This window comes from Vibrio sp. JZG10 (genome assembly GCF_054064075.1).
Genome location: NZ_JBSUGE010000003.1, coordinates 170,773 through 401,458 on the forward strand (window position 1 = coordinate 170,773; position 230,686 = coordinate 401,458).

Annotated in this window: 209 protein-coding genes and 1 pseudogene (2 of these 210 running past the window's edge); 98 read left to right on the top strand and 112 right to left on the bottom strand. The window is 44.4% G+C overall.

Translation table 11 applies throughout. The features are described from left to right. The 4 genes from ompV to ACWYVB_RS05620 form a co-directional block, all read right to left on the bottom strand. Nucleotides 1-46: the 5' end (the start) of an outer membrane protein OmpV gene (gene ompV / locus ACWYVB_RS05605; RefSeq protein WP_457528308.1), read on the bottom strand. The gene continues 731 nt to the left of window position 1, outside the view; 46 of the gene's 777 nt are visible here — the first part of the coding sequence; it begins with the start codon at nucleotides 44-46; its stop codon lies beyond the left edge, outside the window. Nucleotides 47-264: 218 nt separating this feature from the next. Further along, nucleotides 265-801 carry a copper resistance protein NlpE gene (locus ACWYVB_RS05610; protein ID WP_046873821.1) on the bottom strand — a complete coding sequence of 179 codons (537 nt, stop codon included), beginning with the start codon at nucleotides 799-801 and terminating at the stop codon, nucleotides 265-267. 256 nt (nucleotides 802-1,057) lie between these two features. Next, on the bottom strand, nucleotides 1,058-2,287 hold the full coding sequence (locus ACWYVB_RS05615; RefSeq protein WP_457528310.1) for a quaternary amine ABC transporter ATP-binding protein: 1,230 nt from the start codon (nucleotides 2,285-2,287) through the stop codon (nucleotides 1,058-1,060). Beyond that, a complete protein-coding gene (locus tag ACWYVB_RS05620) occupies nucleotides 2,280-3,179 on the bottom strand; it encodes an ABC transporter permease (RefSeq protein WP_046873819.1) in 900 nt (299 codons plus the stop codon). Before ACWYVB_RS05620 ends, ACWYVB_RS05615 begins: the two co-directional genes overlap by 8 nt. A 502-nt stretch (nucleotides 3,180-3,681) precedes the next feature. Here ACWYVB_RS05620 and ACWYVB_RS05625 point away from each other — a divergent pair. The 3 genes from ACWYVB_RS05625 to nqrM are packed head-to-tail and all read left to right on the top strand — an operon-like array spanning nucleotide 3,682 to nucleotide 4,695. Beyond that, nucleotides 3,682-3,972 (top strand): DUF134 domain-containing protein, encoded by a 291-nt coding sequence (locus ACWYVB_RS05625; protein ID WP_048625148.1) that lies wholly within the window; start codon nucleotides 3,682-3,684, stop codon nucleotides 3,970-3,972. Next, nucleotides 3,969-4,484, top strand: coding sequence for a NifB/NifX family molybdenum-iron cluster-binding protein (locus tag ACWYVB_RS05630; protein ID WP_457528312.1), 516 nt, complete (start codon nucleotides 3,969-3,971; stop codon nucleotides 4,482-4,484). The genes ACWYVB_RS05625 and ACWYVB_RS05630 overlap by 4 nt, the downstream gene beginning before the upstream one ends. 1 nt (nucleotide 4,485) lies before the next feature. Beyond that, nucleotides 4,486-4,695: a (Na+)-NQR maturation NqrM gene (gene nqrM / locus ACWYVB_RS05635; RefSeq protein WP_005392671.1), complete on the top strand. Its 210-nt coding sequence runs from the start codon at nucleotides 4,486-4,488 to the stop codon at nucleotides 4,693-4,695. Here the strand turns inward: nqrM and ACWYVB_RS05640 are convergent. Then, entirely contained in the window at nucleotides 4,673-5,467 is a 795-nt protein-coding gene (locus ACWYVB_RS05640; RefSeq protein WP_457528315.1) for a phosphotransferase, read from the bottom strand. The two genes, nqrM and ACWYVB_RS05640, sit on opposite strands and share 23 nt — an antisense overlap. A gap of 210 nt (nucleotides 5,468-5,677) precedes the next feature. Here ACWYVB_RS05640 and ACWYVB_RS05645 point away from each other — a divergent pair, with 210 nt between their 5' ends. Continuing rightward, nucleotides 5,678-5,872, top strand: coding sequence for a hypothetical protein (locus tag ACWYVB_RS05645; RefSeq protein WP_005392673.1), 195 nt, complete (start codon nucleotides 5,678-5,680; stop codon nucleotides 5,870-5,872). 75 nt (nucleotides 5,873-5,947) lie between these two features. Here the strand turns inward: ACWYVB_RS05645 and fusA are convergent, their stop codons facing one another. From fusA to ACWYVB_RS05670, 5 genes are all read right to left on the bottom strand, one after another. Then, entirely contained in the window at nucleotides 5,948-7,972 is a 2,025-nt protein-coding gene (gene fusA / locus ACWYVB_RS05650; RefSeq protein WP_258615090.1) for an elongation factor G, read from the bottom strand. 293 nt (nucleotides 7,973-8,265) lie between these two features. After that, complete coding sequence (gene dgcA, locus ACWYVB_RS05655; protein WP_074189822.1) at nucleotides 8,266-9,258, bottom strand: N-acetyl-D-Glu racemase DgcA; 993 nt, start codon at nucleotides 9,256-9,258, stop codon at nucleotides 8,266-8,268. A 50-nt stretch (nucleotides 9,259-9,308) separates the two neighbouring features. After that, complete coding sequence (gene dgcN / locus ACWYVB_RS05660) at nucleotides 9,309-10,313, bottom strand: N-acetyltransferase DgcN (protein ID WP_074189823.1); 1,005 nt, start codon at nucleotides 10,311-10,313, stop codon at nucleotides 9,309-9,311. Nucleotides 10,314-10,414: 101 nt separating this feature from the next. Further along, nucleotides 10,415-11,296 (bottom strand): LysR family transcriptional regulator, encoded by an 882-nt coding sequence (locus tag ACWYVB_RS05665; protein WP_074189824.1) that lies wholly within the window; start codon nucleotides 11,294-11,296, stop codon nucleotides 10,415-10,417. A 172-nt stretch (nucleotides 11,297-11,468) separates the two neighbouring features. Continuing rightward, nucleotides 11,469-12,677: an MFS transporter gene (locus tag ACWYVB_RS05670; protein ID WP_074190012.1), complete on the bottom strand. Its 1,209-nt coding sequence runs from the start codon at nucleotides 12,675-12,677 to the stop codon at nucleotides 11,469-11,471. A gap of 201 nt (nucleotides 12,678-12,878) precedes the next feature. On the opposite strand from ACWYVB_RS05670, the gene soxR reads away from it, so the two are divergent. Then, nucleotides 12,879-13,310, top strand: a complete 432-nt coding sequence (gene soxR, locus ACWYVB_RS05675) for a redox-sensitive transcriptional activator SoxR (protein ID WP_258615096.1) — start codon at nucleotides 12,879-12,881, stop codon at nucleotides 13,308-13,310. A gap of 9 nt (nucleotides 13,311-13,319) precedes the next feature. On the opposite strand, the gene ACWYVB_RS05680 is transcribed toward soxR, so the two are convergent. Further along, a complete protein-coding gene (locus ACWYVB_RS05680; RefSeq protein ID WP_005373896.1) occupies nucleotides 13,320-13,715 on the bottom strand; it encodes a DUF2391 family protein in 396 nt (131 codons plus the stop codon). Nucleotides 13,716-13,728: 13 nt separating this feature from the next. Further along, nucleotides 13,729-14,574 carry a tetratricopeptide repeat protein gene (locus tag ACWYVB_RS05685; protein ID WP_005392681.1) on the bottom strand — a complete coding sequence of 282 codons (846 nt, stop codon included), beginning with the start codon at nucleotides 14,572-14,574 and terminating at the stop codon, nucleotides 13,729-13,731. A 200-nt stretch (nucleotides 14,575-14,774) separates the two neighbouring features. Here ACWYVB_RS05685 and ACWYVB_RS05690 point away from each other — a divergent pair, with 200 nt between their 5' ends. Beyond that, nucleotides 14,775-15,245, top strand: coding sequence for an ASCH domain-containing protein (locus ACWYVB_RS05690; RefSeq protein ID WP_074189825.1), 471 nt, complete (start codon nucleotides 14,775-14,777; stop codon nucleotides 15,243-15,245). A 50-nt stretch (nucleotides 15,246-15,295) separates the two neighbouring features. Here the strand turns inward: ACWYVB_RS05690 and ACWYVB_RS05695 are convergent, their stop codons facing one another. Both ACWYVB_RS05695 and ACWYVB_RS05700 read right to left on the bottom strand, forming a co-directional pair. After that, complete coding sequence (locus tag ACWYVB_RS05695; protein ID WP_074189826.1) at nucleotides 15,296-15,883, bottom strand: class I SAM-dependent methyltransferase; 588 nt, start codon at nucleotides 15,881-15,883, stop codon at nucleotides 15,296-15,298. An 89-nt stretch (nucleotides 15,884-15,972) separates the two neighbouring features. After that, the gene (locus ACWYVB_RS05700) at nucleotides 15,973-17,490 is read right to left on the bottom strand and encodes a phospholipase D family protein (protein ID WP_457528320.1); all 1,518 of its coding nucleotides are present in this window, start codon (nucleotides 17,488-17,490) and stop codon (nucleotides 15,973-15,975) included. Between the two features lie 518 nt (nucleotides 17,491-18,008). Between ACWYVB_RS05700 and ACWYVB_RS05705 the strand changes: the two genes are divergently transcribed. The 4 genes from ACWYVB_RS05705 to ACWYVB_RS05720 all read left to right on the top strand — a co-directional run bounded on the left by ACWYVB_RS05705 (nucleotide 18,009) and on the right by ACWYVB_RS05720 (nucleotide 24,164). Next, nucleotides 18,009-19,166 carry an efflux RND transporter periplasmic adaptor subunit gene (locus tag ACWYVB_RS05705; protein WP_074189827.1) on the top strand — a complete coding sequence of 386 codons (1,158 nt, stop codon included), beginning with the start codon at nucleotides 18,009-18,011 and terminating at the stop codon, nucleotides 19,164-19,166. Nucleotides 19,167-19,179: 13 nt separating this feature from the next. Continuing rightward, nucleotides 19,180-22,332: an efflux RND transporter permease subunit gene (locus ACWYVB_RS05710; protein WP_258615103.1), complete on the top strand. Its 3,153-nt coding sequence runs from the start codon at nucleotides 19,180-19,182 to the stop codon at nucleotides 22,330-22,332. A 341-nt stretch (nucleotides 22,333-22,673) separates the two neighbouring features. After that, nucleotides 22,674-22,940 carry a hypothetical protein gene (locus ACWYVB_RS05715; protein WP_046873807.1) on the top strand — a complete coding sequence of 89 codons (267 nt, stop codon included), beginning with the start codon at nucleotides 22,674-22,676 and terminating at the stop codon, nucleotides 22,938-22,940. 390 nt (nucleotides 22,941-23,330) lie between these two features. Next, nucleotides 23,331-24,164, top strand: coding sequence for a DNAase (locus ACWYVB_RS05720; RefSeq protein WP_074189829.1), 834 nt, complete (start codon nucleotides 23,331-23,333; stop codon nucleotides 24,162-24,164). Nucleotides 24,165-24,697: 533 nt separating this feature from the next. On the opposite strand, the gene ACWYVB_RS05725 is transcribed toward ACWYVB_RS05720, so the two are convergent. From ACWYVB_RS05725 to ACWYVB_RS05750, 6 genes are read right to left on the bottom strand one after another with little or no spacing between them, the layout of a single operon-like run. Further along, a complete protein-coding gene (locus tag ACWYVB_RS05725) occupies nucleotides 24,698-25,357 on the bottom strand; it encodes an HAD family hydrolase (protein ID WP_074189831.1) in 660 nt (219 codons plus the stop codon). 2 nt (nucleotides 25,358-25,359) lie between these two features. Next, nucleotides 25,360-26,379: an ABC transporter ATP-binding protein gene (locus tag ACWYVB_RS05730; RefSeq protein WP_258615106.1), complete on the bottom strand. Its 1,020-nt coding sequence runs from the start codon at nucleotides 26,377-26,379 to the stop codon at nucleotides 25,360-25,362. Then, a complete protein-coding gene (locus ACWYVB_RS05735; protein ID WP_074189833.1) occupies nucleotides 26,376-27,164 on the bottom strand; it encodes an ABC transporter permease in 789 nt (262 codons plus the stop codon). The genes ACWYVB_RS05730 and ACWYVB_RS05735 overlap by 4 nt, the downstream gene beginning before the upstream one ends. 2 nt (nucleotides 27,165-27,166) lie before the next feature. After that, nucleotides 27,167-28,057 carry an ABC transporter permease gene (locus ACWYVB_RS05740; RefSeq protein WP_085343277.1) on the bottom strand — a complete coding sequence of 297 codons (891 nt, stop codon included), beginning with the start codon at nucleotides 28,055-28,057 and terminating at the stop codon, nucleotides 27,167-27,169. Continuing rightward, complete coding sequence (locus ACWYVB_RS05745; protein WP_046873802.1) at nucleotides 28,054-28,878, bottom strand: alkaline phosphatase family protein; 825 nt, start codon at nucleotides 28,876-28,878, stop codon at nucleotides 28,054-28,056. Before ACWYVB_RS05745 ends, ACWYVB_RS05740 begins: the two co-directional genes overlap by 4 nt. Nucleotides 28,879-28,890: 12 nt before the next feature. Beyond that, nucleotides 28,891-29,958, bottom strand: coding sequence for an ABC transporter substrate-binding protein (locus ACWYVB_RS05750; protein WP_005392695.1), 1,068 nt, complete (start codon nucleotides 29,956-29,958; stop codon nucleotides 28,891-28,893). Nucleotides 29,959-30,168: 210 nt separating this feature from the next. Here ACWYVB_RS05750 and ACWYVB_RS05755 point away from each other — a divergent pair, with 210 nt between their 5' ends. Then, a complete protein-coding gene (locus ACWYVB_RS05755; RefSeq protein WP_258615114.1) occupies nucleotides 30,169-30,897 on the top strand; it encodes a UTRA domain-containing protein in 729 nt (242 codons plus the stop codon). Between the two features lie 62 nt (nucleotides 30,898-30,959). On the opposite strand, the gene ACWYVB_RS05760 is transcribed toward ACWYVB_RS05755, so the two are convergent. Further along, nucleotides 30,960-32,546, bottom strand: a complete 1,587-nt coding sequence (locus ACWYVB_RS05760) for a BCCT family transporter (RefSeq protein ID WP_005392697.1) — start codon at nucleotides 32,544-32,546, stop codon at nucleotides 30,960-30,962. Nucleotides 32,547-32,850: 304 nt separating this feature from the next. Here ACWYVB_RS05760 and ACWYVB_RS05765 point away from each other — a divergent pair, with 304 nt between their 5' ends. After that, nucleotides 32,851-35,259, top strand: a complete 2,409-nt coding sequence (locus ACWYVB_RS05765) for a beta-mannosidase (RefSeq protein WP_074190013.1) — start codon at nucleotides 32,851-32,853, stop codon at nucleotides 35,257-35,259. A gap of 242 nt (nucleotides 35,260-35,501) precedes the next feature. Then, a complete protein-coding gene (locus tag ACWYVB_RS05770) occupies nucleotides 35,502-36,428 on the top strand; it encodes a LysR substrate-binding domain-containing protein (RefSeq protein ID WP_005392445.1) in 927 nt (308 codons plus the stop codon). Nucleotides 36,429-36,522: 94 nt separating this feature from the next. Here the strand turns inward: ACWYVB_RS05770 and ACWYVB_RS05775 are convergent, their stop codons facing one another. Then, entirely contained in the window at nucleotides 36,523-38,259 is a 1,737-nt protein-coding gene (locus tag ACWYVB_RS05775; protein WP_074189837.1) for a BCCT family transporter, read from the bottom strand. A gap of 319 nt (nucleotides 38,260-38,578) precedes the next feature. On the opposite strand from ACWYVB_RS05775, the gene ACWYVB_RS05780 reads away from it, so the two are divergent. The 6 genes from ACWYVB_RS05780 (at nucleotide 38,579) to ACWYVB_RS05805 (ending at nucleotide 46,904) form a co-directional block, all read left to right on the top strand. Beyond that, nucleotides 38,579-39,766, top strand: a complete 1,188-nt coding sequence (locus tag ACWYVB_RS05780) for an aromatic ring-hydroxylating oxygenase subunit alpha (RefSeq protein ID WP_053307899.1) — start codon at nucleotides 38,579-38,581, stop codon at nucleotides 39,764-39,766. Nucleotide 39,767: 1 nt separating this feature from the next. Next, entirely contained in the window at nucleotides 39,768-41,204 is a 1,437-nt protein-coding gene (locus ACWYVB_RS05785) for an aldehyde dehydrogenase family protein (RefSeq protein ID WP_257887338.1), read from the top strand. Nucleotides 41,205-41,346: 142 nt separating this feature from the next. Next, nucleotides 41,347-42,780, top strand: a complete 1,434-nt coding sequence (locus tag ACWYVB_RS05790; protein WP_445082077.1) for an FAD-dependent oxidoreductase — start codon at nucleotides 41,347-41,349, stop codon at nucleotides 42,778-42,780. A gap of 12 nt (nucleotides 42,781-42,792) precedes the next feature. Continuing rightward, complete coding sequence (locus ACWYVB_RS05795; protein WP_074189840.1) at nucleotides 42,793-44,109, top strand: NAD(P)/FAD-dependent oxidoreductase; 1,317 nt, start codon at nucleotides 42,793-42,795, stop codon at nucleotides 44,107-44,109. Further along, complete coding sequence (locus ACWYVB_RS05800; protein ID WP_074189841.1) at nucleotides 44,106-44,456, top strand: ethanolamine utilization protein EutQ; 351 nt, start codon at nucleotides 44,106-44,108, stop codon at nucleotides 44,454-44,456. The genes ACWYVB_RS05795 and ACWYVB_RS05800 overlap by 4 nt, the downstream gene beginning before the upstream one ends. A gap of 402 nt (nucleotides 44,457-44,858) precedes the next feature. Next, nucleotides 44,859-46,904, top strand: a complete 2,046-nt coding sequence (locus ACWYVB_RS05805; protein WP_368849107.1) for an EAL domain-containing protein — start codon at nucleotides 44,859-44,861, stop codon at nucleotides 46,902-46,904. Between the two features lie 67 nt (nucleotides 46,905-46,971). On the opposite strand, the gene azu is transcribed toward ACWYVB_RS05805, so the two are convergent. The 3 genes from azu to norR form a co-directional block, all read right to left on the bottom strand. Next, nucleotides 46,972-47,424, bottom strand: coding sequence for an azurin (azu, locus tag ACWYVB_RS05810; protein WP_005392455.1), 453 nt, complete (start codon nucleotides 47,422-47,424; stop codon nucleotides 46,972-46,974). A 362-nt stretch (nucleotides 47,425-47,786) separates the two neighbouring features. Beyond that, on the bottom strand, nucleotides 47,787-48,437 hold the full coding sequence (locus tag ACWYVB_RS05815) for an HAD family hydrolase (protein ID WP_074189843.1): 651 nt from the start codon (nucleotides 48,435-48,437) through the stop codon (nucleotides 47,787-47,789). Between the two features lie 88 nt (nucleotides 48,438-48,525). After that, on the bottom strand, nucleotides 48,526-50,058 hold the full coding sequence (gene norR / locus ACWYVB_RS05820) for a nitric oxide reductase transcriptional regulator NorR (RefSeq protein ID WP_074189844.1): 1,533 nt from the start codon (nucleotides 50,056-50,058) through the stop codon (nucleotides 48,526-48,528). Between the two features lie 190 nt (nucleotides 50,059-50,248). Here norR and norV point away from each other — a divergent pair, with 190 nt between their 5' ends. Genes norV through ACWYVB_RS05835 form a run of 3 tightly spaced genes read left to right on the top strand, consistent with a single transcriptional unit; the run spans nucleotide 50,249 to nucleotide 53,292 of the window. Then, entirely contained in the window at nucleotides 50,249-51,751 is a 1,503-nt protein-coding gene (norV, locus tag ACWYVB_RS05825) for an anaerobic nitric oxide reductase flavorubredoxin (protein ID WP_258615125.1), read from the top strand. A 9-nt stretch (nucleotides 51,752-51,760) separates the two neighbouring features. Further along, entirely contained in the window at nucleotides 51,761-52,909 is a 1,149-nt protein-coding gene (norW, locus tag ACWYVB_RS05830) for an NADH:flavorubredoxin reductase NorW (protein WP_074189846.1), read from the top strand. 44 nt (nucleotides 52,910-52,953) lie between these two features. Next, nucleotides 52,954-53,292, top strand: a complete 339-nt coding sequence (locus ACWYVB_RS05835; protein ID WP_456231647.1) for a DUF1971 domain-containing protein — start codon at nucleotides 52,954-52,956, stop codon at nucleotides 53,290-53,292. A 129-nt stretch (nucleotides 53,293-53,421) separates the two neighbouring features. On the opposite strand, the gene manA is transcribed toward ACWYVB_RS05835, so the two are convergent. Both manA and ACWYVB_RS05845 read right to left on the bottom strand, forming a co-directional pair. Continuing rightward, nucleotides 53,422-54,654 (bottom strand): mannose-6-phosphate isomerase, class I, encoded by a 1,233-nt coding sequence (gene manA, locus ACWYVB_RS05840; protein ID WP_104970219.1) that lies wholly within the window; start codon nucleotides 54,652-54,654, stop codon nucleotides 53,422-53,424. 76 nt (nucleotides 54,655-54,730) lie between these two features. Further along, nucleotides 54,731-56,638 carry a PTS fructose transporter subunit IIABC gene (locus ACWYVB_RS05845; RefSeq protein ID WP_258615128.1) on the bottom strand — a complete coding sequence of 636 codons (1,908 nt, stop codon included), beginning with the start codon at nucleotides 56,636-56,638 and terminating at the stop codon, nucleotides 54,731-54,733. 385 nt (nucleotides 56,639-57,023) lie between these two features. On the opposite strand from ACWYVB_RS05845, the gene ACWYVB_RS05850 reads away from it, so the two are divergent. After that, nucleotides 57,024-57,866, top strand: coding sequence for a helix-turn-helix transcriptional regulator (locus tag ACWYVB_RS05850; RefSeq protein ID WP_006742228.1), 843 nt, complete (start codon nucleotides 57,024-57,026; stop codon nucleotides 57,864-57,866). A gap of 34 nt (nucleotides 57,867-57,900) precedes the next feature. Here ACWYVB_RS05850 and ACWYVB_RS05855 read toward each other — a convergent pair whose 3' ends face one another. Both ACWYVB_RS05855 and ACWYVB_RS05860 read right to left on the bottom strand, forming a co-directional pair. After that, complete coding sequence (locus ACWYVB_RS05855) at nucleotides 57,901-58,677, bottom strand: PTS sugar transporter subunit IIA (RefSeq protein ID WP_074189849.1); 777 nt, start codon at nucleotides 58,675-58,677, stop codon at nucleotides 57,901-57,903. A gap of 8 nt (nucleotides 58,678-58,685) precedes the next feature. Then, on the bottom strand, nucleotides 58,686-58,988 hold the full coding sequence (locus ACWYVB_RS05860) for a PTS fructose transporter subunit IIB (protein WP_074189850.1): 303 nt from the start codon (nucleotides 58,986-58,988) through the stop codon (nucleotides 58,686-58,688). A gap of 267 nt (nucleotides 58,989-59,255) precedes the next feature. On the opposite strand from ACWYVB_RS05860, the gene ACWYVB_RS05865 reads away from it, so the two are divergent. After that, the gene (locus ACWYVB_RS05865) at nucleotides 59,256-61,127 is read left to right on the top strand and encodes a fructose-specific PTS transporter subunit EIIC (RefSeq protein WP_139059223.1); all 1,872 of its coding nucleotides are present in this window, start codon (nucleotides 59,256-59,258) and stop codon (nucleotides 61,125-61,127) included. A 180-nt stretch (nucleotides 61,128-61,307) separates the two neighbouring features. Beyond that, on the top strand, nucleotides 61,308-62,186 hold the full coding sequence (locus ACWYVB_RS05870) for an NAD(P)-dependent oxidoreductase (RefSeq protein ID WP_074189852.1): 879 nt from the start codon (nucleotides 61,308-61,310) through the stop codon (nucleotides 62,184-62,186). Between the two features lie 164 nt (nucleotides 62,187-62,350). Here ACWYVB_RS05870 and ACWYVB_RS05875 read toward each other — a convergent pair whose 3' ends face one another. From ACWYVB_RS05875 to malK, 17 genes are all read right to left on the bottom strand, one after another. Then, nucleotides 62,351-63,790 (bottom strand): catalase, encoded by a 1,440-nt coding sequence (locus ACWYVB_RS05875; RefSeq protein ID WP_074189853.1) that lies wholly within the window; start codon nucleotides 63,788-63,790, stop codon nucleotides 62,351-62,353. A gap of 289 nt (nucleotides 63,791-64,079) precedes the next feature. Beyond that, the gene (locus ACWYVB_RS05880; RefSeq protein ID WP_074189854.1) at nucleotides 64,080-64,697 is read right to left on the bottom strand and encodes a glutathione S-transferase family protein; all 618 of its coding nucleotides are present in this window, start codon (nucleotides 64,695-64,697) and stop codon (nucleotides 64,080-64,082) included. A gap of 15 nt (nucleotides 64,698-64,712) precedes the next feature. Continuing rightward, on the bottom strand, nucleotides 64,713-65,747 hold the full coding sequence (locus ACWYVB_RS05885; protein ID WP_065645713.1) for an NADP-dependent oxidoreductase: 1,035 nt from the start codon (nucleotides 65,745-65,747) through the stop codon (nucleotides 64,713-64,715). A gap of 149 nt (nucleotides 65,748-65,896) precedes the next feature. Beyond that, nucleotides 65,897-66,496, bottom strand: a complete 600-nt coding sequence (locus ACWYVB_RS05890) for a TetR/AcrR family transcriptional regulator (protein WP_457528337.1) — start codon at nucleotides 66,494-66,496, stop codon at nucleotides 65,897-65,899. A gap of 50 nt (nucleotides 66,497-66,546) precedes the next feature. Beyond that, the gene (yqfB, locus tag ACWYVB_RS05895) at nucleotides 66,547-66,867 is read right to left on the bottom strand and encodes a N(4)-acetylcytidine aminohydrolase (RefSeq protein WP_005392475.1); all 321 of its coding nucleotides are present in this window, start codon (nucleotides 66,865-66,867) and stop codon (nucleotides 66,547-66,549) included. A gap of 64 nt (nucleotides 66,868-66,931) precedes the next feature. After that, the gene (locus ACWYVB_RS05900; RefSeq protein ID WP_074189855.1) at nucleotides 66,932-67,330 is read right to left on the bottom strand and encodes a VanZ family protein; all 399 of its coding nucleotides are present in this window, start codon (nucleotides 67,328-67,330) and stop codon (nucleotides 66,932-66,934) included. Between the two features lie 2 nt (nucleotides 67,331-67,332). Further along, nucleotides 67,333-68,640, bottom strand: a complete 1,308-nt coding sequence (locus ACWYVB_RS05905) for an oligosaccharide flippase family protein (RefSeq protein WP_005392477.1) — start codon at nucleotides 68,638-68,640, stop codon at nucleotides 67,333-67,335. Between the two features lie 8 nt (nucleotides 68,641-68,648). Then, nucleotides 68,649-69,680 carry a glycosyltransferase family 4 protein gene (locus ACWYVB_RS05910; RefSeq protein ID WP_074189856.1) on the bottom strand — a complete coding sequence of 344 codons (1,032 nt, stop codon included), beginning with the start codon at nucleotides 69,678-69,680 and terminating at the stop codon, nucleotides 68,649-68,651. Then, complete coding sequence (locus tag ACWYVB_RS05915; protein WP_047008449.1) at nucleotides 69,677-70,510, bottom strand: putative capsular polysaccharide synthesis family protein; 834 nt, start codon at nucleotides 70,508-70,510, stop codon at nucleotides 69,677-69,679. Before ACWYVB_RS05915 ends, ACWYVB_RS05910 begins: the two co-directional genes overlap by 4 nt. Nucleotides 70,511-70,525: 15 nt before the next feature. Beyond that, nucleotides 70,526-71,779 (bottom strand): O-antigen ligase family protein, encoded by a 1,254-nt coding sequence (locus ACWYVB_RS05920; RefSeq protein WP_457528340.1) that lies wholly within the window; start codon nucleotides 71,777-71,779, stop codon nucleotides 70,526-70,528. Then, nucleotides 71,745-72,797, bottom strand: a complete 1,053-nt coding sequence (locus tag ACWYVB_RS05925) for a glycosyltransferase (RefSeq protein ID WP_006742216.1) — start codon at nucleotides 72,795-72,797, stop codon at nucleotides 71,745-71,747. The genes ACWYVB_RS05920 and ACWYVB_RS05925 overlap by 35 nt, the downstream gene beginning before the upstream one ends. Nucleotides 72,798-72,799: 2 nt before the next feature. Continuing rightward, nucleotides 72,800-73,609, bottom strand: a complete 810-nt coding sequence (locus tag ACWYVB_RS05930; RefSeq protein WP_074189858.1) for a putative capsular polysaccharide synthesis family protein — start codon at nucleotides 73,607-73,609, stop codon at nucleotides 72,800-72,802. Next, on the bottom strand, nucleotides 73,587-75,767 hold the full coding sequence (locus ACWYVB_RS05935) for a GumC family protein (RefSeq protein WP_181869474.1): 2,181 nt from the start codon (nucleotides 75,765-75,767) through the stop codon (nucleotides 73,587-73,589). The genes ACWYVB_RS05930 and ACWYVB_RS05935 overlap by 23 nt, the downstream gene beginning before the upstream one ends. A gap of 15 nt (nucleotides 75,768-75,782) precedes the next feature. Beyond that, entirely contained in the window at nucleotides 75,783-76,295 is a 513-nt protein-coding gene (locus ACWYVB_RS05940) for a polysaccharide biosynthesis/export family protein (RefSeq protein WP_225311846.1), read from the bottom strand. Nucleotides 76,296-76,328: 33 nt separating this feature from the next. Next, nucleotides 76,329-77,534: an outer membrane beta-barrel protein gene (locus ACWYVB_RS05945; protein ID WP_258615133.1), complete on the bottom strand. Its 1,206-nt coding sequence runs from the start codon at nucleotides 77,532-77,534 to the stop codon at nucleotides 76,329-76,331. Between the two features lie 10 nt (nucleotides 77,535-77,544). Further along, the gene (locus ACWYVB_RS05950; RefSeq protein ID WP_005392488.1) at nucleotides 77,545-78,945 is read right to left on the bottom strand and encodes an undecaprenyl-phosphate glucose phosphotransferase; all 1,401 of its coding nucleotides are present in this window, start codon (nucleotides 78,943-78,945) and stop codon (nucleotides 77,545-77,547) included. 423 nt (nucleotides 78,946-79,368) lie between these two features. Then, the gene (malK, locus tag ACWYVB_RS05955; protein ID WP_005375271.1) at nucleotides 79,369-80,487 is read right to left on the bottom strand and encodes a maltose/maltodextrin ABC transporter ATP-binding protein MalK; all 1,119 of its coding nucleotides are present in this window, start codon (nucleotides 80,485-80,487) and stop codon (nucleotides 79,369-79,371) included. Nucleotides 80,488-81,159: 672 nt separating this feature from the next. Between malK and malE the strand changes: the two genes are divergently transcribed. The 3 genes from malE to malG all read left to right on the top strand — a co-directional run bounded on the left by malE (nucleotide 81,160) and on the right by malG (nucleotide 84,895). Continuing rightward, nucleotides 81,160-82,338 carry a maltose/maltodextrin ABC transporter substrate-binding protein MalE gene (malE, locus tag ACWYVB_RS05960; protein WP_005375272.1) on the top strand — a complete coding sequence of 393 codons (1,179 nt, stop codon included), beginning with the start codon at nucleotides 81,160-81,162 and terminating at the stop codon, nucleotides 82,336-82,338. A 79-nt stretch (nucleotides 82,339-82,417) separates the two neighbouring features. Continuing rightward, nucleotides 82,418-83,992 (top strand): maltose ABC transporter permease MalF, encoded by a 1,575-nt coding sequence (malF, locus tag ACWYVB_RS05965; protein WP_031780258.1) that lies wholly within the window; start codon nucleotides 82,418-82,420, stop codon nucleotides 83,990-83,992. A gap of 12 nt (nucleotides 83,993-84,004) precedes the next feature. Further along, on the top strand, nucleotides 84,005-84,895 hold the full coding sequence (malG, locus tag ACWYVB_RS05970) for a maltose ABC transporter permease MalG (RefSeq protein ID WP_005375275.1): 891 nt from the start codon (nucleotides 84,005-84,007) through the stop codon (nucleotides 84,893-84,895). A 363-nt stretch (nucleotides 84,896-85,258) separates the two neighbouring features. Here the strand turns inward: malG and ACWYVB_RS05975 are convergent, their stop codons facing one another. Next, nucleotides 85,259-85,504: a hypothetical protein gene (locus tag ACWYVB_RS05975; RefSeq protein WP_005375277.1), complete on the bottom strand. Its 246-nt coding sequence runs from the start codon at nucleotides 85,502-85,504 to the stop codon at nucleotides 85,259-85,261. 171 nt (nucleotides 85,505-85,675) lie between these two features. Beyond that, nucleotides 85,676-86,161 carry an acyl-CoA thioesterase gene (locus ACWYVB_RS05980; RefSeq protein ID WP_005392490.1) on the bottom strand — a complete coding sequence of 162 codons (486 nt, stop codon included), beginning with the start codon at nucleotides 86,159-86,161 and terminating at the stop codon, nucleotides 85,676-85,678. A 141-nt stretch (nucleotides 86,162-86,302) separates the two neighbouring features. Here ACWYVB_RS05980 and ACWYVB_RS05985 point away from each other — a divergent pair, with 141 nt between their 5' ends. From ACWYVB_RS05985 to ACWYVB_RS05995, 3 genes are read left to right on the top strand one after another with little or no spacing between them, the layout of a single operon-like run. After that, on the top strand, nucleotides 86,303-86,926 hold the full coding sequence (locus ACWYVB_RS05985) for a TnsA endonuclease N-terminal domain-containing protein (protein ID WP_213916670.1): 624 nt from the start codon (nucleotides 86,303-86,305) through the stop codon (nucleotides 86,924-86,926). Continuing rightward, nucleotides 86,923-88,797: a Mu transposase C-terminal domain-containing protein gene (locus tag ACWYVB_RS05990; RefSeq protein WP_457528346.1), complete on the top strand. Its 1,875-nt coding sequence runs from the start codon at nucleotides 86,923-86,925 to the stop codon at nucleotides 88,795-88,797. Before ACWYVB_RS05985 ends, ACWYVB_RS05990 begins: the two co-directional genes overlap by 4 nt. Then, nucleotides 88,794-89,747, top strand: a complete 954-nt coding sequence (locus tag ACWYVB_RS05995; RefSeq protein ID WP_457528348.1) for a TniB family NTP-binding protein — start codon at nucleotides 88,794-88,796, stop codon at nucleotides 89,745-89,747. The genes ACWYVB_RS05990 and ACWYVB_RS05995 overlap by 4 nt, the downstream gene beginning before the upstream one ends. Before the next feature lie 55 nt (nucleotides 89,748-89,802). Here ACWYVB_RS05995 and ACWYVB_RS06000 read toward each other — a convergent pair whose 3' ends face one another. Together ACWYVB_RS06000 and ACWYVB_RS06005 are read right to left on the bottom strand one after the other, a co-directional pair. Then, nucleotides 89,803-91,176 (bottom strand): DEAD/DEAH box helicase, encoded by a 1,374-nt coding sequence (locus tag ACWYVB_RS06000; RefSeq protein ID WP_457528350.1) that lies wholly within the window; start codon nucleotides 91,174-91,176, stop codon nucleotides 89,803-89,805. Further along, nucleotides 91,176-91,571, bottom strand: a complete 396-nt coding sequence (locus ACWYVB_RS06005) for a hypothetical protein (RefSeq protein ID WP_025537117.1) — start codon at nucleotides 91,569-91,571, stop codon at nucleotides 91,176-91,178. The genes ACWYVB_RS06000 and ACWYVB_RS06005 overlap by 1 nt, the downstream gene beginning before the upstream one ends. Nucleotides 91,572-91,819: 248 nt before the next feature. Between ACWYVB_RS06005 and ACWYVB_RS06010 the strand changes: the two genes are divergently transcribed. After that, on the top strand, nucleotides 91,820-92,026 hold the full coding sequence (locus tag ACWYVB_RS06010) for a helix-turn-helix domain-containing protein (RefSeq protein WP_005499654.1): 207 nt from the start codon (nucleotides 91,820-91,822) through the stop codon (nucleotides 92,024-92,026). Between the two features lie 482 nt (nucleotides 92,027-92,508). Here ACWYVB_RS06010 and cas6f read toward each other — a convergent pair whose 3' ends face one another. From cas6f to ACWYVB_RS06035, 5 genes are all read right to left on the bottom strand, one after another. After that, entirely contained in the window at nucleotides 92,509-93,105 is a 597-nt protein-coding gene (gene cas6f, locus ACWYVB_RS06015; protein ID WP_069543811.1) for a type I-F CRISPR-associated endoribonuclease Cas6/Csy4, read from the bottom strand. A gap of 3 nt (nucleotides 93,106-93,108) precedes the next feature. After that, nucleotides 93,109-94,086: a type I-F CRISPR-associated protein Csy3 gene (gene csy3, locus ACWYVB_RS06020; protein ID WP_457528485.1), complete on the bottom strand. Its 978-nt coding sequence runs from the start codon at nucleotides 94,084-94,086 to the stop codon at nucleotides 93,109-93,111. Nucleotides 94,087-94,134: 48 nt separating this feature from the next. Further along, nucleotides 94,135-95,561 (bottom strand): IS66 family transposase gene (tnpC, locus tag ACWYVB_RS06025; RefSeq protein ID WP_457528354.1). Its coding sequence is split into 2 segments (ribosomal slippage): nucleotides 94,135-95,366 and nucleotides 95,366-95,561, totalling 1,428 coding nucleotides; the frame shifts between segments, so codons are not numbered across the junction. 168 nt (nucleotides 95,562-95,729) lie between these two features. Beyond that, nucleotides 95,730-97,655, bottom strand: coding sequence for a type I-F CRISPR-associated protein Csy2 (locus ACWYVB_RS06030; protein ID WP_457528356.1), 1,926 nt, complete (start codon nucleotides 97,653-97,655; stop codon nucleotides 95,730-95,732). Next, nucleotides 97,656-98,843, bottom strand: coding sequence for a TniQ family protein (locus ACWYVB_RS06035; protein ID WP_457528358.1), 1,188 nt, complete (start codon nucleotides 98,841-98,843; stop codon nucleotides 97,656-97,658). A 285-nt stretch (nucleotides 98,844-99,128) separates the two neighbouring features. Here ACWYVB_RS06035 and ACWYVB_RS06040 point away from each other — a divergent pair, with 285 nt between their 5' ends. The 5 genes from ACWYVB_RS06040 to ACWYVB_RS06060 all read left to right on the top strand — a co-directional run bounded on the left by ACWYVB_RS06040 (nucleotide 99,129) and on the right by ACWYVB_RS06060 (nucleotide 101,747). Beyond that, nucleotides 99,129-99,461 (top strand): membrane protein, encoded by a 333-nt coding sequence (locus ACWYVB_RS06040; protein ID WP_047102595.1) that lies wholly within the window; start codon nucleotides 99,129-99,131, stop codon nucleotides 99,459-99,461. Further along, entirely contained in the window at nucleotides 99,416-99,793 is a 378-nt protein-coding gene (locus tag ACWYVB_RS06045) for a hypothetical protein (RefSeq protein WP_086586910.1), read from the top strand. Before ACWYVB_RS06040 ends, ACWYVB_RS06045 begins: the two co-directional genes overlap by 46 nt. 51 nt (nucleotides 99,794-99,844) lie before the next feature. Next, nucleotides 99,845-100,108, top strand: a complete 264-nt coding sequence (locus ACWYVB_RS06050; RefSeq protein ID WP_457528361.1) for a potassium transporter Kef — start codon at nucleotides 99,845-99,847, stop codon at nucleotides 100,106-100,108. Continuing rightward, nucleotides 100,105-100,587, top strand: a complete 483-nt coding sequence (locus ACWYVB_RS06055) for a potassium channel family protein (protein WP_457528363.1) — start codon at nucleotides 100,105-100,107, stop codon at nucleotides 100,585-100,587. Before ACWYVB_RS06050 ends, ACWYVB_RS06055 begins: the two co-directional genes overlap by 4 nt. 143 nt (nucleotides 100,588-100,730) lie before the next feature. Beyond that, entirely contained in the window at nucleotides 100,731-101,747 is a 1,017-nt protein-coding gene (locus ACWYVB_RS06060; protein WP_457528365.1) for an IS110 family RNA-guided transposase, read from the top strand. Between the two features lie 654 nt (nucleotides 101,748-102,401). On the opposite strand, the gene ACWYVB_RS06065 is transcribed toward ACWYVB_RS06060, so the two are convergent. Then, nucleotides 102,402-103,307, bottom strand: a complete 906-nt coding sequence (locus tag ACWYVB_RS06065; protein WP_074189861.1) for a DMT family transporter — start codon at nucleotides 103,305-103,307, stop codon at nucleotides 102,402-102,404. A gap of 98 nt (nucleotides 103,308-103,405) precedes the next feature. Between ACWYVB_RS06065 and ACWYVB_RS06070 the strand changes: the two genes are divergently transcribed. Further along, nucleotides 103,406-104,194 (top strand): AraC family transcriptional regulator, encoded by a 789-nt coding sequence (locus ACWYVB_RS06070; protein ID WP_257889293.1) that lies wholly within the window; start codon nucleotides 103,406-103,408, stop codon nucleotides 104,192-104,194. Here ACWYVB_RS06070 and ACWYVB_RS06075 read toward each other — a convergent pair. Continuing rightward, nucleotides 104,189-105,106 carry a M14 family metallopeptidase gene (locus tag ACWYVB_RS06075; RefSeq protein ID WP_104972838.1) on the bottom strand — a complete coding sequence of 306 codons (918 nt, stop codon included), beginning with the start codon at nucleotides 105,104-105,106 and terminating at the stop codon, nucleotides 104,189-104,191. The two genes, ACWYVB_RS06070 and ACWYVB_RS06075, sit on opposite strands and share 6 nt — an antisense overlap. Nucleotides 105,107-105,278: 172 nt before the next feature. On the opposite strand from ACWYVB_RS06075, the gene ACWYVB_RS06080 reads away from it, so the two are divergent. Next, the gene (locus ACWYVB_RS06080; protein WP_258615135.1) at nucleotides 105,279-106,184 is read left to right on the top strand and encodes a DUF808 domain-containing protein; all 906 of its coding nucleotides are present in this window, start codon (nucleotides 105,279-105,281) and stop codon (nucleotides 106,182-106,184) included. A 98-nt stretch (nucleotides 106,185-106,282) separates the two neighbouring features. On the opposite strand, the gene pyrC is transcribed toward ACWYVB_RS06080, so the two are convergent. Both pyrC and ACWYVB_RS06090 read right to left on the bottom strand, forming a co-directional pair. Then, complete coding sequence (gene pyrC, locus ACWYVB_RS06085; protein WP_237311266.1) at nucleotides 106,283-107,311, bottom strand: dihydroorotase; 1,029 nt, start codon at nucleotides 107,309-107,311, stop codon at nucleotides 106,283-106,285. A gap of 155 nt (nucleotides 107,312-107,466) precedes the next feature. Further along, nucleotides 107,467-107,631 carry a YqaE/Pmp3 family membrane protein gene (locus ACWYVB_RS06090; RefSeq protein WP_005375297.1) on the bottom strand — a complete coding sequence of 55 codons (165 nt, stop codon included), beginning with the start codon at nucleotides 107,629-107,631 and terminating at the stop codon, nucleotides 107,467-107,469. Nucleotides 107,632-107,898: 267 nt separating this feature from the next. On the opposite strand from ACWYVB_RS06090, the gene ACWYVB_RS06095 reads away from it, so the two are divergent. Next, nucleotides 107,899-109,716 carry a hybrid-cluster NAD(P)-dependent oxidoreductase gene (locus tag ACWYVB_RS06095; RefSeq protein WP_150917770.1) on the top strand — a complete coding sequence of 606 codons (1,818 nt, stop codon included), beginning with the start codon at nucleotides 107,899-107,901 and terminating at the stop codon, nucleotides 109,714-109,716. Between the two features lie 82 nt (nucleotides 109,717-109,798). Here the strand turns inward: ACWYVB_RS06095 and nadE are convergent, their stop codons facing one another. Then, nucleotides 109,799-110,629 (bottom strand): ammonia-dependent NAD(+) synthetase, encoded by an 831-nt coding sequence (gene nadE, locus ACWYVB_RS06100; protein ID WP_006742205.1) that lies wholly within the window; start codon nucleotides 110,627-110,629, stop codon nucleotides 109,799-109,801. Between the two features lie 177 nt (nucleotides 110,630-110,806). Here nadE and ACWYVB_RS06105 point away from each other — a divergent pair, with 177 nt between their 5' ends. Both ACWYVB_RS06105 and ACWYVB_RS06110 read left to right on the top strand, forming a co-directional pair. Further along, a complete protein-coding gene (locus ACWYVB_RS06105; protein ID WP_074189864.1) occupies nucleotides 110,807-111,340 on the top strand; it encodes a nicotinate-nicotinamide nucleotide adenylyltransferase in 534 nt (177 codons plus the stop codon). Between the two features lie 14 nt (nucleotides 111,341-111,354). Beyond that, the gene (locus ACWYVB_RS06110; RefSeq protein WP_006742203.1) at nucleotides 111,355-111,837 is read left to right on the top strand and encodes a hypothetical protein; all 483 of its coding nucleotides are present in this window, start codon (nucleotides 111,355-111,357) and stop codon (nucleotides 111,835-111,837) included. A 127-nt stretch (nucleotides 111,838-111,964) separates the two neighbouring features. On the opposite strand, the gene ACWYVB_RS06115 is transcribed toward ACWYVB_RS06110, so the two are convergent. Further along, entirely contained in the window at nucleotides 111,965-112,573 is a 609-nt protein-coding gene (locus ACWYVB_RS06115; protein WP_047008435.1) for a cupin domain-containing protein, read from the bottom strand. A gap of 191 nt (nucleotides 112,574-112,764) precedes the next feature. On the opposite strand from ACWYVB_RS06115, the gene ACWYVB_RS06120 reads away from it, so the two are divergent. Beyond that, complete coding sequence (locus ACWYVB_RS06120; RefSeq protein WP_006742201.1) at nucleotides 112,765-113,874, top strand: 1-acyl-sn-glycerol-3-phosphate acyltransferase; 1,110 nt, start codon at nucleotides 112,765-112,767, stop codon at nucleotides 113,872-113,874. A gap of 72 nt (nucleotides 113,875-113,946) precedes the next feature. Here the strand turns inward: ACWYVB_RS06120 and ACWYVB_RS06125 are convergent, their stop codons facing one another. Then, nucleotides 113,947-114,546 (bottom strand): hypothetical protein, encoded by a 600-nt coding sequence (locus tag ACWYVB_RS06125; RefSeq protein WP_258615138.1) that lies wholly within the window; start codon nucleotides 114,544-114,546, stop codon nucleotides 113,947-113,949. A gap of 317 nt (nucleotides 114,547-114,863) precedes the next feature. Here ACWYVB_RS06125 and ACWYVB_RS06130 point away from each other — a divergent pair, with 317 nt between their 5' ends. Further along, nucleotides 114,864-115,139: a YnjH family protein gene (locus tag ACWYVB_RS06130; RefSeq protein WP_258615140.1), complete on the top strand. Its 276-nt coding sequence runs from the start codon at nucleotides 114,864-114,866 to the stop codon at nucleotides 115,137-115,139. Nucleotides 115,140-115,214: 75 nt separating this feature from the next. On the opposite strand, the gene ACWYVB_RS06135 is transcribed toward ACWYVB_RS06130, so the two are convergent. Continuing rightward, nucleotides 115,215-115,514, bottom strand: a complete 300-nt coding sequence (locus tag ACWYVB_RS06135; RefSeq protein WP_005375307.1) for a YfcZ/YiiS family protein — start codon at nucleotides 115,512-115,514, stop codon at nucleotides 115,215-115,217. A gap of 607 nt (nucleotides 115,515-116,121) precedes the next feature. Between ACWYVB_RS06135 and ACWYVB_RS06140 the strand changes: the two genes are divergently transcribed. Next, nucleotides 116,122-116,583: a TetR/AcrR family transcriptional regulator gene (locus ACWYVB_RS06140; RefSeq protein WP_005392508.1), complete on the top strand. Its 462-nt coding sequence runs from the start codon at nucleotides 116,122-116,124 to the stop codon at nucleotides 116,581-116,583. Nucleotides 116,584-116,774: 191 nt separating this feature from the next. Here the strand turns inward: ACWYVB_RS06140 and ACWYVB_RS06145 are convergent, their stop codons facing one another. Genes ACWYVB_RS06145 through ACWYVB_RS06170 form a run of 6 tightly spaced genes read right to left on the bottom strand, consistent with a single transcriptional unit; the run spans nucleotide 116,775 to nucleotide 121,359 of the window. Next, the gene (locus ACWYVB_RS06145) at nucleotides 116,775-117,557 is read right to left on the bottom strand and encodes a heme ABC transporter ATP-binding protein (protein WP_258615142.1); all 783 of its coding nucleotides are present in this window, start codon (nucleotides 117,555-117,557) and stop codon (nucleotides 116,775-116,777) included. Then, nucleotides 117,557-118,594 carry a FecCD family ABC transporter permease gene (locus tag ACWYVB_RS06150; protein WP_145472137.1) on the bottom strand — a complete coding sequence of 346 codons (1,038 nt, stop codon included), beginning with the start codon at nucleotides 118,592-118,594 and terminating at the stop codon, nucleotides 117,557-117,559. The genes ACWYVB_RS06145 and ACWYVB_RS06150 overlap by 1 nt, the downstream gene beginning before the upstream one ends. Before the next feature lie 9 nt (nucleotides 118,595-118,603). Then, complete coding sequence (locus ACWYVB_RS06155) at nucleotides 118,604-119,473, bottom strand: heme/hemin ABC transporter substrate-binding protein (protein ID WP_258615145.1); 870 nt, start codon at nucleotides 119,471-119,473, stop codon at nucleotides 118,604-118,606. Between the two features lie 28 nt (nucleotides 119,474-119,501). Continuing rightward, the gene (locus ACWYVB_RS06160) at nucleotides 119,502-119,915 is read right to left on the bottom strand and encodes an ExbD/TolR family protein (protein ID WP_046873761.1); all 414 of its coding nucleotides are present in this window, start codon (nucleotides 119,913-119,915) and stop codon (nucleotides 119,502-119,504) included. After that, a complete protein-coding gene (locus ACWYVB_RS06165; RefSeq protein ID WP_258615146.1) occupies nucleotides 119,912-120,610 on the bottom strand; it encodes a MotA/TolQ/ExbB proton channel family protein in 699 nt (232 codons plus the stop codon). Before ACWYVB_RS06165 ends, ACWYVB_RS06160 begins: the two co-directional genes overlap by 4 nt. Further along, nucleotides 120,610-121,359, bottom strand: coding sequence for an energy transducer TonB (locus ACWYVB_RS06170; protein ID WP_046873760.1), 750 nt, complete (start codon nucleotides 121,357-121,359; stop codon nucleotides 120,610-120,612). The genes ACWYVB_RS06165 and ACWYVB_RS06170 overlap by 1 nt, the downstream gene beginning before the upstream one ends. 160 nt (nucleotides 121,360-121,519) lie before the next feature. Between ACWYVB_RS06170 and hutW the strand changes: the two genes are divergently transcribed. The 4 genes from hutW to ACWYVB_RS06190 all read left to right on the top strand — a co-directional run bounded on the left by hutW (nucleotide 121,520) and on the right by ACWYVB_RS06190 (nucleotide 124,643). After that, nucleotides 121,520-122,890 (top strand): heme anaerobic degradation radical SAM methyltransferase ChuW/HutW, encoded by a 1,371-nt coding sequence (gene hutW, locus ACWYVB_RS06175; protein ID WP_258615147.1) that lies wholly within the window; start codon nucleotides 121,520-121,522, stop codon nucleotides 122,888-122,890. 29 nt (nucleotides 122,891-122,919) lie between these two features. Then, nucleotides 122,920-123,423: a heme utilization cystosolic carrier protein HutX gene (gene hutX / locus ACWYVB_RS06180; RefSeq protein WP_047008487.1), complete on the top strand. Its 504-nt coding sequence runs from the start codon at nucleotides 122,920-122,922 to the stop codon at nucleotides 123,421-123,423. 56 nt (nucleotides 123,424-123,479) lie between these two features. Then, the gene (hutZ, locus tag ACWYVB_RS06185) at nucleotides 123,480-124,010 is read left to right on the top strand and encodes a heme utilization protein HutZ (RefSeq protein WP_006742192.1); all 531 of its coding nucleotides are present in this window, start codon (nucleotides 123,480-123,482) and stop codon (nucleotides 124,008-124,010) included. Nucleotides 124,011-124,106: 96 nt separating this feature from the next. Further along, nucleotides 124,107-124,643 carry an ATP:cob(I)alamin adenosyltransferase gene (locus ACWYVB_RS06190; protein WP_074189872.1) on the top strand — a complete coding sequence of 179 codons (537 nt, stop codon included), beginning with the start codon at nucleotides 124,107-124,109 and terminating at the stop codon, nucleotides 124,641-124,643. A 100-nt stretch (nucleotides 124,644-124,743) separates the two neighbouring features. Here ACWYVB_RS06190 and ACWYVB_RS06195 read toward each other — a convergent pair whose 3' ends face one another. Further along, a complete protein-coding gene (locus ACWYVB_RS06195) occupies nucleotides 124,744-125,658 on the bottom strand; it encodes a chemotaxis protein (protein ID WP_005392519.1) in 915 nt (304 codons plus the stop codon). Between the two features lie 214 nt (nucleotides 125,659-125,872). Here ACWYVB_RS06195 and ppiC point away from each other — a divergent pair, with 214 nt between their 5' ends. Then, nucleotides 125,873-126,214 (top strand): peptidylprolyl isomerase PpiC, encoded by a 342-nt coding sequence (gene ppiC, locus ACWYVB_RS06200; protein ID WP_256894035.1) that lies wholly within the window; start codon nucleotides 125,873-125,875, stop codon nucleotides 126,212-126,214. A 40-nt stretch (nucleotides 126,215-126,254) separates the two neighbouring features. After that, on the top strand, nucleotides 126,255-127,898 hold the full coding sequence (locus ACWYVB_RS06205; protein ID WP_258615149.1) for a recombinase family protein: 1,644 nt from the start codon (nucleotides 126,255-126,257) through the stop codon (nucleotides 127,896-127,898). 85 nt (nucleotides 127,899-127,983) lie between these two features. Here ACWYVB_RS06205 and ACWYVB_RS06210 read toward each other — a convergent pair whose 3' ends face one another. Beyond that, nucleotides 127,984-128,928, bottom strand: a complete 945-nt coding sequence (locus ACWYVB_RS06210; protein WP_258615151.1) for a hypothetical protein — start codon at nucleotides 128,926-128,928, stop codon at nucleotides 127,984-127,986. 177 nt (nucleotides 128,929-129,105) lie between these two features. Further along, complete coding sequence (locus ACWYVB_RS06215; RefSeq protein WP_025533367.1) at nucleotides 129,106-129,666, bottom strand: recombinase family protein; 561 nt, start codon at nucleotides 129,664-129,666, stop codon at nucleotides 129,106-129,108. A gap of 238 nt (nucleotides 129,667-129,904) precedes the next feature. On the opposite strand from ACWYVB_RS06215, the gene ACWYVB_RS06220 reads away from it, so the two are divergent. Beyond that, entirely contained in the window at nucleotides 129,905-131,536 is a 1,632-nt protein-coding gene (locus ACWYVB_RS06220; RefSeq protein ID WP_258615155.1) for a hypothetical protein, read from the top strand. 203 nt (nucleotides 131,537-131,739) lie between these two features. Here ACWYVB_RS06220 and ACWYVB_RS06225 read toward each other — a convergent pair whose 3' ends face one another. The 3 genes from ACWYVB_RS06225 to rcnR form a co-directional block, all read right to left on the bottom strand. Next, nucleotides 131,740-132,168, bottom strand: coding sequence for a hypothetical protein (locus tag ACWYVB_RS06225; protein WP_457528376.1), 429 nt, complete (start codon nucleotides 132,166-132,168; stop codon nucleotides 131,740-131,742). Next, on the bottom strand, nucleotides 132,165-133,091 hold the full coding sequence (locus ACWYVB_RS06230) for a zinc dependent phospholipase C family protein (RefSeq protein WP_074189875.1): 927 nt from the start codon (nucleotides 133,089-133,091) through the stop codon (nucleotides 132,165-132,167). The genes ACWYVB_RS06225 and ACWYVB_RS06230 overlap by 4 nt, the downstream gene beginning before the upstream one ends. A gap of 197 nt (nucleotides 133,092-133,288) precedes the next feature. Next, entirely contained in the window at nucleotides 133,289-133,561 is a 273-nt protein-coding gene (gene rcnR, locus ACWYVB_RS06235; protein ID WP_046873754.1) for a Ni(II)/Co(II)-binding transcriptional repressor RcnR, read from the bottom strand. A 137-nt stretch (nucleotides 133,562-133,698) separates the two neighbouring features. Between rcnR and ACWYVB_RS06240 the strand changes: the two genes are divergently transcribed. From ACWYVB_RS06240 to ACWYVB_RS06250, 3 genes are all read left to right on the top strand, one after another. Beyond that, the gene (locus tag ACWYVB_RS06240) at nucleotides 133,699-134,775 is read left to right on the top strand and encodes a nickel/cobalt efflux protein RcnA (protein WP_457528378.1); all 1,077 of its coding nucleotides are present in this window, start codon (nucleotides 133,699-133,701) and stop codon (nucleotides 134,773-134,775) included. A 51-nt stretch (nucleotides 134,776-134,826) separates the two neighbouring features. Then, nucleotides 134,827-135,177, top strand: coding sequence for a DUF3147 family protein (locus ACWYVB_RS06245; RefSeq protein ID WP_005392525.1), 351 nt, complete (start codon nucleotides 134,827-134,829; stop codon nucleotides 135,175-135,177). Between the two features lie 345 nt (nucleotides 135,178-135,522). Beyond that, nucleotides 135,523-137,082 carry a methyl-accepting chemotaxis protein gene (locus ACWYVB_RS06250; protein ID WP_074189876.1) on the top strand — a complete coding sequence of 520 codons (1,560 nt, stop codon included), beginning with the start codon at nucleotides 135,523-135,525 and terminating at the stop codon, nucleotides 137,080-137,082. A 131-nt stretch (nucleotides 137,083-137,213) separates the two neighbouring features. Here the strand turns inward: ACWYVB_RS06250 and ACWYVB_RS06255 are convergent, their stop codons facing one another. Continuing rightward, nucleotides 137,214-138,113, bottom strand: a complete 900-nt coding sequence (locus ACWYVB_RS06255) for a LysR family transcriptional regulator (protein WP_258615161.1) — start codon at nucleotides 138,111-138,113, stop codon at nucleotides 137,214-137,216. A gap of 142 nt (nucleotides 138,114-138,255) precedes the next feature. Here ACWYVB_RS06255 and accD point away from each other — a divergent pair, with 142 nt between their 5' ends. Then, on the top strand, nucleotides 138,256-139,119 hold the full coding sequence (gene accD, locus ACWYVB_RS06260; protein WP_047008421.1) for an acetyl-CoA carboxylase, carboxyltransferase subunit beta: 864 nt from the start codon (nucleotides 138,256-138,258) through the stop codon (nucleotides 139,117-139,119). A gap of 31 nt (nucleotides 139,120-139,150) precedes the next feature. Here the strand turns inward: accD and ACWYVB_RS06265 are convergent, their stop codons facing one another. Continuing rightward, complete coding sequence (locus ACWYVB_RS06265; protein ID WP_395217920.1) at nucleotides 139,151-140,128, bottom strand: hypothetical protein; 978 nt, start codon at nucleotides 140,126-140,128, stop codon at nucleotides 139,151-139,153. 447 nt (nucleotides 140,129-140,575) lie between these two features. Here ACWYVB_RS06265 and ACWYVB_RS06270 point away from each other — a divergent pair, with 447 nt between their 5' ends. Together ACWYVB_RS06270 and ACWYVB_RS06275 are read left to right on the top strand one after the other, a co-directional pair. Then, a complete protein-coding gene (locus ACWYVB_RS06270; protein WP_258615717.1) occupies nucleotides 140,576-142,993 on the top strand; it encodes a M9 family metallopeptidase in 2,418 nt (805 codons plus the stop codon). A gap of 285 nt (nucleotides 142,994-143,278) precedes the next feature. Then, a complete protein-coding gene (locus ACWYVB_RS06275) occupies nucleotides 143,279-143,509 on the top strand; it encodes a PAS factor family protein (protein WP_005375384.1) in 231 nt (76 codons plus the stop codon). Nucleotides 143,510-143,586: 77 nt separating this feature from the next. Here the strand turns inward: ACWYVB_RS06275 and ACWYVB_RS06280 are convergent, their stop codons facing one another. Together ACWYVB_RS06280 and ACWYVB_RS06285 are read right to left on the bottom strand one after the other, a co-directional pair. Continuing rightward, nucleotides 143,587-143,964 (bottom strand): carboxymuconolactone decarboxylase family protein, encoded by a 378-nt coding sequence (locus tag ACWYVB_RS06280; protein WP_053809605.1) that lies wholly within the window; start codon nucleotides 143,962-143,964, stop codon nucleotides 143,587-143,589. Nucleotides 143,965-144,022: 58 nt separating this feature from the next. Further along, entirely contained in the window at nucleotides 144,023-144,379 is a 357-nt protein-coding gene (locus ACWYVB_RS06285; RefSeq protein WP_258615719.1) for a MerR family transcriptional regulator, read from the bottom strand. A gap of 519 nt (nucleotides 144,380-144,898) precedes the next feature. Here ACWYVB_RS06285 and ACWYVB_RS06290 point away from each other — a divergent pair. Next, on the top strand, nucleotides 144,899-146,248 hold the full coding sequence (locus ACWYVB_RS06290; protein ID WP_005392534.1) for an alpha-amylase family protein: 1,350 nt from the start codon (nucleotides 144,899-144,901) through the stop codon (nucleotides 146,246-146,248). 108 nt (nucleotides 146,249-146,356) lie between these two features. Here the strand turns inward: ACWYVB_RS06290 and ACWYVB_RS06295 are convergent, their stop codons facing one another. Beyond that, complete coding sequence (locus ACWYVB_RS06295; RefSeq protein WP_047008415.1) at nucleotides 146,357-146,650, bottom strand: ArsR/SmtB family transcription factor; 294 nt, start codon at nucleotides 146,648-146,650, stop codon at nucleotides 146,357-146,359. A 245-nt stretch (nucleotides 146,651-146,895) separates the two neighbouring features. Here ACWYVB_RS06295 and ACWYVB_RS06300 point away from each other — a divergent pair, with 245 nt between their 5' ends. Beyond that, a complete protein-coding gene (locus ACWYVB_RS06300; protein ID WP_005392536.1) occupies nucleotides 146,896-147,189 on the top strand; it encodes a hypothetical protein in 294 nt (97 codons plus the stop codon). Between the two features lie 99 nt (nucleotides 147,190-147,288). Here the strand turns inward: ACWYVB_RS06300 and ACWYVB_RS06305 are convergent, their stop codons facing one another. From ACWYVB_RS06305 to ACWYVB_RS06315, 3 genes are all read right to left on the bottom strand, one after another. Continuing rightward, a complete protein-coding gene (locus tag ACWYVB_RS06305; protein ID WP_258615721.1) occupies nucleotides 147,289-149,247 on the bottom strand; it encodes a monovalent cation:proton antiporter-2 (CPA2) family protein in 1,959 nt (652 codons plus the stop codon). Beyond that, entirely contained in the window at nucleotides 149,244-149,861 is a 618-nt protein-coding gene (locus ACWYVB_RS06310) for an NAD(P)H-dependent oxidoreductase (RefSeq protein ID WP_005392538.1), read from the bottom strand. Before ACWYVB_RS06310 ends, ACWYVB_RS06305 begins: the two co-directional genes overlap by 4 nt. Nucleotides 149,862-150,028: 167 nt before the next feature. After that, entirely contained in the window at nucleotides 150,029-150,454 is a 426-nt protein-coding gene (locus ACWYVB_RS06315; RefSeq protein WP_005392539.1) for a universal stress protein, read from the bottom strand. Nucleotides 150,455-150,845: 391 nt separating this feature from the next. Between ACWYVB_RS06315 and ACWYVB_RS06320 the strand changes: the two genes are divergently transcribed. From ACWYVB_RS06320 to ACWYVB_RS06350, 7 genes are all read left to right on the top strand, one after another. Continuing rightward, on the top strand, nucleotides 150,846-152,417 hold the full coding sequence (locus ACWYVB_RS06320; protein WP_258615724.1) for an ATP-binding cassette domain-containing protein: 1,572 nt from the start codon (nucleotides 150,846-150,848) through the stop codon (nucleotides 152,415-152,417). A 206-nt stretch (nucleotides 152,418-152,623) separates the two neighbouring features. Beyond that, complete coding sequence (locus ACWYVB_RS06325; protein ID WP_258615726.1) at nucleotides 152,624-154,783, top strand: prolyl oligopeptidase family serine peptidase; 2,160 nt, start codon at nucleotides 152,624-152,626, stop codon at nucleotides 154,781-154,783. 530 nt (nucleotides 154,784-155,313) lie between these two features. Beyond that, complete coding sequence (locus ACWYVB_RS06330) at nucleotides 155,314-156,108, top strand: hypothetical protein (protein ID WP_074189885.1); 795 nt, start codon at nucleotides 155,314-155,316, stop codon at nucleotides 156,106-156,108. A gap of 90 nt (nucleotides 156,109-156,198) precedes the next feature. After that, nucleotides 156,199-157,341, top strand: a complete 1,143-nt coding sequence (gene vmeP / locus ACWYVB_RS06335) for an efflux RND transporter periplasmic adaptor subunit VmeP (protein ID WP_301614282.1) — start codon at nucleotides 156,199-156,201, stop codon at nucleotides 157,339-157,341. A 10-nt stretch (nucleotides 157,342-157,351) separates the two neighbouring features. Continuing rightward, entirely contained in the window at nucleotides 157,352-160,498 is a 3,147-nt protein-coding gene (gene vmeQ, locus ACWYVB_RS06340; protein ID WP_457528385.1) for an efflux RND transporter permease subunit VmeQ, read from the top strand. A gap of 109 nt (nucleotides 160,499-160,607) precedes the next feature. Beyond that, on the top strand, nucleotides 160,608-161,705 hold the full coding sequence (locus ACWYVB_RS06345; protein ID WP_457528387.1) for an OmpP1/FadL family transporter: 1,098 nt from the start codon (nucleotides 160,608-160,610) through the stop codon (nucleotides 161,703-161,705). 185 nt (nucleotides 161,706-161,890) lie between these two features. Further along, complete coding sequence (locus ACWYVB_RS06350) at nucleotides 161,891-162,688, top strand: hypothetical protein (RefSeq protein ID WP_367001014.1); 798 nt, start codon at nucleotides 161,891-161,893, stop codon at nucleotides 162,686-162,688. 48 nt (nucleotides 162,689-162,736) lie between these two features. On the opposite strand, the gene speG is transcribed toward ACWYVB_RS06350, so the two are convergent. Continuing rightward, nucleotides 162,737-163,276, bottom strand: coding sequence for a spermidine N1-acetyltransferase (gene speG / locus ACWYVB_RS06355; protein WP_041853120.1), 540 nt, complete (start codon nucleotides 163,274-163,276; stop codon nucleotides 162,737-162,739). Between the two features lie 245 nt (nucleotides 163,277-163,521). Here speG and ACWYVB_RS06360 point away from each other — a divergent pair, with 245 nt between their 5' ends. Then, nucleotides 163,522-163,674, top strand: coding sequence for a hypothetical protein (locus ACWYVB_RS06360; RefSeq protein WP_005375418.1), 153 nt, complete (start codon nucleotides 163,522-163,524; stop codon nucleotides 163,672-163,674). Between the two features lie 155 nt (nucleotides 163,675-163,829). On the opposite strand, the gene ACWYVB_RS06365 is transcribed toward ACWYVB_RS06360, so the two are convergent. Further along, the gene (locus ACWYVB_RS06365) at nucleotides 163,830-164,852 is read right to left on the bottom strand and encodes a diguanylate cyclase (protein WP_457528389.1); all 1,023 of its coding nucleotides are present in this window, start codon (nucleotides 164,850-164,852) and stop codon (nucleotides 163,830-163,832) included. Nucleotides 164,853-165,144: 292 nt separating this feature from the next. Further along, complete coding sequence (blaCARB, locus tag ACWYVB_RS06370) at nucleotides 165,145-165,996, bottom strand: CARB family carbenicillin-hydrolyzing class A beta-lactamase (RefSeq protein ID WP_104970179.1); 852 nt, start codon at nucleotides 165,994-165,996, stop codon at nucleotides 165,145-165,147. A gap of 239 nt (nucleotides 165,997-166,235) precedes the next feature. Between blaCARB and ACWYVB_RS06375 the strand changes: the two genes are divergently transcribed. Beyond that, complete coding sequence (locus tag ACWYVB_RS06375) at nucleotides 166,236-167,585, top strand: ferredoxin reductase family protein (RefSeq protein WP_258614160.1); 1,350 nt, start codon at nucleotides 166,236-166,238, stop codon at nucleotides 167,583-167,585. Nucleotides 167,586-167,682: 97 nt separating this feature from the next. On the opposite strand, the gene copI is transcribed toward ACWYVB_RS06375, so the two are convergent. From copI to ACWYVB_RS06400, 5 genes are all read right to left on the bottom strand, one after another. Then, nucleotides 167,683-168,264, bottom strand: a complete 582-nt coding sequence (gene copI / locus ACWYVB_RS06380; protein WP_258614157.1) for a copper-resistant cuproprotein CopI — start codon at nucleotides 168,262-168,264, stop codon at nucleotides 167,683-167,685. A gap of 63 nt (nucleotides 168,265-168,327) precedes the next feature. After that, complete coding sequence (locus ACWYVB_RS06385; RefSeq protein ID WP_258614155.1) at nucleotides 168,328-171,468, bottom strand: efflux RND transporter permease subunit; 3,141 nt, start codon at nucleotides 171,466-171,468, stop codon at nucleotides 168,328-168,330. 2 nt (nucleotides 171,469-171,470) lie between these two features. Further along, complete coding sequence (locus ACWYVB_RS06390) at nucleotides 171,471-173,186, bottom strand: efflux RND transporter periplasmic adaptor subunit (protein ID WP_258614153.1); 1,716 nt, start codon at nucleotides 173,184-173,186, stop codon at nucleotides 171,471-171,473. A gap of 102 nt (nucleotides 173,187-173,288) precedes the next feature. Continuing rightward, nucleotides 173,289-174,710: a TolC family protein gene (locus tag ACWYVB_RS06395; RefSeq protein ID WP_065645755.1), complete on the bottom strand. Its 1,422-nt coding sequence runs from the start codon at nucleotides 174,708-174,710 to the stop codon at nucleotides 173,289-173,291. Between the two features lie 218 nt (nucleotides 174,711-174,928). Beyond that, the gene (locus ACWYVB_RS06400) at nucleotides 174,929-175,348 is read right to left on the bottom strand and encodes a hypothetical protein (protein WP_005391253.1); all 420 of its coding nucleotides are present in this window, start codon (nucleotides 175,346-175,348) and stop codon (nucleotides 174,929-174,931) included. 243 nt (nucleotides 175,349-175,591) lie between these two features. On the opposite strand from ACWYVB_RS06400, the gene fdhF reads away from it, so the two are divergent. The 3 genes from fdhF to ACWYVB_RS06415 all read left to right on the top strand — a co-directional run bounded on the left by fdhF (nucleotide 175,592) and on the right by ACWYVB_RS06415 (nucleotide 181,428). Beyond that, entirely contained in the window at nucleotides 175,592-179,860 is a 4,269-nt protein-coding gene (fdhF, locus tag ACWYVB_RS06405) for a formate dehydrogenase subunit alpha (protein ID WP_074189892.1), read from the top strand. Nucleotides 179,861-179,932: 72 nt separating this feature from the next. After that, a complete protein-coding gene (locus ACWYVB_RS06410; protein ID WP_074189893.1) occupies nucleotides 179,933-180,880 on the top strand; it encodes an endonuclease/exonuclease/phosphatase family protein in 948 nt (315 codons plus the stop codon). A 176-nt stretch (nucleotides 180,881-181,056) separates the two neighbouring features. Next, nucleotides 181,057-181,428, top strand: coding sequence for a hypothetical protein (locus ACWYVB_RS06415; protein ID WP_005391248.1), 372 nt, complete (start codon nucleotides 181,057-181,059; stop codon nucleotides 181,426-181,428). A gap of 109 nt (nucleotides 181,429-181,537) precedes the next feature. Here ACWYVB_RS06415 and ACWYVB_RS06420 read toward each other — a convergent pair whose 3' ends face one another. The 4 genes from ACWYVB_RS06420 to ACWYVB_RS06435 all read right to left on the bottom strand — a co-directional run bounded on the left by ACWYVB_RS06420 (nucleotide 181,538) and on the right by ACWYVB_RS06435 (nucleotide 186,438). After that, nucleotides 181,538-182,635: an ABC transporter permease gene (locus tag ACWYVB_RS06420; protein WP_021487033.1), complete on the bottom strand. Its 1,098-nt coding sequence runs from the start codon at nucleotides 182,633-182,635 to the stop codon at nucleotides 181,538-181,540. Then, entirely contained in the window at nucleotides 182,635-183,561 is a 927-nt protein-coding gene (locus tag ACWYVB_RS06425; RefSeq protein ID WP_005487744.1) for an ABC transporter ATP-binding protein, read from the bottom strand. The genes ACWYVB_RS06420 and ACWYVB_RS06425 overlap by 1 nt, the downstream gene beginning before the upstream one ends. 4 nt (nucleotides 183,562-183,565) lie before the next feature. Further along, nucleotides 183,566-184,513: an HlyD family secretion protein gene (locus ACWYVB_RS06430; RefSeq protein WP_025442935.1), complete on the bottom strand. Its 948-nt coding sequence runs from the start codon at nucleotides 184,511-184,513 to the stop codon at nucleotides 183,566-183,568. Between the two features lie 293 nt (nucleotides 184,514-184,806). Further along, complete coding sequence (locus tag ACWYVB_RS06435) at nucleotides 184,807-186,438, bottom strand: methyl-accepting chemotaxis protein (RefSeq protein WP_021821443.1); 1,632 nt, start codon at nucleotides 186,436-186,438, stop codon at nucleotides 184,807-184,809. 544 nt (nucleotides 186,439-186,982) lie between these two features. Here ACWYVB_RS06435 and ACWYVB_RS06440 point away from each other — a divergent pair. Continuing rightward, complete coding sequence (locus tag ACWYVB_RS06440) at nucleotides 186,983-188,011, top strand: lactonase family protein (protein WP_457528397.1); 1,029 nt, start codon at nucleotides 186,983-186,985, stop codon at nucleotides 188,009-188,011. A 93-nt stretch (nucleotides 188,012-188,104) separates the two neighbouring features. Here ACWYVB_RS06440 and ACWYVB_RS06445 read toward each other — a convergent pair whose 3' ends face one another. Further along, nucleotides 188,105-188,896, bottom strand: a complete 792-nt coding sequence (locus ACWYVB_RS06445; RefSeq protein WP_457528399.1) for a PhzF family phenazine biosynthesis protein — start codon at nucleotides 188,894-188,896, stop codon at nucleotides 188,105-188,107. Nucleotides 188,897-189,084: 188 nt separating this feature from the next. Between ACWYVB_RS06445 and ACWYVB_RS06450 the strand changes: the two genes are divergently transcribed. Beyond that, nucleotides 189,085-189,618 carry a YbhB/YbcL family Raf kinase inhibitor-like protein gene (locus tag ACWYVB_RS06450; protein WP_457528401.1) on the top strand — a complete coding sequence of 178 codons (534 nt, stop codon included), beginning with the start codon at nucleotides 189,085-189,087 and terminating at the stop codon, nucleotides 189,616-189,618. Nucleotides 189,619-189,639: 21 nt separating this feature from the next. Next, nucleotides 189,640-190,419 carry a helix-turn-helix transcriptional regulator gene (locus tag ACWYVB_RS06455; protein WP_005391234.1) on the top strand — a complete coding sequence of 260 codons (780 nt, stop codon included), beginning with the start codon at nucleotides 189,640-189,642 and terminating at the stop codon, nucleotides 190,417-190,419. A gap of 43 nt (nucleotides 190,420-190,462) precedes the next feature. On the opposite strand, the gene arsB is transcribed toward ACWYVB_RS06455, so the two are convergent. Together arsB and ACWYVB_RS06465 are read right to left on the bottom strand one after the other, a co-directional pair. Next, on the bottom strand, nucleotides 190,463-191,518 hold the full coding sequence (arsB, locus tag ACWYVB_RS06460) for an ACR3 family arsenite efflux transporter (RefSeq protein WP_457528403.1): 1,056 nt from the start codon (nucleotides 191,516-191,518) through the stop codon (nucleotides 190,463-190,465). Nucleotides 191,519-191,602: 84 nt separating this feature from the next. Continuing rightward, nucleotides 191,603-191,944 (bottom strand): ArsR/SmtB family transcription factor, encoded by a 342-nt coding sequence (locus ACWYVB_RS06465; RefSeq protein ID WP_006742094.1) that lies wholly within the window; start codon nucleotides 191,942-191,944, stop codon nucleotides 191,603-191,605. A 394-nt stretch (nucleotides 191,945-192,338) separates the two neighbouring features. Between ACWYVB_RS06465 and ACWYVB_RS06470 the strand changes: the two genes are divergently transcribed. The 7 genes from ACWYVB_RS06470 (at nucleotide 192,339) to ACWYVB_RS06500 (ending at nucleotide 199,821) form a co-directional block, all read left to right on the top strand. Further along, a complete protein-coding gene (locus tag ACWYVB_RS06470; protein ID WP_457528405.1) occupies nucleotides 192,339-194,096 on the top strand; it encodes an SgrR family transcriptional regulator in 1,758 nt (585 codons plus the stop codon). Between the two features lie 431 nt (nucleotides 194,097-194,527). Continuing rightward, the gene (locus tag ACWYVB_RS06475; protein WP_005391226.1) at nucleotides 194,528-194,971 is read left to right on the top strand and encodes a PTS sugar transporter subunit IIA; all 444 of its coding nucleotides are present in this window, start codon (nucleotides 194,528-194,530) and stop codon (nucleotides 194,969-194,971) included. A gap of 12 nt (nucleotides 194,972-194,983) precedes the next feature. Then, nucleotides 194,984-196,408 carry a PTS mannitol transporter subunit IICB gene (locus ACWYVB_RS06480; protein WP_150917862.1) on the top strand — a complete coding sequence of 475 codons (1,425 nt, stop codon included), beginning with the start codon at nucleotides 194,984-194,986 and terminating at the stop codon, nucleotides 196,406-196,408. A gap of 47 nt (nucleotides 196,409-196,455) precedes the next feature. Further along, nucleotides 196,456-197,727 carry a zinc-binding dehydrogenase gene (locus ACWYVB_RS06485; protein WP_457528408.1) on the top strand — a complete coding sequence of 424 codons (1,272 nt, stop codon included), beginning with the start codon at nucleotides 196,456-196,458 and terminating at the stop codon, nucleotides 197,725-197,727. Nucleotides 197,728-197,786: 59 nt separating this feature from the next. After that, nucleotides 197,787-198,305 (top strand): MltR family transcriptional regulator, encoded by a 519-nt coding sequence (locus ACWYVB_RS06490; RefSeq protein ID WP_085344342.1) that lies wholly within the window; start codon nucleotides 197,787-197,789, stop codon nucleotides 198,303-198,305. A 9-nt stretch (nucleotides 198,306-198,314) separates the two neighbouring features. Continuing rightward, nucleotides 198,315-199,049: a nucleoside/nucleotide kinase family protein gene (locus ACWYVB_RS06495; protein WP_457528409.1), complete on the top strand. Its 735-nt coding sequence runs from the start codon at nucleotides 198,315-198,317 to the stop codon at nucleotides 199,047-199,049. Between the two features lie 25 nt (nucleotides 199,050-199,074). Continuing rightward, nucleotides 199,075-199,821 (top strand): PHP domain-containing protein, encoded by a 747-nt coding sequence (locus ACWYVB_RS06500; RefSeq protein ID WP_457528411.1) that lies wholly within the window; start codon nucleotides 199,075-199,077, stop codon nucleotides 199,819-199,821. Nucleotides 199,822-200,036: 215 nt separating this feature from the next. On the opposite strand, the gene ACWYVB_RS06505 is transcribed toward ACWYVB_RS06500, so the two are convergent. Continuing rightward, nucleotides 200,037-200,372: a helix-turn-helix domain-containing protein gene (locus ACWYVB_RS06505; protein WP_457528413.1), complete on the bottom strand. Its 336-nt coding sequence runs from the start codon at nucleotides 200,370-200,372 to the stop codon at nucleotides 200,037-200,039. Between the two features lie 141 nt (nucleotides 200,373-200,513). Between ACWYVB_RS06505 and ACWYVB_RS06510 the strand changes: the two genes are divergently transcribed. The 3 genes and pseudogenes from ACWYVB_RS06510 to ACWYVB_RS06520 all read left to right on the top strand — a co-directional run bounded on the left by ACWYVB_RS06510 (nucleotide 200,514) and on the right by ACWYVB_RS06520 (nucleotide 203,262). Further along, nucleotides 200,514-200,825, top strand: coding sequence for a hypothetical protein (locus tag ACWYVB_RS06510; RefSeq protein ID WP_006742087.1), 312 nt, complete (start codon nucleotides 200,514-200,516; stop codon nucleotides 200,823-200,825). A 712-nt stretch (nucleotides 200,826-201,537) separates the two neighbouring features. Further along, a complete protein-coding gene (locus ACWYVB_RS06515; RefSeq protein WP_065645766.1) occupies nucleotides 201,538-202,695 on the top strand; it encodes an amino acid permease in 1,158 nt (385 codons plus the stop codon). Between the two features lie 235 nt (nucleotides 202,696-202,930). Then, nucleotides 202,931-203,262: pseudogene (locus ACWYVB_RS06520) on the top strand (hypothetical protein). A gap of 153 nt (nucleotides 203,263-203,415) precedes the next feature. On the opposite strand, the gene ACWYVB_RS06525 reads toward ACWYVB_RS06520, so the two are convergent. From ACWYVB_RS06525 to ACWYVB_RS06540, 4 genes are all read right to left on the bottom strand, one after another. Beyond that, on the bottom strand, nucleotides 203,416-205,287 hold the full coding sequence (locus tag ACWYVB_RS06525; RefSeq protein WP_048625268.1) for a methyl-accepting chemotaxis protein: 1,872 nt from the start codon (nucleotides 205,285-205,287) through the stop codon (nucleotides 203,416-203,418). Between the two features lie 447 nt (nucleotides 205,288-205,734). Further along, a complete protein-coding gene (locus ACWYVB_RS06530; RefSeq protein ID WP_041853121.1) occupies nucleotides 205,735-207,099 on the bottom strand; it encodes a YjiH family protein in 1,365 nt (454 codons plus the stop codon). Between the two features lie 455 nt (nucleotides 207,100-207,554). Beyond that, nucleotides 207,555-208,226, bottom strand: a complete 672-nt coding sequence (locus ACWYVB_RS06535; protein ID WP_005391213.1) for a YoaK family protein — start codon at nucleotides 208,224-208,226, stop codon at nucleotides 207,555-207,557. A 152-nt stretch (nucleotides 208,227-208,378) separates the two neighbouring features. Continuing rightward, entirely contained in the window at nucleotides 208,379-208,780 is a 402-nt protein-coding gene (locus ACWYVB_RS06540) for a GFA family protein (RefSeq protein WP_080955925.1), read from the bottom strand. Between the two features lie 202 nt (nucleotides 208,781-208,982). Here ACWYVB_RS06540 and ACWYVB_RS06545 point away from each other — a divergent pair, with 202 nt between their 5' ends. Together ACWYVB_RS06545 and ACWYVB_RS06550 are read left to right on the top strand one after the other, a co-directional pair. After that, complete coding sequence (locus ACWYVB_RS06545) at nucleotides 208,983-209,612, top strand: hypothetical protein (RefSeq protein WP_457528416.1); 630 nt, start codon at nucleotides 208,983-208,985, stop codon at nucleotides 209,610-209,612. 124 nt (nucleotides 209,613-209,736) lie between these two features. After that, nucleotides 209,737-211,020 (top strand): peptidoglycan DD-metalloendopeptidase family protein, encoded by a 1,284-nt coding sequence (locus tag ACWYVB_RS06550; protein ID WP_145472100.1) that lies wholly within the window; start codon nucleotides 209,737-209,739, stop codon nucleotides 211,018-211,020. A gap of 107 nt (nucleotides 211,021-211,127) precedes the next feature. Here ACWYVB_RS06550 and ACWYVB_RS06555 read toward each other — a convergent pair whose 3' ends face one another. Then, a complete protein-coding gene (locus ACWYVB_RS06555; protein WP_006742077.1) occupies nucleotides 211,128-212,948 on the bottom strand; it encodes a putative bifunctional diguanylate cyclase/phosphodiesterase in 1,821 nt (606 codons plus the stop codon). A gap of 183 nt (nucleotides 212,949-213,131) precedes the next feature. Then, nucleotides 213,132-214,019: a LysR family transcriptional regulator gene (locus ACWYVB_RS06560; RefSeq protein WP_005391202.1), complete on the bottom strand. Its 888-nt coding sequence runs from the start codon at nucleotides 214,017-214,019 to the stop codon at nucleotides 213,132-213,134. A 105-nt stretch (nucleotides 214,020-214,124) separates the two neighbouring features. Between ACWYVB_RS06560 and ACWYVB_RS06565 the strand changes: the two genes are divergently transcribed. The 3 genes from ACWYVB_RS06565 (at nucleotide 214,125) to ACWYVB_RS06575 (ending at nucleotide 216,113) form a co-directional block, all read left to right on the top strand. Next, nucleotides 214,125-215,318, top strand: coding sequence for a multidrug effflux MFS transporter (locus ACWYVB_RS06565; protein ID WP_317396496.1), 1,194 nt, complete (start codon nucleotides 214,125-214,127; stop codon nucleotides 215,316-215,318). 179 nt (nucleotides 215,319-215,497) lie between these two features. Further along, nucleotides 215,498-215,845: a hypothetical protein gene (locus ACWYVB_RS06570; RefSeq protein ID WP_005391198.1), complete on the top strand. Its 348-nt coding sequence runs from the start codon at nucleotides 215,498-215,500 to the stop codon at nucleotides 215,843-215,845. A 133-nt stretch (nucleotides 215,846-215,978) separates the two neighbouring features. Next, complete coding sequence (locus tag ACWYVB_RS06575) at nucleotides 215,979-216,113, top strand: hypothetical protein (protein ID WP_267135658.1); 135 nt, start codon at nucleotides 215,979-215,981, stop codon at nucleotides 216,111-216,113. A gap of 126 nt (nucleotides 216,114-216,239) precedes the next feature. On the opposite strand, the gene ACWYVB_RS06580 is transcribed toward ACWYVB_RS06575, so the two are convergent. The 3 genes from ACWYVB_RS06580 to ACWYVB_RS06590 form a co-directional block, all read right to left on the bottom strand. Next, on the bottom strand, nucleotides 216,240-216,854 hold the full coding sequence (locus ACWYVB_RS06580) for a glutaredoxin domain-containing protein (protein WP_053809571.1): 615 nt from the start codon (nucleotides 216,852-216,854) through the stop codon (nucleotides 216,240-216,242). Between the two features lie 44 nt (nucleotides 216,855-216,898). Beyond that, nucleotides 216,899-217,756 carry a DMT family transporter gene (locus tag ACWYVB_RS06585; protein ID WP_457528419.1) on the bottom strand — a complete coding sequence of 286 codons (858 nt, stop codon included), beginning with the start codon at nucleotides 217,754-217,756 and terminating at the stop codon, nucleotides 216,899-216,901. Between the two features lie 464 nt (nucleotides 217,757-218,220). Further along, on the bottom strand, nucleotides 218,221-219,192 hold the full coding sequence (locus ACWYVB_RS06590) for a porin (RefSeq protein WP_005391190.1): 972 nt from the start codon (nucleotides 219,190-219,192) through the stop codon (nucleotides 218,221-218,223). A gap of 611 nt (nucleotides 219,193-219,803) precedes the next feature. On the opposite strand from ACWYVB_RS06590, the gene ACWYVB_RS06595 reads away from it, so the two are divergent. Then, nucleotides 219,804-220,862 (top strand): porin, encoded by a 1,059-nt coding sequence (locus tag ACWYVB_RS06595; protein ID WP_225461226.1) that lies wholly within the window; start codon nucleotides 219,804-219,806, stop codon nucleotides 220,860-220,862. Nucleotides 220,863-221,083: 221 nt separating this feature from the next. Further along, nucleotides 221,084-221,698, top strand: a complete 615-nt coding sequence (locus tag ACWYVB_RS06600; RefSeq protein WP_065645772.1) for a fumarylacetoacetate hydrolase family protein — start codon at nucleotides 221,084-221,086, stop codon at nucleotides 221,696-221,698. Here ACWYVB_RS06600 and ACWYVB_RS06605 read toward each other — a convergent pair. From ACWYVB_RS06605 to ACWYVB_RS06615, 3 genes are all read right to left on the bottom strand, one after another. Continuing rightward, nucleotides 221,695-222,006, bottom strand: coding sequence for an AzlD domain-containing protein (locus ACWYVB_RS06605; protein WP_047008376.1), 312 nt, complete (start codon nucleotides 222,004-222,006; stop codon nucleotides 221,695-221,697). The genes ACWYVB_RS06600 and ACWYVB_RS06605 overlap by 4 nt on opposite strands. Continuing rightward, nucleotides 222,006-222,716, bottom strand: coding sequence for an AzlC family ABC transporter permease (locus tag ACWYVB_RS06610; RefSeq protein ID WP_457528422.1), 711 nt, complete (start codon nucleotides 222,714-222,716; stop codon nucleotides 222,006-222,008). Before ACWYVB_RS06610 ends, ACWYVB_RS06605 begins: the two co-directional genes overlap by 1 nt. Before the next feature lie 78 nt (nucleotides 222,717-222,794). Next, on the bottom strand, nucleotides 222,795-223,622 hold the full coding sequence (locus ACWYVB_RS06615) for an AraC family transcriptional regulator (RefSeq protein ID WP_104972787.1): 828 nt from the start codon (nucleotides 223,620-223,622) through the stop codon (nucleotides 222,795-222,797). Nucleotides 223,623-223,852: 230 nt separating this feature from the next. Between ACWYVB_RS06615 and ACWYVB_RS06620 the strand changes: the two genes are divergently transcribed. After that, on the top strand, nucleotides 223,853-224,485 hold the full coding sequence (locus ACWYVB_RS06620; protein ID WP_457528424.1) for a LysE family translocator: 633 nt from the start codon (nucleotides 223,853-223,855) through the stop codon (nucleotides 224,483-224,485). A gap of 79 nt (nucleotides 224,486-224,564) precedes the next feature. Further along, nucleotides 224,565-224,987, top strand: a complete 423-nt coding sequence (locus tag ACWYVB_RS06625; RefSeq protein ID WP_262646033.1) for a GNAT family N-acetyltransferase — start codon at nucleotides 224,565-224,567, stop codon at nucleotides 224,985-224,987. Nucleotides 224,988-225,086: 99 nt separating this feature from the next. On the opposite strand, the gene ACWYVB_RS06630 is transcribed toward ACWYVB_RS06625, so the two are convergent. Then, the gene (locus tag ACWYVB_RS06630) at nucleotides 225,087-226,781 is read right to left on the bottom strand and encodes a phospho-sugar mutase (protein ID WP_281189861.1); all 1,695 of its coding nucleotides are present in this window, start codon (nucleotides 226,779-226,781) and stop codon (nucleotides 225,087-225,089) included. Between the two features lie 330 nt (nucleotides 226,782-227,111). Here ACWYVB_RS06630 and coxB point away from each other — a divergent pair, with 330 nt between their 5' ends. The 4 genes in view from coxB to ACWYVB_RS06650 are tightly spaced (at most 51 nt apart) and all read left to right on the top strand, a layout consistent with a single transcriptional unit that may run on beyond the window. Next, nucleotides 227,112-228,275 carry a cytochrome c oxidase subunit II gene (gene coxB / locus ACWYVB_RS06635; RefSeq protein ID WP_006742066.1) on the top strand — a complete coding sequence of 388 codons (1,164 nt, stop codon included), beginning with the start codon at nucleotides 227,112-227,114 and terminating at the stop codon, nucleotides 228,273-228,275. Continuing rightward, on the top strand, nucleotides 228,272-229,903 hold the full coding sequence (gene ctaD, locus ACWYVB_RS06640) for a cytochrome c oxidase subunit I (RefSeq protein WP_457528427.1): 1,632 nt from the start codon (nucleotides 228,272-228,274) through the stop codon (nucleotides 229,901-229,903). Before coxB ends, ctaD begins: the two co-directional genes overlap by 4 nt. A gap of 20 nt (nucleotides 229,904-229,923) precedes the next feature. Beyond that, nucleotides 229,924-230,463 carry a cytochrome c oxidase assembly protein gene (locus ACWYVB_RS06645; protein WP_256953109.1) on the top strand — a complete coding sequence of 180 codons (540 nt, stop codon included), beginning with the start codon at nucleotides 229,924-229,926 and terminating at the stop codon, nucleotides 230,461-230,463. Between the two features lie 51 nt (nucleotides 230,464-230,514). Continuing rightward, nucleotides 230,515-230,686, top strand: partial view of a cytochrome c oxidase subunit 3 gene (locus ACWYVB_RS06650; protein WP_161444679.1) — the start only. The gene runs 713 nt beyond the window's last position; only the first 172 of its 885 coding nucleotides appear in the window; the start codon lies at nucleotides 230,515-230,517; its stop codon lies beyond the right edge, outside the window.

Sequence of the window (230,686 nt, forward strand, 5' to 3'; positions counted from 1 at the left end):
AAGCAGCAGCAGTCAGAGTTAGTAGTGCAATTAATGTCTTTTTCATCATTTTTCCGAGTTGTTCTGATTTGTTTTGAACACTGTACAAAATGAAGTTGTAAGCCTCTATCAGCAAAGCGTATGGAAATGTAATGAACCATCAGGATAAGAAGCGGAATGTAAGATCAGAGAAGGAAGATAAGAAAGACAATCGCCGTCGATGGAAAGAAAAATCCGAGCTGGGGTAGCTCGGATTTAGATTATTTATCAGGTATCGATACTAACTTATTGTTGTTTCGTTAAATTGTATAACGGTGCTAGGTCACCTGTTACTTTTTCGCCATTCATGTCTAGCTTCATAAGTACATTTTCACCAACAAAGTATTGGTTTGGCGCATCTTCGTTTGTCAACGTTACGATGCTGCCGTTTGCATCCCAAGTGAATTGGCCTTCAGACTTTGACTGACCGTCTTCTTTGTCTTGGTAGCTTTCTTCAAGTACGTAAGTGCCATCTTGATTTAGTGTGATGGTCATGTCGATACCTGAACAATCCGCACATGGAAGCGTACCTTTGTATGTGCCGTTCCAGTCCAGGGCATTTTGTGCGTTATGCTCAGAGTCTACAAATGTTTCTTCAGTGATGACTTGTTCTTCTGCTACTGGCAGCGTGTCAATTGTCTCTGTAGTAACTTCTGCGCTAGTAGTGACTTCAGTTTCCGTCGCTTGAGGTACTTCAACTGCGCTTGTTTCGGCAGGTTTCTCATCTTGACAGCCTGCAAGAATGATTACCGCGCCTGTTAGTGCCAACATTGTTTTTTTCATTTTATCCCTCTTTAAATCAAGATTTTGTATGAGAGTAATAGTAGACATTTATCAGGTATTTGCGTCATCAAAAAGCAATAGAATGATCTATCTATGTCAATAAAACCGAATATGAGCATGAAATTGTCAGGAAAATCAGAACAATGTAAATGTTGACTGGGATATCAAGCTTGAGTCTACAAATAAATATCTAGAGGGGTGGTGGCAGAGATAGTGAAAACAGCCCACATTGCTGTGAGCTGTTTTATTAAATCAGTTAAGAGGCCTTATCGATGTTTGAACGTGAGGTGCTTCGTTTTGTGCTGTCTTCATCAGCGAATAAACCAGCAATAGTACGACGCTCTAATTCACCTTTCAAATGACCATGCTCATCGACAACGGGCAGTGAGTATTCGCACGACATGGTTTCAGTCAATATTTGCTCAATGGCGGAATGGGGAGAGATGATAGGCACTTCTTCATAGATATCATCATCCCAGCTTGGGGTTTGAGCTAACTTCGTCGCGTCTAGTAACCCTTGTTGCGTTATCACGCCTTGATAGCCTGCATCGGTCACATGATAAGCATAATTACGTTTAACACGTTTCATCTCACTGAGCGCTTCTTCAATGGTTTTAGCGGCAATGCGATATGAAGGTGGCTGCATCACAGTCTCAACCGTCAATGCTCGCGCTCTATTGACGTCTTTTACAAAGGCTTCAACGTACTCATCGGCAGGATGCAGCAATATTTCGTCTGGTGAACCTTGTTGGACAAGCTCACCGTCTTTAAGGATCGCAATGCGATCGCCAAGGCGCAATGCTTCATCTAAGTCGTGAGTAATAAAAACAATCGTTTTGTGTAACTGCTGTTGCAGTTCTATTAACTGATCCTGCATTTCGCTCCGAATCAGTGGGTCCAGCGCTGAAAATGCCTCGTCCATTAACAGTATTTCGGCGTTGGTTGCCAATGCTCGCGCGAGGCCTACACGTTGCTGCTGACCACCTGATAGCTGAGCGGGATACTGGTTCTCATAACCCGTTAATCCAACGGTATCCAACCATTCGTTTGCTTTTTCTAAGCGCGCTTCTTTACTTATTCCTTGAATTTCCAAACCGTAAGCGATGTTGTCGATAACAGTGCGATGAGGCAATAAGCCAAAACGTTGAAACACCATCGACATCTTATGACGACGAAACTGCTCTAACTCCTTGTTAGAAAGCTGCATGACATCTACCCCTTCCACCAAAATCTGTCCCATGGTTGGATCGATTAGGCGATTGAAGTGGCGAATCATGGTGGACTTTCCTGAACCGGATAAACCCATGATGACGAAAATCTCGCCCTTTTTAATTTGGAGGTTGATGTCTTTTAGCCCGACCGTGTGGCCCGTTTCCGCTAACACGTGTTCTTTACTATATCCCAACTTGACGCGCTCTATCACGCTGTTGGGTTTAGGTCCGAAGATTTTATACAGACCGCTGATTTCGATAAGTGGACTAGTCATGCTTTAAATCTCCTAGATGGGCTTGAGTGCGTTTCGCATACGCTTGTGAAGCGCGGTCGAAAAGAATCGCTAGAGCGACAATGGCTAGACCATTTAAAAGACCAAGAGTGAAATATTGATTGGTAATCGACTTAAGAACGGGCTGGCCCAAACCTTTTACCCCAATCATCGATGCGATGACGACCATCGACAGTGCCATCATGATCGTTTGGTTGATTCCTGCCATGATGGTTGGCATTGCGAGCGGAAGTTGGACCCCAAAAAGCCGCTGTTTACTGCTGGCACCAAATGCGGTTGCGGCTTCCAACACTTCTTTATCCACCAAACGAATACCCAAATTAGTTAAACGAATAACCGGTGGAATCGCGTAGATCACTACTGCGATGAGGCCAGGAATTTTCCCGATCCCGAGTAACATCACAACTGGGATGAGGTACACAAATGCCGGCATGGTCTGCATGACGTCGAGTAATGGTGTCACAACTGACTGAATACGATTAGAGCGCGCCATGGCGATGCCGATAGGGATCCCGAGTGTGATTGCCAGCATGGTACACACCGTGATAATACTGAGCGTGCGCATTGTGTCTTCCCACATGCCGAAGTAGCCAATCAGGATAAGTGAGCCAAAACATGCGATAGCCAGTTTCCAGGAGCGACTAGCGGCATAAACGAGGGCGGTGCAGACGCCTAAAACAACGACCCAAGGTGTTGAAATAAGCAGTTTTTCAAACCAGACAAGAAATGAAAGGAGCGGATCAAAGAGAGACTCGATAAGTTCACCATATTCACGAGAGAAATCTCGGTAGGCGCCATCGAGTGTTTTGCGAATCGCTCTAAGATCAGAGCGATCCATTTCTGGGAATTCGCTGAGCCAATTCGAGTCAGACATATTTACTTCCTTTTCTGATATATCTAGGTGGCCTCAAGAGACGTGATTCAGCAAGAATGGCTGGGATCGTAGACCAAGTAATGATTGGTGGTTCGATAGGTCCTCCATCTATTGTTTTACCCTTTAGGCTCATTTCAATGCAGTCGACCTGCACTTTATAGTTACTTAGGGAGACACTCTTTTAATAAAATAATCATTAGTGTTCAAATGAATGATTTGATCGGATTATAGTTTTTCTTCTCCAATAAAATGAATACATTAGCGCGTATTTGTATGAAAAGTCTGCGCAAACTAACGTTTTTATTATCTAGATAATTAGAATTGATCTTTTTGCTCGTTTGTCACCAAAGTTTGTCAATTCTTAGATGTCTAATTAATCCTGATGTCTTACGTATTTATCGTGTCGATTTTTGCAAACTTAGTTTATTGGCATATGCTAAAAATGTTATTGGCATATGCCAGTTTAAGGCGTAATTTGACCCTGTGTTTTCGAGGGATAATGATGGCAAGACCAAAGATAGAAAGACGAATATGCGGACGTGCTGCACACCATTGTTTCAAACCTAATGGCGTGCCATTTCATCAGTTGGAGCAAGTCGCCATATTACCAGAAGAGCTAGAAGCACTGCGTTTGGCCGATTTAGAGGGGCTTAGCCAGCAGCAAGCTGCTGATCAGATGGGCGTCTCTAGACAAACTTTTGGTAACACAGTAAAAAGTGCAAGATTGAAAGTCGCAAAAAGTTTAGTTGAAGGTCATGCATTAGTTTTTCCGGATGAGGAGTCAAACTTATGATTTATGCTATTCCTAATGATGGTGAGCGGGTGGCAAACCACTTTGTTAAAGCACCATATATTGCTATTTATTCTGATACTAACGGCATGCTAAAAAACTTAGCGAACATTGCTTCGATGCCACAAGCAGGTTGCAATGCGAAGTCTCAGTTAATTCAGTCTCTGCAAGAGTACAATGTGGATGCTGTACTTGTACGAAATATCGGTGAACGCGCACTAGCCAAATTACTTCGTAGTGGCACGCAAGTATTCAGGCTTTCTACCCGTAGCTCATTGGAAGATGTACTTGCGGTTCCAAGAGAGCCTCTCATTGAGCCGTCTCAAGGTCGTCCCTCAAACAATCATAAGAAAAATGCTCACAAGCCAAAAGGCGGTTGCGGTTCCTGTGGTTGTGGTGGCAAAAAATCCAAACCCTCCTTGCTGGCAAGACCGAAAGCACCAACAGGGCTACTTAAAGTGACATCTCGCCCTGCTATACTTAGGCTAAAGACGATGGCTAATAAGGCTGGTTAATATGGTTTGGTTATTTACCTTTCTTGGTTTTCTCGCAATCATTTTGTTGATGTCGCTTGGCGTCATTTTCCACAACAAGCGTATTCAAGGGAGTTGTGGCGGATTGAATAATGTCGGTGTTGATAAGGTGTGCAATTGTGAAACCTCTTGTGCAGAGCCTGAAAGACGTTTGTATCAAATATCCGAACCTAATTCGTCATCTGAGCGCTAAGATCTTTTGCCCATTTCGGTAAGGTTTGTTTAAACCAGTCAATGTATTTACTGGTCTGAGTGTTCTGTCTCGAGACCAGTATATTCACCACTTCTACCACCATCCACGTTTTAGCTATTGCAATCGTTCTTGCTAAATTACTCGCATCGCTTTGCTTTGCCGTCTTGGTATAGGTATGCGCCACACCAAGATAATCTTCGAATGTGCCCATGCCTTTGACTAGTGGCGCTAAGTCTATCGCGATATGCCCTGTCGAAAAACGTTCCCAGTCGAACAGCACCAAATCGCCATTATCTCGTTGCCCCCAGTTCCCGGCATTGGTGTCTCCAGAGATCAAATTTTTGGCGTTGAAAAGCGGGCCGGATTGCTCTTGTAGCTGATAAAAGAACCGCTCTGTTTTTGCGTCTAGTTTGAGCGTGCTTAAAGCTTGGGAAGTGGCTGGTTGTGTCCACTGATGAGGATGATAAACACCATTTGATGTCGGAGATAGTCTATGTATTTTAGCTAGTTGTTCTATCACGCGCGGCTCTTCAAGCAGGAATTCTTGATTGACAGAGTGCGGGATATACTCGATTCGTAACGTATTTTGTTGGTGATCGTAATCAATGAGCTCAGGTACAAGAATGCCAAGTTCATTGAATGGTTTAGCCTGGTGTTGATAAAAAGCGACCTCAACCTGTTCTACCTGCTGCTTTTCAATGAATGAAATGCCGTGTTTTTCTACCAGATAAACTTTGGCACTGCCCATCTGGTTAAGCTCTTGCTTTGACATAAGACATCCTGTCTTTTGATGGTGGAACCTTCACTTACCTTAAACGCGAAAGGTGTGTGATCCAAGAATACTTAAAGAGAACATTGAAACAAAATAATGCAATGGTTTGAGTATAAAATTGTCGCTAGTGTCTAAATTTTACACAGTGGCTTTTACGCATCGTTAACCACGTTCTACGCTTAATATTCGATTTAAACAAGGAGAACCAATATGGCTGTAATAAAGCAGGATATTCCAAATCGTGTAACGGTTTATCATGACAATGTCGATCAAGAACAAGAGCTGAAAAATGCGATGCTGCCAGAGAAACCGCGCTACTTTAACGGTGCTCCGACTTACAAAGCGAACAGCATCGAAGAGTTTGAAAATAAAATCAGTCAGATCGGTTTGTCTCTCGATAAATAATTTTTCTTTTACCTAAAAGCGCCCTCAAAATGAGGGCGCTTTTTTATTTATATGATTGATTTGAATCGTAAGGAATTAACCTTGTTGTGTACTGCCTTGGCAGACTTGTTTCTGCACTGCTGGTGGCGCGGGCTCGTAATGGCTTAAGGTCATACTAAAGCTGCCTTCACCACCAGTGATGGAGCGTAATCGACGAGCGTAATCTTGCAGCTCATTTACTGGTGACTTGGCTCTGAGTAAGGTGAAGCTGCTGTCGATTGGCTCGGTGCCTTCGATCAAGCCTCGGTTTCCAGATAAATCACCAGAAACATCGCCAACGTTCGCGGTTGGGATGTGCAGTTCCATCTGGACAATGGGTTCTAGCACAATAGGATCGGCGTTGTTAATCGCATCTAAAAAGGCTTTCTTACCTGCGATGACAAACGCAATTTCTTTCGAATCGACGGAGTGGTATTTACCGTCATAAACGGTGACTTCCACATCCTTGATTGGGTTGCCAGAAATCGCGCCTTCCTCTAACGCTTGCAAAATACCTTTTTCTACAGCAGGAATGAGCGCGGTTGGAATGGCGCCACCCACCACTTTGTTGATGAACTTAAATCCAGCGCCACGTTCGAGTGGACGAACCTTCAATTGCACTTCACCAAACTGGCCTGCACCGCCACTTTGTTTTTTGTGTCGATAATGCCCTTCGGCAGGTTTGGTGATGGTTTCAAAGTATTCGACGCTTGGTTGGCAGGTTTCGACGTCCAGCTTGTACACGTTCGCCATCTTTTCTAATGCGACTTTGAGGTGAAACTCCCCTTGGCCGCTGATGATGGTTTCGTTGGTGCGAGCGCGATGTTCGATGCGCAGCGAAGGATCTTCGCTGGCGATTTTATTCAGTACATCGCCTAATTTTTGCTCATCTCCACGCTTAAGAGGCTTCAAGCACAAAGAATACATGGAGTCAGGAAGGTCCAATGTCTTGAGTTGAACACCATCTTCTTCGTGAGAGTCATGAACGATTGAATCGAATTCGAGATCATCCACTTTGGCTAAAACGCAGAAGTCGCCGGCAAGCGCGCGAGGGATCTCGGTTCTATCTTTGCCCTGCAGTTGATATAAGTGCCCAACTTTAAATGCCTTGTTGCTTTCGCCAATATAAAGCTGGCTGCCCGCATTGATTTCACCCTGATACACACGTAAGTAGGCAAGTTTTCCCATATATGGGTCGACGCTGACTTTGTACACGTGTGCGACGGTGTGCTCTAAGGTTTCGCAATTTACTTTGATTTTTTTGCCGTTCTTTTCCAATAGAGGAGGGTTACCTTCGTTTGGCATGGGCATGATCTCCGCCAAGGTACGAAGCAGAAGCTCGACGCCCGCGCCGGTTTGTGCTGAGACAAAACAGACCGGAATAACATGTCCAGTTCTCAGTGCTTCTTCAAACGGATCATGCAGTTGCTCTGCGGTGAGTTCGGAACCTTGTTCCAGATACAGTTCCATCAGTTCTTCATCGACTTCGATAACTTGGTCAATCAAGGTCTCATGAGCTTCATCTACCGTTGCAAGTAAGGTTTCTCGTCCCAATTCTGGTTCGAAATAGCAGTCAACTACAGATTCCCCGTCAGCCGAAGGTAAGTTGATCGGCAAGCAGTGGTCACCAAAATGCTCAACGATATTCTCTATCAATCTCTCTAACTGATGACCGTGGTTATCGAGCTTATTGATGATGATCATCTGACATTTTTGCTGCTCTTTAGCAAAGGTGAATAAGCGATCGGAAGTTTGGTTTAGTGGGGTTTGAGGGTCGATGACAAGGGCGGATGTTTCAACGGCGGGAAAAACGCTGATCGTACGGCCAAGTAACTCGTTTTGTCCCGGAGTGTCGATGATATTGAGCCGATGTTTATTCCAGCGCAGTGCGACTGGCGTTGCTTCAATGCTGTGTTGATATTGGATGGATTGAGGGTCAAAGTCGGTAACGGTATCGCCTTTTTCTACGCTGCCTAAATGGTGAGTGGCATCGCAGGTGAAGAGCAGTTTTTCTATCAGCGTGGTTTTACCGGTCCCGGCTTGGCCGACGAAAGCGATATTGCGTATTTTGTTTATAGGCATAGAGCCTCCTTGCAAGATGGCGTGAAAAACCTACGAATTGCTAGGAAGTGGGTTGTTAGAGAAACCCACGCACTGCATTGGAGTAGGGCGGGATTACCGCCTATTCGTCTTCCATGTCATTTTCCGGATGACTCGATGCATAAGACCACCTTCTTGGACTACTGTAATCTTAGCATGCCGTAATAACCGTATAATTTATGTGACTTATTTCATGATGGGGCTGATTGTTTTTTAATCGAGATCATAAACTCAGAGGTTCTGACTTTTCGATCAAAACCTCTGGATTGTTTAGGCTATTTGGAAAGAACGATTTCGCCGTCGCGATAAACTAAGCTCGGCGTTACATCTTGTCCGAGCAACACCGGGCCATCAAGATCGACAACGCTCGCCTGAGCAGCAATGGGTAACGCAGCACGCATCGCCAGCGACGTCCCCAACATACAACCGGACATGAGGCTAAAACCGAGTTTTTTTGCATCGTCGGCCAGCAATAATGCTTCACTGAGCCCGCCCGTTTTATCTAGCTTAATGTTCACCATTTCATATTTGCCAAGCAGTTGATGCAATTGCTCTCTGGTGTGACAACTTTCATCGGCGCAAAGTGGAATGGGGTGCGGAATGCTAGCGAGTACGTCGTCGCAGTCTTGTGGCAACGGTTGCTCGATCATGGTGATATTAAACGGTTCGAGTTGAGCAAATACCGTAGCGAGGTCGAGGTTTTGCCATGCTTCATTCGCATCTAAGACAATTTGTGCGTGCGGCGCGGCGTCACGTACTGCTGCAACGCGCTCAATCACGTGTTCACCATCCAGTTTTACCTTAAGCAGTTTTGCGCCTTGGCTAAGGTAAGCTTGCGCCTGTTTTGCCATCGCTTGCGGCGTGTCGATAGAAACCGTCATCGCCGTCACAATCGCCTCGGGTAACGTAAAGAGGTCGTGAACCTGTTGCTTGTGGCTCAAAAGCGCGTGAAGATGCCAAAGGGCGCAATCCAATGCATTTCTTGCCGCCCCTGCGGGCAATAACGATTGAAGCTGGCTTTTGAGAGCCATCGCATCAGCTTCGCCTTTGGCGTACAAACTTTTCAGTTCATGCGCGGCGTGAGAAATCGCCTTAATTACCGAGTCAACCGATTCACCATAACGAGGGTATGGCGTGCATTCTCCTTGGGCGATCATGCCTCGATGTTCAATTGTCACGCGGACTACGTGGCACTCTGTCCGACTGCCGCGAGAGATGCGAAATGGTGTCGCCATAGCAATCGTGACGGGTTCTACATGAATTTTCATCTCACTAGTTTTCCCTAAACCGCAGTTATTTTCTAAACCGTAAATGTTTCTTAAATCGTAAGGAGCCTATCTGCAACCGCATCTACGCCAAAACGCACAGGGTCGGTGACGGGCACCCGATATTTGTCGCTCCAATCCTGGCATAGCTGGGCTGCATCTTCTTCGCTGATCGCCGAAGTGTTTAAGCAAATACCCACTAATTGAGCTTTTGCATTTGTGAGGCGAGCAGCGGCCAGATTCGCTTCTATCGTTTGTTCAATGGTTGGCAAGCTCGCATGTGGTAAGTTGCGGATGTGCGGGCGACCAATCTCATGGCACAGTACCAGAGCGTCCGCTTGTGCGCCGTGAAGTAAGCCCAAACTTACGCCAGCAAACGAAGGGTTAAATAACGAACCTTGCCCTTCGATGATGTCCCAATCGTGGTCGGTGAAGTCGGGGCTGATCGCTTCTACTGCGCCGGAGATAAAATCGGCAACTACGGCATCAATTGAAATGCCACTGCCTGCGATGAGAATTCCGGTTTGACCCGTTGCTTTGAACTCTGCGCGACAGTTTTTACGCTTTAATGCATGCTCAATGGCAAGGGCAGAGTACATTTTGCCAACGGAGCAATCTGTCCCTACAGTAAGTACTCGCTTGCCTGCGCGAGCTTTGCCATTGCCGACCTTGAGCGGGGCATCATAATGGCGAACATCATACAGTTTGGTTAATCCGCGTTGTTCTAGATCGGCAAGAGGAGCAAATTCCGCCAAACGTTGGTGCATGCCCGATGCAATTTCAAATCCCATTTCTGCCGCTTCAAGTAAGGTAGCTTGCCAAGCTTCAGGAATGACGCCTCCTGGATTTGCAGTGCCAAGCACCAGCGTTTTTGCTCCTTGCTGCTGCGCTTGTTGTAGTGTCATGTCGGTTAAACCAAGCGATACGGTTTCTGGCGTCAGGCGGATTTGGCCAAGACAAATCTCAGGTCGCCATTGATATATGCCACGCGCGGTTTTTGCTGCGAGTGGATCGGTTACATCGCCAAGAAAGAGTAGGTAAGGTTGAGCAATTTGCATGATGGTTCCCTTCGTCATCGTTATTGCTCATTAATGTAGCCAGACTGATTTAGGAAACCGAATGCTTATTTGTTAGGCAGGTATAACTTCAGGTTATACCTTTAAACCATCTGTTGTTTTAGGGCGGTGATAAATTGCTTTGTCGCAATGGATTGAGGTGTGTGCTCTGCGAATAAAATAGAGACAGAGAAGGACATATTTGGCTCCAAAGCATGCACGGAAACGGCATTATCTTGGCGATATTGTTTTGCAGTCCAAGGGTCTACAATCGCGAATCCTGCTTCGTTTTTCACCAGTTCAGCCGCCGCGGAGTAGCTGCGGACGGTAATGGCATGTTGATAATGCTCGTCACGCGCCGATAAGGTTTGATGCAGCAATAGACCCAAAGGGTCCCGGCTATCTAAACCGATAATGGGTAAATCGTCACTGATGAGTTCTTCTAAAATGACGGTTTTTTCTGTGGGTATCGCTGCGCTTTTAGGAGCGATCAGTGCCAAGTTTTCTTTCAATAACATGTGCCCCATGATCGCGGGTGGCGTTTCTTCACCGAACGCAATGGCGACATCCAGTTCATGTTTCAGTAAGCCTGAGCACAGCTCATCGCGATTGGCCGTTAAGAGCTCAAAGGAGATGCCGTGTTCTTTCGACAACAACGCGACAGTCGGCGCTAACAAGTGTGCGGCCAAAACAGGCGGAGCACCAACTCGTAAATGTTGAGTTCCCTGTTTGACTTTGTTGGTCAGAGAGCGAAATTGTCCGAGTTGTTGATAGACCTTTTCTGCCTCTGGCAATAAGGCTTTGGCTTCTTGAGTGGGAACGAGACGCCCCTTTACACGCTCAAATAAAGCGAAGCTCAGTTGTTGTTCTGTATGGGCGAGAACTCGAGTGACATTGGGCTGGGAAACGTGCAGTAAGCGAGCAGCACCTGACACCGTTCCTGCTTGCATAATGGCGTAAAAGACTTCCAATTGTCTTAAGTTCACTGCGAATTCCTTCTGCTCATGTTGGTCGCCTCAGAATACCCAACCTTGCTGATGAGCGATAGAGGAAAAAAGTACTGGTGTAGAAAATTAGGAAGACGATGTTGGTTATCTTCTTATCTCACCTTTTCAATTTCTCAACTTCTCAATTTCTCAACTTCTCAATTTCTATGCTTCACTTTGCCGCTGCATGAAGGGGCTGGTCGTTAAACGGCTCGACGTCTCGGCTGAGTAATCCCATCAATACCACTGCTAACACCATGACAACAGCTGCGATTGCAAAACCGTATTGTGTTAGTTCGTAATGACTCAACATCGCGATTAATACATAACTGAGAGATTGAATGGTGGTGGAAAACATGCTGATGCCGCCATCAACACGACCACGTTGATGAACCGCTACGGTGTGATGCATCCAGTTGACTCTCGCAATGCGATTTAGCGCGTTAAACACACCAAACAGAGCCGTAAACAACAAGATTATGAGAGGACTCATTGCAAAACTCATCCCGATAAACGCAAGAGATACCATGACCATCGAAGCAAACATAATGTGGCTATGGGAGGCTCGGCTTAGCACTTTGGTGACAATAAAGCCGGTTAGCAACGAGCCGAGGCCAAAACTGATGTTGAACCCTGCAAACCAATCGCCAGAGATGCCTTGTTCAGAAAACCAAATCGGCACCAATTTGCTCAAATACGTCAATGCAGGATAAGAGAGACAAGAGAGCAGAATAAAGCCATAAAAGCGGGGTTCGAGACGGAATATTTGTTTGCTCTCTTTGAGTTGTGCGATGAAAGCAACAGATTTTGATGCCCTTAATTGTTGGGTATACGGCGTCAGAATATAAAACATCGCCGCCAAAGCGGATGCGCTGGCTGCAAACAAAGCAAACTCTTTCATTCCCCACATTTCAAGCAAAACAATACCCAACGCACCAGCTCCTAGGGTCGTGGATTGCATTACGATTTCTTGCTGCCCCGAAATTTTTGCGTATTCGTGATGCTGATAATTTTCTTGAGTGAAGGCGTTGTTGGTCGTCCATGCAAAGTTACTCGAAACCCAATACACCAATTGCGCAAAAGCCAGCAGCCAGTGGGACTCAAACCCTAACCAATAAGCAATGAACACCACCAAAGCCATTCCCGATTGAATCCATTGATTGAGTACGAGGAGTGCTTTGCGTGAGTGTCGGTCAACTAAAGTGGAAAAGAAAGGCGTTGCCAGAAAAGAAATCGCGGTGCAGCTCAGAGAAACTAAAGCGACGAATGTGCCCATTTTGGGCTCGGAAAGCATGACCCATGGCAGTGCCATCATGAACAAGCCAGATGAGATACTGTCAAAGAAGCGGCCAGCTAAGTACGGCTGAGTTTTATTTTTCATTATGTTTGCCTCAAGTTCCCTTTGGATTTCAAAACGTTGACTTATAACGGTGCTGTGTTTGTCGACCAACTTGTTCATTCCGAACGCATTATTTCGAGACCATCTGGGTTTAGCGTTAATTAAGATGGTGCAACTTTAAAACCTCAAGTAAACTTGAGGTAAAGCATTTTTTTAACAAAATTGATACACAGGGAGTCAAGGATGGAAATCAGCGTAGGAGAAGTGGCAAAACGTTCTGGAGCGAAAGTATCTGCCCTACATTTTTACGAGCAAAAAGGACTGATTTCGAGCTGGAGAAATCAAGGTAATCAGCGCCGCTACCACCGCAGCGTTTTGCGCCGTGTTGCGGTGATTAAAGCGGCGCAGCAAGTGGGGTTGTCGTTAGAAGAGATCAAACATGCGCTAGATGAGCTGCCGAAACATCAAGCGCCAAACAAACAGCAATGGGAAGTCATGGCGAGCCATTGGCATGAACAGTTGGAGCAAAAAATTCAAAAGCTCAAAGCCCTGCAAAACGATTTGGGCGGATGCATTGGCTGCGGGTGTTTGTCGTTAGAAACCTGCGCACTGCGAAACCCAGAAGATGTGTTAGGCAAAGACCACTCGGGTTCTAACTTAACGTTAGAAGAGTAGGTGTTATTCCTATTCTTTGTCGAAACTGTCCACCACAATCGCACCCATTGACGCCGGCATTGTGATGACGATGACCCGTTTTATCGCAACCAAAGGCTCATTCATGAGTGGCAGCTTATCAAGACAGAAAAGAACTAACGCCACCACAACGGCCGCAATGAGGTACGCGATAACCACACGAAAAATAAAAATGGATACGCGATTTTTTATGTGGCTTTGGAACACGCTTTGATAGGCGAAAAAACTGAGGAAAATGACAGAAAGGCTTAACAGCATGAGCAGGTTTGCCATTGGCAAGCTTTCACCCAGTCGCCACGCCTCTTCAGAAAAAGAGATGGGGACGGCGAGGGCAAAAGCGCCAACCAACACTTGGCTGGCGTCTTCTAAGTTAAAGTGACTACTCATGCTGCTCATTCCATTATTCGTTTGCTAGGTGTAAGAGCTTTTCAAAGCGCTCGTTACCATGCAGCAATTCGAGGTCTCGCTCTTCGGCAAGCAAGTCACGAATAGATGGGCTGTATTCAATAGCGCGTTCCAAGTCTTCAATGGCTTGCTCTTCAATGCCAAGACGAGAGTATGCACAAGCGCGTTGATACAGTGCAGGGCCATTGGTGTAATCGACTTCAAGTACGCGGTTACAGATGCTTAGTGCCCAGTGGTATTCGTTGATTTCCATCGCGGCGTCTGCTTTGTAAGTCAACGCTTCTAAATCACCTGGGCGAATCAGCAAGATCTCATCATAGATTTCAATACGTTGCTCTGGTGTTTGTGAGCTTTGCGCACGCAACCATAAGTTATGGATCTCGTTGATTTTCTCAATTTCTTTATTGTTTTCACTGATAATGCGAGTTTTGCGTTTTAAATCTCGCTCAAGGGCGACAAATTTCTTCTCGTATTCTTGGGCGATCTTTTCTAATCGTTTATCCGCCATCTCTTTGGTGTTGTGTTTAAACTCACGCAGAGATTGCCAGCCTACAAAGGCGATCAGCGATGCGACACCTGCGATGATGTAGAAGAAGTAGGTTACGGTCACGTTGGCATAGTTCAACGATTTATCCGCAACCGTCAGCTCGCGGTCGGTGATCTCTGTGATCATTCGTTTTTCTAGGCTCTGATAGTCCTGACGCAGTGCTTTTAGCTCATCTAAAATATAGCGTTCCATTAATGGTCTATCTAACAGATCCGATTCTGAATACTTTTCGTCCGATGCCATCGTCGGCAAGGCAAGTATCAGCGAGAAAAAAATACCAATAAATAAGCGCATAAAACGTCCTTTCACGAGAAGAGTACAGATAGACCATGCAACAATAGCAAATAGCACAAACGTTTAGCAAAGTTATTACAAAAGAAATAATTGTCGTCTACGTAAAAGTCATATTCTTGTTGTTTTTCAGTTTGTTCCTGGTGGTTATTTGCCGTGATATCTTTTATCCTCCTTGCGAATTTATGATTAATGGAGTGAGCATGGACGCGCGAGCTAAGGATTACTTAGAGCAGTATCTAAAATTATTATCACCAGAACAAAGAGCAGCCGTACCATCAGTTAGTGCTGACTATTATTGTGCCGATGAATACAACGCGAATTTATGCGCAGACTTGGTTCGTATTGGACAGAAAACTGCATCGTGCAGTTTGGAGCTTTGGTATCGAGAGCATGGCGAAACCATGCCACAAGTCGGCCATTTACAAGTCGTCACGAATTGGAACGGTGACCCCGTTTGTGTGATACGAATTACTGATGTCAGCACATGCAAATATGAGGATGTAACCGCAGAGTTTGCCTACGCAGAAGGCGAAGGTGATAGAACCTTAAACTGGTGGCGTGACGCGCATACTGCATTTTTTAAAGCTGAATGCGATGAGTTGAACATAGATTGGCATGAGAAACGTATGCTAGTTTTGGAGCGTTTTGAAGTGGTTTATCCAGTCAATTAATCGCTGATAGCAGCACTGATTTGAAGTGCTGCTTTCTTGAGAGACCGCTTTTAGCGCTTGCGAGCGGTTACACTAAACATGTGCCAGTGTTTTGGGCTTCCGACTACCGTGGTTCCGTCTTCATCTCTTTCATTCAATGAAATGAGTTCGTAATCCGCGAATAAACTTTCCACTTCCTTTTTCGTTAATGCGGTAATGTTCGGATGCATTTCTGATGCAACCCAGGAGTCTTTTACTCCTAAGAAATCACCGCAAAAGATACCGCCAGGTTGTAAGGCACTGTCTATTTTGGTCCAAACTTGCTCAAAGCCTTCGTCCGGGCAAAAGAACAAACTGGCATTCGCGATAACCAGGCTGCATTGAGGGTAGTCAAACTCAGTAAAACAGCACTGTGAAATTGAGAAACGCTTCTGGCCTTCAAAGCGTGTTAAACAAGTTTTTACTGCATCTTCATGGCTATCAAATGCGTGAACGTTAAACCCCTGTTCGAGGAGGAAATGACTGTCTCGACCTATTCCGCAGCCAATATCAAGAGCGACTTTGCTCTCGAGTTTCAATAGGTTTACGGCATTTTCTACGTTTGGGCGGTGAGGTTGGTTTAAAATTTTCTGATAGTACTCGTTCCATTGTGCAGACATTGAACTTCCTTGTATTTATTGTGTTTCCCCAAATCTAGTGTCCATTCTTGTCTTGCTTTATCGGGGAGGTTTTGAAACATTGGCAATTGTTATAGCTGATCTTCAATTGGCAATATGCCGGAGAACCAAGCGCCCATTTTTCGCCATACTCCGGCCTCTGGTTCAGAATCATATTCTTTGCCTGTTTTTATGTCGGTCCAGACAATGTCTCCGTCGCGCAGAGTTAAGGCATAGGCGTTATTCGACAATTGATTCGGCAGTTGTTCTAGAAACATTTGCACATATTCTGGCTGTTCGATAACAACGGCCATTTCGGTATTCAAAGCGGCTGAACGTGGATCCCAGTTCATCGAGCCAACAAACAGAGTTTTGTCATCAATCGTCATTGCTTTTGCGTGTAAACTTGCTCTGCTGCTCCCCGTGAGGCTCCACTTGCTTTTGAGTTTCGCGCTTGCTTTTACTTCCCATAGCTTGACCCCAGCTTCGAGTAGGTCTGTTCGATATTTTGCGTACCAACCATGCACGGCAAACACGTCGTTAGAGGCGAGACTATTGGTCACAATCGTGATATCAACGCCTCGCTTGGCCGCGTTACTCAATGCTTGTGTGCCGACTTCGGTTGGGACGAAATAGGGGGAGATAAGAACAAATGAATGTTCAACACTTTTAACCAGCTCCGTTAAATTATCAATAAGTTGGCTCTCTCGGGTCGCAACTTTATCGGGTAAGTCAAACCATATTTTTGCTTCTCCCCAGTAGAGCTTGAGATTGCCTTGTTTGAGAGCTTGGTACATATCCAGTTTAGTGAAGTCATAACGGCCGGTTGAGAACTTTTCCTCTAGCTGGAGTTTGTCGACCTGCTTTTGAATCGCCAGGTCGGTAATTTGCTGTGAGTCCGGTGTTATCCATTCCATTGGTATCGCATAGGCGCTATTCCAGTAGAGGTCGAACTGATCTGCAGTTTGTTGTACCGCCTCACCATAGAGCAGTAGATCAAAATCACCAAATTCGACCTGTGATTCAAAAGAAAAGTACTCATTGCCGATATTCCTACCCCCGACAATGGCAGAAACACTGTCTGCAATCAGAGATTTATTGTGCATACGGCGATTAAGACGTTCAAAGTCACTGGCAAGTGCGAACCAGCGGGAGTCGCGATACTGATGCGGATTGAATAAGCGGATTTCGATATTAGGATGTGCATTGAGGGCAGCCATCACGTCATCGTTTCGCTTTTGCATATCGTCAAGCAACAGCCTTACTCGGACTCCACGCTTTGCAGCTTCATACAAGCGCCACGTTATTAGCTGACTCGTTTCGTCACCACGGTAAATATAGTATTGAAGATCAAGGCTTTTTTGTGCGGACTCGATTAGAGAGGTGCGAGCAAGAAGGGCATCGTGTCCTTGATTTAAAGGAGAAAAGCCAGTGATTGACTTTGGGTCTTTCCCGTAAGCTTCAAAGTACTGTGCAAGCACAGAGTCACCTTGATACCCAAGTTGGAAGCTAGTGGATTTTTCACTGGGATCGTTCAATGACACGGATGAACACGCCGATAAAATTGTGAATAAAGAAGGGAAGAGCAGCTTAGCGAGTGTATGTAACAAAGTACATTTCCTTGTCTTACAGAGTGTTACTTATCAGAAATTATAGACCTAAGTTGCCGCAGCGTGCATCCAACAAGGTTGGATAACGGGCTATTAATCAATGAATTGTCATGTTCTCGGGATTAAGTTCACCTTTTTGAACGCAGATAATCATTTATTTTAATTATGATTGTGTCTGAATTGGTCATAATCACTAATATCTGGTGATTATGACCAATAGCACACTGGTTAAAATCGTTGAGTAATAATAACTCTTTGAATTTTAATAAATAAATGCCTGGCACGTCCCTTGCTATTTAAAAGAAGAGTTAAGTCAGGGCAACTTGCGAAGTTAGTTAATTTTTTGTTAATTTTATTAACTTTGAATTGGCAATAACTCTGTAGTTAGCAACCGAAAAAGCAAGGTACGCGCTGCTTTGACGTCTATTCAAATGTAATTCCCTCACCATCATGCTTACAGGGAGTCAAAGATTTAATAAAAGCATGGTGATGAAAACAACAATAAAAAAGGATTTTCGATGTTAGCAAAACCCGTATTACGTTGGCTTTTACCTTTCGTTGTCGTTGGTGGATCTTATGCAGGATATGCCGCAATCGCTGCGACAGCTCCGGAAAAAGAGTCAACCAAAGATGCCATTACAGAGCCTACCGTTCAGGCCTCTTCTCTTTTTCCTACCGATCATAAAGTGGTGATAACCAGCCATGGTGAGTTAGTCCCTTTTGAAAAAACACATCTTTCCGCGCAAGTCAGTGGTGAAGTGATAAGTTGGCACCCTAATTTTGTAACGGGTGGGATCGTGAAACGAGGAGAAGTACTGTTCACGATTGAAAGTGACAACTACGAAGCGTCGGTTTTGCAAGCCGAGGCCAATTTAGCTAGCGCACGTGCGAGCTTGATTGAGGAGCAAGCCAAAGCGGAAGTGGCAAAACGCCAGGCTAAGAGACTGAGCGATAAGCAAGTGACAGACCTGTATTTACGTAAGCCTCACGTTTTGAGCGCGCAAGCGCAAGTGAAGTCGGCTCAAGCGGCACTCAAACGAGCAAAAAGAGATTTAGAAAATTGCAAAGTCGTTGCACCTTACGATGCGCTGGTTGTTGAGCGTGATATTGGTGTTGGTCAATTTGTCACATCTGGCTCTCGAGTTGCCACGCTAAACAACATTGAAGTGGCGGAGGTGCACGTACCAATCGCCGGTTTTGATAGTGCATTTTTACCCGAATCCATTGATGAGCTCACTGCGACAGTGACGCAGCAAGGTGTATTTTCTACCACTAGAGAAGGTCGAGTGGTTCGTGATTTAGGCATGATTGATAGCGCTACCCGAATGATTAACATGGTCATTCAAATCGCTGACCCATATGGTATTGATAATCAGCAGCCTCCAATTAAATTTGGCTCCTACGTTGAAGTGAGCTTCACAGGTAAGGAGCTAAAGCATATCTATCGCCTGCCACAGGAATTAGTCAAAAATCGCACGGTATGGGTAGTGAATGGTGAGAATCAACTTCAACCTCGGACGGTAACGGTCTTGAGAGCAGAAGGTGAGTTTTTACTCGTGGGGGAAGGCTTAGAGCAAAGTGATAAGTTGGTACTTACCTTGCCGGAGTACCCTCAAAAAGGCATGGCGGTACAAATCGCAAAAAAGAGTGACGACTCCGAAACCGTCGTACAGTAAGTAGGAGTTTGTCATGGAAGATAATAAACAAAAGGGCTTAATTGCCTATTTTGCGAATAACCCCGTCGCTGCCAACCTTTTGATGGTGTTCATCATCATCATGGGTGTGGTGAGTTTTCTCTTTATTCAAAGGCAGATGTTTCCGAATATTGAGGTTAACTACATTGATGTTCGTGCGACTTATCCTGGCGCTTCACCTCAAGAAATTGAAGAAAGCATTCTCGTTAAGGTTGAGGAATCGATTAAAGATGTCACCGGGATTAAAAAAACGGTCTCAACGGCCTCTAGAGGTAGCGCGTATGTCTCTATCGAGGTAGACGTTAATGCTGATATCAAGCGTGTCTTGGATGATGTAAATCAACGCATTGATACTTTATCCAACTTACCTGCCGGTATGGAACCGATCAATGTCTACCAAGTTGAGTGGCGCCAAGATGTAATCGAAATGGGGTTAGTTGGGGACCGACCGCTTGAAGAGCTCAAACCCATTGCTAAGCAAGTCGAGGATGAATTACTTCAACTCAAAAATGTCATGTTGGTGTATTTGAGTGCACCAGAGGAAGAGATAGCGATTGAAGTTGATCCACTCGTTCTTCGTAAATACGACTTGACGTTGAGCGATATCAGCAGCGCGATCAGTCGTTATTCTGCCAACTTTTCTGCGGGCGAAGTCAAAACAAACTCAGGGATGATCGCAGTAAGGATTGAAAATCAGTACTACCGTGGTGATGAGTTTAGGAATATTCCTGTAAAGCTTGGCGCAAATGGTGCGAAGGTTTTACTGCAAGATATCGCCACGATCAAAGATGGCTTTACGGAAGAAGAGCGCTACTTTGAGTACTCAGGGCAAAATGCGATCTACATGTCTGTTGAAGCGACTCGCGATCAGAACATTATCCCTGTTGCCGAGTCTGTTCGTAATTATATCGAAGCAAAAAATAAGACATTACCGCAGGACGTTAAGCTCAAAGTCTTAGTGGATACGACCTATTATTTAAATGGTCGTCTCGACATGATGTTGAAAAACTTGCTGCAAGGCGCAGCTCTAGTAGCGATTATGCTGACCATTTTTTTGCGCTTTCGCTTGGCAATGTGGGTAATGATTGGGCTGCCAGTGTGTTTTCTTGGCGCGGTGATGATGATGCCTGCATTAGGGATCACGGTAAACATCGTATCTCTTTTTGCCTTCATTATGGTGCTCGGTATTGTGGTCGATGACGCCATCGTGATGGGAGAGAGCGCCTACAGCGAAATTGAAGAAAAAGGCGGTGGCGTCGAAAATGTGGTTCGCGGTGTAAAACGTGTTGCCACGCCAGCTACTTTTGGCGTTTTAACCACAATTGCCGTGTTTGCCCCTTTCTTGTTGTCTAGCGGTATTGATAGTGCTTTCTTCTATGGTATCGCGGGTGTTGTGATTCTTTGTTTGATCTTTAGTTTGATTGAATCGAAGTTAATCCTTCCTGCTCACCTTGCACATACTCACTTTAAGCCAGTTAAACCTGGTGGCTGGCGTGACCGATTTAACCAACGTTTTTTTGGCTTTGTAAACGGTACGTATCGTAACTTTGTAACGACATGTACGCATTGGCGCTGGACCGTGTTTGCTGTGTTTTGCGGTTTACTGCTGATCAGTGCGGCTTTGGTCAACGCGAATTATGTTCGGGTGATCCCTAACCCTAAAGTGCCTACTGATTATCCTGCGATCACTATTGAAATGAACGATACCGTTTCAAGTGAGCAAACAATCAGCGCTCTTAAGACCATCGAACGTGTGATGCAAAAAATTGAATCAGAGACCATCGCAGAACATGGTCAAGGTATGATTCGTGATGTGCTTTCGTACAACCGAAGCCGTACCGAAGGCCGTGTTTTAGTGCCATTGGTTGATGAGGAATTACGCCCGTTCAATACATTTGAACTTGCTCGACGTTGGCGTGAAGCTATGCCAGTTATTCCTGGAATGAAGAGCATCAAAATCCGCGAGCAGAGCGCGGGTGGCGGTGACAGAGATGAGTTTGGTTACTTGCTGTTTGGTTCTAATATTAATGAATTGAACGAGGCTGGGCGTTACTTGATAGAGCGTTTACAGCAGGAAGAAGGGTTATACGATATTTCATCTTCTATTGATTCAGGAAGCAAAGAAGTACTCCTCTCTCTTGCGCCTGTAGCGTACGATCTCGGACTGGATCTCACCATGATCGCAGAGCAAGTGGGTGGCAGCTTCTACGGTGGTGAAGCACAGCGTCTTATTCGTGATGGTGAAGAAATCAAAGTTATGGTGCGTTACCCGCAACTGACACGTGAAGCATTTTCATCATTACGTTACGCTGTGATTACCACGCCAGCAGGTAAGAAGGTCATGCTGGGTGATGTGGTGAAGATCAACGAGCAGCCGGGCGTGAGTAGCATTCGACGTGAAGGCGGGTATCAAACCGTTTATGTCTATGGTTCGATAGACGAAGAATTGGTTGAACCTCAAGAAATCGTGAAGATCATCGACGACAATATCTTACCGGACATGAAGCAAGTCTTCCCGAGTGTGAAAACGGAATTGGGTGGTGATATTGAAGAGCAGGCAGCGCAGCGTAATGAACAGATTCTGTTCTTTATTGCAGGCATGATCATCGTCTACATCTTGTTAGCCGTACCGTTAAAAAGTTATACCCAACCTTTGATTGTAATGTCAGTCATTCCATTTAGTCTGACGGGGGCGATTTGGGGCCACTTCTGGCTAGGTTTGGATATCAGTATGATGTCGACATTTGGTTTGATCGCCGCTGCTGGCGTGGTTATCAACGACTCTCTGGTTATGACAGATTACGTAAACCAAGTGAGAGAAAAGGGTATGAACATCAAACAAGCGGTGGTTGAAGCGGGCTGTGCACGCTTTCGAGCGATCACGCTCACCTCAATAACGACGTTTGCGGGTGTATTGCCGATTATGTTTGAAACGAGCTTGCAGGCGCGTTTTGTCATACCAATGGCTGTCGCTTTGGGCTTTGCGGTGTTGTATGCAACGGTTCTGACTTTAGTGCTGGTGCCTTGTTTGTATTTAATGCTTGAAGATATTAAAAATATTTTCAGATCTATTAAGGGGTTTATTCATCGCTTTATCAATCGTTTCAGAAAGTCGCCAGTGACGTCGAGCGTTGAAGTAAATATATAGAGTTAACAAGCTTGATGTTAACGATTAGGAGCAGCCTTCGGGCTGCTTTTTTATTTCTGTATTTTGATTCAAAGCAGTTCTAGAGTGGGTTGTTATGTAATTTATTCGATGAAAGAACAGCGAGAAAATCTCCTGATAAATTATTCTTATTATGAATGCTTTTGAGTTTTTAATTTCCCTGGTTAATTTAACACTTGGTTAGCGAAATTTACCAGATGGAGATAATGATGAATATATGGTTTTGTTTAAGTTATTGAAAAATAACAAAATAAAAGTTGGCATCGTATGTGCAATATATAAATTGTAACTAAAACGAACTGCTAATCCTCAAGGAGCTTATTATGAAAAGCGTATTTCTATCTACTCTAAGTCTTATTGTTGTAATGTCATCACCAATCGCTGCTGCTAACACTTTAGACAAAGAGGAGTGGAGCTCAGATTTACGTCAGGACTTTTCTGAAATGAAGCATGAAGCTGTAGCAGATATTCAGCAAATGAATATGGATGCCATCCACGCACGCGATGAGCGTATCGTGAAAAACATTAAAGATGAGCAAGAACAGTTAGTAAAGGTAACGTGCCACAAAGAGAAAGCAAGCAAGTCATAACCGCCGATAAAGAGACTAACAGACGAAAATGAATCCAATACGAGTTCAGTGCTAGTCAGCAGTAAGCACTGACCTTGTTGCTCTACTTGCCAGCCTTTTAAGGCTGGCTTTTTTGTTTCTCATTTCACAGGTGGAGCTCAGATCCTCAAGTTTATTATCAATCGTTGGCGTGTTTGATGAGCTATCGCTGGAGCTGATGTAACTTTTAAAAGTGTAGATTTCAGTAAACTGGAGGCGATGTTAGATATTTTAAATTTAGAAAAGAGCCGTTCTCCTTTTTGACCTTCATCATACCTTAGTATGTGCCTTACCTTTACTTGAATTAGAACTCATATTGCAGGCTCTCGTTTAAAGGTATTGATGCATATTTAAAGAACAAGAGTTAGAAATATGGGCCTTATTAAAATTTGTAAAGATGGCTTTCGAGGAAAACCAGATTTTTCAAACTTGCTACATAATGTATTCCAGATAGATGACTTAGTATTGTCATTTGAGTGTCCGAACAATATATATGAAGGGCATGTATACCAAGATCTTGTGGAGTTAAAACAATTCGATGTTGACTCAAAAGAAGAACGGCATGAAAAGTTAATAAAATTGGCTTCTATTTATTTCTCATTTCAAAAAAAAATATTAAACCCTCTATTACCTATAAATAAACAAGGTGGTTTATATATTAGGTTAAGGATCAAGTCTGCCAATGAGAATATTAGATCTGTCAATCAATTATCTTCATTCATAGAAAAAGAGTATGTGGAGTTTTATCATGCTCTAGAGTCTCCTGAAGGATCTAAGAAAGGAGATCATACAGAGATGATGAATGATGCTAACGATTACGCAAATCATCGCTGGGGATTAGAGCCGATAAACGAAGAAAAAAAGAGAGCGAAAGAAGAGTTTCTCGTAGGAGAGTTTCTTCGCAGCTACCCCCCAATTAAATGCCAGGCTATTGATGTTGGAGAGAAAACGTACTCAAAATACGTAGAAGGTAACTTGGAGTATAAGAGGGACTATCGAAGAGTTTACAATTTGCATATCAAAAATGAGTTTTACTTTAGTATCGAGTTTTTATACGAAATCGAGCCTATGTTTGCTCAAAAAAAGTTTTTAGATTGGGTGAGAAGTGCTGATGAAACCTTTGAGAAAAAGGTGTTAGAGTTACTAGAGTTGTCTCCGCTTGTTGATTCGTATACTACCTCCAAGGTAGAGAGATTGACCAAATAGAATTGATCCTGTGCGCTCTGACTTTCAACTTAAAGAAAAAAGCCCGCAAAGAATTTCCTCTGCGGGCGTAATAAAGGGCACCAAATTGGGTGTCTATTCATTTTGGAGGTGGTCGAACGTCCATATAAAACTGACAATAGGCTTGGTGAGAGGCTTACCACCAGCGCGACCAACGGAGCTAAAGTTAACATTGTTGCAATGATTGTTAAAATGTTAATTCTTCAATCAATGTTTTCATTATCGTTAGTCTGGATTGTGAATATGTTGTTCTATTGTTCCTGGAATGCTTGACTGTCGAATTTGAATACATCATGAGATATAGATGGCCCTTTCTTTATCCATTTTGGTTATATAAATCTTGTCATATCACACCGCTAAATCTTCATTATTTTTAATAATTCGACATGGCTTATGCCATTTTGTTACTGGTGTGTTTGTTTTTCGATGGTCTCAAATTTGAGTTCACGTATAACCAGGCAATTAAAGGAAAAGAGCAGCAGTTAGCTGCCCTTTATTGCTATAAAGACTGAAGGCTAATTCCAATGTAATAGCGTCCAATTTGATCGATTCGCGTGTTCTTTTAGTTGTGGGCATGGATTTACCAGGTAGGTGTAATCTGCGTATTCACATAAAGGCAAATCGTTGATTGAATCGGTATAGAAATGGATTTCAGAATAAGGCTCAGGCTGATTTTCTAGCCACTGTTTTAAGCGCGTGACTTTACCTTCACGATAACTAGGGACACCGTCGATTTCAGCAGTATAACGGTTGTCTTTCTCGATTAAATCGATGCCGAGTGCGGTTGGAATATTAAGACGGCGACCAACGGCTTCCACCAAAAAAGTGACGCTGGCAGAGATGATAACCATATCTATACCATCACGAGACAGTTGCTCAATCAGGGTTTTGGCTTGAGGAAACTGTTTAGCCAGAATATGGCTTTCAACACATTCTTCAACCAAGGCGTTTACTTCTTCAATCGGCATGTTTTCTAGTGGCTTCATGGAGAACGCTAGGTAATCTTCCATGTCCATTTTGCCTTCAGAGTACAAGGCCATTAGACGCTGATCTTCCTTAATAAATAAAGGATCAGTCGCGATGCCTCTCTCAACCATAAACTCGTTCCAAATCATTGCGCAGTCAGCGTTTATTAGGGTTTCATCCATATCAAAAACATACAAAGGTTTGGACATGTTTAGGCTCTCACTGGTTGAATTTCGTTTAGGTTAAAGAGTAGCTCTAGTTGGCTGCCATTCGCTAGTAAGCGTTCTGAAGAGCGGTTAAGCAAGTCCACAGTGAGCTCACACTCTTCAACGTTCACTTGATAGCGAATAACATTACCAAGAAGTTGGTGGTTGGTGATCGTACCTACTTGTGGCGCTGAGATGTGGCTTTCATATTGACGACCTTGCTCTTTTACATATATAGACTCTGGGCGAATCGCTACTTTCCATTCGGTATCAATGTTGAATAGTTGCTTGGCTTTATTGGCCTCTACAAGGTTGTAGTGTCCCATGAAACCGGCCACAAACTCGTTAGCAGGATGAGTATAAATTTCTTCAGGTGTTCCTGCTTGAACAATTTCCCCTTTACTCATTAGGAAGATACGATCAGACATAATCATCGCCTCTTCTTGGTCATGAGTTACGAAGATAGTGGTGAGATTCATTTCTTTCTGAATATCTCGGATTTGCTGACGAAGATGTTTGCGGATTTTGGCATCAAGAGCAGAAAGTGGCTCATCAAGCAATAATATGCGAGGTTTCACCACCAACGCTCGAGCGAGTGCGACACGCTGGCGCTGACCGCCAGAAAGTTGATGTGGATAGTGTTTTTCTTTACCTGCCAGATCCACCAGTTTGATGACTTTAGCTACTTCACGTCGAATATCATCATTCGCAAGCTTTTTCATTTTTAAGCCAAATGCAATGTTGCCTTCAACGGTCATATTGGGAAACAGCGCATACGATTGAAAGACCATCCCAATACCACGCTCTTGCGGGACTTGATGCGTGATATCTTCTCCGTTTACCCAAATCTCGCCGCCATCGACAGGGTTAAGCCCTGCAAGGCTGCGAAGTAGCGTCGATTTACCACAACCGCTAGGGCCCAAAAGCGTAATGAATTCACCTTGCTCGATGTTAAAGTGAATGTCCTCAAATACGGTGTTATCACCAAAACGTTTAGTCAGATTTTTCGCAGTGACGTAGCTCATTGTTTGACTCCTCGGCTGAAACGACTTGCCAACCAAGTCAGGAAAAAAATAAATAGGAAGTAGGTCATCACTAAGGCAGACGTGAAGTGGCCGCTTGTCTGACGCATGTTATACAAGTAGATTTGCAAGGTTTCATAACGTGTGCCGACCAAAATATTGGCGAACACAAACTCTCCCAATAGAAATGAAAATGAAAGGAAAAGCGATGCCATCAGCCCTTTTTTGAGGTTAGGTAAAATGACCATCAAAAACGCTTTGGTTGTGCTTGCCCCTAGCAAGTGTGCCGCGTCCATTAAATCATTAAGGTTAATTGCTTCGAAGCTATTGGAAATCGCACGATACATGAACGGTAACGCGATGGTGAAATAAGTGCCTATTAAAATCCAAGGGGTACCGATAAGAGATATTTCACTGTCAGCATAAAGTTGAAGCAAGCCGACGGATGACACCACTGGTGGTACAGCGAATGGTAGCAAAATTAGTACGTTCATGAGCTTATCGAGCTTCGGGAAGTAGTAAAACACCACGAATATCGCTGGCAGAACCAGAAGCACACTGAGGGTTAGCGAAGCAATACAAATAAACAACGAACGCCCAAACGCTTGCAAAAAACGTGGGTCGGTCAGCAATTTAACGTACCAATCAAAAGTGAAACCATCCGGAAGCACCGTGGCGCCCCAGCGTGATGAAAGCGAATAGACAAAGGTCGCTAAAATCGGGATGAGCATGATCCCAACAATGGAATAAACCACCGTTTTATGGAATCGAGTATTAACGTTGTGCATGACTACTTCCTACCTGCATAGCTTTTCGAAATGAGCCATTGGTTAATCACTGTGATAAAGGCAAGTAACGCCATTAGAATCACTGAAATCGCAGCGGCAAGATTAGGTTCAAGGAACAGATCTCCCGATACCAGACTCGCGATTCGAATTGTGATGACGTTATAGTTACCGGAGGTCAACGCATAAACACTCGCATATGCGCCAATCGCGTTGGCGATTAAGATAATAAAGGTACCGAACAAGGCTGGTGAGAGCACTGGCAGAGCGATTTTCGCCCAATACTGCGATGTTTTGGCACCTAGTAGCGCTGCGGCCGCTTGCCAATCATCACTCAACGCGTCGAACGCAGGGTAGAGCAACAACACCGCCAGCGGGATTTGGAAGTAGATATAAATGGCCAGTAGGCCCCATTTACCATAAAGGTCGAAATCACCGAGCAAGCCATACTGCTTGAGCAAAAGGGTAATTGCCCCATTGGTGCCTAAAATAATAATAAAAGCGAATGACAGAGGTACGCCTGCAAAGTTGCTGCTCATGTTCGTAAACGCAATCACACCGTCGCGGACTTTAGAATCGACTCTGCGTAGAGAAGAGACCAACAAAGTCGCAATGGCTAAGCCAAAAATGCTCGACCACACCGCTAACCACAAGCTATTGCCAAACGCCTGCATCATAAAGGCAGAGTCGAGCACTTCAATGTAGTTATCTAAGGCAAACTCGCCATCGTAGATAAAGCTGTTTAACAGTACCCAAATCATCGGTGCGAGTTGAAATAGGTAGAAAAACAGCGCGAAAGGCACTAACCAAATGGCTGGCTTAAAGCGCTTTAACCAAGTACTTGCCAAATTTGAGCGAGATTCGCTAGAGCTTGGGGAGAGGACAGAACTGCTCATAGTGCTAACAATTCCTGAGTGTATGGCTTCGTGTGGTCAAGGTTTAGCAATTGACAAACGGTGCCACAAATATCAGTTTGCTTAATATGACAATCCTGATGGGTAAACTTATCGCCAATGACAAACAGAGGAACTTCTCGCTCTTCAGGTAAAATCCCACCGTGAGAAAGATCGTTGTTCATGCCATGATCGCTGGTCACAATGATTTGATACCCATCAGCAAGCCATTGTTCGATGTAGTTGGAAAGAATAATGTCTGCACCTCGCGCACAATTGCGGTATTGGCGAGAGTCTAGGCCAAACTTATGTCCTGTATCGTCGATATTCATCGGGTGGATCAGTAAGAAATCAGGTTGATAGTTTCGACGTAAATACTCTGCGTCCAGGAACAAGGCTTCATCAGGATAATGATCCCAATGGTAAAAGCAGCCGTGCTGGATATTCAGGGTTTCATCATGCGTGAAACGATCGCGAACAGGTTCAAATGGCGCGCGATTATAAAGCTCACTGACCCAGTGGTAGGCAGCCGCAGCGGTCACTTTGCCTTGGGCTTTTGCCAAACTGAAAATGGAATCGTGTTTGGATAGACGAACGATATTGTTGTTTACGATGCCGCTTTCTACAGGGCGAACGCCCGTTAAAATGCACTCATAAAGTGGGCGAGACATTGAGGGCAACTCACACTGCACAGGATAAAGCGTTGCGCGAGTTTCTTGTTGGGAACGACTTTGTTCTAGAAGACCATTGAGGTAGCCCATGCAATCACGGGCTACCTGATAGTTCAGTCCATCTAGAACAACAAGGATGACCTTATTGCTCATAACGACTTACTCTTATTGCTGGTGGATTAAGACACTTTCTTGCCATTGACGTGGCAGCTTACGTGCGGACTTTTCCCAAGCTGAGAAGTCAGTCACTGGGTGAACATTGCTGTATTGGTCGTTAGCAATTAGCTTGTCTTGCACTGCTTGAGGCAGTGTGATGTTGGTGCGGATTGGACGCGCATAACCTTCTGCTAAGTTGATTTGCCCTTGATCGCTGAAGATGTACTCACGAGCAAGCTTTGCTGCATTAGGGTTCTTCGCGTATTTATTGATTATGGTTGTATAACCAGAAATCACAGAGCCATCTTGAGGAATGCTCACTGTAAAGCGGTCGCGGTCAATTTTGTCGCGGTAGTTCAACGCATTGAAGTCCCACATGATCGCCACTTCCACTTCGCCTTTTTCTAGGTTGGCGATGTTCGGATCGGTAAATGAAAGACGACCTTGCTTCGCGAGTTCAGAAAAGAACTTGAGCGCAGGCTTGAGGTTGGATTCGTCCCCACCGTTGGCGAACGCTGCGGCGAGAACTGCGTTGTTTGCCTGTGCTGCTACGCCGACGTCACCTACGGTCACTTTGTAGTCGCCTTTTAATAGGTCATCCCACGTTTTTGGCGCGTCTTTTACGAGGTTATTGTTGGAGATAAAAGAAATAGTGCCAGTGTAAGCAAGTGCCCAATGACCATCTTCGTCTTTTGCCCAATCTGGAATGTCATTCCAAGTTGTTGGTTTATATGGCTGAGTGACGCCTTTTTTAACCGCTACACGTGCGAAGGCAAAGCCTACGTCACCAATGTCTGCGGTCGCGTTTTTCTTCTCAGCTTCGAATTTTGCGATTTCTTGAGCCGAGCTCATATCTGTGTCTTGGTGCTTAAGGTTGTAGTTTGACTTTAAATCAGCCCAAGTGTCTTTCCAGTTCGCCCAACTGTCAGGCATACCTACACTGTAAACCGCCCCTTCTTTTTGTGCTGCGGTAACCAATGACTCAATATCGGCTTCTTTCGCTACTGTTGGTGCTGCGAGCGTTACCGCGATGATTGCCGCTGGTGCAGTAATTGAACGACTTAGCAAAGTTTTCATTGTCTCCATCCTTCTGGACTAGGTCAGTAAGTTCGCTTTGTATGCTATGGATGGAATGTGACGATTTAGAGCAAGTAATTTGACAGTTTTTATTAATTTCTATGGCACTTATATTTCATACGCTCGGTATGTGTTCTGTTGATTAATGTCATATTTTTGTTACGCACACGCCTTATGTTGTTCATCAAATTATCGTTGGACTAGATCAGAATGAGAGCGACAGGCACCAGCCAATTTGGTACCCAATTAGGAAAAATTAGAAGCAGCTTAAAGCAGCAGATTCTTTCCGGCATCATGTCGGAAGGGCAAAAGCTGCCATCAGAAAGGGAGCTCAGTGAGCTATTTTCTACGACTCGAATCACTATCAAAGATGCATTGGTGTCTTTAGAAACTGAAGGCCTGATCTACCGAGAAGAGCGTCGTGGCTGGTACGTATCTCCAGAGCGGATCTGTTACAACCCGTTGTCTCGTTCTCACTTCCATCAGATGATTCGAGAGCAGCATCGTATTGCAGAAACCAAGTTACTCAACGTGCGAAGTGAAATGGCCGCAGGTGAGTATGCAAAATCGTTAGAGGTTGAGCGAATGACCCCAATTTATGTGATTGAACGGTTGCGTTTTATTGATGGGCGAGCGGTATTGTTTGTTGAAAATGTACTCAAATCGGCACTATTTGAAGGTATATTGTCTGAGAACCTCACCATGTCCCTGACGGGCATTTATCGTGAGAAGTATGGCTACGAGACAAAGCGCTCTCGTTTTGATGTGATTCCAACGTCAGCACCTGCTCATGTCGCTAAAGCGTTGAACTTGGCTGAAGGACAGCCGGTTCTGAAAATTCGTCGAGTAAACTACAAACAAGATGGCAAATTAATGGACTGCGAATTCGAGTATTGGCGTCCAGATGCAGTGATGATTCGCATTGATAGCGTAGGATAAAGTGCAGAATTAAAAAGAGCCCAATGAAGGGCTCTTTTTCGCATATTGGTTAGAGAGGCGGTTTAAACGAGGCCTTGCTCTTTTGCCATTTTACTTGCTATGCCAGGCGCTTTCCAAATGCTTGGCAGCAAAATGAAAGACACAGGTACGGCGGTAATTACAATGAAAGACTGCAATGCAGAAATACCACCAGAGCCCATTGAGATAAGCGCAATAGCGACAATACCCATCATCAAGCCCCAGAATGAGCGAATCACTGCGTTTGGTTCCGTAGAGCCCGTCATTACCACACTGATTGTGTAAGTCATCGAGTCACCTGTCGTCACGATAAATGTTGTCGTTAAGATCAGGAACAGAACCGAAATGATCATTGGGTAAGGTAATTCACCGGTAATCGCTAGCAGTGCTGCAGGCAAGTTAAAGCCTTCAAACGCAGATGAAATCAAGCCAGGGTTATCAAGCTCAAACGCAAGGCCACTGCCGCCAACAATACTAAACCAGAAGCAAGTAATCAGCGGTGCTGCGATGCTAATAGACATGATCAGCTGGCGAATTGTACGACCACGAGAGATACGAGCAATAAAGATCGCCATCATTGGGCCATAACCGATAAACCAACCCCAGAAGAATACTGTCCACCAGCTTAGCCAGCCCGTATCACCACGGTAAAGCGCCATTGGGAAGAAGTTATCTACCATGCGACCAACGCCTTGTACGTAGCCATCAACAATAAAACTTGTCGGTCCAAAGAACAGGATGTAACCAATTAACAGCACAGACAAAATAATGTTGTAACGACTGACGATTTGAATACCTTTGCTCAAACCGCTTAGTGCGGAAAGGGTATACATCAGGATCGCTGCCATGATAACCATGCTTTGCGTTACGAACGTATCTGGCAGGCCAAACAATGAGTTTAGCGCGTAGCTAATTTGTAAACCTAAGAAGCCGATAGGGCCGATTGTTCCTGCTGCTACGGCAATAATGCTACATGCGTCAGCAACATCACCAATCCAGCCTTTAATGGCTTTATCGCCAAACACAGGGTAAAGCAGAGTACGCGGCTTAAGAGGCAGGCCTTTATCGTAATGCAAGTGCATTAAGACAATGGAAGATAAACCACCAAGGATCGCCCAAGCTAAGAAGCCCCAGTGCATAAAAGACTGAGATAGAGCATTGATTGCGGCAGTTTTCGGTGAAGCTTCACCGTATAAAGGCGGAGCAGTCACAAAGTGCGCGATAGGCTCAGCAGCGGCCCAGAACACACCACCACCTGCAAGTAAGGTACAGAGTACAATTGACAACCATTTAAAGTTATCAATATCAGGTTTCGCTAGACCACCTAGACGCACATAACCAGTGCGACCAAACGCAAGAGCCAAACCAATTAGGAAATTCAGAAGAAGCAGTACTTGCCAGTAAGCTCCGAAATATTTAGTAGCAAAGCCGAAGCCGGTGTTAACCATTGCGGTTAGAGAGTCGGTATTCGTTAGAGCAAGTAAAACGAATAGAGTGAGGAAGCTACCACTTAACCAAAAGACAGGATTGGTGAGTTCGAGGCGCTTGAGCAGAGATGGGGGATGAATAGCAGAATAGTCAGCATCCTGAATAGGCGCTGTGTGGGAGGCGGCATTCGTCATATTTGACATAATTACTTCGCTTTTTAGGGCTATGAAGCCGTGCATTTCCCCTCACATCGTTTCGACGAAAAGTGTGAGGATGTTCAAAAAGCCGATGATGTTAACATGTCGAAGTTGCAAATATAACCTTAGATTTCGATTAATTTTTAACAGGTTAGCCAAGTTACTGATTTTTGGGTAGAGATCAAAGGAAAGTGTTTTTACGTGAAGTGCACCGCATTTCGTATGTAAATAACATTTCCCTTGTTTTTGCATGGATTACTCAGGATTACATTGAGCAAACATGTTTCTTCTCCAAACTGAGGTTTACTCAATGGCTCACTTCGAACTTAATGGACCGTGGTTACTTACCTCGCCACAGCGTCCCGATATTGAAATTCCAATGTCTATTCCGGGCGATAATATTTCGGCGCTTTTACAAGCAGAGCGCATTCCGGATCCTTATTTTGCCGATAATGAAAACAAAGTTCGTTGGATTGAAGAGTGTGAGTGGCATATCTCGCGTGAGTTTGAAGTTGATGCGTTTACGTTGTCTGCCAAGCAAGTTTGGATGACGCTAACTCGTGTCGATACCTTGGCAACCTTCTATATTAATGGTGAGTTAGCACTAACTTGCAGCAACATGTTTACTCAACAACGAGTTGATATCAAACCTTATTTAAAACAGGGCATAAATACTGTTCTTGTTCAATTCGCAAGAGTCGATATAGAAGGTGTGGAACGTGCTAAAAAATTGCCTTTCCCAATCCCTTCCGCAATGGGAAATAATCAAATTCCGCACATGAATTTGATCCGAAAAACGCAATGTCATTCCGGATGGGACTGGGGCATTTGCTTGATGGTATCGGGTATTTACGACCCCATTCAAATCGACATTGTGAATGAGCTTTGGCTCAAAGGCTTCTCGACAGAGCAGCAATGGCAAGCCGATGAGAGTGTGTTTCTTGATGTAGTAGTTGAAGTGGAAACGGACAGTCAACGCCATGAACTGATTGTTGAATTTAATGGTGAGCGTCAATGTATTCAAACAAAAGGAAGTGGCCACTATCACTGCCAGTTCCACATTTCGGAGCCTCAACGCTGGTGGCCATCAGGTTATGGCGAAGCTTATCTTTACCCCATTACCATTTCTTGCAGAGAGCAAAAGTTAACGCGCAACGTTGGTTTGCGTCAGTTAACCCTAAATAACCAAGCTGATGAACATGGCTCTGCGATGGAGTTTATCGTTAATGGCGTACCAATTAATGCCAAAGGTGCCAACTGGATCCCTGTTGACGCAATGCCGGGGCGAGAATGCGAAACACGTTATCGCAACCTTTTGCAAAGTGCGGTTGATGCTAACATGAATATGATACGTGTGTGGGGTGGAGGTCAGTACGAGAGCGAGAGCTTTTACAATCTGTGTGATGAGCTCGGCTTGTTAGTGTGGCAAGACATGATGTTCGCATGTTCACTGTACCCATCTGATAATGACTTCTTAAAAGAGGTCGAAGATGAGCTTCGATACCAAATTCCGAGACTTAAGGAGCACCCATCAATAGCACTTTGGTGTGGTGATAATGAAGTGATTGGAGCTATTGGTTGGTACGAAGAATCTAAGCACAATAAAGTCAAATACACGGTTAACTACGATCGCCTCAACCGCATGATTGAGCAGGTGATTACCGAACAAGATAGCGTTCGTCGTTTCTGGCCAAGTTCCCCGTGTAATGGTGAACTGGATTTCGGTGACGCGTGGCATGATGATAGTAAAGGCGATATGCACTTTTGGGACGTTTGGCACTCAGGAAAATCATTCAATGCCTACCTTGACGTGAATCCTCGTTTTTGCTCTGAGTTTGGTTTTCAATCTTGGCCGTCTTTTGCAGAAGTTAAGCAGTTTGTCCCGGAGCAAGATTGGAATATCACGTCCCTAACCTTTGAACAACATCAGAAGAATCCTCGTGGTAACAGTATCATCACAGAGATGTTCACGCGTTATTTCCGTTTTCCCTCTGGATTCGAGAACATGCTGTATTTAAGCCAAGTTCAGCAGGCAATCGCGATCAAAACTGCGTGCGATCATTGGCGTGCCATTTCTCCAGTTTGTCGCGGCATGCTGTACTGGCAACTCAACGACAACTGGCCTGTCAGTTCTTGGTCTAGCTTGGAATACAGTGGTCGTTGGAAGCAGTTGCACTACCATGCAAAACGCTTTTTTGCGCCGCAGTATTTGGTATTTTCCGAGCATACAGGCAAGTTGAGCCTGCATTTGCTCAATGATGCCAAAGAGCCCGCAAGCGTCAACGCACTGCTCAAGTGGGTAGATTGGCAAGGGGAAGAAAAGCAATGTTGGAGCTTAGAACAAACGGTCATAGCAGACAGCAATACGATTTTGTGGCAATTGGATGAATTGATCGAGAAGGATGAACTTACGTCAGGCTTCCTCTATGTTGAAGCGCAAATCGGTGAAGACAGAATAAGCAACACATGGTTTTGCACTCACGAGCTGAAAACTTTGCCTATGGCAAAAGCCAATATTGATGTCTCTATTGAAGGAAGCCAAATTACATTGATTGCGGATAAGCCTGCGTTTTTTGTTCATTTGGAGAGTGATGCTGATGGAAGGTTCAGTGACTCCAGTTTTACTCTGTTGGTCAACGTTCCAATGACGGTTGAGTATTTAGGTGATCATGTTTCAGGTATGCAGCAGTCGTTGAGGGTATACCACCTTAATGATTAAAGCGGGCATAGAACATCTACATGCTGACAACTAAAAAGGGAGCGTTTGCTCCTCTTTTTGTGCTCGTTGTAGCCACGAAACTGTATACGGTTGCCTCTCTCACAACAATTTATGATTCATCTCTATTTTTTATCATTTATAAATTGTCGTTTTTGAGGTGTTGTCCAGAATGGCATTATCCACGTGCAACATAAGATTGCCGGGAATAAAAATAATTACAATACTGCCTTACTGGAAGATACATGAAAATCAAACCCCTCCCACCTTTAAATAGCCTCGTTGCGTTTGAAGCGTCGGCGCGGCATTTGAGTTTTACGTTAGCCGCTGACGAGCTAAACGTGACCCAAGGTGCTATCAGTCGCCAAATTAGACAATTAGAAGAATACTTAGGCAAGGCTATGTTCACGCGAGCCAATCGAAGTATTAATTTAACGCCTACAGGTCTTCAATATTATCAAGCTGTCAGCCAATCTTTGCTCGATATTGCTCAAATCACGGGTGAAGTGAAGAAATGGCAGGGCGAACAAAAGATCACGGTTGCGACGACAAACGCAATGGCCGCTTTGTGGTTGTTGCCTAAGGTCGCTCAATTTCAAAATGAACATGATGACATCGATATAAGGATTTTGGCCTCAGATAATGTGTTGGACTTACGCCGATTAGATTGCGATATCGCCTTGTTTTATTGTCGCACTCCACCTGCGGAAATGGATGTGACAACGCTATTTTCAGAAGAAGTATTCCCTGTGTGTAGCCCGCTTTATTTAGAGAAAATAGGCCAGCCTAGTGAGCCAGAAGAAATCTTCAATAAAACGTTACTCTATCTGGAAGAGTCTCAAAGAGATTGGGTGAATTGGGAGCAGTGGTTTGCGAGTGTTGGATTGCCAAATATTTCGCCTCGTAATCGCATGAACATTAATAACTATCCAATGCTGTTACAAGCGGCTATTAATGGTCAGGGCATCGCGTTAGCCTGGGGCTCATTAGTGGACGACTATTTACAAAGCGGCGCTTTGGTTAGGCCAGTCGAGCATGTTCTTTCAACACCTTCCAATTTTTCTATGCTTGAACCTAAAAATAGAGGTTTAATCCCAGCAAGCGTCAAACGTTTTAGAGAATGGCTTTTGCATCAGTTGCCAGATGAGGTGGGTGATCGAGGCTTAGCCTAAATCAATAAGCAGAGAAAATAACAGAGTTTGGTCATGTTAAAAAGCGGGAATATCAGTTCCCGCTTTGTTTGAATTGATTGGATGAAATGACGCACTAAGTGAGTGCTGGTCCTTGATTGAGTGTGGAATCATCTTTCAGCGAGGATGTTGAAGCGATAGGCTCGGAAGCCACAGTTTTGCTTTCAACAAGCGGTTCAACAGGACCATCAAGTTTCTCTTGCTCTGGGTGAACATGCTCTGGAAGCATTGCCCATGGCTTAGGTTCGCGTCGAATACTATGGAACAGCGTTAAGCTCATTACCGCGATAAAAATAGCGATAGGGAAACCGGCAATAATGGAGGCCGTTTGCATTGCTTTTAACCCTCCGGCGTATAGAAGCACTCCCGCAATGGCAGCGATCATGATCCCCCATAGTACCCGTATAGACGTAGGAGGCTCACTGTGCCCGGCGGCATCGAGGGTACATAGAACTAGGGTACCCGAGTCAGCTGAGGTAATGAAATAAGTACCGAGCAATAGACACGCAAGTACGCTAAGTAGTTTACCAAACATACCTGTATCTAGGTTGTCGAATAGCGTAAACAAAGCGCGTGTCGTATCAGCTTTAGTCGCTTCAAGAATCGGGCCGCCAGAAAAATCTGCAGGTGGTGTTTGTTTGGCTTCTTGTGCCGCAGTAACTTGCTCTTGATGAGCAACACGAGCGTCTTGCTCTACCTTCAACGCTGCGCCACCAAATACTGAAATCCATAAAAACGTGATCAGCGTGGGTACGATGAGAGCACCGCCGATAAGCTCACGTATTGTGCGCCCTTTAGAGATACGAGCTACAAACATGCCAACGAAAGGTGCCCAAGTCATCCACCAAGGCCAGTAATAAGCCGTCCACCAGTTTTGCCAGCCAGAGTCATTCTGTGCATCGCTCCATAAGCTCATACCGACAATGTTTTGTGCATAAAGCCCCGTGCTTTCAAGTAGCGTATTTAAGATATAGCGAGTTGGGCCAATATAAAGTACGACCAGCACGAGTGCGAGTGAAAGCAGCATGTTCCATTCTGATAAACGGCGAATACCTTTCCCTACACCAGATAGCACCGACGCAACCGCACAAGTACAAAGGGAAACGATAATAAAGAGTTGAATCCCCAAACTAATGTCTAGACCAAAGGCTTGATTCAAACCAGAGTTTATTTGGATAACTCCCATCCCCAAGGTTTGAGAGATACCGAAAGCAGTCACCGCGACTGTTAGGATATCAACCGTGTGCCCGATAGGCCCATAAATACGATCGCCAATCAAAGGGTACAAGATAGAGCGTAGGGTAAAAGGCAGATCTTTACGGTAGGAAAAGTAGGCTAATGCGAGTGCAACAATGATAAAGACAGACCAAGGATGTAGACCCCAGTGAAAGAATGTCAGTTTCATTGATGTTGTTGCGGCTTCATTGGTCAGGCCTTGAGTAAATGGGTTGTCAGCGTAATGCCACATCGGTTCGGCGACCGACCAGAAAATTAAGCCTATCCCCATGCCTCCGGAAAAAAGCATGGATACCCAAGACAAATAACTAAACTCTGGTTTTTCGTCATCTTTACTCAAACGAATATGTCCATATCGACTAACCATAAGATAAAGAAGAAAACCGACAACGAGTGAAACAAGTCCGATGTAAAACCACTTCATATTCTGCAGCAAAATGCCGGAAATCGTTTCGAAGTATTGGCCCGCTTGGTTGGCGAGAATGGCGCAGAAAAGTACAAAACCGATAACGACGATCTTTGATGCGATAGTCACAGTCGGATTGAGTCCTTTCAATATCCCAGATGTTGCTCTCATAGGCATCCCTCACAGTGCTTTTGTTTTAGCGTTATTGTTTGTTGCGTTATTGTTAATTTTTGAAAGAGAGTAGAGAGAGGGCTTTTGTGTTTCAACTGATTAATACTCATCGGTTAATGAGTATTAATCATGACAAGAAGAACCTTGTTAATTAAAAGGTTATTTTGTTGTTTGAGATCAATGCATGAATGACAAAAACTCATCCAAACCCGGCGAAAAAGTCGTTTGTTTGTTGCTGGGTTGTTAATCAAAATCATCTCCACTAACACAACACGATGTTGTACGCACTGGATGCAACTCGACTCTCGGAGATAAGAATATGAGCAATGTCAACCAAACCATTATTCCTGTTGAACTTGTTGATAATGTACTGAACCCAATCAGTGAAGCAACAGGAATGCCGAATCAGGCCTACACCAGCGAAGAGTATTTTACCTTTGAGCGTGATCAGGTGTTTGGTAACACTTGGGTATGCATTGGTTTTGCATCAGACCTGCTTAAAAATGGCTATGTGATGCCACTTGATTTCATGAATCTTCCACTACTCATGATGAGAAATCGTCAAGGTGAAGTCCAAGTCTTCCACAACGTATGTAGTCATCGTGGTATGAAGCTGGTGCATGAGGCAGGCGAAGTTCAAGGCATGATTCGCTGTCCTTACCATTCATGGACGTACGATCTTGACGGCAATCTAAAAGGCACACCACACATCGGTGGTATCGCAAAACACAAAGATGATCGATTTAAGTGTGAAAAACATGGCCTTAAGCCACTTCGTTCAGCCGTTTGGATGGACATGGTATTCGTCAACTTATCGGGCAATGCAGAAAGCTTTGAAGAGCATATCGCGCCGCTAGAGCAACGTTGGCAGCAATTCTTAGGTGAAGAAGGATTAGGGCTTCTTCGCCGCGTGAACATGGGTGGCAACTTAGAGATAGAAGTGAAAAGTAACTGGAAGCTTGCCGTAGAAAACTACTGTGAAGCTTACCACTTACCTTGGGTGCATCCGAGTTTGAACAGTTATTCTCGCCTAGAGGATCACTACAACATCATGTTTGCAGAGCGTTTTGCTGGCCAAGGTAGTCTCGCATACAACCTCTCTGATACTGCAGGAACACACTTACCTAAATTTCCAAGCTGGCCAGAAGATAAACTGCGTCATGCAGAATATGTTGCACTCTTTCCAAACGTGTTGCTTGGTATTCAAGCCGATCATGCCTTTGCGATGATGATTGAACCAATCACTGCGAATAAGAGTGTTGAGCACCTACGTGTTTTCTATGTGGGTGATGAAGCAACGAAAGATGAGTTCGCTGCGTGCCGTACTGCTACCGTTGAGTCATGGCGAGTCGTATTCGGCGAAGATATTGGAGCGGTCGAGGGCATGCAGGAAGGTCGTTACTCACCTGGCTTTGGTGGTGGTGTGTTCTCACCAGAAATGGATGTTCCGACGCATTTCTTCCAAACCTGGTTGGCAAAGCAAGTGAAAGCGGCCCTGGAGCAGTAATATGATGCATTACCTTAATTATATTGATGGTGAGTGGTGCGATTCAGAGCAAGCGCTGACCGTCATGAACCCTGGTACAGCCGAAGCGTATGCGACGGTTGCAGAAGCCACTATCACCGATGCAGATCGCGCAATGGCAGCGGCACGTCGAGTAGTCAATCAAGGCCTTCTTTCGGACGTTCGTCCAGCCGTCAGAACCGAGTGGATGTTAAAAGCCGCCGCAGCTATTCGTGAAATGGTTGATGAAGGTGGGTTAGTTGCCTGTCGTGAAAATGGGAAATCTTTGCAAGATGCCAAAGATGAGTTTTTAGAGTCGGCACGTTACTTCGAATACTACGCTGGCATGGCCGACAAGCTGGAAGGCACGTCAATTCCGTTGGGTAAAGACTATGTCGACTTCACTCAATATGTGCCGTTTGGCGTGTCAGTGCAGATTGTGCCGTGGAATTTCCCTGTCTCTATTTGTGCACGTTCATTGGCACCTGCATTAGCCGCAGGTAACGCAGTGGTGATCAAATCGCCAGAGATTTCTCCACTTGCCATGACGTTGTTGATTAAAGCGATTGAAAAAGCGGGCTTCCCAAAAGGCACGATTAACTTGCTATGTGGCAAAGGCTCAGTCGTTGGCAGTCATTTGGTGCAGCACCAAGAGGTCGATCAAATTGTCTTTACGGGTTCCGTTCCAACTGGCCAACGCATCCTGCAAGATTCAGCGCAACGCGCTACTCCATCGGTGATGGAGCTGGGTGGTAAATCGGCTGCTATCGCGCTGAAAGACGCGAGCCTCGAAACACTTTTGAAAAGCGTTCAGGTCGGTATTTTCTTTAACGCTGGTCAAGTGTGTTCGGCAATGTCTCGTTTGCTGATTCAAAAAGAGCGTTATGAAGAAGTAAAAGCGGCGGTTGTGGAAATGGCAAAAAGCCTAACCATTGGTCAAGGCGAAAGCCAGCCGGACATCACACCGTTGGTATCGGCTGATCAACAAGCACGCGTGCTTGAAATGATAGAACAAGCAAAAGCCGACGGCGCGAATATCCTAACGGGTGGCTACGCACCTGATTTATCGGGTTACTTTGTGGCACCAACGGTGATTGAAGCCTCACCAGATATGCGTATTGCTCAAGAAGAAGTGTTTGGCCCTGTACTGGTAATTACACCGTTTGAAACTGAACACGAAGCGATCGATATCGCGAATGGCACTGATTTTGGCCTGGTTGCTGGTGTCTTTGGTGAAAGCCTAAACCAAACATTGCGTGTGGCACAGCAACTGCGTGGTGGACAAGTGTTCATCAATGAATGGTTTGCTGGTGGCATCGAAACACCATTCGGTGGCGTGGGCTTGTCCGGGTTTGGGCGAGAAAAAGGGCAAGAAGCGATATATAGCTACGTCCAGACACGCAATATTGCCATTCGTTTGCAGCAAGACAGCAACGTATAGCTACCGTGTAACTGTATTTTCATCACCTCGTACCGGCTTGGATTTCAGACCACAAGCTAGGGCGAGGTTGATGGAATCACAACAAACCTGACAGCGGTTTGTAAACACGGAAATTCTGAACAAGGTAGTTGGAGTATAAGTGATGAGAAAGTGGCTCTGTATTATTTGCGGCTTAATCTATGATGAAGCACAAGGTTGGCCATCCGATGGCATTGCACCAGGAACAGCATGGGAAGATGTACCGGATGACTGGTTATGTCCTGACTGTTTAGTGGGTAAGGCCGATTTTGAAATGATCGAAATTACCGATGATGCGCCAGTAGAAGAGGTCGCGGCAGTGTCTTCGGTGTCGGTAGGATCGTCTGTTCAGCCAAATGCGGCTCAGCCACTTCCATCTGAAGTCACTCAGCCTATATTTTCAGCTGACCCTATCGTTATCATCGGTAGTGGCCACAGTGGTTACCAGTTGGCAGCGGCACTTAGAGCGCAATCTGAAACGGTTCCGATCACTGTCTTTACCGCTGATGATGGCGCACTGTACAGCAAGCCTGCCTTGTCTAATGCACTGGTCATGAATAAAGACGGCGACGCGCTACAAAGTGAAAGCGCGTTGGAGTGGGAAAGCCGTCTCAATGTCCGCGTTTACCCGCATACCCGCGTTGAAAAGATCGATCGTGCCAATTCAACGCTACACACCTCTATCGGCAAATACGCCTACAGCCGCTTGGTACTGGCAACAGGTGCATCACCGATTGAAATCCCAATTGAGGGAGATCGCTCTTGTGTTATGAGTGTGAACGACTTAGTTGATTACCGCTGTTTCAGAGCGGAGTTGCAAGGCAAAAAACGCATCGCGATCCTCGGCGATGGCTTAATTGGCTGTGAGTTCGCGAATGACCTGATCGAAAGCGGTTATGAAGTGACAGTTATCGGGTTAGGTCAATGGCCAATGGAGCGTTTGATCCCGCAACAGTTGGGTGAATCATTACAAAGTGCACTTGCAGATCGAGGCGTGCAATGGGCTCTACAAGACAGTATCGCCAGAATCGAGCCAAGGTCCGAATCAAGCGCGGTTTTGCATCTAAACAGTGGCAAGCAGATTGAAGCAGACCTAGTGCTAAGCGCGGTTGGGCTCAAGCCAAATGTATCGCTGGCTGAGCAAGCAGGGCTCGAAGTGGGCCGCGGCATTAAAGTGAATCAATTCGGCCAGACGAGTGATGAGAGTATTTACTCGCTAGGCGACTGTGTTGAAACCGAGCAAGGTTGGCAGCCGTATATTGCGCCGATTAATCAAATGATTCCTTCCGTAGCGAAAAGCTTGCTAGGCGATGTCGCGTCAATCTCGTTAACGCCAACTCCTGTGATTGTAAAAACGCCGATTCTTCCACTCACTATTTTCCCGGTTGCCCCGAATGAACTGGGACAATGGTATATCGAGAGTCAGGCAGATGAATTGACCGCTGCGTTTTATTCTCCTGAGGGAACGATGCTTGGCTTTGCGTTGCTAGGAAGAAAAGTACAGTCATTACGTGGCCCTTGGCTAGATCAATTGTCATTAAAACTGTCAGCAGCGTAACGGAGAAAGAAGATGATTCATTTACCCAATGATGATGCAACATGTGGTTGGTACCATGCGTTGCCAAGTATTGCAGAAAAACCAGCGTTAAAAGGTAAACAAACTGCTGACTATGCCGTGCTAGGTGCCGGTTTCGCTGGACTAGCTATGGCAAGACGTTTAGCTGAGCTTCAGCCTAACGCACGAATTATACTGATTGACGCACAACGTATCGGCCAAGGGGCGTCAGGGAGAAATTCGGGCTTTGTGATCGATTTGCCTCATAAGTTTTCACTTGAGCATCCCGATCCTGAGCACAAACAAAAGTTGTTATCGCTCAACCGTTCTGCGATTGCTCAGCTAGACACTTTAGTGTCGAAGCACAGTATTTCTTGTCAGTGGTCAGCAAAGGGCAAATATCAAGGAGCCGTAGGGGCGCGCGGTGAAGCGTATCTCGATCACTTTGAGCACCTAATGAAAGACCTTGGCGAACCATACTTCCATGTTAATGGCAGTGAGCTGGCGAAAGTCTTAGGGACAAATTACTACAGCCGCGCAATTTACACGCCAGGTGGTTATTTAATGCAACCTGCTGCTCTGGTGCGTGGGCTAGGGGAAAGCCTTCCAGAGAATGTCGAGGTGTTAGAAAACTCGCCAATCCGCAAACTCAGTAAAGAAAACGGTTACTGGGTATTACATGGAGATAGTGGTTCTGTTGAAACCACTGAACTGTTACTTGGCACCAGCATTTTTACTCGTGAGTTTGGTTACCTTAAAAACAGATTACTGCCAGTGATGACGTTTGCAAGCTGGACGCGTCCATTGACCGACGCAGAAATGCAACGATACGGAGGTGAGCTGAATTGGGGTTTAACTCCAGCAGATCATGCGGGAACGACGTTACGTATGACCGCCGATCGACGTATTTTGATCCGCAATACTTACAAACACGTGCCGAAATATGGATCAAGCATGAACGATAAAGTCAGAGAGCAAATTCGAGACGATCATCGTCAAGTCTTTTTGGCGCGTTACCCCGAGCTGGCCGACGTACCATTTACTCACACATGGGGTGGGGTATATGCCATCTCTCGTAACTTTACTAACTTTTTTGGTCAATTAGATGAAGGTGTTTATGCCAGCGCTTGTGACAATGGTGTTGGTGCTGCGTGGGGAACCATTTCTGGAACGCTGTTAGCTGACTATGTCGTTGGTGCGACATCTAAATCATTGGATGACATACAGCAAGTGACAGGAATGCCTTGTTTGAATCCGCCAGAGCCTTTTTTAGGCATGGGAGTAAAAACGCGTATCCAATTAGCAAAATGGCAAAGCCGGAGTGAATTATGAAGCAAGTCAAACTCGTTGATAGTAAAAACCTAGATTTTAATGTTCGTGGTGATACGCCGGGAATGGCGTACGTAGCCCGAGCGTTAAGCCCGGAAATTTCACCAAACATTGGCGTAGGCTTTGCTAAATGGGAAGGCGCTCAAGTGGCTTGGACGGTGCTTTATGATGAGGTTATTTTTGTGATTGAAGGCTGTTTCGAGCTGACCGCAAATGGTGAGACACATTTTGTGCACCCAGGTCAAATGCTGTGGATCCCGGAAGGAACCGAGCTGGTTTATGGTGGGCATGCCCTGTTCGGCTATGTGGTTCATCCAGGAAACTGGAAAGAGCTACACGGGATTAAATGATTTGTTTTACAGACGAGACAACGACTTGAAGTTCTACTCGTGCTAAATCAAAAATCGTTCACAGTGTATGTGAGCCAAATCAACTCGCTCGTTAAGGGCGTGTCACCGAAGCCTCCTTCTTGAAGTCATTTGGGTATATACATCAGTTTTAACGATAGCCATATCGAGATGCTTGGTATGGCTTTTATCGTTAAGGATAATAATCTCATTGGATCAAGGGGTATATAATCGTTAAATTGCACTTGCGACATCTTTGCGCTGTGACTGGCAATTCAAACTATTGTTTTAGCCAATAGAAACACTAAAAATTATCCACCAAATAATACGTTACTGAGTCTGGCCGTTGCATTTACGGCTGCCTATTTCGCAGCCGATGATTATTACTTAATATAAGAACTCACCATGCACACTCGTCGTGAACGCGTATTTGATCCCTTTCATCGTCTAACGGTATTTACAGATAAATGGCGACTTGGATCTAAATCTTATCTTACTGATCTCGCATCTATTGCCTTATTGCTGTTACCGCTGACGCTATCTAACGCACTTGCCATCTTTCTTGGTCACGCTTCTAGAATCCTAGGGGTGTCAGAGGTTTCTCAGTTATTGTTCCATCTTTCTGATATTTTAATCAACTTATATCCCATAGCGTTTTGCATTGTGGCTGGTTACTATTTATCGCATAAAGTGAACGTGTCGAGCGCGATTATCATCATTTATTCGTTGGTCATGTTCTATTTAATTTCAATAGAGAATGACAGCCTTTCTAGTAATTACATGTTGCCGAATAACCCGTTATTAGCACTCTTTAGTGCAACGGTGTCATACGTTTATTGTAAAAGTTTCCGAATTGAGCTGCTTGATCCTCAAGCAATGGACTTCTCTTCTCGTCTTTTTAAAGATGTCTTACATTTTTTCGTATTCGTTTTATTTGCGGTTAGCTTATCTCATCTCACCGCAGCGGTGATGGATGCTTTTACTACAACAGTGGCTGGACTTAACTTTGATCCGCTGACGTTCACAGGAGGATTATTTTATCAATCCATCTTGAGCTTATTAGGAGCAGCGGGCATTAATGGTCACAACATGTTGTTTGCCATCAAGCAGCAAATATACGCTGCGACCGAAGCCAACATGGCTGCTTGGCAAACAGGCGAAGCGTCGCTTAACGTTATTAGCCAAGGTTTTTACGACGCATTTTTATCCATGGGCGGGTCAGGGAATAGCATTAGTTTACTCCTGTGTCTGTTATTGTTCGCTAAAGAGCGCAATCATATTTTACTGGCGTTAGCGGCAGCACCATTGGTGATGTTCAACATCAATGAAGTGCTGCTATTTGGCTTGCCTATCATCTTTAACCCTATTCTGGTCGTCCCATTTGTATTAGTGCCGCTGGTCAGTTTTATCATCACCTACTGTGCGATTGCCTCCGGCTTAATTGCGCCTGTTGAAAATATTGTGAACTGGATGACACCGCCTCTGTTGAGTGGTTATGTTGCAATGGGACATCATGCACAGGGGGCGATACTTCAACTGGTGGTGATTGCGATTGGTGTACTAATTTATCGACCTTTTTATCTAGCCTATGCAGGCAAATATGTGGGGCAGCTTGGGGTAAGTAATACTTACAATGGTTTAGAACAATCCCTATTTAAATCACTACTCAGTAGTGTGAAAGATGCGAACACATCGAGTATCAGCAAGTCATCCGCGCAGAAGCGTTTAACTTCCATTCTTCGTGAAGGCGAGTTGGTGATGTTTTATCAAAAGCAGCATTCAACAAAGGATGCGGAACAGTATTCTTACGAAGCGCTTATTCGATATAAAGATGAAGATGGAAACTTACTTTCACCAACGTTTATTGAAGATTTTCACCGGTTAGATGCCATGCCACTGCTCGATAAATTAGTACTCGAAAAGGTGTTGTCGGATATGAAGGAAATGGGATTATCTGAGCAGCGAAGAGTGGCCATTAATGTTTCTGTTGCTACCATTCAACAAGTGGATTTTGTTCAGCATTTACAAGGCAGGTTGGTCTATTTTGGAATCCCGGCTGAATGGCTTGAAATTGAAATTACTGAAGAAGCCGTATTAGACAATGAAGTTTCTTTAACTAACACCATGAAAGCTCTACAGAGTATGGGAGTTCGTATCACAATGGATGATTTTGGTACGGGCTACGCATCGTTTCCTCATTTGTTCAAGTATCCATTTAACAAGATTAAGCTAGACAGATCGCTGCTATTGGACGCTAACGATCATCGTGGACGTCAACTGTATCGATTGGTTGCTAAGTTAGGACATATTGCAAATTGCGAGGTCGTAGCGGAAGGGGTGGAAACGCAGTCTGACTATGACTTTGTGCGGTCAAGTGGGGTTGATAAAGTTCAAGGATTTTACTTAGCAAGGCCTGTACCTTTGGATGAGATTATCCATCGACGTGCTTAACTAACGTGCAATAAAAAGGGAAGCGATGGCTTCCCTATAGTGAGTCTTGTTTTGACTTAGTTAGCTCTTATTTGAACTCAAATTTACCCTGCATGATCGCCCAGTGACCAGGGAACGAGCAGAAGAATGAGTAGTCGCCGCCAGCTTTCATTTTTTCAGTGCTGAAAGTAATGCTGGTGCTTTCACCGCCGCCAATCACTTTTGTGTGAGCGTATACACGGTCGTCATTTGGCTTCACGTAATTGTTTTCTGCACCTGCTGCCATGCCGTCCGTACCTACTGCTTGTAGATTAGCGGTATCTGCGATAACGACGTTGTGACCCATTGATTGTGCAGGCATTTTACCTGTGTGGTTTAGCGTCAGTTTTACTTCTTTACAAGTGGCTGGAACGCTCAGTGTTTTAGTAGAAAACTGCATCATATCGTTAGCATCTAGGGACACTTCACACTCGGCACTGGCTTGGGCACCAAAGCTCATTCCTACTAATGCGAAGGTTGCTGCTAATAAACGTAAAGACATATAACACTCTCCATTTTATATTTTGGGCTGACTTGGATTAATCTCATCCAATAGTTCTCATTATCAGCCAATTTTCACTCGAAAAACGTGCTTCAAGCGGTATATTGACGTTTTGTTGCAAAGTTGTACTGGTTAGTTCCACTATTTGATCACTCATAGGCCCTATTTCATGCGATGGCGTGAGGTAAATCAAAAAAGAAAGGAACACGCCCCGTACAGAGATAAGGTCTATCTTATTAAGCCTTTGGAGCAGTATCTTGGCATTTATTAGAAGTAGATTAGAGAAGGTGAGAGGAGAGGCTCAAGCATAAAAAAGCTCAGCCAAATTGCTGAGCTTTAACAGTTAGAGCGGCAGTTTACGTTTAGCGATTTTGCTTCAACGCATCTAACGCTTCATGTAATGACGGCACGATGGAATGACCAAATTGTTTTACCTCTTCGCAAGGTTCAACTAAATCCGGAATCTGATAAGTAACCATATTCGCTGCCACGGCTGCGCGAACACCGTTATTGGAATCTTCAAAGGCCAAACATTGGCTTGGTTCTACATCCAGACGATTCGCTGCCAGCAAATAGATTTCTGGATCGGGTTTACCGTGGTTTACCTCGCAGCCTGTGGTGAGGTTGTCGAAGTACTTACTCAAACCCGCTAATTCCAGTTTGATTTTCGCCACCTCTTTTGCCGTAGAAGTCGCTACTGCGATTGGTAAGCCTTGTGCTTTCAGCCATTCTAGCAGCTCAACAACACCATTTTTCACTGGGATGGCTTGGTGTTTGACGACAGCATTGTAACGAGTACGCCATTCATGATGCAGGCGGTCTAGGTTCTCACCGTAGGCTTTGCGGAAAATTGCTTCAATATCTGCCGCATTGCGACCAATGATCGACAGGTAAACATCTTCATAAAACGGAAGGTTTTGGACTTCACATGCTTCTTGGAAAATACGCATACAGACGCGCTCAGTATCAAGGAGCAAACCATCCATATCAAAAATAGCAGCTTGGTAGTTCATTACATTACAGACTTTTCGATTGTGATGGTGCATTTTGACATAAGCGAGATAGATTTTCTTGCGGAATTCAAACCGTCCGTATCCTTTTTTACTTTATACCTAACCGTTTGGCTAAGCGGTGTAAATTACCATTATCGAGTTCTAACTGACGTGCTGTTGCAGCCCAGTTTCCTTGATTCTGCTCTAGTGCTTTTATAATCATGGCTTTTTGGAAGGTGTCAGTGGCTTGCTTTAAACCAGCGTCTGACAGTTCAAATGAAGAGCTAGGTATACCTGACTCTTCAGTGGTGGGCTGATTGTTCGACGCTTTGATATCGAAATCTTGTTCCACCAATTCGATATCCAGCGATTGAGTTCTAGCTTTGGCAAGCACGCCCGCTCGTTTGATGACGTGTTCCAGTTCACGCACGTTGCCCGGCCAAGAGTAATCTTTAAGTGCTTGAACTAGAGTGGGAGAGAGTCGAATACTGTTCAGCCCCAACTTGCTGCGTAGTTGCTCTGCAAAGAAACCAGCCAGTAGCACGACATCGTCTTCACGTTCACGAAGTGGGGGAACATGAAGAGGGAATACACTCAAACGGTGGTACAAATCTGCTCTGAAACGGCCAGCTTTTACTTCTTCATGCAGAACACGGTTCGTTGCCGCCACAATGCGTGTATTGACTCGAATATGTCGGTCATCCCCCACACGTTGGATGTCGCCATATTGCAATGCGCGAAGTAGCTTGGCTTGCAGTTCTAACGACAGTTCGCCGACTTCATCCAAAAACAGTGTGCCGCCGTCGGCTTGCTCGAACTTACCCTTGCGATTACTGATAGCACCAGTAAAAGCGCCTTTGATATGACCAAAAAGCTCACTCTCTGCGACAGACTCCGGTAACGCGGCACAGTTTAAGTACACCAAGGTATTATTGGCTCGGTGAGAGCGATGATGAATTGCGTTTGCGACGAGCTCTTTACCAACACCTGTTTCACCCATTATCAACACAGATAGCTCGGTATCTGCCACTGCATCGATTTGCTCTTGAAGTGCTTTCATTCCAGCAGATTTGCCAATGATTTCGTTGCTTAGCGTGCGTTTCTCAGTGTAAGACTCACGTGGCAAGCTTGCTTGTGTTTCTAACTGCTCCAGTAGTAGCGCAGTGTGCAAGCCACCCGCGGCTAACGCACTTACAAAGCGTAGTTCTTGATTGAGTAAACCATCAAACTGATTCGGGTCGAAGGCATCAATAGTGATCGCGCCAATCAATTGATCGTCGATCAACAAAGGGAGACCAATACATGAATGGACGTGCAGCTTGTCGTCGTGGTTCGGAATTAACCCGTCATAGGGGTCGGGTAAGTCGCTATTTGATGGAAACCGTACGATATCGCCAGCGCGTGCAATGGCTTCCAATCTCGGGTGTTGGTTTATAGAAAAACGGCGTCCCAATACTTCCTTTGCTAAGCCATTGATAGCCAGCGGCTTAAAGTGCTGATCTTCATACAAAAGAAGAGCAGAAGCATCACATTTTAATATCTCGCGAATCGTGGTTAATAAGGTATCAAATCGAGCTTGCCGAGTGAGCGCTGAATTTAGGTCTTGCGTGATGTGTAGCCATTGCGCGATTAAAGAAGTCATAGCCAATACCAATTGTGTCAATATGACTATTGTAGTGTCTTAATGACAATTTTCAACTGTGTCTAAATGACAGTTTTTAAAGTTTTATTTTAATTAAATTATTGAAATATATGGCAATTAAAAGTTGGCATGCCCAGTGCAGTACAAGAAGAAATTATTTTTGTTTATCCCGTCATTCAAGGTAGTAATTATGACAATTCACGTAAAAAACAACATCCACTGGGTAGGTCAACGCGATTGGGAAGTTCAAGATTTCCATGGTACAGAATACAAAATGACAAAAGGCACCAGTTACAACAGTTATCTAATTCGTGAAGAGAAAACCATACTGATCGATACGGTCGATCATCGATTCAGCCAGCAATTTATCCAGAACCTAGAAATGGAAATCGAGCTTAAGACGATCGATTTTATCGTCGTGAACCATGCAGAGGAAGATCACTCGGGCGCATTGTCTGCATTGATGGAGAAGATTCCGAACACGCCAATTTACTGTACGGAAGCGGCGATTGATTCGATTGTTGGCCATCACCATCATCCCGAATGGAACTTTAAAACGGTAAAAACGGGTGACAGCATCAATATTGGTAACGGTAAGCAATTGGTGTTTGTGGAAGCGCCAATGCTGCATTGGCCAGACAGCATGATGACATACCTAACTGGCGATGCAGTGTTATTCAGTAACGACGCATTTGGTCAGCACTACTGCGATGAACGCTTATTCAATGATGAAGTGGATCAAAATGAGCTGATGGAACAGTGTTTGCGTTACTACTCAAACATTCTAACGCCGTTCAGCAGCTTGGTAACAGCCAAAATCAAAGAAGTACTGAGCTTCAACTTGCCTGTCGACATGATTGCAACTTCACACGGTATTGTGTGGCGCGATAACCCAGTCCAAATCATCGAACAGTATCTAGAGTGGGCGGATAACTACCAAGAAGATCGTATTACCATCTTCTACGATTCTATGTCGAACAATACCCGAATGATGGCGGACGCGATTGCACAGGGCATTCACGATGTCGACCCGGGTGTCGCGGTTAAAGTCTTCAATGTGTCTAAGCATGATAAGAATGAAATTCTCGCCAATGTATTCCGCTCTAAAGGCATCTTGGTTGGCTCGTCTACCATGAATAACGTCATGATGCCGAAGATTGCTGGCATGCTGGAGGAGATCACAGGTCTTCGTTTTAAAGCCAAGAAAGCCGCTGCCTTTGGTAGTTATGGCTGGAATGGTGGTGCGGTAGACCGTATCCACGCACGGTTGACCGACGCGGGTTTTGAAACGGCAGTCAGCCTGAAAACTAAATGGCGACCAGATGGTAAAGCGATGCGTGAGTGTCGTGAACATGGCAAGAGCATCGCGAAATTGTGGGCGAAACATTCACTAACAAGCCCTGTTGCGTCTTCGATGATGGCTGCGTCTGCACCGCAAGTTCAATCACAGCCCGTTGTACAAGTAGAAACGCAAGCCGTGGTCGAAAGGGAGCTTATTAATCCAAGCTCAGAAGTACATCCATCAGATTGCCAGTGCATGATTTGCACCGTTTGTAACTGGGTGTATGACCCTGCTCAGGGTGAGCCTAATCAAGGAATTGAAGCGGGTACCACGTGGTCAGACGTTCCGGACTACTTCCTCTGCCCTGAATGTCACTTGGGTAAAGATGTATTTGTTGAGTTCAAGGGGTAAGGAGCTGTGATGCAAGCACCAATTGTAATCATAGGCAGTGGCTTTGCTGCCTATCAACTGGTTAAAACTGTGCGTCGAATGGATGCACAGGTGTCAATTCAAGTATTCACCGCTGATGACGGTGCGGAGTATAACAAGCCCGATTTGAGCCATGTGTTCAGTAGAAAACAGACCGCGAGGGATCTGGTAGTAAAAACGGGAGAAGCTTTTGCCCAAGAGCACCATATCGAGTTATTAACCCACACTAAAATTGAGAGTGTGGATACGCAAGCCCAACAAGTGGTAGCAGATGGACAAGTTTATGCGTACTCCAAACTGGTTTTTGCAACGGGCGCGAAAGCTTTTGTTCCTCCAATGCGAGGTGATGCTTCTGGCGATGTCCTAACGCTCAATTCGTTACAAGAGTATCAGCTCGCAGAAGAGCGAATCAGTCAAGCAAAGCGCGTAATGGTTATCGGTGGTGGTTTGATTGGCGTTGAGATTGCAATGGATATTGCGAGCAGCGGCAAAGCCGTTACGGTGGTTGAATCAAACCAACGCTTGCTTGCCAATCTTATTCCTGAGTTTGTGGCGTTGCCTCTGGAAAGCCAACTTAAGCAGCAAGGCATTCAACTGGCGTTGGGAAATGGGGTTGTTGAGGTGAATCGTACCGCCGATTCGTTGGTGGCGACTTTGAACAGCGGTGAAGTGATCGATACTGATGTAGTGATTTCTGCCGCTGGCTTACGTTCAAACACTCAATTAGCGAATGCTTGTGGATTAGAGGTTGGGAAAGGCATTGCTGTTGATGCTAAGCTGCAGACTTCTGCGAACAATGTATTCGCTCTGGGCGATTGCGCCGAGATACAAGGGCGTATGCTTCCATACCTTCAGCCAATCGTGTTGAGCGCTAATGTTTTAGGTAAGCAGTTGCTTGGGCAGGAAGCGCAATTGAAGTTGCCACCAATGATGGTAAAAGTCAAAACGCCGAGTTACCCAATTCAGCTTGCCGGGGACTTCAGTGCTGTCGCGAATTGGAATGTGCAGATTTCTCAATCTGGCATCGTAGCAAAAGCTGAAAATGAACAAAGCATATTGACAGGGTTTGTTGTGACGGGTGAGCAAGTGGCTCAGGCTTTTCTGTTACTGCGTGAACTGTCTCAAGTCGCGCAATCGTAACTCGCTTCAAGCAGCACAATTTTATATTCAAAGAGGGTATAACCATGTCACATCTTCGTATACCGAAAGACTGGACGGTTCAACGTTCGACGCCATTTTTTACCAAAGGCAGTGTGCCTCCAGCTCTTCTAACTCATCACAACACAGCCGAAGGCGTGTTTGGGCAGTTATGCGTAATGGAGGGGCAAGTCACCTATTATGGTTTTGCAGATGAATTCGCGACAGAGCCTGAAATGGTCGTCGTGATCAACGCAGGTCAGTTCGCGACAAGCCCGCCACAGTATTGGCATCGTATTGAAATGAGCGATGATGCACAGTTCAATATTAACTTTTGGTTGAATAAAGATAAAAGTGGACAAGCGATGTTCCATGCTAAGCAGTAAACCTTTCTAGACAATTTGATTATTGCGTGAATTTATCGGGAAAAGCGCATATTAAGTAAAAGAGCAGAGACGTTTCTCTGCTCTTTTTTGCTTATTGGCAGTAACGACATGCAAACTTAATCAGCGATATTAACTGTAAGCCCGCGCCACACGACCTTCGCAATTCAAACTGTATTGTTTGGCGTAAGCTGGGATGAAAACAGATTGGCCTTTATCTACTACACACGTTTCACCATTTGCGTGTGTAATCACGAGCGGGGAATCTAGCGGCAACAGGATTTCTGCGGTTCTTACATCAAGCGTTCGTTGGTTGGCTTGTTTTACAATCGCGAATTTGAAATCGTCGACGGGAATTGGGTATTCCAACATGTCGTCGTTTTCGATTGGCGCAAGCAGTAGGGTGTCGAATGGCTTTTCTTCGAAGCGTGTGCATGCAACGAGTTCTTTTATATCCATATACTTCGGCGTTAAACCGGCACGTAGCACGTTGTCTGAGTTCGCCATGATCTCAAGCCCCGTACCTTTCAAGTACGCGTGTGGCGTTTCTGCATTCAAGAACATCGCTTCGCCTGGTTTCAGCGTGATGACGTTGAGTAGCAAGGGCGCAAACAAACCAATGTCGCCCGGGTATTGCGCTTCTAACTCCAAGACCAGGTTGAACAGAGGTAAGTCGGTGATGCGAGCTTGTGCCAATAGCACCGTCAACGCCATCTCTTTCTGTTCGCCTTCCAGTGACAATAGACCGGAGAAGAAGCTCGCCAAGCCTTTGGAAGTTTGATTGTCGATAAGGTCATCCACCAAGCTTTGCAGCTCAGGAATCGCCAGCTCAGAGAAGAAGCTGATGATTTCACTTGTTGGGCGGAAGCCATTCATCGCTTGGTATTCGGTTAGCGCGTAAACCAATTCTGGTTTGTGGTTTGGATCTTTGTAGTTACGGTTTGCAGCGGTTAGGGGAATGCCTTGTTTTTCTTCCAGTGCAAAGCCTAGCTCTGCTTGTTGTTTGTTTGGGTGAACCTGAATCGACAGCGCTTTCTCAGCGGCAAGTACTTTAAACAGGTATGGAAGTTCACCAAAACGGTTTGCGACTTCTTCACTCAGAAAGGCGTTCATGTCTTGAGCAATCAGTGAAGAGAGTTTGGTCTCTTCACCGTTTACCATCACCACTGAGCAACCGTTTGGATGCGCGCCCATCCATACTTCGGCTTGTGGTTCGCCCGTTGGGTTTTCAATGCCAAACAGTTGGTTAACAGAAGTAGTGCTGCCCCAAGCGTAGTTTTGAATCACGTTGTTCATCAGGAAAAACATCGGATGCTTAGCTTGAGTTTGAATCGTTTGTGTATCGGACATCGTTAAATCAGACATAGAGTGTCACCATGAGAGAAAATCATGGCTTGGGCGACATTGCCCAAGCCATAGGAGCCATTTGGGGTAGGGGGGATTAAGCGGCTGCTTGCATCATTTTTGCTTTGCGAACTTTCTTCAGAGTTACACACGTTACTGCGGTAACGACTGCGCCAGCTGCCATACAAATCAGAGCAAGTACTGGGTGGTTCATCGCACCAAGTAGAGCGACAACTGGACCGCCGTGAGCAACACTGTTGGTAATGCCGAATGAGAACGCCATTACTGCTGCTACCATTGAGCCAAGTACGTTTGCAGGAATCACTGACATTGGATCTTGCGCTGCGAACGGAATCGCACCTTCAGAGATACCAACCAGACCCATTGCACCAGCTGCTTTGCCCGCTTCTGTTTCTGATTCTTCGAACAGGTCGAACTTGCGACCAAGCGCTGTTGCTAGTGCCATGCCTAGAGGTGCCACAGGGATTGCACACGCCATCGCACCCATAAATTGAGTTTGACCGCTCGCAATCATGCCCACAGAGAATAGGAACGCGACCTTGTTGAATGGACCACCCATATCGAAGCCAGCCATACCACCAAGTACGATACCCAGTAGCACGACGTTACCTGTACTCATGCTCGTTAGTAGCGCAGTCAGGCCGTCCATTAGGCTTGCGATTGGCGCGCCGATAACGAAGATGAAAAGACCAGCGATGAATAGCGAACCTGTGATTGGCGCAATCATGATTGGCACCAAAGGTTGAATGAATTTGTGGTAGTTAATCGACGTAATCCACTTCACGAAGTAACCCACAAGCAGACCTGCGATGATGGCACCGATAAAGCCTGTACCTGCTTCTGCGCCGTAGAAAGAACCGTTGTTTGCAATCCAACCACCGATCAAGCCAGGAGCTAGAGCTGGGCGGTCAGCAATCGCGTAAGCAATGTAACCGGCAAGGATTGGGATCATCAGGGTAAAGGCAACCACACCGACATTGAGGATTTGGTTCCACATGCTGCCTTCAGGAATCGCCATACCCGCTTCACTTGGCTGACCGCCTACAGCAAGAGCAAGGGCAATCAACAGACCACCGGTTACGACGAATGGGATCATGTGTGATACGCCATTCATCAAGTAGCGATATAAGTCAGAACGGGCTTGAGAAGCTTTGTTTGCAACTGACGCTTGCGTATTGCCATTGGACTTAGCTTGGTACGTCGGTGCGTTTAACGCTTCACTAATCAGTCCTTGAGCATCGCGGATTGGGGCTTTTACGTTAGTTTTAACCACGCGTTTGCCCGCGAAGCGGTTCATGTCGACTTGTTTGTCACAGGCGACGATGATGGCATCTGCACGCTCGATTTCTTCTGCGGTTGGGCTGTTTTTCACACCGATTGAACCGTTCGTTTCAACCTTGATTTCGTAACCCATCGCCGCTGCACCTTTCTCTAGCGCTTCCGCCGCTAGGTACGTGTGGGCAACGCCAGCAGGACAACCAGTAACACCAATGATGAAACCTTGGTTTGCTGGAGCATCTGTCACTGGTTGCGGTTCTTCTTTAGCAAGAAGGAGTGCCAGTGCGTCGTGGCTGTTTGTTGCGCCTAAGAACGCATCGATGAAACCATCTTCAATCAATTTTGAAGACAGTTCTGCAAGTACTTCGATATGGTGGTTATCGCCACCGTCTGGAGAGGCGATCATGAAGAACAGCTTTGAAGGTAAACCGTCTTCCGCGCCGTACTCGATACCTGATTTGCTTACGCCGATCACAACCGCTGGTTCAATCACAGCGGCGCTTTTCGCGTGTGGAATTGCCACGCCATCTTCAAATCCAGTATTTCCTAATTCTTCACGTGCTTTTATATCTGCAAGAAATTGTGTTTGGTCAGAAATACGACCTTGGGCATGAAGAACGGCAACCAGTTCTTTAAATACGTCTTCTTTTGAAGACGCTTTAAGATCAAGCTTAATTAAGTCTTTATTTATTAGTTTGGTGATCATTGTAGAACCCCTATAAATATAATTTTTATTTCAGGGATATTTTTAAATTAGTGAGAAAAAGACTGTAGTGAAGAAAAAATGCATTTACTGGAGGATTGTAACCGACTAACTATAGTGTGATTTAGATCGTTCACTGGACAAATCTAGCTGCATATCTGTGACATGATGGATAAGAAGCCAAACGATAAGTGAAATGTGGCTTTGCTCCCATTTGAAAAGGGATTGAGTGTTATTGATAAAGTTTTTGTTGCTGGAAAATTGATGCGTTAACTGGATTTTTGTAACATAAAAATGGAAGTGTGATTTTGCTCAATAGCACAAAAGTCCAGTCCGGTGTATATCTATAGTAAATAGCATCATTGATGCATATATAGAGTGTGAAACAATGATTTTTCATGATTTAATTTCAGCGGTATTAAATGAAAGAGAGCCATTTCATAATATTTGGTTTGCAGGAGATTTTCATACGCCTCCTGAATTTAGCTATCAAGTTAATTTCCCTCGCCTAGAGTTGGTTCTGGATGGGGAATATATTAATGAAATGGAAAGTCATGATCGAAAAGTAACGCACATCGTTGCTAAAAAAGGCGACGCGATATTTATTCCACCCAACTGTTGGAATAAACCAGACTGGGATACCGATTGCTCAGTGTTAAGTATTTTGTTTGGGCGTCGACAACTTGGGTTAAGTTTGGTGAGCAAACGCAAAGGTGAGGCAAACTTTTACGATATTCAAAAGCATAGCATCCAAACACGCTCAGGATTTGCGATAGATAACATCTTAGAAGCGTTGAGCTCACTGGCTCGTGAGAATACTAAAAAACCAATGGATGAGCTTTTACTGCAAGCATTACTGCAATACGCGAAGACGATGTTGGATGCTCCAGTCGAGCAGCAGTCACATAGCCGTGTACAAGATCTCTATCAAGGGATTTGTATCTACATTCAAGAGAACTTCCATCGCCCAATCACACGTGACAGCATTGCGTCGAGATTCAGTATTTCCTCGAACCATTTGTCGCGCTTGTTCCGTCAGCAGGGGCACATGACCTTGGCAGACTACATTACTTGGGTACGCGTGGATCGTGCGAAGTTTATGCTCAAGAAATACAACTTCAAACTCAATGACGTGTCAGTGCGCTGTGGATTTAAAGACGTGAACTATTTCTGCCGAGTATTTAAGAATCGTACAGGCAGAACGCCGACGGAATATCGTGGTTCGATTTAAGCCTTCAGTCAGAGTGCGTAAATCATAGAGAAGTTTAGGCGAGCAGCCTCGACATGGCGTACATCAGCAGCGCTTGTAAGTCGACGCTGCTTTTTGTTAGTAGTAGGCGTTCCGCCATTTGATCGGTAAGCAGATTTCGTGTGAGATTAGTGGCCGCAATGATCTGTTCTCGGGTCGGCTTTTCTGGCATCACCAGTGCTATAGCCAGATGAACATCACCCATCTTCGAAGCCCAATCCATCGACTTTTCATTCGCAATAACGGCAATAGAAATATGGTCAACACCTGAAAACATCACATGTGGGAGAGCGATCCCCGGAGTCACGCAAGTTGATGAACGTTCTTCGCGTTTAATAAAAGCAAGAATCAGTTCGTCGGGATGAATGGGGTGGATCAGCTGAGCTAATCCTTTAAGGCATTCAAACTTGGTGAGCGCGGTATGCGCTTTGGCGTAGTGCCATTTGATTTCACAAGGTGGGCAAATTTGCGGTAAACGCTCGGCCAGTTGGCTAGAAAACTCATAGTTGATATGAGATCCCACCACCGTAAAGTGTTCAGCAATCATGTCTTTGATGACGAAGCAGGCCAACTCTGCGTCAATGCCAATCGCTGTGATTTGACACAAATCACCTTGTTGTAGACCTGCTTGCAAAATCGCCACGGACTTGGTGAGTTCCGCAACACGATTTTGCGTTACATTAATGATATGTAAGGTACTTTTGAACTTCTTTGCCACTCGATTGAGTGGCTGAGCAACGTGCGCACTGGCATTTGCATTATCGACGAAAAAGGTGATTTGGTATTCGTTCATCTGCAAATTTAGTCGCGGCAGTGGACGAGGAATACTTTGTCGACGTTCAGCAAAACCACTTCAATGGGGATTTGAATTTTGCGCGTCCCTTCGAATCGGCCAGGTTGTTCTATCTCAATATCCGACACGATCAAAACCCGATCCGCTTGAGCGATATCGTGAGGAGTGAGCTGATTTTCTATCCCCATCGCACCTTGCGTTTCTACTTTAATTTGCACGTTATGTTTTGGCGCAGCTTTCATTAGTGCATCTGCTGCCATATAAGTATGAGCGATGCCTGTAGGGCATGCTGTCACCGCTACGATTTTCATGTTCTATCCATTTTATTTTTTGTGGATATTAGCACAGCCACCGCAGATTGAATTGATTTGAGCTGGATTAACGCAAGAGCTCTATCACAGTTTGAATCTCATGTTACATTAATCCAGTTAATGCACTTTTAGTCCTATATATCAAAGGGTAGGCACTGGTTAATCTATGCCCAAGTCAAATGAGTAGGAACGCATACGAGCCAGGGGATCCTATATCTCAAACTCACTTGGGTATATATTCGAGCGTGAATATTGGAAGGTAAAACAATGGACATCACAAACCTAATTGAGCTGGAAACGATATGTTTAGATCTAAAAGCTCAAACCAAAGATGAAGCGCTCAAAGAGCTGGTCGAGATGCTAGAGGCTGCCGGCAAGCTCAATAGTCAAAGCCAGTTCTTGGCAGATATCTGGAAACGAGAAGAGATCGGTAACACAGGATTTGATGATGGTATTGCGATCCCTCATGCCAAAAGTGATGCTGTAGCGCAACCAGCTGTCGCGGTCGGGATCAGCCGTAATGGGATTGATTATGGCGCCGAAGATGGCGAGCTGTCCGATGTGTTTTTCATGCTGGCGTCCCCAGATGGTGATGATCATCATCACATTGAAGTATTGGCACAAATTTCCACCAAAATTATCGAAGACGGCTTTGTTGAAAAGCTCAAGTTGGCTCAATCGCGAGAAGAAGCGCTTGAGATGCTGACTGATATTCAAACCCAATCCAATGAATTTCTCCCAACTTCTTTAGAATTTACATCAGAACCCCTAAGCCCTTGGGCGCAAAAACTTGGTCGCATTAAAGAGCACCTGCTGTTTGGCACATCTCACATGATCCCGTTTATCGTTGCGGGCGGTGTGTTGTTGTCGTTGTCGGTGATGATCTCTGGTCACGGTGGTGTACCACAAGAGGGCATTCTGGCCGATATTGCCCAAATGGGGATTGCTGGTCTGACATTGTTTACTGCCGTTCTTGGCGGATACATTGCTTATTCCATTGCCGACAAGCCGGGCCTTGCGCCGGGTATGATTGGATCTTGGATTGCGGTAAGTCATTACAATACGGGTTTTTTAGGTGCGATTGTGGTCGGCTTTTTTGCTGGCTTTGTCGTTTGGCTATTAAAGAAAATTCAGCTACCAGACAGCATGAGTTCGCTTGGCTCGATTTTTATTTATCCGCTAGTCGGTACGTTTGTTACTTGCGGCGCGGTGATGTGGGTGATAGGTGCTCCGATAGCCAGCGCAATGACCACCATGAACGAGGTGCTGACAGGCATGGCGGGGTCAGGCAAAGTGATGCTCGGAACTGTGCTTGGGGCAATGACCGCGTTTGATATGGGCGGCCCAATTAACAAAGTGGCGACGTTGTTTGCTCAAACCCAAGTGAACACGCAACCATGGTTGATGGGCGGGGTCGGTATTGCGATTTGTACGCCGCCATTGGGTATGGCACTAGCCACGTTTTTGGCGCCGAGTAAATTCAAGCGAGATGAACGCGAAGCGGGGAAAGCCGCAGGTATTATGGGGATGATCGGTATTAGCGAAGGTGCGATTCCTTTTGCCGCTGGCGACCCTGCACGAGTATTACCCGCTATTGTGGCGGGGGGCATCGTCGGTAACGTGATTGGCTTTATGTTCCACGTAATGAACCATGCACCGTGGGGCGGTTGGATTGTTCTCCCTGTTGTGGATGGAAAAATTGGTTACATCATCGGCACGATTGCGGGCTCTGTTACCACGGCGTTGATCGTGATTGCACTAAAGAAAACCGTCACCGAAGATGAAAGCTACACTGGTCATTCTCAAGTATATGGTTCCGTTCAAGGCGAAGGTGAGGCGGATGTTTTGGCGGTCACATCTTGTCCATCAGGTGTGGCACATACGTTCTTAGCGGCGAAGTCATTGGAAAAAGCGGCTTGTGCACTCGGCATTAAGATTAAAGTCGAGACCCAAGGCGCGAATGGCGTCATCAACCGAATTACCGAGAAAGACATCGAGAAAGCCAAGTTTGTGATTTTTGCTCACGATGTGGCGATTAAAGAACCGGAACGCTTTCGAAAAATCCAAGTTTTGGATGTCAGTACCAAGGATGCCATGTTGAACGCCACGGCTTTGTTGCAAGCTCGTAGAGTGTCTTAACATTTAACTTCTGAGAAATGTCTCCTCGATGACCCTGATGAATGCTTTTGGTATTTACTCCAACATCGCGGTTCGCTTTTATTTGTGCCGCGAGTGAAGGATAAATTACGAGTAATGTTTTCAATTCTTTAGTAGCATGTTACAAAACATTTCAGTCAGGTGAACTAAGGGAAGCGTGCAATGGAAAAACAACGAGTAGCATTTATTGGTTTGGGTGTTATGGGTTACCCAATGGCGGGCTATTTGAGCAAAGCGGGATATGAAACCAAAGTATACAACCGCACTAAAGCCAAAGCTGATAAATGGGCTGCAGAATACAACGGCATTGCGTGTGAGACACCGCGAGAAGCGGCAGAGGGTTGCGATATCGTATTTACTTGTGTCGGTAATGACGATGACGTGCGCAGCGTTGTATACGGTGAAGAAGGCATTCTAGTCGGTCTAAAAGCAGGCGCGGTACTGGTTGATCACACCACGACTTCCGCTGATTTAGCCGTTGAGTTGGCCGACGCTTGTACCAAATATGGTAACCACTTTATTGATGCTCCGGTATCTGGTGGTCAAGCCGGCGCAGAAAATGGCGTACTAACCATCATGTGTGGTGGCGGGCAGGACATTTTTGATCGTGTTGCTCCAGTGATGGACGTATATGCGAAGCAAATGACGCTTCTGGGTGAAAATGGCCAAGGTCAACGTTGTAAAATGGTAAACCAAATCTGTATTGGTGGTGTGCTTCAAGGCTTGAGCGAAGCGTTGTTACTCGCGCAGAAATCCGGTTTGGATATTGAACAAGTAGTTGAAACACTCAAGCACGGTGCCGCAGGGTCATGGCAAATGGAAAACCGCGCCAAGACGATGGCGCAAGATAAGTTTGATTTTGGCTTCGCGATTGATTGGATGCGCAAAGACTTAGGCTTCTGTCTGCAAGAAGCAGAGCGAGTGGGTCTGGAGCTCCCACTGACTAAGAAAGTGGATGAGCAATACGCAGACCTTCAACGCGATGGTTTAGGTCGCATGGATACATCTGTTCTGATTAAAGCCGTCGCTAAGAATCAGTAGTAGATAAACAGTTCTTTGGTATCAAAGAGCTTGAAGAAATTTAAGTTGATCATAATAGTTCCCCTTGAACATTAGTGTGACTAACGAACTTGAATGAGGAGGTGCTTTGGGGCACCTCCTTTTTTATGTCTTCTTATCACAGCATTTGCTGGTGCAGTGTCCGTTTACTTGTTTAAGCCTAGCGCAATCTCAAGGCCTTTGCCGTAAGCTTCGTCCGCTTGGTAGGCGTGGTTAACGTGACGTTCTTTGATGAAGTCTGGCACACCATCCATTGCACGAGCGGTGTTGTCGAATAGAGTTTGACGCTGTTCTTCGCTCATCAGACGGAATAGGTCTCCCGCTTGGCTGAAGTAGTCTTCGTCTACACGGTGATCGTAATGATCAGCATTGCCGTTGATGCGTAGAGGTGGCTCAGAGTAATCTGGTTGCTCTGCCCATTCTTGTTTGTAGTTTGGCTCGTAACCTAGTGTTGAACCAAAGTTGCCATCAACGCGCATTGCGCCATCGCGGTGGTAGCTGTGTACCGGACAACGAGGCGCGTTAACTGGAATTTGGTGATGGTTTACACCTAGGCGGTAACGCTGCGCATCTCCGTATGCAAACAGACGGCCTTGCAGCATTTTGTCTGGTGAGAAGCCAATTCCAGGAACGATAGCTGCCGGGTTAAACGCGGATTGCTCAACTTCCGCATAGAAATTTTCTGGGTTACGGTTCAGTTCAAACTCGCCTACTGGGATCAATGGATAATCTTTTTGTGACCATACTTTTGTTAGGTCGAACGGGTTGAAGTTCACTTCATCCGCTTCTAACTCAGGCATGATCTGGACGTACATCTTCCATTTAGGGAAGTCTTGACGCTCAATCGCTTCGTAAAGGTCACGGTGATGGCTTTCGCGGTCTTTACCTACGATCGCTTCTGCTTCTTGGTCAGTCAGGTTTTTGATGCCTTGCTGAGTTTTAAAGTGGAATTTCACCCAGTAACGCTCGTTTTCTGCGTTGATAAAGCTGAATGTGTGGCTACCGAAGCCGTGCATATTACGGTAAGACGCTGGAATACCACGATCACTCATAACGATCGTAACTTGGTGGAATGCTTCTGGTAGTGATGTCCAAAAATCCCAGTTGTTTGTCGAGCTGCGCATGTTGGTGCGTGGATCGCGTTTTACTGCGTGGTTTAGATCTGGAAATTTTAGTGGATCACGGAGGAAGAACACTGGCGTGTTGTTACCAACCAAGTCCCAGTTGCCTTCTTCGGTGTAAAACTTTAGCGCAAAACCACGGATGTCGCGCTCTGCATCTGCGGCACCGCGCTCCCCCGCAACGGTGGTAAAGCGAGCAAATAGTTCGGTCTTTTTACCAATCTCCGAGAAGATCTTCGCGCGAGTGTATTTTGTGATGTCATGAGTCACAGTAAAGGTGCCGTAAGCGCCTGAGCCTTTGGCGTGCATACGACGCTCAGGAATCACTTCGCGGTCAAAGTGTGCCAGTTTTTCAAGGAACCAAACGTCTTGCAGTAGTTGGGGACCACGAGGACCTGCAGTCATCACATTTTGATTATGGGCGACAGGACAGCCTGCGGCGGTGGTTAATTTCTTATTTGTCATTTTTCTTCCCCTCCAGGGATCAATACCTTAGCAACTGAAGAGAAGATTATTACGGAAAAGCTGGAAGCAAAAACTGATACTGCTTATCAATTCAATAGGTGGTAACGATGATGAAAAGTAACTTAGAATCAAATTCTTAGCTGATTTTTATGATTGGTTTATTAACGTATTGGCGAAAAGGGTAAAAAGAGGACGCTGGCATTTGCATGAATTGCGCTTTGTTGACAAGGCTAACGTCGGAAATCGCCCCTTTGATATCGCTTTATTGAACATCAAAGGGGCGGAATGATTAGGAGTACTTCACTTCAATTTGCTCAGCTTTTTCAAACGCTGGATGCGTTGCGAGTTGTTTTCCATAACGCTCAATATTCGGGAAGTGACCAGCCAAACCGAACTTATGCACGAGCTCGACAATAAATGACATCATGATGTCTGCGCCAGTTAAACGTTCTTCTACTAGGTAAGTTTTGCCTTCTAGCGATTGCTCGAAATAACCCAGAACGTTCATCGCTTCTTTGTCAGCATAGCCTGATAGAAATTGAGTTTCGTTTGGCTCTTTGCTGATAAAGATTTTTAACAACATTGGTAAGATTGCTGAACTTTCAGCAAAGTGCATCCATTGTAGGTACTCAGTGTGCGCCTTCGTCCCACGCTCAGGAGCCAACGCACCATCACTGTACTTCTCAATCAAATATTCGGTCATCGCGCCTGATTCAATGATGAACTCGCCATCATCTTCAAGCAGGGGCGATTTACCGAGCGGATGAACGTTCTTTAGCTCAGGCGGTGCCATGAAGGTCACTTTGTCACGAACATAAGGCACGATTTCGTAATCCACATTTAGCTCTTCAAGTAACCAAATGATGCGCTTTGAGCGAGACTGATTGAGATGGTGAAGTTTAATCATTTATTTATCCCTTCCTTATAATGGGTCGTTAATCTGTACTACAAGCTTGCCGAAGTTCTTACCTTCCAACAGACCGATAAATGCTTCTGGTGCATTCTCCAGTCCTTGTACTAGATGTTCACGGTATTGGATCTTTCCTTCTGCCAACCATTGATTAATATCTTGCGCAAATTCACCGTAACGATGTCCGTAGTCATCAAAAATGATGAAGCCTTGCACCTTGATTCGTTTAGTCAGCAGCTTACCCATTAACAATGGAAGATGGTCGGTACCTTCAGGCAGTTCTGTTGCGTTGTATTGAGAAATCAAACCACAAAGTGGGATACGTGCGCTGGTATTCAGAAGTGGCATTACAGCTTCGAATACTTTGCCACCTACGTTTTCGAAGTAAACATCGATACCTTGGTCACAGGCGTTTTTCAACTGCTCTGCAAAGTCGTCAGCTTTGTGATCGATACATTCATCGAAGCCAAGGACTTCTTTGGCGTAACGGCACTTTTCTTCTCCGCCTGCAATACCAACAACTCGGCAACCTTTGATTTTGCCAATTTGACCAACAGTCGCGCCCACAGGGCCCGTCGCGGCTGCTACCACAATGGTTTCACCTGGTTTTGGCTGACCGATATCGAGCAAGCCCATATACGCGGTAAAACCTGGCATGCCAGCAACACCTAGAGCGTATGATGGGTTTTGTGGTTCTTTGCCTAGTTTAATCACCATCTCACCAGTTGAGAGCGCGTAGTCTTGCCAGCCAACAGTGTATGCAAGAACCCATTCACCCGCTTCATAATCTGGGTGGTTCGATGCTTCTACCTGACAAACTGTGCCAGCGATCATTACGTCATCAACCGCAACAGGGTCGGCGTATGACTCGGCATCGCTCATGCGACCGCGCATGTATGGGTCGAGAGATAAGTAAACGGTTCTCAGTAGCATCTCACCATCTTGAGGAGTCGGTTTCGCCACTTCTTCTAGACGAAAGTTTTCTTTTGTTGGTGCACCGTGGGGACGTGACGCGAGTACGATTCTGCGATTTGTTGCGTTAGTCATATTTATCTCACTTATTGATTAGACCGGTCGTCTAGTTTTAATTTCAAAATATCCCGCTCATAGAGCGGGAAGGTGTATTGTGCTATCACAGGAGTTATTACCAACTGTGAAACACATGTAGGGTGTTCATCTTACTTTTACGCTACCTACTATGGGCAAGTTCGCGTGTTTTGCAGTAGATGTTGAGTATAGGTCAGACTTTGCGTTAATGCTGCCTGATCTTGATACAGTTTGTTCAGCAAGCTTGCGCCGTTCCAAAGGTAGTATATCTGCCTTGCCAATAAAGCACTGTCACCATTTGGGATAGAGCCATCTTGAATGCCTACGTCAATGCAATCCGCCATTGCTTGAATGGTTTTGTCTGCACCTTGGCGTAACGCTAGACGCATGGACTCTGAGAGATCGGAGACTTCCGCACTTAACTTGACCAACAAACATTTGTTCGCATTACATACGTCGTCTTCTACTTTGACTATTTCTTCAAAGTAGCTCATTAGGCGTTGGTAGCCATTCAGATCGGTATTGGTAAAGCGTGCGTTTAAACGCTCAAAATACTTAGTAAAGTAGTCTTGAATCATCGCTTCACCAAATTGTTCTTTGGATTTGAAGTAATGATAAAACGAGCCTTTCGGCACCGCGGCCTTTTTTAAAAGCTCTGAAAGGCCAACACTCGTAAACCCTCGGTTTACGATTAACTCGTATCCGACGTCGAGAATATGTTGGCGTGTGTCGTTCGTCTTTGCGTTCATGAAGCGTACTATAGAATGAATTAGACCAGTCGTCTAGTGTTTGTTGTGGGTTATTTGATTAGCTCGTACTCAATCACAAATAGCGTGTCGGTATTTGGGTAGATTTCTCGAATTAACTGCTTGAGTTTTGGTAGTTCGATGGCTTCTTGTTCAGCATGAAACTCATTGATATCTTCAAAGTTGAGTGGTTCTACAGAGCGTATTTTGATGTTGCAGACTTTACGATCCGTCTCTAGGGTAAAAACTTCGACCTCTGTATTTGGAACGTAGTGACTTTCTGATTCATCTCGAATCGTAATCGTTTTTTTGCCTGATGTGATCAACGGGGTTAAGAATTCAAAAAAGGTAATCTTGGTTGGGTGGGATGACATGATGTACTCGTTAGTCTGATTGTTTGGCGTAATTATATACCCAAATAACCTTGAGGTGCTTATTTCAAGAGAACGAGCGAGTGCGTAGGACGCGAATCAACTTGGCACTAAAGTAACCCGAGATAATGCCTATCCAGTTGGTACTGAGATCATCAAAACTAAATGAGCGACTTGGAATAAAAAGTTGGCTTATTTCTTCCATTGAAACGATAGCCAACAGCAGTAGCAAAAGGCGGATGCCAAAGACGTCGGCTTTACTTGAGCTTACCAAAGAGGGGAAGGTGAAGACCGATAAAAAGCCGATCAATAAACTGAAGGTAAAGTGAAGCGTACTCGATCCACCTAAGTAGGTTTCCATTTGCAGGTAAGTGGCATGGTGTAAGTCAGAGCTTTTCCATAAAGAGAGTGAAGCCGTAAGCACCAGAACGAAAACAAAACTCATCCGTGTCAATATTGAAACCATAATTAACCTATTGGAAAGAAGCCTAAGTAACGTTTTACAAAGTACAACGCTGCTAGATTCTGAATTGCCATGCCAATTGCCATCGCCCATGCTGCACCAATAACACCGAACGTTTGGCAAAGCGCAATGAGCAAGCAGATAGAGATTGTGCCGGAGGAAATTGTAATGTATTTCATGGTTCTTTCGTGACCGCTCATGAGTAATAAAAACCCTACAGAGCCAGTCGCAACATTGACTAACTGCCCTAAAGACAGGACGACTAACAGTGGCGCAGCAGCAAGAAACTCTTCACCAAAAAACCGCATCACAAACTCTGGGAATAGAGTGCAAATAATCACGGGCACAATGGCCAAACCAACGTTGGCTCGGCAAGCTAAACGGCTCAGGCTTTGCAGTTTGATCATTTGGCGTTCTTTGTAGAGAGAGGCAAACATAGGGGCGACCACAAAGTTAATGGTAATCAGCACAAAGCCAATCAGTAGTGATGTACGTTGAGCTGCAGCTAATAAACCGAGTTCCGCTGTTGAGATAAAAAAGCCCGCAATGACAAGGCTTCCCCATTGAAGAACGTTCGTGAAGATACTGCCAATCCAGACTTGCTTGGCAGAAGCGACCATTTTTTTGTTTGGTACGAAAGCCGATGTCTGATACTGACCTGAACCTAGCCAATTAACACTGGATATTACCGCGACGCTCATACTCGCCAGAAGCAGTGCGGTCATCAGATTGTTGATATTTTGCTGACCGATATAGTCCAAGCCAAAGACAAAAAAGACCATCAACATACTCACGCCAAGCTGTAAAGCAAACAGTGATGACACGACCTTTCTACATGCTTGAAGCACACGACTGTTGGTCTGTGCAAGCACCAAAAACGGTATGCAGAACAAGCCTAAAGTAATCGCATGCATTGGCGATTGGGTCTGGTTTAGCTGTTCAGGAAACAGATTAAATCCTACCAACAAAACGGCAATGGCCAGCAAGCAAAACGCCATACTTCGATAAAGTGCAGTTTTATAGTTGTGGCTTTGTTGAAGTGTCTCTTTGTTGTTAAAGGCGATCGCATTGTAGCGAACTAATGAGACATCAAAACCTAGCTGAGAAACGATCGCGAGTAGTGAGACTAGGTTGAATAAAAAGAAAAATTGACCGGAAGTCGAAGCGTCACTGGCCTTCGATACAATCAGTGTTAGTAAAAAAGCAAATAGCGCACTCAACACACGCGTGATTGCGGTTTTCAATCCAGTAGATAGCAAGCTTTTTTTACCGCTGGGCATCAACAGTAATTTTTGTTGAATAGTGTGAAACATAGAGGTATTTAACCGTAAATATTATTGAGTGCGAGGCGCTGTTTTTCTTCACTGAAGGCGTCGTTTAACGCTGTTGTATATTGGCAAAAATCAATTTCATTATAATGATTGACACAGTGCGCGATCTGCTTGGCCATTTCTTCAGGTGTTAGCGCTAAAAATGGGTAGTTGAGATCTTGGGTCGCGCCGATAGTTCGAATCACCATAGGAAGATGTAATTTGGCTGCTTCTAGAATAGTTAACGGCATCCCTTCCCATGCTGCAGTATGTAAGTAAAGGTCTGAACCCTTGAGCTTTTTAACCACCTCATCACGAGGTAACATGCCAGTCACATCCACATTTTCTGTACGCAATTTTTGTTCGAGTGTGTTGTCACCGCCACCTATCCAAGTGATATCTAATGGGCGGTTAAGCGCATATCGATTAAGGTGTTGCAATGTGTCGATGAGAAATTGCGGATCCTTTTGGGGGGCGACACGACCAAGCACAACGAGTCGCAGCGCTTCTTGTCTGTTTCGCAATAAACGCTCTTCACTTTGATAGGACACGTAGTTGTTGAGCAGTTCAGCACGTTTCGCGCCAATGCTAATCGCCAAGTCACATTCTCGTTGGCTACAGCCTGCCACCACATCAATTTTGCTTAGTTTTACTTTCTCTAGCACTCTATAGAGCTGGCGTGCGAATTCGGAGATATCTTCACGTTCGAAAGCATAACAGTGCGGCGTATAAACCAAGCGCGCCTTGCCAAGTTTTAGAAATCGCCCGAGAAATCCCGCTTTACTCGAGTGCAAATGCACAACGTCAGGCGCAAGTGATGCAATCATGTGGTTTGCATCGCGAACAAATTGAAGTAAGCCGCCTTCCACCCATTTGGTCTGTGTGAAAATATGATGGTTGTTCTCATTGGTTAAGTCGTTTTCTCGAGCTCTGGCTAGCAAGAAATGTTGATAGGGTTCGTCTCGAGAGGAGTGAGCATAACTATAGAGGGCGGTTTGAACGCCACCTCCGAAGGCTTCTGTAATATGGAGTACTTTTCTCATGATGATTTTGTTCCTGGTGTCTGCATCCATTTATGCTTGAAAGCATCACGTTCTTGTTCTGAATAAACGTGGCGATATAAGGGAAGATCGTACATATAGAAAAGCTTTGAAAAGTCGTAGTGATGCTTAAAGTGCTGGTGGATATTGGAGTACCACTTGTTTTTCGCTTCATTGCTGTTTTTCAGCACGAAGTCTTGCAGCCCGAGAAATTCACCAATTTCTTTATCGAGAGAACTGAGCTTTTCGCATTTGATTAGCATGACGTTGGCTTGCTCGTTCTTGAATGTGAAGAAAGGTTGAGTGTTGTCCAGTTCTTGACGCATCACATCGATATTGAAGTTACGTTTTAACTCGTTGTCGAACCAGTTCGCAAAATAGTTGAGATTGATATAGTTATCGAAACAATGTTCGAGGTGCTGATACGTGACTGCCATATCTCGGTGAATTGCATCATTCTTTTTGCCTTCGATAAATTGCAAATGGAGGTCTTGAAAGAAACGAGAAAAGACAGTTGCGATTGGATCACGGACCAGTGTGACGATTTTGATCTGTTCGCGTTTTTGTAAGATACGTTTTCGTTGCTTGAGCACTAAGCGGTAGAGCGCACGGTTTTTGAAATCGAAAAATTTACTCACGTCTTTTTTATTGTGATACATGTGAAATTCTTCGTGATCATCAAAGGTGTGGATGTGATAGCTTGGGATATTTCTTTCTCCCAGCGTGTGCTCAATTGACGATGAGCCAACTTTGCCCATTTGGTAAACTAAAACAAAATTGTCAGCTTGGAGTTCTCGGTTCTTTTCAAATTGTCGAGAGATTGAATACTTCATCTATCCTATCCTTGATTATTCAAATTCGTGGTGATGGTTTACCGGAAAAGTATGAGCAATGGTGTTGACCGTTGACTCGCGGCTCATGCTTATCATGACGGGAAATAAGAGTATTAAAATGATGGTGGTATTTACCGCAACGAAGAACACCATGATGAGGGCGTATATCGCGAGTAAGAGGCTTTTTCTGTTGTCATTGAGACTACGGAAGCAAAAGCGAATAAACAGAAAATAACCACCAAACAATAGGGCGATACCGAGCAACCCGTATTCAATTGCGGTATCTAACACAAAGTTGTGGGTGTAGATCGCCAGCTCATCATAGTTAAAGTAACTGATCATAAAGTTGGGCAGCATCTTCGCGCCGACACCTAAAATAGGGTGTTGAAGTAAAATATCTAACCCATTGGCAAGTAAGAGTTTTCTATGAAGGTTCGACACCCAGCGAGCTTCACTTTGGTTGGCAAATAAGACGTCTTCTTGGGTTATTTCCAATGTGTCTGCTAACGTTTCAAACCCAACATAGAGTGTAGTTGCGACGGCAGTGAACACCATAAAGCTTAAGGCCAATAAAATGGTCCACGTATACGTTTCATTAAGCGATTTTCTCATCAGGTTTTTTACGAGCAGCTGGTCAAAGAAGAAAAGCAGACAAAAACCAAGTAGTGCTTTTCTTTCTTGCGACAACACCAGTAATACCAAAGCAACGAGCATCAAAAGGTGGAAAGCGCGAATTTTATCCCGATAAAGGTACAGTAGTGAGCAAAGTACACCGAACCCGTATTTACTTACCCCGAGTAACTTAAACCCGCTTTGATAGCCTTGAGCAAAGTGCCATAAGGCAACGAGCGTACAGATGAAAAACAGCAGATAAGTGAAATAAACCATTACCCATTCATCATCAAACACGCCATAGGCGTACATTAGGCTAAGCAAGCAGAGAATCGCCAGCCATTGCACGGTTTCTATAACTAGCGGCATTAGGGGGACGCGATTTAGCAGGCCATTTAAGAACACATACCCAGTGAACAATACGAGGAACCCCATGCAGGGATGCATGAGTTTTTCAGCTTTTCCTTCCAATACCACTAACGCTGTAAAACCAATGGACAAAAGACTTACGATGTCTGATGGTGCTAGTGCTATTCCTCCAGCACGAAACTTCATAGGAATAAAGAACAATGCTAATAGGCATGCTGCAAACCATGAGGCTCGATGGCTCGATGGCGCGGAGCTATTTGTTGGTGCAAAGCTGCTGGTAGATTCCATAGTAACCTTCACGAAATTTATCGATGGTGTAGAGAGAGGCCCTATTGACTGAGTATTGACTTGCAGCGTCATACCGCTCAACACTTTCACACAGCTGGAGCACTTTCTGGCTCAGCTCATTTGAGTTACCAACCTGAAATAAATATTCGGCACGTCCGGTGACGTCATCCAAACCGGGTACGTCCGATGATAATACGGGTAAGCCTGCTGCCATGGCCTCAACCGCCGCCAAGCCAAAGCCTTCGACATGCGATGATTGCACGTAAATGTCCATGTCGTTCAAAAACGCTGGAACATCAGAAACTACCCCATGAAAGTGAACACGTTGCGTGACGTTGAGCTTTGTTGCCAATGCTTGCAGTGGCGATTTTTTTTCGCCATCTCCAGCAAGATGGAGCTCGTATCGTCTTGGTAAATGGACAAGTGCTTGGATAAGCGTTTCATGATCTTTATGTTGGTGAAGTCGGCCCACCATGCCAATCTTGATGACTGGTTTGTCGATCAGGTGGCTGGCGCACTTCGGCATCATAGGAAACCTTTTTAAATCAACGCCATTGTGCACCACGTGATATTTATGTTGGTAGCGAGGCATGAACTTCACCAGTTCATCTTGTACTTTTTCACTAATACTGACCGTCAAGTCGTGGCCCCAATACAAGACATATTCCATGAACTTAAACAACGGATAGTCACGTCGACGGTTGTAAGAGCAGTGCTCAGTCTGGATTCGTTTTTTACCTACCGCCAATAGCGCTAGATAAATGGAAGGGTAGAGGTGCCCGTGAACGACATGCGGCCAACGCAGCAAACAGTATTTCTCACTCAATGACAAAGTGCGCCAGTTAAAACACTCTATCCCTTGGGCGGATAGCGTTGGTAAGTAATCATTTTCATCACACAAGACCAAAATTTTGATTTCGTATTCAGGCTTATGTTCTAAAACAAGGTCGACTAAGAACTTCTGAGCACCGCCGTTCTGAGAAAGATCATTAATAATATGTAGAATCTTGGTTTTCATGATTAATTGGTCAGATATTGCTGTTTAAGGTCGGTGATTTCTGCATTTGAGAAAAAGTGCTTCGTCAATTTAGAATTCAGCATTTCTTCAACGTACTCGGGTGTAGGTTGAAATTGCGTTTTGAATTCTTTCATTAGTGGCGAGTACCATTTGTTGTCTGACTGATTTTCATAAACAACATCCACGGGGTAACCTAAAAAGCCTTCAACTGCGGAGTTAGCCTGCTTTAGCTTGTCACTTCGAATGACCAACAGTGAAAAGTTATTGTTATGGTATGTCTGATAGCCTACTTCGTGATTAAAAGGTTCGTTAAACACATCAATCCCTGTTAGTTGTTTGATCTCGTTGTCAAACCACTGCAGCGCATATTGATGATTCATGTGCTTATCAAATGCCTCTTGGAGTAATTGCGGTCGTTCGGTACGTATTGCGCTGTCATCTTTTAGATATTTGTCCGCCATCCAAAACGGAAGTGCTTGAAAGAACATTGAAACATTTCGTCCGATCGGTTCACGCACCAGCGAGATAATTCGAACTTTTTTCTTGCGCTTTAACATACGGCTCATCGCTATGCGCTTGAGTCGTCGCTTTAACGCATTGATCTGAGGTTTATGCAATTGCGCTCTGACAGGGGATATCTGTTTTTTCGCATCGACAGTCATGAGATCGTGCAAGTGAACCGAGTTAGGAATGGAATGCTCTAATGCACTCGAACCTACTTTGCCCATTTGATAGATCAATACCGGTTGTTCTTGGCTTTTCAACGTTTGGTACCAAGATGCGTTTGAGTTAGTAGGCGTATTTCTGGACATAAAGCGTTTCTCCTTCCTTAGTCTTGGCTTGTGTGATTAAGACGCCAAGAGATGGAACTGAGTGTTGTATTTGTTTAGATAACGCAAGGTTAACCAGTGATGATTTTGTCGATTCTGAGCGAATGACGGTAATCAGACCATTGGCATACTGACCAAGAATAAGTGCATCACTCACTGACAGTAGGGGCGGTGTATCGATAATGATCCGGTCATACTTATTTTGAAAATGTTCGAGCAACTTTTTAAAGCGATCAGAAGCTAGCAGTTCCTGTGGGTTTGGCGGAATTAGGCCTGCTGGTAATACATCTAAGTTGGCTTCTTTTATATGTGTAACACAATCTTTGATTGGCGTATCCATAGTCAGGATATGCGTTAAGCCTGGGCTTGATTCAGCAATACCAAACCGTTTTGCGATGGAAGGTCGGCGTAAATCGCAGTCGATGATCAATACCTTTTCCATTTTTGAAAACGACACCGCCATATTGATACTGGTCGATGTTTTTCCTTCTTCTGGAATAGCAGAGGTAAAGGGCAATATCTTTTGCTTCGTGTTGGTTAATCTGAGCAGAAGCGAGGTTCTGACGGAGCGGCAAGCTTCACTAAATAGCTTTTCTTCATCATCTAAATATGCGGTATAACTGACGCCGTTTTTACGCAAATTGCGTTTTTTGACCATAGGAATCACACCTAAACACGTAACACCAAGTTTTTCCTGCACATCGGCTGTGCTTCGGATAACTTCTCGCATCGTTTCTAAGATGATGACCAGAGCGCAAGCAATGGCAAAGCCAAAAAAGGTGGCAATCAGTACCAGTTTGATTCGTTGTGGTGCCACCGGGAATAGAGGAATGATGGCTTTGTCAGTAAAACGTGCAGTGACATTCTTGTAGTCGCTGGTGGCGTTGGTCTCTTTCTCACGATTTAAGAACGCTTCATAGAGTGCCTTATTGGATTCAACCTCGCGTTTTAACTGCTCGTAACGCGCTTTTTGTGACCCTAACGATTGGAAATCGGCCTTTTTGTTATCGAGTTCTGCTCTAAGCATGTCCTCTTGCGCTTTTGCAGCAAGAAGGTCTTGTTGTTTGCTAAAGGAAATGTCACGAATGAGTTGCTGGGTTCTTGCTTGAATTTCTGCAAGCTGCGCTTTCGCCTGAATCATTCGGTCATGCTTGGGGCCGTAGCGCTGTGCCAGCTCAGAGAGATTTTTGGCTGCCTGGGCTTCCGATAATTTTAGGTCGCGGATCTGCGCTTGATTAGCGAATTCATCAATTGACAGCAAGCTGTCTAAACTTTGTGAAGATTTACGTCTTAACAGTTGGATTAACGTCTGTGCTTCAATACGCTTATTAACAGCGACATTCAGCTTGCGAGTGAGTTCTTCTAGCTCATTTGCGTAAATTTCATCAATACCGTTTATATCGATCAACCCTTCTTTTAACAAGAATTCTTGCAGTGCTTGCTCAGAGTTACGTAATCGCTCCTCCAATTTTTGTGAGTTATTTGTCAACCAAGTGGCCGCATTTTGTGTAACGACCAATTTGGCTTCAAAATTTGCGTCAATGTAGGCTTGGCCGACAGCGTTGGCGATTGTCGTCGCAAGCTTAGGATCGGTAGAACGAAAGCGAATTCTGACTAATTGGGTGTTACGTACCGGCTCAATATCGAGTTTACTTCTGAAAGCTTGAAGCGCTTGATAATAGGACTCTGAAAACTGGGCGGTTTCTTTTGGGCTTGGTGCCACATTCAGTAGGTCTTGAACAAAAGGGATCGACTTTATTTGGTCGATCTTTTGATTTAATCCACCTGAGCGTGTGAACTCCGGTAGTTGAGTTAGGTTCAGCTCTCTAATGACCTTATCTGCAATATGATTCGATTTTAAAATGGCGATTTGCGTTTGAAAGTACTCTTTTTTTGTCGTGTCGACGCCATATACTTCCTCGATTGAAAGGGCGCTTTTTTGCTCTTCTTGGATGAGTAGCGTTGCTGTAGCTTGGTATATCGATGCTTTGGAGTAGATATACCAAGTACAAGTTAATGAAAACAGAAGCGTGAAAGCTGCGATGCTTAGCCAATTCTTTTTAATCGCTTTAAAGTGATGACCAAAACGAATCAGTTCTACTTTGTTCATCTGGAGATTATTTGGATGAGTCCCGTTCATTTGATTCCCTGTCACTTAAAAGAAGCTCTGGTCGATAAATACAATGTCACCAGGCTCAACGTTGCGGTGCATACTGACACCCTCTATCGTTTGACCCGTTTTATGTTTGGTGAGGTTAATGCCTTTGCGTGAGGCTCGGTCGGTCAAGCCACCAGCTAAAGCGATGGCCTTTTCGATAGTTAATCCTGGTCGATATTCAAATCCACCTGGTTTCCTGACTTCGCCATTGACGTAAAACAGACGAAAGTTATTGATGGTGACCATCACTTTTGGGTTGATGAGATAATCGCCTTTTAAGCCCGTTTCTATTTCGTACTTGAGTTGTTTCGGTGTTTTTTTGATTGCTTTGATTCGGCCAAGGTAGGGGTAATCAAAATAGCCATCTGACGTTATTAGAATATTTTTAATCGTAAGGTCTTCTTCACCATAGACCTGCACGGAAATGGTATCGCCCGTGTCGAGTAAGTAATCTTCTTTGCTTGAGTCAGCGTTGACCAAGGTGCTAAATAGCAATAACGCGACGCTCATGAATGTGATGAATGACTTCATTAATAATCCTTGTTACAGAGAAAACTGTGCGCTTAAAGTCCAAATGTTTTGTTCAAAGCTATAACCTGGTCGGTTAGAGGTTTTATCTTGGTATTGCCAATCGGCTTGCAGCTGTATCCAACGTTTGGTCTGATAATCGATACCAAAAGATAGAGTGTAGCGATCGTCGTTTCTGGTGATCCCCGTGTAATCATCTTGTTGATAAATAGCACCTAAGCGAGTTGCAAGGTAACTATTCCAATCGTGCTTGAGGTTCAGTCGATAACGAGTTTGTAGGTTGTAATCGCCATCTTGATCTGGGTTAACTGCCGCTTGAGTGGTTTTCACGCTGACTAGAGTTTGTTCTTGAGGTAGCCATTCAAAGCCGATATCCCAACTAAAGCCTTTAAATGTCTCTCGGTGAGCGCTGTCAAAATCTTTGATTTGATAACCGAGTCGAGCGATGCCTTTGGTTTTTCCTGTGACTTCCCATTCGGCACCGGTGTAATAGAAACTGGTGTTGTTATCTTTGGATGGTTGCGAAGAATTTCGGTGCTGATAGTCGGTTACTATTTGTTTTGTCCCAACCAACCAATAGGTTCTTGGCGTCGCCCTTAAATAGAATTCCAAGTGCGCATTGGGGGCTCGAAAATCGTTGTATTTTGTTTTAGCGTTTGTGTGCCCAGGCAAGCCGTCACGGTAGTTTTGATAGGTTTTATCACTGTAGCCTAAACCGAATTCGAGTCTGCCTTTTGCACCGTTAGAGCCAAAGACATAATTGGTTTTGATATCGTTACGGTTGAACTCAATTGGTGAGTCTATTGCGCTACCATTACCTTCGGTAATGTCTTCCCCTCTAATTTCATGCTGGGCGCGAAAACGATAATCAACCACTAAACGATGACGATGATTGAACTCAAAAAAGTTGGAAAACTGAAAGGTATGATCGTCGAAGTCGTTGCGGTCATCGGATGAAAAACCTGCTTTCAACTTGTATAAAATATCTGCGCGATAGCGATTCCTTTCTATACGTGCTAATAAGCTTGGCTCTATACCCCAAATATTGACCGATTCTACATTGCCGGATTCCTCCGCTTTGTTGATGTTGTCATCGCCCTCGTAGAAAGTTCTTACGAGGGGAATAAACTCAATGCCAGACTCGGTTTGGTAAGCCATCGGTTCTGCGAGTAAGCCAGTTGAAAACAGACTCAATGCTATTGCCATTGTCAGTTTCTTCATAATCTCAACCTTAGTAAGCGTTAGCACCAGTGAACCCTTTGAAAACGGTCATGAAGATGATTTTGATGTCCATCCAAACCGACCAGTGGTGGATGTAATCCAAATCAAATTCGACTCTCTTTTCCATTTTTTCTAAGGTGTCGGTTTCGCCGCGATAGCCATTAATTTGCGCCCAGCCAGTAATGCCTGGTTTTACTTTGTGACGTAGCATGTAGCGGTCAACAATCTGGCGATACTCTTCATTGTGCGCCACGGCGTGAGGGCGTGGACCAACAATAGACATGGTCCCTTGCAGTACATTGATAAATTGAGGTAGTTCGTCCAAAGAGGTACGACGCAGAAAACCACCAAAAGGCGTAATGCGTGGGTCGTTCTTTGTCGCCTGTTTCACGTGAGGGCCTTGATCCATAGTGGTCATTGAACGGAATTTCCAGACTTCAATCTTGCGTCCATCGAGGCCGTAACGATGCTGTTTAAAAATGACCGGACCTTTAGAGGTCAGCTTAATGCCAATCGCAATGGTGAGCAGGACTGGAGAGATCAAGGCTAAAATAATGCTCGAAAACAAGATGTCTTCAAACCGTTTTACCCAGGAAGAAATTCCAGCAAATGGCGTATCAAATACGCTGAGCGTTTGAACTTGGCCGATTTGCGCCCAACGAGAATGCAAAAGGTTATAGGTAAAGAAGTCGGGAATCAGATACGTATTTGCGGTGGTGTCTGAGAATTGGTTAAGAAGCGATGCAATACGTTCTTTTGCGTGCATTGGCATTGCGATATAGACGTAATCCACTTCCCCTTTTTTGGCTCGCTCAAGAGCGTGGTCAACTGCCCCTTTAATAGGGTAAGCAGAATTTGGCAATCTGTCGGAAGAACGCTCATCGTAAAAGCCATCAAAAAGTACACCGTGTTCAGTGTGGTTTTGAATTTCGTTAGCAAGGGTAATGCCGTGAGGAGTTTGGCCGATGATTATTGCAGTACGAGTGTTGAATCCTTTTTTTCTTAAATAGGCTAATCCGGTACGGAATGTCACTCGCCATGCCAAAAGTAGAGCGGGCGTAATCGCAAACCACAATGCCAGAATAGTGTTATCAAATAAGTCATAGACTTCCGAAAAATACAGAACAATAAAGATAAGCGCGGAAGTTACTGCCCAGGCCACACAGACAATAATCATCTGCTCTTTAAACGAACTGGTTCGCCAAGAGCGGTACAGGTTGCCGCTTTCTGCCATAAATAGAAAGGAGATGCCTCCAACAAAAGCCAGTATGACGTAATCTTTCCCCATCGCAGTATTCATGTCTTTGAACACTAAAAGCAGCATAAAAGAGACGATGACAGCAAGATCTGAGATGCGATATAAAAAAGCGAACTCCATCTCGTGAGAGCGGATAAGTCCTTTTTGTTTCATGACTCAGTTTCCCTTCTTACACGCTACCGCCCTTGGGTGTCTCCCCCAATTGCCGTGTCGTGAGCGTTATTAGTAGTTGGTGAACAGAGCATTCTGTTGAATGCTTCTGAGTTTTTTGTCACGTGTAATTTCGTTGATAAGTGTAAAAATTTGCGTTGTTGAGGTAAGTGGAAATAAGAATGAAATTTAGACCTTTGGCTAAGTTTGGCGGGTTAGGAAAAAGCTGGTACTTACTCATGAGGGATGAGGAAAAGTATTAAAAATGAAGTATCAGTACAAAGACAATGGTTTATGTAAAGGTAGAAGAAACGGGTGATCTTATTCGTTAACGATTAATGATTTAGTATCGAATTACTTATATTTATTAGGATAAAAAAATCCCTCTCAAGTGAGAGGGATTTATTGTGAATCAGGACGAAAGAATTATTCGACTTCTACGCCGTTTTCTTTGTATAGGCGGCGGCATGCACGACCATCACTGTGGAACAGGTGACAACGGTGTGCTGGAATACCAATCTCGATTTTATCGCCGGTATCGACTGCGAGCGTGTCAGGCTGACGGAAAATAACGTCCGCGTCCGCACCTTCTAGGTTTAGGTATACTTGAGTTTCGTTACCTAGCTTCTCAACAATCATCACTTCACCGTGAATGCTTGCATCAGCTTCAGAAGCGGATAATAGGTGCTCAGGGCGAATGCCTAAAGACATGCGGTCGCCACGGTTAACCGTCGTGCCATCCACTGGAATCCAGAAAGATACGCCATTAGATAGTTGAACTTTGACGCGCTCTGCTTCTACTTCATCAATGAATACGCTCATGAAGTTCATTTTCGGAGAACCGATAAAGCCTGCTACAAAGCGGTTTTGTGGGTAATGGTAAAGCTCAAGCGGCTTACCAACTTGCGATACATAACCGCCGTCTAGTACAACGATTTTATCTGCCATTGTCATTGCTTCTACCTGATCGTGCGTTACGTAGATCATGGTACAACCAAGTTGACGTTGTAGCTTAGTGATTTGCGCACGCATGTTTACACGCAGTGCGGCATCCAAGTTTGATAGTGGTTCATCCAGAAGGAATACATTAGGTTGCGATACCAGTGTTCGACCGATAGCCACACGTTGACGCTGACCACCTGAAAGCGCTTTTGGTTGGCGTTCAAGTAAGTGACCCAGTTGTAGAATTTCTGCAGCCTGTTCAACACGTTTGTCGATTTCTGCTTTGTCTGCTTTTGCTAGTTTTAAGCCAAATGACATGTTGTCATATAAGTTAAGGTGTGGGTAAAGAGCGTAAGACTGGAATACCATACCAACACCACGTTTGGATGGTTCGACGTCATTCATGCGCTGGTCACCAATATACAAATCACCTGAAGTAATGTCTTCAAGACCGGCAATACAACGTAAAAGGGTAGATTTACCACAACCTGATGGACCTACGAAAACAACAAATTCACCTTCGTTGATTGTTAGGTCTACGTTCTTAGAAATCAGTACGTCGCCATACGCTTTACAAACATTTTTTAACGTGACACTCGCCATGTAGCTCGTCCTCGATCAATTTTTTATTATTCACCGCTCATCATTATATGAATTATCTAGCGAGCAGTAACAGTAGGAATCGGTAAGTTATTGCGGTTGGTAAGAAAAGTAGGGTAGCACTTCAATAAAATGTCCTGAATAGAAGTGCTACCCATCATAGCCAAGTACGAGTTTCTCTCCCCCACATTATTCGTGTTGTCTCCCCCGTGAAATAATTACCACAAACAACACCAATAATGACATTCCACTCGTCTGGCAATGCAAAACCAGCAAATCTTTTTCCTAATACGTAGGCACTGCTGGGAAAGGGTTCTTACCATCCACTCTTGGATGACTGAAGTTTGTAAGATTGTACGAGGTGCGACATCCTCCTAATAGAAATAATTGTAGGGGGAGTAGGTAGGGAGGAGTAAAAAAGGAGGAGGAATAAAGCAGTTGGTCGGAAATCACATTATTGCACCACCTAAAGTTGAAACCGATCACAGGAAGTATCCGTTTTGTGATTTGAGTCTCTTACCCTTGGCGATTTAGATCACGAAAATACGTCATAATTGTAAGGGCGTAGGGATTAGGAGGATGAGACATATTGGATTATTTCAGATGATATATGTCGAAATACGGCTGAACCTCAATGGACTAGCCCTACATCAAAAATATAAAAAGGATACGAACATGAAAAAGTTAAGCGCTGTAGCACTAGGTACTCTTGTTGCTTTGGGTTCTTTTGGTGCTAATGCTGCCATCGAAGAAGGACAACTTACTATCTGGATCAACGGCGACAAAGGTTACAACGGCCTTGCTGAAGTTGGTAAAAAATTCGAAGAAGACACTGGCATTAAAGTGACAGTGGCTCACCCAGATGGCCTTCAAGACAAATTCCCTCAAACTGCAGCGACTGGTGACGGTCCTGACATCGTATTCTGGGCTCACGACCGTTTCGGTGGTTACGCAGAAGCTGGCCTGCTAGCAGAAATTAAACCTTCTAAGAACATTCAAGAAGGTATTGTTGATTTCGCTTGGGATGCAGTACGTTACGACGGCAAATTGATCGGCTACCCAGTTGCGGTTGAGTCTCTATCTCTAATCTACAACAAAGACCTAGTTCCAAACCCACCGAAGTCTTGGGAAGAAGTTGCAGCGCTAGATGCAAAACTTAAAAAAGACGGCAAGTCTGCAATCATGTGGAACCTAAAAGAACCGTACTTCACTTGGCCACTAATGGCTGCTGATGGCGGCTACGCGTTCAAATACACTTCTGAAGGTTACGATGTTAAAGACGCTGGTATCGCGAAAGAAGGCGTTAAAGACGCAATGAGCTTCGTAAAAGGCTTGGTAGACAAAGGCGTAATTTCTGCAGATATGGACTACTCAGTATCTGAGTCTGCATTCAACCAAGGCAAGACAGCGATGACGATCAACGGTCCATGGTCTTGGGGCAACATCGAGAAGTCTGGCGTTAACTACGGCGTGACTACGCTACCTAAGTTCCAAGGTCAATCTTCTAAGCCATTCGTTGGTGTTCTAACGGCTGGTATCAGCACTGCGTCTCCAAACAAAGACCTAGCGGTTGAGTTCATTGAGAACTACCTACTAACAAACGACGGCCTACGTATGGTTAACAACGATAAGCCTCTAGGTGCGGTAGCGCTTAACTCGTTCCAACGTGAACTAGATTCAGATACTCGTATCGCTGCGACAATGGACAACGCGATGAACGGCGAAATTATGCCAAACATTCCTCAAATGAACGCATTCTGGGGCGCGGCTAAGAACGCAATCATCAACGTAGTTGATGGTCGTCAAACTGTCGATGCAGCATTGGCAGACGCAGAAAAACAAATGACTAAATAATTAAGTAAGACCTTTTTAAGGAGGGGGCAACTCCTCCTTACTTTTCTATATTTATTCTATATTCGCTAGCAGGTTCCCTATGCAGTCAGTTCAAGGTACAAATGCTATGACAGCACCAGAAGCCAGCCTTCCGAGCAGCAAAAAAGTGTTCATGAAATGGTCACTTTTAGGCACAGTCGGCATTATCAATGGCTACGCAACAATCCTTATGTATTCACGCGGTGAGATTGCGTTTGCACTACTTACGATCATTCTTACCGCTTTAGCGTTGTTCATCTTTGGTAGTAAAAAGACGTACGCACACCGTTACATCTACCCTGGTATCGCAGGGATGATCCTTTTCATTCTTTTCCCTCTGGCGTACACCATAGGTTTGGCGTTTACCAACTACAGCGCGAAAAACCAACTCTCTTTTGATCGTGCGCAGAGCGTACTTTTGGACAGAACTTATCAAAGTGGTGATAGCTACCCGTTCACTTTATATAAAACGGATCAAGGACATCAGCTTGTGGTTGAAAAAGATGGTGAGCTACTTGCTACGCCCACTTTTCAACTAGATAGCCTTTCAGCATCGGATCTTGACCTATCGCCAATTGAAGAAGCTACGGGCGAGAAAGAATCAATCAAGACGATTGTTAAGAGCCGTAATACGTTGAGCAGTGTTGATTTGCATCTGCCGAGCGGTGAAGACATCCGCATGAGCGGGTTACGTAAGTTTGCGGCAGTTGTGCCTTTGTACACGCTGCAAGAAGACGGCGAAACGCTTTACAACAATCGTACTGAAGAGACGTTACGTCCAAATATGGAAGTAGGTTACTACCAACCTGTCGATGAAAACGGTCAGTTTGTTGGTAGCACAGTGTCTCCTGGCTTTGTGGTGAACATTGGCACACACAACTTTGAGCGTGTGTGGAAAGATGATGGTATCAAAGAGCCGTTTATCAGTATCTTTATCTGGACGATTGTGTTCTCAGCACTCACCGTACTATTTACGCTTGTAATTGGTCTTGTTCTAGCAAGTGTTGTTCAGTGGGAAGCATTAAAAGGCCGTTCGGTTTACCGACTCTTACTGATTCTGCCTTATGCGGTACCGGCGTTTATTTCTATCTTGATCTTTAAAGGTTTGTTTAACCAAAGCTTTGGTGAGATCAACATGCTTCTGGAAGGTTTGTTCGGTATTAGCCCTGCTTGGTTCTCAGACCCGTTCATGGCGAAAACCATGATCCTGATCGTGAACACGTGGCTTGGTTTCCCTTACATGATGATTCTATGTATGGGTCTACTAAAAGCGATTCCTGATGATTTATATGAAGCGTCAGCAATTGATGGTGCGAACTTTATTACTAACTTTACTCGTATCACGCTACCAATGATGTTGAAGCCGTTAACACCGCTGTTGATTGCGAGCTTTGCCTTCAACTTCAACAACTTCGTGCTTATCCAGTTGTTGACAGGCGGTGGTCCAAACATGATTGGTACGTCAGAACCTGCGGGTTACACAGACCTATTGGTAAGTTACACCTACCGAATCGCATTCGAAGGTGCGGGCGGTCAAGACTTCGGTCTAGCAAGTGCAGTAGCAACACTTATCTTCCTATTGGTTGGCGCATTGGCACTTATCAACCTACGCGTAACTAAAGTAGCTCAGGACTAAGGAGAGATTACAATGGCAATGGTACAAGGTAAGTCATTAAAGTATCGTGTTTGGGCTACTCATATTGCGATGTGGGCATTCTTGGCACTGATTATTTTCCCTTTACTGATGATCATCGCGATTTCATTCCGTGAAGGTAACTTTGCAACGGGTAGTCTGATCCCAGACAACCCAACGCTTGATCACTGGAAATTGGCATTAGGTTTCTCGGTGACTAACCCAGACGGTACAGTTACACCGCCACCATTCCCAGTCATGACATGGCTGTGGAACTCAGTAAAAGTGGGTGGTATTTCTGCAATCCTAATCGTGGCGCTATCAACCACATCAGCTTATGCGTTTGCTCGTATGAAGTTCAAAGGTAAGAACACTATCCTAAAAGCGATGATGATCTTCCAAATGTTCCCTGCGGTATTGGCATTGGTTGCTCTATACGCGTTGTTCGACAAATTGGGTCAGTACATTCCTTTCCTTGGTTTGAACACGCACGGCGGCCTGATCTTCGCTTACTTAGGGGGTATCGCCCTGCACGTTTGGACGATTAAAGGCTACTTCGAAAGTATTGACTCGTCTCTAGAAGAAGCGGCGGCACTGGATGGTGCGACACCATGGCAAGCATTCCGTTTGGTATTGCTTCCATTGTCTGTGCCAATCCTAGCGGTAGTATTCATCTTGTCGTTCATCATGGTAATTGGTGAAGTTCCTGTAGCATCACTACTACTTTCTGATGTAGACTCGTACACACTTGCAGTGGGTATGCAGCAATACCTATATCCACAAAACTACTTGTGGGGTGACTTTGCTGCAGCTGCTGTACTTTCAGCAGTGCCAATCACTGCCGTATTCTTACTTGCTCAACGCTGGTTGGTTGGTGGTCTAACCGCTGGTGGTGTGAAAGGATAATCTCTTGTGGTCTGAGATTGATAAGAATAACTAGAAAAGGGCGACCACATGGTCGCCCTTATACGTAGCACGGATATTACAATTTTGGTTTGGCCGCCGATCAGTAATATCTTGGCTTTTATTGGCGTTACGCATAGCTGGCTGTTAGCTTAGTTCCTTACGATTCAATCACTAACAGTTTCTTGTAACCATAACCTGAGTCTAGACTCAGGTTTTTTTATACTTGTTAAATACAGTTGTTCAATAAGCAGGTAAAGATTAGCGGCTTTGCAATGGATTACACAGGGCTAGGGGAATGCCCTGCGTAGCACTTCACATAAATAACCTGAGCTCAGGTATCAGTAAAATTAAGGTAGGTAAGGATTAAAACTCTCGACTGGATGGGGCGCATCCAACGTATTGAAGCAGCGTGTATAAGCTTTCTTGCTGTAGTGCGACGCGACGAAATAAATTTGCAAAGGTGACATCACCGCCAAAGCAGGTTTGAATGTAATGGTTAATTTCTGTTTCGTTATACCCCTCGACGTACATGGTTCTTACCCACTGGTACTCGACCGCTTTTAAATTGGTCAACGTCTCTTCACTTAAGGTCGTTTCTTTTAGTCTCAAGATCCAAACTCTATCCAACTCCAAAATAGTGGATGGATTTAAGCAAAGCTAGGTGAAGGATTTATGACAGAGGAGGCCGAGTGTGAAGCAAATGGCAAAACCATGATGTTGCTCCACACTCTGGATATAAGTAACGTTGAGGTAGTCAATAGCGTTCTTAACGGATGTAGGTTACTTGAGATACTTTACGTGCGCTTCCATCTCTTCCCCGATTTCTTTGCGCATGTTCATAAGGCGGATAGCGGATTGTTCCAAGGCTTTATCTTCATCAGACTCTGGAACCCATTTCGGTACGTCGGTTGGTTTCCCGTTCTCATCTACAGCAACCATAATAACGATACAGTGAGTGGTGAGTCTGTTTTTCATTTGCTTTGGGTCACTGGCTTGCACGTCAATCGCGATGTGCATTGAGCTTCGTCCGGTATAAATGACTTTCGCGCTAACTTCGACTAAGTTGCCGACATGAATCGGCGCAACAAAACGAATACCACCTGCGTATGCAGTAATGCAATACTTGCCACTCCACGCTGCAGAGCAGGCGTAGGCTGCTAAGTCGATCCATTTCATTACGGCGCCGCCGTGCACTTTTCCGCCGAAATTGACGTCACTGGGTTCTGCTAAAAAGCGAAGGGTAATGTCTCTTTGACCACTGCTCATCTGTCTTTCCTTGATGGGTTTGTAAATACAACCATACATTGCAACAATACAACTATATGTTGAATTAAAACACCTATACCTTGCATTGTATAAAAAGTGTACCATACTTTTGAAAGTTTACTACAAGTGTGGATACTTTGTATGAAAAAACGAATCATTAAAAACTCCAAAGTTAAGAACATTTCTCGTTTTGTTAGCTTGAAGACAGATTCGGTTCAAACAACTGAATCTGATCTTGAGTTTGATGCATGTTTTCATTTTGAATTCGCCCCACACGTAAAATCATTTGAAACACAGCCTCTGGGTTTTGAATATCGATTGAATGGGCGGTTACGCCGTTATACTCCTGATATGCTCTGTTATTTCAATGATGGCTATGCGACATATTATGAAGTGAAGCCTAAGTGGGTAGCTGAACGGGATGAATTTAAGAAAAAATTTGATGCACAGAAACAACAAGCTATTGCTAACGGATATGACTTACTTGTTCTGACTGAAGATGACATTCAAACTTATCCTTTGCTGGACAATCTGAAGATCATTCATCGCTACGCTTGTTCTGATAGTCTTGATGATGTGCAGGTTAGGATCTTAAAGTTATTTCAAAACTACGGTGAAATGCGAATCTTGCAAGTAATAAACGCCAGTCAGGGGCAGTCTGCATCTATATTGCCTGCGCTCTATGATTTGATCGCCAAAAAAATTCTAGAGTTTGATTGGCACTGTCCAATCAGTCATGATTCTCTTGTCTGGAGAGTTTCATGAGTGATGACTCTGAAAATCTTTATGCTTTTGGTAGTTTTTTCCCAGAGAAACACTCGAATACTTCGGTGCCTAAGACATCAAAGGGCACGCGATTCGGGATTGAACTGCAAGAAAGTTATCAAGATCTTTTTTCATTCGATGAAAAACGCAGAGATGAGGCTGTTCATCGATACAACATATTAGATTATCTTATTGAACTGCACGGCCCTAGTTTAACCTTAAGGAAAATATCAGGTTCGATGAAGGGTCTTGAAGATAAATTTCACTCAAATGTACCCTCTGCACCATCAATATATCGTTATTGGACTACGTTTAAGAAATCTGGGTTTGTACTTTCTTCGCTGATTCCTGGAGTAACGAGAGGTAATACAAAGCAACGAAAAACCTTGGAACTGGAAGAGTATATAGAGAGAGCTATAAAATCATATTTTTCGGAAGAGTCGCCAACAATTCAACAAGCCTTTACGTTATTAGAAACGGAAATAGATAGACATAATGAGTGTAATGACACCCAATTATCTTTTGAATATGAATCCTTTAGAAAAAGAATTGTTAAAAAAACAGATTATGAAAGGCTGCTAATTAAAAAAGGTAAAAAAGCCGCCGATACATACTACAAGAAAGTCGGACAACGACCGGAAACGACTCGAGTTTTGCAGCGTGTTGAAGCGGATCATACTCGCCTAGATTTGTTTGTGATTGATGATGCTCGTAAGCTTCCTCTTGGGCGCCCGTGGCTTACATTACTTTTTGATACTCATACTAAAAGTGTCGTTGGTTTCTATCTTGGGTTCGAGCCACCAGGTTATTTATCGGTTTCTTTAGCCCTAGAAAATGCAATTTTACCTAAGTATTACGTTAAAGAGTTATATCCAGAAGTAAAAGGGGAGTGGCCATGCTATGGGTTACCAGAACACCTTATTGTTGATAACGGTGCTGAGTTTAATAGTAAAGACTTTGTAACCGCTTGTAAAAACTTACGAATTAAGGTTAAAAAGAACCCCGTTAAAAAACCTTGGCTGAAAGGATCTGTTGAACGGTATTTTCGAACTATCAACAACAAACTGCTTTCTGGAATTCCAGGTAAGAGCTTCAGTAATATCTTCGCTCGCGGCGATTATAATCCACAAAAAAATGCGATTATTACCCGTTCAGATTTGATGAAAGTTATCCATGTTTGGCTTATCGATATATACCAATCTAGCCCTAATGGTTTGGAAAACAATATTCCTAATCTTTCTTGGGCTGATGCTATGCGTAGTGCTTTTCCACCTCGCTCCTTTAATGGTTCAATAGATGAACTAAGGTTTAATCTTGGGAAACATGTTGAGATTTCTCTAGATAGAAACGGTATTCGCCTTAAAAAAACACTGCGTTATACAAGTTCATATCTTGCTCAGTATTTCGGAAAGCATACATATGATGGTAAGAGCATTAAGGTAAAAATAAAATATAATCCTATTTGTATGGGCAACATATACGTTCTGGATGAAGATAAACACGAATTTTTTGCTGTAGAATCAGTGGATCCTGACTACGCTTATTCAGTATCAGAGTGGCTTCACAAAGTGTGTTGCGATTATGCACGAAACCATATAAGGAATAACTATAGACATAATGATGTTATTAAAGCTTGGAGAGTGATATACGATATCATCGATGAAGCACTGCACCTATCTGGCAACGGTAAGCAGGCTAATGTTGGGATTAGACAAGCCTCTAAACTTGAAAGAGTGCGTGAGCATGCTGAGCGGACCAAATCTCATCAAAAACCAGAGTTGCAGATGTCGAGTAATGACGATATTGATTGGGACGTTGAAGTGAATACTGATGGCTGGAAAATTGATTCGGTTCGAGGAACAAATAAGTGAATCATTTTGCGAGAGCTCCCCACCAACAGGTGAAGAGTATTTTTATTAGTAATTCTCAGATAGATGAAATTCTCTCGGACATAGAGGAATGTCGAGAGGAGAGTGATGGTATATCGGAACCAGAATGTCTAATTGTTGTTGGTGATAGTGGGTCAGGCAAAACCACTATTATAGATAAATATTTAGCAGATAACCCTATGACGGAAGCTAATGATGGTTCTATCATTCCCATTTTGTTCACTTCGTTACCCGCAAATGCCAATCCAGTTACCGCCTCGGAAAGGCTGTTATCTTCGATGGGAGATCCGTTAGCATTTAGTCATGGAAAAGATCCCGCCGAGTTGATGAAAATAGTCAATGATTTGCTTCGCGAGTGCAGAGTTGAACTCATTATCATAGATGAGTTCCAGCATATGATTGACCGCAAAAGCAAGGATGTACTTCATAGCACAGCTGACTGGTTAAAGATGATAATCATTGATTCAAAAATACCCGTTGTACTTTTTGGAATGCCTTATTCAACCGAGATTTTGCGGGTCAACAATCAATTACGAGGGCGTTTTGAATCTCAACACCATTTAAAGCCATTCAGGGTCAAAGACACAAGTGAGCTAATCAGATACAAAACATTTATGACGATGTTAGATGCAGCGTTACCCTTTTTAGAGGAATCTGGATTGGCATCTGAAGACATAATGAAAAGGGTGTATATTTTTTCCAAGGGAAACATGCGGTTAATTCGGCGTTTGATCAATAAAGCAGCTAAATTTGCTTTGCTAGAAAATGCTCCGTGTATTTCTTTAAAGCATTTTGCACGTGCGGCACCCAAAGTGAGTCGGGATGCTTGTAAATCATTTAACCCATTTGATACAGATACCAAAAAACTAAAAATTATTGAACCACCAGAAGATGTTGGTTGGGAAAATTATCTTGCTGCAAAAGGAGATTGAGCACAGTTAAATATCTTAAATCTGAAGGGCCGTTTGCAGCAAAGATTGTACCCTACTAAATCCCAACAAACGCCTCAATCACCCGTTCTCTAAAGCGCCCCAGAGTGAGCGACCCATAAGGAACAGAATTTTCGTTACCAACTTGCACACTTGTATCACTGTTATTCCATTTGAAATCCCCTAGTTTCGAAAAGGTTCGAACAGTATGTGATGAGCTTGTTTCAAGTGAATATGTGTCTTCTTCCTCTTTGTCCTCAGGCTGTTTTATATAAAGACAAGAATCAGGAATATCTTGCTCGATTTCTTCAGCAAATTTCACAAGATTTTCTTCAGCAAGCGTGTACAGCCAAGCTTCTTGGTTGTTGTTATCTGTGATCCTGAGAATGCGCCCTAATACCTGACGGAAATACAACTCCGTGCGAACATTACTCAAATGGCAACAGACTTGAAGCCTTGGAATGTCAGTTCCCTCACTGATCATTCCAATGCTGATAATCCAAGGGGAGTGATCATTTTTGAATTGTTCAATTATCTTTTGAGCATCTGGGTCATGATAAGAAACCATCAAGCTGGGTTGCTTTAGCTGTTCATTCAGGATTGTTTGAATTTGTCTCGCATGTGCAACGGACGAAGCGACGATAAGTCCGCCCGCATCTTGGTTGGATGCTCTAATGGAAAGTAGCTTACTGGCAGATAGTTTGAGAATATGAACTAAAGCATCTGTATCCTGTAAGATACTAGAATAACTTATTTTTTGTTCTTTAAATAATGCTTGAATCGATGAATAAGATTTACTTTCTTCTGGGCTGACATATTGCAACTGCTCGTTATCAACTAACACGAGTTTCGGCTTTCGACATACTCTGTCGGTGATAGCCTGCTTTAAAGTGTACTGATAATCGCAGATGATTTTTCCTTCCGGATTGCTATAAGAGCTCAGTGATATTGGTAAGCTATCAGAGCGCCAAGGAGTTCCCGTCAGTGCCAAAGTATACTTGGATGCTTTCTGCACTTTTAAAATAATCTGCTCGCCCCAAGCATTCGCGTCAGAAAGAGTTTCACCTGAACAATGATGGATTTCATCGAATATAGCTAGGACTCGGTGCTTTGAGATAGTTTCCCAAAATTGATCATCGAGATATTGGATAGCTTGGTAGGTTAGTGATGTTCCTAATGAACCTAGAGAGCCATTGAACGAGCACTGCAATACACGAGAAAAAGTGCGTGTAAACCCATTAGCAACATTAACTGACGGAGAGAAGCAAATAATCAAATCAATCATCTTTGAATCTAAGAGTTGCTTACTTAAATACGCAGCCATTATAGTTTTTCCTGCGCCGGGAGTTGCTTGAGTAAGAAAGTGCTTATAGCCAGATTTGTATTTTCCTAAGGCTTCTTTAATGCAGTTTCGTTGCCAATCTCTAAGCATCAAACAGCCTCCGACGTGAGTAGGTCTATTGTTTTTGAGATGGCGGTTATTTGCCCAGTTAAAGTGGCCGAAAGTTGTGTCGATTCTTGATGCAGCTTTTTTACTTTCTCTTGAGTCTGAGGGTATTGCGCCATAATCGAACGATACTCGTCCATTTCAGCAATTAGCATTGCAAGCTCTCCATTGAGCTTGCCTCTCATTTTGTTCAATTCAGCGATATACGGGACTGAACTTACCAAATCAACAGCTTTGCCCTGATTAATTTCTGATTCTACGCTTGAGGCATTAACTTGTTGAAACAAAGTGGTTTTATGAAACAGCTTATTGCGATTATTTCCTGATGTTGTCAGTAGCCCTTGCTTTACCATTGTATTGAGTTGTTTAGAAACAAACATTCGTACATAACCTACACTTTTGTCTTGCATCGTGCTGGTTAACAACAGATCCCGTATATCAGATATTCTAAACGTGGGTTTGTTATTTATGATTATTGAATCAATGATATATGGTTGAATGGTGAGGTCTTGTGACACTTAGCAACTCTCGACAGTGGATTTGAACATAGAAAAATAAATGCGGATTATAGTCCGTTGAAAAGTTCTCTTCAAGAATAGATAGTCATTCTTTTTAATGTACTTTTGAAATGAGAGACTTAGCAAAAAAGTTTGGCTACAACGTTCGTTCTATGCGAAAAGACAAAGGAATATCACAGGATAAGTTGGCTTTGGCTGCAGATATAGATCGTAGCTACGTAGGCAGGATAGAACGAGGTGAAGTGAATATCACACTAGAAAAAGCCTACCAGATAGCAAGTGTCCTTCAGTGCGATATTCGAGTGCTTCTACCATAAATAGATTGGAAGCGTTCATTTACTCTAGTTGACTGAGCCTCCTACCTGTTCGGCAGTATTCGCTTTTTGACTGAGCCTGGAGATGTAAATTTGTTATCAGCTACTTTTCAGTAGTAATGAGGATTATAGTCCCCATCTAATGCCAAAGCAAACAGCTAAGAGTTTAGCTGTTTGGAGATGGTAATAGTATTGATTTTTTAAACTGATCCTCTCTACCTATGCGGCAGTTCACTTGGCAACAACGTATTCTCAGTTGACCGACTATTATCAGCTACCTATTCGGCAGTTCACGTTGGAGAGGCTGATATCATGAGATCTATTTTATTATCAGCTACCTATTCGGCAGTTCACTATTACCAATGTAATAATAGTCCATAAATATCAGTTATTTAATGGTTTTTCTACTAATTTACCCTTTTAAACTTAATGCTACATTATAGGCTGTAAAATCAATAGGTTATGAAGATGGTGTAGATGTAAGGTTAAATCAAAGGAACAACCTGCAATGAATTATCGGTATTGCCTAGCCCATAGCTGCTAAATGTTCCAGTACCTACAGTTCCTGACCTTTCCTTCATTTGTATGTTCAGTCGGAACTTATTGCCACTGCTGCTATCTTCTTCCAGTGAGTGGTAGCTTTGGAATGCATGACTAGTGGTTTTGGAATAAGCTATAGGGTCAAATATTTCGCCGCGTTCTAAAGCTCTTCGCTCAAGTCGTTTTAACTCCCTCGATCGGCCCGCAGATGTTCCTTTATCTATAGAGTGTGCACGTTTAAATAGAACATAAGAACAATCGTCTGGGACAGTTTGTGTTGTGGAAATGCTAAAGTAACCAAGTTTTGTCATTTGTACGAAATACCTTCGTGATATCAGAAAATCCAATTCCATTTTATTGGTACTAACAAAGGTGATTTTACGTCCCACCGTTTCTTGGCCCCAGAGTGGGAACGAGACGCCAATGGATCTCGTTTCGTACTTGTAATTAAAACGATGCAATTCCTTGATACATTTAGCTGCGATTGCTTCATTGTTTCGATATTCAGGTAAAAATGTGATGGTTCTATAGTACCAATCCATGGTTTAGGTTCCTTTCCGTTGAAGTAACCCGCCTTTTATCAAGTTTGCAACGATAAAATGCAGGTCATTAATCATTTCATCTGGTAATACATCTGTAGCCTGTAGTTGTTCGAGGTACTGGTCAGCTTTTTCCAAAAGAGTGAATAAATCTTTCCCGGTGTTTGGGTGACGATAGCAGTAAACGTCTTCTTTATGTGCACCATAGTGGCTGATACGTATTGGTTCGTCCACATCCGGATACCAGTCGTCAATAGTGGCTAACGCCGCTCCAGTTTTATAACAGCCGAGTATAGGACAACTCTCTCCATCTACATCAGTGGATTGATAGATACGATTTTTTTCACCTTTGACAGAGTCTTTGAATGCCTGACTGGGATAAATTGGAGCGCTTTTGCCTAAACGAAGTGTAGCGCTGACTTCGAAAATACAGAGCCCATTCGGGCGGGAAAAAGCGTCAGTGATTAACTTGATTAGGTTATCCCAGTCTTTGTGGTCTCTGAAGTGGTCAGTGCCACCATAATTTTTTCGGATGTCATGGAATAGGGCAATGGCTTCTTCGTCTTCCCATGGCCATGGTTTTATACTGATTGAGGTAGAGTATGTACGTTCGTTATTTCTCCAAAGCCATCTACCATTACAAATATTCTCGAGGAACCTATTGGCGAGTTCCTCCCAACCCACTTTTTCCTCGTATAGCTTAATCAATTGAACTAGGGTTCGTTTTACTTCTGGATCAGAACACTTAAATGGTTTATGAAGACTCGAAGCAAATGAAACGGAAAATTCGCATTCAATACTCTCGGCTCCGTAAGGTACACAGCAAAAGTCGATTTCGTGGGGGTTGCCTTGGGCTAGGGAATGTGCCGTTGCGTCCACGTCAATTTGGCCATCATCTTTGTATGCAGACTTGGAGCCTTCTTTCATACCTAACGCTACACGGCTAGTGTATGGGAGTGGTGTTTTTCTTCCATCTGGCGTAATCGTTCACCAAGGTAACTTGACTTGATATTAACGGAGGGCGAGAGCCGCCTATAGATCAAAGACGTTGGGGTACGCTCTCTTCGCCACAACAGCCGTGATGATTTCACTCAACACTGACATTGCTGATAAGCCACGTTTTTTACAGGTTTCTATGAGGGTATGTATCCTACTGCGGAATTTATCGCCTGCATCCGAGGTCGTTCCGAAGCTGATTTTCCTTTGGATTACAAAGCCCCTAATACATCGCTCAGCTTCATTATTGGTTAAGGGGATTGACGTTTTCTTGAGGAAAACCCACAAGCTCTCTCTATGTTTGAGCAATAACTTGCACCGCCCCCGATACCGCTTGACCATGACATCAGTCCCTTTGCTCAACCAATGATCGAACGATTTCTGCAACCTACGCATTCTTCGTAAGTACAGCACATAATCTAACTCATCTTGTTCATAACGATGCCGAGTATGGAAAATGGCGTTCGTCAGCAAACAAAGATGTTTACCAATATAAGCGGTGTGGCCACCGCCACTATAATCCGCCATTTGCTGAAGATTGCGCTTCACATGTGCCCAACATAACTGATGACGGTCTGCGGCTATCCAGTTATAGCTTGGGCACTGGTCGCTGACCACAATGCCGGTATACTCTTCATCGATGACCTTTTTCGCTGAGGAGGTCGAGCGCGAATACAGAATTTGTTCATAGACAAGGTCATCACTTGCCACTAACCAACACCAGCGAAGGCTTTGTTCATCATTTCGGTGATGCGAGGTTTCGTCAGTATGAATCAAAGGCGCTTTCTTTAACGCTTGTTTTATCGCTTGATGCAATGGAGTCAGCATTGAAGCGACTTTTGTTTGCGCTTCGCTAATCGCACCAACAGAAAACGTTGTGCCGAGTTGCTCTTTGAGCAGTGATTGGATCTTTCGAACGCTAAGGTGATATTGTCCTGCAAGCACACCAATGTAGCTTAATAAATTGGGACCGATAATCCCTTGTGATGCATTGTCAGGCTTTTGAGCTTTCACTGTTTCCTTGCAGTGGCGACATTGACCTGAAAATAAACGGTATTCAGTGATATCGACAGTGGGCTTGGGAATATCAAAGACTTGGTGTCGGTAGTAAGGACCATCATTAACATCAATGTCAGACTGAGCGCAACAAGGACAAGCATCCGGGAAGCAATCAATAATGGTATCCGTATCTTTTAATGGGGAGAGCTTTCGTTGATGCCCGGTGTGGCCTTGTTTAGCTCCTCTCGAATTGCGACCACCAGAGCTTTGATCTTTTTTCGCTCATGCTTGTCCTTAGGGTTGTCAGACGAAGGTGGTTTCGATGAATTTTTGGAGTTAGTTGCTTGTTTATCGGTAAGGTGGCGCAACTGTTCCCACAACTCTTCAATCAGTGCGTTTGCTTCATTAAGGTCAGAGGCTACGGGCGGTTCCTCTTGATATTTAGGGGCTTTCTTTCTGCTCATAACAAACAGGATGAAGCACTGGAATGATCACTCAATAGCCAAAAGTGGATCAAGTGCTGAGTGTCACACTTTTTCTGTCAATATGGGCTCGGTGAACACTTACCATCTGGCCAGTTAACAAGGAAAATGACATCAGAAGGTTCAAGAGATTTCATATAAGACAAGCTATTAGGAAGTTTCATCGGATATGCTCCTGGGAAGTAAAATCGGACCTTGCTTCGAATAGTGATATTGCCAAAAGTATTGGTCGGGATTTGTATTTTTACTTATTGCTAAAAATTTTATGATACCAAGTATGGTTTCGACGAAAGCGTGTTTGTGCCCGCGTAGTGAGCCACGTTTTTCACATGGGGTTTCTAATAGGTGATAACCAATGCAGTTGACGGTTTGCATTCGGTTTTCTTTCAATACATCAATGACATCTTGAATACCATTTAATATTGCTTCGTGATTCAGACCGAGCCATCTGCCGGTATCAACTGGTATTGTTTTGATCGCGTCAGCTAAGCTTAAATTTCTTCCCAAGCGTTCAATGGCTGAAATTGCAACCGTTACCTTTCCTCTGGCTAGTCTTCTGGGTAATAAGCACATGAAATCACGAGGTACTAGCGGAGAGTAATTTCTGCATTGAAGTATCAGACTTACGTTAAGGTCACATTGCCAATCATCTCGCGTTGCTGGAGCCTTAATTTCATCTTTGGTATTGAGAGCCCACTCTCTTGTTAACCCTCGGTTTTCTACGTGCATACTATGAATGCATACGGCAAAACTTTCTATGCTAAAGCTGGGGATAACTGTTTTTAGATTTCTCTCAAAAGCGTGCACGAATCCATAAAATGCCACCATAGAAGGTAACCCAATACTTACAGGAGTGTTCATGGTAGATGCGCTAGAGATTTTAAGGCTCGGCAACAGTAAGTAATTTTCTTCGGTTCCCTTACGTTTTGGGATCTCTTGAGGCGGTGATTGAATGATTGAACCGATAGAGTTATAGATTAACTGAGTTAATTCGGGGTCATAAGCATAGCGACTTGCGTATTTGGTTTTGGCTACATCGGCATTAAAACGGTGCGTTAGCTTTCTTATATCTAAGTTTTCTTGCTTGGAGGTTACGATATTTAACCATCGGGAAACCATGTGTTTGATCTCTTCAATGACTAATTTTTTTCTTGTCGCAAGGTTAGCTGGTGACATTACCCATTGAGATGATTCGATGTATTCTCGCATCGCCGTCTCCGATGGCTTCGTTAGCCATTGCTGGGTACCTGTTAGATGATGGTGTCTGTACTTTGCTATCGGAGGTAAAGAATGAATCATTCTAAAATTACCTCCGCAACTCATTGCAAGAGTTCCCATGTTCGTCGCTCGGCTAAATCGAGTAATAGCAGAAAATCGATAGTTTTCTTTCAAGACTTCATAACAATTATTTTGTATTGATTGAGAAACGACGGGTGATAAAGAAACATAGGATTCTTCGTCGTTCGGAAGAGAAATTTGTGTAAGGTAATTTCTAATTAGCGAAGTATTAATTTCCAACGGAGGAACAAGTGCTAGCTCTTTTGATATGTACTTGGCTGTTTTAACGTAACATCCGAGCTTTCTTAGGACATTCCAAAGAGGATGTTCAATATCAGCAAGTAAGTGCCCTAAGCAATGAATATGGCCATCCCATATAAATTCGCTTGTTAAAAAACAGGATTTATTCACTTGGCTAGAGTCATTGGCGTAAGCCCAGCTATGTCGGGGTAATTTACTAGAAGAAAGCATAAAAGGTGGTAGGGGCCCGACTGGTGCGGCACGAATAACGCCTTTTGCTCTAATGTCAGGAAACTTTGGGTTATGACTTTGACGATATTTAACGGTCTTTAAACAGCTTAGCCACCATTTTTCATCTCTGAGCTTTTCTTTACATTTACTTCGGTCAAGCAGTTCTTTTTGTTCTTTGACCTTATCAGTCAGGTTTACTAGTATGGTTAATGCTTCGACAGGGGACTCCGATATATCCACAGGAGGAGAAAGCGGTCGAAATGCTCTGCGTAATTCTCGGTTGAGATCGTCCGTTTCGCTTTTTAGTATTTCTGCCAGTGTCACCATTTACCACCTCGACACATAGAAAGAACGATTGAACTCATCAGATTGAAATTCTGAAAGCCAAAGACAATAAACATCACCCAAGTAAAAAGCGTATTCAGTAACGATGAGTATCTCTCGTTTTCCAAGTTGACGATTTGGGGTGAGTAGGCCTTGCTCAATCATTGATGTCACTTGCTCTCGAGAACAGTTCAGCAATACACATATCTCGAGCATATTCATTCGAAGGTTCGCCAGTTTCCCGTTGTCGTCCCATAAGTGTGTTTCTATATACTGAAACATCTCTTTTAGGATGATGTTCGAACGAAAGTTTCGGTCTGGAAGCTGAATTGAGCTAAACAAAATTTTACCTAGAATATCTTTCAACCTTAACTCCGCTTTACTCAGAAACGTGTATTCGACATTGAAATCGATTTCTTTTTCAATCAACGCGTGGAAGGAGCTTGGCCAGTTTTCCCAAAAGTCTAAGAATTCATCATCGTTTCTAGTTTTACATGAGCCTGATATTTGAGACCACCAATGCATGAACCCCCATCTATAACTAAGAGGGACATCTGGCAATGGTTTTACATCATCTCCTGCTAACCAAGATGCTATCCTGGTCGCTTTAGGCTCGTGGCTTTCTTGAGATGCGGATATATTTTCCCCACATTCAGTACATACACCTGATAATCCCGCATACCGGTAATCATAAATTGCCCCGCAACTACAGCGTTCTATTAACTTAACGTCATGTTCATGACAATATTCATACCCTGAAAAATGCCAGCGGTAACTCGCATATCCGTGTTCACCTAGACAACAGGGACAACATGGAATCGCCCCCTTACGTAGAAGAGAGCGTGGAATGACTTCTGCACCACGGATTAACGCGGTTGTTGACGGAGAAAACTGCATTTGGTTTCTGTTTAACGCGATACCGAGTAAATCTACAGGTTCGTTAAATGTTAACTGACTGAGGTGATGTAATGCGTGTGTTCGCGAGATTGAATGTTTCTTGGATGAGTGAGGGTTGATGCGACAGATATCGGTGGGAAATGTCTGGAACTTTCTTGGATCTATATCTAAAAGATAACGCTTAACGGCTACTAAAAACCGATTAACATCACTATAACCATTTTTGTTTGCAACACGAATAAAAAAGCTTTCAAGGCTTTCGTCTGGATAAGGTTTTGGACGTTGTAAAAGCATCACTTGAACCAATAAAGTTATTCAATTTTACTATAGTTCAAAAATAGGATTATGAGATATTTTTATCATATTTTATTAGGTTAGTTGAATAACCACCAACTTGATAGGCACCTCTTGTTTAAAGAGTTTAGTGGGACGGAGAGGTGTACCGTCTGCTGAGTAGTGACGTTGAGTTTGAGCCTGGGCCTTTATTCTATTTAGACGTTATCGGAGCCGTTTCTCTGCAAAACAGCCTCTAGTGATGCGAATATTTGCGATAATCTAATCATATTTTGATTTGAATAGGTGTTGTATTCGAATCAAGCAGTCAAAGGTGCACTAAACAATGAGCGCTTCTTACCACGCTTTGGACATATGGCTGAGTGCTTTGCGCTGCTTTTATTGATTGTTGCAGGTGAAGGCTTCTTTAAGCCTGTTATCACCCTTGCGGAAAAAGGTATTGATGATGTGGTTGGCGACGTACTTGTTAACTACGCGTTTGGCGGCCTATCAATTTTCGTTTTGTGCTGGATATATTTTGACTTTGTAGGCAATAGTAAGCCACTCGGCAACGCGCCTAACACATTCATCAAGTGGACGATCTCTCATCTGCTGTTGATGCTGTCGCTGTCACGATAGGCGTCGCATTGTCAGCAGAGGTCAAAATAGGTTTTATGGAACAATACCCGTTCAAATATGCATTGATAGGCTGTTTGGGCTTAGCAACTTACCTGTATTGTTTACTTAAGATTCAACATGTTATCGAGATTCATACCGCCCACCGATTTGCCACTGCGAACGTTAGCTATTTCGGTATCACGCTTTGCTTCTTGACTCTGATTATCGTGCCATTTGTTCCTTCAATTGTAGTTAACGTTGTATGGGGAGCGGCGTTGTTCTCTCAGATCCTGCTCCTTGTGAGAACTGCATTTAAGGTTCTGAATCGAGAGGCGAAGCAAGCACTCGATTAAGCGTTTTCGTCTTCAAGGTAGTTCTGCTAAATGTTTCAATGGATTGCTACTATGTATCGACCCAAAGTGCCGGAACACATTACCAACTTTCAACTGGCAGTATTGGTTTTATCTGTATTTGTTGTTTCCCTAGCAATTGTGCTTGTCTTTAACTTGCCATCTGACGTCCTGCAGATTCTGATCTATGTAGATACATTTATTTGCGCGATCTTCATTATTGACTTTGTTCAGCAATATAGAGCTGCGCCGTCCAAGCTTGAGTATGTGAAATGGGGCTGGCTTGACCTTATTTCTTGCATCCCATTGATGGAGTGAATCAACTTGCGCGTTTAATTAGAGTTTTTCGTTTGGTGCGTGCGATCAAGTCTATCTCAATGATTTCTCATGCAATCAATGAAAACAAGGCTTCGACGTCACTGCACTTTATGGTGGTGACCTCTATAATGATGATGCTGTTTGGTTCGATTTACATCCTTTATCTCGAGAAGGATATGCCGGGTACCAATATTCATAACACCGGTGATGCGTTTTGGTGGACATTCGTCACTATTACAACGGTTGGTTACGGTGACTTTTTCCCGGTGACATTGGAAGGGCGTATTGTTGCCATTATCTTAATCACCACCGGTGTTGGTATGTTTGGTAGCTTTACTGCTGTTCTGGCCTCGTGGATTATGGACACCTCTAACGAGCGCAAGATGGAGGTTCAGATCTTAGAAGAGATGCATGATCTCAGGGCGGAGGTTCAGGAGTTGAAATCAATCTTAAAACAGCAAGCTGAAAGAAATGGGTAGTCTGCTATCTTGCGATTAGACTTGCCATACTTGTAATTATTCATGAGTTTTTAATATTCAATTTTTCGTAACTCATTAATAAGATGGTACGCCCCACACCTGCACTACACTCAGCTATGTCGCTGAATATGGGAGGTGCCATCATGTCGGCAATCAAAGTTATTGGAATCGATTTAGGTAAATCTACTTTTCATCTAGTTGGCCACGACTATAGTGGTCGTGAACAATATCGGCACAAATTATCTAGAAGTAAATTACTACAGTTTATCTCTGTGCATGAACCAACATTGATAGCAATGGAGGCTTGCTGTGGTGCTCACTGGCTTGCAAGAAAATGCCAAGAATATGGGCATCAAGTTAAGCTGATTCCCCCTCAATATGTTAAGCCATATGTGAAGAGTCATAAGAATGATTTTATTGATGCAGATGCTATAGCCGAAGCTGCGACCAGACCAAGAATGCGCTTTGTTTCACCGAAAACTGAACAAGTACAATTAGGAATAGTTATTCGCAGGATTAGAACAGGCTATATTCGAGAGCGAACGGCAACGATGAACCGTATTGGTTCTATCCTTACTGAGTTTGGCTTCAGCTTTCCACGCGGGCATGCGAATATGAAGCGTCTTTTTCAATGGTTGGCAGATACAGGGCAGCCAGTTCCTTCTTTACTAGTCTTTGAGTTACGAGATCAGCTTAGTCATTACAATGATCTTAATGACAAAATTAAAGAGCAAGATAAGAAGCTGGAAACTCTTAATCGTGACAATGAGTTATTTACTATATTACAAACCGTACCAGGCATTGGACCTATGACAGCTTCTTGTTGCCTGTCTTCCGTCTCCGACCCTAAAGACTTTTCCAATGGCCGTAACTTTGCAGCTTGGCTAGGGTTAGTACCATTTCAATATTCAACAGGTGGAAAGCCAAGAATGCTAGGGATATCCAAGCGAGGTAACAAAGAACTTCGTGAGCTTTTTATCCATGCAGCTAGGGCTGTTTTATGGCGAGATGAAACTGCTCAGAGATACTTTGGCTCGTGGCTTACAGACTTAAAACTTCGAAAGCCTTTTAATGTTGCTTTAGTAGCTTTAGCCAATAAGTTAGCGAGGATAGCTTGGTCTGTTATGGCTACGAAGAAACCATTTGAAATAAGAGTATAAATCAAGTTTGCATATGAAAATGAAAGATGACAAAACGGTTAGACCACCAGATTGAAGACCTTGTGGACAGAACAGCGACATAGAACGCTTTCTCATTTTTGAGGACAATCTGGCGCGGATCTCATCGTAGAGCTGGAGCTATGTAGCATGTAGGTGTCCCCAATTAGACTCTGAATACATTAGCGCAAAACCAACTCCGTTATTTGAATTTTTCACTTGCAAAACGGGGCGTACCATACATTCTGTCCAAAGACATACTGGTGCTGATCTCAGCTTCTATACGATCACCAAGCAATTCTGTCGTACCTTAATTACCAAGCGACTTTGTCGACTTACACATGACTAGGTGAAGTGATGGAACTATTTTTGTAAGAAAGTTTCTTACTGCGCTTTGATACCTCAAATATTATCGTCACAAAAATATCAACTTATGGTTGTATTAAGCAATATCAACATATGGTTGTATTTATCTAATGCGTTGATATTAAAGTAATTATAAATGTCAATTTATGGTTGTATCAACAGGGTTATTGTTTTCCCAATTTAGCAGTAAGATGAATTTTCGGGAATAGCGAATGAAACAAAATATTAACTTTTATTCGAACGCTGAAAACAAAAAGCCACAGCGTAGTTCTGTGGCTTGGGAAACTGGGATTAATTGGCGGTGGAGGCAATCTCAGAATTGGGCAATGGCTTTCTGTGTCGTATTTTTATTTGCGACAGGATAACGCCAGAGATGACTAACAGCCCACCAATAATGTGGTAAGCGTAAATTTTCTCACCAATCAACGTTGAAGCAAGTACGACAGAAACCACGGGCATTAAGTTCATGAACATGGCACTTGAATCAGCGCCAATTGAATCGATCGCTTTCACCCACATTAACGGCGCAAAAATGGAAGCCGCAATGCCAGCATAGGCGATTAATGGTAGCGCGTCTTGGCTTGGTAACAGTTGCTCACTAGAGAGCCAAAGTGGTGTAAGCATCACAACCGAGAAGAAGCCTTGCATGTAAACCAGAGTCAAACTACTGAAAGGCATTTTCCAGCGTTTTAGCAGCACGCAATAAGCCGCGTATACCATGGCTGCAATCAGCATAAGGCTATCACCTTGGGTCATGTCTTGATGTAAAAAGTAGGTGATATCACCATGACCAAGCATAAACGCCAAGCCGCCGAGCGAAATCACACCACCGACGATACTTAACATTGATACAGACTTGCCTAACAGAGGAACACTTAAAAACACACTGATCAAAGGAACCAAAGAGGTAATCAGTGCCATGTTGGAAGCCGTTGTCGTTAAACCAGCGTAGTAGCCAAGTGATTGGTTGAGCACCATGCCAAGTAACGCAAGAAATGCCAGCTTAGTTAAGTAAGGTCGAATAATGTGTCGTTGTTTGATGATCGCAGGCAGACAAAATGGAGTTAGAAGTACCATTGCGACAAACCAACGATAGAAACTCATCGCACTTGGTTCAATGGCGCTTGCTGCCATCTTATTCACAATTGAGTTACCACCCCAAATCATAACGGTGAAAAACGGAAGTAAATAAATCATGAGAACCCTATAGCACAATTATTGATGGCGCTAGTCTGGCAGGTCTTTATAATAAAAAGTATCTCTTAAAAGACATCGTAAGCGATAGGAAGACAATTTTGAAAAAGAGCGCCAGAAATCTTCATCCCTCATTATCAATCGACCGCGCACCATCGGATGTATTTATGAATTTTGAAGCCTTTCTCTCTAATACAGAAACACGAATTCATAGCCATCCTTGGGGGCAAGTGCAGCTGATCAGCGGTGGGATCCTAGAGATGGATGCAGAAGATACAAGATTTCTAGCGCCTCCGCATCTTGCAATTTGGGTTCCTGCTGGAATCCGTCATACTAGTTACAACCGTAAACCTATCGAATATTGTTCTTTGAACATTGCCCCTGAATTGACGGCGCACTTTCCTACCAAAACGAGTCTGATCAAAGTGACTCCAATCGTGTCGTCCATTATTGAGGACTTTCGCCAACGAGATATTAACGTGGCGCAAAGTGATGAAGACAAGCGCTTGGTCCAGGTGTTATTGGACCAGCTCGCAAAGCAAGAAGTGGAACACCACTTTTTACCAACGACCGATAACAAGTATCTTGAACCGATCTTAAAAGCAGTAGAAGAATCGCCGACGGATGAGATCAGTTTGGCGGAGTGGGCGGAAAAAGTGCATACCACAGAACGCACGTTGGCGAGACACTGTCAGAGTGAGTTGGGCATGAGCTTTACTGAGTGGCGCTTACGTGTACGCTATTTGCATTCTATGGAGTTGCTGCGTAAAGGGCAGACCGTAAAGGAAGTCGCGTTGACGTTAGGTTATAACCAAGCTAGCCCTTTTATCGCGATGTTCAAGAAATACTCCGGCATGACACCGGAGCAATATAAGAGCCGCTTATTATAACTGAGCCAGAACGTAATTCAGACCACCGACCACGGCTGCAACTTGCGCATCGTTGCACTCTTCGTCGGTCACCGTTGGGCTGTCTGGGTACACTTCCGTTGTCGTGCCGTAAACGCAATTTGTTACGCCGCCACACAGACCCAGCTTCACCATTGGATAGTTGATAACGCCAAACTGTACGACTGGTGAACCAATGATTTCGCCATTTTCATCTGCAGGTGCAATGTGAGTCACTTTCGCAACCGATTCAATCACCGCTTTTTGAAACTCGGGTTGAGGGTTTTCACTATCTCCAACTGTGTAAAAACCGTCTGGGATCATGCCCTCGATGTACTCAATGCCATCACGAGCGGCAAGCGCAGGACGGAACTCTGTTTCATCGGAGTCTGTCGTCTCGTGCAAATCAATGTGCATTAATACATCGCCTAATGTAGCAACGAGCTTCATGAGGTTGGCAGATTCTTCGGCAGGGCTATCCTTATAGAAAGAGCGGTTTGGATCAATCGCGTTTGGGTTCCAGCGGTTGATCACCTCGTAACCCCAAGGGCTCACGCAAGGTGCAACGACAATATTGAAATGCTCTGCGTAGCGCTCTGCTTCTGTTTCTACAAACTTTAAAGCGCCATGTACACCACTCGTCTCGTAACCGTGCACGCCACCTGTAACCAAAACAACAGGCTTCGTTGAATCCCAGTTGCGAGTTTTGATACAAAATAGAGGGAAACGTGCCTCGTTGTATGAGAGCGCACCGTATTGTTCAACATCAAAACGCTCGCGTAGGGCATCGATTTTACTGACGACTTCATCTTGGTAGCTACGTTTTACTTCTTGCGTTGCTAACCAAGCTTTACGTTCTTCTTCGCTCCAAGGTTGGCCAGGGGTACCGATTGGGTAAATGTATCCACTTTTCATCTATACTTTTTCTTTTGACTGCTGAAAGGTATCACAAGACTAGACCTGTCTTATCTTAACGGCAATATAAAACACCATTTGGGATAGTATTCTTTGCAAAATCATCACTTTGATGAGTGATTTATTGGTGTTACATTTTGTTACTTACTCAATTTCATATAAGAGACAAAAAATGGCTGGAGCAAGTTTACTCACACTGTTGGATGATATTGCCACGGTACTCGACGATGTCGCCTTAATGTCGAAAATGGCGGCAAAGAAAACCGCAGGTGTGTTGAGTGATGACCTAGCGTTAAACGCTCAACAAGTGTCTGGTGTTGCATCTGAACGAGAAATTCCAGTGGTTTGGGCGGTTTCGAAAGGCTCGTTCAAAAACAAATTGATTTTAGTTCCTTCAGCATTGCTAATTAGCGCGATTATTCCATGGCTTATCATGCCACTATTGCTAATTGGCGGCTTGTTTCTCTGCTTTGAAGGGGCAGAAAAGGTGCTTGAGAAAGTGTTCCCTCACTCGCATCCGCACGAAGAAAAAGAAGAGTTAGTTAATACTGGCGAGTCGATAGAAGAGTATGAAAAACGCAAAGTTGCTGGTGCGATTCGAACGGACTTTATTCTTTCAGCGGAAATCATTGTGATTGCGTTGGGTACCGTGACTGGGGCGAGCCTTGTGACGCAAATCTTAGTGGTGAGCTTAATTGCAGTCATCATGACCATTGGTGTTTATGGCTTAGTAGCAGGCATCGTGAAATTGGATGACTTGGGCTTCTACCTTGAAATTCGCTCAAAAGGTAAGGGCTGGATGGCAAAAGTCGGCAGTGCTTTAGTTGCTTTTGCACCAAAGCTGATGAAGTTGTTAACGATTGTGGGTACTGCCGCGATGTTTTTAGTCGGTGGGGGGATTGTAGTGCACAACGTGCCTGCCATTCATCACTTTGTAGAGCCGATTATTATGAACTTTAGTGGTCATTCGGTTGCTACAGCGATTCTGCCTATTTTGCTTAACGGTATTATCGGTTTTGTGGCGGGTTTGATTGTGGTTGCTGTGTGGACAGCTGTAGAAAAAATTCGCGGCCACTAATAATCACAGCTCAAAACAAGAAAAGAACAACAAGGGTCATGACTTCTTTTCACAGAAAGGCATGACCCTCTTTTATGGGTGGAACGTCAGTAAAGTACTTACTTCACTTTCCACTCAATTTGTTCATTTGCTCGAATAGGCACAACGATATCATTGCCAAATGGCATCGTTTCCGGCACATCCCAAGCGGATTTTTCTAACGTTACCGTATCTGTGTTGCGCGCAATGCCGTAAAAATCAGGACCATTGAAGCTTGCAAACGCTTCCAAGTTTTCCAGCTTACCTTCATTCTCGAATACTTCTGCATAAAGCTCTAGTGCTGCGTGTGCGGTGTAAGAACCAGCACAACCGCAAGCTGACTCTTTTGCCCCTTTCGCATGTGGCGCAGAGTCGGTACCTAGGAAGAACTTCTTGCTACCACTGGTTGCAGCTTCGATCAGCGCTTGCTGGTGGGTTCCGCGCTTAAGAATTGGCAAACAGTAGAAATGAGGTTTAATACCACCCACAAGCATATGGTTACGGTTGAAAAGAAGATGGTGAGCAGTGATGGTAGCAGCTACGTTATCTGAGGCGTTATTAACGAAGTTTGCTGCGTCGGCGGTAGTGATGTGTTCTAGAACGATTTTAAGATTAGGGAAGTCATTGACGATAGGAGCGAGGACAGTATCAAGGAATTCTTTCTCTCGGTCGAAGATATCAACATCGTGATGTGTTACTTCGCCATGAACCAAAAGTAACATTCCGACTTCTTCCATCGCTTCGAGAACGTGGTAAATGTTCTTCGCATTGGTCACACCGGAATCTGAGTTTGTGGTAGCGCCAGCAGGATAAAGCTTGGCAGCAACAATGTTTCCGGTGGCTTTAGCCTTACGTATTTCATCTGGTGTGGTGTTGTCTGTGAGGTAAAGCGCCATCAAAGGTTCAAACTGTTCGCCATGTTGCTCTTTTAGAATTCGGTCACGGTAGGCTAGGGCGAGCTCAGTTGTAGTAACTGGTGGGACGGTATTTGGCATGATCAGCGCACGGCCATTGTAGCGGCTGATGTCGCGAACGGTGTCTTTAAGAACTTCCCCATCGCGTAAGTGAACGTGCCAGTCGTCAGGACGAGTGATTGTCAGTGTTGTCATTAATTGCTCCCACCATTGAAAAGTTGTCTGATTGGAGCCCAAGCGCCGTATTTGCTTTTGAGCAAACGCTTGCGCTTAGGCGACAGGATGATAGAGGAATTGCCCTGACATTTCATCCCATTTTTCACTTTTCTACAGAGTGAGAGTGTAAGTGATTACTTCATTGTTAACCAAAGCGCGTGGATCGTACCCGGCAGAAAGAAGAAACACGTCAATATTAGGTTAATCAAAAAGTCTTTATTTAGACCTTTCTCCATAAACACCGCGACAGGCGGAAGAAAGATACATAACAAAATCAGAACCAGTTTTCTTGTATCCATAATTAAGCTCCAAATCAATAAATGGGGGCAGTGATAACTTGGGTGAATTATGTGTGTCGTATCACACTTTATCAAACGGTATTTGGTCAGAACGGTGTTAAAAAACGCGAATATTGAGTGTAGTAAATACTTGTCACTAAAACCAAATTTATAAGAATATGGTTTCGAGAAAGTTGCGATGGATGAAGAGGCAGTAGACTCTGCAACTTAATGTGATTTGAGTATACAATACCGCAACAAATAAAAAACACCCGTAGGAAGAAGGCCATGTCGCAACCCGTTTTATCCCAAATTAATGTTTTTCCGGTTAAGTCAGTTGGCGGATTATCGCTGTCGTCCGTATGGGTTGAGAAGCAAGGATTGAGCTTCGATCGTCGCTTTATGATTGCGAAAGCTGATGGCTCGATGATCACTGCGCGAAAGTATCCGCAAATGGTAACCATTAAGTCTGCCTTATTATCCGATGGGGTTGTGTTTAGCAGTTTGGGGATGGAGCCGCTTAAAATCCGTTATCAAGACTTTAAAATGCAGGAAACGCCAGCAACAGTTTGGAAAGACACCTTTACTGCATATACCACCACAGATGATGCAGATGATTGGTTTAGTCGTGTATTGGGTCAACGTGTTGAGTTGTTGTTTAGTGGTGAGCAATCGAATCGTGTTCGCGAAAAGCTAGGACAAAACGTTAGCTTTGCCGATGGTTATCCGGTGTTAGTGATTAGCCAGGCTTCCCTTGATGAACTGAACCGAAGAAGCTCTGAGCAACACTCTATGGATCAGTTCCGTACTAACTTAGTGGTCTCTGATACCAAGCCGTTTGAAGAAGATTCATGGAAGCGCATACGAATCGGTGAGGTAGAGTTTGAGTCTCTCAAACCTTGCGAGCGCTGTATCCTGACTACGGTGAATACCCAAAGAGGCACATTCCGTGAGAGCAAAGAGCCGCTCAAAACCTTGCAACAGTTCCGTGCAAACGATGTCGGTGGTGTGTTCTTTGGCCAGAATCTTGTCGCGCGAAATGAAGGCATTATTCGTCAAGGCGATAAAGTTGAAGTATTGGAGTACAAAGAGCCGGAGTTTTACGCAGATAACTCGCCAGTGCGCATGACGTTAACATGTGTTGAGCGTGAAGAAATCGCCCAAGACTTCGTGACCTTATGGTTAGAACCAAACAAAGGTTCTTTACCTAATTACTTGCCAGGACAACACCTGCCAATAGAAGTGAATATTGATGGTAAGAAAGTAGGTCGACGCTATACGCTATCATCCAGTCCGTCTCGTCCGGGTCGCTATGCTATTTCTGTTAAGCGTATTGCAGGTGGAAGAGTCTCTAATTCGCTCTTAGACAATTTACAAGTCGGTGATGTTTTAGAGGCAGAACAACCTGATGGCCAGTTCCACCTAAAAACTCATGAAGCGCAGCCTCTATTGTTACTCTCTGCAGGCAGTGGAGTAACACCAATGCTATCGATGGTACGTTACTTAGCGGATCACAATCAGTTGGAGAACGTGGTTTTCTACCATCAATGTCGTACCGAAAATGATATTCCTTGTCGCTCTGAGTTGGAGCAGTTAAAGCGTAAGCACCCGGGGTTAGAAGTGAAAATCTGCTTGACGCAGCCTGCCGTTGATTGGTTTGGGTTAAAAGGGCGTTTAAGCTTGTCACACATTAAGCAAATCAAAGATATTGAACAGCGCCAAGTGTTTGTGTGTGGTCCTGATGGTTTTATGGAGAAAGCGAAAAATCTCCTACTAAGAAAAGGGCTGCCAGAAGAAAACTACCATCAAGAAGCGTTTGGCGTATCTTCAGTCACTTCAAGACCAGAGAAGAGCATAGCGATCGATTTTAATGGGACGAAAGTTGTAGGGAATAATCAGAAAACGTTGTTAGATCAGCTTGAAGACGCAGGGAAGGTTGTTAGCAATAGCTGCCGTGCTGGCTTATGCGGAGCGTGTAAGGTTCAGCTTACGTCGGGTCAAGTACATCATCCGGACGTGCCTGCGTTGACAGATGAGGAACGTGCGATGGGAACCGTATTGGCGTGTTGTGCTGTTCCAGAGACGGACGTGACGGTAACAAACTAAGCGAGAAGGCTCCCCGGTTCTCAATAAAAACGCTGCTAACTTTAGCAGCGTTTTGAGTTTAAAAGTGAACGGAAAATATCGCTTAGTCGTAAATCGTCGGGATTGGCTGACGTTTGTGCTGCGTTGCTTTGTAAATCGCTACCAGACGATCACTCACTTGCTGTGGAACGGGTTTGCCTTCTAAGAAGTCATCGATCTGTTCATAAGTTAAGTTCAGAGCATCTTCATCTGCTTTTTGCGGCTCTAGTTCTTCTAGATCTGCCGTTGGTACTTTCTTAACAAGTAGTTCTGGTGCGCCTAATGTTGCAGCCAACTCGCGGACTTGACGTTTGCTTAAACCAAATAGAGGGGCAAGGTCGCACGCGCCGTCACCAAACTTAGTGTAAAAACCGGTGATGTTCTCTGCTGAGTGGTCTGTTCCCAATACTAAGCCGCCAACGTAACCAGCGATTTCATATTGTGCAATCATACGAGCTCGCGCTTTTACGTTACCTTTTACGAAATCAATTTTGTCGGCTTCAGTCGGAAGCAGGCCCGTCCCTTGCAACGCGGTATCAGTCGCCGCATGCAAACCGTCAACACCATCTTTAATGTTCACAGACACAGAGTGTGTTGGCTTGATGAAAGAGAGTGCCAGTTGCGCTTCATCTTCATCTTTTTGCTCACCGTAAGGCAGACGTACTGCGATAAACTGATATTTGTCAGTACCAGATTCCGCATTCAATTGTTCTACTGCAAGCTGGGCAAGGCGACCTAACGTGGTTGAGTCAACACCGCCACTAATGCCAAGCACCAGTGACTTACAACCTGCTTCTTGTAGCTTACGCTTAATAAAAGCAATACGGCGTTCAATTTCAAAATGCGGATCAATTGAAGGGAGTACACGCATTTCATCACGGATGGATTGTTCCATTTAGGGTTCCTTTTCCTGCAAATATTTCAGACACTAAAGCCCGCTTGCTCAAATGGTGATAAACCATGCAATTGAGACTGATAAACACGACTTTAGGGTCAAAAGCTGTAAAGATTAGTAGTATCATACCGAAATCATCAGATTAGAAAACTCTCTTCAACCAGGTAATTACCGGATATGAAAAAAATCGCCATTTTTGGTAGTGCATTTAACCCACCTAGTTTAGGGCACAAAAGTGTTATTGAGTCATTGAGCCACTTTGACCTTGTGCTACTTGAACCTAGTATTGCACACGCTTGGGGCAAGAATATGCTCGATTACCCAACTCGGTGCAAAATGGTTGATGCATTCATCAAAGATATGGGACTTTCTAATGTTCGGCGTTCTGATGCAGAGCAAGCTTTGTACCAACCCGGACAAAGTGTGACAACCTATGCGTTGTTAGAAAAAATTCAAGAAATCTACCCAACAGCCGATATAACTTTTGTCATAGGTCCTGATAATTTCTTCAAATTTGCTAAATTTAGTAGAGCAGAAGAGATTATGGAACGTTGGACTGTTATGGCGTGCCCTGAAAAAGTAAAAGTCAGAAGCACGGATATACGTAACGCATTGGTTACGGGTGAAGACATAAACGCCTACACAACCCCGTCCGTCTGTGAATTGTTGCTTAACAAAGGCTTATACAAAGAAACATTATCTGGGAACTGAGAGGTCAGATTTTCATGGTCAGATTAGCCGTATTTAGTGCATGTGCGCTGCTTGTGGTCACACAAGCTCATTCTGCGTGTAACTATTTTTCTGATCGTTCTGTTGTGTTTGAAGATAACACCCTTCCTATCTGTGAAGAAATTTTAGATTCCATTGGCGTATTAAGTACGGATGCGTTGATTTGGTATGCTGCGGAAGCGAAATTCGAAGGGCCAACAGAAAACTATTGGGAAGAGTGGGCGATTAAGCCGGAAGACACACCACTCCTAACCCAAAATCTAGAAAAGAATTATTTTGGGCTTGGTTTTTGGATGCCGGAAGAGCTCCGAGACGAAGAGAGCAAAATGGACACAGAAGAGTGGCTCCGTAGTCATGGCCTGATGTTCAGCGTGGGTTTTGGTGATAAATCCGACGGACAGCCAAGAATGCGATTTGATTATCGTTGGCACGAATATTACGACGCTGACTGGATGATGCAGATTGAAGTTCCCTTCTAGTCACCTTGAGCGTACATAAAAAGGGCGTACATCATCCATGTACGCCCTTTTTATTTTTATTTGAGTCTCTATTCTCTGCGCGCATCACTCTGCGTAATACTGAAAAGATGGCTCGTTAGAATGCGAGTTATAGCGCTTCTCCAAAGACCAAAAAGCAAAGTTGCTCATATTCTTCTGTGTTACCCGCAAAAAGCGTATCGACAATCTGCTCTTCTTTCTTGCCCGACAGCTTCATTTTTCTTGCTTCACGGAGTGTGAGTACCAAGCACAGCTCTTTAGATATGTCCATGTCACAACCAGGCGTCCACTGATTGATGGTTTTTGTTAACGTTGAGTGCGCTAGTTTAGGAGAGAGAGTCAATACTTCATGTCTTACTACCGTTAGCAGATCGGTTTGCAGATCTGAGCGCTCGGCTGTTGTTGCTAGTTTCTCGACGAGGGCTTTTAGCAGTGGTGAAGGTTTCACAAACCCTGCTTGTTGTGAGAAGTCATCATTTAAACGCACAGAAAAATCACAACGATATACACGAGAATTAGGTAAAAAGGTGAGGGAGCTCAAACATCCTTGAGGAATCCAAAAATATTGGCCTGGTTCAATGGCATACTCCTGCTTACCCAATTTAATGACGGCTAACCCTTCGACGACAGACAGCAGACTGTGCTTCAGTGCTTTTTTGCGCGCAGCTACTTCAAGAAAGGGGTATTTAGCGTCGTGAAATTCAATTGCGTAGTTCATTATGAGTACCAGTGTTTTTTGGCGCTAAGGGTAACGTTAAACCTATACGATTCCAACCAGCTGAGAGAATTTTTTAGCATGAGAAATTGTAGTCTAACTGGTATGACCATGTTAAAAGTATGGGTTGAAATGCTGCTTGTCAGCAAAACTATGCGTAAAATGTGCCAGCTTTTTTTGATATGTAATGAACAATGACTGCCAATACCGATCCTTATATTGAAATTCGTCCTTACAATGACGAAGAAATTCCAGCAGCGCTGGATCGTCTAATCCAAGATGATGAATTTATCACTGCTATTCTCGATCATCGCTTTGCTAATAAAGCAGCGTGGTTTAAAACGCTAATGAGCCCTATCCTGCGCATCTACCTGAAAGCTAAATGGAGCAAGCTTGATTCTGTAGAAGCGATTCAGATTGAAGTGAAGAAGTATCTGAAAGATACATTGAATAAGACAACGGATGGCGTCACTTTTTCTGGTTTGGATAAGCTGGATAAAAACACGTCGTACTTATTCGTTTCTAACCATCGTGATATTGCGATGGACCCTGCGCTAGTAAACTATGGCTTGTACCAAAGTGGGCACCGTACGGTTCGTATTGCGATTGGTGACAACCTGCTGAAGAAGCCATGTGCGACTGAATTGATGCGACTCAATAAAAGCTTCATCGTTAAGCGCTCTGCTAAGGCGCCTAGAGAAATGATGAAAGCATTAGGACAACTGTCGAGCTACATTAAACACTCGCTTGATACCGGTAATTCAATTTGGATTGCCCAAAAGGAAGGTCGTGCCAAAGATGGAAACGACTTTACTGATCCTGCGATTTTAAAAATGTTCCATGTTGAAGGCCGCAAGCAGAAGATCAGCTTTGGTGAATACACGCGTTCTTTGAAAATCGTTCCTGTCTCGATTGCCTATGAAAATGATCCATGTGACATTGCCAAAGCAAAAGAGCTGTACGAAAAAGCAGAAAATGGCCGTTATGAAAAAGGTGAATTTGAAGATATCGAAAGCATCATTCAGGGCATCATTGGTTATAAAGGTCGTGTGCATGTCGCGTTTGGTGATGTGATTGATCAAGAGTTTGAAACGCCAGAATCTCTTGCCGGTGAAATCGACCGCCAAATTCACAATAACTACAAGTTGTACCCAATCAACTTGTTAGCTGCTGGACGCGAAGATTCGAGCATCATCACAGAGGCGGTGAAACGTCATCTTGCGGATAAATTGGAGCAGTTACCTGAAGGGGCAAGACCTTATTTGGTGGCGAGCTATGCCAACCCAGTGAACAACCAAGAGTAATATTCATCACTGAATTGATGGATTATGAACGCCTTAAAGCCTCGGTTTTCCGGGGCTTTTTTTGTCTACTTTTTAAGGAGCAACGGCCCCGCCAAGGGTTAAATTGCTAGGCCACTTGGTAATCTTGTTGCCACCTAAAAAGATATTCCCTTTCACCGTCATCGTGTCTGGAAATACATGTAGCGCTGATCCTCCTATATAAAGGTTACCATCAACCACCAATCCTTCAGGAAGAGCAGAGATAGGAGTGCGAATAACACTTAAATCGCCTTTGACTCGAAGTTTAGCTGGGAGCGTTTTTAATGGTGTATCCGTCAAGTTCAGATAACCGCCGAGTTTGATGCCCCTAGGCCAGCTTTCGATCTTACTACCCAGTAGATTCGCATAACCTTTTATCTTTGTACCTGAGCGAATGGTTTTGAGTGCGCTGTTGGTTGCTTCCAAACTGCCTCCCACATCAAGCCCCTTAGGCAGCTTTTTGATCGGGGTTTGCGAGATATTTAAGTTGCCTTTGACCACTAACCCAGAAGGTAATTGGGTGTAAGGTTTGTTTCGTAGATCAAGATTACCGTAATTATCGGTGTGACCAAACTTAGAGTAGTAATCTAGCTCATATGCGAAAGATGGGAAGCAGAGCAGCATCAAGGTAAGGAAAAGGGAAACAAAACGCATAGCCAGAGACTTAGTTAAACATAGAGATCTTAAGTGCTCATCTTATACTTAAATAGACTCATTATGCATACTTTGTTAACAGTTTTTGATTTTTAGCCCAAGAACTTCAAATTAGGGCTTTATCTGAAAGCATACACGCTCTCACGATGCCGAGTTGCTTCAGTGTGCAAGTTAGGGAATGATTAAGTGATTGATTATATAGTTTATTTAAAAGTAAATGTGAGAAAAATATCAGTAGAGATATGAAGAATATGAGGTTCTGCCAAGAACTGAACAAGCGTCCTTGTTAGTATCATGAGCGTCTGAGGGAGATTTTCATGAAGTTAAAAAGAGTGTCTATTTTTGCCGCTGGTGTTGTAGCAGTACTACTACTATCTGGGGCCGCTTTTGCTAAATCATACAGTACGCCAGAAAGCAAAGCGCTGGTGGTCGCTGACGGCAAGGTAGGTCAGCGTATCTGTTACTACGATGATAAAGCCTACACCACCGGAGCCGTGATTAATGTTGAGGGTGTATTACTGATGTGTACAGCTGAGAACGATTTTGAAACGAATGGTTCGTTAAAGTGGGTGGTATTCAAAAAAGATAAATAAACGCCAAAAAAACGGTCTGTTTAATATTAGGATAACGGAAAAATAAAAAAGCGAGCACAGAGCTCGCTTTTTCCATTAACGCGCGAGTGAGCGAGTTTTTAATTCAAAGATAAGTTTTTCAGCACTTACTTCAAATTTGAATCGAGCCGTCGCTTGATTTGACTCTTCTGTTATTTCAGAAACATTGTATTCAACATCAGCACATACTGATTTAGCGAGCTCAATGTATTTTTGTAGTTCAGACTCTAGCTCTGTTTTTGTCTGTGCGAAAACCGTTACGTCGGCAACTTCGTCACCTTCTTTGATGATGAAGCCAATCTCGCCTGCGCAGCCGCAAGCTTCACATACTTGGTTTTTTTCTAATTCGACACTCATAACGAATCCTCTTGTAAATACTAAGGGTATTCTATCAGGTATTTGATCTGTATCTACAAAAATGACGAGTTTTGAATAAAAAAAGAACAGAATAGGCGCTTGTTAAGTAAGGGTTAAAGATTGGATTACTAAATCATCAAGAACGTTAATGTGATATATATCAACATTTAAAATCAATTAACGAACATAGTGACGAGATTTCGCTCAGCCCAGTTGAACTAATGGACAATTTATAAGACTATTTCTTGATTGATTATTTTTAATAATTATCATTCTTGGTCTTTGAATAGTTTCGATGAATAATTGGCGCAAGGTTTTGATGAGACTAACTTTTCGCCTTATTTTGAGTAGCATGTATTGACAAAAACATAACTGCAAATTGCACATTACGCAGTGTAAAGACGTTATGATTTGGAACTTAACTTTATATTAAGTAGTCGCAGTACATATATCCAAATGGCCTTAATGCGCAGGTGTTAGCGGTTCAATTTTTAGGTTTCGCTTAACGAAGTGCCTTGGGCAACTTGGGTATAATGCTAAGAATGATTTCATTCTGGCCTCATTTAATAGTGAGTTAGATGGATTTACAAAGAGAAGAGCTTAAAATATGCCAAAGCGTAGTAAAGAAGATACCGAAATCACTATCCAAAAGATCATGGATGCCGTTGTTGATCAGCTACTAAGACTAGGTTACGACAAAATGTCGTACACGACTCTAAGTCAGCAGACAGGTATATCTCGTACCGGTATTAGCCATCACTTCCCTAAGAAAACGGACTTCACCGCCGCACTGGATGGCCGTATCTTTAAAATGTTTATTGAACACCTAGAGTTTGATAAAGGGCTAAGTGCATTTTCACAAAGTTGGATTAAAGCACTGGAAGATGCTGAGTTCCTCGCGATTTTACGACTGCTATTCCATCACATTGTCACGGCCGAAAATGCGCAAGAATTTGCTGCTAACGGTATTGACCGTTTATACAAAATGGTTGAAAGCCAGTTTGGCGCAGGTGGTGACAAAGAGCTCGAGTGGTTGATTGGTCGTTCATTGATCCAAATGAGTAAGTAATAGCAATTGAGAGCGCTAGATGAACACTTGTTTGCTGCTTTGGTTGTAAAGCCAAGGCAAAACACAGTAATTTTCTCGCCGCTCTTTTGAGCCCAAGATTCGATTAAATATCAAAGCAAAGGCCCGCAATATGATTATTGCGGGCCTTTGTCGTTTGGAAAGCAGAAGAGATGGCTCAGAAGAGATACACGTTAAGCGGCGGCGTGAACTTGAGGAAAGTCTAAAGTTGGATGTTTTCTCACGATGGAGCGGTAGCCATAAACGTGCTCAATGCGTTCTGGCGTCAGTGCATTCCATGGTGTGTCATCACAAACCAGTTTTCCGTTATGTAAAAGTACAAGTCGGTCTGCGTACTGGGAGGCTAAATTCAAGTCATGCAACACGACAACGACCGCGGCGTTCTGTGTTTTCGCGGCCTCACGAGCAATCTTTAACGTGTTGTGTTGGTGGGCGAGATCTAACGCAGAGGTTGGCTCATCAAGCATCAAGATTCGTTCCTCGCCAGATTGGTGTAGCTGTGTCATCACGCGTGCTAGATGTAATCGTTGCTTTTCGCCACCAGATAAAGATGGGTAGAGGCTTTCTGCCAAATGCATTACATCGGTTTGTTTCATGTAATGTAAAGCTAACTTAGTGGTTTCTTTATTGGACAGCGATAGCGGAATCGCGCCTAATTCGACCACTTCTCTGGCTAAAAATGGGAAGGTCAACGTACTGTGCTGAGGGAGCATCGCAATGTGTTTTGCGCTTTTTTCTGGCTCCCAATCATGCTTTTGTTTACCGAAGTAGGCGATGTCATGATTTGAAGAGATTTCACCACACAGAAGCTTGAGCAAAGTACTTTTGCCCGCACCGTTGGGGCCGAGTAGGGCGGTCACTTCACCAGCTCGGATATCAATATTGATGTCATCGAGAACAACGCGCTTGCCAAATTTCATCGAAATGTTTTTACCCGATAAAACGATCTGGTTCATTACAAAATCTTCCCTTTCTGCTGGAACAATAAGTAGATGAAGAAGGGCGCACCGATCAAGGCGGTCACGATACCGACGGGTAATTCTGCTGGTGCCACGGCAATACGAGCAAACATATCAGCAGCGGTAAGAAGCAGCGCTCCCATGAGTGCAGAGATTGGCAGTAGCGTTCGATGGTCGGGGCCTGCTAGCATGCGTCCTAAGTGAGGAATAACGAGCCCGATAAAACCAATTGCGCCACTAATACTCACCGTAATACCAACCCCCAATGCAGAGAGCAAAATAAGCTGTCTTTTGAGTTTTTGGACCGGAACTCCCAAGTGTCTTGCTTCGGACTCACCTAGCAGCAGAGCATTTAGCGCCATCGATTTTTTCTGGAACCAGAATAACAGGATGACCAGCGTGACAGCGGATAGGCCTATCCCCGACCAATTTGCGCCAGCTAATGAGCCCATCGACCAAAGTGTCAGATCTCGTAGCATCTGATCATCAGCAATAAAGTTCATATAGCCGATCGCCGCTCCTGAAAGCGCGCTAATGGCGACACCAGCTAACAACATAATCGTAACTGAGGTACCAAACTTACTTGTGCCGAGTTTATAAACGAGAATGGTCGTCAACGCACCACCTAGGAAAGCAAAAAGAGGCAGCGCAGCTAAGTTCATTAGTTGCGGATAGTTTTGGCTAAACTCTGCAAATACAACAATAGCGAACGCACCGCCAAGTGCAGCACCAGCAGACACACCAATGATGCCGGGCTCGGCCAGCGGGTTACGGAATAGGCCCTGCATAACCACGCCACAAATCGCCAAAATAGCCCCGATGAACATACACAAAATGGTGCGAGGCAATCGGATTTCGTTAATGACCAACTGAATGTGAGGAGCGAGATCAGAACTGCCTCCCGTTAGGCTACGCAAACTGTCAGTAAAGCTAATGTTCATTGGGCCAACGGTAATAGAGGCGATAGCAACAAATGCTAAAAAGCCACTAAGTACGGATAACGTCGTTGAAAGGGAGATACGTCTTAACAACATGCCATGTCTCTATGGGTAAAGCAGCGCATTCAAACGCTCGGCTTCTGCAAGGCTTTTAAGACCCAAACCACCAACAAGGGAGTGACCGTCAATCGTGATGATATTTTTATTCATTCCCGCAGGTGTTGCGGCGAGAAGTGGCATTGCTTTTAAAATCGCATCGGCACCGCCCAGCGTTTCATAGCTGCGACCGCTAACGAGAATAACGTCAGGCTGCATCTCTACCATGGCTTCTGTGGATAAAGGCTTGTAAGAAGACAACTGGTCAGCAGCTGGGTTTTGTCCGCCTGCTAGCTGAATAATTGCATCGGGTGTGGTTTCTGATCCTGCAACGTTCGCAGGTCGACCTTCATGGATGAGTAGAAACAGTATTTTCTTTTTCTGAGCTTGAGCAGGTTGATTTGCATTGAGTGCTTGAACTTGCGCTTTCACATCTTGCTTTAAATCTTCCGCTTTAGCCTGGCGATTCATAAGGTTCGCAATTTGATCGATACGTTGGTAAAGACCGTCAACGTTGGCATCGGTATTGACGATTTCTACATCTACACCCGCCGCTTTTAATTGGTTCAATGCTGTTTTCGGTCCCATCTCATCAGAGCCAATGACTTTTGTCGGACGTAAGGCGAGCAACCCTTCTGCTGAAAGGCGGCGATGGTAGCCTACTTTAGGCAGCTCCATGCCTTTTGGTAACTGACTGGTTACGTCGATAGCAACCAAGCTATCTTTGGCGTTGAGTTCAAGCAACAGTTCTGTGACGGCACTGCCTGCACTAACAACACGCTCTGATGATGGTGTTTCATTGGCAAAAAGTTGGCTACTCGCAAGTAGGGAAATGGCTGCCGTAACAACAGCATGAATGGTGGCACGTGTGTTCTTCATTTTGAAAGGATCTCTATCTTACTTATTTTTATGATGGCTCTTCAGTGAGTAACTGAGTTGCCTGAATTCCGTTTTCTTGTAAAAAGCCGAGAAGTTGAACTAGCGACTGAATGTTCGCGGTTTTTTCTGCTCCAATCACAATCGGTTTATCGCTTGATTTACTCTCTTCTAGCAGCGCGAGGGTAAAGTTGTCCCAATCGATGTATGTCTTGCCGTTAATGGCCCAGTAAGGCTCGTCTTTAAGAATGTTTACCGTGATGGATTGCTTATCGACATCTGCAACGGCCTGAGATTCTGTACTCGGTAAATTGACATCTAATGAATCGAGCTTGACCGCTGCAGTTAACATCAGGAAAACCATTACGATAAAAATGATGTCCAACAGCGGTGTTAAATCAGGAGTTAAGTCGTTACGAGTGTTGTCTTTTGGCGTTTTAATCATTGTGCTTCTGCCTCGACCTTTGCAGAAGAGCGCACTGCTAATGTTGAATTGTCTGGCGACACGTGTTGCAGAGAGATACCTTCAAGCCATAAGTTGACATAGTTTAATGTGTGTTCGAGTTTGGCGATCACACGATCCGCCCACAAACCAATGATTTGTGCTCCTGAAATCGCAGGAAGGGCGATAATAAGGCCTGCTGCAGTAGTGCGCATGGCCAAGCCTAGACCGTCTGCCAAATCATTCGGGGTGATATTCCCCGTTGAGACAGCGATGCCTTTGAACATCTCAATTAAGCCAAGTACTGTACCAAGCAAACCAATCAAAGGGCTAATTACGCCAATCAACGTCAGTAAGCGAAGGCCAGAATGCAGCTGATGACGTTTTTCTTGCAGCCAAATGCCTGCGGCATCCTCTCTTAGAGACTTTGAGAAAGAGTGATGGGCAAGCAACATGGCAACGCCACGATAAAGGAGCGGTCGCTTATGCCACAATTCTTCTGCAAGCGTCTCAAGATCGTTTCCATTCGTTGGGTCTAACCCAATGAGTTTTTGGCGAATGGCTCGTTTCCCTACGCCAAGGCTAATCAAAACGTGGAATAACCGCTCGGTAATGATCATGACGGTGAGGGCTGAGCAAATGATCAAAGGCCATGTCATTAGGCCAAGTTGAGTTTGTAATTCTTGTAGTTGTTCCATTATCCATCCAACTTAAAACGAACAGGTACTTGTACTCGGTGAGCCACTTTTAGCCCGCCCGAAATATGTGGTGTAAATTGCCACTGTTTGATGGCACGAAGCGCTGAGGCGTCCAGCGATTCTGTGCCGGAAGACTCAATCAAAACCTGTTTAATTTGATTGCCATTTTCATCGAGCCATATTTCATATAAGGCTACGCCTTCGATACCGCGTCTTTGTGCAGATCTTGGGTAGCGAGGCTGAGTTGGTTGATTCACAAACGTTGGTTTGTCGACCAAAATAGGTTGAGACGTTGCCCCTTTGGATTGGCTCGCTGGCGCGGTTTGCTGAGCGACCATCTCTTTCTTCGCCGGTTCCGTTTTTTTCTTCGGTTTGGCTTCGGGCTGATTCTCTTGTTTTGTTATGGCTTTGGCTGGTTCCACCGTCTTAGGCTTAGATTGTTTAACCGGCTCTGTTTTTTTCTTCACTACCTTTTTCTTAACAGCGTCTTTCTTAACGACCTGTTTCTTTACGATCTTCTTTTCTGGCTCAGGCTGCTCCTGAGGCTGCGGCTCTTTTGGTGGCGCCACATTTTCTGGCGTGGATTTTTCGACGGTAGGTGGTGGTGCCGATACAAGGTTTAAACTTACCGAACTTGCTGGATTTCCAGCAGGCATCGCGAACACTTTCGTTTCTTGAGAAACAAAAAGAAGTGCGGCATGGATGGCAAGGGAAGCACCTCCTGCAATGACATATCTTTGTACGTTCACGGAATATCTCGGGAAACTATGAAAACTTGAGCAGATTATTACTCACAACCGAAATAAGATCAATTATCAATTGCATTATCATTACGCTCAAATTATGATTCTTGCAGATTTTTAAAGACGAGCCTCTACCCCTTATATGGTGGGAGCTAAGCGAGTATATATGAGCGTCGATATCGATAAATTTGACGAATCAGTGTTGGGAAGCGATAGCCCTGACCCATTGCGATTTGCCTTTGTTAAGAAACATTCGGCACACGCTGGCGGAGCGAGCGTGCCTGTACCTCCACCTCAGCAACAGGCAATTTTTTCAAGCGTTACCGCTAACTCGGTTAAAGCGACCAATAAACGTTGTCTTTATATTCACGTTCCATTTTGTCGCGTACGTTGCACCTTTTGTAACTTCTTTCAAAATGCTGCGAGCCGCGCACTGGTTGATGAGTACTTTGACGCACTGATGCAGGAGCTCAAGGAGAAAGCTGCATTGCCTTGGACACAAAACGGTATTTTCCATGCTGTGTATATCGGTGGTGGAACGCCAACGGATCTGTCTCCAGCACAGGTTCGCGTGTTAGGTCAGGCGATTCATGAGCACTTTCCTTTGGCTGCGGATTGTGAAATCACCTTAGAAGGTCGCATCAACCGTTTTTCTGATGAGCTATACCAAGGCGCTCTCGACGGTGGATTTAATCGTTTCTCTTTTGGTGTACAAAGTTTTAATACACAAGTGCGTCGCAGCGCGAAACGGTTAGATGATAGAGAAGATGTGCTAAAGCGAGTTAGCGAGATTGCCAACGATGACAAAATTCCTGTCATTATCGATTTACTCTACGGCTTGCCTTATCAAACCAAAGAAGTGTTAGAGCAAGATTTAAATGATTTTCTCTCGACTGGCGCACACGGGTTGGACTTATATCAGTTGGTAGTCGGTGGTTCAGCACCCATGCTTAACCTTGTAGAAAAAGGAAAAATCCCCCCACCAGCTACCACGCCAGAAAAAGCAGGCATGTATGAGCTTGGTGTGAACTTTATGGCCAAACACCATATGAAGCAACTGAGTGTGAACCATTGGGCAATCGATAACCGTGAACGTAGTTTATACAACAGTTTAGCCAAGACATATGCAGAGGTACTGCCAATTGGCTGTGGCGCTGGAGGTAATATCGGTGGTTACGGAATGATGCAACATCGCACATTGGCGACCTATATTAAAGCCATCAAAGAAGGGCAAAGCACCATCGCTATGATGATGAAGCAAAGCCCTCTAGAGCCACTATTTGCTGCACTCAAATCCGGGTTTGATCGCGGTATCGTTCAGGCAAACCAACTGCCATCGTTTATGGGGGAGGACACGTTCGGATTTTTAATACCCCTATTTAAAGTGTGGCAGCAAAAAGGTTTAGTGGAACTGCATGAACGCAGCCTACTTCTTACTCTTGCTGGTAGTTTCTGGGCTGTTTCATTGGCTCAAGGTTGTATTCAGGTACTTACGTCAGAGATGAACGAAACCGTACCGAAAGTATCCAATAATTAATGAAAAAATTGAAAAAAGACGGAAAACATATGGAATCAATCAAACAACAAGTTGAAGCATTACTAGAGCAAGAACCGCAATTATTGCCAGCAGCGATGGCAGAACGTCTCGGTATTTCTGAATTTGAGGTTGTTGCGGCTTTGCCGCAGGAAATGGTGGCCATCGCTCCAGGAGCGCAAGCACAAAGCATTCTAGAAGGTTTGGTTGGTTTCGGCCCGGTGACGACTATTGTTCATTCTTTTGGCTCTATTTTTGAAGTCAAAGCGCCATTCCCAAAGGGAAAAGTGGCGCGTGGCTATTACAATTTAATGGGCAGAGAAGGTGAGCTACACGGTCACTTGAAGCTAGATAATGTTAAAAATGTAGCGTTGGTCAGCAAACCGTTTATGGGTAGAGAGAGTCACTATTTTGGCTTTTTCTCTGAGTGCGGAAGCAATATTTTCAAAGTTTATTTAGGCCGTAACGAAAAGCGCGAGCTACTTGAAGATCAAGTCACCGCATTCCGCGCCTTACAAGCCGAATTGAAAAAGTAATCACAAACATAATCGAGGCTCAACTCGAATACTAATTAGTAAAGTCAGGTATCATTATGGATCAACAAGTTAAACAAGAGCGTTTGCAAGGTCGTTTAGGGCCAGAGATCAAAGAGTTTCGTCAGGAGCGTCGTACGCTTCAGCTTGCAACTGTCGATGCAGAAGGTCGCCCTAATGTAAGTTACGCGCCTTATGTCCAAAATCAGGAAGGCTACTTCGTACTCATTTCTAAAATCGCTCGTCATGCTCGTAACCTTCTAGAAAACCCAAACGTTTCTTTGATGATGATCGAAGATGAAGAATCTTCAAAGCAGTTGTTTGCTCGTAAGCGCTTAACTTTTGATGCTGTGGCAAATGTGGTTGAGCGTGACACGGAGATGTGGCACCAAGTTGTTGGACAAATGAAAGAACGTTTTGGGGAGATAATTGATGGTCTCAGCCAACTAGAGGATTTCGTGTTGTTTAACTTAAAGCCAGAATCGGGACTGTTTGTTAAAGGCTTTGGTCAAGCGTATCAAGTCTCTGGCGACGATTTAGTGGACTTTGTTCACCTTCAAGAAGGTCACAAGAAAATCGAAAGTGCTTGATTGTAAACCGGTCATGTAAATATCGAATATTCGGAATAATGAACGCATAAGGGGAGTTAGGTTATACTGGCTCCCTTTTTATATTGGAACAAAAGCATGAAGCCTGTGAGCAAGGAATTGAGCGAGATTTGCTATCCCTTTATTTACGAGGACAGTCCGGTTTGTGACTTTGAAATCACGGCAGATGAACTTTGTAGTCGTATTGGTTTAGTTCTCGCGATGGATCTGGACGAGTTTAGCCGCGATATACTGACAAGAATGCAGCCTAATGTTTATCACCTAAATGGTTCGGTTCGCGGAAAGCTAGCGATTACAGAAGCGGAAGTTGAAGAGCTAAAGGCAGATTATGACTTGCTTAAGCAACGCATTGATGGTGGATTCAAAGGTTTCGTTCTACCCGGAGGGCACCCTGCATCCAGTCAATTGCATTTGTGCCGTTGCCAAGCTAAAAAAACGGTACGAGCATTAGTTGCGATCGAACATGCAGGTAAGAAGCAACCTGCCCCCATTCTATTTCGTTACGCGAACTTATTGGCGAATGTACTTTATAGCTTGGCTTCTTATATTAATCACATCAATCAAGTCGAAGAGACAGAGTTTGTATCTCGTAGTTACTCGATGCCAAAGAAGTGACCTGAGAAACTAGCAGCTGCAAACATCAAAGCTTCTGCGCGAAAAAATGGCCGCAAAACACCATATTCGACAATTTGCTTCTTGGCTGTTTAGTTTAGAGTTAAGAAGCCATAGCTTTGGCTTCTAGTTCTTTTGCACCGCGCAGCATGGCTTCAATCAGTTCACCAGCATTGAACTTCTCAAGCGCCTCGTGTGCGCCAACTTGGTGAGCTCTGTCTACACAGATTTCGCTCGATAACGATGTATGCAAAATGCGGTATGAGTGATTAAGAGCGGAGTCATTTTGTACTTCGAATGCTAGCTCGTAGCCGTCAAGCCCTGGCATCTCAATATCACTGACCAAAATATCGATTGGTCGATGAGCCTCAGCCTCGCTTTTCATCAGCTCTAATGCGTCTAAACCATTTTTACAAATTTGGTATCCGATATTGATACTATCAAGAGCATCACACAGCTGTTTACGAGCGATGGAAGAGTCATCCACCAAAAGAATGCTTAATGCTTTTAGGCGCTCACGTTCAACATCTGTCAGCATCGGGATCTTTGAGTTTTCGTATTGCGGATAAATTTTGGAAAGTAGCAGTTCTACATCCAGCATCTGAACCGTTTTGTCTTCGTAGCGAGTAATACCTGTTACGAAAATATTTTTCCCAGCGCTCGCTGGTGGGGTTTCAATGGCTTTCCAATCGCATTCAATGATCTTCTCAATACTACGAACCATAAAGGCGACCACGGTTCGCAAACAGTCTGTCACGATCAAGTAGCAATTCTTGTATTCTTCTTCACTGATAGGACGAAAGCCGACAGCCGCTGACATGTCGATCACAGGCACTGTTAAGTTACGTATTGTAACGGTGCCAATGACGTGATGATGCGAGTAAGGGATCTTCGTGGTTGGCATATACGGAACGATTTCACGGACTTTTAGCGTGCCTATCGCGAAACTCTGTTGCAGGGTGAGTTTGAACATCAACATGCCCTGAGATTGATTCGCTTTACTAACGACTTTTGCCATGAAATAACCTTATAAATACCACCGAATTGTGTCTAATCTAATCTTATCAGACGAAGGCTTCAACCATCGGAGAGACAAATGTGAGCTTTTTAGACAATCTCTTAAAGAATAGTGATTAACTGAGCAAAACTTGGTTGTATTTTAATCTTGTTATGCCGAAAGTTTTATAGTCCCATGTATTTGAACCTTGAAGCCGCCTAGGTATAAACAAGAAATGTTTGGCGTGTTAAAAGGGATTGGGTACACTTGCGCGACCAGAATAGTGAGAGATAGATCAATGGCAAATACAGCAGCCGCATTACATATTCTTGTGAAGCACAAAGAGCAAGCAGAAGACATTATCAAGCAACTGAAAAAAGGCGCAAAGTTTCAGACACTAGCGAAGAAGTATTCCACTTGCCCGTCAGGTAAGCGCGGTGGTGATCTTGGTGAGTTCCGCCGTGGTCAAATGGTACCTCAGTTCGACAAAGTGTGCTTTTCTGGCGAGGTTCTGACGCCACATCTAGTCAAAACCAAGTTCGGCTGGCATGTTGTAAAAGTATTGTATCGGTTATGACATAACTCTAGAATCCGCCCTTGTTATTTAGGAGGGCGTTATGCGCACAGCGTATAGTTATGTAAGACTTTCTTCAAAAAAACAAATTCAAGGTTATGGTCAAGAGCGTCAGTGGGAGGCTATACAGGCAGCTGCTCTAGCTCACGGTTGGTCACTTAGTGAAAAGACCTTTTCTGATCTTGGAGTCAGTGGTTGGAAAGGTGCAAATATTGAAACTGGTGCCTTAAGCCAGTTTCTTCAATGTGTCGAAGACGGCTATATTGAGAAAGGCAGCGTTCTGATAGTGGAAAACGTTGACCGTCTTTCCCGTGCTGGTGTCCAGCGTGCGGTCTCACTTCTAATGCAGCTACTTGCTAGTGGTATTAGCATTTATACATTCACCGATAGTAAGTTATACGAACCTGATTCTCATAATCCTCTAATGGATTTAATGGCGTGGGCTTTAAGTGCCCAGCGAGCCTTTGAGGAGTCAGAACGTAAAAGCCAAATGATTCTGAACGCTAAGGCAAAGGCTCGTGAAAAGGCTCGTCTTACTGGAGAAATTATCACGAGACGCTGTCCTAGTTGGTTGCGTGTCAATCAAGATAAAACCGCATTTGAGCTTATTCCTGAACGTGTGGAAACCGTTCGAAAAATATTTGATTTATACGTTAATGGGTATGGCACGCCTAGGATTGGTCGTCTTTTAACAGAGGAAGGCCGGAAGCCTTTAACTGGTAGAGCGTGGTATCCAAGAAGTATATCCAGAATTCTTCAATATCGTGCAGTTCTTGGTGAGTACCAACCAACCTTAAATGGGAAGCCTGAAGGCGAGGCTATAAAAAACTACTACCCTACGATTATTGATGAAGACCAGTTTAATGAAGTACAAGCCGTCTTAAAAGAAGGTGGTGCAGGAAAAGGGCGCAGGGGAAAAGAGATGCGCAATTACTTTGCTGGTCTACTTCGGTGTTCATGCGGTGAAGGTATGCATATTGTGAGCTCATGCGTTAAAGGAAAAAGATATTACCAGCTTCGTTGTCTTCAATATCGCATTAGTTGTTTTGATAGCCCTTGGAACTTCTACAGGCTGTCTTCCTTCGTTCTCTTTGCTTTACGCCGCTTACCTATCCTTGAAGTTATGGGTAGTCAGGACAACAACAATATCAAAGAGTTGAATGCTAAAGAACGAGAACTAACATTCCTTCTAGAAGATACCAGAAGACAATTAGACAATACGATAAATGCCATTGCTGCACTCGGATTAAACGATCAGCTACAAAGTAAATTTCGTGAGCTAAAAACGTCAGTCACGAACATTGAGAAGCAACTTTCTAATGTCAAAACAGAACTAGAGACCTCTCAAGGTAAGTTAGTCATTCAAAAACAAGATTCTGAAATGTTAACTGGCCGTTTTCTAGAGCTCATTGATAGTACTAAAGATATAGATGGTCGAATAAAGCTCAATCAAGTTTTACGACGGTACTTGAGCAAAATAGAAATGCATGCAGATAAGAAAGAAGAGTATCGGTATATAAAGATATATAGAAAGGATGGTGATGAGCTTGTAAGTATTCAATGTGATCATAGTCTCAAAGGTGCACTTTTTGAGAGTAAGGATGGTCTAGAGACTTTTGAATTGCTTCCTGCTACTGACGCCAAAAGAAACGAGATTAGTAATACTCTGTTGTGTACACCTAAGTAACTCTCATTGTACACACGTGTACATCTTTGTTTAAATGAGCCCGTAGGCCTTGTGGCATAAGGCTTACGAGCTCACAACGTTATTTCTAAAAGTCGTAGTTTTCGATTAAGTCAGGTGCTTTAATTCTGTCATTTTTGTCTTGAATACACCCTTCTATAGAACCAACCTGCTCTAGCCACTTATTTCGTTGGGATATAGAGATACCTAGTTGTGAACCTCTAGTTACTTTTCGTAAGCCTTCCCTAAAGATATCCTCTCCGTAAAATGTAATGAGACGACTGAGACTGTTTGAGACATCTTTGATCTGTTGCTGCTCCCACTTTTCATCGTCTAGGTTTGACATATTATCTTTGCCAGTAATTGCATCTGAGAGACGTCTGATCTTAGGAAAACCTTTAGAGTCCCAACAATTGCTCGGTAAGTGATATTTACTCTCCAGACAAAATCTAAGGCGTTCAACAAAGCTCTCTAAATCTACTATTTTCATATAGATGTTATCACCTAGAGCTTCACCACAAGCCTTTAAGTCTCTAGCAATATGCGCAGCTTGACCACGACTACAACCCACGGCCTTTACTACTTGAGATACACTTAGGTCAAATTCTTTATTTACAATTAACTTGCGGAACTTAGCCTGCATAATTTCATCATGAGTAACACCTACACCATGTGACTGATTGGCGTCTTGAGCTGCTGAAAACGCTTCAATGTAAGTACGGTTATATATCACTCGTGAGTTAATCTTTAGTTCAGTATTTGGGTTTTCTGCAAGATACTCCAAGCAAGCTCCAGTACGATGGAAACCATCCACTACATAATACTTATCATCGACCACAAAAACGGTGATAGGCTGCCTTATAGGCTGTCCATTACGAAGGTCTTCAAGAATCTCTTTGCTTTGGCTCTCTTGCTTGATCTCTTGCGCTGAACGTACTCGTTTGTCTTGTATGAGTTCAACGTCACGGGCTTGCATTGCTGGATCTAGTATGAGAGTACGAGGGTCTAAATACTCAAATCTGCTATCTGCCATGAATTGATTCATAGTGGTCTTGGTACCTATATATGATTACTTAGTGATTATTTCTCTGTTCGGTTTGTATCTGAATAAGGGGGGAGGGGCTGGAGTACAACTATTTGATTTCTATTGCTGCGTATCCTTATTTTTATAAACAATGTGTGATTGAATTTTTAGATTTTTGTACAGTTACTAAGTTACGTTCTTTGATAAAGCTCTTTGCACTGTAGACAGGGATACACCTACCTGAGAGGCTATCTTCCGCAAAGATAGTCCCTTAGAACGCAGCTGGTGGATACGTAGGTGGTTTTCACTGTTTGTTGGTCTGCCTTTATATTTACCTGCTGCTTTAGCCTTCTCAATGCCTTCCTGACGTCTTTCTTGAATCATTGCTAACTCAAACTGAGCTACGGCACCCAGCATGTTAAGCATCAGCTCAGACATGTGGTCACAGCCACCAGCTTTGAAGCTTAGGTTCTCTTTATGGAATCTAATGCTAACCCCTTGGCTAGTCCAGTCATTTACTAACTGCTTCAAATCAACCAAGTTACGAGCTAGACGGTCGATACTATGGACATGAATTGTGTCTCCTTCACGTGCATAATCTTTAAGGGCTGCTAAGGCTGGTCTGTTAGTTGACCCTCCACTACATTTATCCACAAAGCTCTTATCGAAGGTGATGCCTGAGTCTGCCAGTTGACGTTCAGTATTCTGCTCAATAGTTGAAACTCGTAGATAAGCTATATGCGCCATTAGGTGTACCCGTTTAACTTTAGATGCGTTAGATTTTATTGTGGTCATAAATCAAAGGCAATCCTATTGGGTACTGTTTGATCAAGGTTTGACCGTAGTCGTTTGGGTATACCTAATGGATACACTGTCTTTTCTCATGTCTGACCAAAATACTGCTAAACTGAATACTTAGAATTATGAAGCGTATGTAGTTTGTTAACGATACTTTTGTCTAGTTAAAATGTCAGGTTAGGTACTAATGTATAGAAGCATCAGATATAGTGAAAGTGACTATTACTTAAATTATCTCAATATATCGGCTCATTATATTCACAGTGGGATGTGCTCCGGAAAGTTCTACAACTATATAAAAAAAACATTTGGAATTAATAAACTTCCATACAACATAAAGTTAATAGATTTAATCAGAGCTAATGATAAAAATTATGAGCTATTTATTGATATTCCTGAAGAATACTTCAATGAGTGGGAAAGTTATCCTCACTTAGGAGGTATTGAAAGTACAGAAGCTACGAAGGCTACAGGGGCTACATACTCCGATATACATATAATTAGCACTGAAGATGAGGGGCTTCCTGACTTACTACATCCGTACGACACAATATTAATTGATAGCTTTGTTGGTAGCCTCAAATCTAGACCATCTAATCCACTAGTAACTAAGAGCCATAGAAATGGTAGGGAGTATAGGCCTTGTGAGTTCTACCTCTCGTATTGGAGAGCCTATATTCTATTTGAGACCGTAAATAATTGTAAATTTATTGAGAGGTACTTGGCTCAAGAAAAAGGTAAGCCATACTTTGAAGCTGAATATCAGAGAGTGAATGATTATTGGGTGTTAAATTATTCAAGCACATTTCAAAGAGTAGCTACTTACAGAGCCTTTGCTTCAAGGTTTGCTCTGTCTAGGGCTGACATACAATGCACTTATGGAGAAGTATCTTCGTTTGTTCTGGAGCACTTACAAGCGACTAGAGACGATTTAGAGTCAGATATGACAATCTTACTAACGCTTTATAAGCACTGGGAAGGTTTGGCAAAAAGTAGTGAGTTAAACAGCTATAATTTTGGATTGAGAGAGTTGAAAAAAGATATCTACTATATGTTTGAGTGGCTTTGCTCTGCTGGTCTATCTGAGCACGATGTGTTTGATAAATGGTCTCATGGTGGGCGTCAGTCTGGATATTTTTCAACACTAAAAGATGTTCTTGACTTTGAAGAAATCAAGTTTAGAGAATCATTTACCAGATATGTTCCAATTTATGTTCAACCAGTAAAAAACAAGTGGCTGAATGAAAAGATAGAGTTAGATGCTTTGTATTTAAAGTTAGAAGGTTTAAACAGCTTTTATCCGTGGATGCGCTCTTTTTATGACCTTCATGAATCAATAAATAATAGGGATAGTATACATTTAGTTCAACCTAGAATAATTGATTGTTTGCTTATTTTTACAATTAGAACAGAGATTATAATCAGAGACCTAATTTACTCTAATTTTTCATATGAAAAGAACAATCTAAAGGATGTACTTTCTGAATTATCAAATCAGGTTGAAACAGAGAGTGACAAAAAAGTACTTTGCAGTGTGACCAATAATGATAAGTGGGCTATGACAAAGCTTAACAGCAAGCCTAACGATATTTTTGAAAGTATTGACCGTTGTTCCGTTGGTAAGGCTTGGTCTCCTTCTATGAAATACTCTTTTGCACAGCTACTTAAATTCGTAACATCTAGAAATTACTTTGCACATCACTCTTATAAAGATGATGAACTCAATTTGTCAGTCAATACTCTTCCTAGAGAAGTTCTTACGTCATGTTTATACTCCGTTCTTTACTTGGCGTCATTGTCCTATGCAGTTGAAAACTAGGACAAGTACTTTGTGATTCCCATCACGAAAATGGTTATGTCTTTAAAGAAACCTAACTAAGGTGCTTTACAGAACGTAGTGATTTCTTACAGGTAAGCTTGAGCTTTTTAAATATTACCTGTTTCTGCATATTGTGAGTAATACATGACAGGCATAAGTTAAAGCCATGTATTACTCATAAATTTCCTCTATTTTCCCTACTGTTAATCAGTACAAAGAGATGCCGCATCAAGTTTGATTTGGCATGAGTAAGGTTTTGGGGAGTCCCAATAGATCTTATCAAATTCTGAGTTGCAACCTGCATCTTTCATTAGTGCTGTATCCCCGTCACATATCAACATAACTGCATTATTACCTTGAAACTCTGAAAGAATTCGATAATTAGAAATGTTTCCATCGATAGCTAACTGTGAGAGTTTGGTGATTTGAGCTGGATTAGCTGACATCGCATTTTCGAATATTTCTTTCTCTGTTAGTCCTGCTGTTTCTCCAAACTTGAGCTCACCGTCAACAGCTTGGGCTACATCTTTTAAAATCGAGGCCATATCAAACATGACTTCTTCAGAATATTGAGATTTGGTGGCGCAAGAAGTCAATGAGAGAAGAAGGGTTATAACGATGATTAGCTTCATAGATTTCCCCAAGCACTAAGCTGTCCGTTTTCATTTCGACCAGTGTCTAAATTCCAATTTTCAAAAAAGCCAGTGTCTTGGTTTTCATAAATGGAAGCTGCCAGCTTTTCCCAAAATATTTGGATTGTCTTAATCGCCTTATCAAAAATTTCATCGTAGTGCTTAATACCATCTGGCGTTTCTAAATCCTGAATATAAGTAGAATCAACTTCGTTTGGAAGTGGGTAAGTTAACCCTAGTTTAGAAGCCACATGCCTCGCCCAAGGAAATAAGCGATGCGACTCCTCTGCATTATCCACAACGGATTGAAATCCTTCGTGCCAGACGTTTACGTCAGGTTCGCATTCTTTAGCATATTCAGGGTAAGTAGCTGAAAGGGCACTAGACCAAATAGTACGAATAACTGGATCTATTAGGTTGTTGTTAATCTGGTCCACACAACTGCCGATGTTTTCTCTGACTCTATCTGCAAGGCCAATACTTCCGAGTTGCATCCTGGATGGCCAAATATAAGCATCTTGGTGCATTTCGCAAATTCTGTGGTGCTGGGCGTTTTCTGCGTAAGGGCCCACTTTTAATTCAACAACAGGATGAAGAGTAATATCGGTTGCTACATGTGCTACAAAGCCACATAACCATGAGAAGGTTTTTTCAAAGTGTTCGTTATCTGCGGCTTTTACATGCTGAATAAGAGCATCAATTAGCTTACCAACGTGGTTGTAATGCATTTTATCTGCCCATTTATTTTGCGCAGAATTCATTAGAGCAAGGTAAGGATAGTCGGGGCTCACACAACCGAGCTCTAAATACCGTTTATTTTGAGCTAAAGCCTTTTTTGCTTCTTGAGGTATGTTTAACTTCATCAATGCATTATTAGCAGAAGCTTCATTTACCGCTGTGATATGTGCGAAAGCACCAGGCATAGTAACCTCCATGTACAGTTTAAATGCATGGAGTTTACTATGCAGACAATATGTTCGTTGCGACTCGAGTCTTATAAAAAATAAATGTTTATGTGTTGGATATCGAGCGAGGCATTTGCAAATTATCGCCTTAGGACGTGCGTTATCTATTTTAATGAAATTCGATAATGGCACTTCAAAAAATTCATGAAATCGTGTTATTTGATATAGGAGTCCAACACTTTCAGTACAACTTCCATATCAGCTTCACGTTTTTCTAATTCTTCCTCCAATACGACGTGTTCGATCAGATGGCCTTTGATCACCTCTTTCATTAAGCCATTTACAGCCCCTCGAATTGCAGCGATTTGTTGCAACACATCTTGGCACTCATGTTCTTCTTCCAGCATTTTTTTGAGACCATTCACCTGACCCTGTATTTTGCTGACACGGGTATTGAGCTTCTTTTGATCTCTGGTTGTATGGGACATGACTTATCTTCTTTAAGTTACTGACTGCGAGATTCTAACTGATAATGTAGCACTTATCTTATACTGGGGGGTAGTATTTAATACTAGGGGGGGAGTATAGTTTGGGGCAACTTTAGAAGAGCATATTGAGAATAACAATGGATTTTGTCGCATTATTACAACAAGGTAATGGATGGTTTTTTATACCCAGCGCCATTTTATTAGGAGCGTTACATGGATTAGAGCCAGGACATTCAAAAACGATGATGGCGGCGTTTATTGTGGCCGTAAAAGGAACAGTGAAGCAGGCGGTGATGTTGGGGTTGGCTGCAACGCTTTCCCATACGGCGATCGTATGGATAATTGCTGCGGGTGGGATGTATATAAGTCAAAGATTTACTGCAGAAGCTGCGGAGCCATGGATGCAGCTTATCTCTGGGGTAATTATCGTTTCGACGGGTTTATGGATGTTCTGGAGAACGTGGAGCGATGAGCGAGCTTGGCACAAAGCTCATAAGCAAGCTCGAGACTGGAGAACGCAAGTTGTCGATACTGGTCATGGGCATCTATCGCTTTCTATCGTAGAAGAAGGGCATCACTGCCGTTTTCAGTTACGCACACTTAACGGTAAGCCTTTAACGGCTGAAAACGTTAAACTAGTGCTACCTAACGCAATCAGGCAGCCTTCTGATATTTATCACTTTACTGAGCGCGATGGCTATTTGGAATCCGCCTCCTGTATTGAAGCCTCTGATGATTTTTTCGTCACGTTGATGGTCGGGCACCATGATCACACCCACGATTTCGAGGTGCATTTTCATGCGGATTCCCACTCGGAAGGTGAGAATAAAGAGTACCAAGACGCTCATGAGCGTGCTCACGCTCTAGATATTCAAAAGCGCTTTGGCGATCGAGATGTTACCAATGGACAAATACTTCTGTTTGGTTTGACGGGTGGGTTAATACCATGCCCGGCGGCGGTCACTGTTTTACTCATTTGTTTGCAACTTAAGGCCATGACACTTGGTGCAACCTTGGTGGTGTCGTTCAGTATTGGTCTAGCGTTAACTTTAGTTGCGGTTGGTGTTGTCGCGGCAGTGGGCGTTCAAAAAGCAACATCGAAGTGGAGTGGTTTGAACGATGTGGCTCGTCGTGCACCTTATCTATCGGGGATCTTGATTAGTGCCGTTGGTATGTATATGGGCATGCACGGGTTTACGACGTTAATGAGCTAAGCTCTGTTGTAATTATTACGTCGCTTTTTGTTTATTAAAGGTAGCTCTTTCATGTTGTGGATGATTACTAAGTACGCGTTAACCGCAGGAATAGTGGTGCTGATATCTGAAGTTGCCAAGAGAAGTGATAAAGCGGGAGCGCTGATTGCCGCGCTCCCGACGGTCACTATTTTAGCTTTGATTTGGATGTATATTGAAGGTCAAGGTCAGGAAAAGCTCGCGAACCACGCGTTTTATACTTTTTGGTATGTACTGCCTACATTGCCGATGTTTCTAGTTTTTCCTTTCTTACTGAGCCGATATTCGTTTTGGTTCTCTTTGGGAATTTGCGCCATTATTTCAATCGTTTGTTTCTTCATTGTGACCATCGTTATCAAAGAGTTTGGAATAGAATTAACTTAATTGAGCAAAGGAGAATTGTAAGAATATAGGTCGAAGCGCTCGCTTATTTATATTTTCAAGGCTCTAACTAGAACTCTTTCTTTAACGCTCGATGCTAGTGTGGCCGCTTACTTTAAGTTAGCGATTGCTCTCTTGTCTTTCAGCCAAACCTCGTAGAAATGTGACGTTTTGAAGACTTTTCTTCCTTCATTCTAAAGTTATCGGTAATCAGGCAGATACAGTGGCTACAAAGTTACGTCTAGCTTTGCCAGACAGGCTAAAAATATAGTTTGTGTTGGTTATAAGAGGCGAAAGGCTTAACGCTCTGTCGTGAGCATCACATTGAATTGTACCGAGACAATTAAAATGAAAAGAATCATCATATTAGCCGTTTGCGCCATGTTTGGTATTGCTGTCGTAGCAAGTATGGCATCAACGTACCTAATTTCGAGTCAGAAAATCGATGACATCATCTTAAACAAATCCCAAGTTCAAGCTGAGTTTTTAGCAGGAAATGCAAGTTATATTTTGGAGAACTCAGCCAACCCAATGCAAGACTTACAATCGCTCGTTGAGGGTTTGAAACAACGTTCAGACGTAAGCTATGCAGTCGTAATTGATCGCAATGTGACGGCGGTTGCTCACAGTGATAAGCAAAAGCTAAATAAAACCTACAATGATAACTACACCGTTGAAGGTGCAACCAAGGGTGTACAACAGTATTCAAAGTGGTATGCCGATGTCCAGAAAGTGTGGGTGTTTGATATCATGGCGCCGATCTACGTGAATGGTCAGTTGTACGGAACGTTTGATATTGGTATTCCTATTACAGAAGTAAGCCAAGCGACGAATGGAATTATTACTTCCCAACTGATTTCCATGGTGGTGATCTTCGTTCTGTGTGTTTTGGCTCTATCGCTTCTACTCAACAAGCTGATGCGACCGCTCTCTGCGCTTAAGGAGGCGTTGCAAGACATCTCGAAAGGTGACGGAGACTTAACGGTTCGTTTGCCAGCAAAAGGTAATGACGAAGTCGCACAAATTTCTTCGGCGTTCAACGTGTTTGTTAGCAAGGTACATGAAATCATTACACAAGTTGTAAATACTGGTGTAGAGCTGAATGGTTCTGCTGTTGCGCTGCGTGGACAATCTCAACAAGCGCTCGCAAGAGGGCAGGAGCAGAATGAGCAAACCATGTTGGTTGTCACGTCTATGAACGAAATGATCGCGACCGTCAACGAAATCGCGTCAAATGCTGCTGGTGCAGCAAGTGCTGCGAGCACGGCAAGTAATGAGACTCAAGATGGCTACAAGACGCTAGAACGCACCAAGACGGCGATGACGAATCTTGAAAACGAGATGAACAGTACTTCCAATATTATCGTAAGTCTTGCGGACAACACTCAGTCGATTGGTAGTATTCTCGAAGTCATTAGAGGGATCTCTGAGCAAACGAACCTATTGGCGTTAAATGCCGCTATTGAAGCAGCGCGCGCCGGTGATGCCGGACGAGGTTTCGCCGTAGTGGCAGACGAGGTCCGTAATCTTGCCACTAAAACGGCTCAATCCACTGATGAAATTGACAATATGATCCATCAGTTGCAAACCGAAGCCCAAAGTGCGGTTAATTCAATGAGTAATAGTAGAACCCTTATTGAAGAAGGCACTGCAGAAACGGAGCTGGCTCGACAAGCACTAGAGGCAATTGCTGATCAAGTTACTACTATTTTGGATATCAATACTCAAGTGGCAACGGCAACAGAACAGCAATCGACGGTAGCAAATGAAATTAACATGAATATGGATACCGTCAGTCACTCCGTGAAAAACGCGCTAACGGCGAGTGAGCAATTGGAAGAATCAAGTCAACAACTTGCGGAATTATCGAGAACTCTCGATCGCCACGTAGGAGCGTTTAGAATTTAAACGCCAACGGAAATCCTTTTGCAAAAGCCAGTAAATCTCGATTGCTGGCTTTTTTATTTGAGAAAATCGAATGTCGATTTGCTCTACTATGCCAGTTTTTATAGTTATTGGGATAAATGATTAGTGCTTAACTAGGCGTTAAGCTTCGCGTGTTGTTTTAAGTGCTCAACAAACATAGAGATTTTCTTGGCTAAGTGCTTTCTAGAAGAGTAAAACGCATAAAGCACTAAATCTTCAGGGTCGTATTCTAGAGGGATGACTTCAAGCTTGCCGCTCTCGATCTCATCTTTGCATGATTCTATTGGAAGTATTGCGTATCCAAGCCCTGATAACGCGCCAGATTTAGCGAGATGGCCACTGTTTACTTTGAACGAGGATTGTACTGTTTGCGTAATATGACCTCCGTCGGGGTTTTTAAACACCCAGGGAGCGCCATTTACTGCAGTAAGTGTCGTGATACAGGGAACATGATTTAAATCCGTAATTTTGTAAGGGCTGGCGTACTTATTAAGCAGTTGAGGCGCAGCCAAAATAGCACTGGGCCAGCGTTTGATTTCCCTTGCCACCCAATTGCTGTCAGACAAAGTCCCTCTATGAAAACTTAAAATGACATCAAAGCTATCAATAACATCATCTTTAGGGTTTAGCGTTGTATCGCAAGACAAAGAGATTGACGGGTATTGCGTGCAAAAGGTGACAACCGCTTTGGCCAGTACAGGTGTGTCTGGCATAAGAATACGTAGCTCTCCTGTTACAGTGTGCGAGTGGCGAGTCACGGTTTCTAGCGCGTTGTTGAGTTGTTCTAATAATGGACGAGTGCTGCTATAGAGCTCTTCTCCAGCCTCGGTAGGCGTCATTCGCCTTGTCGTTCTATTGAACAACCTGATGTTTAACTTTTCTTCAAGCAGGGCAATATGTCGGCTGACATTCGACGTTGGTATATTCAAACACTCAGCGGCTCGCTTAAAGCTGTTGTTCTCATAAACACAGTGAAAACTTTTTAACCAGATTTGGTCGACGTTATCAAACATTCTATTGTCCCACTTTATTGGATTATCAAGCCAGCATATTGCACTTTATCCTCAGACTGAGTTGCATACAATTTTATTTAAAAGTCAGAGCGGGCAAACGATGCAGATGTCCCGCTACGAGGTGATAAATAATGAGGTACTCATGAGTTGGCTAGAAAGGTTATTTGAGAATAAGAATATAATAGGTTCGCGCAAAGCGTCTATTCCTGAGGGCGTTTGGACAAAATGCCCCGAATGTGAACAAATACTTTATCGCGCGGCATTAAAAGAGAATTTGGAAGTATGTCCTAGGTGCTCTCATCACATGAGAATGGCTGCACGTCAAAGGTTGAACACTTTTCTGGATCATGGAACACAGCAAGAGTTGGCAAGTGAGTTGGAACCGCAGGATATTTTGGGTTTTAAAGACTTAAAGCGATATAAAGAGCGAATTGCCATCGCGCAGAAAACGACTGGAGAAAAAGATGCCTTGGTTGTGATGCAGGGGAAGTTACTAGGCTTGCCTGTTGTAGCTTGTGCGTTTGAATTCTCTTTCATGGCTGGCTCGATGGGGGCGGTGGTTGGCGAGAAATTTGTCCGCGCCGTTGAAACTGCGATTAATACAAAATCTGGGCTAGTGTGTTTTTCTGCTTGCGGAGGGGCGCGCATGCAAGAGTCTCTGGTAGCACTAATGCAAATGTCAAAAACCAGCGCCGCGTTAAACCACTTATCTGAGCACAGATTACCCTATATCTCAGTATTGACGGACCAAACTTATGGTGGCGTCTCGGCGAGTTTAGCCATGTTGGGAGACATCAATATTGGTGAGCCTAAAGCAAGCATCGGCTTTGCGGGAAGGCGTGTTATTGAACAAACGGTACGTGAAAAGCTACCAGACGAGTTTCAAAGAAGTGAGTTTTTATTGGCACATGGTGCATTAGATATGATTGTAGACAGACGTGAAATGCGTGATCGCGTTGGCGGCTTATTGGCTAAGTTAACCAACGCGAGGGTGGTCTCAGAATAGGTTGTATTAAAGTTAGACTTAGTACTTGCGTTTATTGAGCCGTAATCATTACAAACCGTTCATTTTGGCCCCATCTTGGTTCCGCATTCATTAGGCTGAGATCCAACGCCGTTTGGTATGGGTCAACAGCAAAATGGTCGCTTACTAAACCCCAGAGCATCCAGTTGATTGCGGTTTCATTCTCGGTAAGCTCTTCGAGTGGCGCTTGGAGGAAAAAGTACTCATCTTCGCCATCGTAACCGAGCCGATCATAGATAATGTTGCGTAGCTCTCGATCCAAGTCATGTTGGAGGTTGATTGAGTCGCACAGTTGCTCTTCTGTTGGGCTATTCTCATGGTGATAAACATTGCGTTTTGACTCTTTGCGTAAAGTACCTGCGCCAGTTTCAATGCTTACTTTCTTTTGCGAGTGTTGCTCAAGAACTTGAATGATTTCATCCTCTAGCTGATCGAGTTTACTCAGCAAAACTTGATTGTTTATGTCACCAGCGGGGGAGGCCATCGTTTGGAAGGCTTTCACTCTCTCGTAGACTGCTTTCCCGTGAGGAAGCGCTGCAAAGCACTGTTCTCGGAGCGCGTCATTGGCTTGCCAAATGCCCGAGTAGAGCTCGTAATCATGTGTATATGGTGGAAGATCTTCAGTATCTTCCCCTAATAATTCTCGCCAGCGCTTTTGCCACTGTTCTTCTTTTGCGTGTTTTACACGCGCGTATTGCTTAACCCAGCGGTTACGAAGTTTTACCCCAAAAATGGCAAGTCCCCATGGAGCGAGCAAATAAAAATAATAGTGAGAAGAGTTATCCCAAAAGTAACCGTAAACGTAAACACCAAAAGCAAGCACCCAAGTTCCAATAGTACAAGCAATAACCCCAGACATTATTGATGATTGGCGCTTTGTTTCTCTTAATGTATTACCTTCAGCACATAACCAAAAAATGCCGCCAAAAACAAAGGCAAACGTTGTCATGAAGTAGGCAAGCGCCGCTCCCAAAAATCCCCAAAGTGACATGTATTATCCCTAGCCAAATATCTGCTTATTCACTCATCAATGATTCGAGGAGTAAATGTGTTTGATTTGGCGGAGAATTTACCATTAATGCCAACCTTTTGATATGCACTCGATGACTTATTGGAAATGAGTCACAAATAAAAATAGATGGTATCAAGCATCAAAATTTAATTTAGAACCTTTGATTGTCGTGAACTCTATCTGGAAGAGTTAAGGGTGGAGTTTAAGGGCAATTTTCCTCATAAAGTCGTTATTTAGAAAAAGGTAAATTAATGTTTTTATTGATAATTGTGAGAAATCTTGGGTTGGGATTGATCCCATAAATTTAGAGTAAAAAGCCTATTTTTGGGAGCGATTTCATAAATTTTATGATACTGATTTCACTGTTTGAGCTGTAAAGAATATAAACCCCCACTCAATGTATGTTAATAATCAATGAGTGTTGTTATGTCTCATATCCGTTTTTTCCCGCGCCATCGTTTGGCGCTTGCTTGTATGCTAGCGAGTGTGTCTAGCTTCTCTTTTGCACAAAACCAGTGCGCTGTTGCTGATTTACAACAATCGAGAGACTTGGCTGCTGCCGTTTCTGGTGCTGAGTATGATTGCTACCACGCTTGGTTTTCAGCTCCTTCCGCAACGCTGAACGATATTTACAGCGAAGCGAGCTTAAGCCGTATCCAAGTCGCGTTGGATCAAGAAATTGCCCGCTATCGTGGAGAAGCAGAGCAAGCTCGTGTTCTAGAAAATCTGGGCGAGTTTATTCGTGCTGCATACTACGTTCGTTACAATGCTGGCACAGGTACACCTGAGTTTTCAGAAGCGTTGAGTCAGCGTTTTGCTCAGTCGACGAACCTATTCCTTAACAACCCTCATGCTTTGGATCAAGGCCGTGAACAAGTTGGCGCAATGAAGAGCTTGACTTTGATGGTTGATAACGTGAAGCAGTTGCCACTGACCATGGATAGCATGATGGCCGCGTTGATGCACTTTAACCGTGAAACCGCGCAGGACACGCAATGGGTCGATGGTTTAAACAACTTGTTCCGCTCTATGGCAGGCCATGCGGCGAACGATGCGTTCTACCGCTACATGGCAAACAATACTCACCATATTGATACGTTGGTGAAATTCGCATCTGATAACGCTTGGGCATTAGATACGGATGCAAGCTTTATCGTTTTCAATGCATTACGTGAAACTGGTCGTTTGCTCGCGAGCCCAGATCAGGAGACCAAACGCAAAGCATTGGCAGTAATGCAACAGGTGATGCAGCGTTATCCACTGGGTAGTGAGCATGACAAACTGTGGCTTGCTGCCGTAGAGATGATGAGCTACTACGCACCTGAAGGTTTAAACGGTCTGGACCTAGATCAAGCGAAGCAAGATCTAGCAGCGCGCGTGATGCCAAATCGTTTTGAGTGTCAGGGACCTGCCATCATTCGCTCTGAAGATCTGACCGATGCTCAAGCTGCGAAAGCGTGTGAAGTACTGGCTGCGAAAGAAGCCGACTTCCATCAAGTGGTGAATACGGGCAATCAACCTGTCGCTGATGACTTGAATGATCGTGTTGAGGTGGCGGTGTTTGCTAGTAACGACAGCTACGTTGATTATTCTTCGTTCCTGTTTGGTAATACAACGGACAACGGTGGTCAGTACCTTGAAGGGAATCCATCAAAAGCGGACAATACCGCCCGTTTCGTGGCTTATCGCTATGCGAATGGCGAAGATTTATCGATCTTGAATCTAGAGCATGAGTACACGCACTATTTGGACGCGCGATTTAACCAGTACGGCTCGTTCAGTGATAACTTAGCCCACGGTCATATCGTGTGGTGGCTGGAAGGTTTTGCTGAATACATGCATTACAAACAAGGCTACCAAGCGGCGATCGAACTGATTGCAGGCGGTAAACTGAGCCTTTCAACTGTGTTTGATACCACATATTCTCACGATACTAATCGTATCTATCGTTGGGGTTACTTGGCCGTTCGATTCATGCTAGAAAATCATCCGCAAGACGTAGAAAGCTTGTTGGCGTTGTCGCGCACTGGTCAGTTTGAACAGTGGGCGCAACAGGTGACGACATTAGGTCAACAATATGACGCAGAGTTTGAGCGCTGGTTGGATACGTTAGAAGTGGAGCCAGAGCAACCAGGTACTGACCCAGAAGAGCCAACAGAACCTGAAGCACAAGTGACTGAATTGACGGCGAACCAAAGCCTTCAACTCAGTGGCGAAGCGTATAGCGAAAAACTGTTCTACGTTGACGTACCAGCCAACACCGTTCGCTTTAATGTATCTATTGAAGGTGCGGGGGATGCGGATCTTTACATGAGCTACAACAAAGTTGCGCATTACTACGACTTTGAAATGAGCCAGTATGGCGATGGCAGCAATGAAGAGATTGTATTTGAGCCAGAGCAGGATGGTTACGTGAAAGCAGGTCGTTACTACATCAGTTTAACTGGCCGTGATAACTATGACTCTGTGAATCTTGTGGCTGCTTTAGACGTTGAAGCGCAAACACCGCCAACACAAGTGCAAGACGATTTGGCACCAGTGGTATTTGAGTCTGGTGAAGCCAAAATGCTGACCGTTCACAAGCAGCGTTATGCAGCAGTGTATGTGCCTGAAGGTGTTGAAGAGATTCGTGTATGGCTAACGGCTCACTCTCAAACGGGTAATGTCGATCTATACGCCAGCAGAGAGCATTGGCCTACAGTTGAGCAACACGAGTACGTCTCCAACTATGCAGGTAGCAACGAATACCTTGCGATTCCTGTTACTGAAGCGGGTTATGTGCACTTCTCTCTTCAAGCACCAGAACAAGGTGATGACGTTGAAATGTTAGTGCACTTCAACTAAAACATGCTCGATTAGCTGAAATCGAGATAAAAAACGTCGCTCATAGAGCGGCGTTTTTGTTTGTATCGGATGCCATTGTGATCAAACAGCGGCGAATGCCAGTTAATCGGCTGATTTATCGAGTTATCCTTTGCTCTTTTTCTAAACGGCTTTAGGTTTGTATTACAATTTACCGCGCACATAAACTTTTTTAGCGACGCGTTCTGTGACCTAGCTTCTGATTTGTGCTTTCCAAACGGATACAATATATATGCACCCCGTGCAATAAAGTGAAAAGGGAAAGACATGAAAACGCTTATTTATGAAACGTTGATTAGCCTTGCTAACCAAGAACCAGAACAACATGCAAGAATCCGACAAAATCTATATGAACAGTTGGATCTGCCGTTCGATAAGCAGCTGGCTTTGTATTCTTGTGCCCTTGGTCCTGCAAGTTCAGGCAAGTTGGAGAGTAGTCAAGGCATTAACAACGCGGTAGATTGCGCGGTTAAACTGCTTGAAACCCCTGAGCGCTAATTCACTCGTTGTTTAAATCACGGCCCGATCCCCAAGGGCCGTTTTTAATTGCCTTTAAATTGATTCCAACGTCGTTATTACTCTGCTCTTTCCGCTAGCACTTCTTTGAATGCAAACATGCCGTTTAATGCCGCTGGAAACCCTGCGTAGACGGACATCTGTAAGATGACTTCTTTAATTTCAGCCTCGCTGCAGCCTACATTCAGTGCCGCATTGAGATGTACTTTCAGTTGTGGCGAACAATTCCCCATTGCCGTTAGCGCGGCGACGGTTGCGATTTCTCTCGATTTTAGGTCTAAGCCTGGGCGAGCATAAATATCGCCAAACGGATACTCAATGGTGTACTGAGCTAAATCTGGGCAAATATCTTGTAAGCTTTCGATGACGTTATGACCAGCGTCGCCATCAATGTGAGAGAGTAGTTCTAATCCTTTGTTAAAGCGTGATTGTTCCATTGATATGTTCCTAGTGAATAAATGCAAACATACCTTAATCGTTAGAGTTAACTCTAAGTCAACGAACTTTTCCGCTTTTATACAAGGCAATTTTTTCTTCTAGAGCCGTTAAGTGCCTTTGCTGCTGTTCAATGTGGAGTTTGAGGTTTTCTTGGTGTTGCTCTAGCAAGGCTTGGCGTTGTCGTACAGATTCTGAGCCGACTTCCCTTAATTTTGCATATTCCAGAATCTCTTCAAGCGGCATTGCAGTTTCTTTTAATCGCTTTACGAAGCTAATCCAGCTTAGATCTTTCGCACTATACACTCGATGCCCACTCGCGTTTCTATGGACATGTTTAAGTAAGCCAATTTTTTCATAGTATCGAAGTGTATGAGCAGACAAGCCGACGAGGCTAGAAAACTCTTTGATATTCATGATTACCCTCCAAGGTAATTCATACCAATAGGCATAAGCTAAGTTCCGCATTTTGAAGTCATTTCGGGATAGATACAAACGGTAATCTTCCATGTTTTAAGGTGGGATACGCAGAAGGGGGCTATTTTGAATACGCGCCAAACGTGATCCACCTGCCAGTTTCACTTTATTAAAAATTAGTTACTCAATAGAGTGGTTTGGCTGTTTTTAGTCTTTGGCCTCCTTTAGGGCGTACCCGGGCATTTTCTTTCATATATTTTGAATGCAATCTTTTTCAATACAAAACAATGACTTAGTGTGTTTTGTGTGCGGTGTGCTTGAATGTCATCTACTCGTTTACGTCCAGAACCGTTTCTACTTGGGCAATGGAGGAGTCACTACGCCTTCATTTTCAGCCTTGAGTTAGGGCGAAAAGGGTGAGGGCGTCTGATGAATAGCTCTTATAATTTCGACTATTGAATTCACTCACAAAAAAAGTGCAAACAAGTAATCGTGAGTGAAAACGAGTAGGAGAACAACATGAGTGGCTCACAGGAAATACAATCATTCGGTGCGAATGTTATCTTACATGCATTTGATTGGAAGTATGCTGACATTGCCCAACGAGCAAAAGAAATCCACGAGCTAGGTTACGGCTCCGTGCTGGTTTCGCCACCAATGAAAAGCGCCCACGATGATCGCTGGTGGCAGCGCTATCAACCTCAAGATTACCGTGTCATCGACAATGCGTTGGGTGATACCAAAGACTTTATCCGTATGGTTCGTGAACTGGAGCAAGTTGGCGTGTGGGTTTACGCTGACGTGGTGTTTAACCATATGGCAAATGAGGCCCACCTTCGCCGAGACCTCCAATACCCAAGAAAAGATGTCTTGGAGGAATACCAACAAAACAAACAGAAATATCAGTCGCTAACGTTATTTGGCGACTTATCTCAACCGCTTTTTGATGAAGAGGACTTTGTTGAAGCGTTCGGTATTAAAGACTGGAAAGATAAATGGCAGGTACAAAATGGACGCATCACAGGTGGACCAACTGATCCTGGCTTGCCAACCCTCCGTGTTTGTGATCATGTCGTTGAGCAGCAACGCGCTTACCTAAAAGCACTGAAAGCCATTGGTGTGAAAGGTTTTCGTATTGATGCCGCGAAACATATGACGTTAGAGCATCTTAAACGTGTTTGGACAGACGACATCACGCGCGATGTGCATATATTTGGCGAAATTATTACCGATGGCGGTGCGACAGAAGAAGAGTATCAGTTGTTTCTTGAGCCGTATTTACAGGAAACACGCTTAGGCGCTTACGATTTCCCGTTGTTCTCGACCATTTTTAAGGCGTTTGCTAAAAAGGGCAGTTTCAAGTCGTTGATTGACCCATACTGTTTCGGTCAGGCCCTTTCGCCTGGTCGCGCGATTACATTTGTTGTCACGCATGACATTCCTAACAATGACGTTTTTCTTGATCTGATCATGGATGAGGAAAATGAATGGTTAGCTTATGCCTACATTCTAGGCCGCGATGGTGGTGTGCCATTGGTTTATACCGACTTAAACACTAGCGGTATTACAGATAAAAATGGCAAGCCAAGATGGCAAGGCGCATGGAACGATCCGCGAATGGCGAAAATGATCCAATTCCATAATATGACGCATGGCGAGTCGATGAGTGTTCTTGAAGGTAACGATGATATGCTGGTATTTAAGCGAGGGAGCAAAGGCATTGTCGTGCTTAATAAATCGCAGCGTCAGCAGTCTTTGGCATTGAAAATGGATGGCGACTGGGTGGATTTGATGACGGATCAGGACGTTCCATCTGACGGTAAGTTAATTGTGCCACCTAAAGCCTCAATGTTGCTCGTCGAAAACTAAAAAATAAAACACCGAGCTTAGCGAGCTCGGTGTTTATGTTTGTCGGCGGTCATTCAAGAACGGGTAAAGTCTAATGTAAAACCGAAGTCTTTCGCCTATGCTATGAGGTTATGAGCACTCATTAACGCAACATTCAGCCTTTAAAAAGCCGATCACATCATCTAAACATTGGTACTCTGCAACGCAAAAAAGGGTTCGCCCCTCACGACGTTGGGTGATAAGCCCGGCTGAGGCTAGACTAGAAATATGATGAGAGAGAGTGGAAGCAGGAATGCCAAGCTTTTCTTGTACGCCGCCTACCGCGATACCTTTGTATCCAGCTTTGACAACTTCTTTGTAAATACTTAAACGAGTAGGATGACCTAACTCTTTTAGTGCTTTAGCGACGGCTTCAAGCTCCATACTGACCTCTAAAGAATGACTACAGTAAATTTGTTTCGATAATAGGGAAAGTCTCGGTAAATGCCAACTCTTGTGATCTAGGAACGATTTAAATCAGATGAGATTCATACCGGCTCATACCAGCACAACAATAATTGTCTACTCCAATGAGACAGATCAATCTTCATTATTATTTCACCCCACGTTCAAACTCCCTCGTCTACACTCATGGGTGAGTTGTCAGTTGGCAGACCAAGGAGGCGGCCATGATTGCGGTTCATAGAGATTATTGTTTGTCTAACAGTTCAGATTTACATGCTCACGTTAAAGTTAACCCTGTCGGTAAATTAGAAGTTGAGATTGTAGAACTTCAAGAGCGTCATACCACAGAGTTTGATGATTTGTCTTTTGAGAGCCGTGGGTGTGAAACTCGAATCTGTGGTAAAGAAGACACAACTCCGTGGCAGTTCAATCTTGCAGTTACTGATGCGTTAGAGCTTTCTCACTTAGTGGAAGAAGCAAACGAAGAGTATGAGATTTTAATGAATGATCTTATGTAATCTCGTGAGAAGATCATTTTATCCTGCACGGCATGTGACTCGGTACTGAAAAAGAAAAACCTCCCCAACGGGAGGTTTTTAATATTGAGCAAGTTACCGTCAGAGCGGCTCTTCTCTCGGCGGTGTTAGTTCTTGAACGTTATCTTCATTGAAGTCATCGGCGTAACCTTTCGGCGGTGGCGTCCAACCACGTTCTGAGCGCGAGAGTTTGTCATGGCGATCTTTTTGCATCTCTTCCGCCATTTTTTCCTCTAACTGAATAAACAGTTGTCGGAAATTGTTGTCATAACGTTCGCCTTCAGAATCATCTTCCCAAGCTTTGTAGAGTATCTCGGACTTGCGTGCTTCAACACGCTTGTATGTCGCTTTTTGCTGCTCAACAAAGAAGGGATGAATACCGAGTGCTTTCATCGTGTGACCACCCATCTCCAATGCGGAATGGTAGGTTTCCGATTCAATAATATCAGCCCCAGCTTGACGCAAAAGATAGCCGTGACCACGGTCAAAGGCGCGTGCGATCACCGTTACTTTGGGGTACGTGTGTTTGACGTACTTCACCAGTTCCACACTCGATTCTTGGTTATCAATTGCGACGACCAACGCAGCCGCATGCTCGATGCCTGCAGTGTGCAGCATATCTGGTCGAGTCGCATCGCCAAAATAAGCGCGAGTGCCAATCTGGCGCATGTTATCGACTTGGTTGGCTTGGTGATCGAGCACCACTGTTGTTACACCATTAGAAACAAGCAAGCGGTTAACAATCTGACCAAAACGGCCGATACCAGCGATGATTACTGTGCCTTTTTCTTCAATCGTATCGCTTTCCCTTTCGTTTGATTGAGTTTCAAAACGCGGCAGTAGTAATTTGTCAAATAGAATGAACAAGCCTGGCGTTAAGAACATTGAAATCGCAACAACCAGCGCAAGAGTTTGCGAGAGTTCAAACGGAATGACGTGGTTTTGCACAGAGAAGCTTAGCAACACAAAACCAAATTCACCCGCTTGAGCCAAGCTTAAGGTAAACAGCCAGCGGTTGCTGCCTTTCACTCTAAATATCAGCGCGAGAATAAATAGCACCAAGGCTTTCAATACCATCACGCCAATGGTCAGTGCCATGATCAACCAGAAGTCACCAAATAGAACCGAGAAATTGATCCCTGCGCCGACGGTGATGAAAAACAGACCCAGCAGCAACCCTTTAAATGGTTCGATATTGGACTCTAGCTCGTGACGGAATTCGCTGTTCGCCAATACAACGCCAGCCAAGAACGTTCCTAAGGCAGGAGATAAGCCAACCAAACTCATCAGTGCTGCGATGCCGATCACCAGCATCAATGCGGTGGCGGTAAAAATCTCACGCAGCCCAGAGCTAGCAACATAGCTCAACAGAGGTCGACTTAAAAAGTGTCCACCAACGACGACAATCGCAATCGATGCTGTGATGACTATTCCGTACGTCCAGCCCGGTAAATCGGCCACGAGGTTTAAATCGTCATGATGCTGCGCAGCAGTTTGAACGGCATTTTGTGCTTGTTCGACTAACTCTGGCAGGGCCAGCAACGGAATAAAGGCCAACATCGGGATAACAGCGATATCTTGGAAAAGCAAAACAGAGAACGCGTTTTGTCCACCTTCTGTCTTCGTTAACCCTTTTTCGCTAAAAGTTTGCAAAACAATCGCGGTAGAAGAAAGGGCGAAAATCAAGCCGATGGCTAAGGCAATGGTCCAAGGCTGCTCAAAGTACAGGGCAATACCCATAATCGCCGCGATGGTCCCGCCAACTTGAAGACCGCCTAAGCCCATTAAACGATTTCGCATTGACCAGAGCATTTTAGGCTCTAGCTCTAACCCCACTAGGAATAGCATCATCACCACGCCAAATTCGGCAAAGTGCTGAATTGTCGTTGTTTCTTCACCGACTAAACCGATAATTGGACCAATTACCACACCAGCGATGAGGTAACCTAAAACGGAACCGAGCCCTAAACGCTTGGCAAGTGGTACCGCAATCACAGCGGCAATCAAATACACGAAGGCTTGTAAGAATATCCCTGTCATGAAGCCTCCTTGATGAGCTTCGGAAGTGCGCTGTTGAGTTTGATTAATGACGCAGCTGCTTCAACATCCAGTCTATCTTCGACTAATGCTGTTAGTAGGCTTTTGTACCGTTCGACATGACGGGGAATTCGTCCTTCTTCTTCGGCAGTACGTGCGCCGAACAAAGCAAGAGGCGCAATGTAGTGCATACCCGTGAGCGCTGACATTTGCTCAATAGGAGCGAGCAGTTCCCGAATCGTAAAATGGTTGTAGCCTTCGGCTTTATAGGCTTCTTCCTTGCCGCCGGCCGAAAGTACGCACAGCATGGTTTTACCTTGTAGTTCGGTTCCTTCAGTGCCGTAAGCAAAGCCATACTCCAAAACCAGATCTTGCCACTCTTTTAAAATTGCTGGGGTTGAATACCAATATAGTGGGAATTGAAAAACCACTACATCATGCTCACGCAAGCGTTGTTGTTCACGGTCGATATTGATATCGAAACGAGGGTATTCACCATAGAGATCAACACATGTCACGCCTTCAATTTTTTGAGCTTCTTTGAAAAGTGGAGTATTCACTTCTGAACGATGCTGGGAAGGATGAGCAAAGAGAATTAATACTTTTTTATTCGCCATAAGGATCCTTGCTATCTAAATAACCATGCCCGGTAGGAGCGCAGGTTGGTTAGAAAATGTAACTCATAAATGGCCGTCAAGCTAGCTTGGAAAAGTGCTTAAGCTGTTTCAATATCAATAAAAAACCACCAAATAAGTTGGTGGTTTTGGCAAGCGTCAAATTCTAATTAATCATGAATAGGAACGACTAAAATATCGACTGGTGACTTGTTGATAAGATGTCTTGAGTAGGAAATGATTTTGCTCCAGAAATCTTGGTGATGGCCACAAATCAGCAAGTCCACTTCTTGCTCTTTGATGGTAATTTCGAGCTTATCGGCTAAATCACCAGTACCCACGAAGAAGTGTTTGAGTGGATAATCCATGTACTCACTGAATGTTCTCAAACATTCCATAGAGTGCTCATTCAGCGGCCTTTGGTCTGGGTTCTCTTTAATGTCTACGAGCTCACGATAAATTTCCCCGTGAGTTCCATCAATATGGATGAATGAAATATCGGAGTCGAGATAGTTAGCCATCGCTACGGCTCTGTCGATCAGAACTGTGCTCTCATCGGACAGTTCGAGTGCAACAAGGATATGTTTGTATTTCATTACCACGCCCTTATGTGGATTAGCTTTACTGTAAGCATAGTATGGCTTGGGCAAAATTTGTGTAGATAAGATCTCGAAATCGTTCAAAGTTTTGATAAATAATGCTGCTTGCTTTTTAGTCAGAAAACCCGCTAAACTTCGAAAATCATTTCTCTAGGAGATTACGCCAAAATGAAGAACTAAACCTGTTATCCATATTTTTACTTATTTTTTGGATCTGCAGGGTTAGTAGGCGTAGCTCACTTTCCGATATTTCTTTGCAACAAGACAAATTTTTGATTTGACGTTTATCGTCGAGCTTTACATAAAGCTTAATGCGTTTGTGCACGCGTTTTGTTGCAATCTCAAATCATAGCTACGGCTGTTGTCCCTGTCATACAGGAGGCAAATTATGCCAGTTTTACAAGCTTTTAATGTTAGCCATCAGTTTGATAATGGCGATACGCTATTCCAGTCTATTTCTTGTTTCATGACTAAACGACGTGTTGGTTTGGTTGGGCGCAATGGCATCGGCAAGTCGCTTTTGGCTTCCATTTTGGCGGGCGAAACTCAGCCTTCCAGCGGTGTAGTGACTTTTCCCTCTTCTTTCATGATGTATCGCCAGCAGCCGTCTGATTTGCTTTCAGGTCAGCAATCGATCGCCCAGTTTCTGGGAACTGACTTGGTCTTGCATGCTTTAAAGCAGATTGAACAAGGTGATGTTTCTGAGCATTGGTTCGAACTGGTTGGCGAACAGTGGGATATTGAACTGAAACTCAAACAGCAGCTTGCTGCGATGGGCTTACCGCAAGACCCTGATTTCTCATGTGCTCGGCTCAGTGGTGGTCAGTTGGCGCGTTTGCAGTTATGGCAATTGTTTGAAAACGAAGCGGAGCTTTTGATTCTCGATGAGCCATCCAATCACCTCGATACCGAGGCGAAACAATGGCTGATAGAGTCTATGACGCATTTCGGCGGCGCGATTTTACTCATCAGTCACGATCGTGAGCTGCTGCGATCAATGGAGGAAATTTGGGAACTATTGGGCCTAGGTTTACAGGTTTTTGGTGGAAATTACGATGTGTATGCCGAGCAAAAACGCACTGAGCTACAAGCGATCGAAAGGCAGTTAGCGCAGGTCGATAAACAGAAAAAACAGTTAGCTGAGCAAGCCCAGAAAAATCGCGAAAAAGCAGACCAACGCGCCGCGCAAGGGAACAAACTGCGCAAAGACGGCAGTCAGCCCAAAATTTTGCTTGATGGCAAAAAGGATAGCGCGACCGCCAGCGCCTCAAATCGGAATAAGAATGAGCAACTCAGACAAGTGCATTTACAAGCCAAAGAGCGGGCGTTGCAATCGCGACATGAGCAGCTCAAAGCGCAAAAGCTTTATCTTGCAGATAATCCGAACAGTTCGCGAAAAGTGTTGTCGATACAAGAAGGTATATTGCCTTTTGGAGATTCTACTCCTATCACGTTGCAGATTTTTGCGAACGATAAAGTCCATCTCAAAGGGAAAAATGGCTGCGGAAAGTCAACCTTGTTAAAGACGTTGCTTGGCGAGTTGTCGTTGCTCAGTGGTGAGCTGCAAGTGAATACACCCTTGTATTATCTCGACCAACACTTTGGCGCAGTGAATCCAAATCTTTCGTTACTTGAGAACGTAATGGAGACCTGCCAAGAGATGACGGAAAGTGAAGCGAGAACCTTATTGGCAGGGATCGGTTTTCGTCGAGACGCTGTGTTTCGGTTGGGATGCGTACTAAGCGGTGGCGAGAAGATGAAGCTCGCAATGCTGATCGTCAGCCATCAACACTCCCAGCCTTTGCTGCTGCTTGATGAGCCAGATAACCATCTCGATCTCGATTCAAAAATAATGCTTAGTCAGGCGTTAAATGCATACAAAGGTGGATTTGTTCTGATTAGTCACGACCAAGATTTCGCTTCTGAGTCTGGGGTTTTGCGTCAAATCGAACTGAATTAAACGAAAGAGAGCAAACGCCATCGTAGCTCTTCAGCGTTGTTCCTAAGCTCTACACCTCCACTTACCGATATGTAGAATTGGCAGGAAATGAGGGAGTTAGGATGGCTTTCACAACTCGTTTAATGAAATTAGATTCATTTTGTCGATATATAGTAGAGTTCTGGTGTATTGCACAAAAAGACAACAGAAAAATAAAAAGGAATTTCATGAAAAAGAACACCCTAGCATTCGCAACGGCTCTCGCACTCGGAAGTGTGTTGTCTGTGGCGCATGCAAATGAAGCGGCGCAGTCGTCGGTTGAACAGGTAAATCCGAAAGCCTTCACGTACCCAACCACACAAAAAGTGGATGTTGTCGATGACTACTTTGGTACAAAAGTGAGTGATCCTTATCGCTGGTTGGAAGACGATCTCAGCCCAGAAACCGCAGAATGGGTGAAGGCACAAAATGCAGTGACGTTTGATTATCTGTCGAAAATCCCTTACCGCAAGCAGATTGAAGAGCGCATTACTAAGCTCATGGATTACGAAAAACAAAGCCAACCGTTCAAAGAGGGTAAGTTCACTTACTTCTACAAAAATGACGGGTTACAAAACCAAGACGTGCTTTATCGGCAGCTAGGTGATGGTGAAGCAGAAATTTTCCTCGATCCAAATACTTTTAGTGAAGATGGCACCACATCGTTAGCGGGAGTGAGCTTTTCACGAGATGGATCTTTAGTTGCATACAGCATTTCGGAAGGCGGTAGCGATTGGCGAAAAGTCATAGTTCTAGAGACAGAAACCAAAAAGCCCGTCGGCGAAACGCTGGTGGATATTAAGTTCAGCGGCATCAGTTGGCTCGGCAATCAAGGCTTCTATTACTCAAGTTATGACAAGCCAAAGGGGAGTGAACTTTCCGCGAAGACGGATCAACACAAGCTCTACTTTCATAAGCTTGGGACGAAACAAAGTGAAGACCAGCTGATTTTCGGCGGCTTTGAGGAAGAGAAATACCGTTATGTTGGCGGCTATACGTCGGAAGATGAACGCTACTTGTTTATCTCAGCCAGCGTATCGACATCGGGTAACAAACTGTTCTTTAAAGATCTGAGTAAGCCAAACAGCCCGCTTAAAACCATTTTAGATAACACCAGTTCTGATACTTGGGTAATAGACAACCAAGGCACGAAACTGTACTTGGTTACGAACCTTAATGCGCCGAACAAACGCGTCGTGACGGTGGATGCGAGTCAGCCGCAGCCCAAAAACTGGAAAGATTTGATCCCTGAAACAAAGAACGTGTTACGTGTTTCTACCGCGGGTGGCAATTTGTTTGCGAGCTATATTGTTGATGCGATCTCGATGGTGAAGCAATACGACATGAACGGCAAACTCATCCGTGAAATCAAGCTGCCTGATATTGGTAGTGCGTACGGTTTTTCAGGTAAAAAAGAAGAAACCGAAGTCTACTATTCTTTCACCAACTACAAGATGCCAAGCACTACGTATCGTCTGAACATCAAAGATGGTGATAGCGAGGTGTACTACAAATCTAAAGCGCCATTTGATCCAGCTTTGTATGAATCTCGTCAGGTGTTTTACACCTCAAAAGACGGAACAAAAGTGCCGATGATCATCGCCTATAAAAAAGGGACACCGATGGACGGCAGTGCACCAACCATCCTATATGGTTATGGTGGTTTCAACATTAGCCTCACACCATCTTTTAGCCCGACACGTGCAGCTTGGCTTGAGCTTGGTGGTGTTTACGCGGTAGCGAACATTCGTGGCGGTGGGGAGTATGGTAAAGAGTGGCACAACGCTGGCATTCAAATGCAAAAGCAAAATGTGTTTGATGACTTTATTGCGGCGGCTGAATTTCTAATTGATGAAAAGGTAACGTCATCAAACAAGTTAGCCATTAACGGTGGATCGAATGGTGGCTTGTTAGTGGGGGCTGTTATGACGCAACGTCCAGAGTTGTTTAAAGTGGCGCTGCCAGCAGTCGGCGTACTGGACATGCTGCGTTATCATACTTTTACCGCAGGTGCTGGTTGGGCGTATGACTACGGTACGGCAGAGCAAAGTAAAGAGATGTTCCAATATCTGAAAGATTATTCGCCAGTGCACAATGTAAAGGCGGGGGTGGAATACCCAGCAACATTGATTACAACGGGTGATCATGATGATCGTGTTGTTCCTGCTCACTCTTACAAATTTGCTGCTGAGTTGCAGTCAAAACAGGCGGGTTCAAATCCGACCTTGATTCGCATCGAAACCAATGCAGGACATGGTGCTGGCACACCAACGCGTAAAATAATTGAGACAAATGCAGATATTTATAGCTTTGCACTGTTCAATATGGGGATAGAGAAACTGCAATAGTGCGAATCGTTTGCGTTTTTAGTTAACGAAATGCATTGGTGCTTTTGCACTCGAAAATAAAAGGAGATCACAGAGTGTGATTTCCTTTCAATTTATTGTGGAGTAACTATTCTAAATTGACCGCAAGGCTAATTAAATTAAGGTATTTGCAATTTATTACAACTCTCTTCTTTACCTGAAGAGTAATATGCGATACAAATAAAACTTGATCGCGATCACCTAACACCATTGCACTCCTTATTTATATGGTAAATTTAATTAATCATTTGTTCTAATGATAATTGAATTTTCATAAGTTTTAATATTCTCTTCTTCGTAAAGCTTACCAAATTTCAAGTTATATAAGATATAAGTAGCAGTGATTGAACTTTTACGACGCTTTATTTTATTTTAATTAAAACGTCTAATGTTTCGTCATTATTAAATTTGCTTTGATAATTTATATTATCCAAAGCGAGTTGTGTTGCTTGCTATTTATGATGACCTCATGACGTGAATAATTTTATAATCATTAAAATGGATACAGTTTTATGAATTTAGTGAAACCGTCTGTTGTTATCATGGCAGCAGCCCTTCAACTCGCGTCTTCTGCTTATGCTCAGACAAATAATGACGAAGAACTACAAGATATGTCTGACCCACTTGCGGTTTACACCCAAGCGGGCTTTGGTATTACTGACAAAGGCGCGAACATCAAAATCGGTCAAACTTACCAATCTAGCCAGCCTGGCACTATGGCGATGAACATCATCGAAATGAAAGGCATTGGTGGTGAGCTATTTGGCATTCGCGACAATGACGATCCAATGTATGCCAATGTTGATGACAGCATTGACTCTTTCCGACTACGTAATTTCCAAGTAGAAGTCGCAAAAGGTCTAGGCCGTCAATTGGATGTAAATTACGACGTTGATAACGATAAATTAGATGCATCTTATAGCTTTATTCAAGGCCTACCTAAGTTTGGCATGTTGCAGTTATTTCCTTTGGCTGGTGCGGGTGTCACTATTGCTAATGATTTTAGTGGTGATGATGATAAAGGTTATGAAATTCCAGGAACTTTCACCGTTGTCGGTATGTACTCAAAAATTGAATTAACCGATAAAATCTGGATTAACTACAACCCAATGTATATGCATACATTATCAGGGTCTAGTCAATATAAAGATACTTATTACGCGGGTGAAGATAATATCTTAACTCATGAGTTTGCGTTGTCTTATCAAGTTAATCCTCGCGCTAATATTCGTTACTTTGCAAACTGGAATGAGCACGTTAATTTCGGTGATGGTGATCACCGTATCGAATTTAACTACCAATTCTAACTCCCTCGTTTATTTCCAGAATAGAAAGTGTGTTTATCCATATATTTAAATATTTAGGCTAGGGCACTTTCTACATAAAGTAGGTTTATCATGAAAGCCAAATATAAATTTGCGTTGGTATCTATTGCTATATCTTCTGCATTACTATCAGGATGCAAAACTGGCGATATCGCAACGAAAACTGCCCAAGCACCCTCTGTTGAAACCGTTACCCTAACCGAAACAAAAATCACTCCTTATCATACTTTTATCGGTCGAACTGAAGCAGTAAATGACGTTGATATTATGCCTCGAGTCGGTGGCGAATTAACCGCGATTCATTTTAAAGATGGCGATATGGTCGAAAAAGGCCAATTGCTGTTTGAAATCGACGACCGTCCTTACAGGGCGGCACTGGCGTATGCAAAAGCGTCGTTGCAAAAAGCAAAAGCACAACTCGTTCAAACTACGCGTGATGCAGAACGTGTGAAGAAACTCATCAAAGATAAAAGCATCAGTGAGCAGCAATACGATGACGCCATTGCTGCGCACGCCGCAGCGATTGCTTCGGTAGAAGAGGCGAAAGCGACGCTGGTTTCAGCAAGGCTCGATCTTGAATTTAGCTCTGTGCGTGCTCCTTTCTCTGGCCGCGTGGGTTTCAGCAACTTCCGAGTGGGTGACCGTATTTCGAAAATTCAACTCGTTCCTCTTGTTTCGATCACTCAAATTGACCCAATTCGCTTTGGCTTTGATGTGGATGAGAAGCTCTACCGCCGAGTAAGAAGTGCCATTGATGTGGCTCATCGTAACGATGACAAACTGGATGTTGATTTAACACTGACGCTTTCAGACGGTTCATTGTATCCGCTTGATGGCAAGATCTACGCCGTTGGCAACAAGATCGATTTAGAAACAGGCTCAATTCGAGCAGAAGCACAATTTGATAACCCAACTTACGCGCTTATGCCGGGTGAATATGGCAACTTGACCATCAAGCTGCGCAACAAAACCATTGATGGTTTGCTTATCCCATCGGCGGCTGTTCAGCAAGATCAAGCGGGTGACTACGTCATGGTGGTTGGTGATGATCACGTGGTGTCTCGTCGTAACGTTGAACTCGGTCAGACCTACGGTGTGAAACGTGCTGTGCTGACTGGCTTGGCGGCTAACGAAAAAGTCATCGTCAATGGTCTACAAAAAGTGCGTCCGGGTGCAACGGTGAAAGACGTTGAACTACAGAGTGAACAAGGCTGAGTGAGTACTGATGTTAAGTAAATTTTTCATTCACCGGCCGAAGTTTGCTTTGGTGATCTCACTGGCGATGACATTGATGGGTATGATCGCCCTGAAAGTCTTGCCAATTTCTGAGTATCCTCAAATCTCTCCGACGGTAATTACGGTGAGCACCATGTATCCGGGTGCAAACGCGAACGTGGTTAAAAAGACGGTTGCACAGCCGATAGAAGCCAAAGTCAACGGCGTTGAAGACATGATTTACATGTCTTCTGTGATTGGTAACGATGGCTCATACACACTACGTATCTATTTTCGAGTGGGCGCAGATGGCGATATGGCGCAAGTTCGTGTGAACAACTTGGTGGCGCAAGCGACGTCTTCTCTCCCACAAGAAGTAAACCAAATCGGTGTGACGGTTAAGAAGAAATCTTCTGACATGTTGGGCGTTATTACACTGCGTTCCCCGAAACAGTCTCACGATAGTATCTACCTCTCTAACTATGCGGATCTCAATATTGTTGAGCGTTTAAAACGTATCGAAGGTATGAGTGACATTACGCTGCTGGGTAAGAAAGACTACTCAATGCGTATTTGGTTGAACCCAAATAAACTGGCCACCTTGAAGCTTTCCGCTAGTGATGTTATAGGCGCAATTAAAACGCAAAACATCCAAGTGGCGGCGGGTAAGATCGGTGGTATGCCAGCTCCGGGTGACCAGCAATATCAATATGTTTTGCAAACCAAAGGCCGCCTTACTTCTGCGGAAGAGTTCGAGAACATCATCATCCGTGCGAGCAAGAAAGGTTCTTTGATTCGCTTGAAAGATGTGGCTCGTGTCGAAGTTGGCGCACAAGGTTACGAAGCTGATGGTCGTATGAATAACGAACCAGCCGCCGTTCTGGCCTTGTACCAGTTGCCGACAGCGAACGCGCTAGACGTGATGGAACGCGTGAAAGAGGCCATGAAAGAGTACGAGAAATCGTTCCCAGATGATTTGGTCTACGACATCGCGTATGACTCTACCGAATACGTAGAGACGTCTATTGATGAAGTGTACGAGACACTGGTGATTGCGGTACTTCTTGTCACCTTCGTTGTGTACGTTTTCTTGCAGAACTGGCGAGCGACCATCATTCCAACCTTAGCGATTCCGGTTTCCATCATTGCGACGTTCGCAATCATGGGCGTGATGGGCATGACCATTAACACCATCTCGTTGTTTGGCTTGATCCTCGCCATCGGTATCGTGGTGGACGATGCGATCATCGTGGTGGAGAACGTGGAGCGGGTTATCCATGAAGAGCATTTAGATCCGATTCCGGCCACGATCCAAGCCATGAAAGAAGTGACGGGTCCTGTATTGGCAACAACGCTTATTTTGTTGGCGGTGTTCGTACCGGTTGCGCTATTGCCGGGTATTTCTGGTCGAATGTTCAACCAGTTCGCGGTCACCATCTGTGTGTCGGTGCTGATCTCTGCGATCAACGCATTAACGTTAACGCCAGCGCTTTGTGCGTTGATGTTGAAATCAACTCACTCACAACCTATTGCGCCTTTGCGTGCGTTTAACCGAGGTTTTGAAGCAATAACGCGCAAATACCAAGGTTTAGTTGGCTTCTTGAGCCGTCGTATTGTGCTGAGTATCGGTGTGTATGGCGCGCTTATTGCGGTGCTGGCATTTGCGTTCATGACCGTACCTTCTTCTTTCGTACCAAACGAAGATAAAGGCGTGTTCATGGTCGAAATGCGTTTGCCAGACGCAGCAGCATTGCAGCGTACTGCACCATTAATGAAGAAGTACGTTGATGAGCTAAAACAGATGGAAGGTGTGGAGAACGTGGTTTCGGTTGCGGGCTTCTCGGTAATTAACATGGCGTCGATTCCAAACTCGGGCATGTTGATCATCAAACTGGATAACTGGAGCAAACGTAAAGACCCTGAGTTACACCAACGCGCATTGATGAATAAAGTTAACCAAATGCTGAACTCAACGCCAGATGCCGCTTCGTTCGTTTTCGCGACGCCGGCAATCAAAGGCATGGGTGCGGTAGATGGTTTTAACCTTGTGCTGCAGGACAACTTGGGCCGCTCTCCACAAGAGTTGGCAAAAACAACCGCTGATTTTGTTGCCCAAATCAACCAACTGCCTGAAGTGGCACGTGCGTTCTCGATTTTCCGTGCGAACATTCCGCAACGTTACATCGATATTGATCGCGATAAAGCGATTTCGATGGGCGTACCGTTGAATGAAATCTTCAGCACACTGCAAGCACAGTTGGGCGGTGCCTACATTTCTGACTTCAACTTGTTTGGTCGTTCGTACCAAGTGAAAGTGCAAGCAGAAGAGCAATACCGTGACAACATCGACGACATCAACCATCTGTTTGTTCGCTCAAGCTCTGGAAAAATGGTGTCACTGGCAACGCTAGTGAAAGTGAAGCCGATCTTCGGCCCTGATACTTTGTCGAACTACAACATGTTCAGTTCTGCAACCGTGAACGGTGCGCCAGCGCCAGGCTACAGCTCGGGTGATGTTGTAAAAGCCATTGAAAAACTGGCTGCAGAATCTTTGCCAAGTGGTTACTCGTACGAGTGGTCAGGCATGACTTACCAAGAGATGAAAGCAGGCAACATGGCACCAATCGCGTTCGCACTGTCTTTGCTGTTCACCTACTTGTTCTTGGTGGCTCAGTACGAAAGTTGGACTATTCCTGCTGCGGTAATGATGGCGGTTCCAGTCGCGATTCTCGGCGCTATGGGCACGCTACTGCTGGTGGGACAACCGTTCGATTTGTACGTGCAGATTGGTGTGGTCATCTTGATCGGTATGTCCGCCAAAGTGGCGATTCTTATCGTGGAATTTGCCAAAGTTCTGCGAGAAGAAAAGGGCTTATCCATCATTGATGCTGCCAAAGAAGCTGCTCGAATCCGTTTCCGAGCAGTACAGATGACCGCATTCGCCTTCATCTGGGGGGTATTCCCGTTGGTGATTGCATCGGGTGCTGGTGCGGCATCTCGTCACTCACTGGGCTTTGCGGTATTCGGCGGCATGATTCTCTCTACGTTTGTAGGCACGTTACTGACGCCAGTGTTCTTCGTGATGATGCAATCTCTGCGCGAGAAGTTTAAGCGAAAGAAACCCACTGAAATTGAGGTGAGTGAGCAACAACGCTGATTTCAACTGACTCCACAACACCCCCACGCTGTGTGCGATTGGCCAATGCCTTGCATTGATATACAACCACCGTCGCAGCGTGGGTTCCCCAAACAATAATAGGTTTAGTATGAAAAATCTTTCAAAAATCGTCGTAGCGAGCTCTCTACTGACGTGTGCTGCTGCGCAAGCGGGTGGGTTATACCTTTACGAAACCACAGCATCGGATATTGGTTTGGCATCCGCTGGTATGGCGGCTCGTGCGCAAGATGCCTCAGTAATGGCAGCAAACCCGGCTGGTCTGGCGAATGTTTCTGGTAAATCTTTCTCTGGTAACCTGATTGGCCTTTACGGTGACGCGCAACTAGACACGATGACTGGCGATGCGGGCAACGTGATTGGTTTTGTTCCTATGGCGTCGGCATTTTACAGCCAACAAGTGAACGACAAATGGACGCTGGGTATTGGTTTATATGGCAACTACGGCCTTGGTCTCGAGTACGAAGGTCTTTTGGATAATCATTTAGATATTCCTACAGCAACGACACAAGCCTTGACCATTCAACCTTCCGCTTCTTACCGCATCAATGATCACTGGTCTGTGGGTGCGGCGCTTGGCATTCAGTACGGTATGTATGAAGTTGAAGCTGAAGGGACGTTGGCTAGCTCTGACATGCATAAAAAATACTTAGACGAAGACCAAGATACTCAAGTCAACGGCCGAGTAGGTGTGCTTTATGAGGCAACACCAGGCACGCGTCTTGGTCTGTCTTATTCTTCTGAAACCGAATTTGAATTCGACAATAGTAACTCCATTGCTCCGCAACAACTCATCTTCAGTGCTTACCATGAAGTGAATGATGACCTAGCGGTGATGTGGAATGTGAACTGGCAAGACTGGAGCGAATACACAACCACGCTGAACGTAGAGACACAAGACACTTACCAAATCGCATTGGGTACTCAGTACAAACTGAATGAAAAAATGATGTGGAATGCAGGTTTTGCATTCGATACCAGCATGTATGAGAGCCAATCAAACGGTGATATTACCGTTCCTACTGGCAAGGCGTACCGCATTGGTACAGGCATTGATTACACATTGGATTCAGAAAACTCAATTGGTTTCGCGTTTGAAGCGGTCTTGATGGAATCGTCAGAAACGCCAAGCTTACAAGCTGGCTTTGATGAGCCTGCTCTGTACTTCATGAGCATGAGCTACAACTGAAAAAACTAATCATTCCTAATCGCTAAAACGCCTTCCTTACAGGCCATTCTACCCTAACTACCTGCACTGGATGCCGTCACGCCATCTAAGGTAGTTAGGGCGCTTTTGTCACATCCAGTGAGTGATGATTCAAAAAGTATCTGCGCAGCTAAGTGCGGGTATTCAACATCTCAAAGGACTAAAAAATGAAAAATAAACTAGCGTTAGTGTGTACGACTTTGTTGGTCAGTACGCTGGCTCATGGTGCCGAGCACCGAGTAAAAGACAATAAAAACAAGTTGGCGGATGACCCAACAAAAGTCATTACGAAATTTGGCGCGTCGTACGCAAACAACTACGATTTTGATGATCAAAACATCTCATTCTCGGGCTCACTTGCGCTTGACCAAGCGCGCAAAATTAACCTGCGTATCAATGATGATGCGAGCGAGTGGCGTATTGGTGGCTCGTGGCTGTTTCCGGTCGGTATCGTGAACTTCAACTTCGGTAAAAATGAATACGTAAACGGCGCGGATCAAACCAACTACAGCGTTGGTACCTTTATGCCGCTAAGTTATTTCGGGATTGAGCCAGCAGGCTTCCAAATTTTCCCAATGGCAGGCTATACGTATAACACTGGTGATGTTCCTGTTTGTGACGGTGCAGAAAGTAGCCACTGTAGCGAGCCTAACTTTACAGGCACTCCAAGTGCAGAGAATGGCTTCAATATGATGAGCTCTTCAGGCAGCAGCGGCTACGTTGGTGCATTTGCGCTGAAATCGTTTACCAAAGAACTGACGTTAATCAGCTTCGCAGCAGGCACTTACGGCTCAGAAAACAGTGAAGGGGAGAACTACAAAGGCTTCTTTGGTGGTATCGGCCTTGGTTATCTCGTGAATAAACGTCACTCGTTTAACGTAATGACGTTTGCCATGGACAACAATACGTATTTAGATGAGGCAGATAGGCGCGTCGCATTATCTTACCAATATCAATTTGAGTAAATTGAAAACGCAGCAACGATGGCTGCGTTTTTACTTTGATGGAATAAATTAGTGAATCGCGTTCTTTTCTTCGATCTTTTTCTGATATTGGTGTTTTAATATATACATACGCTTAACATCGCTATAGGCTCCGTTAATAAAGTATTCTTCTACTAAATGGCCTTCTTCAATAAAACCACATTTCTTATATAAATGAATAGCGACTTCATTATCCACAGCGACCAATAAGTATATTTTACGTAGATTAAGAATCGAGAAGGAGTAATCCAATGCACGATTAATCATCTCTGTCGCATAACCTCGTCCTTGATGCTCTGGGGCGATGATTATCTGAAACTCAGCGCTTCGGTGAATGTAGTTGATCTCAATAAGTTCGACCAATCCAATCACTATGCCGTCTTCATCTTCAACCACAAAGCGTCTTTCTGCGTCATCATGTATATGTTTTCGGTACAGTTCTTCGAGCTCATCATAAGATTCATAAGGCTCTTCGAACCAATAGGCCATGATATTTCGGTTGTTATTTAGTTCGTGAATAAAGCGCAAATCAGAGCGTTCTAGAGCACGCATTTTTAGGCCTTTCTTCATCATTTATCTCCAATGAGGCGGAGTAAACCTCCGCAACTGATGCTAGAAAATCTTAACGTATTTAACAAGAATAGCGCATCTGTTTTTGGGAAATATTGTGTTTTTTTCAATATGGAAACTTAAAGTTCACGCCAAATAAAAATTAATCTTTACGATAAAAAATTCGATTAGGTGGTTTGCCTAATATCATATTAAATACCGCGCAACGACTTAGTGTCTTAATCTAAATAAACAAGGTATTCAATATGTTTTCAATCGGTGACGTAGTAGTAGCGACTAAAGGTATCGATCTTGGCGAAATGGTTGTTACAGGTTTAAGCAGTGGCGGTTTTTACACACACGTAAAAGCAGGCGAGAAAACGCTAACTTACCCAGCTAAAGATCTTAAGAAAGCATAATTAAATTTGCTCACTCTTATTTCTAAACTGGCTTAAAGTTCGTATTACTTATTTTAGGCGGGTTAGAATTTATAAAAGGTAGCGCAACAAGTCGCTACCTTTTTTATCACTCTCTTTTCTAGTTTTCTTCTGTTTTATGAACCTCAACACGGTTTCTACCGGTTTCTACCGGTTTCTTTGGCTTTGTAAAGGGCTAAGTCGGCGCGTTTTACGAGTGGTTCAAACGAGTCATCCAAGCTACAGACTTGAGTTACACCAATACTAGCGGTAAAGCTCATATCACGACCTGAGTGTTGAATCGTCGTAGTTTCTAGCGCATTGCGAATCGTTTCTAATGTGTTTAGGGCTTCTTGCGATGAGCGGCTTCTTAGTACGATGGCAAACTCTTCACCGCCAACTCTGGCAAGTAAGTCACAGTCAAGTAGATGGCTTTGAATGGTGTTGACTGCATGGATCAGCGATTTATCGCCAGCGTCATGACCAAACCGATCATTAAGGCTCTTAAAGTTGTCTAAATCTAGAATAGCAACATGGAAGTCAATGCCTTGGGTGCGGTATTCATTCAGGCGGCTTTCGATTTGTCGCATGAATTCTCTGCGGTTTGGAATGCCAGTCAGGTCATCCGTTGTGGCAAGATGCTCCATTTTCATAATTTGTATATGAAGAGCAATGTTTAAAGCAATCCAGTTAGCAATGCACTGAAGCTGTGCCGCTTGTTCGTTTGTATAAGTGTGCGTTTGGTGATGTGCAACATTAAGCGTGCCCAAACAGACTTTACCGTGCATTAAAGGCGCATCCATACACGTCCCCATGCCATTGGATGCCAGCATCACACAATCGACCTCATCAGATTGAGTGACATCGTCACAGATCATCAGTTGTTGTTTTTTGAACACTCGGCCAACAAAAGCTCGGTGAATAGGTACCAAGAATTCAGCCGGAATCGCTTTATTACCAAAGAAAGAGTAGACCTTTAGATGATCATCATTTTCATAAAGCGTGATACTCGCGCGGTCGGAATTGAATATACGATTTATCCATTCTGCGACTGTATCGAGCACCTGCTGCAATGTTTCCGATTGAGCTAAAAAGTGAACAAACCCTATCGGCATACAGATCGGACTTTCCATGTTCTGCATCGATAAGTCATCAGGGTTAAAAGTTCTTTCAAGTCTCAATAGACGTCTCCTTGCGATGTTGCAAATACCGACAATAAGTTACACGAAGCTATTTTCAAGAAAAATGTGTTTCTACGTAAGATTATGGTTTATTTATCGCTATCTATGTGTGTTCAATTGCTTAATGTGGGCGTTAACTCACGCCTAAATGAATAAATGTTATACCTATTTATAAGTAAGTCATTACTCAATAAGGGGTGTTTTTGAGGTAGAACCAAAGAATAAGAAAGCCCTTCAGGGAAGAGAAGGGCAAAGAGGGTGAACTTAGGAAAGTAAATATGTAAGCAGTGAATTAATTATCTTTGTATTTCTGTAAAATCAACTGACTGATTTGCGCGATGAGCTGGTCTCTGGCTTGCAGTGATAGCTCGGTTTCTGTGACATAGATACTAATGTAAACAGGACGATGGTTTTCCTTCCATATGATTGCGTTAATACCACGCGAACCGTGACCACCCGCACCAGAGCGGTCGGCGATAGACCAACCTGTTGGTAATACTGAACGCATTAACGAGTCTGAAACCTTGTTGTCCTGCATCCAGATTTTTAATTGCACGCGAGACTCGTAAGACAACGTTTCTCCTTCAATCAAGGTTCGCAGAGTGTTTACCATGGCGTTAGGTGTGGTTGTGTCGCGGTTGTCTCCCGGTGTCGCTTCGTTCAAACGTGGTTCTAATCTATCTAGGCGCGTCGCTTTATCACCAATTGATCGCAAAAACATTGTCACGGCCTTAGGACCGCCGATTTCATTCAATACTAAGTTGGCAGCAGTATTATCACTCATCAACATCGCGGCTTCACAAGCGTGTTCTACGCGTGTGTTTTGGCCTGCGAGTTTGTCCATCACTGGAGACCACACAACGATGCTGCGCTCATCGACTTTCGCGGTCGCATTTTTACTTAGCTTACCGCTGTCCATATCACTTAGCATTGTGGCGCAAGCCAAGGTTTTGAATGTGCTCATGAGTGGGAAGCGTTCATCGCCGCGGTAATCCCAGCGCTCATCGGTTTGCGTATCCCAAACCGAGACCCCAACTCTGCTTGAGGTTTGTTGTTCGATGAGAGCAATGTCTTCATTCAGTTGGGAAGCGTAACTTAGGGTTGAGCAAACCATTAGCCCAGCCAACAAAAATAACTTTTTCATGCGTCGTGTTCTTCATTTTGGTTTTGGTTCGCACTGTGGCGATGTTACGCAAACTATAACGAGCGAATACTCTAACCACTGTTAAATCCATGTCGATTTTTTGTAGGATTCTGCGCAATACCTCCAAGTTTGTTATTGACCTTAAGTATATTGTGGGTTTACTCAACTTTACGAATATTGACGTTGCATTACGCTAGAAAAACTAAACTAGAGTTGTCGCCAATTTGAGAGTGATGTTCATGAAAACTGTACGAAATTTTGTATGGATGATAGTTGCCGCCGTGTCTGTGTTGTGGTGGATGAGTGAACCGCAACTGCTGTCCTCGACCCAATTCTTCCAATGGCGCTCCGCGCTTATTCAATATTCTGGTGTTTTGTCGTTAGCTTTGATGTCTATTGCGATGGTGCTGGCGCTGCGCTTACCTGTGATAGAGCAATGGGTTCATGGTATGGACAAGGCATATCGAGTGCACAAGTGGCTAGGCATAGCAGGTGTCAGTTTGGGGGTGATCCATTGGCTTATGTATAAAGTGCCGAAGTGGCTCGTTGCTGCTGGTTGGTTGGAAAAACCACTAAAACACACTGGAGCAGGGCCATCGGGCAATAACTTCGTTGGTTTGGAGTTATGGGTTAAAGAACTGCGTGATGTAGGTTTGGATTTAGGTGAGTGGGGCTTTTATTTGTTATTGGCATTGCTGGTAGTGTCACACTGGACTGTTGTTAAATACAAACCGTTTAAGTTATCCCATCGCTTAATGGCTGTGGTGTATTTGATGGTTGCCTTGCATTCGGTCTTATTGATAAAGCATGCATACTGGGGCGATCCCATTCATTTTGTCGCTTTAGGTTTTGCATTGATGGGCTCTGCGGCTGCCACTTACAGCTTGTTCGGTTTTGTCGGGCGAGCGAACCGCTATCCAGCCAAAGTGGTGTCGACTCGCTACTTCCCTCAAGCGCGCGTGATGGAGCTGGTTTTGGCGCCAAGCAATAACGGTCAAGGAAAACCTTGGCAAGGGCACAAAGCAGGACAGTTTGCTTACGTTCGTTTTGGTAATGAAGATCCACATCCGTTTACGATTGTTTCAGGTGAGCACGATCCAGAGGTCCGTTTTTTGATCAAAGAGCTAGGCGATTTCACGACCAATTTGTACCAGCGCGTGAAAGCGGGCGATGAGGTTGTTGTTGAAGGGCCGTATGGACGTTTAGAGTTTGATGTCAACAAGCCGCAAGTTTGGATTGCTGGTGGTGTCGGGATAGCGTCGTTCTTTGCCATCTTATCTTCACTGAAAGCGTTAAAAATACATCCGCCAGTGCATTTGTTTTATTGCACACGTGGCTTAGATAGTCATTTAGTGGATGAACTGTGGAATGCCGCGCATCAGGCACAAGTGAAACTAAACGTGATAGATACTGCGGTTTCACCTCGACTTAATGTTGAACGAATTGCGAAGGAATGCGGCGACTTATCGCGTTATGAGTTTTATTTCTGTGGACCGGAGGTATTCTCTCGAACCCTGAAAAAAGAGTTAGAGGCATATCGTTTTGATACAGAACATCACTATCATGAAGAGCTGTTTGTGATGCGATAATCTAGTATTTGGATCGAAATAAAAAGGAGCTGAATCAGCTCCTTTTGTATGTACATTTAACGTCTATGAACCGTATGAATGCGTAAATCCGGTTTCACTACAGTTCCACTTTTTTGACCATGCCGGCTTCTGCATGTCCGGGGATATTACACGCGAACTCTACATTTTTATCGCCATGGAAGTGCCACAGGAGTTGTTTCGCTTTGCCTGGTTCAACAGTGACAGCATTGCCGGAGTCATGCATGTGATCGCCAGACATGGTTTTCATCATTTCACGGTGTTTAAGCTGTTCTTCTGCTGAGCCAATGGTAAATTCGTGATTGATTTTGCCTGTATTCATTACCACAAATTGAACCACATCATCCGGTTCTATTGTCACGTCTTTTTTGAATGTAATTTTCATATCATCCGTTAAGAGTACATGAACGACTTTGTCTGGTTTTGCGCCATTTGCAGGCATACCAACCGCTGACATGCCCGGCATGCTGCTCATACCAGAATGATCCATTTTACCGTGGTCCATTTTCCCATGATCCATCGGCATTTTATCCATGTTCATGGAACCGTGATCCATTTGACCATGCTCCATATTTTCGTGGTTCATGTTTGAGTTATCCATTTGAGCAAATACGCCACCCGATGCCATGGTTAGAGCAAGAGTGATAAGAGTCTTTTTCATGTTGATTTCCTTTACTATCAATGAGCTATCGCGCCATTACTCTCTGAATAATGGCGCTCGTTGTTATTTATCTTGGTGTTGAGTTGATTTCACTTCACGCTGTTTCCACAGCTTGAAGATGGCAGGTAACACAAGCAGTGTTAACAGCAGGGCAGAGGCCATGCCACCAATCATCGGTGCAGCGATGCGTTGCATCACTTCAGAGCCTGTCCCCTCGCCGTACATGATTGGAATAAGACCAATGATTACCGTTAATACGGTCATCATGACAGGCCGCACACGTAAGCCAGCACCTTCGCGAATTGCGTCTGTAAGATCCCGCGCTTGAAGCGGTCGTTGTTTCTCTTCTGCATCCAGTTTTCGGTGGTGCCACGCTTGGTTGAGATACACCAGCATGATGACGCCTATCTCCACCGCAACGCCGGCGAGGGCGATAAACCCAACCCCCACGGCAATAGAGAAGTTGTAGTTCAGATAATGCATCAGCCATAAGCCACCAACCATTGCTAAAGGCAGCGTTAGCATGATGATCAGCACCTCACCCACACGGCGGAAGCTGAAGTAAAGTAGCATCATGATGATCGCAATAGTGATTGGTACTACGACACTTAAGCGGTCTTTGGCGCGTTCCATGTATTCGTACTGACCTGACCAAGCCAGCGAATAACCCGCAGGTAATTCAAGTTGATCTGCTACTACTTGTTGTGCTTCCACGACGTATGAGCCCAGGTCACGACCTTCGATATCCACGAAAACCCAACCGTTTGGACGCGCGTTTTCGGTTTTGATCATCGGTGGGCCATCCTCATAACGAATATCTGCCACGTCTGCGAGTGCGATGCGTGCGCCGTTGGGGGTTACCAGTGGTAGGTTTTGCAGTTTAACCACAGAGTCACGGTAATCTTGCGGATAGCGGACGTTAATCGGGTAGCGTTCCAAGCCTTCAATGGTTTCTCCAACATTCATACCCCCAACAGCTGTTGAGATAACTTGCTGAACGTCTTTGATGCTCAATCCATATCTCGCAGCTGCGCGGCGTTTGATATCAATCGTTACGTAACGGCCACCCGCGACACGCTCCGCATATACAGATGAGGTGCCGTGAACGCTATTAAGAATAGGTTCCAGCTGAGCACCAATTTTTTCGATCTCTTTCAGGTCTGGGCCTGCAATCTTGATCCCAATTGGCGTTTTAATACCGGTCGCCAGCATGTCGATACGCGTTTTGATCGGCATTACCCAAGCGTTGGTGAGTCCTGGAAACTGAATCAGTTCATCGAACTCTTTGCGTAACGACTCTGTCGTCACGCCTTCACGCCATTGATCGTGAGGTTTTAGCTGAATAACAGTTTCAATCATAGTGAGTGGCGCAGGGTCGGTAGCCGTTTCTGCACGGCCAATTTTGCCCCAAACCGTTTTGACTTCCGGTACGGTTTTGATCAGTTTGTTAGTTTGCTGAACTAGTTCACGTGCTTTACCAATCGAGATTCCCGGATACGTAGTCGGCATGTACATCAAGTCGCCTTCATCCAATGGTGGGATGAACTCGCTACCCAGTTGACTGGTTGGATAGTAAGCTGACGCCATTAGGCCTAAAGCGATAACGATCATACTCTTAGGATACTTGAGGCTGGTATTCAGCAACGGGCGATACAGCGCAATTAAGCCTCTATTTACTGGATTCTTATGCTCTGGTAATACGTTGCCACGGATGAAATAACCCATGAGCACAGGTACGAGGGTAATTGCCAAACCTGCCGCTGCCGCCATTGCATAAGTTTTAGTAAAGGCGAGAGGGGAGAACATCTTGCCTTCTTGACCTTCCAGTGCAAACACTGGCACAAAGCTTAACGTGATGATAAGCAGTGAGAAGAACAGGGGCGCGCCCACTTCTTCAGCGGCTTTGCCAATCACTTGCCAGCGGTTCTTATCCGTGAGAGGCGTTCGTTCAATATGCTTGTGGACGTTTTCTATCATTACGATGGCACCATCCACCATTGCACCGATTGCTATGGCAATCCCCCCGAGCGACATGATGTTGGCATTAATGCCTTGAGAATGCATGACGATAAACGCGGATAAAATACCGACGGGCAAGCTCAGCGCGATCACCAAAGACGAACGGATGTGAAATAGGAAGAGGGCACAAACAATCGCCACGACGATGAATTCTTCCGCCAATTTCTTCCACAAGTTTTCTACGGCAGCGTTAATCAGCGTGGAGCGATCGTAAGTAGGCACGATTTCTACACCATCCGGTAAGCTGCGCTGTAAATCTTCCAGTTTGTTTTTAACTTTGCTGATGACTTCACTCGCGTTTTCGCCGAATCGCATGACAATAACGCCACCAACCGCTTCACCTTCGCCGTTAAGTTCAGAGATGCCGCGACGCATTTGCGGACCTAAGTTGATGTCAGCTATGTCGCCCAATAAGAGCGGTGTACCTTTCTCTGTCACTTTGAGCGGGAGTGATTCAATATCCTCAATACTCGTTAGGTAACCTGTAGTGCGAACCATATGTTCCGCTTCTGCTACTTCAACAACAGAGGCGCCCGTTTCCTGATTGCCGTTTTGGATCGCCATGTTCACTTGTTGCAGTGTCAGGTTGTAAGCACGTAGCTTAGCTGGGTCAATCTGAACTTGATATTGCTTCACCATACCGCCAACGGTTGCGACTTCAGAGACGCCATCGACGGTTTGCAGCTCATATTTCAAGAACCAGTCTTGCATACTGCGTAGATCAGCAAGATCATGGTTGCCAGTTTTATCTTGCAGTACATAGCTGTAGACCCAGCCCACACCCGTTGCATCTGGTCCTAATGTCGGTTTTGCACTCGGTGGTAATTTAGGTGCTACTTGGCTTAGGTACTCTAAAACGCGCGAACGTGCCCAATACATGTCGGTATCATCGTTAAAAATGATATAAACATATGAGTCACCAAAGAATGAATAACCACGAACGGTTTCTGCACCCGGTACGGCGAGCATCGCGGTGGTTAGCGGATAAGTAACTTGATCTTCCACCACTTGAGGTGCTTGGCCTGGGTAGCTTGTTTTGATGATCACTTGAACATCAGAAAGATCCGGAATGGCGTCTACAGGTGTATTCTTTACACTGTAAAGTCCGGTTAAAACAAGCGCTAAGGTAGCGATCAAAACCATGAAACGGTTTTTGATCGACCAGCGGATTATTGCTCCAATCATAGTTAGCCCTCAACCGCTTCAAGTTGCTTCAAGACGTAGTCAGCTCCTTGTTTTTCAACTAAAAACCGTACTTTCTGACCTTCTTTGAATCCGGATAGATCCACTTCATCACCCACAGAGAAGTTCATCTCTCCTGCCTCCCAGTTCCATTCTGCAACTGGGAGGTGGTTGAGAGTTATCATCCCAAAATTCGCCATCAACATGCTGATATCTCCGGTAATCCATACGTCAGTCACGACAACGCTGTCATCGGTTTTGTAGTCAACGACTTCATATTGACCGGACTCTGTTTTCTGAATTTCAAACTCGATAGCTTGGCCTTTTTGCAGAGTGCCCACATCAACGTCATCTGCGAGGGTAAAGTTCATGACCATACCCGGCCAATCCCACTCTGCTACGGGCTGATGATTAATGGTCAACATACGGTGATCTTTCATCACATCGGTGATTTCACCCTTAGCCCAAACTGTTTCTACTTTGGCTTCAGTAGGTGATGAAATACGGGATAGATCAGCCGTTTGGCTCGATTCCGAATCCAACATAAAGTGCGCAGAGGTTACGATGCGATCATCTTGAGACAGACCTTGCAGCACCTCGATTTTGTCGTCGGCTTCACGCCCAACTTTGATGCGCGTTGAGCGGTATTTACCATCGCCTTCAGACAACACGACTCGGGTCATACCGCCGGATCGAATAACGGAAGACTTAGGAATCGTCATAACTGCGTTATCAGTGACTGGTTGAAGGGCAATGTTGGCAAACATATTAGGTTTAAGATCGCCATTCGGGTTAGGGAACTTGAGGCGTACACGCAAGGTACGAGTTTTAGGATCCAGAATAGGGTATACGTAGTCGACAACCCCTTTCCATTCATTGCCTGGAATAGCATCAAGCGTCATAGTGGCGCTACTTCCTGCTTTCATCCAGTGAGCTTGGCGCTCAAATACTTCGGCATCCACCCATACATTTTCAAGTGGGCCCGCGCTGATCACCGCTTGAGCAGGGGATAGGTAACCACCTTCACGAACGTTCAAACTCGCGATGACGCCATCTTCCGGAGCTTTAATTTCAATAGTTTGCGACGCTTTCCCGCGTTGAGTGATGGCTCTGATTTGAGAACGATCAACACCCAGTGTCACTAAACGTTCTGTCGCGCCTTTCACCAGACCATTACGCCCAGTTCGGTAGGCGTTCAGTAGCTCTTCTTGTGCTTTGACTAGCTCAGGCGAATACAGCGTGAACAGCACATCGCCTTTGTTGACCTTTTCACCCACGGCATTGATGTAAAGCTTTTCAACCCAGCCAGCCACGCGAACGTTGGTTTGCCACAAATGACTTTCGTCAAACGCGATATAGCCGACAGTTTCAATCCGAGGTGAAAGTTGCTCTAAAGAGACTTGAGCGGTTTTTACACCTAAGTTGTTTTCAACTGATGGGTCAATTTTTACCGTGCCGGGTTTGTCTTGTTCACCTGCGAGATCTTCAGCGTACACTGGGATCAAGTCCATGCCCATTGGCGATTTGCCCGGTTTGTCGCGCTTATAATTTGGATCCATTGGAGCAACCCAATAGAGTGGCTCGTTTGAGCTGCTTGCAGCGTTAGCGCCTGAGCCACTCATGTCGTGGTTTGCACCAGATAGGTACTGATTAACGCCAAACCCTAGTGCCCCGCCAACAAGCAGAGCAATGGTTGCTATCTTGATTGAATTTGAACTCATTCCTAATTCCTTATTTTCCCCATGAGGCATGACAGCGATGTTGATTGTTTATTGGTGTGCATTCGCCATCGTCCCCAAACTTGGGTTCTCTCATGTTTTGTTTTAGTTCGCGCTTGCTTCAGTCGTGATGTTGGGTGCGGATACTTGATATTCGAAACCACCCAATAAAGCCGCTAAGTTGCTGTTTACGATGTTTAAATCGGTAATAAGACGTTGCTGTTCGAGCTTTAGCGCCAGCTCGTCTGTGCTTGCCATGATCACGTCGTTAAACTGTGCGGTGTTGTTTTGATAACCCCTTTCTACCGCGTGAATACGAGCTTGAACTTGGGGAAGTAAGGTGGATTGATAACGCTCTAAACGCTGACTCAAGTTGGCGCGATCAACCAGCAATGTGTTGACCTTCGCGTTCATCTGAGTCAGTAACGTATCTTTTTGTGAGCGAGCAGCCCCCACTTGATACTGAGCGGCGGCTAAGTTGCGGTCTTGGCGATTGCCAGTGAACAGGGGAATGTCCATTGTTAGATACGCGCTCACCAAATCCGATGCAGGTTCGCCTTTCATATTGTTGGCTTGACGATAGGCGTACATCACTTCCACACCGAATTGAGGCGTGTAAGCTTGCTCTGCAATGTCCACTTGAGTTTCATTGGCAGAAATACTTACGTCTGCCATTTTCACCATCGGGTGCTCACTCAACTGTTGGTAGTGCTTGGTCGTTTCGTTATTTGCAGACAACTTTTGGTTTAATGACGCCCAAGTCAGTGTGTTGCTGGCTTGAAGTGTTGAGCGTCCGTTTTGGGTATAGGTATTGAGCCAGTCCGAGCCCAACCATTCTGAGAGTTGCGAGACCAAACGGCGCTGCATTTGTGCGTTGGCTTGCAGCTTTTCATCCAACTTACTCACTTGAAGCTGTGCATTCAGTAAATCTTGCGCTTCGCTTTTGCCGATTGAGTAATTGGTTTGAATGAAGTTTTCCATTTCCGTCATGAGCCGACGGTTTTCTAGCAAAATTTGCTCTGCTTTCTGCTGATAGCCCAGCTCCAACCAAAGCTGAGTCATGCTGTTTGCCACTTCAAGCTCCCGTGCGTGAACTTGCAACGACAAACCATCGGCTTGTTGATTGGCTTTCTTTTGTTGAAGATTGAGCGTCGAGCCACGTTCGAACTGTTGCATCAAACCGACGGAGATATTGGTCATCGGATCCTCGTCAAATTTGAAGCTATCGACAGGCAAACCACCAAAACCGACTTTCAATTTCGGGTCCATCAAGGTTGCGCTGGCTACGCCTGTTTCACGCATTGCTTCCGATTGAGCATAGAACTGCTTACGGTTGCCATCGTTACTCAACGCAACGCTAATGAGGTTTGCTAGCTCATTGGTTGACTGAGCGTGGATTGATTGAGCTTGCGCTTCTTGTTGTGCTTTCGTATTGGCTGGCGATTGTGCCACCACATTGAAAGCAGGTAGGGCAACCAGAGCCAGTGAGCATACTGGTGCCACTAAGCGATTTGGGTTGAATTCCATAATTTACATCCAAATTGATACCAAGCTCTTTTGCGTTTCGGGATCGATTGAACCGAGCGGGAGAGCGTTGGTATTTGCCAAACGGATGACGCACTTTTTTATCGCTAAATAGCAGGTAACAAATGGAGTTACGAGCGAATAGCTGAGGTGAGCACGCTATCAGTTGGGCGCAAAGAAACTGCCTGCAAAGCGATGCAGGGTCGAATGCTTTGTATGGATTAAACTATCGGAGGCCGATACAAATCATGGGTGACTTGTACCACTGGTGCGGTAATTTCTGAGGCAATGGATGCGCGACAAGCCAATGGGGAGAGCTGGCTGTCAGTGACTGGTAATGGGACAAAAACGAATGAGCAAGATGCTGTACAGCAATTGTGGATCATACCGGAGCCATCAACACAGCTCATGGTAATCTCTGCAGAGTCGGAGCTCAACGATGAGGCCATCTCCATGCTCATACTCGGGGAGCCGCAGTGATCGTTCTCGCTTGCCATTTCCGTCATGTGAGCAGACATCATGGCATCACTCGACATCATTTTTAGGCTCATTAAAGGCGCACTATTTACCACGCTAGATACCAGCAGTATCAGCGTTGTACATAACGTTAGCCAAATTGTATGCAATGATTTCAGACGCATACGGTTTCCAGTCAAAATGAGCTTATATATCGAGTAACCACTAAATAATAAAGGTTACCCTAGGGGTAAAGTCAAGGATTATACCGACCCCTTTCGAGATAATGAGTTCTACATCTTAAAGTCAATTGGACATATTAATCGCTAAGAAATATCTCGCTAGTGAGTTTTTTGTCACACGAACTTTCCATGGTAGGGGTTATCCTTATAGAATGTAAGGTTTAATGTGCCTGCTTCGGGGGTTGTATGATAGAAATTGTCATCGATGGAAAATATAGAATTGTAGAAGAGGGGCTAACCCTTCTGGAAGCAGCCAAAGTGTGCGGGGTCGAAATCCCTTCACTGTGCGGAATGAACAAAAGTAACGAGAAAATTCCGTGTGATTTGTGTGTGGTCGAAGTGGAAAGTGGCGGAACTAAGCGCGCCTGTGATCTCAAAGTGTACCGCGGCCTCAATGTCGTCACACAATCAGAACAACTTAGTGAGCACCGCAGAAAAGCGCTCAACCGAATCATGACGGACCACTACGCAGACTGTGAAGCTCCATGCAAAACGGCGTGTCCTGCTGGGGTAGACATCCAATCTTATCTCTACCATATCTCGCAAAACGATCATCAAAAAGCGATTGAAGTTATTAAACGCACACTACCAATGCCGTTATCGATTGGGCGTGTGTGTCCGGCATTCTGCGAAAGTGAGTGTCGCCGTTCTTTGGTGGATGAGCCGATTGCCATTCGCCAACTCAAACGCCATGCCGCAGACGCAGATTTAGCGGCGCATGAAGCGTATGTCCCAGAGAAAAAACCAGCGAAGCATCGCAAGATCGCCGTTGTTGGTAGTGGTCCCGGTGGCTTAACGGCAGGTTATTACTTGTCGAATGAAGGTTATGACGTCACCGTATTTGAGTCCATGCCAAAAGCAGGCGGTTGGCTACGCTACGGCATTCCTGAATATCGCCTACCCAAAGACATTCTAGACAAAGAAATCGAACTGATGTGCCGCAACGGCATGCAAGTTGAAACCAACAAAAAGCTTGGGGTTGATTTCACGCTGTCGCAATTGAGTGAAGACTACGATGCTGTCTGTTTGGCTGTGGGGGCGTCTCAAGCGGTAGAAATGAATTATCCTGGTAGCGAGTTGGACGGTTGCTACCTCGGTGTTGATTACCTGAAAGATTACGTTACAGAGCAAAACTACGTTACGGGCAAAAAAGTTGCCGTGATTGGTGGTGGTAACACTGCGATCGACTGTGCGCGTACGGCGCGTCGTGCGGGTGCCGATACCACTTTGATCTATCGTCGAACTCGTGACGAAATGCCAGCCGAAGACTACGAAATCGTCGAAGCTGAACATGAGGGCGTGAAGTTCCATTTCTTAACGAATCCGGCGCAAAACATCGCGGGTGAAAACGGCCGCGTGAAGGCAATTCGATTAGAACGAATGGCGTTAGGTGAGCCAGATGCGTCTGGTCGTCGTAGTCCGAAACCAACGGGTGAGTTCTTTACTGAAGCATTTGATACCGTGATTGCAGCGGTATCGCAAAAGCCGGATCTCAGCTTCTTAGAAAACGATGAGCTCTCCATTCCACTCACGCGTTGGGACACATCTGAGTCCGACTCGCAAACCATGCACACGGGTACGGGCAATATCTTCAGTATCGGTGATTTTCGTCGTGGTCCTGCGACAGCGGTTGAAGCCGTGGGAGATGGGCGAGTTGCGGCAAAAGCGATTGATCTGTTCCTCGATGGCGATATGGCGGACATGCAGAAACCTGCGTTCAACTCTCGTAAAGAGAAAAAACTGGCGCAGGTTGACCCACTTCATTTTGAAAACATCCAAAAAGTTGCTCGTTCAATCATGCCGGAGTTGACTCCAGCGCAGCGTGAGCAGAGTTTTGCTGAAGTGGAACTGGGCTTTGATAACGAAGAGGCCATGAAAGAAGCGGCGCGCTGCTTAGAGTGTGGTTGCCAAGCGAATACCGACTGTGCCTTGCGAGATTACTCAACGGAATATCATGCCGAGCAACATTTCGATGTTTCCGTGGACGTTTCCTCTGCTAACGTGATTGGTCATCAAGATTGGCTCGATTTGCGAGCGAAAGATCTTCGTCATAAATACGAAGTAGACCGCAGTTCTGAGTTCATTGAATTTGATGCTAACCGCTGCATCAGTTGTGGTCAGTGTATTCAAGCATGCCGCGAGCAAGCGGTACATGGTGTGTTGAGTTTTGTGTCGGATAAAAATGGCCGACCAGCTTTACGACCAGATGATCGTCCACGATTCCGCTCCGATGAAAAAGGCGCAAGTTGCAGCGGTTTGACGCTCATGGGCGATTCAAAATGCGTGCAATGTGGGGCGTGTGTTCAGGCATGTCCAACGGGCGCGATGGTGGACAGCCGTGACCGCTCTCAAGGCAGAACCGAACATCTAAAAGCCGTCGATACCATTTGTACCTATTGTGGTGTGGGTTGTAAGTTGACCATGTTTGTCGATGAGCAACAAAACAAAATCCGCTATGTAAAAGGGGCGGATTCGCCGGTTAACCAAGGTATGCTGTGCGTGAAAGGCCGTTTTGGTTTTGATTTCATTAGCAGCGAAGAGCGTTTAACGACACCACTGATTCGTAAAGATGGTTGGTTGCAGCCAGCAAGTTGGGACGAAGCGATTCAGCTAGTGGCTTCGAAGTTTTCGACCATCAAGCAAGATTTTGGTAGCAACGCACTGGCCGGATTCTCTTCAGCGAAAACCACTAACGAAGATAACTACGCGTTTCAAAAATTCATCCGTCGTGAACTTGGTACGAACAACGTTGATCACTGCGCACGTTTGTGTCACGCATCAAGTGTGACAGGGCTTGAAGCATCGTTGGGGAGTGGTGCGATGACCAACGACATTCCAAGCATTAAGCATTCCGATGTGATCTTTATTATCGGTTCTGACACCACATCTGCGCACCCGATCATTGCTTCGCACATCAAACAGGCGATTCGTCATCACGGGGCGCGCTTGATTGTGGCAGACCCGAAACGAGTAGACATGGCCGAACATGCAGAGCTGTACTTGGCGCATCGTCCGGGTACGGATGTTATGTTGCTCAATGGCGTGATGCAGCAAATCATCAAAAATGGTTGGTACGATCAAGAATACATCGAAGAGCGCGTCGACGGCTTTGATACCTTGCTTCAAGAGGTGATGTCGCCAGCGTACAACCTCGACAAAGTTGAGTTAGTGACGGGCGTAAAAGCGGACGATATTTTCGCGATGGCACGAATGATTGGTACGGCAAAACGCACGGCGGTGTATTACTCAATGGGTATTACCCAGCATACAACAGGGCACGACAACGTTCGTTCGATTGCAAACCTGCAATTGTTGTGTGGCAACATCGGTATTGAGGGTGGTGGTATTAACCCACTGCGCGGTCAATCAAACGTACAAGGTGCGTGTGATATGGGCGCATTGCCGAACTGTTATCCGGGATACCAAAAAGTGTATAACCCGATTGTTCGTCAGAAATTCGCGATTGAGTGGGATGCGCCGAACTTACCTTCTGAGCAAGGGCTTACCCTAACGGAAATCATCGATGCGGCGTGCAAACGAGAAGTTCGCGGGATGTACATCATGGGCGAAAACCCAGTACTGAGCGATCCAAACCAAGCACACGTGATTGAAGGGTTGGAAGCACTCGACTTTTTGGTCGTGCAAGACATCTTCCTCACCGAGACGGCGCAGTACGCCGATGTGGTATTGCCTTCTTGTTCATTTGCGGAAAAATCCGGTCACTTCACCAATACTGAGCGACGCGTGCAGCGCGTTAATGCGGCAGTGAAAGCGCCGGGTGAGGCGAAAGAAGATTGGTGGATCATTCAAGCGATCGCAAACTCGATGGGCAGCGATTGGCATTACCAGTGTGTTTCTGAAATCACTAGCGAGATCGCGCGTGTAACGCCGCAATATGCAGGGTTGCGTTGGGACGCGATCACGCCGAACGGTGTTCAATGGCCAAGTAACAAGAACAATCCAAACGGTACTCGTATTATGCACCAAACCCAATTTACCCGAGGGAAAGGGCAAATGGTGGGCGTGCCGTTCCGTTATGCAGCTGAGTTGCCTGACGAAGAGTATCCTTTGGTGCTTACAACAGGGCGTGTGCTAGAACAATTCCACACCGGTACGATGACACGCAAAACGAAAGGGTTGGATAACCTTGCTGGGCCAAGAGCGATGATCAGTGTTGAAGATGCCGAAGTAATTGGTATCCATAATGGTCAGCGCCTAAAAGTGTCGACTCGTCGTGGCAGCATCGAAATTGATGCGTTTGTGACTAAGCGAATGCAAAAAGGGGTGGTGTTTATCCCGTTCCATTTCGTTGAGTCGCCAGTCAACCGCTTGACGACTACGGCCACGGACCCGCATGCGAAAATTCCTGAATTCAAAGTCGCAGCGGTTAAGATTGAAATCAGTGAAACGGCCGCTCAGCCAGAGCCTGTCGAGGAGGCGGTACACCACGTCTAACATCAACGCTTCACGCACTGGCGAGTTGAGAAATTGCATTTAAGCTTATGATATGTAATAGCGAAACGAGCAGTGCGTGTGTCGAGCGTTTTTAAGTGGATCCTATTGCTTCTACCCGCTCTTATTTGGCTGGCGGTCAGGCAAATTGAACATATTTGGTGGGCGGAGAATCTTACCTCGATTCCCGCCCTCATTGTGTTCACTTACGTTGTTTTAGCCTCGGCGTTTTTTATTGCTCGCCGATGGTTGCAAAGTGCATTTTCTGCCTTTGTCGCTATTTTGTTTGTCTCGTTACTTGTTCCGCCGCAGCGCAGTCATGTGGCGTCTTGCTCGCACTCGTTGAGCGTCATTCAATTTAATCTTTTTTACGAAAACTCAGACATCAATCAGTTCATCAACTATCTGTTGAGGCATCCTGCTGATTTGGTGGTGATGCAAGAACTGACGCCGCGTGTTGGCAGCCTCTTGCACATGTTGGATGATGTCTATCCGCATTATTATGGTGGCCAACGTGACGTGGGGTACCCTTCAAATTTGATGATTCTTAGCCGACACCCCATCACGGAAGTTTCGGTTTATCGTGCGCCAAATGGACAAGAAGTCATCAGAGCGGTTTGGCTGCCTAAAGGTCAAGCACCGATCACTTTGTTTGCGGCTCATCCTCCGTCACCAAGAACCAGCGAGCTTTGGCATCAAAGAAATGCGTTGGTGCGAACCATAGAAACGCTGACCGCGCTTTATCCCGAGCCAGAGGTGTTGGTTGTGGGGGATTTCAATCTCTCCTCGGTTAGCCCTCGTTTTTCTACGCTGTTCCCGAGTTTTCAAACCGCGCCAGTGACGAGCTGGCCAACTAACATCAAAGGCATCAACGTGCCAGAGCCGATGATGATAGGTATTGATCATTTGTGGCTAAAATCCGAGCAAGGACAGCGAGTCATTTGCTCTCGTGAATCCTCTGCTTTACCACAAGGCTCAGATCACCGCATGGTGACAACCCAGATCGGTGTGCATATTCCATAGTTCAAGCTCTTAGAATTTGTCATGTTTCATAAGTAAAACCTGTGCTGAGCTTGTCATAGAATTGACTGTCTCTGACGATCCTCTGTTATTTGAGCAAGTTCTATAACCTAAACTTTGCTCGCTTCCTATACTGAATTAACGAAGCAGAGTTTTTATAACAACAAGAGGCAGCTTGCATGACAAGAACAACCTCATTTGCACTCGTTCTATTACTGATGTGCGCATACTTTGGTTACAACCGTTATTACGTGTATCCGCAGCAGTTGGAAACACAGGCCAAATCCATGTTGATACAAATGGCAAATCGTGAAGAGTGGATGGATGTGTTTGAAATGATGAACCGCGTAGAAGCTCACAAAGGGCATTTAGAGCTCGTGGCCGATGTTACGTCTTCTGATGGCAAACGTGCTTACAGTGAAGGTTTTATTACCTATACCGATCGTGAAGGTGTCGTCTGTAAACAGGTGGTGTTTAACTTTAAAATCAACTCTTTGAAAAACTACAGTATTTCAGACTTACGAGACTGCTCGTACGGAGAATATTATTAAGGTGATTTGCTTAGTTAAGTCCGGTAAAACTAAATTTGAATATCCAAACAAAAATAGCCTCATTGTCGAGGCTATTTTTGTTTCTGCGGAAGAGAAAAAATTGGCAAGTTTAATCGAGCGATTTCTTAAACCTCAGTGACGCGACGACCAATCCAAATACGGTAAACCCGAGCAACCAAAGGGTATCTCGCCATAAGTCCATCAGATCCGCCCCTCGCAACACAATGCCTCGAATCATGCGCATAAAGTGAGTGGCGGGCAGGGCTTCTGAAATCCACTGTGCTGCGACTGGCATGCCCTCGTAAGGGAACATAAACCCAGATAGCAGAATCGAAGGCAGAAGAATGAACACCGTCATTTGCATCGCTTGAAGCTGTGTTGTGGCGATGGTGGATATGACCAATCCTAAGGTTAAGCTGGCGGCGATAAACAACAAGGTTCCAAACAGAATTTGGCTGATGGCACCGTTAATTGGTACGCCGAAAATCCAATGTCCCAACCCTAGAATGATGAAAACCTGAATTAAGCCGACAAAGATATACGGCACGATTTTCGCCACCATTAGCTCTATCGAGTGGATGGGCGTGGTTATCAATAGCTCCAAATTTCCCCGTTCACGTTCTCGCACAATCGCGGCACTTGTGAACAAAATCATCGTCATGGTGAGAATCACACCGAGTAAGCCGGGTACGATGTTGACCGCAGAACGCCGACTTGGGTTGTAGTAGAGTGCGACTTCGAATGTTTTGCTTGGCTCTGGGCGAATCTCGAAATCAAAATCGGTTAATGGCATGGTTTGCAACGACAATATTGCCGAGCTGATCATGGTATCTGACCCATCCACAATCCATTGCCCAAGTTCTCGACCTTGCATCATGCGTTGTGTGAGATCGCTTGGCAAAATCAGCACGGCGCGCACAATACCATCTTGAATCGCTTGTTCAGCCTCTTGCGCGGTGGCATAGGTTTCTTTGATATCCACCACTTGAGTGACTTTTACGGATTGGGTAATGATCCGCCCGGCGGTACTGCCACTTTGATCGACAACACCTACCGGAATGTTTCGAATGTCCGTATTGATTGCGAAGCCGAACAGCAAAAGCTGGATAAGCGGGATCATCACCACCATGCCAAACGTGATTCGGTCACGGGAAAGTTGGCGAATCTCTTTGATCATGACGGCTTTCATGCGGGCGATAGGTTTCATCATTGGCGGCCTTTCCCTGTCACGCTGACAAAAACATCTTCTAAGCTTGGGCGAGCGTGGTTCATTTCAGCGTTTTGAAGTTCAGGAAACGTCTGCTTTAACCATTCAATCGGCTGCTCGACATGCTGGTGGATAAGGATGCGTAAACGAATCCCCAACTGCGCCGCAGAGCGAACTTCGTCACGTTGAATCAGCTTTTCTTTGAGTTCACGAAGTTTGTCGGCTTTCACCTCAATGATATTAACGCCCATCTGTTCCATTAACTGTTCGGGTTCGCCATCGGCACGAATTTCGCCCGATTCCATGATCGCCAGACGGTGGCAGCGTTCCGCTTCGTCCATGTAATGCGTGGTGACCAAAATCGTCGTACCTTGATCGCACAAGTCGAATAACTGCTCCCAAAAATCGCGTCGATTTTCGGGGTCAACGGCGGATGTCGGCTCATCCAAAAATAGCAGTTCGGGTTTGTGCATGGTCGCCGCGGCGAGTGAAAGGCGCTGCTTTTGTCCGCCACTCATGCCGCTTACGCGCTGTTTGCGCAATTGATCCAACCCGTAAGTGGTGAGCTGCTCTTCTATCCGCTCTTTCAGCGACTTGCTGCTTAAACCAAAAATTTGCCCAATAAATTCGAGGTTCTCTTGAACGGATAGGTCATCGTACAACGAGAACTTTTGTGTCATGTAACCAATTTTGAGCCGCAGTTGTTCGGATTGCTTTGGGATTTCTAATCCAAGCACATCCACACTGCCTTCGCTTGGGCTGAGAAGGCCGGTGAGCACACGGATGGTGGTCGACTTACCGCAACCATTTGGCCCCAAAAATCCGTAAATGCTGCCTTTGGGCACGTTGAGTGTGATGTTATTGATAGCAGTAAAGTCGCCGAACTTTTTGACCACATTTTGAGCTTGAATTGCATACTCGGTCATTGGCTTACTCCACCAAATCTACTTGGGCAGGCACACCGGACGGCAACGTTTTTGCAGACTCAGGTAAATCAACTTCTGCTAGATACATCAATCGTGAACGTTCTTCTTCGGTTAGTGCGAAGTAGGGCGTGAATGACGGCTCACTAGCCACCCAACGAACGGTGCCTTGTAATGGACTCTCAAGGCCATCGACATTTACCGTCACGGTTTTTCCAGGAATAAACCCGATTCGATAATCGGCAGGAACATACACTCGCGCATACGGCACGCGGTTGGCTTGAATCACGGCAACCACACCGTTCACTGGTACGCGTTCGCCAAGGTTGTAAGGCAAATTATCGAGCGTACCGTCACGCGTGGCCGTGATGGTGAGTTCTGCCAGTTTTTGCTCTTGCAACGCCACTTCGGCTTTTGCCGCCATTAAAGCGGCTTTAGCTTGTTCGATGTCTTCTAGGCGAGAACCTGCGGTGAGCTTACTGAACTCTTCTTTTGCTGAGTCTAATTCCGCTCTCGCAGAGTCCCTTGCCGCAAGAGCGGAATCTTTTTCGGATTGGCTGATGAGCTTTTTACGCACCAGTTCTGCTTTGCGTTGATAGTTTTTCTGCGCTTCGGTGAGCTGCGCTTCCGCTCGGGCTACGCGTGCCGATGCGGCAGCAATGTCTTCTGGACGTTCACCATTGGTCAATTTAAGCAAATACGCTCCCGCTTTGGCTTGCTCGGCAACGGCGTGTGCAAGAACGGCTTGTTGATTCTTGGTATCGAGCTGAACCAACACTTCCCCTTCACTGACCAAGCTGCCTTCTTTGACAGGAAGGGCTCTAATTATCTCATTAGATGTGGCAGTGAACGTTACGCGGTCACGTTCTAAAGTGCCAAGCGCTTGGTGCGTGTTATCTTTTGAACAGGCGCTTAAAAGGGCAATAACCAATGTGCCAAAAATGATTCGCTTCATAGTGCGGTGCTTCCTTTGAAGAAGTAATGCATGAATAGATAATTTGTGAACGGGAGCGTGTTGATTGAGCCTGCCAACCCGTCGCTAACTGCCATCCATAACGATTTCTTTTTAGAGCTTAGCATTTTATCTACAAGCGATTCTTTTTAAATAGAGAGGCTTAGCGTTGGAAGAGGGCTATGAAGGCCTCAATTTAAAGAACCTTGACCAAGCTCCGGTTTTTATCGGCAAATGACATTAAAAAAGCCCAGCGATGAGCGCTGGGCTCGAATAGATAAGAATGACGTGAGTGACTATGCAGTTTTGAACTGACCGACGATCTCTTGTAGACCTACCGCCAGCTCACTTAAATCGCGACATGCAATTGCGGTTTGGCGTGAACCTGTCGCCACTTCGCTAGAGAACTGGTTGATGTGTTCCACGTTACGATGCAGCTCTTCTGTTACCGAGCTTTGCTCGCTGCAAGCACTTGCAATTTGAATGCTCATTTCAGCAATGTTATCTGCGCCTTTTTCGATTTGGTCGATGGTTGCACCGGCTTTTTGTGCTTGCTCAACGCACTCTTGAATCAAATCGCTGCTGTTATTTGTTGCTGAAACGGCACTCTTCGAACAATTTTGCAGTTTAGAGATGATCGTGATGATCTCTTCGGTTGAAGCTTGAGTGCGGCTTGCTAGCGTTCTCACTTCATCCGCTACGACGGCAAAACCACGGCCTTGTTCACCAGCGCGCGCAGCTTCAATGGCAGCGTTAAGCGCAAGCAAATTGGTTTGTTCCGCGATGTCTTGGATAACGTCAACCACAACACTAATGTTAGACGCATCTTGTTCCAGTTCTGTCACCATGTTGCCAACTGATTGAATCGCCAATGACGCTTCGTGGATTTGGTTAATACATTCTTGAACGACGCTGCGGCCTTCTTTCGCATCGTGAGAAGCACTGTTTGCAGTTTCTGACGCTGCTTCGGTGTTGCTGGCGACTTCATTTACTGTCGCTTGCATTTCGTTCATTGCTGTTGCGATAAGGTTTAGCTGAACTTGTTGTTCATCCATGCCTGTTGAAGTCTGTTCGGAAATCGCGCTCACTTCTTCAATAGCGGTGCCTACTTGAGCAGTAGTTGACGAGATACTGTCGACCAAAGTAAGCAACTTCGCTTGCATATCAACGCAGGCATCTGCCAAGGTGCCAAGCTCATCATGACCAATTTTGTTACGTGGAAGCTGGTAAGTTAGGTCGCCCGACGCGATTTTCGACGCCATGTTTACCACGTAATTTAGTGGTGTGCAGATCTGTTTGGTTAGGAATAGGCCTAGCGTAAAACTCAGTGCCAATAGCGCGACGATAGCAATAATGCTGTAGGTGATTGCGCTGCGCACTGCTTCATGAGCGCTAGCAATATCTTCTTGTACGTAGGTTTGGTTTAGTTCCACTAAATCACGAATCGCATCGGATAATTGTGTGAATGTAGAAAATCCGTTTAACAATGTTTCATTTGCTTCGTCGATTTTATTATTCAATAGCAACTTCGCGTATTCATTGTTAAACGCACTGTATTTAACCCAGGCACTTTTTACTTTATTGAAAGCGTCTCGGTCGCGTTGATCCCACAGTCCTTTCTCATATTGGTCTAGATATTTATCAATTTTCTGTTCAGATTTTTCTAATCCGGCTACCCATTCCATGAATTGAGGGTGATTGACATTGGTTAATAAAGAGAATTCATCCTTTCTTAAAATTCCGAGTTCAATTTCGGTATTTTTTACGAGCAATACGCTAGGTACGGTGGTTTCAGAAAATACGGTAAGCTTTCCTTCTATCATCTTGATTTCAGATGTAAAGAAAACGGAGAGAGCGATAACAGATAACGAAATGATCAAAATCAGCGCACTGATTTTATACTTGATACTTAAATTAGAAAGTTTCATAGACTCACTGATAATGGGGGTTTGAAAGGCTCGGAGTCTATTACTGAGATTTGAAATATAGTGTGATTAATGTCTCAAATAAATTTATCGTGAATAAAATTAAGTCGTAATCTAAATGTTCATAATTAAAATAAATCCTTGTTGTTTATAAAATTAATTATAATTTATAAATAAATGGAAATTAATAATGTGTTTCAATTTGGTGTTTATAGGAAAATTAACTGTTACATGATTATTATTTATTTTATCCCGATTTTTGTTTCTTATTATAGCGTTTGCTAATGAAACTTAGATCTTGAACATAAAATACATTCTTCGTCTTTAATATAACACTTGAAAGTAACCGTAAGTCGAGGCTTTCATGCTCAAGGCTGACATACTGTTTAAAACGCCAAACCACTTTAACTGCAAATGGCGATGTCGTTGCGGTTTTAAATGAGCAATTGCTTCACATTTTAAGTGGCTGATTCGTAAAATGGATTGCGGTCTGCCATGACAATAGGCAAGGTGTTGAATAATACGAATCACTCATATAAGGCCATCCATGACAACAACTGGTCACGTGCATTTTTATATTGGCACTTACACCAACCCACCGAGTACGAGCACGGGCATTGCGCGTCTATCGTTGAACACTGAAACGGGTGAACTGACTCGGCTTGACGATGTTGTAGTTCAACGTAATCCGTCCTATCTCACGACCACCGAACACGGGCTGTATACGTTTAGCGAAATGGATAGAAATGAAGGTGCAGAACTCGCGTTTTTTCGCGGTAGTGAATCCGTCTCTTTGCCGATTAGTGGCGATTATCCGTGTCATTTGGATATCAAAGAACCGTTGTTGGCGGTTGCTAATTATGGCTCTGGAAATGTTAGCGTATTTCAATTGGATCGCGATGGTAAACCGCTTGGTTTATTGGCGGATTTATACGTTGATGGATGCGGGCCGAATTTAGAGCGCCAAACTTCTCCTCACGCTCATCAAGTCACGTTTTTAAAGCACAGTGATCAATTGGTTGTCGTAGACTTAGGCAGCGATAGCGTCCTTATTTATGATTACGAGGCCCAGCCGCCGGATTTTTCACTGTCGCAAGTGATTCATTTGCCCGCAGGTTCGGGACCGCGCCATGTGGTGTTTAACCAACAAGAGTCGACAGCGTATGTGGTTTGCGAACTGTCAGAAACCTTGATTGTGTTGGTTAAGCACCAAGATAAGTGGCTTATCTCGAATCAAACAGAATTATTAGAAGGGGAAGAGAATCAGCAAGCGGCGGCGGCGATTCGTCTTTCGCAAGATGAAACGTTTTTGTATGTCTCTTGCCGAGCTCAGAACAAAATCAGTGTGTTTGATGTGTCTGGCGATACGCCAAAAAGGCGAGCAGCCATTCACTGTGAAGGGGTTTTTCCACGAGATTTTGTGTTGTCTTGTGATCAAAAGTGGTTGTTGGTTGCCAATCAACATTCCCACAATGTGGTGAGCTTTTGTCGCAACCCTCAAACCGGTGAAATTACCCCAACGGGTTATGACTGTGAGATAGGCTCTCCAGTGTGTATTGTCGAACAACCTTTGTAACGATTAACGCTGAAACAACAGGAAATAGAAAAGCCTAGCGGGCGGCTAGGCTCTCAAGGATAAAAACAGTTAACGCCAATCCTCAACGCGCAGTTAGACGTAAATTTTGCCTTTCATATACAACACACCATCACCAGATACATTGACGCAATTTTCTTTGACTTCGCAGTACAGAACGCCACCACGCGCTGATGCTTGATACGCCACTAAAGATGCTTTGCCGAGCTCTTGCGACCAATATGGTGCTAAGCCTGCGTGGACTGATCCTGTGACAGGGTCTTCATCTCCGCCGTTCGCTGGCCAAAAGTAGCGAGATACAAAGTCGTATTGACTGCCTTTTGATGTGACGACTACATCGTAAGGGGCGAGTTGTTTCAGTTGGTCGGATCGATATTGAACATCAAAAACGGTTTGTTCATCTTCCACGATAACGAAGTAAGCTTGTGGGCTAAGCAGTACGTGTGTGACTTCGCAGTTTAATCCCTCAATTAATTGCGTAGGAATGGCGTTGACGGGCTGTGGCATTCTTGTCGGAAATGTCATTTCAATCTTGCCAAGTGCGTTCTTAATTACGGTTAAGGTGCCCACTTTTAATGTATGAAACTCAATACTTCCTGTAACGCCGAGTTGGTCGAACAACACCATGGAAGCAGCAAGCGTTGCGTGTCCACAAAAGTCGATTTCTGTGAGTGGCGAAAACCAGCGTACTTCATATTGATTCGTACCAATCGCTTTAACAAACGCGGTTTCAGAGAGGTTGTTTTCCGCTGCAATGTTTTGCATTAGATCTGGTTCTAACCACTCTTGCAAGGGTACAACTGCGGCTGAGTTGCCTTTAAATTGCGTGTCTGTAACTGCGTCAATGACGAAGATATCCAGTTCCATTTTGTCTTCCTTGTTCTATGAGCGGTTAGTTAGCATAAACCAGATGCAACTCAGAAAATAAGAAATTTATGTTAGAATCTTAAAGTTTCAAAATAGACGATGATTTTATGTTTCATGATACTTATTGGTGTGCCCTGGCTTGGGTTGATGAATAGACTTGAATTGAACTCATTGAAAGGAAGAAACACATGAAAGCGATTCACAAGTCTGTTTTGGCCCTTAGCGTTTTGGTTATCGGCTCTGCCCATGCTTTTGAACTAACGAGCAAAGATATTCAAGAAGGTCATCCAATGGCGAAGACATTTGAATATTCAGGTTGGGGATGTGATGGTGCGAACCAGTCTCCACAACTGATGTGGAAAGACGTTCCAAAGGGTACAAAAAGCTTTGCGATTACCGCGTACGATCCTGATGCACCAACAGGCAGTGGTTTTTGGCATTGGATAGCGTTTGATATTCCAGCCTCAGTTAACGAATTGCCTCGTGGCGTTGATATCAGCAAGCTCGGCGGTAGGGAGTCTCGTATCGATTACGGTACTACTGGTTTTGGCGGCGCATGTCCTCCAGAAAAAGATGGTATGCACCGCTATCAGTTTACCGTTTGGGCCTTACCAAGTGACAAGTTGAACTTGGATGAGAACACGCCAGCGGCGGTTGTGGGATTCACGTTGAATAGTGTTGCATTGGACAACGCGAAGTTAACCGCGACTTACACACGATAATTGAATACGAAAGGGGAGAAGATGGGGCATCAATATCAAGTGACGCTGTTTCGTGCGGAGCAGCAGCAAAAGCTACGTAATGTCAGGATTCACTCCCCGAGTATTATCCAGATCATTAAAGGGAGTAAGCGTCTGTTTTGGAAAAACGAAGCGTTTGATATTCTTCATCCTAACATCATGCTTTGTGAAGCAAACGCTTCGCTGAATTTTGAAAACCTTCCTCAACAAGGGCGTTTTCTTTCACGAATGTTCAGTTTTCACTGCGTACCTAGCGATGAAATGTTAGAGCTGAGTATGAGTAATGCATTGGGAAATTACGTCCCAGCGGTGGAGACAGACAAAGCACTGCAAGCGACATTAAATGCCTTGTTTTCTTTTGAACGGGAAAGTTTAAGTGAAGCGACGCAACGTTATTGGATGATGGGGTTGTATCAGCAGTTAGCAGAGCGAGGACTATTGCATCGGCTTTTCTCGAGTTCCAATACCTCGTTCAGTCAGAAACTCAGCCGCTATCTGTCACGCTCTCCGGGCGATGACCACCCTTTGGAATTTGTTGCTGAGCGCTTTGCTATGAGCCGAGCAACGTTGATACGCAAACTCAAACAAGAGGGCACTCAGTATCGCGAAGTGCTGGCAGAAGTGCGCTTAAATCACGCACTCTACCTGATGCAAAATGGTTCATACAACGTTGCGTTACTCGCGCAGTTGTGTGGCTATCAATCGGAAGGCCGTTTTAGCCAACGATTTAAAGGCAAGTTTGGTTTAACGCCCAGTGAGTACATAAAAACTGTCGTCAGTTAGTACTTAATATTGCTGTTTGGCTCGATCTTTTATGTTTCCAATTTTAGCTTTTGTATTTGGTTTTCATCCGCAGTGCGACGTTAACCAAAGCAATCAGAACAGGAACCTCGATTAGCGGACCAATCACGCCAGCGAATGCTTGATCGGAGTTCAGGCCAAATACAGCAATGGAAACCGCGATCGCCAGCTCGAAGTTGTTGCCCGTCGCCGTAAAAGCAATGGAGGCATTTTTATCGTAGGGGATGCCCATTCTCTTCCCGATAAAGAAGCTGGTAAAAAACATCAATACGAAGTAGATCGCTAGTGGGACTGCCACGCGGAACACATCCATTGGTAGCTGTAAAATCATCTCTCCTTTGAGGCTGAACATCAGCACGATGGTGGCGAGCAAAGCGATCAAAGTAATGGGTGAAATTCGAGGAATAAACACATCGTTGTACCACTTCTCACCCTTTGCAGCGACTAACCATTTACGACTGAGAAAACCAGCGAGGAACGGAATGCCTAAGTAAATCAATACGCTTTCCGCAATGTCTCCCATGGAAATATCAACCACAAAACCTTCATAGCCAAAGAACGGTGGAAGTACGGTGATGAATAGCCAAGCCATAACGCTGTAAGTCAGAATTTGAAATGCGCTATTTAATGCCACTAAGGCCGCGCCATATTCTTTGTTGCCGCCGCCAATATCATTCCACACTAAAACCATAGCGATGCAGCGTGCAAGGCCAATCAAAATAATGCCAACCATGTAACCCGGATGATCACCAAGGAAGGTTAAGGCAAGAACGAACATCAGGATTGGACCGACGATCCAGTTCATAACCAGAGACAGTGTGATGGCCTTTTTATCTCTCGTTACCGTTCCCAATAGACCGTAGTTCACCTTGGCGAGTGGTGGGTACATCATCAAAATCAAACCAATGGCGAGTGGTACGTTCGTACTACCAACGGACATTGCTTCGTTCCATTCTGCTACTTGCGGGTAGGCTGCGCCTATCCCCACGCCGATGGCCATTGCGACAAAGATCCAAACCGTTAAGTAGCGGTCAAGAAAGCTCATTTTTTCGCTGGCACTATTTAAAACTTCAGTCGTCATAGTGGTCTCTATTCGTTTATCGTCGAAAGGCGATATATAAGGTTATAGTTTATCTTTGCGCGCATGGAAAGCGCGCAACGTGTCTTAGCTAAATAAACCGGAAAATTGAGCGTTAAACGCGTTCAGTTTTTCACGTTGAATGCGGTAACAAACCTTTGGCGGGTTAGGTTCTGCACTGATAAACCCCGCCTGTTTTAGAATACGTAAGTGTTCTGATACGGTCGATTGCGCTAAACCTAACTCAGAGACTAAATCGCTATTTAAGCAGCCGCCCATAGTGTCTAAAGTGTGAAGAATATGCAGAATGCGTAAGCGAGCAGGATGAGACAGCGCTTTCGCTTGAGCGGCGAGTGCTTGCTCTTTATCGAGTTGTTTTTGCGTGGCTTCAAAAGCAATTTGGCATGTTTCGCTGCATTTGTTGCTCATGAGCAGACCTTTATAGTTAATCGTCGAATTGCGATTAAGTGTACGTGTGCTTTTTCTAAGGCGCAACTGTTGGCAGTAAAAAAGCAGAACTTAAAGATACGACGAATTGGGGGTGTGGTATCAGGAGCTAAGTTCTGCTTGGGGGTTAGGTTATGAGCAATTTTCTATATTTCCTGCTCGCTAAATCAGTATGGTGAAAAAAGGGGAGGCGAAAAAGAGAGTAGATTTCTTCGCTTTATTCCTGATAAAACCGAATTGGTGGGGTCTTCCTACAATATAGGCACGAAATGCTAGTAAAAGGGGAACAAAGTGTTTGGAAGTTTTCTTATTTTATTGCCGCCAAGTTCAGTAAAATACGCCTATCCAATGACCTCCTAGAGCTAAGGTACGTGCGGTGTCTGATCTCAACTTATTTCGTTATTACCAACGCTTGCTCTCTTTTGGTGTTGGTAATGAAGCAAAAACCACGCTGCAAGAAATCGCCGATTTGTTGTTTACTTCGCCTCGTCATGCGCGCAGTTTGCTGGCGCAGATGCAAGAGATAGCGTGGCTAAGTTGGAGGCCAAAACCGGGACGGAACCAACGTTCAACATTGTTGTTAAATGTTGAACTCAGCGCGCTAAAAGAAAGCCTTGCACTAGAGCGAATCAAGCTTGGTAAGTACGAGAAAGCGCTGTCGATTCTGGATGAAGATGAAGCCGCATTTGGGCGACTCCTCAAAACAACGTCGGGCGCATCGGTAAAAGAGGGGCGGCTCAATATTCAGCTAACCTACAAACGCATGTTCGAGCGTGTTGTTCCTCATCAATTGCAGCGAAGCAGCGAGCGCTTTTTGCTACGCCAAATTTATTGCTGTTTGGTATCAAGTGATTATTACGGGCGCGTAAAACCAGAGCTGGCGCACCATTGGCGATACGATGAGCAAAAATTCGAATGGACGTTTTACCTTCGCCCCGGGCTTACCTTCCATAATGGCAACCCAATCGATGCCGACACGGTGGTGAGTTTGTTTGCCAAATTGAGCTCACTAGAATACTACGAGAAAGAACTTGCGCATGTGGCGAACGTGACTGCGCCAAACCCTCTCAAAGTGGTGTTTACACTTAACCGACCTGACTTGGGTTTTGCTGGACTTATTTCTGGCGTGAAATATGGCATTCAGCCCGTGAGTCAGGTGAACGTTGCGAACAACAAGTTGGTGGTGGGGAGTGGTCCATTTTCCGTCGTTGAGCACAGTGAAAACCGTTTGAAACTGCAAGCGTTTGATGGCTATTACGCGTGTCGAGTATTAACGGATTTTGTGACGATATGGATCGTCAACGATGAACAGATGGAAAATCCATCGCTTGCCGCAAACACATTGCAACCAGAACCCGATTCTGCTGATGACATGTGCAGCCACTATATGTCGACGCCAAACAGTGAAGTATCACCAGCGAGTAAACGCAGTCGAACGGAAGACGGTTGTTTGTTCGCACTGTTTAACCATCATGCAAAGCACGCTTTGTCTCAGGCCCAGCGCCGATACATCAGTGAATTGATTCAACCTGAACAGCTAGCTGAAGTGATGCGTAATGAAAACATTATATTTGGGAGCATACCTGCTTATAACTTATTGCCCAACTGGAAACCGGTGTTGCGTCCATTTGGAGAAGCGGTCAAGTTGCCAAAGCTGATCACCATCGCAGGGTACAATTACACGGCACTACGCCGGTGTGCACGAGCGATTTCTTCGCGTCTAAAACATGCGGGCAGCCGAGTCGAGATCGTTATGTACTCCTACCGTGAACTGAGCGAGAAAGCCAAAAACGGTACGCTTGATGAGACTCTGGTTGTCACCAATATTAACTTGGACGATAACCGTCATGCGTCTGCGTTTAGCAACTTCTTTAGCAATGCCGTGCTTTACCACACCTTAGGGGAGCAAAATGCGGCGTGGTTGGATGCTCAAATGGAAAATGTCCGCGCATTCTCACCGCTTGAAGATTATCTGAGCGCGTTAGAGCCGATTGCGTCCACTTTGATTAGCGAGTATTGGATTGCACCGATGTTTCACCATACTCAGACGCTACGTTTTCAAGGGGTCTTGGAAGATGTCGCACTCACAAACTGGGGATGGCCAGACATACGATCCGTTTGGTCTGCGGACTGATCAAAACCGCCTGAATGGCGGTTTTTTGTGTCTGCAATTTGGTGAAAGCCAGTGACGTTTTTATTTTTTCTAGCCAACAAGTGTGATGCTTATCTACGTTTGAGCGCGAGTGATCAAGAAACAGCCCGAAATGAACTTTGAAATTAATCACGAATTATATCGAGTCAATAGGTCTAATGTGATCTGATTTAAATAATGTAACTTTAAGAATATTTTCGAGAAGGTGATTGTATTCAAAATTCGTCTATTGACTTGTTGCTCAAATAAAATTTGTAGATTTTTTACGTGTGGGATTTTTGAGCTCTGTCCATTTAAACAAATTGACAGGCTTTAAAGTGTGACTCGAAGCGCAAAAGTAGCTCGGTTGCGCGGTTGGGACTCTGTTATTGATAATTAACCCATCAGATGACGAACTGTTGATAGGGTTAAATATGTTGTACGAGTTAATCGACCACGAACTAGTAGATGTAATTAATGATCGCGCTTACCAATGGCAAGATGCGGTTAAAAAGACCACTCAATACCTAGAAAATAAAGGTTACGTCTCCCAGCATTATGCTGATGCAATCATCCGTTCAACGGAAGAAAACGGTCCTTACTATGTGTTATGCCCTGGATTGGCAATGCCTCATGCCCGACCTGAAACTGGTGTTTTAAAAACAGGCTTAGGCATCCATATTTTCCCGTCACCTGTTGATTTTGGATCGGATCTCGGTCCGGCCAATATTCTTATTACCTTAGCTGCGAAAGACTCTGATACCCACATTGAGGTGATTCAAGCGTTGAGCGAGATGTTTGTGGATGAAGAGAACATTGCAAAACTGGCACAAGCCTCTTCCAAAGAACAAGTGCTAGACATAATAAAAGCATACTAAAAGGAACATAACGTGAAAGCAAACATGCGAGCTAATGTGCAAGCCTTCGGAGGTCATTTGACCGCCATGGTGCTGCCAAATATCGGAGCCTTTATCGCTTGGGGCTTTATTACTGCACTCTTTATTCCCACGGGTTGGATGCCAAACGAAGCCTTTGGCGAACTCGTGGGGCCAATGATCACTTACTTGCTGCCACTTTTGATTGGTTACACCGGTGGTCAGATTGTTGGTGAAAAACGCGGCGCGGTAGCGGGGGCTATCGGTACGATGGGCGTGATTGTCGGGGCTGATATACCGATGTTTGTTGGCGCAATGATCATGGGTCCACTGAGCGCTTGGATTGTGGTGCAAGTGGATAAACGTATTCAACACCGCATACCTTCTGGTTTTGAGATGGTCGTGAACAACTTCTCACTAGGTATTGTGGGCATGATTCTGTGTCTGTTCGCCTACGAGATAGTTGGTCCTGCGGTAACAGCGGCAAACTTGTTTGTGAAATCAGGCATCGAAGCCTTGGTGGCAACGGGATTCCTTCCTCTGCTTGCGATTATCAACGAGCCTGCGAAAGTGCTGTTCCTAAACAATGCTATCGACCAAGGTATTTATTACCCACTAGGTCTGCAAGCGGCCGCAGAAACGGGCAAGTCCATCTTCTTTATGGTGGCGTCTAACCCAGGCCCTGGTCTTGGTATGCTGCTGGCCTACGCGAAGTTTGGCCAGGGTTTGTCTAAACGTTCTGCACCAAGTGCCATCATCATTCACTTCTTTGGTGGTATTCATGAGCTGTACTTCCCATACGTACTCATGAAACCAATCATGATTGTGGCAATGATTGCTGGTGCGGCGACAGGCATCGCAACATTCAACCTATTCGATGCAGGCTTGGTCGCGGGTCCAAGTCCAGGCTCTATCTTCTCTTACCTTGCTCTTACTCCGAAAGGTAGCTTCATTGCGACCATTGCCGGTGTGACAAGTGCAACGATTGTCTCTTTCTTGGTAGCAAGTGCGATTCTGAAGGTGAGCAAATCAGAAGAAAAAGAAAGCGAGTTTGAGAAGTCAGTTTCTGACATGAAAGAGATGAAAGCGGAAGGCGCAGTTAAGCCAGTTGCAGCTGCGACGACGCAAGAATTAAGCAAACCAATTTCATTTGTCGCATTCGCATGTGATGCGGGTATGGGCTCTAGTGCAATGGGCGCTTCGACCTTCAAACGCAAGCTAGTACAAGCTGGGATAGAGATTGAAGTGAAGAACTTTGCCATCGAGAAAGTCCCGAGTGAAGCCGATATCGTCGTGACACACGAGAGCTTAGAAAGCCGCGCAGTCAACGCGACAGGTTTACCAGTCGTAACGATCAAGAACTTCCTCAACGACCCAGCGCTTGACGAGCTGATGGATAAGATTAAGCAACAAACGGTCGCGACTGAGCAACCAGCCTAACAATGCAGTTTGGGGCGGCAGGTATCGCCCCAATTAGGAGAGAAATCATGGTACAAACAACGGCAGCGGTTATCTGTGGTGAGAAAAACGTTCAATTAAGAACCTTTGATTTGCCAAACATTTCAGCCGACGAACTTCTGGTTAAAAATATTTCAAACAGCATTTGTCTATCCACTTACAAAGCAGCATTGTTAGGTAGCAAACACAAACGCGTTCCTGAAAACATTGACGAAGTGCCAGTGATGACAGGTCATGAATACGCAGGTGTGATTGTTGAAGTCGGTGAGAATCTAAAAGATCAATTCAAAGCTGGTGACTACTTTGTTTTGCAACCTGCCATGGGCTTGCCAACAGGCAACTCAGCGGGCTACAGCTATGAGACCTTTGGTGGCAACGCGACGTATTCCATTATTCCTAAAATCGCTATCGACCTAGGCTGCGTGCTGCCTTACCACGGCGATTACTTTGCTGATGCGTCGCTTGCTGAGCCTATGTCTTGCATTATTGGTGCGTACCACGCGAGCTACCACACCACGCAATACGTGTACGAGCACGATATGGGCATCAAAGAGGGCGGAGCATTAGCGCTACTTGCGTGTGCTGGCCCAATGGGCATTGGTGCGATTGACTATGCGATCAACGGCCCTGTAAAGCCAAAACTGATCGTGGTGACGGACATCGACGCCGCGCGTTTAGACCGAGCTGAAAGCCTCATTCCCGTTGCAAAAGCCAAAGAGCAGGGCGTTGAACTGCACTATGTGAATACCGCTCAAATCGACGATCCGGTCGCGTATCTCAAAGCACTCAACGGTGGCAAAGGCTACGACGATGTAATGGTCTACGCGGCTGTTGCTCAAGTGCTAGAACAAGCCGATGAGCTGTTGGGTAACGATGGCTGCCTAAACTTCTTCGCAGGCCCTACAGATAAGAATTTCAAAGTGCCGTTTAACTTCTACAACGTGCATTACGAATCAACCCATATTGTAGGGACGTCCGGTGGTTCAAAGGGTGACATGGTGGAATCTATTGAGCTTTCCTCACAAGGCAAGATCAACCCGTCTTTCATGATCACCCATGTCGGTGGCTTACAAGCTGCACCCCATACGATTTTGAATCAGTTGGATATTCCGGGCGGTAAGAAGTTGATTTACCCACATATTGACCTGCCATTGACCGCGATTGATGACTTTTTATCGCTGGCAGACCAAGACCCGTTCTTCGCCGAATTAGACGCAATTTTGAACGCCAACAACTATGTGTGGAACGCGCATGCAGAAAAAGCGTTACTTGAGTTTTATGACGTGAGCTTAACGGTTTAGTTGCAACGAATTTGTGTGGTAGCCTTTGCGCTGCCACATAATGGAGAGGTCATAATACGTTGTCACGTGAAGACGAATTACTGGAGAAACTGGACGAGTGCAAAAATGCGACTGCGTTTCTTCGGGTTTCTAACAAAATAATTAACCTCAAGTTAAAAGCATTACTTCCGAGCGTGTTCGTCCAAGACGACCTTGTGAAGGAGTATGCTGTGGATCCTTTATTGAAAGAAGATGGTCCGTTGGTGACGACCGATGTGGTATCAAAGTTGATGTTTGCAATGGGCAAAATCTCTTTGGAAACTTACGCCGATATCGGATTGTACGATCAGGTCTTGGAGTACGTGGTTAGCCAACCTGAGAAAGTCGAATTCGCGGATGACGTGATTTACGATTTCATCAAAAACCAAGCGGTACTCTCTTCTCAGCAAGACAGCTTTTATCTTGAGTCGATCAATCAGCTTAAGTTCTCTTCGTTTGAGTCCTTTTCGCAAATGAGATACGAATCTCTCATCAAAACAGTGTTGAAGCTGTCGTGTGAAATGTTGATAGAAAGAATCGAAGGGGAGATCAATCAATAAGGGTTCACCATGAAAGTGAATTTAAACGTCAGTGGTTTTGAAACCGAAGCTACCTTTCCTGATGCCGACGTAAAACGAATCCATCAGCCTCTTATCGAAAAATTTACTCGCCTCTATCATGAGAAGCAGGAACGCATAGTGGTGTTCTTGTGTGCCCCTCCGGGTAGCGGTAAGTCAACCCTTGCTGCGTTCTGGGAACATCTCTCTGAACATGATGAAAGCCAAGAGCCTTTACAAGTGCTGCCGTTTGATGGTTTCCACTATCCAAATGAGATCCTCGACAACAATACGATTGAACGAGATGGCGAGCTCGTGCCTCTGCGCAGTATTAAGGGGTCCTATCAAACATTTAATCTGACGGAGCTTATCGACAAGCTCAAACAGCTCAAAATGAAAGATACAAAATGGCCATACTACGACCGCAATTTGCATGATCCAGTCGACGACGCCATTTTGGTAAATCGGAATGTGGTTGTCGTCGAGGGCAACTGGCTGCTGTTAGATGAACCAGTATGGAAAGAACTGCATCGCTTGGCCGATTTCACCGTCTTCGTAGATACACAGCCTGAGTTTCTACAAGAGCGTTTAGTCAATCGTAAGATTCGTGGTGGTACAGAGCCAGAAGCTGCATTGGAGTTTTATTTGAACTCAGATGCCGTAAATGTAGATAAGGTTTTAAATCACTCAATTCCAGCGGATCTCACGCTGTTTCTCAATCAAAACGGTTCGTTCGAAATTCGATAATTCGTCCACAATTTAGGAGGTCACCATGGATATCGTCGTTGATAGCCACACCCATACTATTGCCAGTGGACATGCCTACAGCACCATTTTAGAGAACGCATTGGCAGCCAAGAATAAGGGGCTAAAACTTCTTTGTACCACCGATCATGCTCCCGAAATGCCAGGAGCCCCTCACTACTGGCATTTCAATAATCAAAGAATTTTGCCCCGCTTTTTACACGATGTAGGTATTCTCCGTGGTGTCGAAGCCAACACGCTGAATGTGAAAGGGGAGATAGACTTACCATCGTCTTCTGACCAACATCTTGACTGGGTGATTGCGAGTTTCCATGAACCCGTATTCAAGCCCGCAACCGAAGCTGAGCATACTGCCGCTCTGATAAATGCGATTAAAAGCGGCAGGGTGGATGTTCTCGGTCACTTAGGCAACCCAAATTACCCATTCGATATGGAACAGGTGCTGCGCTGTGCTAAAGAGCACAATGTTGCGGTTGAAGTTAACAATACATCTTTGACAGGCAAAAGCCGTAAGGGTAGTGATTCCCGTTGTGATCGCATTGTCGAGCTGGGCAAAGAGGTTGGCGTTTACTTCAGTACCGGATCTGATGCGCACTTCTGTGAAGAGATCTCTAAGTTAGATTTGGCGATTGCTTTGCTGGAAAAACACGGTGTGGAAGAAGAGAAGATACTCACTACGTCGACGAGCCGATTCTTGAACTTCTTATTGCTGAGAGGTAAGGCGAGGATTTCAGAGTTTAAGGATTTTTACTAAGTAAAATCCCAAACACATTAAACGAAGTATTTTCTTATACAGCCCTAAAACCCGCTAAGCTGCGGGTTTTATTCGTTTTGGGGAGGCGTAGAACACACAACGCGACTGTCATATAAAGCGTGAAAAGAAGAATCAATGAAAAAGGGAATGAAGGCCATAATTCGAGAATATTATAGGACGAGCGGGAATTTTGTTGCTCTTAATCAGTCATAAGGTTATGAGCCGCTTTTTGTGTTCCGCTGTTCAATAACGAGCGATAACAGGCGAACAAGTAGGGACTGAGCTTCAGGAGAAAGCAAGCGTGCAACGGCCATTAGATCATCCGCTGTTACATGTTGAACGTCTCTTATATCCAATGCGATGTCGAGATCGGTCAAATGCAGAGAGCGCAGTATGGAGCGATATTGGGAAAGTTTCAGGTCGGATTCTCCACGCTCTATCCGTAGATACGTTTTCACGCTCATCCCTGCGATGTTTGCCATTTGTTCACGGGAGAGGCCACTCGCTTTTCTTCTCGCAATCAGTGCTTCAATAATAGGATCGACCTGCATGTGCTCTCCTGAAAGGACAGTTTTGACCTAAATAAAGCAAGAAGTGGACCAGTTTAACCATCTCATATTTACCTGTTTTGCAATCAGTATAAGAATAGCTATCTAATAAAAATGTACATATTTTAGTCAGTTATAAACTCAATGGAAAAGTATCAATCATACAAATCAATCGAGACAAAATCTTCAATTCGCAAAATGCAACGCATTTTAGATCAATTATTTAGCGAGCTTAATGAGCAGCATCGTGTCACTAAAGAAAATGTTGTCGCTCTGACTCGACAGTCTCAACAGAGGTTGATGAACTACAAAGAGCTTTATCTTCATAAAGAATCGATAGGTGAGGTAGAGTTGCAGATTGCGTATGAAAATATGAGTGTGACTGAGAAGCAGGTCGCGGATATGGGCGTTTCAGCATTAACTTATATCATCGGAGCGTTAGATAAAGCGTATTAATAGAATGGGCAAGCTAGCTTAGACTTAGACAGTTTGGATAACACCAAAACGAAAGGATGCAAATGCTGGGGAACCACACCCAGCATTCGGACACTCATTTACCTATAGTTTCGAACCGTAAATCAGTGTTTAGAGGTATGTGAACCGAACAGTGTCGGTACGCAGCGAATAATAGCGATATTGTCCGATCTAGGCTACGCCCCTGGAATCTAACACCTTAACTTGAACTGTAAATTAATTTGTACACCCATCCAAAATTGAGCGGTTGAGCACGTTCTTACTCTCATTAGGCGATAAAAGACTGATTAGTGATGAAAATAACAACACATCTTAGGTGAATGAGGAGAGTTGTTAAAATATATCGCTATAAGATTGACCTTTTGCTTTTCAATCGTCCTGCTTATGCCTTACAATCTTTTCGAACCAAATCCATTCATAACGAATGGCGTTGATGAATTAAGATGAACAATTTTGCTTCGAACCCAAAGTTGTGCGCATTTCATCAACGATGACATCGCCCAAAACGACTCTCAAGTGTTCATGTGCAATTGAATTAACCACCTTTTGCTGCATGCTTTCTTAGCCATACAGGGCTCTTGTAACATAGAGTTCTTGTAACCAAATTTTGGCTGAGTAGAGCGTTTTGTTGAGTGTGCTTTGAATGTAGCACAACTGGCGATAAATAAACGGATTGAATTTAGAGGTATTAACCGTGAACCTAAAACTTGTCGGCAGCTCCCTGATCGTTGCAGGTACTGCTCTTGGCGCTGGTATGCTTGCTATACCAATGGTGCTTGCTCAATTTGGCCTCCTTTGGGGCACTCTTCTTATGTTATTCATCTGGGCTGGGACGACTTACGCTGCGCTGCTCCTTCTTGAGGCCAGTTGCAAAGTAGGCGGTGGCGTGAGCATGAATGCAATTGCTCGCGAAACGCTAGGTAAAGGTGGCCAGTTGGTAACCAACAGCTTGCTTTACGCCCTGTTAGTTTGTCTATTGATGGCTTATATCATTGGTGCGGGTGATCTCGTACAAAAAGTAACAGCCTCAATTGGGCTGCCAACATCTACGATCGCAAGCCAAGTCGGTTTTACTCTTTTAGTCGGTATCATTGTTTCGGCAGGCACAGGGGTTGTAGATAAGCTTAATCGCGGTTTGTTCCTAGGCATGATCGTGGCGCTGATTCTGACACTTTTTGCGCTTGCACCAAGCGTCTCGTTTGAGGGACTTGAGGAAGTCGTGAGTGACGATAAGATGGCGCTAATTAAGACAAGCTCGGTGCTTTTCACCAGTTTCGGTTTTATGGTCGTGATCCCATCGCTTGTAACTTACAACAAAGAGGCGAGCAAAACACAACTGCGTAATATGATTATCTTGGGTTCAACTATTCCGCTTGTTTGTTACCTATTATGGTTGTTAGCAGTTGTCGGTAACCTACCACCTCATGAGCTTGTTCAATACTCCAATGTAACAGAGTTAATCTCGGTATTAGGTCAGCAATACGAGGGTTTGGAGTTTATCCTATCCATGTTCACTGGGTTAGCACTGCTAACGTCGTTCTTAGGTGTTGCAATGGCGCTATACGATCAAAATGCAGACCTACTGAAAGCAAGTAAGCCAGTGATTTTTGTTACTACTTTTGTGCTACCACTATTAGGTGCTGTATTTGCGCCAGAACACTTCTTGGCTATTCTTAGCTACGCGGGGATTATTCTTGTGTTTCTCGCGGTCTTTGTCCCATTATCAATGACAATGAAAGTGCGTCGAGTGCCAGTAGAAGATGACAATATTTATGAAGCTGGTGGCGGCGTAATGGGAATGAGCATGATCTTCCTATTCGGCTGTTTCTTGCTGTTTGCCCAAGCCGTATAAAATCACGCTAGCTGATTTAAAAACTGAGCCGCTCGTTGTATAACGGGCGGCTTTTTTGTGTTTATAACCCGAACACAGAGGACTTAAAAAGTTATCAATATCAGTGATGCTTAACCTTTCTCTGATAATCACGATAAGCTTTGACCTTGTAGTAAAATTCCTTGGCGAAAGGCTGACATGTGCAGTGATTCACCTACCTATTATGTTGCTATTGATATTAATAAGAGGCTCTGTTGTGTCAAAGCAATTATCTTTTGCCATGGTTGGCGTTATATTGTCTTTAGTACAGAAGTGATGGCTGACCCGAAACATAGGCATGGTCATCGATATGATCACCATCATGAGCATCACCATCATCATAAACGCAAGCACAAGCATAAACATAAGTATAAACATCGTGACGTTATTTATGTGGAGTCTCGACGACCAAGACGCAGTTACTACTACCACGACCGAATTCCTCGTAATAGTACCTACATAAAGATTGGAGATTTCACTTATTTAAAAGTGGATGATCGTTTCTATCGTCGCTCCAATGACCGCTATATCCATGTTGAATTCAACTAGAGTGGGAAAGGCAGCATAGCAAGCGTGATAACAGTTTTGAGCCGAGTGGCAACAACACTAAAAACTAGGCGTTCTAAGTCTAGATACCACTGCGATAGAGGTATAAAAACAAAAACAGCGAGCATTGGCTCGCTGTTTTTGTTTAGGTGAAGACTAGACTGTAAATCGGTTTAATATTTGATCTTGTTTATGTACATCTTCTTGCTGTGCCTGCATAGCATCGTTAGTTCGATTTGCAGATTCGGCGACTTGAGTCGATAGGTCTTTAATATTCACCGTATTGTTGTTGATCTCTTCCGCAACTAAGCTTTGTTCTTCCGCCGCTGAGGCTATTTGTAAGTTCATATCAGAAATACGCTGAATCGCATCACGAATACGTTGTAGCGCGTTGTTTGCCAAGTCTGCTTTTTCTACAGCTTCTACAGCGCTACCCTTGCTTTGATGCATAGCATTTGCCACAGATGATGCGCCAGATTGCAGCTGCTCAATCATAGTACGAATTTCTGTTGTTGATTCTTGAGTTCGTTGCGCCAGTGTACGAACTTCATCAGCAACGACGGCGAAGCCTCGGCCAGATTCTCCCGCACGTGCAGCCTCGATTGCGGCATTCAGCGCGAGTAAGTTCGTTTGGTCCGCAATATCGTTGATGACTTTTAGAATCGTTTCGATGTTGGCGGTTGCCGATTCAAGCACTTGCACTTCTTCGACAGCAAGGTCAATGCTATCGGAAAGCATGTTGATCGTTTGTGTCGATTCACCGACCACAGAAGAGCCCTCAACCGTTGCTTGATCAGCTTCTTTGGCTGCACTTGCTGCGCCTTGCGCATTATTGGCAACCTCAGTCGCGGTAACAGACATTTCGTGCATCGCGGTGGCTAATTGTTCTAGCTCTTGTAGCTGAGTTTGAATAGCACCAGCCGAATCTTTTGCACCCTCAGCGGTGATTTGAGTGCCATTCAAAATTTGATCAGAAATACTCTTCGACTCAATAATTTGCTGTTGCAAGTTTTCCATGAACGTATTGAAGTTTGTAGCAAGCTCTGAGAATTCTTGGTCAGTATCAGTTTCAAGGCGCTGTGTAAGATCGCCTTTCCCAGACGCAACACCTTTAATCGCGTTGTTTAATGTGTCTAGCGGACGCATGAGTGTGCGAATGAGCAGAGTCAGTGCAATAACAGAAGCAATCACGGCAATGATTGAATAAATAATAGCGCTGTTGCGAAGCTCTCCTACGGCAGAGTAGGCGATAGCTTCATCAATAACTGAACCCACGTACCAGTTCTCGCCCGGGATGTGAGTCAAGTTAATCATATAACGATCGCCATCGATCTCAATGTGTTGCGTTGATTGTGTAAGATCGACCTGTGGTAGGTAGCTACCAACTTTTTCACCGTTGTATTTGCTTTGAGGGTGAGCAATGGTTGTTCCATCAGCGGTGACCAAAAATAAGTAACCAGCGTCAAACAGATTCACTTGGTTGACGAGGTCAGAAAGGGTAGTTAGTTCGAGGTCATAAAACATACCAGCTAAGAACTGGCCGTTTTCTTTTACTGGTGTGCCAACAGAGATGATGACGTTTTTTGAAGACGCATCGACGTATGGGTCTGTTACGACCAAATCGCCTTTGTTTTTAGCTGCGATGAACCAAGGACGTTGACGCGGATCGTAGTCTGGTCCTGCTTCCCAGCCGTCGTCATTTTCAATCACGAAGCCATTGCTTTCATAACCAAAGCCAATCGCAAGAAAGCTGGCTTTTGGTGTTGGTCGCTCAAGAATGTTCTGAACGTAGTTGTGTGAACTTGGATTAAGTTCGATAACTTCAGTAATAGAACGAGCGAGATCCTTTTTAGCATTCATTTCTGATTGCACAGTATTGCCAACACTGGTCAATATCTCGTTCACACTCGAGTCAATGTGCTCCTGCGTTTGGGAGCGGATCGTCATAACTTGTTGCGTCGACAGTAGTGACACGGTAATTAGCAGCAAAAATGACGAGGCTGTGACAACCTTATGTCTAAATTTCATGAGCTTTCCTCTGATTCTCCCGGTTGGCTTCACTATGCTTTCACCTCTTTTTAAACGGGCGAATTCGGCATCAAGAGAAACCTATTGTGTTTGGTTATCTTTTTTATCGACATCGTTGTCAAAAACATGAGTCTATTTGTTGTCTTTTTTAACCAAATTTAAACAAAACGGTAAGTTACGACAAAAACCGTGAGTTTGATCAGATTTGTGCGCTCTGTTAATGAAAGCGTCATAATGAAAAGAATTGCGTAAAGCATAGTGTTTCAGGTTGGCGTTATTGGTGAGATGAGAGCGACTTAACTGTCGTAAAAGGGGGCGTGATTGGAGCTGTTCGTTGTAAGTTATGAGCGTTTGCTAATTAAGTCATCTGAATAGAGCTGTAGATAGAGTTTTAGACATAAAAAAGGCCCCGACAATGCGGAGCCTTTGTTGATTGATGCTTTGATTTTAGAAAATCAGATGAGCAACACCAGCAATCACAGGTAATGTGATTAGCGTACGCAGAATGAAAATAACGAACAGTTCTACAATGTTTACTGGAATTTTGCTGCCTAGTAGTAGGGCGCCAACTTCTGACATGTAGATAAGCTGAGTTACTGACATTGCTGCAATAACAAAACGTGTCATTTCATTATCAATTGATGCCGCTAAAATTGCCGGGATAAACATATCCGCAAAGCCAACAACAATAGTCTGTGATGCGGCGACAGCTTCTGGAATTTGCAGTAGCTCTAGGTATGGAATGAATGGCTGACCTAGAATTTCAAATACAGGAGTGTACTCTGCAATCACTAATGCTACGGTACCCAGACCCATAACCACAGGTAGTACGCCAAACACCATGTCTATTGCGTTATGTACGCCTTCTTTAAATACAGACTGAACAGATGTTACCTGACCCGCGCGCTTAAGTGCTAGATCCATACCCCATGAGAATGTGGTGTGGCCTTCTGGTACGGCGTCAGCATCTTTATCTGGGTTGCTGCCATCAATGTAGCGATCTTTCTTCAGGCTTAGCGGCGGTAAGCGAGGAATGATAACCGCAGCGACAATACCTGCTAAACAGATTGCGCCGTAGAAAGGTAGGAACAGATGCTCTAACTGTACCTGAGCGATAACCACTAAGCTAAACGTGATCGATACTGCTGAGAACGTTGTCCCGACAACAGCGGCTTCACGCTGAGTATAGAATTTATTTTCGTACTGTTTGCTGGTTAGCAAGATACCAACACTGCCGTCGCCTAACCAAGACGCCATACAGTCAATTGCGCTACGTCCAGGCAGGTTGAATACCGGGCGCATGATTTTACTCAGTAATGCGCCAAACAGCTCAAGAAGACCAAAGTTCAGAAGAAGCGGAAGGAGTAGGCCCGCAAAAATGAACACCGCAAACAAAGTTGGTAGAAGACCGGTAAGAACAAGGCCACCTGTGTTTTCTTCCCAAATCGCTTTTGGACCCACTTGGAAGAATGTCATTAATACGGCTGCACCGCCGATTAAGCGAACAACAAGCCAAAGTGGCGATGGATTGAAAAGACCGTTTAAAAATCCATTACGTAAAATCGCTGCAGGCTTGAAAATTTTGCAAAGAACAGAAGCGACTGCCATGAAAGCGATGATACTGGTGACGATAGCGATCAAGGTATCGCCTAATACTGCCGGGATGACTTTTGCCATAACCGCAACAGGGATAGTTAGGCCGCCATCGTATGAGATCGGAGCCATAAAGAGTAGAAGACCGATTAGGGAAGGGATGAAAAACATCCAAAAGTTGCCCTTAGGAGCTTCAGTAGCATTAGTGGTGTTATGCATAGTTGTCTCGTGTTACTACTAGTCAATACTTGCCATTTCCATGACATAAATATTCACTAAACATCCGTATTTAATCACAGTTTTGCGGAGGGTACCCGCAAACTGCATCCATTGCAATACTATTCATTAAATACATCTAGTTATTCAGCCGATTTGTCGGGTAATTGGTCAAATAACGTATAAGTGTATACGAATATGTTGCTTGTGTTAGAAAATTGTAGCACGGAGCGCGGGCAGCGCAGAGAATTATGGGGCGCATTGTGACTGGAATAATAAAACGGTAAACAAATGTGACTTTGATCTAACTAACTTTTTGCCGGGAGCCCTGTTAGCCCTAGCTGTTATAAGGTTTTTTAGCTGCGTTACAACACGATAAAACGTTTATTATGAAGTGCAGCGGTGAGAGAGTTGAGCTACAACCGATTGAAGCATTCGGCCTCAATCGGTTCGAAATTTTATGCTTTTTGTTGGCGACTAAGCACGTAAAGGTAACTCCAGTAGATCAGAGCCGTAGCGAAAGCCAATATTGCAGGGAAAACGAGCGTATATAATCCATACACCACGAATAGTGCGGCTCCTGCGACACCGCCCAGCAAGAATCCGAAGAAAATGAATAGGAATAGCTTTGCTTTACGTCGATCAAATTGACGACCTCTTAAGCTTTCTCCAATCATAATCCCCAGATCGGTGATGATCCCAGTCATATGTGTGGTTCTGACTACTGCGCCGCTGAATGTAGTGATCATTGCGTTTTGTAATCCACATGCTGCTGACGCTAGATATTGGCCGTACAAATCCCCTTGCACCAAAAAGCCCAAACTGAGTAGGAGCAAGCTCCCTTCTATGCACAGTGCAACACCATATCTTCGCCCTAGTTTTAACGCACTGCTCTCAATAAAAAAGCCGCTAAAGGCAGCACCGATCAAAAAGCTAAATACGATGAAGAGCAGGTGAATGGAGCTATCCACACCTGTTAACAAGCTGTTCCCTAGCTGAGTTACGGTTCCCGAAAGATGTGTTATCGCTTGATGTTGAAAGCCGAGAAGACCAACGGCATTGACGCAGCCCGCGAGAAGGGCAAGTAGAAACGCGCCATATTCCACCCAACGAGGAAGTCTGGAAATCACAATAAAACCCCACCAAATGTTAGGAGCCGATTATAACGCTCACACCGCGTTACGAAACCCCTTACAGTAAAACTCGGTTGATCATTCTCAAAAAAATCTCATTTATAGAGCTTTTGTGTTGACCGTGATAACGACATAGAGGGGGATTTCCCCTACCTGATGTGTTCCATTGTACATTCGAAACTCACCCATCCATGTTTCCTCTGTTCATAGATTGAAACCGTTGGTTGGTGGAACTCTTTATCAGTAAAAAGACCGACGGGAATGATCATGATTTCAGGAAATGTAGAGACCAATAAGCGCATTGTCGTGCCGCAAGAAGGGCAAAACTCATACTGAACCTCGCTGCCATCATCCCCCATTCGGGTATAGCAGGTGACTTCACCGTTTAAGGTTACGTGCTCTTTATCAAAGCGAGCCTGTACCCCAAACACACTGCCTGTCCGCTTTTGGCATTCAAAACAATGGCAGACAGATGTACGGATGGGTTCTCCCTTACAACGGATCTCAACTAAACCGCAGGCGCATTCGCATGTATGAATGGTTGTTGTCATCGTGATTACCTATTCTTCCCAATACACCAATGAATTTGGAACACTGAGAGCAGTGTCAGTGGCCAGTTATGAAATCTGGGCTTGAAAATCATTTGGATACAGTCAGTTTAGTTTAATTTTGAAACACTTGAAGGGATGAAATCATTTGGGTATACAATGCTATACTCGCTTTTCATTTATACCTTTAAACAAGGAAGTCTTCATGGCTCACAAAAGAATCCTGCCGATACCACTTATTCTTCTTATTCCGATCGTATTATTGGTCGTGGTTGTGATCGCGGGTGTTTATCGCTTTAGTTTGTTTGATGAAGAGATCATGGCTAAGTTCCCTCAAACGGAAGCAGAAACCAATGTTATTGTGCAAGAGACGCTGGGAATTACTTCACGCAACCCATGGACGATTCAAGTACCAGAGCAGGGAGCGGTCACTTTTCTTGATGAGTGGGATAAAGAAAACGGCTATCTGATAGGCGATTATGATGCAGGTGCGACAAAAGGTCAGGTACTCGTTCCAACTGCGTTTATTAGTCAGCGTGAGATTGAGAGTGTTTCATGGATTGCTGCACCGATGATTGTAACGACACAAGGTAGCGGTTCGTTTAACTATGTTGGCTTGTTTAAGTTTGACCCCGTGCCGAGCCGAGTTGTCCTTTTAGACAGTATTTTTGTCGGTGACCGCGTTAAATTTACCCAAATTACATGGGAAAGTGATGCCATTATCGCGCTTTCATATTTAGCGCATGGTGACGATCAAGCAATGGCAGATACGCCAAATCAATTAAATTCATCCACATTAAAGCGTGTAGGGAATAACTTACATATGCAACAGTGATGAATTTTTTTTGAGTTCTGTAAAAATTCAGTGTTTTCTGCGCTAGATCTCGAAATTTCATAGTGATTTCTTATACGGGAATGCATAAGCTATGAGCCTTGTTTGAAAGGAGATAGTAATTCCCGTGTCTACAAATGAAATTACAAGACGGTTGCCGAATCTGACAAGTCGTAGAGCGCTGCTGTTATACTCCTTGCCAGTTTTAGTTGCGATTGGTGTTTCTCACTCTCTCAAAGAGTCATCTTTAACCAAAACCATCGCATTGAACCTGCCTGAATCTCAGGTCGTTGAAAAAATTCTTGATGCGACAACTGCCGAAGTTGTCACTCCCCCGAACTTCGAATATCAAATCCAAGCAGGTGACAACCTAAGCACTATTTTTAGCCAGCTCGGTTTCGGTTACAGCTCGTTAATGAAAGTAATGGAAACGGATTTGAACTACCTTGCACTTGATACACTAAAGCCGGGCAACACGCTCCGCTTTTGGCGTGATGATGCGACAGGCGAGTTAGAGAAAATGGAACTGCAATTTTCTATTGCAGATAAAGTGGTCTACCAACTAAATAGTGATGGTAGCTATGACTTTACCGATATCTCGATTCCTGGCGTGTGGCGCCAAGAACCATTGGTTGGTGTTATTCAAGGCAGTTTCTCTTCTTCTGCAAGTCGATTAGGTCTAACGTCGGCAGAAGTGAGTCAAGTTGTGAGCTTACTCAAAGAGCAGCTCAACTTTGGGCGTGATCTTCGTGCAGGTGATCGATTTGAAGTCGTTCGTCGTTCGCAAAGCATCAATGGTATACCAACGGGCAAGAACGAAATTGAGGCGATTAAGATTTACAATCGCGGACGTGAAATCACAGCTTACCTTCATACCGATGGTCAATTCTACAATGCCAAAGGCGAGAGCTTGCAGCGCGCATTCCAGCGTTATCCTGTAAGTAGCCGTTGGCGTATCAGTTCTGGCTTCAATCCTAATCGCTTACATCCAGTAACGGGACGTGTCGCGCCACACAACGGTACTGACTTTGCCGTACCAACCGGTACTCCAGTCGTTTCTACTGGTGACGGTACAGTGATCATGACTCGTAAACACCCTTATGCGGGTAACTACGTGGTTGTTGAGCATGGCAGCAAATACAAAACCCGTTACTTACACCTAAGTAAGATTCTGGTGAAGAAAGGTCAAAAGGTTTCTCGAGGCCAGCGTATCGGTCTTTCAGGTAAAACAGGTCGAGTGACAGGGCCACACCTTCACTATGAATTGATTGAATACGGCCGTCCAGTTAACGCCATGCGAGCAAACATCCCAATGGCGAGCTCTGTTCCTAAGAAAGAGATGGCAACCTTTGTCGCGAACAGAGATGAAATGGATAAGCTATTACGCGATAAAGAGAAAGCAGTGCTGTAACAAAGTACTTCGCTCAAAAAATAAAAAGAGACTAAGTATAGCTTGGTCTCTTTTACTTTGTGCATTAACTAGATTTACATTCCATGACCGTCGCTTGTTTAGAGCTCTTAGGCGCTCCGCACTTCACGTTCATTTATCAGGTGTACGATTTCATCAACACTGTGTGGGCGAGAGTAGAAATAGCCTTGAATGTAGTGGCAGCCCATTTCAATTAACTTTTGTAGTGCTCTATCGTCTTCTACGCCTTCGGCAATCAAATCCACATCAAGCAGTTCTGCTAATTGCGCTATCAAAAACACCACTTGTTCAGAGGTTGTATTTGAGAGCATGTTTTGAACGAAGGTTGCATCGATTTTAATGCTATCAATCGGATAATTGTGTATATAGTTCAAGCTTGAGTATCCCGTACCAAAATCATCCAACGCGACCTTAAAACCTAAGTACCGCAATGAGTTAAGTACCATCTGTTCACGGCCACTTTGCGAGAGTAAAACGGTCTCGGTGAGCTCTATAACAAAGTCTTTTGCTTCATGCTGATACTTTTCAACCATGTTAGTTAGGTGGTTAATATAGCGGTTAGAGTCGACCAGCTCATACGCAGAGCAATTGATAGAGAGTTTGACTTTGTATCCTAAGTTAGCTTCTAGCTCTTGTTTTGCGATACATGCGAGTTCAATAATACGTTCACCCAACTCGATAATCAGGCCTGATTGTTCGGCAGCTTCAATGAATTCCGCAGGGGAGATGTTTCCGTAAACATTGCTGTTCCAGCGGGCTAGGATTTCAAAGTAATTCCAGCGATCGCTTGTGATATCTACGATTGGCTGAACAACGACATACAACTCTTCGCTATCATGTATGTCAGCGCTTAGTTGAATGCGCATAGCTTCAATAAGCTGAGTTCTACGGTGATAAAGGGCACTAAGATGTGTGTCGTAATGCTGAATTCGTGTATCGCGATGTTTTTTACAGTCTTTGAGAGCGAGGCTGGCATTCAAAATTAGCTCATCGCTGTTCAACATATGTACTGGTGCGCGCGCGATACCAATACTAACAGTGAAAGAAATTCGGTTAGATTTGTCGCTGTAGCCGCTTTCAATTTTGTCGAGTACTTCCTGACACACGGCGACAGGATCTTCGTCGTAAGTAATGAAGGCGAATTCATCTCCTGCGACACGAAAAGCGTTGTTTGGCGATGACAAGCTTTGTTGAATGGCGTTCGCCGTAAACTTAATGATTTGGTCGCCGATGTAGTTTCCGTTGATATCATTGATCGATTTAAAGTTATCGATGTCTAGGTAAGCCAAACTGAATGGACGAGTGGCCTGTTGCGTCAATGTCTCCAAGGTATCAGCTAAACAGCTACGGTTGAGCAGTCCAGTTAGATTATCATGCGATACTTCATAGCTAAGCTGATTAAGAAGCTTATCTGAACGTTCACTGACCCACTTTTCACGTAAGCTGTGAATAATGACATTGGCATAAAAGCGGTGGAAGTCGAGGATATCTTGCGCTTCCTTAGCGTGGATGCTTCGGGTAAAGGTAGACAATAAAATTCCCAGAACCTCGCCATTTTGTGTCTTCAATGGCAGGCCAATGTAAGCTTGAATGCCATCCTCTTGAAACATCTGATCTTCAGGAAAGCGTTTGTAAACTTGGTCCTGATAGAAAATATGTTCGCCAATGTCTTTTGCCACTTTTTCACAGGGGGTGCCTGAAAGGTGGTAGCTTAGATTGTCTGTTATTTTTCCATTGCTAGCGAAGGAGATGGTATGAGCCGAATGCTGAAGATGCGCAACTTCTACAACGCAAGTGCAATGGCTCTGCAATTGTTGATGAATATCTAACGTGACTCGGTTTAGCTGAGCCGTGCCGTTTAGCTTCAATATTTCATCAATTTTGTGGAAACTGATTTGTACCTGACCCATTGAGCATTTCACCTAGCGTTGTGATTACCATATCGTGTGAGACACGAAGAATTATTATTTGATATGCATCAAATAAACTATCGGTTACTAAGGCGAATTTTTCAAATTTTGTGAACGAACAAATCATTCTTTTCATGTTTTTATGCTTGAACCTTTTAAAGGTATAGCGATAAAAACGCTAAGCTAGGCGCGCTTCTCCTCTTCTAATCGCGATTTGAGATAATCGAGGAACAGCTTAGTTCGGGTATGCTGATAATCCAGCTTTGGATAGTAGGCATATACAGTGGCTTTATCCGCTGTGATATCGGGCAAGATAGGCACTAACGCTCCGGATTTGAGATCATCTTTGATCATGACGTTATTCGTCATCAGAATACCCATGCCTCTTTTGGCACCATGAAACAGCGCTTCTGGGTTGGTCGTGGCAAAGTTACCGGACAAGCTGATACGTTTACCTCGATTGGTTTTGATTTCTCGTGAGGGCTTTTCACCCCAAATCAGGACATTATGCTCTGTCAGATCCTCAACGCATTGTGGGGTGCCGTATTTTTTTAGGTAACTAGGCGCAGCGTAAAACTGGGCTTTATGTTCGAAAAGCGCAGTGGCTTTGAAACTCAGAGAGTTCAGTTGCTCTAATTCCCGGCTAATAAACAGGTCTAAGCTTAGCTCTGGCAATTGGCCTGGTAGCGTTGTCGTTAATTGAAGCGTGATGTCTGGATATTTCTCAAGAAAATCATCTAGGTAATGCACCAAAAACTTAGAACCAACCGCCAGTGTCGCGCCAATTTTCAATAACCCCGCTGGTGATTGATTGACTGAGCGAGTTTCATCTAATACTGATTGCCACGAATCCAACTGATTTTTTGCTCGTTGATAAAACAGCGCACCAGCTTCGGTTTGGCTAATAGAGCGGGTCGTGCGTTTAAGTAGCTGAACGCCAATTTTATCTTCTAGCCATTGAACTCGTTTACTGATAGCTGAGCTGGTGGTATTGAGTTTCCGCGCTGCGGCATTAAAGCTACCTTCTTCGACCACACGAATATAACTCTTCACGCTTTGAATCCAGTCCATTGTGTCTCCTTGGGAATTAATTCCTTTCCAACTTAGCTGATTATCACCTTTGAGTATCAAATATACACTGTTTGCCATCAATCTGTCACAAAGTAGGAGGAACGTTTGCGTAAAACACCATTGTTATTAGCGATGATGATCATTGCCACAGGCCAAGTTGGCGTTAGTATTTATCTTCCTTCTTTGCCATTGATTGGTCATGACTTGAATTTGCCGCAACATTCGATTCAGAATCTCGTCACACTATTTCTCGTTGGCTTCGGTATCTCTCAGCTTTTTTATGGCCCATTGTCTGATGCGATTGGTCGTCGACCAGTATTTATTCTGGGCCAAAGTGTGTACCTAGTTGGTACGGTTATTTGTATCGCGTTTTCGGACAACATTATTGCTCTTGAAGCGGGGCGGTTACTTCAAGGTTTGGGAGCGGGCAGTGCCTCGGTGCTTGGTCGCTCCGTATTGAGTGACAGTTATGACGGTATGCAATTAACCAAAGCGCTATCTTATATTTCAGTCACGGCATCTGTGATGCCAATTATTGCTCCGCTGTTTGGTGGTTGGATTGCTTTTCACCTGAGCTGGCATGCTGTCTTTGTGTTTGTGCTGATTTACTTAATGGCAATTTTTACGCTTGGTTTATTGGTGCTGCCAGAAACGCTGCCTTACCCGAAGCGAAAATTTAAAGTAGGCCAGGTGAGTGCAAATTATTTGCGTCTGTTAACGAATACACAAGTGATTGGTAGTGCGAGCTACAACTGGCTTAGTTATTTATCGGCTCTGGTTACGCTCTCCTTGTATCCATTTTTAATGCAACAAGAGTTAGGATTAACGGCGGCGGATTATGGCTCGTTGATGATCATACCGTCAGTTGGTTTGCTGACGGGTAGCTTGGTGCTTAATTTGATCAACGCTCGTTACAAAGCTCAGCAAATCTTGCTGATGAGTTTCGCGATTGTTGCTATTGCTGGTTTCATGTTGTTGGTTACACCCTTCAGTGTATTTTCATTACTAGTGGCATTTACGTGTTTAAGTTTTGCCCAAGGCATGTCGTTTCCGGTATCAATTAGTTTGTTGCTGTCGCCACATAAGCAACAGGCTGGAGCGGTTTCTGCATTGTCTGGCTCAATTCAAATGTGTTTAGCCGGGTTGTTTGGCGGATACTTGGTAGATTCTTGGGTCACGAATCAAAACCAGCTTGGGGTGTTTTATTTGTTTATTGCGTTACTTTCTTGCTGTGTGCTTGCATTGAGTCAATTTCGTAAAGTACCCAAAGGGACGATTCAAGCAGAAACTTCCACCTGAATATACTTGCAACGAAAGAGGCAGCTTTCTAAAATGCGCTGCTAAATTAAGTCAGGATCATTGTGTATATTGAATGACTCAGTTTGAGAGGAAGAGGGCAATGCCTGATGCTCCTCTCAAGCTTGGGGATACATTTCTGCCCAAATTGACTATCCGATCTCTAATCGTTAGGTGAAAGAATGCAACAAAACGAATTTGAAACACTGGTAAAAGAAATTACTCAGCAAGAAAGCATGCCAAAGGCACTCGAAGTCTTGAAGGCGTGTGAGGAAGAAGAAGTTGCACAAGCGGCACAATCCCTAACGGGTCAGTTTGGTCTTGCAGAAGTTGATGGCGAGAAACGTATTTACCATATTACCACTCAAGAAGACGAGTCCGGAGAAGAGCAAGAATACGTGGAGCATGTCATGAATGAAGGCGATCACTTGATCAAATTTGCTGCGTGGTTCTTTGAAACATTCTTTGAAATCAAACAGAAAGATACGTACGTCGCAGCGGGTAAAACATACCAGCAACCTAAGCGATAGGCGCCCGTTTCGAAAAAGTAATCAGAACCAACCTGAAAGTTAATTACAAAATAAATGTGATGATAGTCTTGTTTTTATCTAATTGTGGTGTAAAATTACAACATAGTTAAGTCAATACATTCAGGAGAAGGTCATGGGTAACGAACTTGGTGGTGCTTATATTGGCCAGATGATTGCAAAAGACGCGATGCACAAAGCGCTTTACGGTAAAGCGAAGAAGAAAAAAGCTTCTGTTTTTACTCGTGTTATGAAAAAACTGGCGAAATAATTTAAAAAGCCCTGATTGAAGAATCAGGGCTTTTTGCTTTTATCTGTCTTGTTTTTAGTGGCAGCCTACATATTGAACAACATTGGTAAACCACTACTCAAAGACGGATGGCATTTGAATCAAACGCTAAGCGGATTGGCTTGGTATCTCCACGACATTGTTAGGCACTTTATCTAGCCCCTTTGCTGCTAACCACTTTTCTAAATCGTCAGCGCCTCCAACATACTTTCCATCCAACCAGATCTGCGGCACTGTTACCGGCGTTTTTTCTCCAATGATGGCCTTTACTTCGGGGATCATGCGATACAAAGCGGCGCTGTCTTTAACCACGTCATGATACTCGTATTGAACACCAGCATCGTCAAGTAGTTGTTTAGCTTTGACACAGTAAGGGCAGGTGGCTTTACCATAAACAATGTTGCCTTTTAGCTCATCGCGTTTGACCCATTCAGCGATAACTGATTGCACAAGCACGCCCCGGTTTAGCGCTTCTCCTTGGCTGACCACTTTTCCTTCGACAATAAGAATCGGTGCATGCCAGGCCCCTGCTTTTAATGGTTCCCACCAATGTGATAACCAATCTTTTACTTCCAGTTCAACGGGGACATCAGCGAGTTCGTTTTTAAAAGTATCCGTCAAAATATCTTTAGTTAACGTACATTCACCACAAGGAATATTGACTTTGAATGGACCCCAACTACCAGCCCAGCGGTACAGTGTAATTTTGATTGGTTGACTCATATGGTGTTCCTCATTTCCTTTCCTGAAAATATAGAACCTTGAAATTAGACTTTTCTTTCAACTAGCTTTGTCTTTTTCGATTCCCAATGCGTAATAAACGCAATGGAGGCAATAATAATCGCGGCGCCTAGCCATAAACGACCAGGTGGTACCCAGCCAAACACCAACCAGCCAGCAACGACATTCAAAGGCAGTTTTACGTGATCAAATGGTTGCACAAACGAGGCGTCTGCAACTGCGTACGCTTTAACGATAGCCCATTGAGCGAGTGCTGTAAGCGCGCCTGCGGCTAAAAGTACGCCCCATATCGTCCAGGTATTTGGCATTGTAAATGTCGGTATTGCCAATAAGATATTAAACGGCGTTATCAGCAGTAATAAATAGACAACCATGGTTGAGGGCGGATCGTTGACCGACATTTTCTTTACCATCAGAGAATACGCTGCCCAGAAAAATGCGGCGCCAACAGGAAGCAGGGTCGCCCATGTAAATGAATCTGCCCACGGCTCAAGAATGATCATAGCACCAACAAACCCTGTTAATGTTGCTAACCAGCGTGCAGTACCTACTTTCTCTTTGAGTAACAAGCCAGATCCAACCGTTGCAAATAATGGAGAGGTCATCAGCAGCGCAATGCCTTGCCAAATCGGAACTGGATAAGCGAGTGCCCAAAGCCAAAGCTGAATCCCGATAACAGAGAGAAAAATACGGAAGGCATGCCAACCAAAGTGTTGGGTTCTTAGTGAGCGTCTAATTCCAAGTGTACGCAGATAGGGCAGAATGACAAATAAGGCAATAGCGTATTGGAATAACGCGAATGTGGTGGAAGAGACACCAAAGTTGATGCTAGCAATTTGGGCGAAGCTGTTCACTATGGCGAATGCCAAGCCAGCTGTTAGCATCCAGGACGCACCTTGAACAGGATGATGATTCAATTGAAAAATTCCAGTTTGATAGAGGTGGCGGGATCATACGTCCTATTGTTTTTCGCGCCAATAAAAAAATGCCTCCCAAAGGGAGGCGACATTACCAATTCAAAGGACGTGCCTGTGTTAACAGGTACAAAGAACGAGAAGCACAAACGCTGCCATGCATTTGCATAAATAATACTGCAGAACACGTGCCAACTTTTATCGTTATGATTTTAAATGATTTCTTTGTTTTTCTATGTTGCCTATTAGATGAAATGCACTAACTTAGTGACCAACCGCATTAAAAGAGGGCAGAAGTAGTAGTCACTACGCTCGTTTTTCATTGCAGAGCGACGTTTGGATAGTGTGAAAACTTATTGAGTTATGTTGGGTTACACAAAAAATGGCCAGCAAAGGTGCTGGCCAAGTGGACTCGCTCTTAGGACAAGAGTGAATTAGAAATCGTAACGTACGCCTAGGCGCAGTGTATCTTCGCCTTCTGTTACTAGACCTGTTGTTGCATCTTTTGCTTCATCAAGTTGGTTGATGTAGTAAGACAGGTAAGTACGGAAGTTGCTGTTTAGTTTGTAGTAACCAACAAGCTCGATACCTTCAACGGTGTCGTACTTTGAACCGTTGTCTGGATCATTCTCTTGAGCTGTGTATAGCGCAGCAAGTGTCACTTTGCTCGCTACTTTGTAGCTTGCGACTAGCTCGTAAGCCGTAAAGTCTTCAGAGTCAGTCAGGGACCCTTGAGAATAAGTACCTGCTAGGTAAAGGTTATCCATCGAGTAAGCGATACCACCTAGAATTTGATCTTCAGAGTTGTCTTTATCTACGTCGCCACCAGAATATGCAAGACCGAGGTCTAGGCCCATTGGCAGTGAGTACATTCCAGAGATGCCGTATTTATCTTCGTTATCACTAGAGTTTGCTTGGTAGGTTGCTTGCAGTTGTAGTGCATCAAACGCACCACGGTATGCGAAAACGCTGTCTTGCTTATCAGAAGACGAATCGATAACTTGCTGAACACCAGAGAACTCAGTGATATCCGTCATGTCAGAGATGATGACTGCAGCCATGTCTTGACGACCTACAGAGAAAGCACCGATATCAGAGTCGACACCTGCATACATGTAGCGGTTTTTGAATTCACTCTTGCCCGTTTTTTGCTCGGCTTCGTAAACACCGAATGCAGAAAGGCCATTGCCGATGTCCGTTTTACCTTTTAGATTAAGACGAGCGCGGCTTTTATCTTCCATTGAGCCTTCAACTTCAGCACCACCTGAACCGATGAAGTCACCACGGAACTCAACGCGGCCGCCAACTTTTAATTCAGTACCGTCGTTTTTGTATACTGTTGCTGCGAATGATGGTGCTGATACCAATGCTGTAAGAATTGCAGTAGTTAGTGCTGCCTTTTTCATTTTCTTATTACCCTAGTTGTAATCGATGGGCTTTCTTGCCCGATGTGTTGATGACGCTAAGGTAAACGCTGAAAATGAAAGATAGATTTCTGTTAAGTTATGATTTGATTGCACTTTTATTGCTGGCGAGAATAAGTGCCCCTTCTTATATCTCTTATAAAAAGAAAGGTTTTATCTTTTTTGAGGTTTTTCTGCCTTCTATTGGAGACCGTGCTTTTTTCAAAAAGTTCCTGAACCTATTTTTGTTCCAAAATGTAAGTAAATATTTCATTTTGACGGGAAAGTTATTTTCAAAAGTTGGGGTTCATCAAGTATTTGTGAGCACTATCTCGTTAAAGCATTTCTTTTTGTAAGGTTTTTACGCCTGGATTTTTTTTCGGATAAGTAAACGTTTGCTTTTTAGTTTTTTTGCTGAGAATTTTTCACTCGGTTATCAGGAACTAATCAAATAAAGTGTCGGCAGTTGTTACACAAAGGTAAATCCATTCTGGCGGAAAAGATGCCCCAGAGGGCCTTTGTATTCCTTTCTGTGTTCATCATTTCGTTTTACGAAAGTGAATCAGAGCTGGGTCTAAAACTGACTAACCAACTAATAAGTAATGGATTTAGAAATGAATAAAAAATTATTAGCAGCGGCAATCGCAGCAGCAACTTTCGGCACTCAAGCAGTGGCAGTGGAACTTTATAATAACGATGGCACAACATTTTCGATGGGCGGCCACGTTTCTGTTAACCTAAATGGTTCAGAGCAAGGTGACACGGATGTTGGTACTAACTCTCCTCGTATCAATATCTCTGCGACACAAGATTTAGGCAATGGCTTCACCGCAGACGCACGTGGTGAATGGGCTCTAAACTACTTAGATGGCGGTGAAGAGTCGTTTAAAACTCGTCTAGGTTACTTAGGTTTAACACATGAGGTTTACGGTCGTGCAGTAGGTGGTACGCAATGGTCACCTTACTATGATGTAGCAGGCATCGCGGATATGCCAATTGCGTTTGCGAATGACTTCATTTACGACGATCACGGAAACCTAGGCACAGGTCGTGCGGATAAAATGCTGTCTTATCGAAATGGCTTTGATTTAGGCGAAGCTGGTTCGATTAACGTTGGTCTTGGATGGCAAGGCGCAAATGATGATTACACGCGTAACGACGCAGGTACTATCACTGGTGGTCTTAAATACGATGACCGCATGCAAGTTGCGCTTTCTTACGCAATCATGGGCGCGAAAATTGGCTACTCATACAACGGTGGTGACTTCCAACACCCTGCTTACACAGGTAAACACACCGCGGAATCACATGTTGTGTCTGCATCTTACGGCGCTTACGGTCAAGGTCTGTTCCTTGCCGCGGTATATGGTTCAAATGAAAATATGAACTTCAGTGTAAATGGCGACCGTTTGGCGGAAAGTGATGCGTACGAAGCGATCATCGCATACGCTCTAGCGAACAGCTTAAACTTGAGCGTTAACTACGAGATGGTTGAAGGTAAAGAGTTCAAAAATTCTAAAACAGAAACCGCTCGTGAGGAAATGGCACTGCAGGCAGAGTACAACTTCACGCCTAAATTTGTTGGTTACGCGGGTTACCAGTTTGACCTAAATGATGACCATGGTCGTGAAACTGATGACAAATGGGCGATAGGTGCTCGTTACTACCTATAATAGGATTTAGCGAGAACAATCATTCACCCTTATTGATTTAAAGCCAGCCTCGTGCTGGCTTTTTTGTCTATTTGTTTTGTAAATACCGTGATGTTTCAATTAGATGATACAAAACTCAAAACGGGGTGAATGTCTTATTTTTCACACTAGAGGATGGGATTTAGTGTCGTTAAGTCAATAGGTTAGATTATGATGAGGTTTTTGTTTTGCAGGGAAGAGCGATGAGCGTTATTCAAGTTGAAGAAAAGAAAGTAGAAGTGGGTAAAGTGCTTTGTGTTGGGCGAAATTACGTTGAACATATTCATGAGCTTGATAATGCGATACCTGAGCAAATGGTGGTATTTAATAAACCCGCGACTTCCGTATCGACGACTCTGCGTTCATTTCATCAAGAGCCTCTTCATTACGAGGCTGAAATCTGTTTTCTGATCAAAGATGGACGTTATTCAGCGGTCGGTTTGGGATTGGATCTGACCAAGCGCGGTTTGCAGTCTTCACTTAAACAACAAGGGTTGCCCTGGGAGCGTGCTAAAGCGTTTGATGGCTCCGCAGTGTTTAGTCGATTTGTCTCTTTGGATAACATTGATATTAATGATCTTAACCTAGAGCTCTTGATTAACTGCGTTCGTGTACAAAAAGGTCACGTTAACCAGATGCTCTATCCGCCGCTAACCATTTTGGATGAATTAACGAGTTACACAACACTTCAAGATGGCGATGTGGTAATGACCGGCACACCAAAAGGAGTTGGTGAGGTGCATAAAGGTGACATCTTCCTTGGACGATTAAAGTGTGGTGATGTCACCTTGTTGGAGATTGAGTGGGTGGCGGATTAAAGCCAAATTCGCAGAACGAGAAATACCACCATGCTGATCACCGTCGTTAAAAGAACATTTTTAGTAAAGTACGCGATTAACGCAGCCAGCAAGGCAGCCAATAAAAATGGGTTGTGCACATTCACGCTGAGTGCTCCATCGGGAATGAAAACGATAGGCGCCCAGATCGCAGTGAGTACCGCAGGGCTGGCGTAGTTGAGCACTTTTTGTGTACGTGTCCCTAATCGCAGTGGTAGCTTGGGTTCTAAAAACAAGTAGCGGCTGGTGAAAACAAGTACCGTCATCAGTAAAATAGACAACATGATCATTAGTGTTTCTCCTGTACTTGTTCCACAAAGTAGCCTGTAAGCATGGCTAAAATGCTCGAAATCATCAAACTTCCTTCCACTTGGTAATAGGTTAGGGCGACCGAGCTCACTAATGCCACGACAACACTCGCGAGCACCGCTGCATTTTTAATGGTGGGTACTACTATCGCGATAAAAGTTGCGGCCACAGCAAATTCCAAACCCATTTCGTTCAGTTCAGGGATTAGACTTCCCGCAATAATGCCCGTCAATGTCGCGACATTCCAAAACAGGTAAAAACTCAGACCAGCCCCAAGTGCATACCAGCGATTAAATTGTTTATCGGAATGGTGGCCTACAATTGCAAACAGCTCGTCAGTAAGTAAGAAGCCGAGTGATAATCGCCATTTTAGAGGAAGCGGTGCAATTTTACTGCGCATCGATACACTGTAGAGGAAGTGTCGAGAGGTGATAAAAAACGTTGTCAGTAACATGGTCACTAGACCTGCTCCCGTTTTAATCATTCCCATCGCGACGAGCTGCGCGGAACCGGCGAACAGAATGGCGGACAGTGCTTGTCCTTCCAAAGGGTGAAGCCCAGTATCAATCGCGAATGAGCCTGCGAGCAAACCCCAAGGTAACACCGCGATACTCAGTGGCATCATCGCAAGTGTGCCTTGCCAAAATAACGCAGCTTTTGATTCTTCTTTTAGCGGCAAAGTGTGGTCCATAGTCTATTCTTAGTTGTTCCAAAATTAGGCTATCAAGGTAACGTGGTAGCGGCATAACGCCTTGTACAATATTGCTCTTTAGCTGTGACGAATGTATTGACCGGGTGTGACGCCCATGGCTTTTTTAAAGTGTCGATGCAGGTGGCTTTGATCATGGAAGCCACATTCTTGCGCTACATCTGAAATTTTTTGTCCGAGTTTGAGCAACTTCTTCGCCATTCGTAAACGTTGCTGAATTTGATAAGCATGGGGAGGGAAGCCAAACTGTTTTTGAAACTCTCTTAGCAAATGAAAAGGGCTTAATCCAGCCAGTTTTGCGAGCTCTTCTAGCGAGACGTCCGTTTGCGGGAAGTCTTCCAAAAACTCTTTGACCAGCTGTATTTGTCGCTGAGCTCTGGTTGATTCTTTGAGTGGTGCCCGGTGGGTGCTGTGTTTGCTGGCTAGTTTGATCAACGTGCCGTAAACCAAAGTTTCTCTCAATAAACGGTTGTCTGATTTTTCTAGTGTTTCAAATACCAATCGTAACTGACTAGCCAGCTCAGGATCGTAAACCACAGGTTGAGGGAAATAGGGCAGCGCGACATTTGGTGAACCAAGCTCTTGCCCTAAGGTCTGAAACTGCTGTGGTACGGGGTACATTGCTTTGTATTCCCAACCGCCTTCTGAGGCCGAATGCCCGTTGTGTACTTCATCGGCATTAACAAGGATGATGCTGTCCTGTGGCGCGATATGATTTCCGCCTGTTCGAAAGAACTGCTGTGCTCCCTTCTCGATGACGCCAATAGTGTAACCCTCGTGACTATGGCGTGAGAAATTCTGCTTCTCGTACTTTGCATCGAGAAGTTCTAAACCACCGAGCTCTTGAGCTATCTTGAAGGTAGCGATTTCCTTATTCTTTTCTTTCATCTTTATCCGGCCTGCTCAAGAAAATCATCTTAGAAGTGTAACGGATCCATCGTGCTTATTTTTGTACAAAATTGCCATTCGATTTTTATAAATAGGCGAATTGATTGTTATTTTTCACCCTGGCAAACTATGATTTTTATTTTCTGAATTATCTTGGTGATTTTGGGCTGGCTGTTGTTATTTTGTTGGTATAACATTCGCCGCTTTGTTGTAGAAAAAGCGGTTCCATCATGATTGATTTATCTGTACTTCCTGTTTATCTCACCGCAGTAGTGGCTTTGTTGCTGTTACCAGGGCCCGATATGTTGCTTATCGCGAGCTCTAGTATGAGTTACGGCAAGAAGGTCGGTCTGTTTGCTAGCTTAGGCAATGCGACGTCTGGTGTTATTCTTACTTTGCTTGCTGCAATGGGCGTATCTACCCTGATTGCAATGAGCCCAATCGCCCTTAAAGTCCTTCATCTATTAGGTGGCGCATACTTGCTAAAAATGGGCTGGGACTGCTTACGAGCTGAGGCATCTTCGGCTCCAGAGCTTGATGGTCAAAACAAAATGGCGTCAACTTATTATCAACGTGCCTTGATGAGTAACTTGCTTAACCCTAAAGCGTTGGTATTTTTTGTGATGTTTTTGCCGCAGTTTGTCTCAAGCAATATCACAGCGTCTTCTGGTGAGCAGATGCTAGCACTAGGGTTATTGTTAAACGTCCTTGGCTTATCATTCAATTTATTGCTTGTTGTGCTGGCAGGCACATTGGGTAAGGGGCTGATCGAGAACGAGAAATTCCGCACGTATCAACATAAATTAATGGGTTTAGTGTTCGTTATTCTCGCGTTGTGGATGCTGAGCAGTTTCGCCTTGTAAAGTTATCATATTCCACCAGAAAGCCAGCAATTGCTGGCTTTTTGTTTTAGGATATTGGTGTTTCCTAAGGAGAGGATGTATGAAGCTTGAATTTTGTTTAAATCCAGATCAAACAGACCTTGATTTTGTTCGTGAAGGTATTCGATCTTATAACCGACTGCATTTGCCTGAAGGGGAAGTGCATGCTGTGGGATGTTTTGCTAAAGATGAGAATGGCAAGATCATGGGTGGTCTGACTGGCGAAATGTTTAAAAACACGGTGTTTGTTGAGTTTTTGTGGGTAGATGCTGAAAGTCGGACATCTGGTCTCGGTAGCCAGTTAATGTCAATGTTAGAAGAAAAAGTAAAGCCTCACGGGGTTACCCATGTTTATTTGGATACCTACAGCTTCCAAGCTCTTGAGTTCTACCTCAAATTGGGTTTTGAAAAAGTAGGGCAGTACTCAGGCTATCCTGCAGAGGGTATCCACAAGTACTTTCTACAAAAGGAAATTGTAGGCTAGGGAAAAGCACGGGTTAGCTTGACTTGTTCTAGTTAAAATCAAAAAAGAGGCGCGAATTTGCGCCTCTTGTTGTATCAAATATCTATGTTTCTCTTTGACTTACAAACTTTGCTGGTGCGCGTCGATAAGTTCGTTCATCTTCGCCTCTGCCGCTTGCTGTGCTTGTGCATAGCTCATATCCGCAGGGAAAAGGTTGATGACTTCGTAGTAACATTTTAGTTTTGGCTCAGTACCCGAAGGGCGAACAATCACACGAGACTGATCTTCTAGGTGATAAATCAATACGTCACTTGCTGGTAAGTCAATGGATTCTTCTGAGCCGTCATCAAACATGCGAACTGATGTTTTTAGATCTTCAGTTACTGCGACTTTTTTACCAGCAATCTCTGTTGGTGGGTTTGCACGGAGCTTGTCACCGATTGGTGGAGAGTTTGGGTCGAGAGCGATACTGCGCTGCGCGTTAAAGTAGAAACCGTGCTCGCGGTACAGTTCTTCCAGTTTATCCCATAGTGTTTTGCCTTGAGCTTTAAGTTTACCTGTTAGCTGGGCAAATGCGACGATTGCAGATAAACCATCTTTATCCCACACCTTGTTACCCACGGTATAACCGAGCGCTTCTTCATAAGCAAACAAGAATGGATTGGCTTCTGTCTCTTGCTCCATGGCAACGTTAGTAAGCCATTTGAAGCCTGTTAACGTTTGGTAGTATTGGGCGCCATGCGCTTTGGCAATGCTACTCAGCATTCTTGATGATACGATGGTGTTGCCAACCAGAGCGTTAGATTGCTGTTCTAGCAAGTAATCGCCAAACAGTGAACCCACTTGGTCGCCGGTTAACATCTGATATTCGCCATCTGGGCGTTTAACTGCCACGGCAAAACGGTCTGCATCTGGATCGTTAGCGCAAGCGATATCTGCATCTACGGACTTACCTAATGCCATCACCATATCCATTGCACCGGCTTCTTCAGGGTTTGGGAAGTTGACGGTTGGGAAGCTGCCATCAGGTTCGCGCTGTTCCTTAACACTTGCCACTTTTTTGAAGCCAGCGTCTGCGAGGAGCGTTTCCGCCATATTCGCCCCAACGCCATGCATCGCAGTGTAAGCGATAGAAATATCGGTGTTGTTGTCAGGAGTAAGCAGCGCGTTTTCGTTCATCGTTTTACGGTAAGTTTGGTAGTAGTCGTCTTCCAACCAAACTAACAAACCGTGCTGTTTTGCATCATCGAGAGACATTAAAGGTAATGGCTTCGTTGTTGCGTCATCAATTTTCGCTGCGATTCCAGAGTCGTGTGGAGGAATGATTTGTGCGCCATTCTCCCAATATACTTTAAAGCCATTGTACTCTGGTGGATTGTGGCTAGCGGTAACAACAACAGCGGCCGCAGCATTCAATGTACGGACACCAAACGCAACAATTGGGGTCGCTGCGACGTCGTACGTTAGGTAAACCTTGATGCCAAGGGCTGTCAGTACGGACGCGGTATCATGCGCGAATTGTTTCGAATCAGGACGACCGTCGTAGCCAATAACGACACCACGACTTGCGGCATCTTTGACTTGCTCTAGCAAATAGTCTCCTAAACCAGTGGCTGTCTCTTGGATTACCAAACGGTTCATTCGGTTTGGACCTGCGCCCACTTTGCCGCGTAACCCTGCTGTACCAAAGGCAAGGCGTGATCCAAAGCGATCAGTAAGCTCTTGTTCATTATTTGTATCGACGAGGTGTTGTAGCTCTTCGCGAGTCTTAGGATCAGGGTCTCGTTCTAGCCATTGAGTAATTAGTGCTGTCATATCAATCATTCCTTAGTAGGGGGCGCCTACTTTCTTGGACACTTCGTTTTGTAAGTATCTCAATGTTTTCTTTTAAATTAATGTAAATGGTTCTCAATTACATTTCAAAGAGGGCAATCGATAAACCGAATTAATTTTTCTTATCCGAACAAAATTTAATCATATTTAATTTCTTGAAGAACCTTGGAACTATAACTAGCCTTTTAACATAAATATAACAAACCGTGTCGAAATCGTAGTTTTTGTGATTTTTCGTAAAGTTGTTCGATATTTGCATCGGGACGCAAGGAAGCTCGCGCAAGCGTAGCGGCTGAGCAGAGGAGAGATCTTTTGAAAAGATTAACGACTACTCTAGCCTTATCACTGAATGTGATTTTAATCACATTCTCCTCTTTCAGTTGGTCAAAGGAAAGTGACTACAACATGACCAAAGGGGTCACAGCGATAAGTGGGCAAGTGTATGAATTACATATGCTGATTTTCTATATCTGCTGCGTAATTGCTTTGATTGTATTTGGTGTCATGTTCTATTCCATCTTTCGTCATCGCAAGTCAAAAGGAGCAGTTGCCGCACATTTCCACGAAAGTACAAAAGTGGAAATTATTTGGACGGTTATACCCATCATCATTCTTGTCGCCATGGCGATTCCCGCAACGAAAACTTTAGTCGCAATGGAAGACACAAGCCAATCAGATATCACGGTCAAGATCACAGGCTCGCAATGGAAATGGCATTACAGTTATTTTGGTGAAGATGTTGAGTTCTTCAGTTTGCTTGCCACCAGCCAAAAGCAAATTGATGGTATTGAGACAAAAGGCGCGCATTATCTGTTGGAGGTAGACAACCCTTTGGTGTTGCCTGTGAATCGTAAAGTACGTTTTTTGATGACTTCTGATGATGTCATTCACTCATGGTGGGTGCCGGATTTTGCTGTCAAGAAAGACACCATCCCTGGTTTTATTAATGAAGCATGGACAAGAATTGATGAGCCAGGCGTATATCGCGGTCAATGTGCGGAGCTATGTGGTCGTGCTCACGGGTTCATGCCGGTGGTGGTGCATGCGATGGAAGAAGAAAAGTTTGATGAATGGTTAGCGAGTAAGAAGGAAGAAATCGCACTTCAAAAAGCGGCGGCACAAGAGGCGCTCTCTCAAGACTTATCCATGGATGAGTTGATGTCGCAGGGCGAGTCGATATACACGGCGCGTTGTGCTGTGTGCCATCAGGCGAATGGTGAGGGGATTCCGGGTGCATTTCCCGCGATTAAGGGCAGCCCTATCGCAACAGGCCCAATTTCAGAGCACATTGATGTGATTGTGAATGGCCGTCCGGGCACTGCAATGCAGTCTTTTTCGAACCAGTTAAGTGACAAAGAAATTGCTGCGGTCATCACATACCAGCGAAACGCATGGGGCAACGACACTGGTGATAGGGTGCAAGCATCCGATGTGAATGCCTTTAAGGCACAAGGCAGTGCTAAGGAGGAAATATGAGTAAGCCAATAGAAAAGGCAGTGAAGTCTGCTCCAGCGGAAGCCAGTGCAAACAGTACCATTGCGATTGATGATGGCCATGATCATCGTGCTCCCCAAGGTATTGCTCGTTGGCTGTATTCCACAAACCATAAAGACATTGGCACCCTGTACCTTTGGTTTAGTTTCGCGATGTTTCTGACTGGTGGGGCGATGGCGATGGTCATTCGTGCCGAATTATTCCAGCCTGGACTTCAGCTGGTTGATCCACAGTTTTTTAATCAAATGACTACGGTACACGGTTTGGTGATGGTGTTTGGTGCTGTGATGCCAGCATTTACGGGCCTTGCTAACTGGATGATTCCAATGATGATCGGGGCTCCAGATATGGCGCTACCTCGCATGAACAACTTGAGCTTTTGGATTCTACCTTTTGCATTTCTTATTTTATTGAGCTCGTTGTTTTTACCTGGCGGCGGCCCCGATTTTGGCTGGACGTTCTATGCTCCGCTGTCCACGACTTATGGCCCAGATAGCACCGCGCTGTTTGTATTCTCTGTTCACATCATGGGGATCAGCTCCATTATGGGCGCGATCAACGTTATCGTGACGATCGTAAATATGCGAGCTCCGGGAATGACTTGGTTCAAGTTACCAATGTTTGTTTGGACTTGGTTAATCACCGCTTTCTTATTGATCGCGGTTATGCCGGTATTAGCGGGTGCAGTGACGATGGTTCTTACTGACAAATATTTCGGGACTAGCTTCTTTGATGCTGCTGGTGGCGGTGACCCGGTGATGTTCCAACACATCTTTTGGTTCTTTGGTCACCCAGAAGTGTACATCATGATTTTACCGTCGTTTGGCATCATTTCTGCCATCCTTCCTGCTTTCAGTGGGAAGAAGCTGTTTGGTTATCATTCGATGGTTTACGCGACGTGCAGCATTGCGTTGTTGTCTTTCCTTGTGTGGGCGCATCACATGTTTACAACGGGGATGCCAGTTTTTGCAGAGCTTTTCTTTATGTATTGCACCATGCTGATTGCGGTACCAACAGGGGTGAAAGTCTTTAACTGGGTCGCCACCATGTGGCGTGGGGCTCTGACATTTGAAACGCCAATGTTGTTTGCCATTGCCTTTATTGTGCTCTTTACGATTGGCGGTTTCTCAGGGTTGATGCTGGCGATTGTGCCGGCGGATTTCCAATATCATGACACTTACTTCGTGGTTGCGCATTTCCACTATGTGTTGGTATCTGGTGCTGTATTCTCGATTATGGCGGCTGCGTACTATTGGCTACCTAAGTGGACAGGCAATATGTACGACCACAAGCTGAGTTTGTGGCATTTCTGGTGCTCGATTATTTCAGTTAATGTTTTGTTTTTCCCGATGCACTTTCTAGGTTTAGCGGGTATGCCAAGACGTATCCCGGATTACGCTATTCAGTTTGCTGATGTCAATCAAATCGTCTCCATTGGTGGGTTTGCGTTTGGGTTGTCACAATTGATCTTTTTATGGGTGGTGATTAAGTGTATTCGTGGCGGTGAAAAGGCCGCTGCAAAACCGTGGGAACGTGCGGAGGGCTTAGAATGGACAGTGCCAAGCCCGGCGCCCCATCATACGTTTACTACGCCGCCTAAAGTCGATTAGAAACGAATAGGGTGAGTGAGATGAAACCGAATCCATCAAACAAAAAGCTCACAGTGAAGTTGCTTTTAGCGACCCTTTTGATGTTCGGGTTTGGCTACGCACTTGTCCCATTGTATGACGTAATGTGCGACGCACTGGGTATCAATGGAAAAACAAGTGAAGTGGCCGCGATTCAACCAACTGGTATGCAGCCAGATATGAGCCGAACTATTCGCGTGGAGTTTATGGCACATGTCAGCCCAGATATGCCTTGGGAGTTTAAACCCAAAGTGATTTCGATGGACGTTCATCCCGGTGAAGTCGTGCAAACCGAATACCTTGCATTTAATGAAAGCGGGCAGAAGTTGGTAGGGCAAGCCGTTCCCTCTGTTTCTCCCGGGGATGGTGCCGCTTATTTCAATAAGATTGAGTGCTTTTGTTTTAACCAACAGCCTTTGGATGGCAAACAACAAGCTCAAATGCCGTTGATTTTTTATATCGAACCGGACTTACCGGAGTCGATACACACGTTAACGCTGTCTTACACACTCTATAAACTTCCCCCTCCTACAGGTTCTTAGCCACTCAAGGAGAGAGATACAGACCAAGGCTGGTCAGTAAGGAGAGAAATTATGAGTAACAAGCCAGGAACATATTATGTTCCCGCTCAAAGTAGCTGGCCGATCATCGGTGCATTTGCTCTATTTTTAGTTGCCGTTGGTGCAGGAATGACCGTTCAGGGGACACAAAGTGAAGGGGCTGTGGGAACCATTGGTAGCATTGTGCTAGCGGTAGGTTTTCTGT

Excerpts from the sequence above, each read along its gene's own strand:
- ACWYVB_RS05610 (WP_046873821.1), bottom strand. The coding sequence starts at position 801 with ATGAAAAAAACAATGTTGGCACTAACAGGCGCGGTAATCATTCTTGCA.
- ACWYVB_RS05615 (WP_457528310.1), bottom strand. The coding sequence starts at position 2,287 with ATGACTAGTCCACTTATCGAAATCAGCGGTCTGTATAAAATCTTCGGA.
- ACWYVB_RS05620 (WP_046873819.1), bottom strand. The coding sequence starts at position 3,179 with ATGTCTGACTCGAATTGGCTCAGCGAATTCCCAGAAATGGATCGCTCT.
- ACWYVB_RS05625 (WP_048625148.1), top strand. The coding sequence starts at position 3,682 with ATGGCAAGACCAAAGATAGAAAGACGAATATGCGGACGTGCTGCACAC.
- ACWYVB_RS05630 (WP_457528312.1), top strand. The coding sequence starts at position 3,969 with ATGATTTATGCTATTCCTAATGATGGTGAGCGGGTGGCAAACCACTTT.
- nqrM (WP_005392671.1), top strand. The coding sequence starts at position 4,486 with ATGGTTTGGTTATTTACCTTTCTTGGTTTTCTCGCAATCATTTTGTTG.
- ACWYVB_RS05640 (WP_457528315.1), bottom strand. The coding sequence starts at position 5,467 with ATGTCAAAGCAAGAGCTTAACCAGATGGGCAGTGCCAAAGTTTATCTG.
- ACWYVB_RS05645 (WP_005392673.1), top strand. The coding sequence starts at position 5,678 with ATGGCTGTAATAAAGCAGGATATTCCAAATCGTGTAACGGTTTATCAT.
- fusA (WP_258615090.1), bottom strand. The coding sequence starts at position 7,972 with ATGCCTATAAACAAAATACGCAATATCGCTTTCGTCGGCCAAGCCGGG.
- dgcA (WP_074189822.1), bottom strand. The coding sequence starts at position 9,258 with ATGAAAATTCATGTAGAACCCGTCACGATTGCTATGGCGACACCATTT.
- dgcN (WP_074189823.1), bottom strand. The coding sequence starts at position 10,313 with ATGCAAATTGCTCAACCTTACCTACTCTTTCTTGGCGATGTAACCGAT.
- ACWYVB_RS05670 (WP_074190012.1), bottom strand. The coding sequence starts at position 12,677 with ATGAAAAATAAAACTCAGCCGTACTTAGCTGGCCGCTTCTTTGACAGT.
- soxR (WP_258615096.1), top strand. The coding sequence starts at position 12,879 with ATGGAAATCAGCGTAGGAGAAGTGGCAAAACGTTCTGGAGCGAAAGTA.
- ACWYVB_RS05680 (WP_005373896.1), bottom strand. The coding sequence starts at position 13,715 with ATGAGTAGTCACTTTAACTTAGAAGACGCCAGCCAAGTGTTGGTTGGC.
- ACWYVB_RS05685 (WP_005392681.1), bottom strand. The coding sequence starts at position 14,574 with ATGCGCTTATTTATTGGTATTTTTTTCTCGCTGATACTTGCCTTGCCG.
- ACWYVB_RS05690 (WP_074189825.1), top strand. The coding sequence starts at position 14,775 with ATGGACGCGCGAGCTAAGGATTACTTAGAGCAGTATCTAAAATTATTA.
- ACWYVB_RS05695 (WP_074189826.1), bottom strand. The coding sequence starts at position 15,883 with ATGTCTGCACAATGGAACGAGTACTATCAGAAAATTTTAAACCAACCT.
- ACWYVB_RS05705 (WP_074189827.1), top strand. The coding sequence starts at position 18,009 with ATGTTAGCAAAACCCGTATTACGTTGGCTTTTACCTTTCGTTGTCGTT.
- ACWYVB_RS05710 (WP_258615103.1), top strand. The coding sequence starts at position 19,180 with ATGGAAGATAATAAACAAAAGGGCTTAATTGCCTATTTTGCGAATAAC.
- ACWYVB_RS05715 (WP_046873807.1), top strand. The coding sequence starts at position 22,674 with ATGAAAAGCGTATTTCTATCTACTCTAAGTCTTATTGTTGTAATGTCA.
- ACWYVB_RS05720 (WP_074189829.1), top strand. The coding sequence starts at position 23,331 with ATGGGCCTTATTAAAATTTGTAAAGATGGCTTTCGAGGAAAACCAGAT.
- ACWYVB_RS05725 (WP_074189831.1), bottom strand. The coding sequence starts at position 25,357 with ATGTCCAAACCTTTGTATGTTTTTGATATGGATGAAACCCTAATAAAC.
- ACWYVB_RS05730 (WP_258615106.1), bottom strand. The coding sequence starts at position 26,379 with ATGAGCTACGTCACTGCGAAAAATCTGACTAAACGTTTTGGTGATAAC.
- ACWYVB_RS05735 (WP_074189833.1), bottom strand. The coding sequence starts at position 27,164 with ATGCACAACGTTAATACTCGATTCCATAAAACGGTGGTTTATTCCATT.
- ACWYVB_RS05740 (WP_085343277.1), bottom strand. The coding sequence starts at position 28,057 with ATGAGCAGTTCTGTCCTCTCCCCAAGCTCTAGCGAATCTCGCTCAAAT.
- ACWYVB_RS05745 (WP_046873802.1), bottom strand. The coding sequence starts at position 28,878 with ATGAGCAATAAGGTCATCCTTGTTGTTCTAGATGGACTGAACTATCAG.
- ACWYVB_RS05750 (WP_005392695.1), bottom strand. The coding sequence starts at position 29,958 with ATGAAAACTTTGCTAAGTCGTTCAATTACTGCACCAGCGGCAATCATC.
- ACWYVB_RS05755 (WP_258615114.1), top strand. The coding sequence starts at position 30,169 with ATGAGAGCGACAGGCACCAGCCAATTTGGTACCCAATTAGGAAAAATT.
- ACWYVB_RS05760 (WP_005392697.1), bottom strand. The coding sequence starts at position 32,546 with ATGTCAAATATGACGAATGCCGCCTCCCACACAGCGCCTATTCAGGAT.
- ACWYVB_RS05765 (WP_074190013.1), top strand. The coding sequence starts at position 32,851 with ATGGCTCACTTCGAACTTAATGGACCGTGGTTACTTACCTCGCCACAG.
- ACWYVB_RS05770 (WP_005392445.1), top strand. The coding sequence starts at position 35,502 with ATGAAAATCAAACCCCTCCCACCTTTAAATAGCCTCGTTGCGTTTGAA.
- ACWYVB_RS05775 (WP_074189837.1), bottom strand. The coding sequence starts at position 38,259 with ATGAGAGCAACATCTGGGATATTGAAAGGACTCAATCCGACTGTGACT.
- ACWYVB_RS05780 (WP_053307899.1), top strand. The coding sequence starts at position 38,579 with ATGAGCAATGTCAACCAAACCATTATTCCTGTTGAACTTGTTGATAAT.
- ACWYVB_RS05785 (WP_257887338.1), top strand. The coding sequence starts at position 39,768 with ATGATGCATTACCTTAATTATATTGATGGTGAGTGGTGCGATTCAGAG.
- ACWYVB_RS05790 (WP_445082077.1), top strand. The coding sequence starts at position 41,347 with ATGAGAAAGTGGCTCTGTATTATTTGCGGCTTAATCTATGATGAAGCA.
- ACWYVB_RS05795 (WP_074189840.1), top strand. The coding sequence starts at position 42,793 with ATGATTCATTTACCCAATGATGATGCAACATGTGGTTGGTACCATGCG.
- ACWYVB_RS05800 (WP_074189841.1), top strand. The coding sequence starts at position 44,106 with ATGAAGCAAGTCAAACTCGTTGATAGTAAAAACCTAGATTTTAATGTT.
- ACWYVB_RS05805 (WP_368849107.1), top strand. The coding sequence starts at position 44,859 with ATGCACACTCGTCGTGAACGCGTATTTGATCCCTTTCATCGTCTAACG.
- azu (WP_005392455.1), bottom strand. The coding sequence starts at position 47,424 with ATGTCTTTACGTTTATTAGCAGCAACCTTCGCATTAGTAGGAATGAGC.
- ACWYVB_RS05815 (WP_074189843.1), bottom strand. The coding sequence starts at position 48,437 with ATGAACTACCAAGCTGCTATTTTTGATATGGATGGTTTGCTCCTTGAT.
- norR (WP_074189844.1), bottom strand. The coding sequence starts at position 50,058 with ATGACTTCTTTAATCGCGCAATGGCTACACATCACGCAAGACCTAAAT.
- norV (WP_258615125.1), top strand. The coding sequence starts at position 50,249 with ATGACAATTCACGTAAAAAACAACATCCACTGGGTAGGTCAACGCGAT.
- norW (WP_074189846.1), top strand. The coding sequence starts at position 51,761 with ATGCAAGCACCAATTGTAATCATAGGCAGTGGCTTTGCTGCCTATCAA.
- ACWYVB_RS05835 (WP_456231647.1), top strand. The coding sequence starts at position 52,954 with ATGTCACATCTTCGTATACCGAAAGACTGGACGGTTCAACGTTCGACG.
- manA (WP_104970219.1), bottom strand. The coding sequence starts at position 54,654 with ATGTCTGATTTAACGATGTCCGATACACAAACGATTCAAACTCAAGCT.
- ACWYVB_RS05845 (WP_258615128.1), bottom strand. The coding sequence starts at position 56,638 with ATGATCACCAAACTAATAAATAAAGACTTAATTAAGCTTGATCTTAAA.
- ACWYVB_RS05850 (WP_006742228.1), top strand. The coding sequence starts at position 57,024 with ATGATTTTTCATGATTTAATTTCAGCGGTATTAAATGAAAGAGAGCCA.
- ACWYVB_RS05855 (WP_074189849.1), bottom strand. The coding sequence starts at position 58,677 with ATGAACGAATACCAAATCACCTTTTTCGTCGATAATGCAAATGCCAGT.
- ACWYVB_RS05860 (WP_074189850.1), bottom strand. The coding sequence starts at position 58,988 with ATGAAAATCGTAGCGGTGACAGCATGCCCTACAGGCATCGCTCATACT.
- ACWYVB_RS05865 (WP_139059223.1), top strand. The coding sequence starts at position 59,256 with ATGGACATCACAAACCTAATTGAGCTGGAAACGATATGTTTAGATCTA.
- ACWYVB_RS05870 (WP_074189852.1), top strand. The coding sequence starts at position 61,308 with ATGGAAAAACAACGAGTAGCATTTATTGGTTTGGGTGTTATGGGTTAC.
- ACWYVB_RS05875 (WP_074189853.1), bottom strand. The coding sequence starts at position 63,790 with ATGACAAATAAGAAATTAACCACCGCCGCAGGCTGTCCTGTCGCCCAT.
- ACWYVB_RS05880 (WP_074189854.1), bottom strand. The coding sequence starts at position 64,697 with ATGATTAAACTTCACCATCTCAATCAGTCTCGCTCAAAGCGCATCATT.
- ACWYVB_RS05885 (WP_065645713.1), bottom strand. The coding sequence starts at position 65,747 with ATGACTAACGCAACAAATCGCAGAATCGTACTCGCGTCACGTCCCCAC.
- ACWYVB_RS05890 (WP_457528337.1), bottom strand. The coding sequence starts at position 66,496 with ATGAACGCAAAGACGAACGACACACGCCAACATATTCTCGACGTCGGA.
- yqfB (WP_005392475.1), bottom strand. The coding sequence starts at position 66,867 with ATGTCATCCCACCCAACCAAGATTACCTTTTTTGAATTCTTAACCCCG.
- ACWYVB_RS05900 (WP_074189855.1), bottom strand. The coding sequence starts at position 67,330 with ATGGTTTCAATATTGACACGGATGAGTTTTGTTTTCGTTCTGGTGCTT.
- ACWYVB_RS05905 (WP_005392477.1), bottom strand. The coding sequence starts at position 68,640 with ATGTTTCACACTATTCAACAAAAATTACTGTTGATGCCCAGCGGTAAA.
- ACWYVB_RS05910 (WP_074189856.1), bottom strand. The coding sequence starts at position 69,680 with ATGAGAAAAGTACTCCATATTACAGAAGCCTTCGGAGGTGGCGTTCAA.
- ACWYVB_RS05915 (WP_047008449.1), bottom strand. The coding sequence starts at position 70,510 with ATGAAGTATTCAATCTCTCGACAATTTGAAAAGAACCGAGAACTCCAA.
- ACWYVB_RS05920 (WP_457528340.1), bottom strand. The coding sequence starts at position 71,779 with ATGGAATCTACCAGCAGCTTTGCACCAACAAATAGCTCCGCGCCATCG.
- ACWYVB_RS05925 (WP_006742216.1), bottom strand. The coding sequence starts at position 72,797 with ATGAAAACCAAGATTCTACATATTATTAATGATCTTTCTCAGAACGGC.
- ACWYVB_RS05930 (WP_074189858.1), bottom strand. The coding sequence starts at position 73,609 with ATGTCCAGAAATACGCCTACTAACTCAAACGCATCTTGGTACCAAACG.
- ACWYVB_RS05935 (WP_181869474.1), bottom strand. The coding sequence starts at position 75,767 with ATGAACGGGACTCATCCAAATAATCTCCAGATGAACAAAGTAGAACTG.
- ACWYVB_RS05940 (WP_225311846.1), bottom strand. The coding sequence starts at position 76,295 with ATGAGCGTCGCGTTATTGCTATTTAGCACCTTGGTCAACGCTGACTCA.
- ACWYVB_RS05945 (WP_258615133.1), bottom strand. The coding sequence starts at position 77,534 with ATGAAGAAACTGACAATGGCAATAGCATTGAGTCTGTTTTCAACTGGC.
- ACWYVB_RS05950 (WP_005392488.1), bottom strand. The coding sequence starts at position 78,945 with ATGAAACAAAAAGGACTTATCCGCTCTCACGAGATGGAGTTCGCTTTT.
- malK (WP_005375271.1), bottom strand. The coding sequence starts at position 80,487 with ATGGCGAGTGTCACGTTAAAAAATGTTTGTAAAGCGTATGGCGACGTA.
- malE (WP_005375272.1), top strand. The coding sequence starts at position 81,160 with ATGAAAAAGTTAAGCGCTGTAGCACTAGGTACTCTTGTTGCTTTGGGT.
- malF (WP_031780258.1), top strand. The coding sequence starts at position 82,418 with ATGCAGTCAGTTCAAGGTACAAATGCTATGACAGCACCAGAAGCCAGC.
- malG (WP_005375275.1), top strand. The coding sequence starts at position 84,005 with ATGGCAATGGTACAAGGTAAGTCATTAAAGTATCGTGTTTGGGCTACT.
- ACWYVB_RS05980 (WP_005392490.1), bottom strand. The coding sequence starts at position 86,161 with ATGAGCAGTGGTCAAAGAGACATTACCCTTCGCTTTTTAGCAGAACCC.
- ACWYVB_RS05985 (WP_213916670.1), top strand. The coding sequence starts at position 86,303 with ATGAAAAAACGAATCATTAAAAACTCCAAAGTTAAGAACATTTCTCGT.
- ACWYVB_RS05990 (WP_457528346.1), top strand. The coding sequence starts at position 86,923 with ATGAGTGATGACTCTGAAAATCTTTATGCTTTTGGTAGTTTTTTCCCA.
- ACWYVB_RS06000 (WP_457528350.1), bottom strand. The coding sequence starts at position 91,176 with ATGCTTAGAGATTGGCAACGAAACTGCATTAAAGAAGCCTTAGGAAAA.
- ACWYVB_RS06005 (WP_025537117.1), bottom strand. The coding sequence starts at position 91,571 with ATGTTTGTTTCTAAACAACTCAATACAATGGTAAAGCAAGGGCTACTG.
- ACWYVB_RS06010 (WP_005499654.1), top strand. The coding sequence starts at position 91,820 with ATGAGAGACTTAGCAAAAAAGTTTGGCTACAACGTTCGTTCTATGCGA.
- cas6f (WP_069543811.1), bottom strand. The coding sequence starts at position 93,105 with ATGGATTGGTACTATAGAACCATCACATTTTTACCTGAATATCGAAAC.
- ACWYVB_RS06030 (WP_457528356.1), bottom strand. The coding sequence starts at position 97,655 with ATGGTGACACTGGCAGAAATACTAAAAAGCGAAACGGACGATCTCAAC.
- ACWYVB_RS06035 (WP_457528358.1), bottom strand. The coding sequence starts at position 98,843 with ATGCTTTTACAACGTCCAAAACCTTATCCAGACGAAAGCCTTGAAAGC.
- ACWYVB_RS06050 (WP_457528361.1), top strand. The coding sequence starts at position 99,845 with ATGTATCGACCCAAAGTGCCGGAACACATTACCAACTTTCAACTGGCA.
- ACWYVB_RS06060 (WP_457528365.1), top strand. The coding sequence starts at position 100,731 with ATGTCGGCAATCAAAGTTATTGGAATCGATTTAGGTAAATCTACTTTT.
- ACWYVB_RS06065 (WP_074189861.1), bottom strand. The coding sequence starts at position 103,307 with ATGATTTATTTACTTCCGTTTTTCACCGTTATGATTTGGGGTGGTAAC.
- ACWYVB_RS06075 (WP_104972838.1), bottom strand. The coding sequence starts at position 105,106 with ATGAAAAGTGGATACATTTACCCAATCGGTACCCCTGGCCAACCTTGG.
- ACWYVB_RS06080 (WP_258615135.1), top strand. The coding sequence starts at position 105,279 with ATGGCTGGAGCAAGTTTACTCACACTGTTGGATGATATTGCCACGGTA.
- pyrC (WP_237311266.1), bottom strand. The coding sequence starts at position 107,311 with ATGACAACACTGACAATCACTCGTCCTGACGACTGGCACGTTCACTTA.
- ACWYVB_RS06090 (WP_005375297.1), bottom strand. The coding sequence starts at position 107,631 with ATGGATACAAGAAAACTGGTTCTGATTTTGTTATGTATCTTTCTTCCG.
- ACWYVB_RS06095 (WP_150917770.1), top strand. The coding sequence starts at position 107,899 with ATGTCGCAACCCGTTTTATCCCAAATTAATGTTTTTCCGGTTAAGTCA.
- nadE (WP_006742205.1), bottom strand. The coding sequence starts at position 110,629 with ATGGAACAATCCATCCGTGATGAAATGCGTGTACTCCCTTCAATTGAT.
- ACWYVB_RS06105 (WP_074189864.1), top strand. The coding sequence starts at position 110,807 with ATGAAAAAAATCGCCATTTTTGGTAGTGCATTTAACCCACCTAGTTTA.
- ACWYVB_RS06110 (WP_006742203.1), top strand. The coding sequence starts at position 111,355 with ATGGTCAGATTAGCCGTATTTAGTGCATGTGCGCTGCTTGTGGTCACA.
- ACWYVB_RS06115 (WP_047008435.1), bottom strand. The coding sequence starts at position 112,573 with ATGAACTACGCAATTGAATTTCACGACGCTAAATACCCCTTTCTTGAA.
- ACWYVB_RS06120 (WP_006742201.1), top strand. The coding sequence starts at position 112,765 with ATGACTGCCAATACCGATCCTTATATTGAAATTCGTCCTTACAATGAC.
- ACWYVB_RS06125 (WP_258615138.1), bottom strand. The coding sequence starts at position 114,546 with ATGCGTTTTGTTTCCCTTTTCCTTACCTTGATGCTGCTCTGCTTCCCA.
- ACWYVB_RS06130 (WP_258615140.1), top strand. The coding sequence starts at position 114,864 with ATGAAGTTAAAAAGAGTGTCTATTTTTGCCGCTGGTGTTGTAGCAGTA.
- ACWYVB_RS06135 (WP_005375307.1), bottom strand. The coding sequence starts at position 115,514 with ATGAGTGTCGAATTAGAAAAAAACCAAGTATGTGAAGCTTGCGGCTGC.
- ACWYVB_RS06140 (WP_005392508.1), top strand. The coding sequence starts at position 116,122 with ATGCCAAAGCGTAGTAAAGAAGATACCGAAATCACTATCCAAAAGATC.
- ACWYVB_RS06145 (WP_258615142.1), bottom strand. The coding sequence starts at position 117,557 with ATGAACCAGATCGTTTTATCGGGTAAAAACATTTCGATGAAATTTGGC.
- ACWYVB_RS06150 (WP_145472137.1), bottom strand. The coding sequence starts at position 118,594 with ATGTTGTTAAGACGTATCTCCCTTTCAACGACGTTATCCGTACTTAGT.
- ACWYVB_RS06155 (WP_258615145.1), bottom strand. The coding sequence starts at position 119,473 with ATGAAGAACACACGTGCCACCATTCATGCTGTTGTTACGGCAGCCATT.
- ACWYVB_RS06160 (WP_046873761.1), bottom strand. The coding sequence starts at position 119,915 with ATGATTAAAACGCCAAAAGACAACACTCGTAACGACTTAACTCCTGAT.
- ACWYVB_RS06165 (WP_258615146.1), bottom strand. The coding sequence starts at position 120,610 with ATGGAACAACTACAAGAATTACAAACTCAACTTGGCCTAATGACATGG.
- hutW (WP_258615147.1), top strand. The coding sequence starts at position 121,520 with ATGAGCGTCGATATCGATAAATTTGACGAATCAGTGTTGGGAAGCGAT.
- hutX (WP_047008487.1), top strand. The coding sequence starts at position 122,920 with ATGGAATCAATCAAACAACAAGTTGAAGCATTACTAGAGCAAGAACCG.
- hutZ (WP_006742192.1), top strand. The coding sequence starts at position 123,480 with ATGGATCAACAAGTTAAACAAGAGCGTTTGCAAGGTCGTTTAGGGCCA.
- ACWYVB_RS06190 (WP_074189872.1), top strand. The coding sequence starts at position 124,107 with ATGAAGCCTGTGAGCAAGGAATTGAGCGAGATTTGCTATCCCTTTATT.
- ACWYVB_RS06195 (WP_005392519.1), bottom strand. The coding sequence starts at position 125,658 with ATGGCAAAAGTCGTTAGTAAAGCGAATCAATCTCAGGGCATGTTGATG.
- ppiC (WP_256894035.1), top strand. The coding sequence starts at position 125,873 with ATGTTTGGCGTGTTAAAAGGGATTGGGTACACTTGCGCGACCAGAATA.
- ACWYVB_RS06205 (WP_258615149.1), top strand. The coding sequence starts at position 126,255 with ATGCGCACAGCGTATAGTTATGTAAGACTTTCTTCAAAAAAACAAATT.
- ACWYVB_RS06210 (WP_258615151.1), bottom strand. The coding sequence starts at position 128,928 with ATGGCAGATAGCAGATTTGAGTATTTAGACCCTCGTACTCTCATACTA.
- ACWYVB_RS06215 (WP_025533367.1), bottom strand. The coding sequence starts at position 129,666 with ATGGCGCATATAGCTTATCTACGAGTTTCAACTATTGAGCAGAATACT.
- ACWYVB_RS06220 (WP_258615155.1), top strand. The coding sequence starts at position 129,905 with ATGTATAGAAGCATCAGATATAGTGAAAGTGACTATTACTTAAATTAT.
- ACWYVB_RS06225 (WP_457528376.1), bottom strand. The coding sequence starts at position 132,168 with ATGAAGCTAATCATCGTTATAACCCTTCTTCTCTCATTGACTTCTTGC.
- ACWYVB_RS06230 (WP_074189875.1), bottom strand. The coding sequence starts at position 133,091 with ATGCCTGGTGCTTTCGCACATATCACAGCGGTAAATGAAGCTTCTGCT.
- rcnR (WP_046873754.1), bottom strand. The coding sequence starts at position 133,561 with ATGTCCCATACAACCAGAGATCAAAAGAAGCTCAATACCCGTGTCAGC.
- ACWYVB_RS06240 (WP_457528378.1), top strand. The coding sequence starts at position 133,699 with ATGGATTTTGTCGCATTATTACAACAAGGTAATGGATGGTTTTTTATA.
- ACWYVB_RS06245 (WP_005392525.1), top strand. The coding sequence starts at position 134,827 with ATGTTGTGGATGATTACTAAGTACGCGTTAACCGCAGGAATAGTGGTG.
- ACWYVB_RS06250 (WP_074189876.1), top strand. The coding sequence starts at position 135,523 with ATGAAAAGAATCATCATATTAGCCGTTTGCGCCATGTTTGGTATTGCT.
- ACWYVB_RS06255 (WP_258615161.1), bottom strand. The coding sequence starts at position 138,113 with ATGTTTGATAACGTCGACCAAATCTGGTTAAAAAGTTTTCACTGTGTT.
- accD (WP_047008421.1), top strand. The coding sequence starts at position 138,256 with ATGAGTTGGCTAGAAAGGTTATTTGAGAATAAGAATATAATAGGTTCG.
- ACWYVB_RS06265 (WP_395217920.1), bottom strand. The coding sequence starts at position 140,128 with ATGTCACTTTGGGGATTTTTGGGAGCGGCGCTTGCCTACTTCATGACA.
- ACWYVB_RS06270 (WP_258615717.1), top strand. The coding sequence starts at position 140,576 with ATGTCTCATATCCGTTTTTTCCCGCGCCATCGTTTGGCGCTTGCTTGT.
- ACWYVB_RS06275 (WP_005375384.1), top strand. The coding sequence starts at position 143,279 with ATGAAAACGCTTATTTATGAAACGTTGATTAGCCTTGCTAACCAAGAA.
- ACWYVB_RS06280 (WP_053809605.1), bottom strand. The coding sequence starts at position 143,964 with ATGGAACAATCACGCTTTAACAAAGGATTAGAACTACTCTCTCACATT.
- ACWYVB_RS06285 (WP_258615719.1), bottom strand. The coding sequence starts at position 144,379 with ATGAATATCAAAGAGTTTTCTAGCCTCGTCGGCTTGTCTGCTCATACA.
- ACWYVB_RS06290 (WP_005392534.1), top strand. The coding sequence starts at position 144,899 with ATGAGTGGCTCACAGGAAATACAATCATTCGGTGCGAATGTTATCTTA.
- ACWYVB_RS06295 (WP_047008415.1), bottom strand. The coding sequence starts at position 146,650 with ATGGAGCTTGAAGCCGTCGCTAAAGCACTAAAAGAGTTAGGTCATCCT.
- ACWYVB_RS06300 (WP_005392536.1), top strand. The coding sequence starts at position 146,896 with ATGATTGCGGTTCATAGAGATTATTGTTTGTCTAACAGTTCAGATTTA.
- ACWYVB_RS06305 (WP_258615721.1), bottom strand. The coding sequence starts at position 149,247 with ATGACAGGGATATTCTTACAAGCCTTCGTGTATTTGATTGCCGCTGTG.
- ACWYVB_RS06310 (WP_005392538.1), bottom strand. The coding sequence starts at position 149,861 with ATGGCGAATAAAAAAGTATTAATTCTCTTTGCTCATCCTTCCCAGCAT.
- ACWYVB_RS06315 (WP_005392539.1), bottom strand. The coding sequence starts at position 150,454 with ATGAAATACAAACATATCCTTGTTGCACTCGAACTGTCCGATGAGAGC.
- ACWYVB_RS06320 (WP_258615724.1), top strand. The coding sequence starts at position 150,846 with ATGCCAGTTTTACAAGCTTTTAATGTTAGCCATCAGTTTGATAATGGC.
- ACWYVB_RS06325 (WP_258615726.1), top strand. The coding sequence starts at position 152,624 with ATGAAAAAGAACACCCTAGCATTCGCAACGGCTCTCGCACTCGGAAGT.
- ACWYVB_RS06330 (WP_074189885.1), top strand. The coding sequence starts at position 155,314 with ATGAATTTAGTGAAACCGTCTGTTGTTATCATGGCAGCAGCCCTTCAA.
- vmeP (WP_301614282.1), top strand. The coding sequence starts at position 156,199 with ATGAAAGCCAAATATAAATTTGCGTTGGTATCTATTGCTATATCTTCT.
- vmeQ (WP_457528385.1), top strand. The coding sequence starts at position 157,352 with ATGTTAAGTAAATTTTTCATTCACCGGCCGAAGTTTGCTTTGGTGATC.
- ACWYVB_RS06345 (WP_457528387.1), top strand. The coding sequence starts at position 160,608 with ATGAAAAATCTTTCAAAAATCGTCGTAGCGAGCTCTCTACTGACGTGT.
- ACWYVB_RS06350 (WP_367001014.1), top strand. The coding sequence starts at position 161,891 with ATGAAAAATAAACTAGCGTTAGTGTGTACGACTTTGTTGGTCAGTACG.
- speG (WP_041853120.1), bottom strand. The coding sequence starts at position 163,276 with ATGAAGAAAGGCCTAAAAATGCGTGCTCTAGAACGCTCTGATTTGCGC.
- ACWYVB_RS06360 (WP_005375418.1), top strand. The coding sequence starts at position 163,522 with ATGTTTTCAATCGGTGACGTAGTAGTAGCGACTAAAGGTATCGATCTT.
- blaCARB (WP_104970179.1), bottom strand. The coding sequence starts at position 165,996 with ATGAAAAAGTTATTTTTGTTGGCTGGGCTAATGGTTTGCTCAACCCTA.
- ACWYVB_RS06375 (WP_258614160.1), top strand. The coding sequence starts at position 166,236 with ATGAAAACTGTACGAAATTTTGTATGGATGATAGTTGCCGCCGTGTCT.
- copI (WP_258614157.1), bottom strand. The coding sequence starts at position 168,264 with ATGAAAAAGACTCTTATCACTCTTGCTCTAACCATGGCATCGGGTGGC.
- ACWYVB_RS06385 (WP_258614155.1), bottom strand. The coding sequence starts at position 171,468 with ATGATTGGAGCAATAATCCGCTGGTCGATCAAAAACCGTTTCATGGTT.
- ACWYVB_RS06390 (WP_258614153.1), bottom strand. The coding sequence starts at position 173,186 with ATGAGTTCAAATTCAATCAAGATAGCAACCATTGCTCTGCTTGTTGGC.
- ACWYVB_RS06395 (WP_065645755.1), bottom strand. The coding sequence starts at position 174,710 with ATGGAATTCAACCCAAATCGCTTAGTGGCACCAGTATGCTCACTGGCT.
- ACWYVB_RS06400 (WP_005391253.1), bottom strand. The coding sequence starts at position 175,348 with ATGCGTCTGAAATCATTGCATACAATTTGGCTAACGTTATGTACAACG.
- fdhF (WP_074189892.1), top strand. The coding sequence starts at position 175,592 with ATGATAGAAATTGTCATCGATGGAAAATATAGAATTGTAGAAGAGGGG.
- ACWYVB_RS06415 (WP_005391248.1), top strand. The coding sequence starts at position 181,057 with ATGACAAGAACAACCTCATTTGCACTCGTTCTATTACTGATGTGCGCA.
- ACWYVB_RS06420 (WP_021487033.1), bottom strand. The coding sequence starts at position 182,635 with ATGAAACCTATCGCCCGCATGAAAGCCGTCATGATCAAAGAGATTCGC.
- ACWYVB_RS06425 (WP_005487744.1), bottom strand. The coding sequence starts at position 183,561 with ATGACCGAGTATGCAATTCAAGCTCAAAATGTGGTCAAAAAGTTCGGC.
- ACWYVB_RS06430 (WP_025442935.1), bottom strand. The coding sequence starts at position 184,513 with ATGAAGCGAATCATTTTTGGCACATTGGTTATTGCCCTTTTAAGCGCC.
- ACWYVB_RS06435 (WP_021821443.1), bottom strand. The coding sequence starts at position 186,438 with ATGAAACTTTCTAATTTAAGTATCAAGTATAAAATCAGTGCGCTGATT.
- ACWYVB_RS06440 (WP_457528397.1), top strand. The coding sequence starts at position 186,983 with ATGACAACAACTGGTCACGTGCATTTTTATATTGGCACTTACACCAAC.
- ACWYVB_RS06445 (WP_457528399.1), bottom strand. The coding sequence starts at position 188,896 with ATGGAACTGGATATCTTCGTCATTGACGCAGTTACAGACACGCAATTT.
- ACWYVB_RS06450 (WP_457528401.1), top strand. The coding sequence starts at position 189,085 with ATGAAAGCGATTCACAAGTCTGTTTTGGCCCTTAGCGTTTTGGTTATC.
- ACWYVB_RS06455 (WP_005391234.1), top strand. The coding sequence starts at position 189,640 with ATGGGGCATCAATATCAAGTGACGCTGTTTCGTGCGGAGCAGCAGCAA.
- arsB (WP_457528403.1), bottom strand. The coding sequence starts at position 191,518 with ATGACGACTGAAGTTTTAAATAGTGCCAGCGAAAAAATGAGCTTTCTT.
- ACWYVB_RS06465 (WP_006742094.1), bottom strand. The coding sequence starts at position 191,944 with ATGAGCAACAAATGCAGCGAAACATGCCAAATTGCTTTTGAAGCCACG.
- ACWYVB_RS06475 (WP_005391226.1), top strand. The coding sequence starts at position 194,528 with ATGTTGTACGAGTTAATCGACCACGAACTAGTAGATGTAATTAATGAT.
- ACWYVB_RS06485 (WP_457528408.1), top strand. The coding sequence starts at position 196,456 with ATGGTACAAACAACGGCAGCGGTTATCTGTGGTGAGAAAAACGTTCAA.
- ACWYVB_RS06495 (WP_457528409.1), top strand. The coding sequence starts at position 198,315 with ATGAAAGTGAATTTAAACGTCAGTGGTTTTGAAACCGAAGCTACCTTT.
- ACWYVB_RS06500 (WP_457528411.1), top strand. The coding sequence starts at position 199,075 with ATGGATATCGTCGTTGATAGCCACACCCATACTATTGCCAGTGGACAT.
- ACWYVB_RS06505 (WP_457528413.1), bottom strand. The coding sequence starts at position 200,372 with ATGCAGGTCGATCCTATTATTGAAGCACTGATTGCGAGAAGAAAAGCG.
- ACWYVB_RS06510 (WP_006742087.1), top strand. The coding sequence starts at position 200,514 with ATGGAAAAGTATCAATCATACAAATCAATCGAGACAAAATCTTCAATT.
- ACWYVB_RS06525 (WP_048625268.1), bottom strand. The coding sequence starts at position 205,287 with ATGAAATTTAGACATAAGGTTGTCACAGCCTCGTCATTTTTGCTGCTA.
- ACWYVB_RS06530 (WP_041853121.1), bottom strand. The coding sequence starts at position 207,099 with ATGCATAACACCACTAATGCTACTGAAGCTCCTAAGGGCAACTTTTGG.
- ACWYVB_RS06540 (WP_080955925.1), bottom strand. The coding sequence starts at position 208,780 with ATGACAACAACCATTCATACATGCGAATGCGCCTGCGGTTTAGTTGAG.
- ACWYVB_RS06545 (WP_457528416.1), top strand. The coding sequence starts at position 208,983 with ATGGCTCACAAAAGAATCCTGCCGATACCACTTATTCTTCTTATTCCG.
- ACWYVB_RS06555 (WP_006742077.1), bottom strand. The coding sequence starts at position 212,948 with ATGGGTCAGGTACAAATCAGTTTCCACAAAATTGATGAAATATTGAAG.
- ACWYVB_RS06560 (WP_005391202.1), bottom strand. The coding sequence starts at position 214,019 with ATGGACTGGATTCAAAGCGTGAAGAGTTATATTCGTGTGGTCGAAGAA.
- ACWYVB_RS06570 (WP_005391198.1), top strand. The coding sequence starts at position 215,498 with ATGCAACAAAACGAATTTGAAACACTGGTAAAAGAAATTACTCAGCAA.
- ACWYVB_RS06575 (WP_267135658.1), top strand. The coding sequence starts at position 215,979 with ATGGGTAACGAACTTGGTGGTGCTTATATTGGCCAGATGATTGCAAAA.
- ACWYVB_RS06580 (WP_053809571.1), bottom strand. The coding sequence starts at position 216,854 with ATGAGTCAACCAATCAAAATTACACTGTACCGCTGGGCTGGTAGTTGG.
- ACWYVB_RS06585 (WP_457528419.1), bottom strand. The coding sequence starts at position 217,756 with ATGCTAACAGCTGGCTTGGCATTCGCCATAGTGAACAGCTTCGCCCAA.
- ACWYVB_RS06590 (WP_005391190.1), bottom strand. The coding sequence starts at position 219,192 with ATGAAAAAGGCAGCACTAACTACTGCAATTCTTACAGCATTGGTATCA.
- ACWYVB_RS06595 (WP_225461226.1), top strand. The coding sequence starts at position 219,804 with ATGAATAAAAAATTATTAGCAGCGGCAATCGCAGCAGCAACTTTCGGC.
- ACWYVB_RS06600 (WP_065645772.1), top strand. The coding sequence starts at position 221,084 with ATGAGCGTTATTCAAGTTGAAGAAAAGAAAGTAGAAGTGGGTAAAGTG.
- ACWYVB_RS06605 (WP_047008376.1), bottom strand. The coding sequence starts at position 222,006 with ATGATCATGTTGTCTATTTTACTGATGACGGTACTTGTTTTCACCAGC.
- ACWYVB_RS06610 (WP_457528422.1), bottom strand. The coding sequence starts at position 222,716 with ATGGACCACACTTTGCCGCTAAAAGAAGAATCAAAAGCTGCGTTATTT.
- ACWYVB_RS06615 (WP_104972787.1), bottom strand. The coding sequence starts at position 223,622 with ATGAAAGAAAAGAATAAGGAAATCGCTACCTTCAAGATAGCTCAAGAG.
- ACWYVB_RS06620 (WP_457528424.1), top strand. The coding sequence starts at position 223,853 with ATGATTGATTTATCTGTACTTCCTGTTTATCTCACCGCAGTAGTGGCT.
- ACWYVB_RS06625 (WP_262646033.1), top strand. The coding sequence starts at position 224,565 with ATGAAGCTTGAATTTTGTTTAAATCCAGATCAAACAGACCTTGATTTT.
- ACWYVB_RS06630 (WP_281189861.1), bottom strand. The coding sequence starts at position 226,781 with ATGACAGCACTAATTACTCAATGGCTAGAACGAGACCCTGATCCTAAG.
- ctaD (WP_457528427.1), top strand. The coding sequence starts at position 228,272 with ATGAGTAAGCCAATAGAAAAGGCAGTGAAGTCTGCTCCAGCGGAAGCC.
- ACWYVB_RS06645 (WP_256953109.1), top strand. The coding sequence starts at position 229,924 with ATGAAACCGAATCCATCAAACAAAAAGCTCACAGTGAAGTTGCTTTTA.